The following is a 221,766-nucleotide window of genomic DNA, read 5'->3' as shown; positions in this document are numbered from 1 at the left end:
TTGCCGGCGATCGTTCTGTGGAGATCTTCCGTGGCGTGTCCGTGGCCGACTGGCCTGGCCTCTGGGCAAAAGCGCACCCATTTGATCCAGCTCAACGGGGGTAGCTCATATTCGGTTCCAGGTGCGACAAGCGGCGCCTTGATTGGCGATCGACGTGGTCGCAGTCTTGCGAAAGGCGCCTCAGAGAGCGAGGCCGGACATGCAAGTACACCCGAAATCCTATCTGCAGCTCATCGCGCGGTTGTGGCACTTTCGCGCGTCGCCGCCGCGAAATCGCGATCCCGACAGCCAGGATGCGTCGGCACTGCTCGTCTACATCGCCGTCGTGTTAGCGCTGCTCTTGGCTGTCCTTGAAATCGATATCCACAGCGCGCAGCTTCAATCCCTGGGACTGCTCGGCGATCCCATCGGGATCAACCCGATTTTCATGGGTCCTTGAGACAGCGCCTGCGACAATTGCTGCGCTCGCGACCCGACCAGCCGCTGGCGCATAGCCGTTCGAGAACATACGAGCCGACCAAGACGTCCAGCTCGGCCACGATTGGTTGAGACGCGTCTACTCCTGTGTTCCCCTTGGAAACACAAGAGATCGATCTACGAAATCTTCAACCGGCAGTTTGCCTTGTTGCGCTTGTCTTTGCATCTCTTGCACCGGCATCCCTGCTACCGATGTGCGACTTACCGGTAATGGATGCGATCGCAGCATATTCGTCGCGGCCACGAAAACCGCGAACACGGCCAAGCCAGAGATCATCAGGAGCTTCACGCGAACCTCCGTTGGTTCTGAGAGAATAGAAGCTCTGACTAGTGCAAGACTCGAAGTTCCCGTGTGAGATCTCTCACATCTCTCTTTCTCTTGATCATCGCCGGGGCGGCTGTTCCTCGCTCCAGTCATCTGGTGCGCCGTGGAAGGACTGCTGACATTTGCGTTCAATAGGTCTTTCTTGACCTCTCGATGCACACGTCACGCAGCGGCCATGGCGCCTGATGTGCATGACGACGATGAAGCAAAGCAAGACGCGCAAGTGAAACGCGTCAAGCGCCGCGCAAGACAAGCGATAGGAAAGCGAACGTCTGTCAGAATGAGAATGCGCGACTTGTCAGAATGGAAAACTCTTGACGCGCTAAGCCATTGAAAACATTGGAGCGGGTGAAGGGAATCGAACCCTCGTATTCAGCTTGGAAGGCTGCTGCTCTACCATTGAGCTACACCCGCATCTCGCGTTCCCCTAACACGGCCGCGCGGCGGCCTCAACTGCCCCGGATCGGTCTTTCCCGCTTCGCGAAGGGCTTGTTCCCGGCCACCCGCCCCACCTCTTAACGACGCGGGTATTTCGCCCTATATTGGAGTCTCCCGAAACCAACGAAAGGAGGTGATCCAGTGTCTTATCTCAAGCGCTGTCACCTCGCTGGGATCGCCCGCTAAGCTTTGAACAAGGCTTGGCATCGGGGCGCTCTCAGCCCTGGACCAGCGAGCACGAAATCGGGCGCGACGGGGCCTCCCCGCCGCGCCTTTTTCGTGGGCGGGCGCCGCTCAGGCGGCCGGCTCGCCCGCAAGCACCTCGCGAATCTTCTGCGACAGCTCCGACTTCCGGTATGGCTTCTGAAGCAGCGCCACGCCGGGATCGAGATGTCCTTCGTGGACGATGGTGTTGTCGGTATAGCCGGAGGTGTAGAGCACTCTCGCCCCCGGCCGCCGGAGCCGGACGGCTTCGGCCAGTTCCCGCCCGTTCATGCCTCCGGGCATGATGATGTCCGTGAACAGCAGGTCGAAACTGGCGCCCTGGTCGACCAGCGCGAGGGCGGCTGCGCCGTCGCCGGCCACGAGCGTGCGATAGCCAAGGCTGCCGAGCTGGGCGATGACATAGCCCTGCACCAGCGGATCGTCCTCGACCACGAGTATCGTCTCGTGCCCGCGCGCCGCGGCGGGCGCCTGAGCCGATCCCGTCCTGGTTGCCGCCTCGCCCTCCGATCGCGGCAGGAACAACCGCATCACCGTGCCTTGTCCCTCCTCGCTCTCGATCGCGACGGTGCCGCCGGTCTGGCGGGCAAAGCCGTAGACCATGCTCAGCCCAAGCCCGGTGCCGCGGCCGACCCCCTTGGTGGTGAAGAACGGCTCGAACACGCGCTCGCGGATGTCGGCCGGGATGCCGTGACCGGTGTCGGTCACCGCAATCATCACGAAGGCGCCGCGAATGACGTCGCCGTCGCTGCGCACGCCGTCAAGCTCCCGGTTCGCGGTCTCGAGCGTGAGCCTGCCGCCGTCCGGCATCGCGTCACGCGCGTTGACGGCGAGATTGACGATCGCGGACGAGAGCTGCGACGGATCCGCCATCGCGGACCAGGCGTCGTCCGCGAGACGGGTCACGATCTCGATATGCTCGCCCAGGATCGGCTTCAGCAGCTTCGCCGTCTCGACCACGAGGGCGTTGACGTCGATCTCGCGCGGCTCCAGCGGCTGGCGGCGCGCGAAGGTCAGCAGCTGCGAGGTGATCTCGGCGCCACGCGCGGCCGCATCGTCGATGAGCTGCGCGATCGCGGCGAACTGGGGCCTGTCCGCAAGCCCTTCCTGGATGATCTCGATGGTGCCGGTGATGACGGTGAGCACGTTGTTGAAGTCGTGCGCGACGCCGCCGGTGAGCTGGCCGATCGCGTCCATCTTCTGGGATTGGCGAAGCCGCTCCTCGGTCTCGTGCTGCTCGGTGAGGTCGGTGGCGGAGCCGCGATAACCCATGAAGCGTCCGTCGGCCGCGAATACCGGCTGGCCGTTGACGCTGAAATGGCGCACGCGTCCGGTCATATCGCGGCCGCGATACTCGAACTTCCGGAAACGGCTCGTGGCGATCCAGCACCGCCATGTGCGCGCGCCATTTCTCCGGCTCGGCGTCGTGGTCGAAGGCGGCATCGGTGCGGCGCTTGCCGATCAGCGCCTTATGGTCCATGCCGAAGACCCCTGCGCGGTCGGATATGTAGGTGAACCGATGATCCGGCCCGGTCTCCCAGAACCAGTCGGACGCGGTCTCGGCATAGTCGCGGAAGCGCTGCTCGCTCGCGCGCGCGTCGCCTTCGGCGCGCTGGCGGATTTTCAGGTCGCGCTCGAGATTCGTATTGGCCTCACGCAGCTCGCCATAGGCCCGCTCGAGATTGGCGCACATGGCGTTGAAGGCGTCGATCACCTTGTCCAGTTCGTCCGCATCGTAGGGCGGCCGGCGCTCCAGGTGCAAAGGCGGCGGCGGCCGCACCAGGCTGTACTTGCTGACGAAGTCGGCGATGGCAACAAGGTGCCGCGTCACCAGGAGATGGAACATGTAGATGATGAACAGCGAGACGAGGAACGTCTTCGCCGCCTGGCTTGCCAGGATGATCAGGGCACGGTGCAGCAATTGCTGATAGACCTCGCTCAGCGTCGCCTCGACATGGAGCACGCCGATCGGGCGCGCGGCGCCCTGCACGGAGTAGTTCAGCGGGTAATCGCGCGTGACGATCGAACGGGTGTTCGGCTCGCCGACCGCGACACGGACCGGATTGGGGCGATCAGCGATCTCGCGCACCTCGGCGGCGCGGATGTCGGGCAGCCGCAGGATGCCGTCGAGCTGGAGCTTGAGCTGGTTCTGGTCGAGATTCCACAGGCTTTCGCCGAGGCTGCCGGTGGTGCTCCGGCCGATCTCGTCGAGCCGCGTCTCGATGACGCCGACCTCGCGGTCATAGTCGAGATAGAGCTGAAGCGCGGTCAGCATCAGCGTGACGATTGAGGAGAACAGCAGCACGGCGGCCAGGAGGCGCGGCCCGACGCCGCTGCGCGACCAGTTGAAAATCCGCGACAGCAACGCACCGATCATCGCCGGCGCAAACGCGGCGCCGATCCCGCTCAAATCCTGCTTCGCGGCCGCCGGGGCAACGGCGCGGCCGCGCTTGGAATCCTCGTCGCCTGCGTTGCCCATGCACCACGTCCCCGGAATGGCGGCATCCTGCTCCGGCCGGCAGCGGTCGCGAGCAATTCGATCGTTGAGACTTCCCCTCCACGCGATGCGCGTGGCGATTCCTGTCGGCCCATGGGCGGCTTGAGGTCGGCGGGGTCATATCTTGCGCCCAGCAGCAGGATTCCGGCGCAAACTATCACTTCGCGTGCTAGAATAACATCGGTTAAAGTCCGGAGTCGCCTGCATGGCGGCGAGTGATGGCCGTTGCGGCTGGCGCGCAGGCGCGCGCCACTCCCGGTAGATCGCGCGGGCCTCCGAATCCAGTGGTAGCAAGGCACGACCAAGGAGACGCGTGATGTGGCGGATGGCCATCGCCTGCCTGTCGTTGCTCGCAGCCGGTCCAACGCAGGCGCAGGAGCTGATCCGGCTGGCGCGCATCGCGGACATCCCCGATCAATATGTCGGCGGCGAGATGCTGCGGGCCGTCTACGCCAAGCTCAACATCAGGCTCGAATTCGAGGACGTCCCCGGCAAGCGGGCACTCGCGCTGTCGAGCGCCGGCGAGGTCGACGGCGAAATCCAGCGGATCGGAACGCTCTCGCGCGACTACCCGACGCTGATCCAGGTCACGCCGGCGATCAACTACATCGAGCCCACGGTGTTCACGACGAAACTGCGTTTCGACGTCGCCGGCTGGAATTCGATCAGGGACTACAACATCGGCATCGTCCGCGGCGTCGGCTCATCGGAGGCCGGCACCCGCGACATGGCCCGTGTCACGGCGACCACCAGCCTCGAGAACATGATCCAGATGCTCGATGCCGACCGTTTCGACGTGATGGTCACCGACCTCTTCAGTGGACTCGTCGCGGTGAGGAAGCTCAATCTCCAGGCCAGGATCTACCCGCTCTCCCCGCCGCTCGAGCGCATCCACATCTACCACTACCTGCACGAACGTCATCGCGATCTGGTGCCGAAGGTCGGCAAGGTGATCGCGCAGATGGAGGCGAGCGGTGAGCTGGCGGCGCTGCGTGAGGCCCTCGTCAAGCAGGTCCTGAGCGCGCCGTAACAGCGCCGCTCAGGTCGCGCGAAGCCGTTCGCGTAACGCCACAGCAGCGATCAGCACGCCAACACACCAGGCCAAGACCGCCCGGTGAGGCTCCTCGCCAAGCAGCACTGTGAAGATGCTCGCGAGCAGGCATGGCGCGATCGCCTTGCTGCTTCGGCTCGCCAGCGAAACTAGGAACGGCAGCGCGGCAACCGATATTTGCAGGACACCCATCAGCGGAGACCGGTCTCGCCCAAAGCTTCAGAGAAGGCTTCAGAAGCCACAGACATTGACCGCGCGCGGGCGTTTGCCGCGGCGGCTCTCCACGATGCGTTCGCCGCCGTTCTCGGCCGAGCTGCCGTAATAGCGGTGATGACCGCTCTGGTCGTGCAAATCGGCGGGCTCCGATTGTGCCGCCCGCCGTGCGTCGCAGATGATCTTGATGGTGTGACCCGACATTGCCGCCTCCGATGGCCTTCCGTGTTCTTGTGGCCATCAGTCGCCTCGGCTTTGGGCAGCGTTCACACCGCAAGGCGGTAATCGGGTTTCAGGACGGTTTCGTCGAGGCCTGCACGACGCAATATTTTGCGCTCGGGGATTGTCGGCGCGGGCCGTCGTGATACGTCCTTTGGACCCGCGCAGCAAAAAAACGAGGTGACGATGCTCTACGCCATCCTGGCCTATCACGTGGAAGACGAGATCTTGTCCTGGACTCCGGAGGAGGACGCCGCGGTCGTGGCCAAGGTCATCGAGGTTCAGGCGCCCCTCAGGGCAAGCGGACACCTTGGGCCGGCCGCCCGTCTGGACGAGACCCGAAAGGCCCGCACCTTGCGCGGCCCCGGCGCGGGCGTGGTGATGGACGGCCCGTTTGCCGAGACCAAGGAGCAGCTTCTGGGCTTCCACCTCGTGGAATACGACACGGATGACGAGGCGATCGCGGCGGCACGGAAGCTGCGTCAGGTCAATCCGAGTGCCGTCTACGAAATCCGCCCGGTCAAGCTTTATGTGCCGGCCGACGGGTTCGGCGCGACATAAGGGGAAGCGACCACCTTACGCATCCGGTTCGGCTTGCGCACTGTAGAAGCGCTGGATCAGCAGGCCGCCGAAGGCGATGAACCACACGAAGGGTGCGACGTGCGGCGCAAACGCCGCCACGATCGTGCCCGGGATGAACACGAGCAGCGGAAACAGCGATGCCATGATCTCATGGCGCCAGCCGCCCAGGATCGTCCACCACAGCCAGGCATTGAGGCCGGCGATCGCGGTTAGGTGCAAGCCGTAGAGCACGGCAACCGCGCTGCTCATGGCGTAGTTGGTATAGAGGCCGTTGGTCACCGGCAGCAGCACGATCGAGAGCAGGAAGAACAGGTTGAGGATCACCGCGCCGCGGCTGCCCACCGGCTGGCGCGCCAGCCGCCGGTGATGGCTGATCCAGAACACCCCGGCGATGATGAAGCTGAGCGCAAAGCCGGCAAGCTTGCCGGAATAGACATGGGCGAGATCGCTCCAGCCGGGTGCGCCGGTGAAGACGGCGGCCTTGGGCAGATCGTAGGCCAGGAGCGTCATGGCGACGCCGAAAATGGTGTTGCTGAGCGACTCCAGCCGCCGCATCTCGAACTGGTCGGGCTTGAGCTCGGTCATGCCGGGCGCGCTCTTCTCGGGCTGGAACCTTGGGCCGTCTTTTCCCTAGGTGTTAAATAAGGTTCCGTCCAGCCGCATTGCGATTCGCGAGGAGATCGCCGAATCTCACGGTTTCACCGGGGCGATTCGTGGCAACATATCTGGACACGCTCAATGCGGAGCAGCGCCGCGCCGTCGAGCATGGCGTGGCCGATGGCGCGACCGTGGGCGCGCCCCTGCTCGTCATCGCCGGTGCCGGCTCCGGCAAGACCAACACGCTGGCCCATCGCGTCGCCCATCTGATCGTTGCGGGTGCCGATCCGCGCCGCATCCTGTTGATGACGTTCTCGCGCCGCGCCGCGGCCGAGATGGCCGGCCGCGTCGAGCGGATCGCCCGAAAGGTGCTCGGGGAGAACAACGCCGCGATCATGCGAGATGCGCTGACCTGGGCCGGCACGTTCCATGGCATCGGCGCGCGCCTCTTGCGCGAATATGCCGAGCGGATCGGCGTCGATCCCGCCTTCACCATCCACGACCGCGAGGATTCCGCCGACCTGATGAATTTGGTTCGGCACGAGCGCGGCCTGTCCAAGACCGAGAGCCGCTTTCCAGCCAAGGGCACGTGCCTGTCGATCTACTCCCGCTGCGTCAACGCCGAGATGGAGATCGAGAAGGTGCTGGGACAGCACTATCCCTGGTGCGTGGGCTGGGCCGCCGAGCTGAAGGGCCTGTTCGCGGCTTACGTCGAGGCCAAGCAGGCCCAGCACGTGCTCGATTACGACGACCTCCTGCTCTACTGGTCGCAGATGATGAGCGACGCGCTGATCGCCGAAGAGATCGGCGGCCGCTTCGATCACGTGCTGGTCGACGAATATCAGGACACCAACCGCCTGCAATCCTCGATCCTGCTGGCGCTGAAGCCCGACGGACGCGGCCTCACCGTGGTCGGCGACGATGCGCAGTCGATCTACTCGTTCCGCGCCGCCACCGTGCGCAACATCCTGGAGTTTCCGCAAAGCTTCTCGCCCCGCGCCGAGATGATCACGCTCGACCGCAACTACCGCTCGACGCAAGCCGTACTGGCGGCGGCCAACGGCGTCATTGGCCTCGCACGCGAGCGCTTCACCAAGAACCTCTGGACCGACCGCACCTCCGCGCAAAAGCCGCAGCTCGTCACCGTGCACGACGAGGCTGATCAAGCGCGCTACATCGTCGACGCGGTGCTGGCCAACCGCGAGCAAGGCGCGCTTTTGAAGCACCAGGCGGTGCTGTTCCGGACGTCCTCGCATTCGGGGCCGCTGGAAATCGAGCTGACCCGCCGCAACATCCCGTTCGTAAAGTTCGGCGGGCTGAAGTTTCTCGACGCCGCGCACGTCAAGGATGTGCTGGCGATGCTGCGCTTCGCCGAAAACCCGCGCGACCGCGTTGCGGGCTTCCGCATCCTGCATCTGTTGCCCGGCATCGGCCCCGCGACCGCGCAGCGCGTGCTCGACCAGATGGCGGAGAGCGCCGATCCGCTTGCTGCACTCGGCCAGCTCCCGGTGCCGCCGCGCACCGGCGCGGACTGGACCGACTTCGTCCGCACGACCCAGAATCTGCGCTATTCGGAATGGCCGGCGGATCTCGAGCGCGTGCGGCTCTGGTACGAGCCGCATCTCGACCGCATCCACGAGGAGTCGGAGACGCGTCGCGCCGATCTGATGCAGCTCGAGCAGATCGCGAGCGGCTACGCCTCGCGCGAAAAGTTTTTGACCGAGCTCACGCTCGATCCGCCGGACGCGACCAGCGACAAATCCGGGCCACCGCTCCGCGACGAGGACTATCTGATCCTCTCCACCATCCATTCCGCCAAGGGCCAGGAATGGAAGTCGGTATTCGTGCTCAACGTCGTCGACGGCTGCATGCCCTCCGATCTCGGTGCCGGCACCAGCGCCGAGCTCGAGGAGGAACGCCGCCTGCTCTATGTCGCGATGACGCGCGCCAAAGACGATCTCCATCTCATCGTGCCGCAGCGCTTCTTCACCCACGGCCAGGCCGCCAAGGGCGACCGCCACGTCTACGCCTCGCGCACCCGCTTCATCCCGGAGCAGCTGGTCTATCTGTTCGAGCGCACCGCCTGGCCCAAAGCCGCCGCCGGCGGAGCCCGTAACGCGGCGCAAGGGCCGAAGATCGACATCGGCGCGCGCATGCGCGGGATGTGGCGGTAAGGCCGACTACGCGTTCAGCCTGTCGAACTGGACCTTGCCGGCCTTCAGCACCAGCGGAATGTGCTCACCCTGGCCGAGCAGGCAGGCGACATCGCGCAGCGGATTGCCGTCGACCACCAGCAGGTCTGCGAGAGCCTCGGGTGCGATCCGGCCGAGCTTGCCCTCCATGCCGAGCACCTCGGCACCAATCACCGTGGCGCTGGCGATGACGGCGCGCGGGCCGAGAATCTCGGCGCGGATGCGGAATTCATCGCTCTGGAGACGCTGGGACGGCCCGAGCAAATCGCTGCCGAACCCCATCTTCACGCCGGCATCGCGATAGATCGCGAGCGACCGGAGACCCGCGTCGCGGACATCGGCGATCTTGGCGACGCTCTCCGGCGGCAGGCCATACTGCGCGCCCTCGTTGGCCAGCGCCTCGTAGGTGACGAGCGTCGGCACCACATAGGCCCCCTTCTCGGCCATCAGGCGCGCGGTCGGCTCGTCGACGAGATTGCCGTGCTCGATGGTACGCACGCCGCAGCGAACCGCGCGCGCGATGGCGGCGGCGGTGTAGGCATGGGCGAGCACATAAGTCTGGCGCCCGCGCGCCTCCTCGACGATGGCGCGGATCTCGTCCTCGGAGTAGCCGAAGGCGCCGACCGGATCGGTCGGCGAGGCCACGCCGCCGGAGGCCATGATCTTGATCTGGTCGGCGCCCATCTGGAGCTCCTCGCGCGCGGCCCTGCGCACGCCGTCGACGCCGTCGGCGACGCGCGCCAGCGCGCCGACCCGCACGCAGCACGGACATGGTGCGTCACTCGCCAGATAATCCGAGCGCGCCCGCATGTCGCCGTGGCCGCCGGTCTGGCTGAGCGCGCGGCCGGAGACGAACAGCCGCGGGCCGTCAGTGAGGCCGGTCTCGATCGCCTGCTTCAGCGCATGGCCGGCGCCGCCGGCATCGCGGACGGTGGTGAAGCCACGCCGCAGCATGCCGCGCAGCAGCAGGGTCGAGCGCAGCGTCACCAGCACGTTGGGCATGTGCACCTGCTGCGCCAGATTGAGCTCGACCGCCACCGCATGCACATGCAGGTCGATCAGGCCGGGCATCAGCGTCTTGCCCTTCAGATCGATGGTCCGGTCGGCGGTGACCTGGAGCGGCCGTTCCGAGACCTCCTTGATCAAATTGTCTTCGACCAGCACGTGATGTCCGTCCATCAGGTCCGCCTGGAGCGGATCGAGCAGAGCGGCGTTCTTGAAGAGGATGCTGGGCATCGCGGCGTCCTGTCAGAAGTGGGCCGGCGCAAGCAACGCCGGCAATGTGAGCTGGGCAAAGGGAAGGCACGCGGCGACATCATCCTCGCCGTACCAGCCCGCCTCATGAAGCAGATTGAGCGAGCCGAGCGTACGTCCGCGCCAGCGCACAGGCATGTTGAGCACGCTCTCGCAGCCGAGCGAGGCGATCAGCTCGTGGTCGGAGAACACCATGCGCAGATCGGCCTGTGTGCGGCCGATATAGGCCTCGCCGCGATCGAGCACGGCCTCGGTCCACGGGCCCGGCGCGAGGCGCTTGCGTCCGCCGGTCGGATATGGGCCGGGGAGATTGGAATAGATCCGCGCCGCTTCACCGCTGTCGCCGTCATAGGTCAGGATCGTGAACAGCTTGTGCCCGATCGCCGACTTCACGGCTTCGTCCAGCGCCGCGAACAGCGCATCCGGCTGATCGACCCTGCCCTGCGCCGCCGCGACGGCACAGAGCAGCGGATCGGCCTGGCGTTTGGTCCGCGTCATGCAACTTCACCCGCCGCGATCTCTTCCAGCGAACGGCCGCGGGTCGGCACGCCCATCAGCACGACGGTCACCGCCCCGAGCAGCAGCACGGTGGTGGTGACGCCGAACACGCCGGCGAAGCCGAAATTGGGATAGAGATAGCCGACCAGGATCGGCGAGACGATCGCGCCGATGCGGCCGATCGCGGAGGCAAGGCCGGCACCGGTGGTCCTGACCGGCGTCGGGAACACCTCGGCGGTATAGGCATAGACGCCCGCATAGGTGCCGTTCATGAACAGGGACAGGAAGATTCCCGCCGCCATGATCTGCTGGTCGCTCTGCGCGAAGGCGAGCCCGAGCGCGCTGGCGCCGCCGAGCACCATGTAGGTCGCGATCGTCGCCTGCCGGCCGATACGCTCGTTGAAATACGCGGCGCTGAAATAACCGGGGATCTGCGCGCAATAGATCGCGATCGAATAGGCGAAGCTCTTGGTGATGCTCATGCCGTTCTGAACCAGCAGGCCGGGGATCCAGACGAAGAAGGAATAATAGCTGAAGGTGATCGCCAGCCACATGATCCAGGTCATGATGGTGATGCGCGCCTGACGGCCTGCGAGGAGTGCGGCGAAATTGGCGAGCAGCGTTCCGGTCGCGCCCTGCGGCGCGACGGCTTCGACGACCGGCTGCGGCAGGGCATGGCCCTGGCGCGCAAAGCCCGCCTCGATCGTGTCCAGCAAGGCTTCGGCTTCCTTCTCCCTGCCGCGGCTTTCGAGCCAGCGCGGCGATTCGGGCAAGGCCCTGCGCCACCACAACAGCATGACGACCGGCACCGCGGTGATGACCAGCACGATGCGCCAGCCGTTCTCATAGGCGGGCACGATGAAGTAGCCGAGCAGCGCCGCCGCAACGAAGCCGAAGGAGAAGAAGCCGGCCAGTGCGCCGGTGAAGCTGCCGCGGTAGCGCCGCGCGACGAACTCCGCGAGATAGGGCGCGATGATCGCGCTCTCCGCGCCGGTGCCCATGCCTGCGACGACGCGGGCGGCAAAGAAGGACGGCCATGTATCGACCATCGCGCTCACGATGGACGCCGCGCAATACAGCGCAAGCGCGGACATCATCACGGCGCGGCGGCCGATCAGGTCACCCAGCGTGCCCGCCAGCAACGCGCCGAACAGGAAGCCGATATAGGTGCTGCTGCCGAGCACGCCGATCTGCACGCTCGACAGATTCCACGCGGTACGCAGCACCGGCAGGATGAAGGCCAGCACCGCCGCATCCATCGCGTCGAACATGTAGCCGAGCCCGCCCATCAGCAGCAGATGCGTGTGGAAGCGTGCGAACGGAAGGCGCTCGATGCGCGCCGATATCATCGACATGAAAGTCCCCTCAGTCTGGCGGCCCGGCGCTCCGCGTGTCCCTGGGGGGAACCATAGACAAGGAGATATTATCGTCATAATTTATAATCATGATCTAATATATCACCATGGTGAATGTTCGTGTCGTTCCGTGCGCTCGACCTTAACCTCCTGAAAGTCTTCGAGGCGCTGATGACCGAGGGTAGCGTCACGCGCGCGGCGAGCGCGCTGACGATGACCCAGCCCGCGGTCAGCAATGCGCTGGCGCGGCTGCGCGACGCGCTCGGCGATCCCCTATTCGTGAGATCCGGCACCGGCATCCGTCCCACCCAGCGCGCCGTGGTGCTGTGGGAGCCGATCGGCGAGGCGCTGGAGAGCGTGCGTGGTGCGCTCGATGAGCAGGTGTTCGATCCCGGCCGCGCGCAGACCGAGTTCAGCCTGTCGATGTCGGACTACGTCTCCTCGCTCGTGATGCCGGACCTCCTCGGCCATCTCAGCAAGGTCGCGCCCAAGGCGCGGGTCCATACCGTCCCCAACACCATCCTGGAGATCGCCGACCAGCTCGAGGACAACAGGGTCGACTGCGTCATGAGCGTCTATGTCAACGAGGCGCAACAACCGGCCGCCATTCGCTCGCGCTCGCTGTGGACCGTCGACTATGCCTGCTTCATGCGGCGCGGCCATCCGCTCGCGGGCATGAAGCGGCTCAGCACGCGCACTTTCCTCAACGCGGGCCACGTCGATGTGAGCCTCGCGGGCAAGACCATGCCGTCCTACGACCTCTTTCTCGCCTCGCGCGGGCTGTCACGCAACCTGGTCGCGACCGTCAATCACTACAGCGCCGCCTACGAGGTCGTGCGCCAGTCCGACCTGATCGCCGTGCTGCCGAGCGACCTGCGTTCGCAATCAAGGCATGCGCCGTTGCTGCACGCCATGCCGCTTCCGCTTCAGGCGCCGCCGCGCATCGTCAGCCTGTTCTGGCACCAGCGCAACGACACCGTGCCGGCGCAGCGCTGGCTGCGCGAGACCCTGGTCGAGATGTTCGCCAGATCCGATTGAACCCGCCGGCGTGATGCAAAACCGGAAACCGTGCCTTTCCCGGAGCGGCATTGCCGAAGCGGCCTCCGCGCCCTAGCTGCACGGCGAGCCATTTCCTCCCACATGACGGGCGCCGCCCGCGTCCTGCAGAGACCCGATCGATGACCGCATCGCTTCAATTCGGACTGGATACCTTTGGCGACGTCACCAGGGACGCCGACGGCGCCATGCTTTCCCATGCGCGGGTGATCCGCAACGTCGTCGATGAGGCGGTGCTGGCCGACGAACTCGGCCTCGACTTCATTGGCCTCGGCGAACATCACCGTTCTGATTTTGCGATCTCCTCGCCCGAGACCGTGCTCGCCGCGATCGCATCGCGCACCAGGCGCATCCATCTCGGCTCGGCCGTGACGGTGTTGAGCTCGGACGATCCGATCCGCGTCTTCCAGCGCTTTGCCACGCTCGATGCGCTCTCCAACGGGCGCGCCGAGGTGATCCTCGGCCGCGGTTCCTTTACCGAATCCTTTCCGCTGTTCGGTTTCGACCTGCGTTCTTACGAAGCGCTGTTCGAGGAGAAGCTCGATCTGTTCGCGGCGCTGCTGTCGCAGAAGCCGGTGACATGGCAAGGCAAGCTGCGCCCGCCACTGAAGGATCAGCTGGTCTATCCCCCCGTCGAGAACGGCCAGCTCAAAACCTGGATCGGTGTCGGCGGCAGCCCGCAATCGGTGGTGCGCGCGGCGCATTACGACCTGCCTTTGATGCTCGCGATCATCGGCGGCGATCCCGCGCGCTTTGCGCCTTACGTCGATCTCTATCACCGCGCCTTCAAGGAATTCGGCCGCCCGGCCCAGCCGATCGGCGTGCACTCGCCCGGCTATGTCGCGGAAACGGATGGAGAGGCGCGCGAGGAGCTCTGGCCCGACTACAAGGCCATGCGCGATCGCATCGGCAAGGAACGCGGCTGGCCGCCGATGGGCCGCGACGAGTTCGTGAACGAAGCCGAGCACGGCTCGCTCTATGTCGGCTCGCCGGAAACCGTGGCGCGCAAGATCGCGGCGACCGCGAAGGCGCTCGGGATTTCACGGTTTCAGTTGAAATATTCGGCCGGCCCCCTGCCGCACGAGAAGCTGATGAAGAGTATCGAGCTTTATGGGCGCAAGGTGGTGCCGATGGTGCGGGAGATGATGGGGTAAGATAGCGACGTTCGCCTCAGTCCGTCTTCGCCCTGCGGGCTTCGCCGGACACCACGCTTTGCCTTTCAGGCATCACGTGGCTACGCCACGCGTAGCCCGAAGGGCGAAGCGTGGTGGGGGAGGCAGGACTCGAACCTGCGAAGCCATGAGGCGGCTGATTTACAGTCAGCTCCCTTTGCCACTCGGGACACTCCCCCGCTCGACGGCAGCACAATCGGGCCGGACCTTGCCGGCGACCGAGAACGGCCATGGAACGTGAAGGCCGCGACAGCCCGGATGGGGGCGCGACCGGGCGCGTTTATGGGCGATGCGGTGGGGCAAAGTCAACCGAGGCGAACAGCTAAAATCGCCCTCGCAGGCGCTCAAATTGCCATATTCCGGGACCCGTGACACAAGCGAGCCCATGAAGGATCGAAAATTCACCTCCAAGGGCTCCCGCGGCGGGGCTAAGCCCTTCAACAGGCCCGGGAAATCGGCCGGCCGGCCGGCCTGGCGCGATCGTGATTCGGCATCCGACGGGCCGGTCATCCTCTATGGCTGGCACAGCGTCACCATGGCGCTGCAAAACCCGGCGCGGCGGATCCGCAAGCTGACGCTGACCGAGAACGCCGCAAGGCGCCTCGCCGAAGAGAATATCGAGACCCGCGTCACGCCCGAGATCGTCCGGCCCCAGGAGATCGACCGCCTGCTGTCGCCCGACGCCGTGCATCAGGGCCTGCTCGCCGAGGCCGATCCCCTGCTCTCACCCGACATCGAGACCTTGACGCCGGAGGGCATGGTGCTGGTGCTCGACCAGATCACCGATCCGCACAATGTCGGCGCCATCCTGCGCTCCGCCGCGGCCTTCGCGGTGAAGGCGATCGTCACCACCGCGCGCCACAGCCCGGAAGCGACCGGCGTGCTCGCGAAAGCCGCCTCCGGCGCGCTCGAGCTGGTGCCCGTCGTGACGGTGCAAAACCTCGCCCGCGCGCTGACCGCGCTGAACGAGCGCGGCTTCCAGACCGTCGGCCTCGACAGCGAAGGCAGCGAGGACCTCTCAAACGTCGCACTGCGCGAACCGCTGGCGCTCGTGCTCGGCGCGGAAGGAAAAGGCCTGCGGCAATTGACGCGCGAGACCTGCAGCGTCGTGGCGCGGCTCGACATGCCCGGCGAGATCAAGAGCCTCAACGTCTCCAACGCAGCCGCGCTCTCGCTCTATGTCGGCGCGAGCCGGCTCGGGCTGATGAAGCGGTAGCTGCGGCCGCGGACGCAACTACGCTCCCTCGCCCCGCAAGCGAAGAGACACAAACAAGAAACGCCCGTCCGCATGACGCGGACGGGCGCTTCGAAAAACTCAACCGATCAAGTGATCAGTAGTAGCGGCGCAGCACGCGGTGGCCGCCATAGTACGGCGCGGGCGCGTGGCGATGGGCGTAACCATAGCGCGGGCCGTAGCCGTAATGCACGCGCGGCAGATAGCCGTAGCGCGGGCCATAGCCGTAGCGATACGGACGGTAGTACGGGCGGTGATAGGGATAGGCGGCGGCGCGATAGCCATAACCATAGTTGGCGGGGGCGACGACCGCGTCCTCACGATAGGTCGGATACGGCGCGAAGGCGCCCGGGCCGGTGTAGGTCGGGCCCTGGTTGACGTAGTAATACTGCGTGGTCGGCTCGGCGAGACGCTCATAGGCGCCATAGCCATAGCCGTAACCACCGCAACCGGTGTTGCAGCCGGAATAGACGGGCGCAACCGGCTGGCACGGATTGAAGCCGCAAGCCGCGGCCGGCGCGGCCCCGACGAACATCACGGCAGCCGCCGCGACCAGTCCCGAAATCATCTGACGCATTACTCTCTCCTGTTGATTTCCGTATCTCGGATTTTTGACGTTTCTTAACCCGGCGGCTTGCCGGGCACCTCGGCACGCGGCCGGGGCCGACGATGCTGCGGATTCACATTGATCTCCGGCGCCAGGATCACCGGCGGCGGATCGGCGGGCACGTCCATCTGCGGCGGCAGCGGCGCCGATTGCGCGCCCCAGCTCTGGTGGTAGCTCTCGGCCGGCTTCGGCAATCTGCGGTTCGCGGGCGGCTCGACCTCGAGCCGGCCGTAGCCGGGCCGCAGGCCCAGTGTCGGATAATAATGGCCGACGTCGTCGGGCTGCCGCTCGGCGATATAGCGTCCGCCATAGATCGTCGGCTGCACCTGGACGTTCTTGCCGAGGCCCCAGACACCTTCGACGACGCTATAGGACGCGTCGATGCCATTGATGATGATCGGCACGCCGGGGCGGCCGGGCACGACGATATCGAAGCCGCCGCCGGCAAACGCCGTCGCGGGCAGTCCGATCAGAAAGGCTGCGAGCGCCAGAGCGCGCATGGTGGGATCCCGGTTGTCTGGAACACAACCTAACCGATCGCGGCACAGAGAGGGTTAAGGCCGGCTCACCAAATGCCGGTAAGCCTAACGCGCAAGGGGCGCGGGCCGCTCAAATGCCGCAAGCTGCGCTAGCGAAGCGTTAACGCGGCGCAAGCTCGCCGCACGTGCCGGAGCGCGCAAGGTTGCGTGGCACAAACTGCACATCCTGGGCGGGCTCACGTCGATGTGACCCCGCGTGCGAGAATCCGCGGAACGACTACCAGATGCCGCACTTAGCACAGGTCTCAACAACATGGAGAAAATGCCATGACGAGCCTGAAGCTTCTTGGCTTGGCCGCGATCGTCGCGTCCACGCTGGCAACACCGGCCTTCGCGCAAGCGACAGTCGACAATTCGGGCCGCTGCACGGGGCTCTTCCAGGATCCCAATTGCCAGAATCTCGGTCCCGGCAATGCGACCGCCGACCGCGCCTATCGCCGCCGGCACATGGCCCGCGGCCAAGTGAATCCGAATGATGGAACACAATCGGGCTTCTGGCCGCTCGACACCGCGGGCGCGGTGGCTGGTGCGGCAGTCGGCACCGCCGCAACGATTGCGGCTGCACCGTTCCAGGGCTGGGGCAATTCCTACGCGCGCTATGACAGCGGCGGCCCCGCCTGGTACGGCAACTGGGACGCCTACGCAGCCCGCAACGGCATCGTGTGCAGACCCGGCACATGGTTCAAGGGCGAAGACGGACGGCGGCACCTCTGCCAGTAAGGCCCCGGCCATCAGGCTGAAAGCTTGCAGGCGGCCCGACGGGCCGCCTGTTTCTTGCCGGCGAAACGCCACTGCCAGGTTCTGGCACTTTCCGACCAAGTCTGATATTGCGACGCCCGAGCGGGCGGACAGCTCCGGCACATGCCGAGCCCTGCCCCGCGTCGCCGGCTTAGCTCAGCGGTAGAGCAGCGGTTTTGTAAACCGAAGGTCGGGGGTTCAATCCCCTCAGCCGGCACCAGCGCTCGAGGCGGGAGCACTCAGTCCGAATTCTTCTGCGCGCTGCTCTGCTGGAAATGCTGGGCGCCGGTGATTTCCACCCAGGCATGTTTCGACTGCTCGAAAACCGATCTGATCGGTGCCGGATAGTTTGGATCCGCGATGGCGCCAACGGCGACGCCGATCATCGCAGGCAGATTGTCGGGTTTCCACCAGACCGTTGAACCGCAGTCGGGACAAAAATAGTTGCAGACCTTGCCGCCGCTTGCGGCTGTGCGGACGTATTCCTTCGACGCGCCTGAGATCGTGACGGCCTCTGCCGGATAGAAGGCACCGACACCGAACGGCGCGCCTGTTCGCCGCTGGCAGTCAATGCAATGGCAGGCAGCGACGAGGCTTGATGGCCCCGGAAGCGACAGCGCAAGAGCGCCGCAATTACATCGGGCGTCGATCATCGAAATTCCTTCCTCTGGGTTGGCCGGCGGGTCCTGCGGCCCGGATGGAGTGGAGCGCAATACGGGACGGTGTTCCCGCATTCCGCTGCTTGGAGCGCGCTACGAAAGAGCTGTGCCCGTGTTTGAGATGCGAGTTGGATTGACCATGACTTCTCATCTTGCTCCGTCACTGCGAGCGCAGCGAAGCAATCCAGACTGTCATCGCGGAAAGACTTTGCGGTTGCTTCGCTACGCTCGCGATGACGAGTTGGTGGAGCGATGCACCTATGCTCGCCCTCACTCCTTCCCGACCTCGAACGCCAGCAGCACGTTGCCGGCCACGCCGCTCCACTGGCCGTAGCCGGAATTGGTGTAGAGCATGCCGCCGGCGATGACCGGCCCGGGGCCGTCGATCGCGCCGCCATGGGCGGGGACGCCGTTCACGGCCGTATAGTCTCGCGCGGTATCGAACTCCCACAGCAGCTTGCCATCGGCTGTGGCGTAGGCGCGCAGGAAGCCGCTGACGCCGCCGGAGAACACGACGCCGGGGATCAGGCTGACCGCCGCCGACAGCGCGGGGCTGCATTGGAGGCGATCGCCGCAGGCGACGGGAGGCACTTCCATCGCAATCTTCCCGCTGGCGAGATCGAGACCGAACAGGCCTCCACCTTGGGTGGAATCCAGCCGCCGCGTGCCATCGTGCAGGAAACGCACGTCGGAGTTCGCGACGTAGATGCGGTCCTGATCGGCGGCCGAGCCCCATTCGCTGCCGCCGAGCGCACCGCCCTTCCCGATCCGCGTCTGCCACAGGATCTTGCCGCCATCATCCGGGTCGAGCGCATGCACGACACCGGACTTCTGCGCGATGGCAAGAACACGCCTGCCGTCGCGCAAGGTCACGAGGATCGGCGACTGGCCGAAATCGTGATCGGGGCCGTGCTCGTCAGGACAATTGGTCCTGTCCGCGCCGTAGCATGCCACGATGAAGGCGTCCTTCGGGGTCGCCTGCTGCTTCCAGAGCAGCTTTCCGGTCGCAAGCTCGAACGCGAGGATCGCATCGGCGGTTGCGGCCGGCGGATTCGAATAGGAATTGCTGGTCGCGACGTAGACGGCGTTGCGCTTCGGATCGACCGTCGGTGCCGACCACACCGCGGCGCCGGACGGGCCGAACAGCTGCGTACCTTTCGTATTCTTGCCGGTCGGATGCGGCACTTCCGGGATCGTGTAGGCCTGCCACACCGGCTTGCCGGTCACAGCCTCCAGCGCCACCACGCTGCCGCGGAAAGTGCAGCATTCGTAACTGGCTTGCGAGCCGGCGGCCTCCTCGAGCGAGGACACCGGGACGTAGAGCACGCCGGAGTGCAGCGTCGGCGCGCCTGTGATGCGCGCGGCCGGATGCTCCTCGACCTTCGTTTTCCAGATCAGTGCACCGGTCAGCGCGTTCACGGCATAGGCATTGGCGCGCAAGTCACCGAAGAAGATCACGAACTGATCGGTGCCGGGAAGCGGCGCGAAGCTGATCGCTGCGCGCACCGCGGCATCGGTCGCGAATGTCCACAGCGTGCAGCCGCTTCGCGCATCGAGCGCGTGCACCTTGCGGTCGGTGCCGCCGATGAATAGCAGGCCGCCCATGATCGTCGGCGGCGCAAAGGACACCGAGGCGCCGGGAAAGGCGTAAGCCCATTTCAGCCGCAGGCGCGGCACCTCTTCCGCGGTCAGCCCCGCCATGTCGGCCGGCTGGAAGCGGCTGTTGCCAGCGTCGATGCCCCACCCGTTCCAGCGTGGACCGTCAAGCGGCTCTGGAAAGCCACGGACCTGCTGCGTGCAGCGTCCTTCTGCGTCGGCTGCGACGCCGCCGGTCGCAGTCTTGCCAGTGACGAAGGAAGCAATCGCGCGGCGTTCCTCGTCGCTGCGCTCCTTCGCCATCGCGGCCATGCTGCCGGTGGTCAGTGTCCCCAGCACATGATCGAACGACATTCCCTGCATGGCGCTACGGCCCGGCACACGGCTTTGGGCATCGCCGCCATCGTGGCATTGCGCGCAGTGGCTTGCGTAGAGCGCAGCGCCCTCCTGCTGCGCCAGCGCCGGCGCGCAGCACCAGATCAGCATGGCGGCAATCGCAACACTCGGTCTCATGGCGTGCTCCATCGTCACCGCAACGCGAGATGGCTTCATGCAACCCAAAGTGTAGCGCGACGGCATTCGCGGAGGCAACGGGCGTCCCGCCTGCGTCCGTCACATCCCCGTGGCAATGCGGATGCGATCAGGCAATTCATCCAGCCGCCAGAGCCCGAGGCTCTTGTCGCGCCAGCCACCGCCGCCCTCCTCGCAGCGCTCGTTGATCAGTTCGCGCGGCGCCGGCCAGTTGAACGGCGCCGTCGCCATGTTCAGCGCGCGCCAGTCGCCGTCCTCGCAGTCGCGATTTGCATCCCATTCGGGAAACGTCGTGACCAGCAGGAAGCGCGCGCCGCTCGCACGAAAGTTCGTGACGGCGCGAGCGATGTTGTCGAAGCTCAAATGAACCAGGCAGTCGCGGCACAGGATCAAGTCGGCCGCCGGCAGCGTATCGCGCGTGATGTCCGCGACGCGGAAGCGGCCGGCCAGTTCACCTCGTGCCGCGCGCTCGCTATTGGCCTCGATCAGCGACGGCACGATGTCGATGCCGGTGTAGTCGAGATCGAGCTTCATGCGGGCGATCCAGCCCGCATCGCCGCAGGGCGCATCGAGCAGCGAGCGCGCGCCGAACCGTTGCAGCAGCGCAGGAAGCACGTCCCGGATCGCGGCGGTGGCGGGATCCTCCGAGCCGAGGCCCGAGACCGAGCTGGCCGCGCCCCACAGGTTCGTCTTCTCGATCCGCTCGAACCGCGCGGCGAGATCGAGGCCCGCGAAATTGTCACGGTCGGCAACGAAGCGTTCGTGAGCGAGCACGGGCGGACGATTGGGGATCATCGGACGCTTCCAAATCCAGATTCCATCGCGAGCGCAGTCTACACGCGAAACGTCGCGTCAGAAATCACAGGCCTTTCCACTCAAGCCGGTTTCTGCCACTCCATCATGTGAAAGTAGGGCACCCGGCGATGAAGGTCGTTTCTGCGGGGGTCGCCGCTTGTGGGCTCCGGTTCGACAAACAGTCGCAGCTGGAGGCCGTGGTCGAGCAGCAGCGTCATGTAGGTGCCGAGCGGACGATGCCAGTTCTGGAGCCGGATGCCGCGCCAGCTCAGCCAGATCGGGCGCTCGTCCATGTAGTGATCGATGGCGAAGCGCATCTCGCCCTTGCGGTCACGTGCCCAGCCGTCGGGCTGGCCCGCGGTGTTGAAGCTGGTCAGATTGGCGATGAGCAGCGTGCCGCCCGGCCGGAGTGCCCCCACCATCTTCGCGATCGCCGTACCGAGATCGGGAATGTCAATCAGGCTGAGATAGCTGACCACCAGATCGAAACACGCATCGATATCCATCGTCTCGGCACGACCGAGCCGATAATCCCCGCGGGGGTCGAGCTCCCTAGCGCGCGCGAGTAGCGCCTCGGTCGGATCGATGCCGGTGGTGCGGATGCCGGCGCGCTGCATGATGCGGCAGAAGCGTCCCTCCCCGCAGCCGACGTCGAGCGCATTGCGGAAACCGCGGCCCTCGATCCGCGCGCGCATCGGCGCATCCAGCACGAAGCGGCGGCCGTAGTCGCCGTCCTCACCCTGCTCGATGATCCAGGCGGCCGCGGACGCGGCCCAGCCGTCGTCGACATCGTCGGTCATGGGCTGCCTTCGAAGGGGCGCGGACGCCGAACGCCGCGGGGACGGCTACTGATCACAGATTGGATCAGAATTCAACATCAGGTAGCATGCGCACCCGATGCGCCCTACCACGCCCAAAGAGAAGGCCAGGATCGCCGCCGGCGCGATTACGGCCGTCGTCATGACGGCCATGCTGTTCGTCATCGCGCTAGCGTTGCTGCTGCCGCAATAGAGACTCTTGGCGCGGCGGATGCCGCCGCGCGGACTCAGGCGGCACGCACCGTCCGGAGGAATTTTCCGACTTCGTCCTTCAGCCGGTTGCTGTCGGTCGCCAGCATCTTTGCGGTCGAGAGCACCTGCAAGGAGGCCGAGCCGGTTTCGGCCGCGCCGCGCTGCACGTCGGTGACGTTCGAGGAGATCTGCTGGGTGCCGTGGGCGGCCTGCTGCACGTTGCGCGAGATCTCCTGAGTCGCGGCGGCCTGCTCCTCGACCGCCGCGGGAATGGTCGAGGACACTTCCGAGAGCCGCTCGATCGTCGCGGAGATGTCGCGGATCGCGTTCACCGATTCCTGGGTCGCGGTCTGGATGCCGGAAATCTGCAGGCTGATCTCGTTGACCGAGGAGGACAGCTCTTCCGTGGCGGTAGCAACCGACTGCACGGACCATGTCGCGGCGACGCTGCTCGGCCGCCTGCTTCTCGGCTTCGGCCTGCGCCGCCTTGAGCCGCTCCACTTCGAGTCCGTTGGACTTGAACTCTTCGACCGTCCTGGCCACGTCGCCGATCTGGTGCGGAACCAAGCACGTACGTCGCTCGTTCTTGCCCCATGCGGATCAGGGCAGACCATCGAGACATATTCTTGCTGGGGGCGGTGACGCTGTGCTGCGTCGTCGTAGCCGGCGCTCTTGCGCTGTACGAGCCCGTCTTTGGACAGGCTCCGGAGAGGCAGGTCGCCGACAGCAGGCCGGTCGAGGCCGCAGCCCCGGCGGCGGTCCGGGTGGTCGGTGCGCCCTTCGTGCCCAACGTCAACCCGCGAGAGCGATAGCACTCACCTCTGGGATGTGCCCTTCGGAGACGTGCCCTCGCCCTCCCCGGGCTGGCCATGGGCCCGCGCCAATTCCTCGGCGAACGCGATCACCTCCGCCCGCTTGTCGGGCGGCAGCGACAGGAACGCGCGAACGAGCCTCAATCCTTCGGCTTCATCCGCCTGCTCTTTTCCGGCATCCATGCGCCCACTGTCGGGCGACCGGGAAAAATATGCAATCCCTCGGAGGATATCTTCTTGATTCGTCCCTCGAGCTTTGGTGGAGTACCCCTAACGGGGGTGGCCCATGAAGTGGATCCGAGAGCGCGACGCATTGATCGCGCAGACACTGGCCTTCGTCCAATCGGTAACCGGCAAGAAGGATGACCTCCATCCGCCGGAAAGCCCGCCTGCTGCATTCGCGGTGACCACGGAAATCGTGACCGTGCAGGCCATCGCGATCGAAACCGACCCGCCACCGGCCGTATCTCCGCCCGCCCCTCAAGCTCGGCCCGTCCAGGTCCCGCCGCCCCGCACGGGTGGCGATTTCCGTACCGAGATGCAGGCCAGGATCGCAAATTTCCGCAAGCATCAGGAGCGGTTCGAGCGCGAGCGCGAGGAATATTGCGCGGCGACCCTGACAAAAGTCCGCGCCGCCATCCGCGACGCCGGCCCTCCTCCACCGGCCGCCAAGTAAGGCAGGCCGTCCGTCTGGCGACCTACAGCCAGGACCAAACCAGCCAGAGATTGGCTGCGCAGGCGCCGAGCAGCGCCACTGTCAGCGGCAGGAGCATGTGCCCGCAGGAGGTTTTCAGGTCGCTCGTCATGGCCGAAAACATCCGCTGATTCCGGCCGGAGAGTCCCAGGGATTCTTTTTTTGGAGATTCAGGACTCGTTTACGACTCAAGGACCCCGGGCACCGCGATCACGGCGCCGTGATCAACCGCCGGCCGGAACCCCTCGCCATTGAAGTCGTTAACGCGCTTTCCGGGAGCGGGAAGAATGCCCTACGCCCTGTTTTGCAACGATGCCCAGATCAGCAAGGCCTATCCTGATGAGTCCGACGTCTGGAAATTGGCGCAGCGGAGCGGTCTCGTCGTGGATGTCAGCGCCGACGACAACCGTGCCGGGCCGCGGCGTGTGCTCGACAACGACTACGAGATTAAGCCCTGCCGGGCAGCGCAGGGCGAGGACCCCGCCACGAACAAGGCGGAGGCCGAGCGCCAGTCCAGGATAGAGCTTCAGTTGAATTTGTAAGGTCGGGCCGGAAGCCGGGGTTCAGGGCGTCGCGGTCGCCAGCGATGCCTGCTCGCCGGCCAGCGCCACGCAGGCCTTGCGGCGGTGCAGCCCGCGGATCGCACCGGTGACCTTCAACACCTTGCCGGACGGACAGGAGGCGTCCTTGACGAAGGCCACCTCGTAAGGTGCCAGCATCAGAGGCTCGGATTTGAGGATTGTTTGAGCAGTGCACGGCCCGCCGACGAAGCACACGAGCACCGCTGCCGACACCAAGATACGCATGACCGTCGTCCCACCAGCCCGATAATTCTCATATAACGCGTTCCGGAGCGCGAGTTCCGTAAGCGGCAAAAATTATTTTTGCTTTACGCCAGCCCCATGACACGCGTGAGAAGGCGCGCGCCGGAATGTTTGCTTGCAAATGACGCGCCAGATGGTTCACGCAAAGCAAAGAACCGGCCGCCAGCACGGGCCGGCATACGAAAAGGCCGGCGGGAGCCGGCCTTTGTCGGAACTGGGATTGCCGCTGGCGGGTCAGTAGCGCGAGGCTGACGGACCACCCCAGCCGAAGCGGTAGTTCACACCGACCTTGACGGTATGCTCGTCCTCCCGGCCGCGGACGCCGACGATGTCGGCCGGCCCGGAGGTGAAGGTGGTGCTACCGAAATTGTAGTACTGGTACTCGGCCTTGGCCGACCAGCTCGGCGCGAACATGTATTCGAGGCCGGCACCGACGGTGTAGCCGTCCTTGTTGTTACCGGTGGCGGTGAAGCCCTGCGGCACGCCGGCGACGTTGACGCCAAGGCCGCCATTGCGCCAGGCGTAACCACCCTTGGCGTAGACCAGCGCCGGACCCCAGGTGTAGCCGATCCGGCCTGTCACCGACCCGAGCTGGTCGGTATTGGACGTCACCTGCGTTCCCAGTGGGAACGTGACACCGTTGTTGTTGGTCGGCAGCCAGGAATACTGGGCCTCGACACCGACGACCCAATTGGGCGCGAACTGGTAGTCGAAGCCACCCTGCACACCGCCGAGGAAGCGGGCGTCGCTCGACTGGAAGCTGCTGTCGCCGGCGAACGCGCCGCCAACATGGCCGCCGATGTAGAACCCGGTCCAGTTGTAGATCACCTGCGGCGGCGTATAGGCCGGTGCCTTGGTATAGGCGCGCGGCTGCATGTCGGCCGCTGCGGCCGGCGCGGCCAGCGCAAGCAGAGCGACTGCGCCCAGCAAGATCGTTTTCATGATCATCCCCGTTCTTTCAAATTCGACACTCAGGAAACAACGTGGCGTGAATTAGGTTGCTTCGCGGCGATGCCGGAACGTTGATCGTTCGCTACTGTGACGGGGTGGCAACATCGCGATTTTGTTCCGTCACGTTGCCCTGCACCGGCTGTTTTGTCGCCTGCGCAAGGCTTGCCGTAACAATCTGTCGCAAGGCGAACCCGCCCCGTTCAAAGCTCGCCAAAATGTGATCCAGCGGCTCCGGCGACTGCAGTCCTAGCACCAGCCGATGAAGGCGGGCTTTGCGCTACCGCATCATCTTTTCCAGTTCCGGAAAGGGTGCGTAAACCGCACCGGTACAGAGCTCGCTGGCGCGATCGAGAACACGGTCGGCCCGTCCGTTGACGAAGACGACGGCGCGCTCGCGCATGCCCTTGTAGCTGCCGTCGGTCTCGCGGGGCGTGAAGCGCAGGCAGCTCACGTAGAACTGCCGGCCGCCGAGCTCGCGCAACACCGGCTCGGCCATGCCGGCCTCGCGCACGCCGACCGGATTGTTCAGATAGGCGCGCATCAGGGCGAGCGTGTCACCGCGGAAATTGTCGGGAAAAGGCTGAGGACCTCCAGCCTGGGTCCCATCCATCAGGGTTGGACGGTCACCGTCGCTGCCGAAACACGCTGCGAGCGCCAGCGGCAATGCCAGGATCAATAGCAGGCTCACCGCACGTTTCGCCAATCGCCCCACAGGTCACGCTCTCCGCTCGCTCAGACTCGGAGATGTTCTAGCCCCAAGGTTGCACGAAGGGAATTCGCTTGCAGGCGCACCGGCCCGCCGCCGGTGCCTTGCGCTTTCGCGCAAGGCACCGAGACAGCGGACCGGGCCTGAATTCCGCACGCGGCGGCGGGGCAATGCCAGGGATGCCGCCGCGCGGGATCAGTCGTTAGCTGCGCTTCTCGGTCGTCACCGGCTTGGTCGCGTCCGGCTGCGCCTTCAGCGACTTCTTGGCCGACAGATGCTTGTGGTGATGGCGATGCGTCCGCACGGTCTTGTGCTCGTCGGGCGTGACCGCGGCGTTCGCATTCATCGTCTTCGACTTGGTGTCGACCTTGGCGTCCGCCTTGACGTCGGCGGCCTTGGTGTCGGCCTTGACGCCGGCATCCGGTTTCGCGGCGGTGTTCGACACCTTGGTCTGGCTCTGGTCCGCCTTGATCACCGGCGCGGTCGTGGTGGTCTTGCCGGCCTCGGCGGCGAAGGCCGGGGCTGCGATCACGGAAGCTGCGAGCAAGGCTGCGGAAATGGTCTTCAACATGGTTGATCTCCTCTTGGAAGGATCTTCAGGCGGGCGCCCTCTCGCCAACCCTTCGATCGTAGGTGGGAGCCTAGGCCTCGCGCGCTGAACCCAGTCTGAAGCCGGTTGCAGGCTTCCGTTCATCTGGATGACAAGTTTGTCATCTGCCCAGAGGCGAATAGATCGTGCGAAGCGGGAATGTTTTCGCCCGTTGGGTGTTCCGGTCTTCGGGCAATCGTGTAGGATCGCCACGTTCCATACGGGAGAACTTAGATGCGCAAACTCTCAATGCTTCTGCTGCCGGGGCTCGTTGCCATGACGCTCGCAGCCGGGCCGGTGCTGACCAGCGCCTATGCCGCGGGGAGCGACGAGCCCTCGTCGCCGCCGAAGTCGGACACTTCGACCAAGAAGGGCAAGAAGAAGAGCTCGTCCGTCAGCGATCCGAAATTCCTTGCTGCCTATCGCACCGCCTACACCACGATCTACGACAATCATGACTACACCGGCGCGATCGATCAGTTGAAGTCGCTCAAGCGCGACGAAGTCGCCGACGTTGCCAATCTGATCGGCTATGCCTATCGCAAGCTCGGCGACTACCAGTCGTCGAAGGTCTATTACGAGCTGGCGCTGAAGGACGATCCGAACCACGTCCGCACCTGGCAGTATTACGGCCTCTGGCAGCTCGAGCAGGGCAACCGCGAGCAGGCGCAGTATCACCTGAACAAGATCGCCTCGCTCGCCGGCACCGACAGCTCCGAGTATCGCTCGCTTGCCGCGGCGCTGGACAAGCCGACCGGCGCGACGCTCGTCTACTAAGCCATCCCGTTTCCGAACGACGCGAACCGGCACAACCTAGGGGTTGTGCCGGTTCTGCTTTCTCGGCTAGCCTCGCGCACCAATCCTCCCCTCGCAAATCGGTGCGCAATGGACACGTGGCTGCGATCCGCGATCGACTACATCAGCTCCTGGATCGAATTCCAGCAGACGACAATCCAGCAGCCGGGCGTCATCGTCGCATTCGCCCATCGCGGCGAGGTCGTCGCCGAGCATGCATTTGGCGTTGCCAATCTCGACACCGGCGAAAAGCTCACGCCGCGCCACCGCTTCCGCATCGCCTCGCACTCCAAGAGTTTTACCTCGGCTGGCATCATGAAGCTGCGCGAGCAGCGCAAGCTTCGACTCGACGATTCCGTTGGGCAGTATGTCGGCGGCCTGCATCCGCGCGTCGCCGAGACCACGATCGCGCAACTGCTCTCGCACAGCGCCGGGCTGACGCGCGACGGCGCCGATTCCGGCCAGTTCATCGATCGTCGTCCGTATCTGAACGCGGAGGAGTTGCTCGCGGAGCTGAAGCTACCGACCGCGATCGAGCCCGGCACGCGCTTCAAATATTCCAATCACGGCTTTGGCCTGCTCGGTCTCGTGATCGAAGCGGTGACGAAGGAGCCCTACACCGCCTGGATCAAGCGCGAGATCATCGAACCCGCGGGTTTGCGCGAGACCGAGCCGGACGCGCCGCTCCCCAAAGGTGCGGCGTTCGCACGCGGTCACACGCGAAAAGTGCCGCTGGGCGAGCGCTGCGTGATCCCCGGCGACAATCCCACACACGCGATGGCGTCCGCCACGGGCTTCGCCGCCACCGCCGCCGATACGGCGCGTTTCTTCGCGCAGCTCGCGCCCAACGCAAGAAAGAGCGTGCTGTCGGTCGCCAGCCGCCGCGAGATGACACGACATCATTGGCGTATCCCGCAGAGTTTCGAGGCCTATTACGGCTTGGGCATCGGCGCCGGCAAGCTCGACGGCTGGGACTGGCTCGGCCATGGCGGTCACTTCCAGGGCTATATCTCGCGGACCTGCGCCATTCCCGCCTGCGAGCTCGCGATCAGCATCATCAGCAACTCCATCGACGGCGCTGCGCCGTTCTGGATGGACGGCGCGATGCAGATCCTGCGAACGTTCAAGACCCGCGGCGCACCCGACCGGCGCGTACGCGACTGGACCGGCCGCTGGTGGACGATCTGGGGCGCGACTGACCTCGTGCCGATGGGCGACCGTGTGCTCATCGCCAACCCGCAGTTCAACAATCCGTTCATGGATGCCGGCGAGATCGAGGTGACCGGCCGCGATACCGGCAGGATTGCCGCCGCCGCCGGCCATTCAAGTCATGGCGAGCCGGTGCGCCGCGTCCGCGATGCTCGCGGCAAGGTCAGCGACATCTGGCTCGCCGGCGCCAACGTCAAGCCTGCGAGCGTCGTCGCCCGCGAGATCGCGCGCCAATATCCACCGCGCAAGCGTCGGCCTACTCCCTGATCAATCCCTCGACCTCGCCACGAAGCGCCTGCCGCGAGCCGTCGCGCGAATAGAACATGTGGCCGCCGGGATAGACGACGAACTTGATCCGCTGCGTCGCGAAGGCCGGCAACTGGTCGAGCACCCGCTTGGATCCGAAATAGGGCGTGGCGAGATCGAACAGGCCATGCGCGACCAGCACGTTCAGCTTCGCGTCGGCGGCGAGGACCTGCCGCAGATCCGACACCGACTGCGGCGGGTTGATGCCGCGGCCGAAATCCCACTGCCCCTCGACGGCGCCGTTGAGGACTTCATAGGAGCCGTCCGGCCGCCAGTTGAGCTTGCGTGTCAGGACGTCCACCGCGGCGCTCGTCAACGGCGCCTGGAGCGCGTCGCCCGAGGGATCGCCGAAACGCGAATTGCCCGAATCCGGATAGGGATCGAGGCCGCGGACAGAGGCATCGTAGCGTCCCGTCACCTTGCCGTTCTTGCGGTCGAACTCGCGGCGGAATTCACCGATGTCGAAGCGGCCGGCGAGCCTGCGGCTCACCGCCCGGTCGATGCCGGTGAGCTCGGCGACCTTGTCGGCAAGGCGATTGGTGGCCTCCTTGTCGGCCTCGCCCTTGACGAGGTCGGCCAGGAATTCGCCGCGCGCGTAAGCCTCGACGTCGGCGAGATCGGCGCGCTTGACCGGTCCTTTGGCCTCGCGCGCCACCGCCACATAGCTCGGCAGCGTTGCGACATATTGCAGGAGGCTGGTGCCGGTGAACTCGCGGAAGTCGAGCAGCGGCGACACCAGGATCAATCCCCTGACGCCGACGCCGTGCTGGACCTGCAACTGGCGCACCACCTTCGGCCCGCGAATGCCGCCATAACTCTCGCCTGCAACGTATTTCGGCGAGACCAGCCGGTCATGCCTCTCGAGCCAGCGGCGGATCACCAGCGCGATCGCATTGACGTCACCGTCGACGGAATAGAAGGACTTGCGCGCGTCCTCGCCGGTCGCAACGAACCGGCTGTAGCCGGTGCCGACGGGATCGATGAAGACCAGATCGGTGAAATCAAGCCAGGTCTCCGCGTTCGGCTTCACGTCGGGCGAGGCCGATGGCGAAAGGGCTTCGCCATCGAGCGGCAGCCGCCACGGGCCCGCAGCGCCGAACTGCAGCCATGCCGAGGACGCGCCGGGTCCGCCGTTGAACAGGAACGTCACGGGACGCGTCGCGCGGTCTGAACCGTCGAGCTCATAGGATGTGTAGGCGATGTCGGCCAGCGGCTCGCCCTTGCCATCGAACACGCGGATCGAGCCGGCGGTTGCGGCGAAGTTGAGCGTGCGACCGGGCAGATCGAGCGTCTGCTTCGTGGTCGAATCCGAGGGAAGACGGTGCGGCTCGGCGGCCGACGGCGAAGCTTGCTGCGCGCTTTGCGTGCCGCCGCCGCGTCCGCCTTTCTGTCCGGCCGGCGCCGCCGTCTCAGATCGCGGCTGCGGCGGATCGTCCGCACGCGCAAGGCCCGCAAGCGCGAAGGCCGACACCGCCAGCACCAGGATCGCGCGGCTCGGCAAACTCGTGGTCATGATCGTTCTCCCTGCCGGCTGTGAGAGCCCGGCGAGGCCAAAAGCCTAGCGCAAAATTGCGACGGTTTGGGGGATTGTGGACTCGAGGGCGCCCAAGGAGGCCGATCGGGCTCGAAACGACCCGGTTTCGTCCCGAATCGGCAGCCGCCCGTTTGCCTTGAAGGGCGGTCATCCTCGACAATGCAGGCCCGGGTGTATAGACGAGCCCGGCGGAACTTACTCGAGCCAGCGGCCCTGCCCGGAAGCCATGACCAAGCCAGCGCGCTACGACCGGATCGCCTTCGTCGCCAGCCCGAGCAGCGAGGCGCAGGCCGCCTTCGGCCAGCTCACCAGCGACTATGGCAATTGCGACCCGAACGAAGCCGACATCGTGGTCGCGCTCGGCGGCGACGGGTTGATGCTCCAGACGCTGCACCAGAACATGCACACGGGAAAGCCGATCTACGGCATGCACCGCGGCACGGTCGGCTTCCTGATGAACGAATACTCGACGCACGATTTGCGTGCGCGGCTCGAGGCGGCACAGGAGTCCGAGATCAATCCGCTGCTGATGCGCGCGACCGACGTCAACGACCGCGTCCACCTGCACCACGCTATCAACGAGGTCGCGCTGTTCCGTCAGACCTACCAGGCGGCACGCTTGCGGATCCTGATCGACGAGCGCGAGCGGATGCCCGAGCTGATCGCCGACGGCATCATGGTGGCGACACCGGCAGGCTCGACCGCCTACAACCTGTCCGCCCAGGGACCGATCCTGCCGATCAACGCCGCGCTGCTGGCGCTGACCCCGATCAGCGCCTTCCGCCCCCGCCGCTGGCGCGGCGCGCTGCTGCCCAACACGGCCTATGTCGTGATCGAGGTGCTGGAGGGCGACAAGCGCCCCGTCGCCGCGGTCGCCGACCACGATGAGGTGCGCGACGTCCGCCGCGTCGAGGTGCTGTCCGACAAGACCATCTCGATGCGCATGCTGTTCGACCCCGGCCACAGCCTGGAAGAGCGTATTTTGCGCGAGCAGTTCGGGTACTGAGCCCCCTGCCCGGCGCCTTGACCGGCGCTTTGGGACGCCCGGTCGCAACCCTTCGTTAACCCCAGCCACGATATGGTTAACGAAGGTTGACCGCTCTGGCCCAGGCGTCATGTTCCGCATCGATTTCAACAAGCTGCGCTTCCTCGTCTGCGACGACAATCCGCACATGCGCCGCATCCTGCGGACGCTGCTGCATTCCTTCGGCGCGCGCGAAGTCTACGAGGCCGAGGACGGCGCCACGGCGCTGGAAATGTACAGCCACTACGTGCCCGACATCGTCATCACCGACTGGGCGATGCCGATCTTCGACGGGCTCGAGCTCGCGCAGATGATCCGGCAGCCGGAATCCAAGGGCAATCCTTACGCGCCGATCATCATGCTGACCGGCCATTCCGAGAAGCGCCGCGTCACGGTCGCGCGCGATGCCGGAGTCACCGAATTCCTGGCCAAGCCGATCTCGGCCAAGGGGCTCTATCAGCGCATCCTCAACGTGGTCGCCAATCCCCGGCCCTTCATCAAGACCAAGACCTATTTCGGTCCGGACCGGCGCCGCAACACGAACTCCGCCTATATGGGCCCCGAGCGCCGTGTCGGCGAAAAGCACGAGGTGCTGCAGCAGCCCTCGCTGCTCGACAAGGCCCGCTCCACCATCTAGCGCAACGTCTCAGGCGAGGCAGGTATCATGGCGAAGAACAGCGCAAAGGACATCGAGGTCACGGCCTTCGCCACGCATCAAATCATCACGCAGCCCAATCCGCTGCGCAGGGTTCTGCGTCGTGTCGAAGAAAAGGACCTGGACGATCCGGTCAGCCGCGCCGAGCAGGCGCTCGCCGGCCTCGCCGGCGAGTTCAAGGACTGGATGACGACAGAGGTCAACCGCCTGTCCGCCGCCTACGTCGCCATCCGCCATGACGGCTTCACCAAGGACAGGCGCGACGAGCTGTTCCGCGCCGCGCACGACATCAAGGGCGACGCTGCGACATTCGGCTACCCGGCCGCGGCGGGAGTCGCCGAGAGCCTGTGCCGCGTCATCGAGCACGCGCCCGATCTCGAAAGGGTGCCGGCCGAGCTGTTCACGCACCACATCAACGCCATCCTGGCCATCGTGCACGAGAACACCAAGCTCGACAGCATCAGCGTCTCCGCCGAGCTCAGCCGGCGCCTGCGCAAGGTCGCCGACGACTACCTCGCCGACGTCAACCGCGACCGCCCCGAGCACCTTGAGGTGATCCTGGCGCCGAGCATCGTGCCGGCGGAGTAAACACTCTCGCGTCTTGTCATTGCGAGCGCAGCGAAGCAATGACAGAGCCTCAGGCTGCTCCATCGACACGACCAGAACGTAGGGTGGGCAAAGCGAAGCGTGCCCACCAATCAACATGAGCTGCGTGGAGAGATGGTGGGCACCGCGCTACGCGCCTTTGCCCACCCTACGGCGTCTCGTTACGCCGCGATCAGATCGTCATAAACCGGATCGACCGTGTCGTCCGCGACCAGCTCGTCGCAGAACAGCCTTGCCTCTTCGCGCGCAGACTCGGTGGCGAAGCGGCGGAGCAGGACCATCAGCGGCTCGGTGGCGCCGCGGTCGGTCTCGCAATGGGTGAGCACGCGCTCGACCATGCGCCGGCGCAGCCGCACCGCGCCGTCGTCGCTGTCGACGAAGCCCTGCTCGTGGCAGGCATCGAGCGCCACCTGGAACGCCGCAAACGTCGCCTCGGGAAGCCCGGCGCGGCGGAGCAGCGCGTGCAGGCTGTTGCCGCCGCGGTCGTGCAGCAGCGCGGTGACGCGCGCCAGCGGCAAATCGGCGAGTTCAGCCAGCGCGGCGTCGAACAGGTCGAGATTGCTCGACAGCAGCGCGCGCAGGATCAGGCCCGCGGTCAGCTGGCCGGTGACGCGCAAATGATGCACCAGCCCCTGCATGTCCTCGCCGCGCGAGCGCGCCGCGATGTTGATGGTGGAGCGGTCGCGCGCCTCGATGGTGATGCGGTCGGCGCGATCGGCACTCAGCCAGTTCCGCGCGACGACGAATTGCGCCAGCGTCTCGGAGAGCTTTGCCACCAGCGCCGCGCGCGTTGCGGCCGGCAGATCCTCCAGCACCAGCATCGCCTCGCGGATCGCGGCGAGATGGCCGTGACGGTCGACGATGCGGTTCCAGGAGAACGGCGCGAGCTCGGCGTGGGGATTCTCGATCAGCTCGAGCGCTGCCGCTGCGCAGCCGACTTCGGCGATCGCGGCGCAGACCGACACCGGCAGCGCGACGCGGCGCGCGACCGCGCACTGCACCTCGTCGTTGCCGGTTGCGACGATGTCGACGAGGTCCGCATCGATCAGCAGCGGAGAATGCTCGAGCACGGGCAGCGCAACGGTCGGCTGGTCCGCCGACAGCGCCCGCACGATCGCCGCCGGGGCATCCGTGCTGCGCGCAAAAGCCTCGGCCATCGCCTGCCGCACCAGCGGCGAGGGATCGTCGAGCAGCATCAGAAGCGCGCCTTCGGCGGCGACGCGATCGTCATGGGACAAGTCTGAGATCAGCCAGGCCCGGGCCAGTGCCCGTGTTGCCTCGGCCCGCTCGCCGGCGGGCGCCGTCCTGATCCAATTGATGAACTGCCGAACAATCATGCTGCTTCCGGCTTACACAACAAACGAAAATGGTGACGGCTCGTCACCTGCAACACAAAATAAACCACGACGCTTAACAAAGCGTTCACCATAACTGGCTGGTTTTATTGACGTTTTGTTAAGGGAACCAAGGCGCCTCTGCATCCGTGCCCCGGACGCGAAAGGCGAAATGTCAGCTCGAGAACGTGCCGCTGCGATCGCTGAAGAGATCGAGCGGCTGCGGCGGCCGCACATCCGGCGTCGCCGATGCGACCGAGGTCGCGGGCGCGACCGAGGTGAGCGAGGCGTTGTTGCCCCACAATTTCTGCACCGTCGTCGAGACCGGCTGCGTGGCGTCGCCGGGCTGATAGATCGAACGGAATGCCGGCGTGATCGGCGTGTTGTCCGCGACCGTCATCGAGGATGTCGCGCTCACCGGCGTCACGCCGCGCACATCCGGAAAGGTCTGGAGATAAGCGGCGTTGTCGATCACCGGCGTGGTAGGCAGCACGGCATTTGCACTCGCGACCTGCGTCGTCGACGGCGTGCCGCCATACATCGCCATCGCGCTGCGCGTGGTCTTCGAATTTGCCGCGCTCGCATAGCGCGCGTCCAGCACCGAATAGACTTCAGAGACGCTACGGGCGCGGCCATCCCTGGCGTAGAAGATCGAACGGTTGGCGGATGCCGCGTTGGGAAACAGCCGCGCGCCGACCGCTTGCGGATTGTCCTCGGCATTGGCGATCAGTTTTGCGGCGCCGCCGACGCCCATGAAATGCGCCATGTAGAGTTCGCTGTCGGACGGCCTGCGGCCGAGCAGACCGGTGAGCTTGAAGCTGTTCGACTGCGTCAGCGCCGCCGCCATGCTCGAGGCAGCCTCCGGGTCGTCGCGCAGCTTCATGATCGACCGCTTCGTCACGGGATCGTCGACGGTGTAGGTGCCCGACGAAGTCCTGGTGATGGCGTCGGCGTAGTTGCCATAGCCGAGCTGGGTCCCCGCCTCCTTCACCGTGCCGAGCCAGGTCTGGTCGATGAACTGGTAAAGCCCGTGCGCGGACGATGTCGTGGCCCCCGCCGTCGGATCGAAATCCGATTCCATCTTTGCGGTGGTCAGCATGTATTGGAAGCTGACGCCACTGACGTTCGAGGCCTGCTTGATCGCACCGGCGACACGCGCCCGCGACGGATCGAGAACCGCCGTCTGAGAGGCACTGGAATTGTCGACCGACATGATGAAGTGCCCGCCCCGCGCGGCGTTGAGCGACGCCGGCAATTCGGCGTCCTGTCGTCTCACCGTGAGACAGGTATGGTTAATGCGGGGTTAATTCGGGGATCGCCCCCCTCCCCGAGTCATTCCGGGGCATCGCGAAGCGATGAGCCCGGAATCGATCCAACCCCGCGTGATGCCGCACGATGGATTCCGGGTTCGTGCTGCGCACGCCCCGGAATGACAGAGGGGCTACTTCTTGTAGACCGCGTCCGGATCGAACAGCCTGTCGGCGTCGACAAAGACCAGTTTCGCTCCCCCGTCCTCGGCCTCGACCTTGCGGTAGAAGCAGGACCGGCGGCCGGTGTGGCAGGCCGCGCCGATCTGCTCGACGCGGATCCAGACCGCGTCCTGGTCGCAATCGGTACGCATCTCGACCACGCGCTGGGTCTGACCCGATGTCTCACCTTTTCGCCACAAGGCATTGCGCGAGCGGCTGAAGTACCAGGCCTCGCCGGTCGCGATCGTCTTGCGCAGTGCCTCGTCGTTCATGTGGGCGACCATGAGCACGTCGCCGGTGGCGACGTCGGTCGCCACGCATGTCACGAGGCCGCTTGCGTCGAAGCGCGGCTGGAAGGATATCCCTTCCTCGATCTCATGGGAGTGAGCGGACACAGGAACCTCGCCAGTCAACTCGCGAGGTCAGCGCGTGCCTCGCACCAGGGACAGGAAACGGGCCTGCTCCGCCGGATTGTCGCGGAACATGCCGGTAAAGCGGCTGGTGAACGTGGAAGCGCCATGCTTGGCGACGCCGCGCACCGACATGCAGGTATGCTCGGCCTCGATCAGCACGGCAACGCCGCGGGGCTTCAGGACCTCGTCGATGGCCGCGGCAATCTGCGCCGTCAGATGCTCCTGGGTCTGGAGCCTGCGGGCGAAGATATCCGTCAGGCGGGCAAGCTTCGACAGGCCGACGACGCGCTCCACCGGCGTATAGGCGATGTGCGCCTTGCCGTAGAACGGCATCATGTGGTGCTCGCACTGCGAGGTGAACTCGATATCGCGCACCAGCACGAAGTCGTCATAGCCGGCGGTCTCGCCAAAGGTGCGGTCGAGCACCTCGGCCGGGCATTGGTGGTAGCCCTGATAGAGCTCGTCGAAGGCCTCGACCACGCGGCGCGGCGTGTCCAAGAGACCCTCGCGCTCGGTGTTCTCGCCGATATAGGCCAGCAGCGTCTTCACCGCCGCTTCGGCCTGCGCGCGCGCGGGGCGCGGCTGGTCGGCGCGGACGGCGGCCGCGAGGAATTCGGCTGGGTCAAGCTCGGCCGGGCGGCTCTCAGGCTGCCGGTCGGAGGGCTTGCTCGGGCGGATGGATTTGATCGTAGCGTCCATATCGACTCCGTTCGACGGCCTTGCGGCCGGAGTGTCACCGGCAGACGGGGCGGCAAGCCGCCGGACGCCTGAAGACTACAGTTTTGGCGAAAAAGGTCCGCAATCTCTGACGTCGCCCGCGTGGTCCTGGATCACCACTGCCGGGCCGCTGGACTGTTTTTCCACCCGTTCCGACCCTATATAGGACCCTGGACGGCGCCCGCCAAGGCCGATCCGGTGCGGAAGTGTTGGACTCCATCACATGCTGAACGACATTTATAACAAGCGGATCATCGAGTTGGCCGGGAATATTCCGCGCCTCGGGCGGCTGTCCGCCCCCGATGCCACCGCGACTGCCCACTCCAAATTGTGCGGCTCGACCGTGAAGGTCGATCTCAAGATGGACGGCGACACCGTCACCGACTTCGCCCATGACGTGAAGGCCTGTGCGCTCGGACAGGCCTCCTCATCCATCATGGCAAGTCACGTCGTCGGCTCGACTGCGAGCGAACTCCGTGAGTTACGCGAAACCGTTCGCAAGATGCTCAAGGAGAACGGCGCGCCTCCTGAAGGCAAATGGGAAGAGATCAAGTTCCTCGAGCCGGTGCGCGACTACAAGGCGCGACATGCCTCGACGCTCCTGACCTTCGATGCCGTCGTCGATGCCATCGGTCAGATCGAGGCCAAGGCGAAGCAGCCGGCAACGGCGCAGGGCTGAACCGCCCGCGTCATTCCGGGGCGTCGCAAAGCGACGATCCCGGAATCCGGAGATTACAGCGCGAGATTCCGGGTTCGCGCTACGCGCGCCCCGGAATGACTGCCAAGATTTAAGATCCTACTTCGGCGAGGCCGCGCTCGGCGTCGCCACCCCACCCGTCGGCACCACGGCTTCCGCCGTCTTGGTCGACTTGGCCGGCTGCTCCGGTTCCACACCGAACCTGGCCTGCGTCTTCGGCGCCAGCTCCGCCATGGCCGGCGCTGTGACGTCCACATGCGGCAGCACGTCGGCCACCAGATCCGTCGTCACGAGATTGGTGAGCTTGAGCTCTCCGGTGTCCAGCTCATGCAGATCTTCCCAGGGCGGGACGCTGAGCGCGAGCGACAAAAGATCGCCGGCGCCGCCCATGTCGAAGGTGTATTTGGCGAGCCGGCCGATGTCGCGTTCCACGATCATCAGGTCCTGCGCGCTGTAGCTCGCCGCCTTGGCATCGTCGGCGCGATCGCCCATCCAGATCTGGTGGACCCGGACATGGGCGGCGTCCGGCACGTAGCGCTTCTTGCCGGCCAGCAACAGGAACACGCACATGGATTCGCAATAGGCCTCGGGCGCGACCGCCGGACGGGCCGACTGCCCGCCACGGTTCTGAACGCTGATGCCGACCGTGGTCAAAAGCCCGAGATTGCGGAAGCGCCTGCCGAGCGTGATCGCGTCGTTGACGGAACCGCCGCTGGAATCGAGCACGACAGTGGCGCCGCCGAGCTGGCGCCCGCGCGAAAACTCCTCAAAGTCCTTGGGCGTATCGGCGGTGATGATGCCAACCGCACTGACCCAGCCGCGGCAGTTCGGCTCGCAGGCGACCCAGCTGAACTTCATCGGCAGCTTGCGCTCTTCGAGGGCCGCGCCGGCGTGAGCCTTGGTGCCGGTCGTAGCGACAGCTCCGGTCAGGGCGATGCCGAATGCGGCGGCCCCAAGCACCAACCAGCCGCGACGTTCAAGGGAGTTCAGAAGTCTCAATCTGGTTCCTTCCCCAAGCCCCAAAGGTCCCCCAACAATCCCCGGTAGCGCCCTCTGAGTCCATCATACAGGCGTATGTTTCTACACGCGGGCGTCATAAAAATGGTATCCGGGGGAATACAGATCGTCCACAGGTACTTGCTGCACTGCTCCCAAAAAGCACGTAAAATATGGCGCGCAAACAACAGCTTGCTGTTCCCTGCTCGGGAACCGCGCAACACCTCGCTTAACGTCGCAGCAAAGCGCACATGAAGCATTCAGCCTGCGAGCATTGTTCCACTCCCGTCGAGGGCGCGCTTCGCCTCCCGCGCAGATTCGGTCGCGCGCTGATCTGGCTCTACCGCCATACACTCTCGCCGCTGGTCGGCTACAACTGCCGGCATTTGCCGACCTGCTCCGTCTACGGCGACGAGGCGATCGAACGTTTCGGGCTCTGGGCCGGTGGCTGGATGACGCTCGCGCGCCTGCTTCGCTGCAATCCGTTCGGCACGTCGGGCATCGACAACGTGCCCCTCGCCGCGCCGCAAGACGCACGCTGGTATCTGCCCTGGCGCTACGGCCGCTGGCGCGGCGTCAACGCACCCTAAGTTTGTTGCGATGCTTTGCGCATCGCTGCCCTGAGTGGAACCGGAACTTTCTCCTCGCGTTGTTTTGATGCTCCCGCGGGAGGAAACAACAATGCGCTGGAAAATCAGCCCTCATCTTCACTTCAGACTTGGTCCGCATCCCAAATTCAGTCCAAGGGGGCACGATCCAAGAACAATCGATGTGCTCGCCATGGTCGCCCTGCTGGCGCTCGTGCTCGGCTCGGGCTGGTATCTGGCGACGAGCTTGGCCACGCCGCCCAGCAACACGGCGTTCATCGTGCCGAGCCAGAGTGTGCACTGGTAGCTCAGAGATCCAGCACCAGCCGCTCCGCGTCTGATCCGGCGACGCAAACCATGAGATAGCGCTCGCGCTCATATGGCGACAGGATGCGGTCGCGGTGCACGGGCTTGCCCTCGATCCATCCGACCTTGCAGGCGCCGCAGATGCCCCCGCAGCAGGAGGTTGCGATGTCGATGCCTCCTTCCTGCAACGCGGCCAGCATGGTCTGGCCGGCGCGGACCTGGATCTCGGCGCCCGAGCGCGCCAGTGACAGCGTGAAGGGCTTTGTGTCGGGATCGATGACCGGCGGCGGCACGACGAAACGCTCGATATGGACATTGGCGGCTGGCCAGCCCGCGGTGACCCGCTCGAAATCCTCAGTCATGCCTTCCGGCCCGCAACAGGCGACCAGCGTGTCCGCCCCGCCCTCCCCGATGAGCGCAGCGAGATCAGGACGCCCGGCCCGGGACGTGCAATGCACGACGACACGGCCCGCTTCGATCAGTGGCGCGAGATGCGCGGCGAGCGGCACCTCCTCGCGCACGATCAGATGCAGCACGAAGCCGGCATCGCCCGTCTGCACGAGGTGCCGCGCCATCGACAGGAACGGCGTCACGCCGATGCCGCCCGCCATGAACACATGGCGCGCAATGCCTGCACCGGGATCGAGCCCGCCGCGCGGCAACGAGACGCCGATCACGTCGCCAATACCGACCTCATCGTGAAGCGCGCGCGAACCGCCACGCCCATCAGCCTCACGCTTGACCGCAACAACATAGCGCGCATTGTCGGCGGGCTCGTTGCACAGTGAGTAGGTGCGGACAAGTCCGTTCGGCAGATGCAGGTCGATATGCGCGCCGGGCTTGAAGGGCGGCAGCTCCCAGCGATCGGGATCGGCCAGCGTGAACAGTTTTGTGCCTGCCCCCGCCTCCTCGATGCCGGTGACGATCGTCTTGATCGTCGTGATCGGACGCACGTTCATGCCGCGTTCCGCACGGTATCGCCGACCTTGACGACGCCGCCTTGCAGGATCTTGCAGTTCAGGCCGGAGCGATTGATGAGGGGATCGAAGATCGCCTTGCCGGTGATCTCCTCGATATGCCGGCACGGCACCGACAGCCGGGTTGCCTCCAGCAGGGTTTCCCCGAGCCAGAAGCGGCGGCCGACCAGATGGTTCAGCGGCACGCCTTCGACCGTGACGTTGCGCCGATGCTCCTCCGGGCCGAGCTCGATGCCGGCGTCACGCTTGAGCGCGACCAGCGTCTCGAGCTCGAACAGGGTGACCTGCCGGCCTTCTTCCGGCTTGTGCGAATAAAACCCCTCCTCGTTGCCGATCATGTAGCGGTCGCCGTCGATCCCCCGGCCTGCGACGAGCGTGATCGTTTCCGCTGCGCGCATCGGCAGGAACGCACGCGGGGCGAGATGGAGGAAGCGCACCACGCCGGTCCAGCCGAGCTGCGCTGTCGTCTGCGCCGAGCCGGCGCTGATGGTGTCGAGCATGACAAAATCCTTGTGAGAGGCGTTGGCGCGCCGCCGGCAGCGGCGCGCCGCGGGATCAGGTCAGTTCCTTGTTCGCCATTTCCGGCGCGAACGTGGTCGCAGTTGCCGTGATGGCCGCGCAGGCGATCAGCAGCAGCGAGACCGGCCAGGTTGCGCCGCCGCTCCAGGCCATCAGCGACGCCGCGATCAGCGGCGTCAACCCGCCGCTCAGGGCCGCGCCGACCTGAAATCCGAGCGAGGCGCCGCTGTAACGCAGCCGCGCGGAGAACAGCTCGGAGTACCAGGGCGCGCCGATGCCGAACATCACCATCTGGCCGAAGGTGATCGCGACCACGATGGTGCAGATGACGACGGCGGGATCGCGGGTGTTGAGCAGCCAGAACAGCGGAAAGGCAAACAGCGCCGAGAACAGGCAGCTCGCGTAGAACATCGTCTTGCGGCCGACGAGGTCGGACAGCCAGCCGAACAAGGGAATGGCGAGCAGCGCGACCAGCGATGCGGCGAACGCGCCGTTCAGCACCACCGTGCGCGACAGGCCGAGATTGGCCGTGGCGTAGGACATCACGAACACCCCGCCGATGCTGGCATAGGCGATCTCGGAGATCTTCAGACCAACCGCGGTGAAGAACGGCCTGCGGTGATGCCTGAAGATCTCGACCAGCGGCATGCTTGCGACGTCCTTCTTGGCCTGGACCTGACGGAAGGCCGCGGTCTCTTCCATGTTGAGGCGGATGTAGAGCCCGACGCCGACCAGGAGGATCGAGATCAGGAACGGAATGCGCCAGCCGTAAGCCATGAAGTCGCTTTCCGGCAGGCTCGCCACCAGCGCAAACATGCCGATCGCGGCGAGATTGCCGATGGGATTGCCGACCTGCACCATGCTGCCGAGCAGGCCGCGGCGGTGGGTCGGGCAGTTCTCCACCACCATCAGCACCGCCCCGCCCCACTCGCCGCCGAGGCCGATGCCCTGGAGGAAACGCAGGCCGATCAGGAGCAGCGGCGCGGCGATGCCGATCTGCTGATAGGTCGGAAGCAAGCCGATCAGGAAGGTGCCGATGCCCATCACCATGATCGTGATCGCGAGCATCGCCTTGCGGCCGACCCGGTCGCCGTAATGACCGAAGATCGCAGCGCCCAGCGGCCGCGCCAAAAAGCCGACCGCGTAGGTGCCGAAGGCGGCGATGGTGGCGAGCGTGGGATTGCCGGCCGCGAAGAAGACCTTGTTGAGCACCAGCGCGGTCGCCGTGCCGTAGATGAGGAAATCGTACCATTCGACCGCGGTGCCGATCACGCTCGACCACACGATCCGTCGCAAGCTCGCCGCCTCGTCCGGCGCTACGCTCAGGGTTACGTCGTCTGCCACGGTCATCGATCTCTCCAAAAGGTACCGGCGCCTGGGAAAAGCAGTTGGTTCTGTCGCGGAGCCCATCGGCAGCCGCGGCGGTAAAATCGATCATGTTTACTAATGGAAATCAATGGCACGGAATGCGGCAAATGCCGCCGATCGCGGCAGAGCGCATCAATTGCACCATTATTCGGCTGATTTTCGCGATATACCAGCTCGCCTGCCCACAATATCCGCGGCGCTGCTCGAAATTTCTGCGCGATAGTTTTCCTTTGGAATACACGTGCACGCGCCCCGGAACTGCCCCGCGCGCGCCACCGGGCTGGCAGTTCGGCAGCATCTGATGCAAAAGAAGCATCAGCAGTTCAGGAGACTCATGCGTGCTTGACGTCAGCAAAGCGACAGCGGTCGGGGCCAATATCCGCCAGGCGCGGATTGCCAAGGGCCTGACGCTGGACCAGCTTGCCAGGCAGAGCGACCTCACGCGCGGCTACATTTCGCTGGTCGAGCGCAACCTCAAGATCCCTTCGCTCGCCGCGCTGCTGCGGATGGCCGCCGCCCTCGAGGTCAACGTCGCGAACTTCTTCGACCCGAACGCCGAGCCCGCGCCGCGCTACACGCTGTTCCGCCGCGAAGGCGGCAATGTCCCGCTATTCCAGGACACCTTTGGCGTGGTGCCGCTGGCAACCGGCCGCACCCGCAAGATGATGGAGCCGTTCCTCCTCAGCCCGCCGCACAAATCGGCGACGCGCGCCTCGCATGCCGGCGAGGAGCTGCTCTTCGTGATCAACGGGAAAATTGCGATCAAGCTCGACGGCGAAGAGCTCGTCCTCGGCAAGGGCGATTGTCTGTATTTTTCGGGCGAGACGCCGCACGAGGTCCGGAGCCTCGGCCGGCAGAAGGCGGAGGTTCTGGTCGTCGTCGCCCAGAATGCGACGACGTAACCCCGGACTTCGGCAAATAGCCTAGCGGAACCAGAAGAAACGCCCGGACGGCGGGACGGATTCGGGCGGACGCGGCCGCTTCGGGCGCGGTGGCTTTGGCGTCGGTTCAGCGGACGAGGTGGTCTCCGCCCCCGGCGCGGTGTCGCTTCCCGGCACCTTCACCGACAGCAGCAGATTCGATTCATGCGTGCGCCAGCGATAACCGACGCCGAAATCGATCGGCTGGGCCCGCGCGAACAGTTCGGCATAGCGCTCCTGGTAACGGCCGGGGAATTCGGCGATCGGTCCGAGGTAGCGGCCGAACGGGAAGAACCGCCATTGCCGCGCATTGTAGTTCGCGAGCGGAATGCCGGAATCGTCCTGGATGATGGTGGCGCTGTTGGCCAGTAGCCAGTCGCGGACGACGGTGAAGTTGCCAGAGTGCAAGAGATAGGACGCGCTCTTGAGCAGGCTGTTGCCGGGCCCGAGCGTCTCGCAGAACTTCAGGAATCCAGCCGCGCGCGCGCCGGGATTGGAGAGATCGGTGGAGAAATAATACAGCGTGCGCACTTCGCCATCGCTGCCGGCGAAGGTGATGCGGACGCCGCGCGTCGCGTTCGGTCCCGGATTGTCGTTGCCCGCGTGAATCCCGCCCTTGTCGTCGAGCGCAATCATCTCGACGTTGCGGATGGTCTTGCCGGAGCGGGCGAGGAAGACATAGAGGATCGGCAAGGTGCCGTTGACCTGGTTGGCGTGCAGGTCGACCTTCATCTGCTTGGTGATGAAGAAGGAGAAACTCAGGATCGAGCCGAGCGAGCGTTCGACATTGTAGAGCGCGGCGCCGACCGAACCGCGCGGCACCCGCGTCAGGTCGGGCACGGCGCCAACCGGCTCCAGCGCACCGAGCACGTAGGTGCTGGCCTTGGAATAGAAGGCGTCGGCGTAGAGGAAGTCCGGGCCGCTGAACATGTAGAACATGGTCGGCCTGGGCGCGGCCAGGTTGACGTCGGACCAGGTGCGGATCTTCGAGAGCTGCCGCTGCTCGAGCTGGGCAAAGGCGCCGTCGAAGAATTTTGCGTGATGCTGCCAGGACGGGTCTTTGGTGAGCGCCGTTAGCGGCGAGTCCGCCGATGGCTGCATGCCCGCAAGGAAGCGCGCGGTGTCGTCGAAGGTGACGTCGGCGGCCCGCACGGACGAGACGGCCGCAGCCAGGAGGGCAACAGCGACGGCCGCAATTCTCAAGGGTCGAAACATGTCTATTCGCGATTGTGTGACGTGCCAGCGGCGACCGGCCGCCTGCGGAAAACAGCATAAATCAACAGGCCCGAGAGCATGACGAGCATCCCCGACAGCGACTGCACCGGCCGCTCGGTCAAGAGGTAGTACATCATGAACGCGGTCACGAGCAGGAAAACGAGGGGGGTGAAGGGGTATCCCCAGGCGCGATAGGGCCGCGGCAGGTCAGGATCGGTGATGCGCAGCTTGATCACGCCGGCGACCGTGAAGAACGAGCAGAACAAGAGCGCGAACTGGATGAAGTCGAGCACCGCCTCGAAACTGCGCGTGAACAGCAGCAGGGTCGCGACCGCGAGCTGAAACAGGATGGCATAGGCCGGCGCGCCGCTCGTCGACTTGCGCGAGAACACGCGCAGCGCCGGAATGTCCTCCCCCATCGTCATCATCACGCGCGGACCGATCCACATCATCGCGCTGATCGAGGAGATCAGGCCGACGCAGATCATGGCGCCGACGATCCGGCCGCCGAGGCTGCCGAAGATGGCGCTGCCGGCGACACTGGCGACATCGAGCTGGCCGGCGAGCGCGCCGACCGGCGTGGAGTAGAGAAACACCGCATTCAATGCGACATACAGCACGAGCACGATCAGCGTGCCCGCGAGCAGCGCGCGCGGCAGGTTCTGCTGCGGCATGTTCATCTCGCCGATGATATAGGTCGCCGCATTCCAGCCCGAGAACGAGTACATCACGAAGACGAGGCCGATCGCGAAGGGCGCGCTGACGATATGCGCGAGGTCGCCCGGCTGCGGCGTGAAGGCGATCGGCTGCGGCACGCCGATGATGAAGCCGGCGACCAGGAAGGCGACGATCAGCACGACCTTCAGGATGGTCGAGATCAGCTGGAAGGTCGAGGAGTGCCTGACGCCGGTCAGTTGCACGAGCGAGACCAGCCACACCACGCCGATGGCGAGCGGGATCGGCGGCAGGTCGGGGACGACCGACTTGGCATATTCGCCGAAGGCCATCGCGGCGAGTGCAACCGGCGCGGCAAAGCCGACCGTCGCCGAGACCCAGCCGGCGAGAAAGCCGAAGGCGGGATGATAGGCACGGCCGAGGAAATTGTATTCGCCGCTCGAGCGCGGAAACATCGCGCCGAGCTCGCTGTAGGAGAACACCCCGCACAGTGCGACGATGCCGCCGACGCTCCACAGCAGCAGGATCGAGAAGCCGGACGGGATGTCCTTGACCTGGAAGCCGAGGCTGGTGAAGACGCCGACCCCGATCATGTCGGCAACGACGATGGCGGTTGCGACCAGAACGGAGACACCCGCCCCTCTTCCGGTCAACCGGCCAGTCCAGGGCGCAGTACCCGCATCTGATGCCGTCATCGGGGTCCTTAACCTCAGGCCTCACGTCTCGTGGGAAGCATCGTGCAGTTTGATCCAGTCAATTCAAGCAGGGTTAACAAGGGTTAAATGAGGCAAGGGAAATAGGTATCAAGGCACCTTCTTAGCACGGTCCTAGGCGATAAAGCTGCGCAAACACCGGAGAATCCCGTTTCCGATCCCCACAATCACGACACGATTGCGTGGTCCTTTTGAGCGTTCCGGATGTGGGGAAGTTTCTCCGGACACTTAACGTCACCTAAACGCCAGTCGGCTCAATTATCTCAAGATTGCCGCTGGGCTTGTGGTCATGACTTGGGGTCATGGGTGGATGGTCGGGGCCGTTCCGAAAACGAGAGCTGACATTCGTGCCGATCGGACGCGCGTCCGATCGGCGCGGTCGTGCGCTCCGGATCGGCCTGATCTCAGCCTTGGTGCCGCTGTCGCTCACGCTGGTTCAATGCGGCCAGGCGCCGAATCCGGCGGCGCTCGCAGCCAACTCGCAGGCCAATGTCCAGGTCGTCGCCAAGACCAATCCGCAAGTTGCGAGCGGCGACACGTTCGAGGATCGCTTCCCTGCCCCGCAGTTCAAGGAGCGCTTCCCCTCGGTAGGCGAGAGCTTCCTGCAACGGCAGATGTCGGACTTCTCGCCCAAGCGCGCCGTACAGCAGCAGCCGCAGCCGGAGCAGGCACCCTACAAGGTCGCTTCGCTCGCACCGCAGGCGCCCTACCAGCGTCCGCCCCGCGAAGACCTGACGACGCTCGTCAGCATGAAGTCGTCGGCCTTCCCCTATTTCGGCAACAACCCTGCCTCCGACGCGCCGTTCCTCAACATCTCCAAGGGTGACCGCCGCGGCCACCGCAGCTATTCGGGGCGCGTCTACTGGCAGGACGAGACCTACAGCGACAGCCGCGTGCTGGTGCACGTCCCCGAGCATTTCGACGCCCGCAAGCCGGGCGTGATCGTGGTGTTCTTCCACGGCAATGGCGCGACGCTCGAGCGCGATGTGCGCGACCGGCAGCTGGTGCCGCAGCAGATCACCGATTCCGGCGCCAATGCCATCCTGCTTGCGCCGCAGATGGCCGTCGACGCCGCCGATTCCAGCGCCGGAAAATTCTGGCAGGCGGGCGGCCTCAAGCGCTTCATGGATGAATCGGCTAGCCACCTCGCCCGCCTCACCGGCGATCCCAACAGCGCGCGCGCGTTCGCCAACATGCCGATCGTCATAGTCGGCTATAGCGGCGGCTTCCTGCCGACGGCCTGGAGCCTCGAGGTCGGCGGCATCAGCGACCGCGTTCGCGGCGTCGTGCTGCTCGACGCCGTCTATGGCGAAATGGACAAGTTCGCCTCCTGGATCGCGAGCCACCGCTCGGGCTTCTTCGTCAGCTCGTACACTCACTACACGGCGCGGCGCGACCGCGAGCTGATGAGTATGCTCAGGCAGAAGGGCATCAGCGTCTCCGAGGACATGGACGGCCCGTTGCGTCCCGGCAGCGTGGTGTTCGTCGAAACCGGCGACGGCATCACCCATCGCGACTACGTGAACCGCGCGTGGACGCAGTATCCGCTCAAGGACGTGCTGGTGAAGATGTCGGCGACGCCGGCGCTGGCGCTGACGCGCGTGGCGGCGACCACTCCATCGGCATCGAACCGATAGTCCCGATATTGCGCCAGCCGGTATTTCCGTGCGCTGCCTGCAATTCTCTCAAGCCATGATCAAAATGTGATGTTGATGGCCGACATCCCCGTGAGCCACCGGATTGTTTCCGCTGGCAACGATCATAGTTTGCCGGCCAGGTTGGATTTGGAATTTCTGCGGGGACAGGTCGTGCGTCAGGGACTGTACAAGGTCGACTTCCACACGGTTCACGGAACCGGGTGCGGCGTCCTTTATGTGATGGATGGCAAGATGCGCGGCGGCAATTCCGCCTTCGCCTTCATGGGCACCTATACGGGCGAAGGCGACGCGATCAAGGTCAAGATCTCGACCCAGCGCTACAACGACGACCCGTCCTTCAAGGGGCTGTTCGGCATCGACCGGATCACGCTGACGCTCACCGGCCGCGAGGACGGCGACGCGGCGGAATTCGAAGGCAACGCGCTGCAAGCGCCGGGCGTTGCCTTCAGGGCGGTGCTGAGCCGGATCAGCGACTAGCCGTCCGGCGTCTTGACCTTAGGTCTTGGGCAGCTTCGGAATGCTCTCGGCAAAACCGTTGAAGCAGGCCAGCCGCTCGTCCTCTTCCTTGAAGAAACGGCAATCGGCGTAGCCCTTGGCCTTCGCCGGCTTCGGCTTCGGCGCCGGCGGGATCACCGCGTCGTAGCAATTGAGGCGGTCCTTGGTGCCGTCATCGAGATCGAGGCAGGCCTGGAGCCGTGCGGCGATCGATTGCGGCTTGCCCTTCGGCGCTGCGGCCGGCTTGGCCGCTGCCTCCTTGGTCCCCGCTTTGGTCCCCTTGGGCTTGACCTGCACCAAGGGCTTGTCCCCCACCATCGGTGGCTTGTCGGCTTGCGCAAACGCGGAGGCTGAATAGAGCACCGCGGCAACCGCCAGAATCATCCTCATCTCAGTCAACTCTCTTTGGTCCCCATGACCGGCCTTCTAGCGCTCCCGCGCGCGGTTTGCCAAGCACCTTGCACGCACGAAAACGCAGGTTCAGGCCGCGGCAGCCGGCCCGGGCCGGGTCAGGATCACCAGCACCAGCGCCAGCACGACGAAGCCGACCGCAACGAAGCCGAGCGGGTGCAGGAGCTCGTGGGCGAACAGCAGCCCGCCGATGGCGGAGCCGACCGCCTGGCCGATATAGAGGACGGAGGTGTTGAGCGCGACGGTGGCGGACGCAAGCGGCGGCGCGGCCGCAACCAGCCGCACCTGCTGCATCGAATTGGTCGAGGCAAAGCCGAGGCCCCAGATCGCGACGGCACCTGCCATCAGGACGAACGTGCCGGCGCCGAGCGCCCAGCCCGCAATGCCCGCAAGCAGCAGGCAGGTGAACAGCAGCGAGGTGCGATAGGGACCCCAGGTATCGACGATGCGGGTCGCGATCACGACGCCGAGGAAACCGCAGAGGCCGTAGATGCCGAACACCATGCCGATTGCGTCCGGCCCCGCCCCGGTCAGCTTCTTGAGCAGCGGGCCCATGAAGGTGAACACCACGAACTGCCCGGACATTTGCAGCATGGTGATCGCAAGCAGCAGCAGAACCGTCCTGTCGCGGCCGACCGCGCTCCAGGTCTTCAGGTCCACCGGCGTGCCCTTCAGTCCGGCAGGCAGGCGCAGCAGCAACAACAAGAAGCTGATGCAGCCGAGCGCGCCGATCCCGCCATAGGCCGCGCGCCAGCCGTAGCGGCTGGCCATGAAGGTGATCAGCGGCAGGCCGACGGCGGCCGCCAGCGACCAGCCGAGAAAGATATAGGCAATCGTGCTGCCGCGCCGCTCCGCCGGCACGATCAGCGCCGCCGTGCCGGCCGCCTGCGGCGTATAGAGCGCGCCGACCGCGAGCATCACCAGGCGGATGACGAGGAGGCTCGCATAGTCGGGCGCGAACGCCGAGGCGAGATTGCCGAAGGCGAGCACCGCCAGCGTGGTCGCAAGCAGCGTCCGCCGTTCGATGCGGCTCGTGAGCCAGGCCGTCAGCGGCGAGCCGATGCACAGCGTGATCGCGCCGAAGGTGATCAGGAGCCCGGCCGCGTGGATGCTGATGCCGAGCCCCGCCGACAATTCCGGCAGCATCCCCGCCGGCGCCAGCACCGAGCAGCCGGTGACGAGATTGCCGAGCATGAGGGCGGTTGGCGCGAAACGGCCGGCGGCGGGGGATTTTTGCATGCAACTGCATGTAGACCCGGCTTGCCGCCTGTTAAAGGCCGCTGCCCGAAATAGTTGGTGCAAGGCCGCAGCTTTTGCGTGCCACTTTCTTGGAAATGCCGGATTGCGCAGGCCGAATCGCCTGATATATCGCTCGTTCCCGCTTACCTGCGCTCGTTCGCAGGAGTGAGCTTCAGGAGAAAAGCAATGACCGACCAGCCCAAATCCGAATCCGGCTTCCAGTACAGCCTCTCGAATCTGAAGCCCGTGACCCCCGCAGCCAAAGTCACCCTCACCTTCCCCGACGGCGCCCGGCGCGAATACGACAAGAGCATCACCGGCCTCGAGATCGCCAAGGGCATCTCGCCGTCGCTGGCCAAGCGCACGGTCGCGATGGCGCTCGACGGCGTGGTCGCCGACCTCGACGATCCCATCGAAGCCGATGCCAAGATCGAGCTGATCAACCGCGACGATCCGCGCGCGCTGGAGCTGATCCGCCACGACTGCGCGCACGTGCTCGCCGAAGCCGTGCAGACGCTGTGGCCGGGCACCCAGGTCACCATCGGTCCGGTGATCGAGAACGGCTTCTATTACGACTTCTTCCGCAACGAGCCGTTCACGCCGGAAGACTTTGCCGCGATCGAGAAGAAGATGCGCGAGATCATCGCGCGCGACAAACCCTTCACGAAAGAGGTTTGGGATCGCGAAAAGACCAAGCAGGTGTTCCGCGACAAGGGCGAGGCGTTCAAGGTCGAGCTGGTCGACGCCATTCCCGGCAACGAGCCGATCAAGATCTACTACCAGGGCGACTGGTTCGATCTGTGCCGCGGCCCGCATATGACCTCGACCGGCAAGGTCGGCAATGCCTTCAAGCTGATGAAGGTGGCCGGCGCCTATTGGCGCGGCGATTCCAACAACCCGATGCTGACCCGCATCTACGGCACCGCCTTCGCCAAGCAAGAGGACCTCGACGCCTACCTCAAGCAGATCGAGGAGGCCGAAAAGCGCGACCATCGCAAGCTCGGGCGCGAGCTCGACCTCTTCCATTTCCAGGAGGAAGGTCCGGGCGTCGTGTTCTGGCATCCGAAGGGCTGGACCATCTTCCAGCAGCTGATCGCCTATATGCGCCGCCGCCTGACCGGCGACTACAGCGAGGTCAACGCGCCGCAGATCCTCGACAAGGTCCTGTGGGAGACCTCGGGCCATTGGGGCTGGTACCGCGAAAACATGTTCGCGGCGCAGTCGGCCGGCGACGAGGCCGAGGACAAGCGCTGGTTCGCTCTGAAACCGATGAACTGCCCGGGCCATGTGCAGATCTTCAAGCACGGCCTCAAGAGCTACCGCGACCTGCCCTTGCGGCTCGCCGAGTTCGGCGTGGTGCATCGCTATGAGCCATCCGGCGCCATGCACGGCCTGATGCGCGTGCGCGGCTTCACCCAGGACGATGCGCACATCTTCTGCACCGAGGACCAGCTCGCCGAGGAATGCCTGAAGATCAACGATCTCATCCTGTCGACTTACGCGGATTTCGGCTTCACCGGCGATCTCACCGTGAAACTGTCGACCCGACCCGACAAGCGCGTCGGCACGGATGCGATGTGGGATCACGCCGAGCGCGTGATGGCGACGGTGCTGCGCGAGATCCAGTCGCAGAACAACCACATCAAGACCGAGATCAACCCGGGCGAAGGCGCGTTCTACGGGCCGAAGTTCGAATACGTGCTGCGCGACGCCATCGGCCGCGACTGGCAGTGCGGCACCACGCAGGTGGACTTCAACCTGCCGGAGCGGTTCGGTGCGTTCTACATCGACCATGACGGCGGCAAGAAACCGCCGGTGATGGTGCATCGCGCGATCTGCGGCTCGATGGAGCGCTATATCGGCATCCTGATCGAGCACTATGCCGGCAATTTCCCGCTCTGGCTCTCGCCGGTGCAGGCCGTGGTCACGACCATCACCTCCGAGGGCGACGAGTACGCCAAGCAGGTCCTGGAGCAGGCCCGGCGCGCGGGGCTTCGGGTCGAGATCGACCTGCGCAACGAGAAGATCAACTACAAGGTCCGCGAGCACTCGCTGGCCAAGATCCCGGCACTGCTCGTGGTCGGCAAGAAGGAGGCCGAGACGCATTCGGTCTCCGTCCGCCGGCTCGGCAGCGACGGCCAGAAGGTGATGACGACCGCCGAGGCGATCGCCGCCTTGGTCGAGGAAGCGACCCCGCCCGATGTCGTGCGGGCACGGGGCATCGTTTAGAACCTGCCACTGAACTTGACGAACAGGGCGCGCCTACCGGCGCGCTCTGCGCGTCTGCGCAGCAAGGTGGCCGCCCTCAGAGCGCGATACCAGCCCGACTTCCGGAGCACTACCCCATGAATTGGGGATACCGACGTACCGGGCTCCGCGCGAACATTGGTCATGTTTGGTGAACTCGATACGAATTTGCGAGCCGAGGCCGAGGCAGCCGGGTTTCGGCGGCCGGCTTCAGGTGCCGTCGTCGCTCTTGTCATGTTCGCAGTCGGGTTCATTGTCTTTCCCGAAGCTGTCTACGCCGAAACCTGCCTGCTCGATTCCGGCAGTGGCAGCGCGCCCGTTGCCGATTCATTCGCTTGTGGCAACGCTGCATCCGCTTCGGCTTCCAGCAGTACGGCGGTGGGGAACCATGCAGATGCAGCGGGAGCCTATAGTGTCGCGGTCGGTTTTCTGAGTAGTGCGTCGCAAAGCCACGCCACCGCGGTCGGAGCGACGAGCAATGCCAGCGGGACGGATTCGACGGCGGTGGGCTACGGAAGCGAGGCGACAGCAGCGCAGACTTCCGCCTTCGGCTCCTACAGCAGCGCGACCGCCCAGCAAGCCTCGGCTTTCGGTAATTCGAGCACGGCGAGCGGGACACAGTCCTCCGCCTTCGGCGCTTCAAGCACAGCGACTGGCGTAGCCTCCGTCGCCGTTGGCTACGCCGCGAGCGCCAGTGGTGACTACGCCATTGCGTTCGGCCGGCAGAGTCAGGCAACGATGCAGAGCGCGCTGGCGATCGGGCAGAGCGCCGAGGCAACCGGAGCGGACAGCGTCGCACTCGGCTCGGATGCGCTTGCCGACAATTCAGGCGCAATCGCAATCGGCAGTTCCGCCCAAGCCCATCTCGCCGGAACCGCTGTCGGACGGACGGCGCACGCCTATGGCGACTACAGTACGGCCGTCGGGCAAGCCGCGGCGGCAACCGGCCAGGGGAGTTCGGCCTACGGCTACACAAGTGTCGCGGGCGCCACAGCTGCGTCGGCATTTGGCTGGAACGCGCGCGCCAACGCCGTGGACTCGACCGCTCTTGGTTTCAATACAAATGTTTCAGCGGCGGCAATTTCGGGCGTCGCCATCGGTGAAGGTGCGCAAACGACTGCATCCAACGCGGTTGCGCTCGGTTCCAAGTCCGTCGCCAATGTCGCAAACACGATCTCGGTCGGCTCGGCCGGCAAAGAGCGCAGGATCGTCAATGTCGCCGCCGGCACGCTGTCTTCCACCAGCACCGATGTCGTCAATGGCGGCCAGCTCTACACTGCAAACCAGAGGGTCGCCGCAGCATTCGGCACAACGCTCGATGCCGGCGGACAGATGGTTGCGCCGAGCTACATGATCCAGGGCGTCTCCTACAACAACGTCGGCAGCGCGTTCTCTGCCGTGAACGCTGCGCTAAGCAGCACGGCGACCAGCATCAGCAACTTGCAGACGCAGATCGACAACGGGTCGATCGGCCTCGTGCAGCAGAATTCGTCGACTAAGGTCATCGGTATCGGCAGCAGCACGGATGGCACCGTGGTCGACGTGTCGGGCACATCGGGCAACCGCACCGTGACTGGCGTCGCCGCGGGCGCCGTTGACGCGACCAGCACCGACGCCGTCAACGGCAGCCAGCTCTACGCCACGAACCAGACCGTTGCCTCGCTGAGTGCGACGGTGGCCGGCATCGCCGGGACAACTCAGTACACCAAGGTCAACAGCGCTGGCGCAGCGGCCAACGCCTCCGGTACCGATGCGATTGCGATCGGCGGCAATGCGCAGGCCACCAAGTCCGGCTCGATCGCAATTGGGTTGAATTCCGCCTCGACCGGCACCAATGCGATTGCGATCGGCACCGGTGCGGTGGCAACCGGCTCGGTAGCCGTCGGCGCAGCAGCCTCCGCAGGCAATGGCGGCGCGGCCTTCGGCGACGGTGCGGTTGCGACGGGCTCGAACTCGGCCGCGTTGGGCACCAATGCCTCGGCAACCGCGGCCAACTCAGTGGCGATCGGCACAGGCTCGACCAACACCGTCGCCAACACCGTGTCGTTCGGCTCGGCCGGCAATGAGCGCCGCCTCACCAATGTCGCCGCCGGCGTCAACCAGACCGATGCAGTCAATGTCGGCCAGCTCCAGTCGGCTGTCGCAGGCTTCCAGTCACAGATCGGCAGCCTGCAAAGCGAGATCGCCGCCAACCAGCAGGAGGCCCGGCGCGGCATCGTCGCCGCGGTGTCAGCCGCACCGGTGCTGATGCCGTCGGCGCGTGGCAGGACCACAGTCGCAGTGAACGCCGGATATTATCGCGGCCAATCCGGCGTGGGCATCGGCATCTCACATCGCCTGGACTGGACGACGCCGACGGTGCTGTTTGGCGGCTATTCCAATGGCGGTGGAAGCGAGCATATCGGCCGCGCCGGCATGGCGGTCGAGTTCTGAAGTTGGTGCCGCAGATGAAGCTTCCCTTCCCGGCCTTCGTGCTGGCCGCAGTCGTGCTCGGCTCCCGCCCTGTCGTCGCGCAACAGCCGCAACAACCGCCGCCGCAACAATTCCAGCCATCGGGCGAATGGGCCAAGCTTCCGCGCATGCAATTGGAACGGCAATTCGCCGGCCCGCTCCAGGATACGGTGGTCCAGCGCTTGCGCGATCCGGTCGACGGCACCATCTGCTATGTGTATCTGCCGATCTCGGCGCCGCACTCGCCGACGACGGCAACGGGTTTCGTACAATACGGCCCGAACGGCATCGGTAGCATCAACTGTATGCCGGGCACGCCAGCTGTCGCTGCGCCGACGAGGCACAAATAGGCCCCGATCACAATCGGTCTAAATGAGCCTGTTCAGTCTCGTGGCCGGCAGGATCGCATGCTATGCGGTGCCCAATTGGTTCCATGAGAGAGACGCCCGTGCCCGACGCCATCGAACTCCTGAAGACCCGCCGCTCGGTCAAGCCGCGCGAGATGACCGGGCCCGGCCCTTCGGAGGCCGAGCTCGAGACGATCCTCACCATCGGCGCGCGCGTGCCGGATCACGGCAAGCTCGCACCCTGGCGCTTCATCATTTTCGAAGGCGATGCGCGCCAGCGCGCCGGCGAGGTGATTGCGAAGGTCTTTGCGCGGAAGAATCCGGGCGCGCCGGCGGCCGATGTCGAGATCGAGCGGAAACGGCTCACCGATGCCCCGCTCGTGATCGGCATCGTCAGCTTCACCAAGCCGCATCCGAAGGTACCGGCCTTCGAGCAGGAACTGTCGGCGGGCGCCAGCGCCATGAACATCGTCACGGCCGCGACCGCGCTCGGCTACGGCGCATGCTGGCTGACCGGCTGGTTCTCGTTCGACCGCGACGTGCTCGACGGCCTCGGCCTCAAGCCGGACGAAAAGCTCGCCGGCTTCATCCATATCGGCACGCCGACCAAGCCGAGCGAGGACCGTCCGCGACCGTTCCTTTCGGAAATCGTGACACGATTTTGATCGACGACATGTTGACGCCCTGAATATCTTGCGGCTTTGATCCCGGCGAGGAAGGGGCCCAGATGAAGCGGCGTGAATTTCTGGTCGGAGCCGCGCTGCTCGCCGGCACCATGGCGCGAAGCCGGGCCGCCGACATCCCTGCACCTGCGCCCGAAGGGCTCGACCGCATCACGGCGTTCTTCGACAACGAGGTGACGAGCGGCCGGTTGCCGGGCGCCGTGATCATGGTCCAGCAGCACGGCAAGCCGGTCTATCTGAAGACATTCGGCGTGCGCGACGTCAGGACGGGCCTCGCCATGACGCCGGATACGATCTTCGCCATCCACTCGATGACCAAGCCGATCACCTGCCTCGGCGCGATGATGCTGATCGACGAGGGCAAGCTTGCGCTTACCGATCCCGCATCGAAATACGTCCCCCTCTTCGCCGGCACCAAGGTGGGACTGGAGGTCACCGAGCCGGACGGCAAGCTGGAGCTGGACCTCGTGCCCCCGGTCCGTCCCGTCAACATCGAGGATCTGCTGCGACACACCTCGGGCATCAGCTACGATTATATCGGCGGCAAATGGGTCGAGCAGGCCTACAAGGCTGCCAACATTTTCGAGGATCCCTTCAACAACAGGAAATTCGCCGATCGCATCGCAAAATTGCCGCTGGCACGGCAGCCGGGAACGCTGTGGCGCTATGGCCATTCCACCGACGTGCTCGGCGCCATCATCGAGATCATCTCGGGCCAGACCCTGTACGACTTCCTGAAGCAGCGCATCCTCGACCCGCTCGGCATGAGCAGCACCAAGTTTGCACTCGCGACGGAAGAGGAACTGGCTCGGATGGCGCGGCCGCTGCCGAACGATTACATCCTGCTCGCCGCCGAGCGCGACCGGCTCGACCATCCCGAATGGCAGTCCGGCGGCGGCGGCCTGCTCTCGACCATCACCGACTATCAGCGCTTCTCGCAGATGCTGCTCAACCGCGGTGAGTTCGAGGGCAGGCGTTACCTCAGCCCGGCCGCCTTCAAGGCCATGACGACCGATCACGTCGGTCCCGGCTCCGGCGTCGGACGCGACTATTTCTATTTCCCGGGTGACGGCTTCGGCTATGGCTACGGCCTTGCGGTGCGCACCGATCCCGGCAATGCGAAGCCGCCGCCCCCGGGCTCGATCGGCGAGTTGAAATGGGACAGTGGCAGCGGCACCTATTTCGGCGTCGATCCCAAGCTCGACATGGTCTACCTGATGATGCAGCAGACCCAGAACGAACGCAGCCGCATCACGCCCGCCTTCAAGGCGCTGGTCTACGACTGCTTTCCGCCCGCGTTACGCCGCCCGTGAGGCGCGCTGGCCGAAATCGGCCAGCAGCTTTTCGATCTCGGCGGCGGGCCGCGCCGCGCTGAACAGAAACCCCTGAACCTCGTTGCAGCCTTCGGCGCGCAGCCAGTCGAGCTGGTCCTCGGTCTCGACGCCCTCCGCAGTCGTGGTGATGTTGAGGCTGCGGCCGAGGCCGGAGATCGCGCGCACGATCGCGACGCAATCGGGCCGTTGCGCCAGGTCCTTGACGAAGGAGCGGTCGATCTTGATCTTGTCGAAGGGGAAGCTGCGGAGATAGCTGAGGCTGGAATAGCCGGTGCCGAAATCATCCATGGAGATGCCGACACCGAGCTCGCGCAGCTGGTGCAGGATCGCGAGATTGGCATCGGTCTCGGCCAGGAAGATCGACTCGGTGATCTCCAGCTCGAGCCGCTTCGGCGACAGGCCGGACTGCGCCAGCGCCGAGATCACGACCTGCACCAGGTTGCGGCTGCGGAATTGCGCCGGCGACAGATTGACCGCGACCTTGACGTCGACGGGCCATTTCACCGCCTCGGCACAAGCCTCGCGCAGCACCCATTCGCCGAGCTGGGTGATCAGGCCGATGTCCTCGGCGACCGGGATGAACTCCGCCGGCGAGATCATGCCCTTGTCGGGATGACGCCAGCGCAGCAGCGACTCGAAGCCGGAGATGCGGTCGGAGGCGATCGACACCAGCGGCTGATAGTGCAGCTCGAACTCGCCATTGGCGAAGGCGCGGCGCAGATCGAGCTCCATGTCGCGGCGCTTCTGCGCCTGGAGGTCCATCTCGCGCTCGAAGAAATGGTGCACGCCGCCGCCGTCGGACTTGGCCCGGTACAGCGCCATGTCGGCGTTGCGCATCAACTCCTCCGACGTCACGCCGTCGCCGGGCGACAGCGCGATGCCGATGCTGGCGCCGATCACCATCTCCTGGCCGTCGATCTCGTATGGCGCCTTCAGCATGTCGATCAACAGGGTCGCGCAGGCGCTGGCCTCGTTCGGCGAGACATCGGCCGCCAGGATCACGGCGAACTCGTCGCCGCCGAGCCGGGCTGCGAGATTGGCGCCGCGGACCGCGGTGGTCAGGCGCTCGGCGACCTCCTTCAACAGGCGGTCGCCCGCCGGATGCCCGAAGGAATCGTTGATGTTCTTGAACAGGTCGAGATCGATGTAGAGCACGCCGACCCGCTTTCCGCCGGCCTGGTCGAGCGCCTGCTTCAGGCGCTCCTGGAAGTATTCGCGGTTCGGCAGGTCGGTGAGCCCGTCGTGGTGCGCCATGTGGGCGATGCGCGCCTCGGCCTTGCGCCGTTCGGTGATGTCGACCACCGCGACCAGATAGCCGTCGCGGTCGTCGAAGGCCACGCGGCGGCCGAAGGTGAGCACCTCGATCTCGCTGCCGTCGGCACGCAGGTGCCGCCAGTTGCGCGAGGAATGATAGGTGTCGCCGACACGATCGAGCGCCTCGGCGTGGCTGTCCCACTCGTCCTCCGGCCAGATCTCGTGCAGCTTCATGCGCAGGAAGGCGGCACGGCTGTAGCCGTAATGCTGGACCGCGGCATCGTTGACGCCGAGGAACTGCTTGGTCTCGGCGTCGAACACCCACATCGGCATCGGGTTGTTGTCGAACAGCAGCCGGAACGAGGCGTCGCGCCGTTTCAGCGCGGTGACGTCGGAGATCGTCAGCGAGAGCACGTCGGCGAAGGCCGTGGCGCTGAGCCGGAGATGCCGGCCATCATGCTCGATCTCGAGCTGTTCGCCGCGGCCACCGCAGACGGCCTTGAGCAGGAATTCCATGATGTCGGACGCAGCCAGCAGGGTGTTGCCCTCGCCGATCCGGCGCCACAGCAGGCCGGCACTCGCGACCTTCAGCAGCGTGGCGGCGCTCTGGTTGTGATGCACGATCTGGAGATCGAACGGCTTGCCGCCGGCATCGCGCAGCGTCGCCAGCGAGATCACCGCGTCGTCGGTCGAGGCGAAAATCGCATCGAGCAGATTGTATTGCGTGCCGCGCTCGTTGACATAGGCGCCCACCAGCGTCGCGCCCCAGCGCGAGGCGGTCGGCAGCGCCAGCACATCGTAGGTCCTGACCATGCCGTCGCGCACGCAATGCGCGCTCGCCTGGTGCGGCCGTCCGTTCGCAAGCGCGCTCGCCGCCGCTTCCGACAGCGCCGTGGCGCAATCGGGCGAGAGCTCGGCGACGGGGATGTCCCAGCGCTCCTCGCCGAGCCATTTCTGCACGTAGCGTCCGCTGCGCGATAGCTCGAGCGCACCGTCGTTCTTCAGCAGTGCGATATGGTCGGCGAGCCGGCCGAGGCTGCCGAGCATCACGTCCTCGTAGCGCGGCAGCCGTTCGCCCGGCTTCAACGCGGCGCGCCATTTGCGCTGAAGCACCGGGATGTCGTCAAACATTTCGGCGGCCGGTTTTCCCGGCATCTTCTTCGCGGCACTCATCGCAGTCCCCAACGCACTTTCCGAGCGCATCCAATGCAGGTGCACTTAACGGCGTGTAAAGAGCGCGCGGGTGCGGGTTCCATTCGGCGATTATGACAGTTTTAAGTCAGGCGTTGGTTAGTAGCCGTTAGAGACTATGACGGTTTTGTTTTTGCGGGCTGCGCGATGAGATGGCGATAGCGTCGCGCCACTCTCAGTGTCGTCCTGGCGAAAGCCAGGACCCATACCGACCGAACTTGGTTGCTGCGAACGCTGGTGGCCACATCGCGTTTCGGCAACGCCGACATCACCACCGTCATTGCGAGCGCAGCGAAGCAATCCAGACTGTCACCGCGGAGGGATTCTGGATTGCTTCGCTGCGCTCGCAATGACGGAGTGTGGGTGACAACGTCGCTCTTTCAACTCGCATTCCCATCGCAGACACACCTTCACCCTCTCGCGGCTTGTTTCGCCCGAGCTTTGCTTCGTCACCTCTCCCTCGGATGAAAGAGGGCGCAGGGAAGGCCGGGAGCCGGTTGGCTCCCATCGACCGCCATGCGAGATGCAGATTGCGCTACGATGCACAGCGGGTAACAGGGCAACCGGAGACATCCCGGCCTTCCCTGCGCAGTGGTTGGAACGGCTTATGTCGTGCTCTCCCCGGGGAGCGATGCACTATTGCCCCCGTCGCCCTGCGGATGGCTGACGCGCGCGGTCCGGTCGGGCCGCACACATCACCGCAGAACTTGGCGCACAGACCCCGGGCGCCAGGACGACACGATTTGGCCGTACGCCGATCACACCGGTCGTGCGCGCGACGTCCTCGCTCACGGTTGCCCGCCCTGCGAAACCCTTCGCGCCGATGCAACTTGCGTCCACCGCCGCCCGGCCCGCGTTCGTGACGATCGCGATACGCCCCTCTTCCTTGGGCCGGAGTGAGGCGACACATACGCCGTTTCCGAATTTCGGTAAAGTGGAATATTTTCGACGAGGCGCGTTGACCGGCATCTTGCGTGTCTTGCCCGACGGGCAACGCAAGGTCTCGTAGCCCGGGTGAGCTAAGCGACATCCGGGATTCTCGATCACCACCGGTCCCGGGTATCGCTTCGCTCACCCTGGCTACGAGACCATCACCCCGCCAGCCGCTCGATCACAAGGTCGAGCATCGCGCGCAGGCGGCCAAGGCGCTTGAGGTCGCGGTGATAGCCGACGAAGGTGTCGCGACCGGGCGGCGTCGAGCCGATGTCGAGCGCGACGAGGCGGCGGTCGCGGTCGCCGAGCGGACGCGGCAGCACGGCCAATCCACCGCCGCCGGCGCAGAGTTCGGCCTGCGCCTGGCGGTTATTGCTGCGCGAGGCGATTTCCGCCCTCGGCAGCACGCGCTTCAGCCACACTGCATCGGGCATGTCGGCGAATTCTGCGTTCATGGTGACGACGCGGACGCCGCTGCCTTCGCCGGCGCGCGGCGGCTTGCTGCCCTTCCTGCCGTAGAGCGCGTAGGGAATGTGAAGCAGCTTTCGCGAGATCACCTCGGGTTCACTGAACGGCTTGATGCGGAAGACGAGATCGGCCTCGCGGCGCGGCAGGCTGTAGAGGCGCGCGTCGGTCAGGAGCTCGACAGTCACCTTGGGGTGACGCTTGCCGAAGGCCGCGATCACCGGCGAGAGCATCACCGTCCCGAACCAGTCCGACGACGAGAGGCGCAGCAAGCCGTCGAGCTGCGTCTCCGCGCCGGTCGCATGCCGCTCCAATGCGAGCGCCTCCTCCTCGATCCGCTCGGCATGCCGCAGCACGGCGGTGCCCTCGTCGGTGAGGACAAAGCCGTCGGCGGTGCGCTGGAACAGTGTCTGGCCGAGCGCCGTCTCGAGCGCGCGAAGCCGCCGGCCCATCGTCGGCTGGGTCTGACCGATCTTTCGCGCGGCAGCGCCGAGCGTACCCTCGCGGGCAATCGCGAGGAAGATGCGCAGATCGCTCCAGTCCATCAAAACCCTCCCATACATAAATGCACGACAACCGTACATCTTTGTTTCTTTCCATGCAAAAAATAATGGGCATATTGGAGGCCGACAACGGAGCAAGACGATCATGACTGGACACTCGACCATGCGCGCAAGCGTCCTGGAGGCGTACAACGCACCGCCGCGCGTCTCACAGATTTCCACGCCGGAGCTTGGCACCAATCAGGTGCTGGTCCGGGTGCGCGCGAGCGGGATCAATCCGCTCGACACCAAGATCCATGCAGGCTCCGCGGCGCATGCGCGCCATCCATTGCCTGCTATTCTCGGCCTTGATCTCGCCGGCGTCATCGAACGCACCGGGCGCGACGTCACGCGATTCAAGCCGGGCGACGAGGTCTACGGCATGACCGGAGGCGTCGGTGGTGTGCCGGGATCGCTCGCCGAATTCGCGAGCGTCGATGCCGATCTGCTGGCAACCAAGCCCGCCAATCTCGGCATGCGCGAGGCGGCCGCCCTGCCCCTGATCTTCATCACGGCCTGGGAAGGCCTGATCGACCGCGCCTCGCTGAAGGCCGGCCAGAAGGTGTTGATCCATGGCGGTGCGGGCGGCGTCGGCCATGTCGCGATCCAGATCGCGCATGCGTTCGGAGCAAACGTGTTCGCGACGGGCTCAGCGTCGCAGCGCGCCACGATAGAAGGCTTTGGCGCCGTCTTCATCGACCGCGACATCGCGGTTGAGACTTACGTTGCGCAGCACGCCGGCGGGCGCGGCTTCGACATCGTCTACGACACCGTTGGCGGCAAGGTGCTCGATGCCTCCTTCGCAGCCGTGCGCCGCTTCGGTCATGTCGTGAGCGCGCTCGGCTGGGGCACGCATGCGCTGGCACCGCTGTCGTTCCGCGCTGCCACCTATTCCGGCGTGTTCACACTGCTGCCGCTGCTGACAGGCGAAGGTCGCGCGCGTCACGGGGAGATCATGAGCGAGGCAACACGCCTGGTGGAGGCCGGCAAGCTCGTGCCCCTGCTCGATGCAAGGCACTTCACGCTGGAGAGCGTTGGCGACGCCTACGCACTGATCAGGGATCGTGCTGCGAAGGGCAAGCTGGTCGTTGACGTCTGAGGTCGGGCTCGTAGCCCGGATGGAGCGCGCGTGTCCGGGCCACGGAACGACGGTCGCGCTAGTCCTCGCTGGACGCGGCCGAGCGGTTGCGCAAATAGGCCTGCGACAACAGGAAGAACAATGCGCGCTCGCCATGATATTTGGCGGACGGCCGGGTGCGCTCGAAGCCGTCGGCAAATATCTTGCCGGACTGGTCGCACACCTGCCATCGCCAGCCAAACCGCTTACGCCTGGTGAGGATCACTTCGAACATACCGACGGGCTTGGTCCCTGCTCCTGCCGGTCTCGCAAGCGCACACGCCTGCTCCGGCCTCCCCCATTAGACGGATGCCCGACATATAACGCAGCAGGATGGAAAGAGAATAAAATTGATTATCGGAAATGCGTATCTTGCACCGGCTGTGACGAAGTCGCGACGCCCGTGGAATAAGCCGATGTTTGCGGTGTTTTGCGGCCGCTCGGGCGCCTGATAGCGCTGACAGAGGTATTCAAATCAGAACACAGGACGAGGACGCCCGGTAAGCGAACGCTCACCGGGCGTTCACACACGATGTCAGCGGCCGACTCGCGCCTGGAGATGCGCAGGATAGCGATCGCCCTGCACCGCCACCTTGGCCAGCACGGCCGCGATGGCAGCGAGATCCGCATCCGACAACGTCACCGCGGCCGCGCCGACATTCTCCTCGAGCCGGTGCAGCTTGGTGGTGCCGGGGATCGGCACGATCCACGGCTTCTGCGCCAGCAACCAGGCGAGCGCGATCTGCGCCGGCGTCACTTTCTTCGCTGTTGCGATCTCGCCGAGCAGATCGACCAGCGTCTGGTTCGATTTTCGTGCGCTGGATGAGAAGCGCGGTACGATGTTGCGGAAGTCGCTCTTGTCGAACGTCGTGCTCTCGGTGATCGCGCCGGTCAGGAAGCCCTTGCCGAGCGGGCTGAAGGGAACGAAGCCGATGCCGAGCTCTTCCAGCGTCGGCAGGATCTCCTGCTCCGGCTCGCGCCACCACAGCGAATATTCGCTTTGCAATGCGGTCACGGGCTGCACCGCATGGGCGCGGCGGATCGTCTGCGCGCCCGCCTCCGACATGCCGAAATGCAGGACCTTGCCGTCGCGGATCAGGTCCTTCACCGCGCCCGCGGTGTCCTCGACCGGCACGTCGGGATCGACGCGGTGCTGATAGAACAGATCGATGCGGTCGGTCTTCAGCCGCTTCAAGGCGGCCTCCGCCACCGCCTTGACGTTGGCGGGCCGGCTGTCGAGCCCGTCTTCGACCTTGCCGCCCTTGAAGCCGAACTTGGTGGCGATCACGACCTTGTCGCGGAATGGCGCCAGCGCCTCGCCCAAAAGCTCCTCGTTGACGAAGGGGCCGTAGGCCTCGGCGGTGTCGAAGAAGGTCACGCCGCGCTCGAAGGCGGTCCTGATCAGCGCGATCGCCTGCGAGGTCTCCGTCGCCGGACCATAGCCGTAGCTCAGTCCCATGCAGCCGAGGCCAAGCGCCGAGACCTCCAGACCACTCTTGCCCAGTTTACGCATCCGCATCGCAGCTCTCCTTGAAATCACGTTCGGCTGCGAATTTAGGTCGCGCGCGAGCCTGCGATTAGGTGATAAAACCGGCATGTACTCATGATCCGGATTCATGAATGGCCCGCACCAACGTCAACGACCTCCTCGCCTTCCTCGCGGTCGCCCGCGAGCGCAGCTTCACCCGCGCGGCCGCCCAGCTCGGCGTGTCGCAATCCGCGCTCAGCCACACCGTGCGCGCGCTGGAGGAGCGGCTCGGCCTGCGGCTGCTCACCCGCACCACCCGCAGCGTCGCACCGACGGAAGCCGGCGAGCGCCTGCTGCGCAATATCGGACCGCGCTTTGCGGAGATCGACGCGGAGCTGTCGGCGCTGACCGCGCTGCGCGAGACGCCGGCCGGCACCGTCCGGATCACCACCGGCGAGCACGCGGCACAGACCATCCTGTGGCCGACGCTCGCCAGGCTGTTGCCGCGGTATCCAGATATCAAGGTCGAGCTCGTCGTCGACTACGGCCTCACCGACATCGTCGCCGAGCGTTACGATGCCGGCGTGCGGCTCGGCGAGCAGGTCGCCAAGGACATGATCGCGGTGCGGATCGGGCCGGAGATGCGCATGGCGGTCGTGGGCTCACCTGCCTATTTCACCGCACGGGGCAAGCCGAAGCGGCCGCAGGATCTCACCGAGCACAACTGCATCAACCTCCGCCTGCCGACCTATGGTGGGCTCTATGCCTGGGAGTTCGAGAAGCGCGGCCACGCCATGAAGGTGCGGGTCGACGGCCAGCTCGTGTTCAACACCGGCCTGCTCAGGATGAATGCCGCGCTGGCGGGGCTTGGTCTTGCCTATATTCCGGAAGATCTGGTGAAGCGGGAGATCGCCGACGGGCGGCTGATCCGCGTGCTCGCCGACTGGTGCGCGCCGTTCGCGGGCTATCACCTTTATTACCCGAGCCGGCGGCAGCCGACGCCAGCGTTTGCCGTGCTGGTGGAGGCGTTGAGGTATCGGAAGTGAGGGGCCGCGCAGACGGTGTGCTCTCCCCGCAAGCGGGGAGAGGCGAAGTCGCCGCACCGGTCGGGCTAACTAGCGCGCGACGACTTCCACTTCGCCGTCGACGCCGTTGACGACGTTGAAGCCGCGCTCGTAGACCTTGCCCTCGTTCTTGGCGATGGCGCGGTATTCGCCTTCGGAGAGCACGACGCGCGGGAAGGCGCCGATCGACTCCTTGATGACGTCGCCGCCGGGGGTCAACACCGACCAGGCGGTGTTGGCGAGGGCCTCGCCGCCCCTGTCGCTGACGAGCTTGAGCGTGATGACTGCGGCGCGATGGGTGATGGTGACGTCTGTGAGCTTGCCGGCCTGGACGCGAATGTCCGAGCGCACCACCGAGTTGGCATCGCCATAGTTGGAGATGATGTAGTAGGTGCCCTCCGGCAGCAGCACGACGTCGCCGGCCGCGACGTTCGGCACCAGCGAGGCGCGCTCGCCGGACTCGAACTGGCTGCCCTTGTAGATCGCGAACGAGATCTGGTTCTGCGGGATGCGGCTGGTGCCGACGCGGCCTTCGATGCGCAGGCCGCCTGCCGGCAGCACGAAGGATTCGCGGTCGGTCTCGGCCTTCAGGCTGACGGTGCGCACCGCGCTGACGAGCCCGAAGGCGACGTGCACGACGTAATTGCCGGGCGGCAGCACGATGTTGGGCGTCGCGTTGCGGTCCTCCCGGATCAGCTTGAACGTGCCGTTCTCGTCGGGACGGTCGGCGAAGACACGCCAGACCAGGCCGCTGGTGATCGGGGCCGAGTCCTTGCCGTATTTCGCGGTCAGCGACAGCACACCCTGTCCCGGCGCCGCCGCATTGAGCGGCGCGGCCGGCGGCACGGTCGTGACCGCGGGTGGCGGCATGCTGGGGGAAATCGGCTGGGTCAGGGTCGGCGGCAGGCTGGGGGGAGCCGCCCCCGGCCCGGAGGGCGGCGCCAGGCTGACGGCGCCGCCGGGGTCGGGCACCGATGCGGGGGGCACCGGCGGCGGCCGATCGGAGAAAAGCTGCGCCTGGGCAACACCTTGGCCCAGGATGACGAGGCACGCGGCAAGGATCAGCGCCGGCAGCAGCGATACGCTGCGCCGCCATCCGATGATGCCGTCACCCCCGATAGTCATGCCACCTGCTTTTCACCGAAAACGCGGCAAATTCAAGCCTCTGAAGCCCCAGGAAATACGGCCCCGCCACGGTTTGATGGAACCTGGTTGACGCCTGCGTGATTAGACAGGAGGCAACCGCCCCTCGCCATACTCCTGCCCAGCGCCCTTTCCAAAGCGGCATAAACCATGCTTCGCCCCGGTTCTGGCGCACAGCAGGTGCTATGCCTAGTCTGGTGGTGCGGCTGGCCACGCGTAGGAGAGTTTTGGTGCTGGACAGATTGAAGGGCCGCGGCGCGAATGGCTCGAACAGCGAGAAGATCGGCCTCGGCAGCATCCGCCGGCCGGTCATTGGCCTTGCCCTTGGCGGCGGCGCAGCGCGGGGCTTCGCCCACATCGGCATCATCAGGACCCTGCTCGCCAACGGTATCGTGCCCGATGTCGTGGTCGGCACCTCGATTGGCGCCGTGGTCGGCGGCCTCTACGCGTCCGGCAAGCTCGATACGCTGGAGGAATGGGGCCGCGGTCTGCAAGGCATGCGCAACATCCTTGGTTATCTGGACATCCGCCTCAACGGCTCCGGTCTGATCGGCGGCGAGAAGCTGGCGACCCGGCTCGAGGCAGCGTGCGGCCAGACCTTGATCGAGGACCTTCCGATCAAGTTCGCCGCCGTCGCGACCGAGGTTCGCACCGGCCACGAGATCTGGCTGACACGCGGCCGCGTGGTCGACGCGATGCGCGCCTCCTACGCCCTGCCCGGCATCTTCTCACCCGTGCTGATCGGCGATCGCTGGCTGGTCGACGGCGCGCTGGTGAATCCGGTGCCGGTCTCCGCCGCCCGCGCGCTCGGCGCTGAAATCGTCATCGCTGCAAATCTTTCCAGCGACATCTTCACCTATTCGACGACGGTCTATTCGCACGGCGCGGCACCCGGACCGGCCGCACCTGCGGCCGAAGAGACGACGCCAAAACGGCGCTTCCCGAGATTCTTCTCGCCTGAGAAGACGGTGAAGCGAGAGTTCTTCGGCGGCGGGGACCGGCCCGGCCTCTCCTCGGTGATGGTCGATGCCTTCAACATCATGCAGGACCGCATCACCCGCGCCCGCCTCGCCGGCGATCCTCCGGACCTGCTGATCACGCCGCGGGTCGGCCAGTTCGGCTGGTTCGACTTCCACCGCACCGACGACCTCATCGCATTGGGCACCCGCGCCGCCGAGCGTGCGCTGGACTCGATCCAGGAGGCGATCCACGCGCTGGCGCCGCCGCCCGAGGGCGCGGCGCCCAAAGCCGGCGAGTGACGGCGGTCAGGCCGTCTTGATGTAGTCGCGCAGGGCTTCCTGCTCGGACTCGTATTCCTGGACGCGGCGCTTGACGATGTCGCCGATCGAGATCAGGCCGACCACCTTGCCGTTGTCGATCACGGGCAGATGGCGGAACTTGCCTGTCGTCATCGTCTCCATGAGCTCGGCAACCGTGTCGGTCTCCTTGCAGGTCACGACCTTGCGGGTCATGACTTGGGAGACCGGCTCGTCCAGCGCGCCGGCGCCGCGCTCGCCGATCACGCGCACGATGTCGCGCTCGGACAGGATGCCTTCCAGCCGGCTCTGGTTCATCACCAGCACCGCACCGATCTTCTTCTCACCGAGCAGCTTTATCGCGGCGGCCAGCTTGGCGTCGGGCTCGACGCTCATGATCTGGTGGCCCTTGGTGTTGAGAATGGAACGTACCGTCATTGTCGCCTCCCTGAATCGGAGCCGTCCGCCTTTTGGCAGTCGGGACTAGTTCCTCGAGTCTTCAACTAACAGTTTTAGCGCCGGTTTCACGCTCAGGCGCTTTACGAAGCAAAGCCGCTACCCGCTTGTCGCTTCGGAACATTCTTCACGCGAATGATGGATGAATTCGGGCCGCGCCGCAAGCGCCGCTTCAAATACGGTCTGAAACGTCCTGTGATGACGCATCCGCAGCATCGCTTCGCACGCGCGGTACCGGATCGAACAGCGCGAACAGCAACAGGCCGGCGAAGAAGCCGCCGATATGCGCCTGCCAAGCGACGCTCGTGGTCTCGGCATCGACCCCGATCGCGCCGACGCCGAAGATGATGTTGACGCCGAACCACACCGCGAGGAAGCCGACCACCCGCCCGTCGCGCAGCGCGCGCGACAGCGGTAGGGCTGGAACCTTTGCGGCGGTATCGGCGTCCGAACGGCTGAACGACAGGAAGCTGCCGCGGACGAAGGCAAAGCGGATCGCCGCCGCCATCGCGCCCGACACCGAGGCCGAAGCGCCGATCATCGGCGCCACCGCATGCTCATGGGTGACGAGATGGGCGAGCGCGCCGGCCGCCGCCGTCACCGCGAGAAAGAGGAAGAACCTGATCGCGCCAAAACGCCTCGCCAGCGCGCTGCCGAACGGCAGCAGCCACAGCACGTTGAAGCCGAGATGGGTCAGATTGGCGTGCAGCAGCGAATAGGTGACGAAGCTCCAGACCTTGGCGCCGGCGCCGCCCGGGATCTGCAGGTTGAGCAGCGAGGAATCGTAGCGCTTCGGGATGAAGCCGAAGACGTCGATGGTCCAGTTCTCCAGTTCCGGCGGCAGCAGCACCCGCAGATGGATCAGCGCCAGCAGGACGATATAGGCGGTCAGCGCGAACGGCAGCGTCAGGATCGGCTCGCGCGGAGCCGCCTCAACAAGGGCCGGCACGTCCGGCTGAGCATCGTGCGAATCTTGCGGGGAATCCAAGGCGGCTTCGCTTTCAGGCGCAATCGGAGCGATACGCTTGGAGATAGTCGCCTTTGCCGGCCTCGCGCAAGTGCACAAAAGGAAATCGTGAACGAGGGGCTCGTCTCGAACCGAGCGAGGCACTGGGTCCCGGCTCAGCAGTGCATCGCTAAGGCGCTGCCCTGCGTCCGGGACACGGAGCCTTAGCGATCCGGACCGATCTCGTGTCCCGGACAAGGTGCGGCACGAAGTGACGCGCCGCCGAGCCGGGACCCAAATTGGCGGCGGGTTCGAATTGTACAACTTTAGGTAGCTGCAATGATCTGCCTCACGCCCATGCAAACCGCCTTCTTCGTCTATATCCTCGCGAGCAAACGAAACGGCCTGCGCTGCGTCCGGGGCACGAGAGAGTGTGCCTGAAAAAGGAAAAGGCAGGGCCCTGGGAAAGCCCTGCCTGTCCGTGTCGGACTTCCGGTACCCCCAGGGATTAAGGTGTATCCCCACCCCTCCCCGCGGCCCGTGACCAAACTGTTTGACGCCTGTGATACAGGCCCCGCCGAGAACCTGGAGAAAAGCGGCGAGGCTTGCGACCGCGGTCACCATAGCAGGGCTGCGGGACACGCAAAGCGCATAGTTAATTTAACGTTAACAACGCAAAGACCGGCTTAACAGGCGTGAAAGCGCCCCTGCGGCATGGACGCTGCAAATCCCCTCCTGCACAACAACAGAAGGGATCGCGGGTGCACTGAAGCGGGACAGGTCTGTCCCACATGGTGTGGCCCCGGGGTAAGCGTTCAGTCATGAAACATCCGTCGAGCCGCGCATTCTTCGCGTATTGGGACAAGAAGCGCGGCGCTGCGCGGGCCCCCGACCGGGCCGACATCGACCCGGCCGCAGTCCGCGGCCTGCTCGGTGACATCTTCGTGCTGTCCTGCGAACAAAACCTCGGGTTTCCGTTCCGCGTCGCCGGCACGCGCGTCTGTGCGCTCGCCGGGCTCGACCTCAAGGACCAGAGCTTTGCGGCGCTGTTCACTGAGGCCAGCCGCAGCGAGATCGGAGAGATCACGACTGTCGTCGCCGACGAGACGCTCGGCGCCATCGCCGGCGTCACCGCCGCGCGCGAGGACGGCAGCAAGGCGCATCTCGAACTGTTGCTGCTGCCTTTCAACGCCCGCCCGCACACCCCCGTGAGCGTGACCGGCGTGCTCGCCCCCTTCGACGACGAATGCGGCGCGCTTGGCCCGTTCACCCTCACCTCCTGGCGCTATCTGCACCAGCCGGAGAAGCTACTGCCGCGCGCCATCCGCAAATTGCAGATCGCACGCGGACTGATGGTGTATGAGGGGTTGCGGTAGGAGCAGCCCTCGTGTCGCGCGCGCAGTCTTTGCAAACGGCCGACCAAGTTTTCAGCGCGCGAGTCGATTGAAGGTCAGACCGCGTCGGCGCGCGGCGCGCGATCCGTTATTGGAACCTTACCTGCCGAAGTGCGTTTGTCCACTTGCCGTGGCAAGTGTCGGCGCGGCAACGCGGCTCGGCCGGTGACGATGCTTTCGCCCGCCGCCGAGCCTCCGTCGAGGGGCTACTCCCGTGATGGAGCGCGCGACAAGAGTTGGTAATCGCCTGTTAGCTGCGTTACCGCCGGCCGACTTCGCTTTGCTTGCACCGCATTTACGGAAAGTACCGCTCCTGCACGACGCAGTGCTCGTTCGATCGGGCGACCGGATCGAGCACCTTTACTTCCCCTGCAGCGGCGCGATCGCCCTCATCATGGAGTTGCCGAACGGACAGACGGCCGCAACCGCGGTGATCGGCAACGACGGCGCCGTCGGACTCATGACGGCGCTCGGCCCCGTCCGATCTCCCCTGACGGCGGTTGTCCGCGTGGCCGGGACCGCACTGCAGATCTCACCCGCGCGATTTCAAGCGGCGCTCGAACGCAGTCCCGCCATCGCAAACGCGGTTCAGATTGTCACCAGGGCGATGATGACGCAATTCCTGCACGTCGCGGCCTGCAACGCGCTGCACTCCGTCGAAGCGCGCCTCGCCCGCTGGCTGCTTCACATTCACGACCGGACGGATGGCGGTGACATCCTGCCCCTGACCCAGGAGACGCTGTCGGAATTGCTCGGCGTCCGGCGCACCACGGTCACGCACGTCGTGAGCGCACTGCGAGCATCAAGGGCCATCAAATCCAATCGGCGCGGCCAGCTCGAAATCGACAGGCAACGTCTCGAGGTCGTCGCTTGCGAATGCTACAAGGTGATGAGCCGCAGGATCGATCGGATCGTGTCGCAGGATGCGGTAAGGCTCCTTCACGCCGCGCCGGCGCGGAATGGCTGCCCGCCCCCGGACTTCCCGTTCGCCAAGACCGACTCGTAGACCCAGGCCTCCCTGGCGAACCACTCGTGCGTCGCCGCGCACATCCGGCAATAGGTGCGCGAGAAAAAGACCGCGCTGCAGCGAAACTTGTCGCTATCCACCTCGATGCCTGTCGGAATAGCGCTCCCCGTTTCCGGGCACTTGATCATCACCATACCCATCCCTGATTTCCCTCCAGCTTGGCATCACCTCACGGCGAGGCTGGCCGCCATCGGCTGGACGGCGTCTCTTCTCGCGAAGACGCTCGTCCAGCCGATCCACGTGGCCAGTAGCTTCGATTCAAGCAGCCCTATGCAGAACCCGGTTGAAGCTGTTCTTGATCGGCTCGGCCGTCTCGGTCGCGACCTTCTGGGCCAGATCCCAAAGCTCCCGATTCTGGGCGGAAGCCGCTTCAAAGGTCTTGCGACCGTGGGCGGTGGAGAGGTTCACGAGGTCCGCAAACGACCTCGCATCCGCAAGCTGGGAGAAGAATTCCAGCGCGGAGCTGGTATTGGCGTTGGATATTTCGATGACCTTGGTGCCGTAATCGGCGGAACGCTTGGCACTGGTCGAACAGGCGTCGCAGAGTGCCGCGGTAATCTCCTCGGACGTCACCTTCATCTGCTCGAAATTTGCCTTGGCCCGTGTCGCGGCCGGCGCGGCGAGATCGCCGAAGATCGCCTGGATGTTGAAAAACGGCATGTCGAACTTGAGCTTTGTATTTCCGTTCGCCGTCCCATTCAGCGGAGCGGCTTTCGTCTCGACTTTCATATCGGCATCACTCACGGGCTTTCATCCTTTCAAGCGAAACTAGATGATGGATTGAAGACTCCCCGACGCGTCCAGGTGCGTGCTGCAACGGGACGCCACTGCCCCTACTTTCACGATGGTGGGATGCTGCTGCGGATATTCCGCTCTCGCCCCCTGCCGGAGCCAACTATGGCCGACGACAATCGACGCTTCGGTTCGCTTTCGGACTCTCGCTTTGAATTTATTCGAATATTGCGACGAAGCGGCGCAGCGAGAATCCCGCGCCCTTAAAGTTGCGGCAATTGCATGCGCCAACTTCAGATCAGCGCCGGCGAGCTATTCAGAGGCGTCGATCCCCGGAGCCGTTTGAGCCGGAATGTTCTACCGCCTGCGCAGCCGGCAAGTTGGCCTGCAACGGACCCTGTGCGACAAATTGGCCGGTCTACGCGGGCTGATGGTGTATGAAGGGCTGCGGTAGATTTCGTTTCGACGCGAGCGAGCGCCACAATCTCGATGCAGCCTCTCTCACCTGGACGAAGCAGCCATGCCCGACATCATCAATTTCGGTACGCTCGAGCTCCGCTTCCTGCACAGCAAGGACGACACCGGCGGCAGCGTCGACATCTTCGAAATGACGTTGCAGCCGAATGCGCGGATGCCGATCCCGCACTATCACGACCGCTGGGACGAAACGATCTACGGGCTGTCCGGCGTCTCGACCTGGACGATCGACGGCCAGCAGACCGATGTTGGCCCCGGAGCCTCAGTCTTCATCAAGCGCGGCATCGTGCACGGCTTTACCAACCGTTCGACGGGGCCTGCGACATGCCTGTGCATCCTGAGCCCCGGGGTGCTGGGACCGCAATATTTCACCGAGATGGCAGCGCTCCTGTCGGCCGGCGCGCCGCCCGATCCCGTGAAGATGAAAGAGACGATGCTGCGCTACGGACTGGTGCCGGCGCCGGCTGCGTGAGCCAAGCTCGCCGGCGAATGGAAATGACCGAGCATCATGCGATCTCGTCGGTCCAGACCTTGAAGCTGACCAGCTCGTTCGGGCCGAAGGTCTGCGTGATCGGAACGTCGCAGGCATCGCGCCCCTGAGCGATCAGGACGCGGCCCTGCCGCGGCACGTTGTTGCGCGGGTCGAAAGTGTGCCAGCGCCCGCCGATGAAGGCCTCGAACCAGCCGGCGAAATCGCCCACCGCCCAAGGCTGCGGCGTGCCGACGTCGCTCAGATAGCCGGTGCAATACCGTGCGGGAATGTTCATGCAGCGGCAGAACGCAATGGCGAGGTGGGCATAGTCGCGGCAGACGCCCTTGCCCTCCTGGTATGCCTCCCACGCCGTCTTGGTCGCGCGCGCATGCTCGTAGCCGAAAGCGATGTGGCCGTGAACGAAATCGCAGATCGCCTGCACCCGCGCCCACCCCGGAGGCGTCTTCTCGAACAGCTTCCAGGCAATCTCCGAGAGCCGGTCGGTCTCGCAGTAGCGGCTGCCGAGCAGATAAACCAGCGTATCGGAAGGCAGCTCTTCGATCCTGTGCTGAACCGCCGACGCAACCACCGGATCCGGCAGGCCGTTGTCGCGAACCACGCCATCTGCGGCAAGGCGCATGCGACCGGCCGGCGCGACCATGCGGCTGCACCAATTGCCGAACATGTCCCGATAGGGCGTGATCTCGACCGCAGGCGTGGTGGTCAGGAAGTCCGGCACGATGACATCGGAGGCGCGCGTGAAATGCGTGCCCAGCACCATGATCATCGGAGTCGGTTGCGGGAAATCGTAGAGCATTTCGAATCCGACACGGAATTTCATTCGAAATGCCTTTTTGCTGGGTGTCAGCTCGAAATGGCGATGAATCCGCCGATTACAAGGCATGCAGGCGAACTTGCGCGTGCTCCGCGCCATCATTGCACTTCGCGCCCGGGCTGGCGAGTTCGTTTTGACAGCTTCACCGGCGCGGCCCGCGCGGCTAAGCTGTGCGCTCCAAAAGGATTTGATCTATGGGAAGAGCATGCTGACCGGAAGTTGCCTGTGCGGCGCCGTTGCGTATGAAGTGGATGCGGAGCCGGCGCCTTTCGTGCATTGCCATTGCCAGACCTGCCGCAAGACGCACGGCTCGGCGTTTTCCAGCGTGATGCCGGTGCCGCGCGCGGCGTTCCGGTGGGTGCGCGGCGACGAGCTGCTCGCCGCGTTCGAGTCCTCGCCCGGCAAATTCCGCCGCTTCTGCACCCGCTGCGGCTCGCACATCATGGCGGAACGGATCGCGCAGCCGAACGTGCTGTTGCGCATGGGATGCCTGGATACGCCGATCGCGGGCCCCGCGCGCGCTCACATCTGGCGCTCGGACGCGGCAAGCTGGTACGACCCCAAGGACGCGACGCCGGAACTGCCGGAAGCGGCCGCCAGCCCTCCCCCGGCGCGATAGAGTCCCTCGCGCGACACGCCGCCTGCGCTATCGGGCCGGACATCGCCTGCCACGGCGATCCCCGGCCCGTGCTGTCAATCGCTCACGGCATCGCCAGATGCCAGGCGCCGTTGAGGAAACCGTCGCCGGTGATGTCGCCGGGTTTGGTATCCTTGGCGAAAGTATAGAGCGGCTTGCCCTTGTAGGCCCATTGCCTGGAGCCGTCGTCGCGCGTGATGATGGTGTAGCCGTCGCCGGCGGCATCGCTGGCCTCGGCCTTCAGCACCGGCCAGTTCGTCGCACACGGACCGTTGCAGGCCGACTTGCCGTCCGCGTCCTTGTCGAAGGTGTAGAGCGTCATGCCCTTGGCGTCAGTGAGCACGCTGCCCTTGTCGGTCTTGCCGGTTTTCGTCGGCGGCGCGGCGAACGCGGCGGGAATGATTGCGAGCGACACGGCTAGCGTGAGCGCGACGCGGATCGGGGATGTCGTCATGATCTCTCCTGTCATGCAATTGGCTTGCATGGGTAGGACGCCGCGCGAGCCGTCGTATTCCTTTGAGCGCGGCAAAGAAATTTTTCGCTGCACGCATCATTGCGCCGGAATAAACTGGAATGAGTGAGACGGACCGACATGAGCAAGCTGCATTGGCGTCCCGCGCACGCCTCCGACCTGCCCGCGATCGGCGCGATCGCAGCGCGCATCCATCCTGGTCTGCCTGAACGCCTCGAGGTGTTCGCGGAGAAGATGCGGCTCTTTCCCGATGGCTGCCGTGTGCTCATCGCGGACGACGAGATCGCCGGCTACGGACTATCGCATCCCTGGCGTCGGCACCGGATTCCGCCGCTCGATGGATTCCTCGAACGACTGCCCGATGACGCGGACTGCCTCTACGTGCACGACGTCGCCGTGCTGCCGGATCATCGTGGCGGCGTAGCGCGTGCCTATGTCGAAACGATCGAGAACCTGGCGCGCGCGTCGGGCATCGCGGCTCTCGCGCTGGTCTCGGTCTACGCCACGCGGCCGCTGTGGGAACGTTTCGGCTTTCGGCCCGTCACGGCGGATGCGGAGCTGCGCGCAAAGCTCGAATCCTACGGCGCCAGCGCGACCTACATGCTCCGCGATCTCACGGAGCCGTCGAGCGCCGGCACATGAGCTCGCCGTCCGATTCCCCGCTCACGCGGGCGTGAAGCCACCGGCTCGAACCGGTTTCGATCAGCTTCCGTCGAAGGTTCGTGCGAGCCGTTCCGGTCTCGCCGACCCGAGGCTGGAGAATTTCATGAGACTCTCATTGTCGAAAGTTGCTTTCATTGCATGCGTTGCGGCGACCGCGTTCACGGCGACCAGCGCCAACGCGGTGCAGTTGCGGACCTATGGCTGCGACACGGCCTTCTTCGAGGGCTGCGCCGGCTTTGTCGAAGTGCCGCAGCAGCAGGCCGGACGGCGCGTCGTTCGCCTCACTCACGATACCTCGCCGATCTACATGAAGCAGACCGACCCTCGCTACAATTCGGCGATGCGTGATGCCGGCGGCGGTGGTGGTGGTGGCGGAGGCGGCGGCGGTGGTGGCGGCGGCCGCTAAGCCCACGCGATCTTGCGGGAACGCCGCTGGTTCGTGCCAGCGGCGTTCATTCGTTCCGGCCAGGACACGCGGGTAATTCAGCCCCGATGCTTCTTCTTTGCCTTCTTTCCGGGCGCGCCCTTCACAGGCCACGCAGTGACCGCAGGCGGCTGTCCGGCGTGGCCGGGCTTGTTCTTATGCTTCTTTTTCTTCCCGAAAGCAGGAGCATCGTCGAATTTCGGCCCGCGCTCGCCGAAAGCCTTGCTGCGCGGCTTGAATCCCGCCTCGCGCGGGCGATCGTCGCGACGTTCACGATGATCGCTGTCGCCGCTCTCGCGCCGAGGCGGCTTTGACCGCTCTTCCGAAGGCGCTTGCCGCTGCGGCGCATCCGCCATCGGTTCGAGGCGGATATTGTCTTCCTTGTCCGGACGCTTGATCTTGGCAGCGAAGGAGTCCGCGACCCGCTCGGAAATTTCGAACTCGGTCGTCGTGTCCATGATCTTGATGGCGCCGATGTCGCTCTTGTCGATGCCGCCACGACGGCAAATCATCGGCAACAGCCAGCGTGCCTCCGCATTCTTCCTTCGTCCGATGTTGGCCCGGAACCAGACGCTGCCCTCCGCCATGCCGTGCTTCGACGACGATTTCCCCGATTTGGGGCGGGCTCTTTCGGGGCGATCATCGCCGCCCTGGGCCCGGACATTGTCGTGACCGCGATCGTCACGCGGCCGGCCAGCCCGCTCGCCGGGATCGATGATGTCTTCGGGCGACGGCAGCCGCGCGCGATAGAGCCGCGCCAGCGCCGCGGCGATATCCTCGGGCGACCGTTCGGCCAATAGCGCCTGCGCCAGCACCAGATCGTCGGCGGTCGTCTCCTCGGTGAAGAGCACGTCCTTCATGCGCTCGTGATCGAGCTTGCGGATCTCGTCCGCCTGGGGTGCCGTTCCCCAGACCGCGTCGATGCCTGAGAGATTGAGCAGCAGCTCCGCACGCCGCCGCCGTGCGGGCGGCACCAGCAGGACACTCGTGCCCTTTCGCCCCGCACGGCCGGTACGGCCCGAGCGATGCTGCATGACTTCGGCGTCGTTGGGCAGATCGGCCTGAATGACGAGGTCAAGGCTCGGCAGGTCGATGCCGCGGGCGGCGACGTCGGTTGCCACGCAGACGCGGGCACGCCCGTCCCTAAGCGACTGGAGCGCCAGGGTCCGCTCGTTCTGCGTCAATTCGCCCGATAGCGCGACGACGGAGAAGCCGCGCTCCAGCAGTGCCGCCTGCAAATGCCGGACGGCATCGCGCGTGCTGCAGAACACCAGGGCGCTCGGCGCCTCGAAGAAGCGCAGCACGTTGACCACCGCGTGCTCGACATCGGCGGGAGCGATCCGGATCGCGCGATACTCGATATCGGCGTGACCGCCTTCGTCGCCCGCGACCTCGATCCGGAACGCCTGCTGCTGATATTGCTTGGCCAGCGCGACGATGCCGCGCGGAAAGGTCGCCGAGAACAACAGGGTGCGGCGCGTCTCCGGCGTGGTCTCGAGGATGAACTCCATGTCCTCGCGAAAGCCGAGATTGAGCATCTCGTCGGCCTCGTCGAGGACGACGGCCTTCAATTCGGAGATGTCGAGACGGCCGCGGCGCAAATGATCGCACAGCCGGCCCGGCGTGCCGACGACGATGTGCGCGCCGGCGGCCAGCTCGCGCTGCTCGCGCCGCGGATCCATGCCGCCGACACAAGAGACGACGCGCCCGTCAGCATGCTCGTACAGCCAGGCCAGTTCGCGCTGAACCTGCAAGGCAAGCTCGCGGGTCGGCGCCACGATCAGGGCGAGCGGCGCGCCCGCCCGCTCGAACCGCTCGATGCCATCAAGCAGATCCTTGGCCAGGGCCAGTCCGTAAGCGAGGGTCTTGCCGGAGCCGGTCTGGGCCGAGACCAGGAGGTCGCGGCCCGCGGCCTCCTCGGTGAGCACGGCGAGCTGAACGGGGGTCGGACGGTCGTAGTTGCGCTCGGCCAAAGCTCGGGCGAGCGGCGGACTCATGGTCGGGAATGACACGGGATAAACCTTGGTTGGTCCAGGCGCGGAACGTCGAGCCGCGCGACCTGAAGCTGCGTGCTCGGCAAATGGTCCGGCCGCACGCGTGGTGATTTGATTTGGACGCTCTTTACGCCAAGCGCGGGCAAATCACCATGCCTATGACGCATGGCTTTGGCGACATCGCGAATAAGCTTACCGGCGGTCCGACCTACTACATGCAGCGTTTCCGGGCCGTTTTGCTGCATATAGTGAGCTTTTGCTCCAAAGCGGCTGATTTTCGCGGCCGCCTCGCTTAAATTGTGCGCGATTGGACGTGCCGGGAATGCGCGCATGATCTCTTCCATCAAACGCACCTGCGGCGATTGCACGCTCTGCTGCAAGGTGATGGCCATCGAGGCGCTGGCCAAGCCCGCGAATGCCTGGTGCCGGCATTGCAAGCCCGGCCGCGGCTGCGCGATCTACGCCGAGCGGCCGGCCGAATGTGAGAACTTCGCCTGCCTGTGGCTGGTCAACGATCTCCTCGACGAGCGCTGGAAGCCGAGCCGGTCGAAGCTGGTCCTGACCACGTCCGAGGATGGCATCGAAGTCCGATCCGACCCGGGCTTTCCCGACGCCTGGCGCAAGCAGCCCTACGCCGACGACATCCGCGCATGGGCCGTCGAAGGCGAGACCAGCAACATGACGGTGGTCGTGATCGTCGGCCAGCGCATGATCCTCGTCACGCCGGATCGCGAATTCGATCTCGGTGTCGTGGGGCCCGATGAGCGGATCGTGCGGGAGCTGGAGGGCACGAAGGTGGTGGGTGCGGCGGTGGTGAAGGAAGGCGAGATCGATACGGGGAGCGGCGCCCCGCCGACTTAGCCGGCGCCCCTTGGATCTCGCCAGCCAGGATCACGCGATTGACCGGATGCAAGTCTTGTCGCGCCCGCCACTTGATCCCAAATCGTGCCTCACGAGAGAGCAACGGGTGAAACATGACCGACAGCATATCGCTTGCCGACAAGCTCGCGACCTTTGGGGATTATTGGTCGCCGCGCACGATCACGACCTTCAACGATTGCGACGTGATGGTGGCGAAGGTGAAGGGCGAATTCACCTGGCACAAGCACGAGGACACCGACGATTTCTTTCTCGTCTTGAAGGGCAATCTGGACATCGAATTGCGGGATCGCACGGTGACGCTCGGTCCGGGCGAGCTCTACGTCGTGCCCAAAGGTGTCGAGCATCGCCCGGTGGCGCGCGAGGAGGTTCACCTGATGCTGATCGAGCCGACCGGCACGCCGAACACGGGCGACAAGGCAACCGCCGCCGCGCGCAAGCTCGCATAGCGGGCAACGCGCCTGGCGCGGCCCTAATCCCTGGAGGTCGCCAGTTTGCTGAAGCTGCCGACCAGCTTGGCTCTTGCGCGCACAACAGTGTTCTTGGCCGCGCGGGACAGGGCTCGGATGGCGCGCCAGGCTTCGGTCGCCTGCAGCCACGCCTTCGCCGCGGCGTATTTTCCGTACGTCCAGGCAAAAGCGGGAATTCGCATCAGCTTGTCGCGCGTGAGATGAAACAGGCGCTCGACCAGCACCAGCTTGAGCAATTCGCCGACAATGAAAGTCACGGCACCGCTCAGGACCTGACCGGTTGCGGCGAGGTACGCAGCAACCGGCTTGACCGGCTCCAGAAGAACGACGGGCACGGAGAACAACGCGAGCGACGGATAAGGCGGCAGCGATTTGATCCAGGCGCGCAATCGCCTGAATTCGAAATGCCGCCCGATCCAGCGCCCAATCGGCCTCGCCACGGCCATGAAGACCGCATCCACCAGGAAGTAGATCGCAGCCAGGATGTAAGTGACAGGCTTCAGGATTTGCTTCACGGCACCTCTCCCGCGAAGTGAAAGTCGGAACTTGGGCCTAAGTTTCACCTCTGCGTGGATAGTTCGGGGATATCGGATGGAACTTTTGGGGCATCGCTCCTGCTCAGATCTCCGCGTAGCCTCCAATAGATTGCCGTCTGGGTCGCGGAAGCAGGAAATCCCCGCCAGGGCCCGGGATATCGCTTCGCTCATCCGAGCTACAGATCTTCACTCCACCAGTTCCGGCCACGGCACGATCGTCGACTTCACCGTCTTCATCGCCATCGCATCCCTCACCGCCTGCGCGACGCCCTCTTCCGTGAACGGGTAAATCGTCTGCATCTTCAGCCAGGGGTATTTGCCCGCCGTGCGGTAGAGCATGTCCACGCCGAGCGGCAGGTCGTTGCCGGTAAAGCCCCAGGAGCCGAGCACGTTGAGGTCCTTGGTGCAGATGCGATGCCATGAGGTCTCGATCGAGCCGGCATCGGTGAACTGGCCCATCTCGACATAGGTGCCGCCGTCGCGCAGCATCTCGATGCCTTCGGGGCCGGCGGTCGGATGGCCCGAGCAGTCCATCACCAGATCGGCGCCGAAGCCGCCGACGATCTCGCGCACGTGCGCGATGCGCTCTTGCGGTGACTTCAGCTCGTCGATATTCACCGTCGCCTCCGCGCCGAACTCACGCGCGAGCTTGAGCCGCGGCTCCTCCGGCGCGCCGACGCAGATCACGCGCCCTGCCCCCATCTCCTTCGCGGCCGCGACCGCGAGAATGCCGATCGGGCCGGAGCCCTGGATCACCACAGTGTCGCCCCAGGAAAAACCGCCGGCACGGCTGGCGCGGTTGAAGGCGCGGATGCAGGAAGTCAGCGGCTCCGACAGCGCGCCCAGCCGCAACGACATGTCGTCGGGCAGCTTGTAGATCTTGGTGCCCGGCAGCATGTCGAGATCGACATAGACATATTCGGCCCAGCCGCCCCACATGTGCGGCGCCTTGTCGAAGCCGAGATAGCGGCCGTAATAGACCGGCGTCAGGCACTTGTTGGCGGTCTGCGGATAATGGATGCAGTAATAGCAGCGGCCGCACGGCATCAGCGGCGGGATCATCACTTTCGAGCCGACGGTCAGCGGCTTGCTCATGAAGTCCTCGGTGAACTCGTCGCCGCATTCGACGATGATTCCGCCGAGCTCATGTCCCAGCGTGAACGGCCAGGGCAGCGGCTTCGGCCAGTGTCCCTTGAGGATGTGCAGGTCGGTGCCGCAGACCCCGCAGGCGCCGATCTTGATCAGCGCAGCCTTGCGGCCGACCTTCGGCCACGGCACGGTGCGGATCACAGGCTCCGAGCCCGGTCCTGCGTGAGTGCAGACGCGGATGTGCTCCATGGTGTGTCCTCGATGCCCGTCTGTTATGATTGATTGGCGCGGGCTGAGGCGAAGCGTATGTGAGATGCGCAGTCGTGCCAAGCGCGAGTCTCGCAGCCCGCATGAGCAAAGGACACGCGGGAGCAGCGGTCCCGGATTTCGCCGCGCTCCATCCGGGCTACGGCGCCTGCCTGCCACAAGCTCAACCGTCATGAGGTGCGAGCCTTGCGACGCGTCTGCGTCGCAAGGAGAAGCCTCGAAGGATGACGGTGGTGCTTGTGGCAGCGGTGCATGGCTGATCTTCAAGCACACCCAAGTGTCTTGAGCGGTCGGCGCCGACCGTGTAGGGACGACTCAAGTCCCACCCAGGTGCCCCTTGAACCCCCTTCCCCAAAATCCCCTGGTCGCGTCCGGCTCGTTCGCGGCGATGAAGTCCGTGCCTTATCGTCTCCAGTTCATCGCCTACGTGCTGGCGATGATGGCCGACAATATCGAGCACGTGATCAGCTACTGGGTGGTGTTCCAGAAATTCCATTCGCCGACGCTGGGAGGCTTTGCCGTGCTGTCGCACTGGCTGCCGTTCCTGTTGTTCTCCGTCGCCGTCGGCGGGCTCGCCGACCGGTTCGATCCGCGCCGCATCATCCAGTGCGGCATGCTGCTGTTCATCGTGGCATCGAGCGGCTGGGGCTTCTTCTTCATCACCGACAGCATCCAGATGTGGCACGCGATGCTGCTGCTGGTGATCCACGGCTGCGCCGGCGTGTTGTGGCAGACGCCGAACCAGCTGCTGCTCTACGACCTCGTCGGCCCCGCCGATCTGCCGAGCGCGGTGCGGCTGAACGCGATGGCGCGCTATCTCGGCATTTTGGTGGGCCCGGCGGTGGGCGGCGTCATCATGCTGACGCTCGGCACCTCGCACGGCATCATCTTCAACACGCTGTTCTACCTGCCGATGCTGATCTGGCTGTTCTGGGCGCCGGTCCGCGACAAGAGCGTCGCGGTACGGCGCTTCGCCGTGCGCGGTTTCGCCGACATCGTGCTGACGATGCGCGCCATCGGCACCCAGCCGGTATTGACGGCGATGACGTGGCTCGCCGGCCTCACCTCCTTCATGATCGGCAACGCCTATCACGCCCAGATGCCGGGCTTTGCCGGCGATCTCGGCCATGGCGATCCCGGCGTGTCCTACAGCGTGCTGCTCGCGGCCGACGCCGCCGGCGCGCTGCTCGCCGGCATCGCGCTGGAATCGTGGGGGCGGCTGAAGGGCACGCCGCGCACCGCGATCCTGCTGGCGATGCTGTGGAGCGCCGCGCTGTTCGGCTTCGCCGCGGTGCGGATCTATCCCGTCGCGATCGTGCTGCTGTTCTTTGCGGGGTTCTTCGAACTGTCCTTCAACACCATGGCGCAGGCGCTGGTGCAGCTGAACGCGCCGTCCGACATACGCGGCCGCGTCGTCGGCCTTTATAATATGGCCGGGCTCGGGATGCGGGCCTTCAGCGGCATCACCGTCGGGCTGTTCGGCGCGGCGATCGGCATTCACTGGTCGCTCGGCCTCTCGGCCGCGGTACTGCTGGCGCTGCTGCTGTGGCTGTATCGGCGGGGGACAAGACAGGCCTGACCGGTCGCCCTCGACCCCGGTCGCGCTGACGGTGGCCGGCCTGGCGGCCGCCGATGTGGCTTTTCGCGCGTATTGCGTGCGTCCAACATCGCTGCACCCGATCCTAACGCGGCATTAACCCTATGCACCTTAGGGTCGTCCCGGACTCCGCCAGGCGGGGGGTCGGGTTGTGAAAATGGCGTTGGCGAACAAAAAATTTCTTCCGGCCGCCGAGGAACGTCGGCGTTTCCAGCGGGTCAAGGTGCACCTGCTCGGCCGCTACATGCTGCCGGACCGCCGGGAATTCCCTTGCCAGGTGATCAACATGTCGCCGGGCGGCCTCGCTTTGCTCGCCCCCGGCATCGGCAATGTCGGCGACCGCGTGGTCGCCTATCTCGACCATATCGGCCGCGTCGAGGGCAAGATCACCCGTATCATCGACAATGGCTTCGCCATGACGATCGGGGCGACGCCCAGGAAGCGCGACAAGCTCGCCGCCCAGCTCACCTGGCTCGCCAACCGCGACATCCTCAACCTGCCGGAGGATCGCCGCCACGATCGTATCGTGCCGCGCAACCCGATCGCGGTGCTGACGCTCGAGGACGGCACCAAGATGACCTGCCGCATTATCGACCTGTCGCTGTCGGGCGCGGCCATCGCCGCCGAGAACCGCCCGCCACTGAAATCGATCGTGCTGCTCGGCCGGGTCCAGGGCCGCGTGGTCCGGAACCTCGAAGACGGCTTCGCGCTGGAGTTCATGCACGAGCAGCCGATCGAGACACTCGAAGAGAGCGTTACCGCGCGGTAAAGCGAAAGCGCGCCAAAACCACTGATTTTCCAGCCTCAAAGGCGGCCTCCGCGATGCGGACGCCGCCTTTTTCGTGCGCGGGGACGGGTCTGCGCGGGTTAACGCGGGACCCCTTTGCGCCTCGGAACGGCCGTTCCGCCAGCGTTTCCGCGTTAATCGATAAAACTTGAATCAATTGCAGTCATTTCAAATTTTATTCGAATTCGATTCAAGTATAGATCGAATTCGCTGCTCATTTTACTTGCATTCGTCTCGACTTGACTTGGCTGACTTAGCGGCAACGCAAAAGCTCCGTGCGAAATGTGGTCCCAACAAGAAACGGGGGCCGCAATGTTTGATTTCAGGGGACAGGGGAAGAGGCTGGCGATCGCCGCCATGCTCTTCGGAATCAGCGCGACGGTGCAGGCCGGTGAGAACCGTCTGCTCTACGCGAGCCTCGGCGACACCACGCGTGCGCCGATCGGCTGGGTCGAGTTCTGTGCGGACAATGCCGCTCAGTGCCAGGGCGGGCCGACGCAGCCGCGCGACATCGTGATGTCGCAGACCGCATGGCGCGACCTCGTCAAGGTCAATCGCTGGGTCAACGAGACCGTCAAGCCTTTGACCGACCAGGAGCACTGGGGCGTGATCGAGAAGTGGTCGCTGCCATCGGACGGTTACGGCGACTGTGAAGACTACGTGCTGTTGAAGCGCAAGATGCTGATGGATGCCGGCTGGCCTCGCGAGGCGCTGCTCATCACCGTCGTGCGCGACAAGAAGGGCGAAGGGCACGCGGTGCTGACGGTGAAGACCGACAAGGGCGAGTTCGTTCTCGACAATCAGAACGAGAACGTCGTTGCCTGGACGGAGACCGGCTACCGCTTCGTCAAGCGCCAGTCGCAGAGCGATCCCAATATCTGGGTCTCGCTCGGCGATACCCGGCCGGCGGTCTCCACCGCCAGCGCCAGGGACTAGCAGTCAGGAACAAGCGAGTTACGCGACCCGGTCACATCCCCACCCCTCCCCGTCCCAGACCGGTTCGCGCGCGGCCAGCCATCCCCCAATGGCTGGCCGCAACTTTTTGGGAAACAGGGTTTTCAGCGCGGAACGATATTCTTGTAGACCTTGCCGCCCTTCATGATCACGACGAAATTCTTCGCGGGATCTTCAACGAGGGTGATGTTGTCGAGCGGATTGCCGTCGACCAGCAGGAGATCGGCGAGCGCGCCCTCCTCGACCACGCCGAGCTTGCCGGGATAGGGATTTCGCGGACCCGACAGGCTCAGCAATTCGGCATTGGCCGACGTCGCCATGGCCAGCGCTTCGGCCGGCGTGTACCAGCGCGTCAGTGCGGCCAGCATCGAGCCCTGTCTGTCCGCCAATGCCTTCGAGAACAGGACGTCGGTGCCGAACGCGGTCTTGATGCCGTACTTTTTCGCCAGCGCATAGACGCGGTCGGTGCCGGTGACCACCTGCCGCATCTTGTCCTGCTCCGCAGGTCCGAGCGCGGCAGCCATGGACATATCCAGGAACGGCTGGGTGCTGAGCCAGATGCCCTTCTCCGCGATCAGCTTCGCGCTCGCCTCGTCCATGAGATGACCGTGCTCGATGCATCTCACGCCGGCTGCGATCGAGCGCTGGATCGCGACCGGCGTATAGGCGTGCGTGGCGACATAGGTGCCCCAATTGTCGGCGGCTTCGACCGCCGCGCGCAGCTCTGGCTCGGTGAAGGTGGAGACGTCGAGCGGACTGAAGGGCGACGCGACGCCGCCGCCCGCCGTGAGCTTGACCTGCGAGGCGCCCTGCATGAGCTGCTCGCGCGCGCGAACACGCACCTCGTCGGGACTGTCGGCGACCATGCTGCCGCCGACCTGCTCCATGCGGCTGAGCATGCCGCCGATGGTTCGCGGCAGATCGGAGAGCTGCCGGAAGTCGCCATGGCCGCTGGTGATGGTGATGATGGCACCGGAGGGATAGATGCGCGGACCGGCGACGAGGTCCTCGTCGATCGCCCGCTTGAGGCCGAAACTGGGCCCACCCATGTCACGCACCGTGGTGAAGCCGCGCATCAGCGTCGCGGTCGCCTCGCTCGCGGCGAGCAGATTGTTGTAGCCGACGTCGCCGAGGGCCGCGGCCGGCGTCGGACGGACCAGCATCGCGTGCCAATGCGCGTCGATCAGCCCCGGCATCAGCACCCGGCCGCCGCCGTCGATTGCCTGGGCGTCGGCCGTGATGTTCGCGGTCGATATCTTCTCGATCTTCGTGTTCCTGACGAGAACATTGGACGCGGCGGAGAGCGCACCGCTCTTTCCGTCGAATATCCGGACGTTGCGGAACAGAACGGCGGAGTCCTGTTGGGCCCGCGTTTGCGACGAGAGACAGAGGCTCGTTCCAACCGACATGAGCAGTGCGGCGACTCTGAAGAGTCCGGCCGGCGTGGTCAAATTCCGCATATCCAATCTCCACGCAGATACGCCGCTGCGCAGTTCTGGCCGCAAGTTGCCGGAGCGAAAATCAGCCAGCCGCGCGGTGTGCGATGTTATCTGCGGATTGATGCCCGCAAACCGCATCGAGTCAATTTGCAACCACAGGAGATTATGCAAATCAGCCATACGACGCGATGAGCGACCTGCCCGACGTCAAGCTCTACAGACAATGGGTAAGCGCGACTGCCGCACATGCGTCGAACTCAAATCAAAACGCGAATATCCGACCAGGCGCGTGATCAACGACAGATTGCAACGTCTTCGCTCAGGAGTACGATCCTGCGCGATCTACGCGACTGCGGGCACTTGGCAGGGGGATTTTTGGCAGAGGGGATTTTGCAGCATCTCAAATGACGAGGCGTAACATGGTGACACAAACGAGTGACGGACACGTCCTGCTGGTCAAGAAGCTCGGCGGACTCTTCGCAATCATCATCGGATGCCTGCTGACCGCGGTCGGCGTGACCTTTGAATCCAGCGGCACGACTTTCGTCGGCGTCCTCTTCCTGGTGCTTGGCGCTGGTTTGCTCGTGCTGAAGATCGTCAGGCGAAACGAAGGATCTTCTCTGCCATAGAAGACCGTGCGGCTCGCTTAGGTGCCCAGCACATCCGCGAGCCGCGTCTCGTCGGCGGCGGGATCCTTCAGGAACAGCTCGGCTTCGATCTCGTTCAGATGCGACAGCATCTGCGCGCGGGCGGCCTGCTTGTCGCGCTTGCGGATCGCCGCGACGATCCCGGCGTGGTGATCGGTGCCGCAGGCCGGCGTGTCGTGGCGGCGATAGAGCAGGATGATCAGCGAGGAGCGCGCGATCAGCTCCTTGAGGAAGCCGAGATAGATGCTGTGGCCACTCATCTCGGCGACGAGCTTGTGAAATTCGCCGGAGAGGCGGACCGAGGCGCGCGCGTCACCGCGCAACTCCGCCTCGCGCTCTTCAGCGAGATGTCGGCCGAGGCGCTCGAGCCAGGCCGGCGACGCCGCCTCACACGCGTGGTCGACGATAGTGGGCTCGATCAGGCGGCGCGCCTCGAACACTTCGCGCGCGTCGGCGGGCGTCGGGCGCGCGACGAAGGCGCCGCGGTTCTTCTCGATGTTGACGATGCCCTCATGCGCGAGCTGCTGGAGCGCGGTGCGGACCAGCGTGCGGCTCGCGCCGTAGATCTCGCCGATCTCGTCCTCGCCGAGCTTCGTGCCCGGCAGCAGACGATGCTCGAGGATCGCCGCGGTCACGCCCTCCCTGATCCGGCTGACGCGATCGCTCGCGTCTGGCGCATCGGATTTCTGGCGGGTCTTGGCGGCCATCGGTTCGAGGGGCTTGGGTTTGAGGGCTCGATCGGCGACGTTCGGCCCCGCATGGTAGTCGACCAGCTGTATCCAATCACAGGCGAAACTTTATACAATCCGAGCACATTTTGTGTGCATATTACTGCCTACCCGGCGAGCCGCGCCGCTGCGCCGGATTCGATCTAACGACCTGACTCCACTGCACAGTTTTGGAATTCGGCAGTCTCCGGGCGGTTGGCACGGACCTTGCGGAGAAAGCCGGAGCATCGCCCTCCCAGCGGACACGCCATGGCCACTCCTGCCGCTCTCGAACTGGTCGCCGTCACCAAGCGCTACGACACGACGCTGGCGGTCGACGACGTCAACCTCAAGATCCCGGCCGGCACCTATTGCTGCCTGCTCGGCCCCTCCGGCTGCGGCAAGACCTCGACCCTGCGCATGATCGCGGGCCATGAGGCAGTCAGCGAGGGCGACATCATCCTTGGTGCGCAGAACGTCACCGATCTCGAGCCCGCCAAGCGCGGCACCGCGATGATGTTCCAGTCCTACGCGCTGTTTCCGCATCTGACCGTGCTCGACAACGTGGCATTCGCCCTGAAAATGCGCGGGATCGACCGGGCGACGCGGCACAAGCGTGCCGGCGAACTGCTCGAGCTGGTGGCCATGACCCCCTATGCGGCCCGGCTGCCGGCGCAACTCTCCGGCGGCCAGCAGCAGCGTGTCGCGCTCGCCCGCGCACTGATCACCGAGCCGCAGATCCTGTTGCTCGACGAGCCGCTCTCCGCGCTCGATCCGTTCCTGCGGGTGAAGATGCGCGGCGAGCTGAAGCGGCTGCAGCGCGAGCTCGGCATCAGCTTCATTCAGGTCACCCACGGCCAGGAAGAGGCGATGGCGCTCGCCGACCACATCGTGGTGATGAACCACGGCAAGATCGAGCAGCAGGGCACCGCCCGCGACATCTTCCACCATCCCCGCACCGAATTCGTGGCGCGCTTCATCGGCGGCCACAACGTCCTCAGCGACGCCGGCAAACTCATCGCCGTGCGCGCCGATCAGCTCGGCATCGTGCCGTTCGCCGACGGTGCGTACGGCGCGCCGGCGCTGCTGACCCAGACCGAGTACCAGGGCTCCTACATCGCCGTCTCGCTCACGCTCGACGACGGCACCGCCCTGTTCTCCCACCTCCCCGAGGCTGCCTTCGACGTTCACCCGTTCCGACCGGGCGATCGCGTGCTGGCCACCTGGGATCCCGCCAAGGCGCAGCGCCTGCAATAGCGCCGATCGATCACTGGAATGCGCAACAGAGGAGTGACTGATATGACCGAGACCACCAGGACAAAGGGCGTCAGCCGCCGCACGCTGCTCAAAGGCACCGCGGGTCTCGCCGGCCTTGCCGCCGGCTCCGGCGCCATCACCGGCTTTCCCTATGTGAAGTCGGCCGATGCGAAAGTGCTGCGCTATCTCGGCACCGCCGTGAACGAGGGTGACGACATCTCCAAGCAGTGCCTGAAAGACACCGGCATCAAGATCGAATACATCACCGCGACCACCGACGACGTCACCAAGCGCGTGATGACCCAGCCGAACTCCTTCGACGTGCTGGACACCGAATATTTCTCGCTGAAGAAGCTGGTGCCGTCCGGCAACATCCTTGCCCTCGACGCCAGGAAGATCAAGGAGTTCGACAACATCACGCCGGTCTTCACCAAGGGCCAGACGCCCGGCGGCAAGAAGATCGGCAACCAGGGCACCGCGCCCTGGAAGGTGCTCTATCTCGAAGGCAAGGACTCCAAGAAGTTCGCCACCTCGGCGACCGAGTTCGTCACGCTGATCCCCACCGTCTACAACGCCGACACGCTCGGCATCCGTCCCGACCTGATCAAGCGGCCGATCAGCTCCTGGTCCGAGCTGCTCAATCCCGAATTCAAGGGCAAGGCGTCGATCCTCAACATCCCCTCGATCGGCATCATGGACGCCGCGATGGTCGTCGAAGCCACCGGCAAATACAAATATGCCGACAAGGGCAACATGACCAAGGAAGAGATCGATCTCACCATGAAGGTGATGACCGAGGCCAAGAAGGCCGGTCAGTTCCGCGCCTTCTGGAAGGACTTCAACGAGAGCGTCAATTTGATGGCCTCGGGTGAAACCGTGATCCAGTCAATGTGGTCGCCGGCAGTCACGAAGGTGCGCTCGATGGGCATCCCCTGCACCTTCCAGCCGCTCAAGGAGGGCTATCGCTCCTGGGCGTCGGGCTTCTGCGTCTCCAAGGGCGTGTCGGGCGCCAAGCTCGAATGGGCCTACGAGTTCGTGAACTGGTTCCTGTCCGGCTATGCCGGCGCCTATCTCAACCGCCAGGGCTACTACTCCGCCGTGCTCTCCACCGCGAAGGCGCATATGGAGCCCTACGAGTGGGCCTACTGGATGGAAGGCAAGCCGGCCGAGAAGGACATCAAGGCGCCCGACGGCTCGCTGCTGGAGAAAGCCGGCGCGGTGCGCGACGGCGGCTCCTACGAGGACCGCATGGGCGGCGTCGCCTGCTGGAACGCGGTGATGGACGAGAACGACTACATGGTCCGCAAGTGGAACGAGTTCATCGCGGCGTAATTTGATGGACACGTCAGAGGACATCCTGCAACAGGCGTCCCCGGGATTGATCCCGGGGTCGGGCACAGCGCGCGCCGCAAAGCCGACGCGCCTGTCGCCGTCCTTCATCTCCTGGCTCCAGGCCGGGCCGATGATGCTGGTGTTCCTCGCCTTCTTCCTGATCCCGCTGGTATTCGTCGTCATCGTCTCGTTCTGGGACTACAACGAATACCAGCTGCTGCCGGCCTTCTCGGGCCGCGGCTACACCGACACGTTCGAAGGCTGCATCGCGCAGCTCCCCGATCTCTGCACGATCGGCAAGACCTATCTGATGACGCTGAAGCTGTGCTTCCTGGTCTGGGCCATCACGCTGTTCATCGGCTTCTGGGTCGCCTACTTCCTCGCCTTCCACGTCAAGTCCAAGACCTGGCAGATGGGATTGTCGCTGCTCTGCACGATCCCGTTCTGGACCTCCAACGTGATCCGCATGATCGCGTGGATTCCGCTGCTCGGCCGCAACGGCCTCGTCAATTCCGGCCTCGTCAAGACAGGTCTCATCAACCAGCCGCTGGAATGGCTGTTGTTCTCCGAGTTCTCGGTCGTGCTGGCACTGGTGCACCTCTTCACCTTCTTCATGGTGGTTCCGATCTTCAATTCGATGGTGCGCATCGACAAGTCGCTGATCGAGGCCGCCTATGACGCCGGCGCCACCGGCTTCCAGACGCTCGTGAACGTCGTCATTCCGCTCGCCAAGCCCGGCATCGTGATCGGCTCGATCTTCGTCATCACCATCGTGATGGGCGATTTCATCACCATCGGCGTGATGGGCGGCCAGCAGATTGCGGCGGCCGGGAAGATCATCGAGACGCGGGTGAACGCACTGCAGTTCCCCGCGGCAGCGGCCAACGCCGTCATCCTGCTCGCGATCACCTTCCTGATCATCACCATGATGTCGCGCATCGTCGACATCAAGAAGGAGCTCTGAGCGATGAAGGAAGGACGCCCGCGCTCTTTCTACGTGCTCGCGATCTTCTTCGCGGCCTATGTGCTGTTTCTCTACGGCCCGATGATCGCGATCTACGTGCTGTCGTTCCAGGGGCCGCAGGGCGGCCTCACCTTCCCGATGAACGGGGTGTCGACCTTCTGGATCGCGAAATTATTCCAGGGCACCGGCATCGTCGATCTCGGCGCGGCTTTCCGCCGCTCACTGCTGCTCGGTCTCATCGTGATGATCGTCACCGTCGTGCTGTCCGTCGCAGCCGGTATGGCCTTCCGCCGCAGGTTCAAGGCGCAAAGCATCCTGTTCTACTCGGCGATCGCGAGCCTCATCGTTCCCTCGATCATCACCTCGCTCGGCATCTCGCTTGAATTCCGCATCATCGACGATCTGATCAAGGCGCATTGGAACGAGAATTTCGAGACCTCGATGGGCCTGCTCACCTCCGGGCTCGGCGCGCATCTGACCTGGACGCTGCCGTTCGGGCTTCTCATCATGTTCGCGATCTTCAACCGCTTCGACCCCAGGCTCGAGGAAGCCGCGCGCGATCTCGGTGCGACGCCGTGGCAGGCGTTCCGTCATGTCGTGCTGCCGATCATCCTGCCCTCCGTGATCGGCATCGGCCTGTTCGGCTTCACGCTGTCCTGGGACGAGCTCGCGCGCTCCAGCCAGGCGATCGGGGCGGTGAACACTCTGCCGCTCGATCTCCAGGGCCTCACCACCACCGTGACGAACCCCGACATCTACGCGCTCGGCACCGTGATCTCCGCCGTCTCGTTCACGGTGATCACGCTTGCGCTCGGCACCATCCACGTGCTGAACAAGCGGCAGGCGGCCAAGGGCTCGGACGCCGGCAAGGGGCTGGTCTGATCCGATGCGACTTCACGTCGTCAATCCCAACACCACCGCGTCGATGACGGCGAAGATCGCCGCTGCGGCACGCAGCGTCGCCCTGCCCGGCACCGAGATCGATGCGCGCCAGCCGACGATGGGCCCGGTCTCGATCGAGGGCTTTTGCGACGAGGCCTTCGCCGTCCCCGGCATGCTCGGCTGCATCCGCGAGGCCGACCGAGACGGCGCGGACGCGCACATCATCGCCTGTTTCGACGACACCGGCCTCGACGCGGCACGCGCGGTGGCGAAGGCGCCGGTGATCGGCATCGGCGAAGCGGGCTTTCACATGGCGAGCCTGATCGCGGCGCGCTTTGCCGTGGTGACGACGCTCGGTGTCTCCATCGTGCCGATCGAGCACAATCTGACGAAGTACGGTCTCGCCGGGCGCTGCGCCCGCGTCCGCGCCGCCGAGGTGCCGGTGCTCGCGCTCGAAGAGCGCAACGCCGATGCGCTCGCAAAGATCTCCGCGGAGATCACGGCCGCGATCCGCGACGACCGTGCGGAGGCTGTCGTGCTCGGCTGCGCCGGCATGGCGGATCTCGCCGCTGAGCTCGCCGCTACGCACGGCCTGCCCGTGGTCGACGGCGTCGCCGCCGCCGTGACGTTGGCGGAAGCGCTGGTGCGCCTCGGCCTGAAGACGTCCCGGCTCGGGCCCTACGCTGCGCCACGATTGAAGACCTATTCCGGGCCGTTTTCGCCGTTTCAGCCCTGATCGCTGCTTCCGGCGGGGGCCTTAGGAGGTCTCAAGGCCAGAAGATCGCTGGTTTTTCGCCCTCAGCCTCTTTTTGGTCCCATTTGTTGCCGAACTGTTACGTTTTCGGGACATCCCGGCGGCCCTTGGGCTGCCGGTCTTCGCCACTCACCAAGTTTCAATTTGGGTTTTGTCAGCGATGATCGATCTCGCACAGGACACACCGTCCAACCCCCTGCTTCGCCTCGGCGCCCAGCCCATCGCGCTGACCGCCGCCGCCCTTCTCCTGTTGATCGCCGGTGTGACTTCGATCGCGATCTGGCGCGCCTATACCGGCGCTGCGCCGGAGGCCGACAGGGTGGTTGCGTCACGGCAGCTCCAGGCCCGCACCGCCCAGGCCTCCGAGCAGCTGGTCGAGAAGACCAAGGGGCTGGAGGCAACCCAGCAGGAATCGATCGACCAGCTCCAGGTCGTGCAGGACCAGCTCCAGACCGTGAAGCGGCTGCTCGCAGCTCAACAGGCCGATACCAAGCGCCTGTCGGAGCAGGTGGCGACCCTGAACGAGTCCATCGACGGCCTGCGCCAGTCCTTTGCCAGCGCCCGGGCCACCGAGGCCGAAACGCCGTCGGTTACCCGCAGGAAACCGGCACGCCACCGCGTCCATGCCAGCGCGCGCAAGCGCTCGCGCGGCTGAGCGGATCACGGCCTGCGGGTTTAATTTTCTCCACTTGTGAACTGGATCACATTTGCCCGTATGATTCCACGCCATGCTCTCCGCTACCGGATGGCGTGAGCCGATTTCAATATCCGGGGCTGGCAAGGTCGTTGACGGTATACTGCGTCAACGACCTTGTTTTTTAGCAGGCTGGCAGGTCTTCCCGCCTCACTCGCAGACGTCGACGCGCCGGTATCGCCATCCCGAAGGCGTCATCACGCGCTTGCGCACGACATAGCAGCCGCCATAGCCGCCATTATCGTAGCCGGTACCATAATAATACGGGTCGCCGTAATAGGGGTACCCATAGCCGTAATAGCCGCCGTAGTAGCCGGCACCGGCAATGCCCGCGCCGATGGCGAGGCCGGGCCAGAAGCCGCCGCCGTGCCAATGGCCGCCATGGCCCCATCCGCCACCGCCATGGCCCCAGCCGCCACCACCGTGGCCCCAGCCGCCGCCATGGCCCCAGCCGCCATGTCCAAAACCGCCGCCCGCCTGGGCCGCCTGCGGCGCCGAGAGCCCGACCGCCGCGACGGTCAGCGCCGCCATCATCATCTTCCGTAGCATCTACTCGATCCTCCGCGTGGACACGCTCCACGCTTCAACGCAGGATCAAGCTAATGCTATCGGGGCACTCGTGACAGCCATCCTGACTCACTTCCGCGCGAGCATCAGCGGCCGCGGCAGATGCTCTTCATCTTCTTGTCGAGCAGACGGTCCGGACCACGACCGTTCCGGAACAAATGCCGTCACATCAGCTTGAAACGAGGAGGCAGGCCCGATCATGCGCAAACTGATCGCGTTCGACGAGGACACGTTCGACAAGCTCAAGCAGCTGGGACGTGACCGGATGGCGACGTTCCAAGAGCTTGCGGATGAAGCCTTCGCCGACCTGCTGAAGAAGCATGGCATCCCCATCGATCTCCGGGACGCGTTGCGCAAGAGCGCCAGGCTCGGCGCCGAACCGGACAAGCCGGCCGCGCGTCCGAAGTCCGGAAAGGCCAAATCACGATGACCGATCGCGATCCATTTGCAGAAGGCGAGCGCGCCGCGCGCGACAACATCCCGGCCGAGGCCAATCCCTACTCGGACGGCAGCGACGAACATGCGCTCTGGGCTGCGGGGCACGAGAAGGGCGCAGGCGCGATGGAAGCGCGCGAGTCAGAAGGAAGCTGAATTCACCCGATCCGCTTCAGGCCCTTCGTGAAGCGAGGTCCGTTGGCGACGTAGAACTTCGCCGCGCTTCCCATCCTCTGCACCTGGGCATCGTCGAGCGTGCGCATCACGCGCGCGGGCGAGCCGATGACCAGGGAGCGTTCGGGAAACTCCTTGCCCTCGGTGATGACGGAACCGGCGCCGACGATGCTGTTGCGGCCGATCTTCGCGCCGTTCATCACGATCGAACCCATGCCGATCAGCGCACCCTCCTCGATCGTGCAGCCGTGCAGGATGACGTTGTGGCCGACGGTGCAGTTCTTGCCGATGACAAGCGGAAAGCCGAGATCGGTGTGGCAAGTCGAGCCGTCCTGCACGTTGGCGCCCTCGCCGATCTCGATCCATTCATTGTCGCCGCGCAGCACCGCGCCGAACCAGACGCTCGCCCCCGGCTTCAGGCGCACGCGGCCGATCACGGTTGCGGTCTCCGCGATGAAATAGTTGCCGTCGGCGGGAAGATCGGGCGCCTGCCCGTCGAGCTCGTAGATCGCCATGGAGGTCTCCTGTCACGCTGAGACTGGCATAGCGAAACGGCGGCGCGGAGGCAAAGGGCCACCCGCACCGGCAGCCCTGCAAAGCGTCAGCCCAGGACGCCGGTCGCCCGCAGCGTCATCAGGAAGAAGGTGCCGCTCATCATGCTCCAGAAGCCGGCGATGACGGTCGCCATCATCACGAATTCGAGGCGACGGCTTTCCAGCCGCATGCCGCGCAGCGTGTTGCGCATGATGATGAAGGGTGCGGCGAACACCAGGAACGGCACCGCCGCGAAGGTCTTCGGGGCCACGCCGTCCTGCAACAGGCCGAAGCCGGCGGGCCGCTGCGCGACCGCCTGGTATCCGTTCACGAGTGCGCCAGCGAGCGCGAAACCGATGCCAATCGAGAAGAAGGAATTGAGAGCTTCAGGTGTCATCGGAACGGTCCGCCCTTACGCAACGCCGGAGCTTTCCTGTGACAAATAGTGCCGGTTAACGCTACATTATCCTTAAGGGAAGGTTAACGCCGCCGGCCATCCGGCGCAGGGCCCTCCCCCTTTCCCCGCAGCCGGGGAACGCTCCGCGAAATCGCCGCCGCATGGCATATTCGCCGCTGATTCGTCGGCCATCGGCCGACCACGAGCCCACGCGCGCTAGTCATGACGGTGTTTTCGGCAGCCTCCCCTCGGTCCCCCCGGACGCGCACCCGGGCGCATATCGTCCCGATCGTGCTCGGCGGCGCGGCGGCGGTGTGCGCCGTCGCGCTCGTCGCCTATCTGTTGTGGCCGACCTGGGGCACCAGCGGCGCCAACGCCCCCGACAAGCTGCCGGTGAGCGTCGGCGGCACGCTGTTCAACCTGCCGACGACGGCAATCCGGATGAAGATCCAGCGGCACTCGGGGCCGCAGGAGCGCATCGATCTCGACTTCCTCTATCCCTCGCTGGAGCCGCCCGGCACGCCGAAGCACGTCAGCGCCGACACGGTGGATGCGGCATTGCTGCCGATCGACCGCATCTTCCTGTCGATCGCGGCCCATCACGATGCGCTCTCGCCCGAGCAGCGGACCGCCACGATCTATCCGCGCTATCTCGAGCCGGGCGCGACGATGCCCGAGGACGGGCTGACGATGCGGATGTTTCGCGCCGACACACCTTACGGCAGCGAGGATCTCTATTCTGCCGCAAGCCCCGCGCTGACCGCACGCTGCACGCGCGATGCGGCCACGCCCGGCATGTGCCTCTCCGAGCGCCGCGTCGGCGGCGCCGACCTCACCTTCCGCTTTCCGCGCAGCTGGCTGTCGCAGTGGCGCGACGCGGCGGACGCGATGGAAAAGCTGACGGCGCAGTTGCGCGGGCCGAAGAGCTGAGCGCGACCTCTACGCCCGTGGCGAGACCAGTTTGCCGGGACGGGCTTAGGGGCCTCCCGATAAAAAATGTCGAAAACAACCCCATGCACAGTAGCCAAACATCGGCAGCATAGAGCATTTTCGCATTTTTCGAAGTCGCGCTTGACCCGTCGGGCAAGACAGGGGCATGATGTCAGCATGGGGTAACCGATTGAACGATGCGGCCACACATCTCCCACCCGGTGCCCAGCTGCTGGGGCGCGAATGGCTCGGCTTCGACGAGAGCGGGCATGCGCTGATCCGCTTCCAGGCTCAACCCGCATTCACCAACAGGCATGGGACCATCCAGGGCGGATTCCTTGCGGCGATGCTGGACTCCGCCACCGGGATCTGCGCGCTCGCAGCGCTATCCCCTGACCAGACTGTGATCACGCGGAGCCTGGACACACGCTTTCTGAAGCCCGCAACGGTCGGACCGATCACGGCGCGGGCACGGGTCATCGAGCGGACGGAGCGCGACATGGTCGTGCAAGCCGACCTCGTCGATGCAGAGGACATCACTGTCGCTGATGCCACGGCGCGGCTGCGCATTCTTACAAGGAAATAGAATGAGGGGTCGCGGTGTGCGCGGCCCCATTGAGCGACAAGATCGCCGCGCTATTCCTGATCGACGAGATCGTCCTCGAGGATCGCCATCTGAAACTGGAACGAGCGATCGTCGTCCTCGTCGTCGACGAACAGCACGCCGATGAACTCCTCGCCGATATAGACTTCGGCGGAATCGTCCTTCTTCGGCCGCGGCACGACGCGGATCTTGGGATTGCCGAATACGCGTTTCAGATACGCGTCGAGCTTCCTTACTTCCTTGACGTCCACGGCAAGTCTCCAATCGAAATCTGGGTTGGCGGGGTTTTAGGCCGAGACGCGACGAACCGCCAGCATGAATTGCCAAAGAATTTGGGGACGGACAGGGCCGGAGAATCCGGCCCCTCTTCTTGAGCTCAAAGCCCCATCGCGTTGATCATCTGATCCATGGTGCGCGACGGCTCGGCGCAGCCGGCCTCGCCGACGATCTTGGCGGGCACGCCCGCGACCGTGACGTTGTGCGGCACGGGCTTGACCACGACCGAGCCGGCCGCGATGCGCGCGCAATGGCCGATCTCGATGTTGCCGAGGATTTTCGCGCCCGCGCCGATCAGCACGCCATGGCGAATCTTCGGATGACGGTCCTCGTTCTCCTTGCCGGTGCCGCCGAGCGTGACGCCGTGCAGGATCGAGACGTCGTCCTCGATCACCGCCGTCTCGCCGCAGACGAAGCCGGTGGCATGGTCGAGGAAGATGCCGCGGCCGATGCGCGCGGCGGGATTGATGTCGGTCTGGAACACCGCAGAGGCGCGGCTCTGGAGATAATACGCGAAATCCTTGCGGCCCTTCAGCCAGAGCCAGTGCGCAAGGCGATGGGTCTGGATCGCGTGGAAGCCCTTGAAGTAGAGCAACGGATCGATGAAGCGGGAGGTCGCGGGATCGCGATCGTAGACGGCGACGAGGTCGGCGCGAAAGGCGTTGCCGAGATCGGGATCGTCGCGCAGCGCCTCGTCATAGGTCTGGCGCACGAGATCGCCCGACAGCGCGGAATGATCGAGCCGGTCGGCGAGACGATGGATCACCGAATCCTCGAGACGGCTGTGATGCAGCACCGTCGAATAGATGAAGGTCGCAAGCTCCGGCTCGCGATGGACGATGTCCTCCGCTTCGCTCCGGATCCGGTCCCAGATCGGATCGAGGGATGCGAGCTTTCCTCCCGGATTGACCTGATGCACTGCCATGGGATCTGCTCTTTCGAATGGGCTCGTTTTGTTGGTTCTATAGCACAGTCTAGGCGACAAAGTCCTGACGGGCTTGCCTGAGAGTGAACAGCACCTTGCCCCGCGAAAGCCGCCAACGCGTTGAAACACAACAATTTCTTCTGACGCCCCCAGGCGGCAAGGTCGGCTAAAAGTGGTCAGGGTTTTGCCAAATTCAAGCCGGGCAGCGTCAAACTATTGGTGAATTCTCTCGCACCCCTTATTGCAGGCATGGTCCGGACGACGACGGAGCGGATTTGACCACCACCACCGATCATTTGCGCGCGCGCCCCGCAGGCTCGCTCTGGGTGCGGCTCGCCGCTCTGGCCCTACCCCTCCTGATGATCGCGCCGGCGTTCTGGAACGGCTATCCGCTGTTGCAGTGGGATACCGGCGGCTATCTGGCGCGCTGGTACGAGGGCTATCTCGTCCCCAGCCGGTCCACCGTGTTCGGCCTCTATCTCCACTCCGGCGAAAGCTTCGGCTTCTGGATCAACCTCGCGATCCAGTCGCTGGCGACGCTGTGGCTGTTGCAGCTCAGCTTGCGCGTCCTCGGCCTGTTGCAGACGTTCCGCTTCGTCGCGATCGGCCTGCTCCTGATCCTGTCGACCGCGCTACCCTGGCTGGCCAGCATGCTGCTCACGGACATCTTCGCGGGACTGTCGGTGCTGTCGCTGTTCCTTCTCGTCGTCGGAGCCCAGCGCACGTCGCCGCACGAAAAAATCGCGCTGTTCGTCTTCACCGCCTTTGCCGCCGCAACCCACAGCGCCACGCTCGGCGTGCTGCTCGGACTCTGCCTCGCCGGCTGGATGGCGCGGCCGTTCGTGGGCCGCAGGCTTCCGCTCGCCGGACTGGCGCAGGCGAGCATGACCATCGTCGCGGGCGGCCTGATGCTGGTCTCGGCGAACCATGCGCTGTCGGGCAAATGGGCCTGGACGCCGGGCGGCTACGGCGTCGCCTTCGGCCGCATGATGCAGGACGGCATCGTCGAGCGCTATCTCAATGACCACTGCCCGCGCGAGAGCTTCAAGCTCTGTCCCTATCGGAACGAATTGCCGGCGACCGCCGACGAATTCCTGTGGGGCAAGAGCGTGTTCAACACGCTCGGCCGGTTTGAGGGCATGAACGACGAGATGAGCTATATCGTCGTGCACTCGCTCGCCGACTATCCGGCCTGGCAGGCCGGCGCCGCACTGCGGGCGGTCGGCCAGCAATTGCTGCACGTGGCGACCGGCGAAGGCACCAGCGGCTGGATCCCGCACACCTACGGCATCATCGAGCGCTACATCCCCGCACAGATCGCGCCGATGCGCGCGGCGCGGCAACAGCAATGGGATGTCAATTTCGACTACGTCAACTGGCTGCATGTTCCCGTCGCGCTGGCCTCGATGCTGGCGCTGGTCGGGTTGCTCGCGCATGCGCTGGCGCGCCGCCGGCTCGACGATCTGACGTTGCTGGCGGCGACGGTGACGCTCGCGCTGCTCGGCAACGCCTTCATCTGCGCCGTCATCTCCGGTCCGCACGACCGCTACGGCGCGCGCATGGTGTGGGTTGCGACCTTCGTGGTGCTGATGGCGCTGGCGCGCGCGTTCGGCGACGAGGAACCTAAAGGCTCAGCCGCGGCGTGAGAGAAAATCGAGCACGCCGGTCTTGTAGGCCTTGTCACCGACCGCGCGCATGTGATCGCGGCCCGGAATGTCGAGCACTTCCGAGCCCGGAATGATGGCGCCGAGCGCGCTGGCCGAGCCAGCGACGTCGTCGGTAGAGCCGACCGCGATCAGCACGGGCACGTCGATGCGTGCAGCTTCGCCCCTGGTCATGAGGTCGCGCGTGCCGCGCAGGCAGGCGGCGAGCGCCCTCCGATCAGAGCGGGTCTGATCGGCAAACGCGCGGAAGGTGCGCCCCACGGGATCGGAGACGTCGTCGAGCGTGGGGGCTTCCAGCGCCTTCGCGACATTCTCGCCGGGCCCGGTGCCCTCGATCAGGCCGCCGATGCCGATGCCGCCGAGGATCGCCGAGCGCAGGCGCTGCGGCTCGTTCAGGGAGAGCCACGCCGTCATCCGCCCACCCATCGAGTAGCCCATGATGTCGGCCTGCGGGATGGCGAGATGGTCCATCAGCGCGAGCACGTCGCCGGCCATGGTCGGGATCGAGTATTGCGCGGGCTCGTAGAGCTTTGCGCTTTCGCCGTGGCCGCGATTGTCGAGTGCGATGACACGGCGGCCGTTCTTGCGCAGCTCCGAGACCCAGGTCGGATAGACCCAGTTCACGTTCTTGCTGGAGGCAAAGCCGTGCACCAGGATGATCGGATCGCCCTCGCCTTCGTCGAGATAGGCAATTTCAACGGCGCCGTTGTGAAAGCTCGGCATCAGATATTCCGCGGTGTTGAGGGGAAGGGTTGATTCTAGGCCGGACCGGCCGCACTTGCCAGAGCGGCTTCGGCGGCGACCTGCGCCCGGCGAAGCCGCCTCGCCCGTCTGCGATCGCACCAGGCCTGCGTCAGGCGCTCGGTGGTGGCCTTGATCGAAGACAACAGGCCGAACAGCGTCAGCACCGCACCGAACAGCCAGAGCGCAAGATCGAACGCGCCGCCGACGAGCAACAGCGCGCCGCGGCCCAAGAGCTTCATGATCGCGCGGGTCTTGCTGCCCTGCGCTTCGGCAAGCCGCGCCGCGCGCGCGACGTCCTTGGGGCCCTCGGCGATACGCAAGCTGTCCATCGCGCCGCGCGTGCCGGTCTTCTCGGCAACGCGCGTGACGTCCTTGCCGAGCCGGACCAGGGCACCTGCCTTCTCGGCCCGGAACGCGGCCTTGATCGCGCTCACGGTCTGGCCCGGCCGCAGCACCGAGCCGGACGCCACCGCGTTCTGGAGCATCGGCGTGTCGACAAACTCGCGCGCGGACCGGCCGGCCCAGGCCGCGAGGCCCTCGCCGAGCCGCCCGACTTTCCGCGCATCCTTCACCAGCGTCAGGCCGGCGCGCACGGGCGCGGCGCCGCCGATGGACACATAGGTTGCCGCCGTCACCGCAAGGCCCGCGGCTGCAAGGCCCAGCACCAGACGGTCGGTGTCCTCGCCCATGGCGAGATGCTTGCCCTCGCGCACGACGTCCCTGACGTCGCCGATCACGAAGAGATCGCCGACCACGGTTCCGGACAGGCTTGCGACATCGTCGGCGCTGCCGGTGACGAGACCGGTCGCGAAGCGCCTGGCGAAATGCGAGGTGGAGTTTTCCTCCTTGACCGCATCGCTCACCCTGGCGAGGAGGTCGTCGGGCACCGCGATGTTGCGGTCACGCGCCAGCGCGACAAAACTGTCGGCGAGATCGGCATCGCCGGCGGCGAGCGCGGCCTCGATGTTATCCTGAACCAGGCGGTCGTTCTGTCGCAGTACGGCGTCGAGCTTCAGCTCGGACAGCGCGGCCGGATCATCCTGGGCGGCGAGAATCGCGCCGGCCTCGCGGGCGTGCGGCGCGACCTGCGCGAGCATGAAGCTGCATGCCGCGATGCCGGTCAACGCTGTGCTGATTCGCAGCCACTTCATGCCAAGAGCCCGGATGTTCCCAGATCGTTTGCCTGGATCGTTTGCGCCCGAAGGTTGATCTTTTGCCCCAATTCCACTCGTCCACAGACATAGTATGCCAAAATTGCGACACAACGTCCCCGACGAAAGAAGGGCTTCTCTCAGGCCGCAAGATTGTGTCGAATTTGCATGAGCAAATGAGCATGGGGCAGTTGCGAACCTTTCGGTTCCGCCGGGCTAGCAATCATCTGCACCCGCCAGTATGGTCCGCGGCGCCTCAAAGATGCCGCGTCAGTTGTGATTGTGTCTGCCGCCACTGCCACTCCAGGATGAGTTACGATGTCCGACCATGTCGTCCCGCACTTCCATAACGATGCCGGTGTTCCCGTCATCGAGATCGGCTCGCAAGAGTTCATGTGCGTGGGCGCCAACCCTCCGTTCGATCATCCTCACGTCTTCCTCGACCTCGGCAACGACAACGAGATCATCTGCCCCTACTGCTCGACGCTGTACCGCTTCGCGGCCGACCTGAAGGCCGGCGAAGCCCGTCCGCCGGAATGCGTCCTGAAGGACAAGGTGGCCTGACCGCGTCCACCGGTCAGGGGTGGCGCTCTCCCGAACGATTGTCATTGCCGGAGCCGGAATCGGTGGACTGACGGCCGCGCTTGCGCTGGCCGCCCGCGGCTTCCGTATCGTCGTGCTGGAAAAAGCCGAGCGCCTCGAGGAAGTCGGTGCGGGCCTGCAACTTTCCCCCAATGCGAGCCGCGTGCTGGTCGGACTCGGCCTGACCGAACGGCTCAAGCTGCGTGCCGTCGTCCCGGAGGCGGTCTCGATCATGAGCGCGCGAGCAGGCGGCGAACTCCTGCGCATGCCGCTCGGCGAAGCGGCGTCGGTGCGCGCCGGCGCACCCTATTGGGTGGTGCACCGTGCCGACCTGCAATCCGCGCTCGCCGGCGCGGTCTCCGACCATCCCGACATCGACCTGAAGCTAGGTGCGACCTTCGAAGACGTCGCGCCTCATGCCAAGGGGCTGACCGTCGTCCATCGCAGCGGCACGATCCGCCGCAGCGATCTCGCCAGCGCGCTGATCGGCGCCGACGGCATCTGGTCGACGGTACGCCAGCATCTGTTTCCCGAGGTGCAGCCGCGCTTCTCCGGGCTGATCGCCTGGCGCGGCACACTCGACGCCACGCAGCTGCCGAAGGACTACACCGCGCGCCGGGTCCAGCTCTGGATGGGCCCGAACGCCCACCTCGTCGCCTATCCGATCGCGGGCGGACGACAGATCAACGTGGTCGCGGTGCTGCCTGGCACCTGGAACAGGCCGGGCTGGAGCACGCCCGGCGATCCGCGCGAGGTGATGGATGCGTTCGCCGCGCCGCGCTGGCCGTCGCAGGCGCGGATGATGCTCGCCGCAGTCGATAGCTGGCGCAAATGGGCGCTGTTCGGCGTGCCCGACGGCTGCCCCTGGAGCAAAGGCCCGGTCGCGCTGCTCGGCGACGCCGTGCATGCGATGCTGCCGTTCGCCGCGCAAGGCGCCGGCATGGCGATCGAGGATGCCGCCGTGCTGGCACAGCATCTGAGCCCCGAGACTGCCGAGAGCACGGACGGCATCGTCGCAGCGCTGAAGCAATATGGCCGCGCACGCCAGGCGCGCGTGCGACGGGTGCAGCGGACCGCACGGCAGCAGGGCCGCATCTATCATTTCAGCGGACCGCTCGCGATCGTGCGCGATGTTGCGATCCGGGCGCTCGGCCCGGAGCGCATGCTGGCGCGGCAGGACTGGATCTACGGCTGGCGCCCCTGATGCGAAGCGCTGCAGGCGCGGCGCTTCAGCGGACCGCTTTCCCGGATTTCGGCGCAGGCTTGGCGGCAGCCGCAGGCGCAGCAGCCGGTGCCGGCTCGGGCGGCGTTTCGCGGCACCTGTTGCGGCGCCAGGCCTCTTCGGCCAGCTGCGCCTGACCGCGCACCGCGACGTACTCGTTGCGATAGGCGAGTTCGGCCACGACGGCGCCGCCGGCGCCGGTCTGCGCCTTGTCCATCAGCCTCTGCAAGTCCGCGGTGCGGCTGGCGAGCCCCTTGCGCTCGGACTCGAGCTGCTTGCAATCATACAGATCGTATCTTGCCGGATCGGCAAACGCCGGAGCGACCGTCTCGCTCATGCTCGCGCAGCCGGACAGCGCGCCGCCCGCGAGCAGCACGAAAAGCGCGCCGCAAAAGCGCAGGCGATGGGAAAGCGAAGCAACCATGCCGGATGAATAGTCCCCGTGGATTGAGAATGCCTAAAGCAGCAACAGATGTCCGGATTGAGGCTTTGCCTTGTGCGGCCGGCTCGCTTAAGGAAGAACCACCCACCCGGCCCGCGAAGCGCCAATTCCAAACGGCCGAAGGTGGACTTAAGTGTTTGATCTCGTTGGATCAAGCGGGCATGGCGGAATTGGTAGACGCAAGGGACTTAAAATCCCTCGGTGCGCAAGCGCTGTGCCGGTTCGACCCCGGCTGCCCGCACCACGAGAGTTGACGGCGCGAGGACGGCGGATGCGCCCCGCTGCAATCGCATCGCTTTCGTCCCGACGCGCGACCCGTCATTTCGAGTCCCGGCGTGGCTCAGACGGCGACATTCCGCTCGACCCTGAGCTCCCTGAACACCTTCGTGACCGGCAGGTGAAGCGGCAAATCCGTGTTGGTGTGGTGCCAGCTGAACGGGCACGACTTCTCGATCGAGATTCCCGGCGTCGAGTTGAGCGCGCCGAAGCCATCGATCGTGCCCATCACGTCGACGATCTTCTTGTACCGGGGCGGCATCGCGACCGCCGCAGACACCGTGACAATCCAGAACTTGTCGTCGGGAATGGTCTGTTCGATCGCCGGCTGCTCCCTGAGCTCGTACAGCGCTTCCGAGACCACGAGGTTGCCCTTGGAGTGTCCGGTCACCAGCGAAAAGCTGAAGCGATCATCGGCCAGCAAAGCCATGACCGTCCTTGTATCCAGGCTGACGCGGCCGAGTTCGAGCGGTGATGTCGGCGGACTGACGGTCTCGGGCCGGTTCAGCGCCCGGCTGACGTCGTCCAGCTCCTCGAACTGATGGCGCAGGCGGTTGAGCGTGCCGAACCAGAACCAGCCACCGAGCGCCTCGGTCAGGAGATCGGCAAGCCCGTAGCCCGACACCACGGCAGCAGCCGACACGCCAAACGCGTCGGCGACATTCCGTGCGAAGGCCGCCGCCCCCAGCGCCGAACTGCCGACGCCGGCCACCGCCAGGATACGGACATCGGCGCCGCCAGCATTGGCGAAGTCTTCCACGGTGTTGCAGAGCTTGAGCGATCCGGCGCCGGATGGCGGGACGATCAGGATTGCGCCCTCGCGTGCGAGCCAGGGCGCCGTTTCGCGGGCCTCCTCTTGGGTCACCTTGCCGATGTCGTAGAAGATTCCGTCGAGCACCGCGTTCCTGCGGCGAAACGACTCCAGGGCGGCCTCACGCAACGGCGTCCGGGACTCGAAGATCTCCTCGAAGCTGTTGCGGCCGAGCTGGGCCGTCGCGAGCGAGCGTTGCGTAGAGAGCATCACGGTTCTCCGCAGCCATTCCGGCGACGGATACCGTAGCAAGAATCCTGCCACCTTGGGTGGTATCGCCGCGCCGCTTCGTCGGCTGTTGACCGAACGCCTTCCAGGCGGCGTGGCCGGTGCAACGGCGCTCGCGCCCAGCCGACCTGTCCCGGAGCGACGGCGGGCCTCACCAAGCCTTGTCCGCTCCCGCTCCGCCTGACAGCCATCTCAAAACATGGGTTGTGCGCCGCAGCATGGACAATACATAAAGCCTTCCAATCAGAGGTGAGCTTCTTGTCCGACGTCAATGCCGACAGCTGGGTGTCCTCGGGACACCGGCCCATGGGTTTTCCCGAATTCGTCATCGTGATCGCGTCCATCATGGCGCTGAATCCGCTTGCGATGGACATGATGCTGCCGGCGCTGCCCAATATCGGGACCGCCTTCAAGATTCCCGTCGCCAACCATCTCCAGCTCGTGCTGTCGACCTTCCTGATCGGCTTCGGCGTGGGCCAGTTCGTCATGGGTCCGTTGTCGGACCGTTTCGGCCGTCGCCCGGTGTTGCTCGGCGGCATGGCGGTCTATGCGGTGGCGAGCGTGCTGGCGGTTGCCGCCCCCTCGTTCGAGACGCTGCTGCTGGCGCGCGCGCTGCAAGGGCTCGGCACCTCGGCAACGCGCGTGATCGCGACCTCGATCGTGCGCGACTGCTATGTCGGCCGCCGCATGGCGAGCGTGATGTCGCTTGCCATGATGGTGTTCATCGCGGTGCCCGTGATCGCGCCGTCGTTCGGACAGGCGGTGCTGCTCGTCACGCAATGGCGCGGCATCTTCGTCGTGCTGATGCTGTACGGCCTGCTCGCGCTCGCATGGTCCGTGCTGCGGCTGCCCGAAACCCTCCCTCAGTCAGAACGCAGGTCGCTGGCGCCCGCCGACGTGCTCTCGGCGTTCCGGCAGACCCTGACCAATCGCCAGACCATCGGCTATGCGACGGCCGCCGGCAGCGTCATCGGCGCACTCTTCGCCTATGTGTTCTCGGCCCAACAGGTCTTCACCGGCGTCTATCACCTCGGCCACTACTTCCCGCTCGCCTTCGCTGCGATCGCGGCCGGCACCGCCATTGCCGGCTTCCTCAATGCGAGGCTGGTCGGGCGGCTCGGCATGCGCGTGATCTCGCACGGCGCCCTGACGCTCTATGCCGTGGTCGCCAGCGTCATGCTGGTCACCGAAATCCTGAACATGCTGCCGCTTGCTCTGTTCATGGCACTGTCGGCGCTGATGATGTTCTCGTTCGGCATGATGGTCGCCAACTTCACCGCGCTCGCCATGGAGCCGCAGGGCCATATCGCCGGCACCGCCTCCTCGCTCTACGGCTCGATCACGACGCTGATCGGCATCGCGGTCGGCATGGCGATCGGGCAGAGCTTTGACGGCACGCTGCTGCCGTTCTCGGTCGGCTTCTTCCTGTCGACGCTGGCTGCGCTCGCGATCGTGCTGGTGGTGGAGAAGGGCCGGCTGTTCAAGCCGCATCATCGCCCCACCGCATGAGGAACTTCCGGCCGGCCTCGATGTTGTAGTGCAGCAATTCGAGAGGCCGCCGCTATGGAACCGGAACACCGCGAAGACCCCACCCCGGATCGGCCTGATACGGGGCGTTCCGAGCCAAACGCCGAGCAGGCTGCGTTCAACGCGCCTTTCGCAAGCGAAGGCCTCGAGCGGCTGCGCGACAGCCATTGTTGAGCGCGCAGCCTATTCCGTCGGACGCCGGCTCGCACTGAAATCATTTGCGCTGCTCTCGGGCGCGGCGCTGCTTCCGCGCGGCGGCACCATCAGCACGACCACCTCCCGCGTGAGACCGGGCCGGCCCCACAGCGTGGCCTGCACGGTGAATTCACGCCTGACGAACTGTCCGGCGCCCGAGGACACCCGTTCCATCCAACGGTTGCAATAGTCCTGGCCGCGGAAACAGAGCGCGGCCCAGCCGCGATCCAGCGTCCTCTTGCGCGGCAAACCCCAAATGTATTGATACGCGAGCGGCCGTGCATAATAGGGATGATCGGGGCTATAGAATGCCGCCGCAAAAGCCAGCGCATCATCGCCGCTCACGGCGCTCAGCGGCTCGCCGGTCAGCTCGCGCCACTCGCGCGTCAATTCGCCGGCCGCCTGCGCGTAGAAGTTCCGGCCCTCTTCGTAGCCGTGATTGTTGCGATAGACGGCATGGATCGGGGCCGCGACCAGGACGGCGGCGAGCGCGACGCCGGCCGCGGTCACCGCGAGGTTGACGGTGTAGAACCGCTCGATCGGATAGCGCGTGCCGCAGACCACGAGAATGACGAACAGGAACAGCCCCTGCAACGCCCACAGCGACGGCAGATCCGTTCCCATCACAAGCGACGTCAGGACCGGCAGCACGATCGTGCCGATCGCAATGTAGAGGAGAAGCCGCAGGCCCGGACTCATTGCCATGAAGTCGGCCGGAAACTGCTTCAGCCGCGTGCCGGCGATGAGCATCCAGGACACGGCCGACACGCTCATGGCCGCGGCCAGCCCCAGCAGGAAATTCTTCGCCTCACCGAGCGAGCTCACAGCGTTGCCGTTGGCGTGAGCCAGCGCATAGGTGAAGGCCGACGCGCCCGTCGTCGCGAGCCAGTAGAGGTGCGGCGACAGCGCCGCGAGCCCGACGGCGACCGAGATCCAGGGCGAAGCCGAGGTGAAATAGGCGCGCCGCGCCGGATGCGCCAGCGCGGCAAAGGCGAAGCTCGCGACGAGAAAGATCGAATAATATTTGCCGACCATCGCGAGCGCCGTCGTGCATCCCACAGCGACCGCCCACAGCTTGCCGCGCGTCTCGAATGCGCGCAGGAAGCACCAGGTCGCCAGCGGCCAGGTCGCGAGCAGCACCGCATTGGCGTTGAAGCGCTGGGCGTGGAATTGATAGGCCGGCGTCAGCATCAACAGCAGCAGCAGCAGGATGCGCTTGTGCCCGGTCACGAACTGCCGCGAGATCAGATCGACGAAGAACAGCGCAAGCCCGGCATTGGCCATCGCCAGCAGTTGCAGCGACCCGTCACTGAGCGGAAAGACGAAGGTCCATGCCGCCGCGACCCACCCCATCAACGGCGGATGCTTGTGATAGCCCCAGGCAAAGTTCCGTCCGAGCGTCCAGGCCTCGAGCGTATCGGGGTGCAGGCCGCCGCCGGCATAGGCGATGGCCAGATAGAGCGTCCAGATCGCAACGAAGCAGGCGATGAGAAGCGGCACGGCCCAGCCCGCTTCGACGCCGTCGAGCCAGCGCAGGAAGGGCCGGCGCCATCGCGCCGGCGCGCGATCGGACCGTTCGGCCATCGCCTGGAATGCAAAATCGACTGGCACAGGAATCAGTTGGGACAGGGAAAGTGATGCGCGAAGACGGCACATCTATTTCAGGTTGGAAACAAATAGCAATGATTGGAAACTGGAAGAGTTAAAGGCTCCACGGTCGTCTCGAGCCGGCAAACGACAACGGCGCCGCTGGTGACAGCGGCGCCGCGTGATAATCCGGACGAAAGGCGGAAGGACCCGCCCGCCTATTCCGACTTGTCGACGTTCCAGAACAGGGGCGTTGCGGGCCCGTCGAGCACACCGCTCAGCGATTTGCGCCAGCCGCTCGGCAGCAGATACTGCCCCAGCGGAACGTAGATCACCTGCTCATAGGCTTCTTTCTGGATGTCGGCGGCGATCTTCTTCTGCTCGTCGACCGACGGCGCGCGGACGAAAGCATCCTTGAGCTGCTCGATCTTGGGGTCTTCCGCCCAGCCGAACCAGCCGCCCTTCTTGCCCTGGCCGCCGATCGAGAGATTGGCGATCGGGTTGGAGACGTCGGCCGCGACCCAGTTGGTGAAGAACATGTTCCAGCCGCCCTCCTTCGGAGGCTTCTGGCTGGCGCGGCGGCTCACCACCGTCTGCCAGTCGGTCGCTTGCAGGTCGACCTTGAAGCCGGCCTCGCGCAGCAACTGGGCCGCAACGATCGGCTGCGCCTTGAGCGTCGTGACGTCGCCGGGCGCCATCACCACGACCGGAGTGCCGTCATAGCCGGACTCGGCGAGCGCCTTCTTGGCTTCCGCCATGCCATTGCCCTTCACCAGGGTCTCGGCGCCGACGTCGGTCGCGAGCGGGGTATCGCACACGAAGAACGCGCCGCAGACCTTCTGATATTTGGCGTTGCCGACGAGCGCATCGAGAACGTCCTTCTGGTTCATCGCCAGAAAGGCAGCACGGCGCACCTTCACGTTGTCGAACGGCGGATACAGGAAGTTCATCCGGCCGAGCGTCTGGAAGCCGAACTTGTTCGAGACCTCGATCGTGATCTCCTTGTTCGCTTCCAGCACCGGCAGCATGTCGTACGGAAGGTTCTCCACGAAGTCGATGTCGCCCGACTGCAGCGCGTTCACCGCGGTCTGCGAGTCCGGCATCGTGATCCACTCGACGCGGTCGACCTTCACCACCTTGCCGCCGGAGGTCCAGCTCGCCGGCTCCTTGCGCGGCACGTAATCGGTGTTCTTGACGTAGACAGCCTTCACGCCGGGCTGGAATTCCGACTGCACGAACTTGAACGGGCCCGAGCCGATCTGCTCGGGGATCTGCTTGTCCGGCGGCGTCTCGGCGAGGCGCTTCGGCATCATGAAGGCAACGCGCGAGGACGGCTTGCCGATGGAGTCGAGCACGAGGCCGTAGGGCTCCTTCAGCTTCAACGTGATGGTCTTGGCGTCGGTCGCCTCGAGGCTCGCGGTGAAGTCCATGAGCTTCTGGCCCATGCCGTCGACCGCGCCCCAGCGCTTCAGCGAGGCAACGCAGTCTTCCGCGGTCACCGGCGCACCGTCATGCCACTTCAGGCCGTCGCGCAGCGTGAAGGTGTAGGTGAGCTTGTCGTCGGAGATCTTCCAGTCCGCCATCTGCGGCTGGATCTTGAAGTTCGAATCGGTGGCCACCAGCGTGTCGTAAACCATGTAGCCGTGGTCACGCGTGATATAGGCCGTGGTGAAGATCGGATCGATGATGCGCAGATCGGAATGCATTACCGCGGTGAGGGTCTTGCCGGCTGCAAGCACTGGCGAGGCCAGTGCGGTCGAGAGCGCGACGACCGACAGCGCAAGTTTGGAGGCGAACGCGCGAGGCGCCCGGCGCATGAAGTGGAACATAAAGAGTTTCTCCTGACGTGAAACTGTTCAAAGGCAGGTTATTGGTTGGGCATTCGGTTCGTTCTTTGGGCGAACTAACCTCATGCAATGCCTTTATCTTTTCGAGACTTGCAGACAGTGCCGAGCGCGTCAATCCGGTTTCGCTGCAGGCCCAGGCGGCGCGCGCACGGGCTCCCCAAAGATCGGTTTGGCTCTACAACGCTCTCCGCTTGTCCTGCCCCGCGCCGATGCAATGCGCGTTCCATCTTTCGAAGCTTGAGAGACATTACGATGAATCCAGCCAATCTTCCCTTCGATTCCGAGGCGATGCTCGAGGGCCTGCGCGGATGGGTGGAATGCGAAAGCCCGACCTGGGACGCGGGCGCCGTGAACCGCATGCTCGATATCGCAGCGCGGGATATGGCAATCATGGGTGCGACGATCGAACGCATCGCCGGCCGCCAGGGCTTTGGCGGCGTGATCCGTGCGCGCTTTCCCCATCCGAAGCAGGGCGAGCCCGGCATCCTGATCGCCGGACACATGGATACCGTCCACCCGGTCGGTACCATCGAGAAGCTGAAATGGCGGCGTGAGGGCAACAAGTGCTACGGCCCCGGCATCTGCGACATGAAGGGCGGCAACTATCTCTCGCTGGAAGCGATCCGGCAGCTGGCGCGCGCCTCCTTCACCACGCCGCTGCCGATCACCGTGCTGTTCACGCCGGACGAGGAGGTCGGCACGCCCTCGACACGCGACATCATCGAGGCCGAGGCTGCGCGCAACAAATACGTGCTGGTGCCCGAGCCCGGCCGTGCCGACAACGGCGTCACCACCGGACGTTACGCCATCGCGCGATTCAATCTCGAGGCGACCGGCCGGCCGAGCCACGCCGGCTCGACATTGTCGGCGGGCCGCTCGGCGATTCGCGAGATGGCGCGGCAAATCCTCGCCATCGATGCGATGACGACGGAGGACTGCACCTTCTCGGTCGGCGTCGTGCATGGCGGACAATGGGTTAATTGCGTTGCTACGATCGCCACCGGCGAAGCGCTTTCGATGGCCAAGCGCCAGGCCGATCTCGATCGCGGCGTCGAGAGGATGCTGGCGCTGTCAGGCACAACCAATGATGTTGCGTTCAAGGTGACGCGTGGCGTCACCCGGCCCGTGTGGGAACCCGATGCGGGCACTATGGCGCTGTACGAGAAGGCGCGCGACATCGCCAGATCGCTCGGCGCCGAGCTGCCGCATGCGAGCTCGGGCGGCGGCTCGGACGGCAACTTTACCGGCGCAATGGGCATCCCGACGCTCGACGGCCTGGGCGTGCGCGGCGGCAATGTCCACACGCTCGAAGAGTATATCGAAGTCGAGAGCCTGGTCGAACGCGGGCGCCTGATGGCCGGACTGCTGGCCACGCTGGAGTGATTAGAATCGTCATTCCGGGGCGCGTCGAAAGACGCGAACCCGGAATCTCGAGATTTCGATGCTGGCGTATCGCCCCGGAATGACGCCGCAAGAAAATAACTGGCCGCACTGCAAAACCTGTGGCCCTGATGGCACGGGAATTGCTCAAATGTTAGGCTGATGGCAGAACAGGCAACGACCGCTGCCGCCGATTTGACTCTAATCTGACGGATTCAACTTGCTCGGATATCTCCTTCGCCGAATCTTCGCCGCCGTGCCCGTGATGGGCGTCGTCGCGCTGTTCGTCTTCCTCCTGCTCCGCCTCACCCCCGGCGATCCCGCCGCGATCCTCGCCGGCGACAACGCGACGCCGGAACGGCTGGAGCGCATCCGGACCTCACTCGGCCTCAACGAGCCCCTGATCGTGCAGTTCATCACCTGGGTGAACAAACTGCTGCACGGCGATCTCGGGACGTCGCTGATCTCCAACCTGCCGGTGATGAAGATGATCGGCCAGCGCGTCGAGCCGTCGATCTCGATCGCGCTGTCGACCATCATCCTCGCCGTCATCGTCGCGGTCCCCTTGGGGGTGATCGCGGCGTGGAAGCACGGCACCTGGATCGACCGTTTCGTGATGGGTCTCTCGGTGCTCGGCTTCTCGGTCCCGGTGTTCGTGGTCGGCTATGTCCTGATCGAGGTCTTCGCGATCGACCTGCGCTGGGTGCCGGTGCAGGGCTTCAAGAGCATCTCGAACGGCTTCGGTCCGTTCTTCGAGCGCATGATCCTGCCGACCTGCGCCCTCTCCTTCATCTACATCGCGCTGATCGCGCGCATGACGCGCGCGGCGATGCTCGACGTGCTCGGCGAGGACTATGTCCGCACCGCGCGCGCCAAGGGCATCAATGAAGTCGCCGTGATGATGCGCCATGCGCTGCGCAACGCCGCCGTGCCCGTGATCACCGTCATCGGCACCGGCTTTGCGCTTCTGATCTCCGGCGTCGTCGTCACCGAGAGCGTGTTCAACATCCCCGGCATCGGCCGCCTCACCGTGGATGCGGTGCTGGCGCGCGACTATCCGGTGATCCAGGCGATGATCCTGCTGACCTCGCTGATCTATGTCGTCGTCAATCTCCTGATCGACGTCGCCTACACCCTGCTCGATCCCCGGATCCGGTACTGAGGCAAGGATAAGGACAAAAATGTCGGTCGATACCCTTCCCCAGTCGTCCATTCCGATCACGTCGCCGCTGCGGCCGCGCTTCGGATTCCTCACCTCGACGCCGATCATCGCCACGGCGACGGTCCTGCTCGCGCTGATCGTGCTGATCTCGATTCTGGCGCCGCTGATCGCGCCGCACGATCCGATCCAGCTCGCGCCGTCGCAACGATTGAAGCCGACCTCGGCGCAATTCCTGCTCGGCACCGACGCCTACGGACGCGACCTGCTGTCGCGCGTCATCTATGGCGGCCGCATCTCGCTGCTGATCGGTGTCGGCTCGGCGATCCTGTCGATCGTCATCGGGCTGGCGATCGGCCTCGTGTCCGGCTTCTTCAAGCTGGTCGATTCCGTCCTGATGCGGGTCATGGACGGCCTGATGGCGATGCCGAGCATCCTGCTCGCGATCGCCGTGGTGTCGCTGTCCGGTGCCAGCATCTGGACCGTGCTGATCGCGATCACGATCCCCGAAGTTCCTCGCGTGGCGCGCCTGGTGCGCTCGGTCGTGCTGTCGGCGCGCGAGGAACCCTATGTTGAAGCGGCGATCTCGGTCGGCTCATCCCTGCCGAAGATCATGTGGCGGCATTTGATGCCGAACACGATCGCGCCTCTGATCGTGCAGGGCAGTTACGTCTGCGCCTCTGCAATCCTAACCGAGGCGATCCTCTCCTTCCTCGGCGCCGGCATCTCGCCAGAGACGCCGACCTGGGGCAACATCATGGCCGAGGGCCGCCAGTACTTCCAGATCAAGCCGTCGCTGATCTTCTGGCCGGGCCTCCTGCTCTCGATCGCCATTCTCAGCATCAACCTGATTGGCGACGCCGCCCGCGACGCCCTCGATCCCCGCATGAAGCAGCGGGAGGGGAAGTGATGACCAAGAGTTCAGTCATTCCGGGGCGCGACGAAGTCGCGTGCGCGGAATCCATTTCACCTCTTGTACTGCGGCCCGATGGATTCTCAGGTGCGCAATTGCGCACCTTGGTTCGCACTAGCGCGCGCCCCGGAATGACGAGCGAAAGTTTTGCGGCATGACCAACCCTGTTCTCGACATCAACAACCTCGTCGTTTCCGTCGGCAAGAAGCCGAAGGCGGCGAACATCATCGACGGCATCTCGATCCAGGTGCGCGAACGCGAGACGCTGTGTCTCGTCGGCGAAAGCGGCTCGGGCAAGTCGGTGACCTCGCTGACCACGATGGGCCTGCTGCCGAAGGGCACGCTGGTGCCCACCGCCGGCAGCGTCAAGCTGGTCGGCGAAGAGCTGCTCACCGCGACCGACCGCCGGCTGCGCCAGCTCCGCGCGACGCAGATGGCGATGATCTTCCAGGAGCCAATGACCGCGCTCAATCCGGTCGTGCCGGTCGGCCGGCAGATCGACGAAGTGCTGCGCGCGCACACCAATCTCGATGCCAGGGCACGGAAGAAGCGCATCCTCGACATGATGGAGCAGGTGCGCCTGCCCCAGGTCGAGCGCATCTTCGCCTCCTACCCGCACCGCCTCTCCGGCGGCCAGCGCCAGCGCATCATGATCGCGATGGCGCTGGTGCTCGAGCCGAAGCTGCTCATTGCCGACGAGCCGACCACCGCACTCGACGTCACCACGCAGAAACAGATCCTGACCCTGATCCGCGACCTCCAGCGCGATCACGGCACGGCCGTGCTGTTCATCACCCACGACATGGGCGTGGTGGCGGAAATCGCCGACCGTGTCGCCGTGATGCGGCAGGGTCGCCTCGTCGAGACCGGTCAGCTCGACGCCGTGCTGCGCAATCCGACCATGGAATACACCCGCAACCTGCTCTCGGCGGTGCCGAGCCTCGTGCCGCGCGCGGCGCGGCCCGAGACCAAGGAACCGGTGGTGCTGGAGGCCAACGACCTCAGCAAGGTCTATAAGGAGCGCGCCTTCTTCGGCAAAGGCCGCGAGGTCGTCGCCGCCGACAAGGTGACGCTGACGCTGCGCAAGGGCCGTACGCTCGGCATCGTCGGCGAGAGCGGCTCGGGCAAGTCCACGGTGGCACGCTGCATCGTGCGCCTGATCGACCCGACCTCCGGCGGCGTGCGCCTGTCCGGTCGCGAGATCTCCGACATCTCGCGTCGCCTGCTCCAGCCGCACCGGCAGAAGATCCAGATCGTGTTCCAGGATCCCTACCGTTCGCTCAACCCGCGCATCACGGTGGGCGAGAGCATCGCGGAAGGCCCGATCAATTACGGCGTCTCGCATGCCGACGCGATGAAGCGCGCCCGCGAGCTGCTCGAGCTGGTCGGCCTGCCGGCCGATGCGGTGTCACGCTATCCGCACCAGTTCTCCGGCGGCCAGCGCCAGCGCATCGCGATTGCGCGTGCGCTCGCGCTCGATCCGGACGTGCTGGTCGCGGACGAAGCGGTCTCCGCGCTCGACGTCTCGGTGCAGGCGCAGGTGCTGGAACTGCTCGACGAGATCCAGAAGCGGCTCGGCATCGCGATCCTGTTCATCACCCACGATCTGCGCGTCGCAGCGCAAATCTGCGACGAGGTCGTGGTGATGCAGCACGGCCGCGTCGTCGAACAGGGCCCCGCCGCCGAAGTGCTGACGCATCCGAAGGAGGCCTACACCAGGGCCCTGCTGGAGGCAGCCCCCGGCCGCGGCTGGGACTTTGCGAACTTCCGGCCGGTGTCGGAGGGCTTGGTGGCGACGGCGTAACTCCACTCTCTCCTCGTCATTCCGGGGCATCGCGAAGCGATGAGCCCGGAATCCATCAGGCCGCAGACTCTGTCGCATGATGGATTCCGGGCTCGCGCCAAGTGGCGCGCCCCGGAATGACTGCGGAGCAGCATTCCCAAAACGATCTGACCCTATGCACGGCGCGATTGCTTCTCACCTTGCTCTCGCCGCAAGGGCAAGGCTAACGTCGAAGGCTAGCGCGCGCACTTTCAATCGACTGGACTTGAATTGATGACACGTATCGCCGTCGGCGGCTTCCTGCACGAGACCAACACCTTCGCCCCGACCAAGGCGACATTCGCGGACTTCCAGCATGGCGGCGGCTGGCCGACGATGACTGAAGGTGCCGACGTGCTGAAGGTAATGCGCCGCATCAATGTCGGACTCGCCGGTTTCGTCGACAGCGCCGAAGCCAACGGCTGGGAACTCATTCCGACCATCGCCTGCGGCGCGAGCCCCTCCGCACATGTCACCAAGGATGCGTTCGAGCGCATCGTGAGGGTGATGGTTGACGGCATCGCAGCCGCGGGCCCGATCGACGCCGTCTATCTCGACCTGCACGGCGCGATGGTGACGGAGCATCTCGACGACGGCGAAGGCGAAATCCTGGCACGGGTACGCCGCGTCATCGGCGAGGATGTTCCGCTCGTCACAAGCCTCGATCTTCACGCCAACGTCACGCCCGCGATGATCGGGCATGCCGACGCGCTGATCGCCTACCGCACCTATCCGCATGTCGACATGGCCGAGACGGGCCGCGCCTCGGCGCGACATCTCGCGCTGCTGTTGAAGACCAAGCAGCGCTTTGCGAAAGCCTTCCGGCAACTGCCGTTCCTGATCCCGATCAGCTGGCAGTGCACCAACGACCAGCCGACCAAGGGCATCTACGAGAAGCTCGCCGCGCTCGAGAGCGACGGGGTTCCGACGCTGTCCTTCGCGCCGGGCTTCCCCGCCGCCGACTTCCGCGATTGCGGGCCGAGCGTGTTCGCCTATGGCAAGACGCAAGCCGACGCCGATCGCGCCGCGGATGCGATCGTCAAGCTGATCGAAAGCCACGAGGACGATTTCGACGGCAAGATCTGGTCGCCCGACGACGGCGTGCGCCATGCGATGGAACTCGCGAAGGGCGCCAGCAAGCCGATCATCATCGCCGACACCCAGGACAATCCCGGCGCCGGCGGCGATTCCGACACCACCGGCATGCTGCGCGCGCTGGTGCGCAACAAGGCCAGCGCCGCGACCGGCGCGATCTACGATCCGGAATCGGCCAAGGCCGCCCATGCGGCCGGTGTCGGCGCCACGGTGACGCTGTCGCTCGGCGGCAAGTCCGGCATTCCAGGCGACGAGCCCTATCGCGAGACCTTCGTCGTCGAAAAATTGTCCGACGGCCGCTTCATTGCGCCAGGCCCCTATTACGGCGGCCGCGAGATGGAGATGGGTCCTTCCGCGGCCCTGCGCATCGGCGACGTTCGTGTCGTCGTCTCCTCGCACAAGGCGCAGCTCGCCGATCAGGCGATGTACCGCTATGTCGGCATCGAGCCGACCGAACAGAAGATCCTGGTCAACAAGAGCTCGGTGCACTTCCGCGCCGATTTCGAGCCGATCGCGGAACAGCTGATGATCTGCGCCGCCCCCGGCGCGATGCCGGCCGATACCGCCTCTCTACCCTGGACGAAGCTGCGCCCGGGCATCCGCATCAAGCCGAACGGCCCCGCTTTCAATCCCCCTTCACGCTAACCGGACAGAACACATGCCCACGATCGACCGCATCGACGGCTATGCCGACGAACTCACCGCTATCAGGCGCGACCTCCACGCCCATCCCGAGATCGGCTTCGAGGAAGTGCGTACTTCCGGCATCGTTGCGGACAAGCTGAAGGGCTGGGGCATCGAGGTGCATCGCGGCCTCGGCGGCACCGGCGTGATCGGCGTCATCAAGGGCAAGGGGTCGAGCGGCAAGCGCATCGGCCTGCGCGCCGACATGGACGCGCTGCCGATGGAAGAGAACACCAATCTGAAATGGAGCTCGAAAATCCCCGGCCGCTTCCACGGCTGCGGCCATGACGGCCACACCACCATGCTGCTCGGCACCGCGCGCTATCTCGCCGAGACCAGGAACTTCGACGGCACCGTGCACCTGATCTTCCAGCCGGCCGAGGAAGGCCTCGGCGGCGCCCGCGCGATGATCAAGGACGGGCTGTTCGAGAAGTTTCCGTGCGACGAGCTCTACGGCCTGCACAACGCGCCCGACCTCAACCACGGCGAGATCGCGATCCTGCCCGGTCCGGCGATGGCCAGCGCCGACTTCTTCGACCTCCGCATCACCGGCTATGGCGCGCATGGCGCGATGCCCGAACGCTCCAAGGACGCGGTGATCATCGCAACCACGCTGGCGCAGGCGATCCAGACCATCGTCAGCCGCAACGTCGAGCCGCTGCAGGCTGCGGTGGTGTCGATCACCCAGATCCATGCGGGCTCCGCCTACAACGTCATTCCCGGCGACGCGCATCTTTGCGGCACCATCCGCACCTTCTCGAAAGAAATCCGCACCCTGGTCAGCGAACGCATCCGCACCATCTGCGCCGGCATCGCGAGCGCCTATCAGTGCGCGATCGACGTCGACATCCGCGACACCTTCAACGTGCTGGTCAACCAGGTCGAGCAGTCCAAGGTGGTCGAGGAGGTGGCGCGCACCGTCGTCGACCCCGCCAAGGTGATCACCCGCACCCAGCCGAAGATGGGCAGCGAGGATTTTGCCGACATGCTGGAGACCATTCCCGGCGCCTATTTCTGGGTCGGCCATGACGGCTCGGTGCCGGTGCACAATCCCGGTTTTGTGCTCGACGACAAGATCCTGCCGATCGGCGCCAGCATGTTCGCCCGCATCATCGAAACGCGCATGCCGGTCGTTTAGCAATGCATAAAAAGAGTGTCGAAGAGGCGGTCACCTCGCTGCACGATCTCTCCGCGGTCGATCTGATCGCGGGCTATCGCGCCAAGCAATTCTCGCCGAGCGAGGTGCTGGAGGACGTGCTCACGCACGTCGCCGCGTGGGAGCCGCACCTCAAGGCGCTCTATGCGTTCGACCCCGACGGCGCGCGCGAGGCCGCAAAGGCCTCGACCGCGCGCTGGACCGGCGGCGAGCCGTCCGGCCCGCTCGACGGCGTGCCTGTCACGGTAAAGGACAACATCGCGACCAAGGGCGTGCCGGTGCCGCTGGGGGCGGCCAGCGTCAAGCTCGTGCCGGCCGAGAAGGACGCCCCGCCCGCCGCGCGGCTGCGCGAGGCCGGCGCGATCATCTTCGCCAAGACCACCATGCCCGATTACGGCATGCTGTCCTCCGGGCTCTCCAGCTTCCACGCGCTCGCGCGCAACCCCTGGGAACTCTCCAAGAATCCCGGCGGCTCCAGTGCCGGTGCAGGCGCCGCCGCGGCGGCCGGCTACGGCCCCCTGCATCTCGGCACCGATATCGGCGGCTCGGTGCGCCTGCCCGCGGGCTGGTGCGGCCTCGTCGGATTGAAGCCGAGCTTCGGCCGCGTACCGATCGACCCCACCTATGTCGGCCGCGTCGCCGGCCCCATGACCCGCACCGTCGACGATTGCGCGCTGATGATGAGCGCGATCGCAAAGCCCGACCGGCGCGACGGCATGAGCCTGCCCGCCGAACCCCTCAACTGGAAAGGGCCGGAGAAGTCTCCGCGAAAGCTGCGCATCGGCCTGATGCTCGATGCCGGCGTCGGGCTGCCGGCAGAACGGCCGGTCCGTGACGTTGCCGTGAAAGCCGCAAAGGCGTTCGAATCCGCAGGTAGCGTCGTCACCGAGGTCGACGGCATTTTGACCCGCGAGATGCTCGACGGCCTCGACAATTTCTGGCGCGCGCGGATGTGGGACGATTTGTCCAAGCTGACGCCGGCCGAGCAGGCAAAGGTGCTGCCCTACATCTTCAAATGGGGCGCATCCGGCGCAAAGCTCTCGGGTGTGGATGTCATCCGCGGCTTCAACGAGACCATGGCGATCCGCGCCGCGGCGTCAAAGCTGTTCTGCGAGCTCGACTACGTGATCTCGCCGACCGCACCGAACGTGAACTATCCGGCCGACTGGGCGTCGCCGACCAACGATCCCATGAGGCCGTTCGAGCACATCGCCTATACCGTGCCGTGGAATATGTCGGAGAACCCTGCGGTCTCCCTCAACGGCGGTTTCGACGCCAACGGCTTTCCCATCGGCGTGCAGATCGTCGGCCGCCGCTTCGACGACATCGGCGTGCTCGGCATGGCCAAGGCCTTCGAGGGCTTGCGCGGCCCGCAGCGGCCCTGGCCGAAGCCGCCGGCACGCTGAATATCCTCCGTCATTCCGGGGCGTCGCGAAGCGACGAGCCCGGAATCCATAACCACCATCGTGAGTATGGATTCCGGGCTCGCGCCAAGAGGCGCGCCCCGGAATGACGTGCTACAGAGAGAATAAGAAACAAAGGAAGGAAATAACCCATGGCGTATGAGACGATCAAATACGAGGTCGCCGAGCAGATCCTCACCATCACGCTGAACCGGCCCGACAAGCTCAACGCCTTCAACGCGCAGATGCAAGCAGAGCTGATCGACGCGTTCGATGCCGCCGACAAGGACGACAACGTCCGCGCCATCATCGTCACCGGCTCCGGCCGTGGTTTTTGCGCAGGCGCGGACCTCTCTTCCGGCGCCGACACGTTTGATCGCGACGCGCGGCGCGGTCCCGTCAAGCGCCTCGCCGACGGCAAGGTCGATTACAGCGATCCGCAGGTGCGCGACGGCGGCGGCCAGGTGACCTTGCGTATTTTCAAATGCCTCAAGCCCGTGATTGCCGCGGTGAACGGCCCTGCCGTCGGCATCGGCGTCACCATGCAGCTCGCGATGGATATCCGCATTGCCTCCGACGCCGCCCGCTTCGGCTTCGTGTTCTCCCAGCGCGGCATCGTGCCCGAGGCCGCCTCGAGCTGGTTCCTGCCGCGCATCGTCGGCATCTCGCAGGCGCTGGAATGGTGCTATTCGGGCCGCGTCTTCCCGGCGCAGGAAGCGCTTGCGGGGCGTCTCGTCAGCAAGGTGGTGCCGCCGGATGATCTCTTGCCGACCGCCCGCGCGCTCGCCAAGGAATTCGCGGCGAAAACCGCGCCGGTATCGGTGGCGCTGATCCGGCAGATGATGTGGCGCATGATGGGTGCGGACGATCCGATGGAAGCCCACAAGGTCGACAGCCGCGGCATCTACGCCCGCGGCCGCTCGGACGACGTCAAGGAGGGCGTGGTGTCGTTCCTGGAGAAGCGTCCGGCGCAGTTCAAGAACAAGGTGTCCAGCGACATGCCGGATTATTTCCCGTGGTGGACCGAGCGGGAGTACAAATAGCGCTCTCGTAGGGTGGGCAAAGCGAAGCGTGCCCACCATTCTGGTTTCGGCTAGTGACAAAGGGTGGGCACGGCGCAAGAGGCGCCTTTGCCCACCCTACGGCACCGTCACTCCATCACCAGCGCCACGCGACCGATCGCCTTGCGGTCGATCAGCAACCGCATCGCCTTCGCGTAATCCCCAAGCGGCAGGCGGTGCGAGACGTTGGGGCGCAGCTTGCCTTCCTCCGCCCACTGAAGCAGCGCCTTCAGGCGCACCTCGCCCAGCGCCGGATTTTTCCGCACGGCCTCGCCCGCGCGCACGCCGAGTACACTGGCGCCCTTGATCAGCAAGAGATTGGTCTTGGCCGAGCCGATGCCACCCGTAAAACCGATCACCAGCAGCCGCGCGCCCCAGGCGATGCAGCGCATCGAATTCTCGAACACCTCGCCGCCGACGGGATCGAACACCACATCGGCGCCGCGGCCGTCGGTGATGCGCTTGACCGCATCGCGAAACGGCTCGCGGTCGTAACGCACGAGATGATCGGCGCCGCGTGCCTTGGCAATCGCAAGCTTCTCGTCGCTGGAGGCGGTCGCGATCACGGTCGCGCCCAGCATCTTGCCGATCTCGACGGCGGCAAGGCCGACGCCGCCACCGGCGCCATGCACGAGCAGCACTTCTCCGGGCTCGACGCGGCCGCGGTCGATCAGTGCGTGATAGGCGGTGCCGTGACCGGCGAGATAGGTCGCAGCCTCCGCGTAATCGAAGGTGGACGGCATCGGCGTGAGCTGCGACGGCGCGACGACCGCTTCATCGGTGAAAGCACCGTGGCGCATCTTCACGATCACCTTGTCGCCGACGGCAACGCCCCTCGTCTCCGCGCCCACTTCGGTCACGTCGCCGGCGGCCTCCATGCCGGGCGTGAACGGCAACTCCGGCTTGAGCTGATATTCCCCGGCCGCCATCAGTACATCCGGAAAATTCAGCCCGGCGGCGCGGATCGCGACGCGCACCTCGCCCGGCTTCAGGGCACGCGAGGGAAACTCTTCCAGCAGCAAGCTTTCGGGCGCGCCGAACTCGCGGCAGACGACAGCGCGCACCATCAGGCCGCGCTCGCCCTGCGGCGCTTGAGCGCCTCGCGGATCAGCGGCAGGCGGTCATTGCCGAAATACATGTCGGTCTTATCGACAAAGATCGTCGGCGAGCCGAAGCCGCCGCGCGCGACGACCTCTTCGGTGTTGGCCTTGAGCTGGTCCTTGATCCCCTGCTCCGAAATGCCTGCAAAGAATTTCTGCTCATCGATGCCAACCGTCCTGCAGATCTCGGCGAGCACCGTGTCCTGCGAGATGTCCTTGTCGCCGCTCCAATAGGTCTCGAACACGGCGGTCGCGAACGGCACCATATCCCGACCCAGCCAGATGCAGCCGCGCATCGCCTTGACGCTGTTCACCGGAAACACCGTCGGCGGCATCTTGATCGACAGGCCGGCCGAGCGCGCCCAGTCCTGGAGATCCTTCTTCATGTAGCGTGCCTTCAGCGGCACCGGCTTTTCCCGCTGCGCGTAGACGCTCGGGTTGACCGTGTTGAAGATGCCGCCGACCAGGATCGGCCGCCAGACGATCTCCGCGCCGAGCTCCTTGGCCAGCGGCTGGATGTTGTGAAAGGCGAGATAGGTCCAGGGGCTGGAACAGTCGAAGAAGAATTCGATCATGGCGTTTCCTTTGCTCTTGTCATTCCGGGGCGCGCCCTTTTGGGCGCGAACCCGGAATCCATTCCACCAGTTTTATTGCGGCCCGATGGATTCTCAGGTGCGCAATTGCGCACCTTAGCTCGGCGCTTCGCGCCGCCCCGGAATGACGGGTGCAGCCTACTACTTCTTTCCCAACACTTCCTTCGCACGCTGGCCGAACATGATCTTGCGTGATTCCTCGTCGAACGGCTCTTTCACGAACTTGCCGATCGCGAGCCCCGCCTGCACCGGCGGCCTGGCACGGACCTCGGCGTACCATCGCTTCACGTTCGGATAGTCGTCTAACGTAAAGCCCTGCGCCTTGTGGGTCATGGTCCAGGGGAAGCAGGCGATGTCGGCGATGGAATAGTCGCCGGCGACATAGGCGCCGGTCTTGGCCAACTGCCGGTCGAGCACGCCGTAGAGCCGCGCCGCCTCGTCGCGGTACCGCTCGATCGCGTAAGGGATCTTCTCGGCCGCATAGAGCGCGAAGTGGCCGTGCTGGCCGAGCATGGGCCCGAGCCCCGCCATCTGCCACATCACCCACTGGATGGTGGTGGAGCGGCCGCGCAAATCTCCGGCCAGGAAACGGCCGGTCTTCTCTGCCAGATAGATCAGGATCGCGCCGGTCTCGAAGGCCGAGAACGGTGCGCCGCCATCGACGGGTTCGTGATCGACGATCGCGGGAATACGGTTGTTCGGACTGATCGCGAGAAACTCGGGGTTGAACTGCTCGCCCGCGCGGATGTTGACGGGCTTCACGCAATAGGGGAGCCCGAGTTCCTCCAGCATGATCGAGATTTTCCAGCCGTTCGGCGTCGGCGCATAATAGAGTTCGATCATCGCCTTCCCTGTCGTCGCCGCTGGAATAGAGAGCGACTTTTGTTGTTCTGTACCTCGACGTTAAGACATGGCAGGAAGAGGCGCAACATAACCTGCCGGGAGAGCCGCCATGCTGTTTCCAACCACGATCGCCGGCTCCTTGCCGAAGCCCGAATGGCTCGCCGAGCCCAACATGCTCTGGGCGCCTTGGAAGTCGCAAGGCGATGAGCTGCTCCGCGCCAAGCGGGACGCGACACTGATCTGGCTGAAGATCCAGGAGGACGCCGGCATCGACATCGTCACCGAGGGCGAGCAGGCCCGCCAGCATTTCGTGCACGGTTTCCTGGAGAAGATCGACGGCATCGATTTCGCCCACAAGGTCGAGATGGGCATCCGCAAGGACCGCTACAAGGCGATGGTGCCGCAGGTGGTCGCGCCGCTCCGGCTCAAGGGCCGCGTCCATGCCTTTGAGGCGCGCGTGGCGCGCACGCACACGAAGAAGAAGCTGAAATTCACCCTGCCCGGCCCGATGACCATCATCGATACGATTGCCGATCGCTACTTTGGCGACCGCGTCAAGATGGCCTTTGCGTTCGCCGAGCTGCTCAACGAGGAAGCCAAGGCGCTCCAGGCCGACGGCGTCGATCTCGTACAGTTCGACGAGCCTGCCTTCAACGTCTACATGGACGAGGTCAACGACTGGGGCATCAAGGCGCTGGAGCGCGCCGCGCAGGGGCTGACCTGCGCCACCGCCGTGCACATCTGCTACGGCTACGGCATCAAGGCCAACACCGACTGGAAGGAGACGCTCGGCGCACAGTGGCGGCAGTACGAGCAGATCTTCCCCGCGATCGACGCGAGCCCGATCCAGCAGGTCGCGATCGAGTGCCGCAATTCCAAGGTGCCGCTCGACCTGCTCGCGCTGCTCAAGACCAAGATCGTGCAGGCCGGCGTGATCGACGTCGCCAGCGACACGGTGGAGACCGCCGAGGACGTCGTGAAGGTGATCGACGCGGTGTCGAAATTCGTGCCCAAGAGCAACATCATCGCCACCACCAATTGCGGCATGGCGCCGATGCGGCGCGAGATCGCCGAAGCCAAGCTGATGGCGCTCGGCGCAGGTGCCGCAATGGCGCGCGAGAAGCTGGGATGATGACGGTAAGCCGCTGCGCTAGCTGCGCGCTGTCGGATGCAACGCAGGCCGATAGCCGGCGACGATTGCGCGCAGCGTAGAAGGCGGCGTCAGCAGCTTGGCTTCGGCGAGTTCGCGGTTAACTGCCGCATAGCCTGCCGGCGACCACAACAGCGCCCTGCCCCGCGCCACCAGAAAACTCTCCTCGCCCTGCTGCACCATCGCGCCGTCGGGCAATTCTGCCAGCGACATCGGCAGCGCGTGCAGCTGCTTCCTGCCGCGATCAAGGCGCTCGCGATGCAGCGCGGCGTCGATCGCCTTCGCGCTGACGTCGCTTGCAGCATTCCCCGCTTCCCACGCTCTGCGAAAGCGCCTGGCATCGTCGCGGCGGCAGAAGAAACACGGCCGATGGCCCGCGGCAAACGAGGTGGCTTCGTCGAGGAAGAACAGCTCGGTCCAGCTCCGGCGCGCCATCACCGGGCGCCGCCAGCCGCGGAATTCGCAGAGGCAAGTAATCCAGGCCGGCGACGACCAGCGCTTCTTCAGAAGCGTCTTCGTCGCGGGATCGTGGATGATGCCGCGATTGCCGGTGAACATTCCGCGATGCGGGGTGGCGATGATCTCGCCGGTCGGCGTGACGCGATTTTGCAGGGGCATGGGTGCACGCCCGTTAAACTGACGTCATTCCGGGGCGGTCCGCAGGACCGAACCCGGAATCTCGAGATTCCCTGGTGCGCAATTGCGCACCATAGTTCGATGCCTTGCATCGCCCCGGAATGACTCCGTCCCTCACGCCGCCCCGTCGCGGAGCGGCGGGTGATAGGACAGCGCGGTGTCCCAGGGGAAGAAGATCCAGGTGTCCTGCGACACCTCCGTGATGTAGGTGTCGACCAGCGGGCGCCCCTTCGGCTTGGCGTAGACCGTGGCGAAATGCGCATCGGGCAGCATCTCGCGCACCAGCTTGCCTGTCTTGCCGGTGTCGACGAGGTCGTCGACGATCAGGAGCCCCTTGCCGGTGCCGCCTCCGAGTTTCATCGCAGCTTCCGAGATGCCCTTGAGGACCTGAAGCTCGCCCTGCTTGTTGTGGTCGTAGCTGGCGATGCAGACCGTGTCGATCACGCGCACGCCGAGCTCGCGGGCCACGATCGCGGCCGGCACCAGGCCGCCGCGGGTAATCGCGATCACCGCGTGGAACGGACCGACCTCGTTGAGCCGCCAGGTCAGCGCCCGGCAGTCCCGGTGAAACTGGTCCCATGAGACCGGAAAGGCCTTGCCTGCCCGCTCCTGCGCGCTCAGTTCCGGTGCTTCACCGCCCATCATCCTCTCCTGCAAATCGTCGTCCGGCGGCCTTTCTGCTACCGGGTGATGTTCAATCCTGCCAGCATTTCCTTCACCGCGGCCATGGCTGCGGCGAGCTTATCCGCATCCCGCGAACGCACCACCAGATTGGTGTTCGGCTTCGAGTCCTCGTCCATGAAGGGATAGCTGCCGATGATGGTGTCGGGATGAGCGGCGGCGATCGCCCGCAGCGGGCTGCCGATGTCACCTTCCCGCGCATTGGCGCGGACCGATTCGGAGAGCATGCGCACGCCCGATTTCAGCTTGGGCGAGACGATGTCCATCATCGCCTGCATGATCGAGGGCACGCCCGCCATCACGATGACATTGCCAATCTTGAAGCCGGGCGCGAGGATGGTCGCGCTCTGGATCAGCTCGGCACCGTCGGGGATGCGGGCCATGCGCAGGCGGGCCTCGTTGAGATCCTGCTCGCTCCAGCGCTCGCGGAAACGGGCGACCACCTCCGGGTGATGGTCGATGCCGACGCCGAACGCCTTGGCGACGCTGTCGGCGGTGATGTCGTCATGGGTCGGCCCGATCCCGCCGGTGGTGAAGACATAGGTGTAGCGATGCCGCAGTGCATTCAATGCGGCGATGATGTCGTCCTCGTCGTCGGAGACGACCCGGACTTCCTTCAGGTCGATGCCGATATTGGTCAGGTATTCGGCAATGAAGCCGATATTCTTGTCCTTGGTCCGGCCGGACAGGATTTCGTCCCCAATGACCAGAATGCCCGCCGTGACGATCTCGCTCATGCCTTAAGTCCCTCACCTGTAGCGCCGACTTTGCCGAGGTAACGCGTTGAAGTCACGCGGTTTTGCTGCCGAAATAAGCAGTCCTCAGCCATTTTTTCAGGCAAGCCGCCGGCCATCCCCGGTAAATGCTGCCAGTCCATGCTTATCGCGCTGGCCCGCCCCTTGCTACCACCTGAAAGTCATGCACTCTTGCCGCATGGCCAGGACGTTGCGGTCTTCACCAAGGCCTGACGACCTGTCCAATGGCGCAACGCCTTGCGGGGACAAGTCGGGATCTATGGCAGTCGCGTTTGATGAAATGAACATTCCCGGCGGGGACCTTCGCCCCGCCTATCAGGAGCTGGCTCGCTGGCTCAAGGAGACGCCTCCCGAGGCGCTCGAATATCGCCGCCAGGAAGCTGAGCTCCTGTTCCGCCGGATCGGCATCACCTTCGCCGTCTACGGCGAATCCGAGTCGACCGAGCGCCTCATCCCCTTCGACGTGATCCCTCGGATCATGTCGGGCAAGGAATGGGCGCTGCTGGAGAAGGGCCTGAAGCAGCGCGTGCGCGCGCTGAACATGTTCCTGCGCGACATCTATCACGGCCGCGACATCCTCCGCGCCGAGGTCGTCCCCGACGATCTGATCTTCCAGAACCCGGTCTTCCGCCCCGAGATGAACGGCCAGCAGGTGCCGCACGACGTCTACGTGCACATCGCCGGCATCGACATCGTCCGGGTCGACGCCGAGGACTTCATCGTGCTGGAGGACAATGCGCGCACGCCCTCGGGCGTGTCCTACATGCTGGAAAACCGCGAGATCATGATGCGGCTGTTTCCGGATCTGTTCGCCCGCCACCGGGTGGCGCCGGTCGAGCGCTATCCGGACGAACTGCTCGCGGCCTTGCGTTCGGTCGCGCCGCAAGGCGCTTCGGGCGAGCCGACGGTCGCCCTGCTCACGCCGGGCGTCTACAACTCCGCCTATTACGAGCACTCGTTCCTTGCCGACAAGCTTGGCATCGAGCTGGTCGAGGGCCGCGACCTCATCATCAAGAACAACGAAGTGTTCATGCGGACGACCGAGGGGCTGAAACGGGTCGACGTGATTTATCGCCGCGTCGACGATGACTTCATCGACCCCCTCACCTTCCGCCCCGATTCCGTGCTCGGCGTGCCCGGGCTGATGTCGGCCTACGCGGCCGGCAACATCACCCTCGCCAATGCGGTCGGCACCGGCATCGCCGACGACAAGGCGATCTACTCCTACATGCCTGACATCGTGAAGTTCTATCTCGGCGAGGAGCCGATCCTGAAGAATGTGCCGACCTGGCGCTGCCGCGAGCCGAAGGACCTCGCCTATGTGCTGGACAATCTGAGCGAGCTCGTCGTCAAGGAAGTGCACGGCTCCGGCGGCTACGGCATGCTGATCGGCCCCGCCGCAACGAAAGCGACCATCGAAGCGTTCCGCGAGAAGCTCAAGCGCGAGCCGGAAGGCTTCATCGCGCAGCCGACGCTGGCGCTCTCGACCTGCCCGACTTGTACGGCCACCGGCCTTGCTCCGCGCCATGTCGACTTGCGGCCGTTCGTGCTGACCGGCAGCAAGAGCACTACGATCGTGCCGGGCGGACTCACACGCGTCGCGCTGAAGGAAGGCTCCCTGGTGGTGAATTCGAGCCAGGGCGGCGGCACCAAAGACACCTGGATTTTGGACGAGTAGTCAGATGCTGTCGCGTACCGCCGAAAACCTCTACTGGCTCGCCCGCTACGTCGAACGGGCCGAGTATCTCGCGCGCACCATCGATGCGACGCTGCGCGTCACCGCGCTTCCCGCTGCCTATATCGGCAAGACCAACGAATGGGACTCGGCGCTGCTGACCGCCGGCGTCGCCGCAAGCTTCTATCAGACCTATGAGGAAGCCAACGAGCACAACGTCGTCGAATACCTCTCGTTCTCGCCGAACAATCCGTCCTCGATCAGGAACTGCATCGAGGCGGCGCGGCTGAACTCGCGCTCGGTGCGCACCGCGCTCACCAGCGAGATGTGGGACACCATCAACTCGGCCTGGATCGAATTGCAGGAGGTCTGGAGCAAGGGCACCTCGACGCGCGAGGACCTCGCAAAATTCCTGCGCTTCGTACAGGAGACTTCGCTGCGCTTCGACGGTTCGGCCTACCGGACCATGCTGCGCAACGACGCCTACTGGTTCTCGCGGATGGGCGTGCATCTGGAACGCGCCGACAACACCGCGCGCATTCTCGACGTGAAGTACCACGTGCTGTTGCCCGAGGAAGAGCATGTCGGCGGCCCGCTCGACTTCTATCAGTGGAGCTCGATCCTGCGCTCGGTCTCGGCGCTGACCGCCTATCACTGGGTCTATCGCGAGACGCTGAAGCCCTGGTTGATTGCGGACCTGCTCATCCTCAACGACACGCTGCCGCGTTCGCTGGCCAGCTGCTACGGCAATCTCGTGCGCAATCTCGACCAGATCGGCGTCGCCTATGGCCGCCAGGGCCCCGCCCAGCGCCACGCCCGCGGCATCCGCAACCGGCTCGAACACAGCAATATGAACGACATTTTCCAGCATGGCGTGCATGAATTCATTCAGGAATTCATCGCGGACAATTCCAGGCTGGGCGAAATCATCACGAAGCAGTATTTGATCTGATACACGCCGTCATTCCGGGATGGTCCGAAGGACCAGACCCGGAATCTCGAGATTCTCAGGTGCGCAATTGCGCACCATAGTTCGGTGCTGTGCACCGCCCCGGAATGACGCCAGAACAACGGTCCACCATGCGCCTGCGAATCCAGCACACCACGACCTATCGCTACGAGCCGCCGGCGACCAGCGTGATCCAGATCCTGCGCATGACGCCGTGCAGCCATGACGGGCAGTATGTGGCGGAATGGCAGATCGACGTCTCGACCGACACCAAGCTCGACACCCATGAGGACGCCTTCGGCAACGTCACCCATGTGCTGTCCTGCGGGCCCGTCGGCGATATCAAGATCACGGCCGAGGGCCTGATCGAAACCCACGACACCGGCGGCGTGCTGCGCGGCGCCGACGAGCGCTTTCCGGCCGGCATGTTCCTGCGCACCACCGACCTCACCTCCGTCAATCCGGCCATGGCCGCAGTCGCGCGCCAGTTGCGCAGCGAGGCCGAGAGCGACACGCTCGGGTTCCTGCACACGCTGATGAGCGAGATCGGCGACCACATGACGTTCGACGAGGATCCGACCAACAGCGGCACGTCGGCGGCGGAAGCCTTCACGCTCAAGCGCGGGGTCTGCCAGGACTACGCGCATATCTTCATCGCCTGCGCCCGCACCGGCGGGGTGCCGGCGCGCTTCGTCTCCGGCCACTTTTTGCGCTCGGACGGCACGGTGCACCAGGATGCCGGCCATGCCTGGGCGGAGGCCTATGTCCCCGATCTCGGCTGGGTCGGCTTCGATCCCGCCAACAGCATCTGCGCCACCGACGCCCATGTCCGCGTCGCGATCGGGCTCGACTATCTCGGCGCAGCCCCCGTGCGCGGCACCCGCTATGGCGGCGGCGCAGAGACGCTGTCGGTGGCCGTCAAGGTCGAGCAGGCCGGCCGCGGCGGGCAATCGCAGTCGCAGCGGCAGAGCTAAATCCGGCGAGATCGCGTCGCGAGACATCTGCGGCGTAATCAAGCCGCTACGTTACAGCTGTAATCCACGACCGCCGCGCTGAAACCGCCCCGTAGCACCATCTATTCAACGTCTGTCGCGATCCGTTTCCGCAACAGAGGTTGAACAGATGCAGCTTCACGAAAAAAACAAAAGCCATTCGGCGCCCCTGCGCGATCCCCACCAAGACATGCTGGTGGGCATCCGGGAGCTCGCTCCCGAGATCAAGGCACGTGCCGCCGAGATAGAAGCTGCACGCCGCATCCCGCCCGACCTGGTGGAGCGGCTGAGGTCGATCGGTCTCTTTCGGATGTTCGTGCCGCACAGCCATGGCGGGCTGGAGCTGGAGTTTCCGGCGGGACTGGAGGTCATCAAGACATTGGCCCGTCTCGACGGCTCGATCGGCTGGATCGCGGCTGTCGCCGGGGTCAGCAGCCTCTTCGTCGCCGCGTCGCCCCCGGAATTGTACAAGCGCGTCTACCAGGACGGACCTGATACGGCGATCTGCGGCTCATCCCAGCCGGGTGGAACGGCAGAGCGCGTGGCCGACGGCTACCGCGTCAAGGGCCGCTGGCCGTTCGCCAGCGGTTGCATGCATGCGGACTGGATCGGTGGAATCTGCTTTGTCACCGAAAATGGCAAACCGGTCCCCGGCCCGCAGGGCAAGCCACTGCTTCGCGCCGTTATGCTGCCGGCTCGCGACTGGGAGATCGAGGACACCTGGCACGTGGCGGGGCTCGAGGGCACCGGCAGCCATCACGTCACGCTGCGGGAGACACTGGTTCCCGAGGCCAATTTCTTCGATCTCGATGCTGCCCCGCGCCAATCGGGTCCGCTCTATCGAGCATTGCGGCAATTGCTGCCATTGGTGCACGGCGCATTTGTGGTAGGCATGGCCGAGAGCACCGTCGATGAACTGCTCGCGCTGGCCAATACCGGGAGGCAGCAATTGTATGCGGCTGTCCCGATGCGGGAGTCCGAGATATTCCAGTACGAACTCGGCCGGATCTCCGCCGAGCTCGGGGCCGCGCAGGCGTTTCACGAGGTCCAGGCTGCCAGTCACTGGCGTCACGCGCTGGCCGGAACGTTGAATGACGAAGACCTTGTCGTCGAAGGGACCCGATCGGCGACCTGGCTCGCCACGACCTGCGTCGGCATCGCCGACGCCTGCTTTAGCCTGGCCGGAAGCAGTGCGGTCTACGACAGCTCGCCGCTGCAGCGGCGCCTGCGTGACCTTCACGTCGCAGCACAGCACGCGCACGCGCAGCAGCGGCAATATGTCGATGTCGGTAGGCTGGCCTTGCGCCGCTCGACTGAACATGCCGGCTGACCGCATGGGGCGTGCTATGATCGCAGGGTCAGACCAGACCCTGCGAGGACCCCCATGGCGACCGTAAAGCTGCTTTCGGACGATGAGCTCTCCAGCGAGGCGCGCGCCGTTTTCGACGACATCCGCAAGGTGCGGCAGTCGGATTTCGTCAACAATTTTTGGCGCGCGCTGGCGCATGATCCGAAGACGCTGCGGCGGACCTGGGAGAGCATCAAGGAGGTGATGGCGCCGGGGGCGCTCGATCCCAAGGTCAAGGAAATGCTCTATGTCGCGGTTTCGGTGGCGCATGGCTGCAGCTATTGCATCCATTCGCACACCGCCGGCGCACGAGCCAAAGGCATGACCGAGGCCGAATATGGCGAGCTGCTCGCCATCGTCGGCATGGCTGCGGAGACGAACCGGCTGGTTACGGCGCTCGGCGTTCCCGTCGACGAGGCGTTTCTCGTCGGCACCGCCGACTGAGGTCAGCCGTCGCGCCCGGGAATGACGACCTCATCCCGGGAATTGGGGTTGGAGCGGCCCCCGAAATTGGCTAGTAATTCCGCGCAAACGCGTTCGGGGACTGGAAATGACCTATTGTTGCGGAATCCTGGTTCGGGACGGTTTGGTGATGATCGCCGATACCCGCACCAATGCCGGCCTCGACAACGTCTCGACCTTCCGCAAGCTGCACATCTTCTCCAAGCCCGGCGACCGCATCATGGCGATCGCCAGCGCCGGCAACCTCGCCATCAGCCAGTCGGTGCTGTCCACGCTGACCGAAGGCCTCGAGGACCCCAACACGGGCGAGATCGAGACGCTGATGAACGCGCCGACCATGTTCCAGGCCGCCCAGCGCATCGGCCGGGCGATCCGGGCGGTGCATGCGACCGAAGGGCCCGCGCTGAAATCCGAGGACGTCTCGTTCGACGTCTCCTTCCTGTTCGGCGGCCAGATCAAGGGCGCGCGCATGCGGCTGTTCATGGTCTACACCGCCGGCAACTTCATCGAGTGCACTACGGACACGCCCTACCTGCAGATCGGCGAGCACAAATACGGCAAGCCGGTGCTCGACCGCGCCATGCATTACGACGTCGAGCTCTACGAGGCGCTGAAGACCGGCCTGATCTCGATGGACTCGACCATGCGCTCCAACCTCGGCGTCGGCCTGCCGATCGACGTGCTGGTGGTGCGCGCCGACGCCTGCGATGCCGATCTCAACCACCGCATCGAGGCGGGCGAGCCCTATTTCCACGATCTGCGCTCGCGCTGGTCGGCAGCCTTGCGCGCCGCGCACCAGAACATTCCGCGCCCGCCCTACAAGAACGAAAAAGAACCCAAAACCTGACAGCTTAAGAGAAAAGGCAGGAAACGATGAGTGAAGCAAAAAAGATCGCAGTGGTGACGGGCGCCGGCACCGGTGTCGGCCGCGCGGCCGCGCTGGCGCTGATGAACACCGGCTTCACCGTGGTGCTCGTGGGGCGCCGCATGGAGATGCTCGAGGAAACGGCGAAGCTCGGTCCCGCGGGAAAGAGCCTCTGCGTCACCGCCGACATGACCAAGCCGGACCAGATCGCCGCGCTGTTTGACAAGGTGAAGGCGACCTATGGCCGCCTCGACGTGCTGTTCAACAATGCCGGCATGGGCGCGCCGGCGGTGAACTTCGAGGATCTCAGCCTCGAGCAGTGGCAGGCGGTGGTGAACACCAACCTCACCGGCCCGTTCCTGTGCACCCAGCACGCCTTCCGCATCATGAAGGACCAGAGCCCGCGCGGCGGCCGCATCATCAACAACGGCTCGATCTCGGCGCATGCGCCGCGGCCGTTCTCGGCGGCCTACACCTCGACCAAGCACGCCATCACGGGCCTCACCAAGGCGAGCAATCTCGACGGGCGCATGTACGACATCGCGGTCGGCCAGGTCGACATCGGCAATGCGGCGACCCCGATGACCGATCGCATGGTCAACGGCCCCGGCGTGCTCCAGCCCGACGGCACCACCAAGCACGAGCCGCGCATGGACGCCAAAGCGGTCGGCGATGCCGTCGCCTACATGGCCGGCCTGCCGCTGGACGCCAACGTGCTGACCATGACGGTCATGGCGACCAAGATGCCGTTCGTTGGACGAGGCTAAGACCGTTACTGGTTCTTGCCCAGGGCTTCTGACACCAAATGAAGCCCGCGATCCTTGGCCGCGATCAACCGTCGTTGAAATGCGGCCAAGGTCGCTTCTTTGCTGTCGGGCGCAAGTTCGCTGGCCAGGGCAGCGAAGTGGCTATCGGCCTCGTCGAACCGGCCGAGACGCCGCAGCATCTCGCCGGTCAGAAGCCGATCGTCGAGGCGCGCTTCTGCGCTCCTGGTTGTGTCGGCAACGTCCACTGCCAGCCGCGCCAGCAGTTCAGTCGCATAGCGAGTGTAGCGTTCGCCGGTCGTGCCTTCCGCCATCAGGCGCCGGACGAGATCCTGAGCATCCTTGGCGGACAGGCCAGGTCTGTTCACCCGGCTCCGTTCGCCAAGCTCGGTTCGTCCCGCCTCCCACGTCGCCTGCAGCAGCAGACTGGATACTTCCGCGTGAGATGAGCCGGTGTGCTCCATGATCCAGGATGCGCGGTAATAAGGCGTCTCACTCCGGATGCCCTGAAACTCCGGTGACAGAATCAAAGGCCGAAGCCGCTCCAGCTCGTCGTCCTCGTACTTCGCCTTGACGAAGACAAATCCGTTGGTCGGGCAACTCGCGAGCGGCCAGGGGCTTTCAATCGCACCGACCGGCATCCAATCGAGCTGCTTGCCAAAGGACGTGCCGGAGTTCTGCGCGCTGTAGGTGAATTTGACGCCGTCGTAGGGACAGGTCATTTCGACGATGCTTCTGGTCATTGCATGAGCAGCGAAAGCGCCGCCGGCCAGAACGAGCCACGCCAGAACTAGCAGCCTTGATCGCCTGCCCATCTCCCCCTCTATCCTACGTGGAGACCGATCCCTCGGACTACCATGCCGTCCGGAATACGCCGTTCGTGTGGCGCCGCTGAAACGGGCCTCGCTCCTGCCTGACTCAAAAAGTGAAAAACAACCCCATGCACAGTAGGCGTCAAGGGGCGCCAGCAGGCGGTCAGCCGTGGGGGTGACGTGAACTAAAGCCCCGCGCTGCCTCCACAATCGTCATTGCGAGCGCAGCGAAGCAATCCAGACTGCCTCCGCGGTGAGATTCTGGATTGCTTCGTCGCAAGGGCTCCTCGCAATGACGTGGAGAGAGCGGAGTCTACTCCAGGCTCTCCACCCGCCGCAGGGTCGGAAACAGCTTCATCCAGAGCAGCGCCACCGCAATGGTGCAGACGCCGCCGAACACTGCCGCCGGCATGGCGCCGAGCAGCGCGGCTGCCACTCCGCTCTCGAACTGGCCGAGCTGGTTGGAGGCGTTGATGAAGAGGAAATTCACCGCGCCGACGCGGCCGCGCATCTCGTCGGGCGTTGAGAGCTGCACCAGCGAGAAGCGGATCACGACGCTGATCGTGTCGGCGGCGCCGAGGATCGCGAGCGACAGCACCGACAGCCACATCCATGACGACAGCGCGAACACGATGGTCGCGATGCCGAACACGATCACGGCCTGGAACATGCGCAGGCCCACATGCCGCGAGATGGCGTGGCGCGCCAGCACCATGGTCATCAGCAGTGCGCCGACTGCCGGCGCGGCGCGCAACACGCCGAGCCCGACCGGGCCGGTCTGGAGGATGTCGCGGGCATAGATCGGCAACAGCGCGGTGACGCCGCCGAACAGCACCGCGAACAGGTCGAGCGAGATGGTGCCGAGGATCGCCGGATTGCTCCGGATGAAGCGAACACCGGCGAAGATGTTGTCGGCGTCCGTGCCCTCCTTGGCGACCGCCTGCGGGCGCGGCCGGATGAAACCGGTCAGGATCATCCCGAGAATCCAGAACAGCAGCATCACGGCATAGGCAAGATGCGGCGCGACCGCGTAGGCAAAACCGCCGAGCGCGGGACCCGTGATGGTCGCGACCTGCCCCGCACCGCTCGCGACGGCCGTTGCCCGCTGGAGCGAGCCCTGCGGCGCGATCAGCGGCAGCAGCGCCGCGGTGGTCGGGCTTTCGAAGGCGCCGGCAATGCCGAGCACGAAGGTCGCGATGAAGATCTGCACTTCGCTGACTGCGCCGAGATAGGTGATGATTGCGAGATAGAGCGCGGTCGCGGCCTCCACGAGCTGGCAGAGCTGGACCACGCGCTTGCGCTCGAAGCGGTCGGCGGCGTGGCCGGCGACGAACACGAGCAGCGCGGTGGGCAGGAACTGCACGAGGCCGACCATGCCGAGGTCGAAGGCCGAGCCGGTGAGGTCGTAGATCTGCCAGCCGATCGCGACCGCCGCGATCTGGCTGGAAAAGCGCGACAGGCTGCGCGAGAGCAGGAAGAACAGGAAGGCGCGGTGGGAGAGGAGCACGCCGGCGCTGACCGGCGGATTTTCGGATATTGGCTGCTCTGGCATCGCCTTTTGGGTCACGCTCGGACCGCTCGCCCCCTTGACGTCGACATGCCCCCGCGTGACTGAGGCGGGCCGGCTTGTCAACAGCCGGGCGTTTCCCGCATGTCCCGGCATTGCGTTTGCAACGCACGCGCGGCCATAATCACAGAGGGTTTGGGGACATCATGCTGCGGCTGCAATCGGCACTCGGCATTTTCGCATTGCTGCTGATCGCGTGGGCGTTGGCAGAGAATCGCCGCGCGGTCTCGCTGCGCCAGGCGGCGATCGGCCTTGTCATGACCTTCGTCACCGCGGCCGTGCTCCTGAAGCTGCCGACCGTCGCCCATGCCTTCGGCGCCATCAACGACGCGGTCGGCGCGATCTCGGCGGCCTCGCGCGCCGGCTCCTCCTTCGTGTTCGGCTATGTCGGCGGCGGTCCCCTGCCCTTCGACCTGAAGGTACCGGGCGCCGATTTCATCCTGGCGTTCCAGGCGCTGCCGATCGTGCTGGTGATGAGCGTGCTGACGACGCTGCTGTTCTATTGGCGGGTTCTGCCGCCGATCGTGCGCGGCATGGCCTGGCTGCTCGAACGCACGCTCGGCGTCGGCGGCGCGGTGGGCTTGTCGACCGCGGCCAACATCTTCCTCGGCATGGTCGAGGCGCCGCTGTTCGTGCGGCCGTATCTGGCACAGATGACACGCAGCGAATTGTTCCTGGTGATGACCGGCGGCATGGCCGGCATCGCCGGCACGGTGCTGGTGCTCTACGCCACGCTCCTTGCTCCCCTCATCCCCGACGCCGCCGCGCATTTCGTCATCGCCTCGGTGCTGGGCGCGCCGGCCGCGATCCTTGTGAGCCTGATCATGGTGCCGGAGACGTCGGACAAGCGCACCGGCGGCGCGCTGGAGGATCCCGAGATGGCGGTCTCCGGCACGATGGATGCGATCGTGAAGGGCACCGGCGCGGGGATTGAGCTGCTGATCAACATCATTGCGATGCTGCTGGTGCTGGTGGCGCTGGTCTACCTCGTCAACGCCATCCTCGGCCTGCTGCCGCACATCGGCGGCGCGGCGATCTCGTTGCAGCGCCTGCTGGGCCTTGTGATGGCGCCGGTGTGCTGGCTGATGGGATTGCCCTGGGATCAGGCGGTGACGGCCGGCAGCCTGATGGGCACCAAAACCGTGCTCAACGAACTGATCGCCTATGTCGACCTGTCGAAGCTCGCGCCGGAGGCGCTGGACGCACGCTCGCGCCTGATCATGCTCTACGCGATGTGCGGCTTCGCCAACTTCGCCAGCCTCGGCATCATGATCGGCGGCCTAGGGGTGATGGCGCCGGAGCGCCGCGAGGAGATCAACGCGCTCGGGCTGAAGTCGATCGTGTCGGGGACGCTGACGACGTGCTTGATGGGAGCGGTGGTGGGGGTGTTGGCGTAAGTCTCTCCACCGTCATTCCGGGGCGCGACGAAGTCGCGAGCCCGGAATCCATTTCGCCACGCGTGATGAGGTACGATGGATTCCGGGTTCGCGCCAAGAGGCGCGCCCCGGAATGACGAGAGAAGGGTGCAGCGTCTCCGACGGAGCGCCCTACGCCTTCAGCTCCACCGTCTTGAACTCCGCCGGCAAAATCACCTCCAGCAGTTCCACGTCGTCCGAGTAATCCAGGATCATGTGCTTGATCTTCGGCGGCTGGGTCCAGGCGCTGCCCTCCTTCATCAGCGTCTCGCCCTCGCCTTCCATGTAGGTCTTCACCCAACCCTTGAGCACGTAGACCATCTGGAATTCGACGTCGTGGAAGTGAAGCTTTGAGACTTCGGCGGGATTGCAGGGGCCCTGCAGCCGGATCACGTGTGCTTGCGCGAGGCCGTGGCTTGCTTCGGCGATACCGAGGTCACGGTACTTCGCGTAGGCGCGCAGGCCGTCGGCCTTGAAGTCTTCCTCGCGGTGATGGCTGATCGCGATGCGCTGCTTCGGACGTACGGGCTTCTTCGGAGAGGCTGTGCGCGCCTTCGCCTTGACCGCCTTGCGTGCCGAGGATCGCGCCGCGGCCTTGGTGCCGCTCCGCTTCTTCACCGCGGTCTTGCTTGCGGGTCTTGATGCCTTTTGCTTGGCCATTGTCTGCCTCCCTGATCTGAGCCGCGCCCGCCGGATGGGTGCAACCGGACGGCAGATTAGCCAGTCCTGGACGAGGCAGCAATTGCAGGGCTTGGATCAGCAGCGCGATAACGGGATCGTTCGTAGCTTGCCCGAAGCTGTCGTCGCGAACGGCCGTCGTCTCGTATTCGTTCCCTCGCCGATTTAATCTCGCCGGGAGATTCTGGGGGATTGATTCATGAGCAACAGCGTAGGTCAGCGTGCATTTCAAAATGCCCGGCTTCAGAAGCGGCAGAAAACCGATGTGCTGCCGTTGCTCGGGCAGGCCCTCCAGCTGCACAAGCAAGGGCTTCTCCCCCAGGCCCAGGCTGCCTACCGCCAGGTCCTGCAGCTGGCGCCCGACCAATTCATCGCGCTGCATATGCTCGGCAGCTTGGAGTCAGATACCAAAAACTATCAGCAGGCCGAAATTCTGCTGAGCCGGGCGGTTGCCGTGGATCCGCGATCTGCCGATGCTCACATGAGCCGAGGCGTCGCGCTGAACGGGCTACGACGTCACGGTGAGGCCTGTGAGAGCTATCGAAGGGCCCTCGCCTTGCGCCCCAACTTCGCCGTAGCCCTGTCCAATCTCGGTAACGCGAGCGTGACCCTCGATCTTCAGGAAGCGCTCGCGTGCTTCGACAAGGCGCTCGCAATCGACGGAAACCTTGCCGAAGCCCACAACGGCCGGGGTTGGGTGCTCTGCCGTCTGCGCAATTATGACGAGGCCATCGCCAGCTTGAACCGTGCGCTAGCGATCAAGCCCGCCTATGCCTCGGCGCTGGCGAACCGCGCCCTCGCTTTGCAGGAGCTTCTGCGGATTGACGAAGCCATGGCGGATTGCAATCGGGCAATCGCCGTGGAGCCCAACGATATGAACGGGTGGCTCGGGCGCGCCAGTGTCTGGCTCCAGGTCCAGCACATGGCCGAAGCGCTGCACGATAGCGAGAAAGCGATCGCTGTCGATCCCGATGCTGTTCAAGCTCACCTGGTACGGGGCATTTGTCTTGCCGCACTTGGGCGGGTCGACGAAGCCCTGGCCAGTTACGACAGAGCCCTTGAAATCGAGCCTGACTTCCCGAGCGCGATCTCCAACAAGATATTCACGCTCGATTTCGCGGCGGATGCCAGCGTCGAGCAGCATCAGCGAGCGCGGCAAGTCTGGTGGGAGCGGATCGGCGCGAAGTTCGCCTCAGAAGCGGCGAGACCGCACGACAACAGCCGCGATCCGGATCGCCCCCTGGTGCTCGGCTATGTCTCGTCGGATTTCAACGCGCATTCGGCCGCGTTCATATTCAAGCCGGTCCTGCAATACCGTGATCGGGCACAATTCGAGATCGTGTGCTACTCTTGTTCGTCGAAAGTGGATGCGGCGACCGACGAATTTCAAAAGATCGCCGATCGCTGGCGCGACGCCTCGCAATGGAGCGACGATCGCCTCGCCGCCGAGATCCGCGCCGATGGCGTCGATATCCTGATCGATCTATCCGGCCACACCAAAGGAAACCGCCTCGGCGTGTTTGCGCGCAAACCGGCGCCGATCCAGGCCCATGGCTGGGGTCACGGCACCGGCACCGGGCTGCCGACGATCGATTATCTGTTCTCCGACCCGGTCGCGATTCCTGCCGCGGTCCGGCATCTGTTTGCGGAAACCGTTGTCGACCTGCCGTGCTTTGTGACGCTGGAGCCGCTGCCGATCGAGCTTGCGCGGGCCTCAACGCCGGCGATCTCGAACGGCTTCGTCACATTCGGTGTCTTCAACCGCATCAGCAAGATTTCGGACCAGGCCGCGCAGGCCTGGTCCCGGATTCTCGAGCGGGTGCCGGGGTCACGACTGCTGATCAAGGATGTTGCGCTGGACGATCAACTGGTCCGCGACAATCTGCTGGCGAGGCTTGCAACTTGCGGAGTGCCGGCCGAACGCGTCGATCTGCTCGGAACCACCTTGCGAGTCGATCATCTGGCATCGTTCAATCGCGTCGATATTGCCCTCGACCCGTTCCCGCAGAATGGCGGCGTCAGCACGTTGGAAGCCTTGCAGATGGGCGTGCCCGTGGTGGCGAAGCTCGGGAACAGTCTGCCCAGCCGTGCCGCCGGCTCCATCCTCACCGCGCTTGGCCTGCCGGACTGGGTTACGGACAGCGAGGAGGCATATGTCGACATCGCGGTGAGCCGCGCGACTGAGATCGACGACCTCGACAAATTGCGCCGCGAGTTGCCCGGACAGGTCAGGGCTGCGCCTGCCTGCAACCCGGTCGTCTACGCGCAAGCGGCGGACGAGGCCTATCGCGCGATGTGGAAGCGCTATTGCAGCAGCGACGCCTGATCGCTGCGTCAATGCAGCCTGAACACGCCGTCCACCGCACGTAGCTCGGCCGGCTTGATCAGCTTGGAATGCGCGACGGTGACCGAATAGAGGGGACCGTCGAGCTTTTGCTGCCAGAACGCCAGGAAATCGGTCAGCGCCGGGAATTTCGGGAAGAGATCGTAGTTCTGCCAGACATAGGTCTGAAGCAGCGAAGGATGATCCGGCATCCGATAGAGAATTTCAGCCGTCGTCAGCCCGTAACCCAGCACCTGTTTCCGGAAGTCGTCGGAAACAACCCCAACCCGCGAGACCATGCCAACCTCCTTTGCAGGAGCGCATTCAGGGGTGGCTTGATCCGGTACGCTGCTTACGAGCCACCCGGTGGAGATGCGCTCACATGAGAGAAATGTGACGCAAACTGATAATCCATCTCAAGCCCAAAAGTTTAACAAGCTGTTGAAATTCAATGCGTTAGCAGCAGAGACGGCTCCGTGCTAATACGGTCCGGCGGACGGTTAACGATGGGAAAGAGATTCTGGCAGCCGGGCCTTCCGAGTGCTTATTTTTCTGCTAGAAGCCCTTGCCCCCGCAAAATTCCTGTCCTATTTCAGCCTCACCCGTGCTAGCACTCGCGGGCACAGACTGCTAACAATCTGAAATCATCAACCCGAGCAATTGCTTAGGAGGACTGCATGAAATTCCGTCCGCTTCACGACCGCGTCGTGGTCAAGCGCATCGACGCAGAAGAGAAGACTGCTGGCGGCATCATCATTCCCGACACTGCCAAGGAAAAGCCCTCCCAGGGCGAAGTCGTCGCCGTCGGCCCCGGTGGCCGCGACGAAGCCGGCAAGCTGATCCCGATCGACCTGAAGGTCGGCGACCGCGTGCTGTTCGGCAAGTGGTCCGGCACCGAGGTCAAGATCGACAGCGTCGATCTCTTGATCATGAAGGAAAGCGACATCATGGGCGTCCTCGACGTCCCCGCTTCCAAGAAGAAGGCGGCCTAAGAGCCCCCTCTCGCCCCCAGCCAACCTCAAGGAAAAATCCAGATGGCAGCTAAAGAAGTCAAATTCTCGGTTGATGCGCGCGACAAGATGCTGCGCGGCGTCGACATCCTCGCCAACGCGGTGAAGGTCACCCTCGGTCCGAAGGGCCGCAACGTCGTGCTCGACAAGTCGTTCGGCGCTCCCCGCATCACCAAGGACGGCGTCACCGTCGCCAAGGAGATCGAGCTCGAGGACAAGTTCGAGAACATGGGCGCGCAGATGGTGCGCGAAGTCGCCTCCAAGTCCGCTGATGCGGCCGGCGACGGCACCACCACCGCGACCGTGCTCGCCCAGGCGATCGTGCGCGAAGGCGCCAAGTCGGTTGCCGCCGGCATGAACCCGATGGACCTCAAGCGCGGTATCGACCTCGCGGTCGAAGCCGTCGTTGCGGACCTCGTCAAAAACTCCAAGAAGGTCACCTCGAACGACGAGATCGCCCAGGTCGGCACCATCTCGGCCAACGGCGACGCGGAGATCGGCAAGTTCCTGGCCGACGCCATGAAGAAGGTCGGCAACGAGGGTGTCATCACCGTCGAGGAAGCCAAGTCGCTCGAGACCGAGCTCGACGTCGTCGAGGGCATGCAGTTCGACCGCGGCTACATCTCGCCCTACTTCGTCACCAACGCCGACAAGATGCGCGTTGAGATGGACGACGCCTACATCCTCATCAACGAGAAGAAGCTCTCCTCGCTGAACGAGCTGCTGCCGCTGCTCGAGGCCGTGGTGCAGACCGGCAAGCCGCTGGTCATCGTCGCCGAGGACGTCGAGGGTGAAGCCCTCGCGACCCTGGTCGTGAACCGTCTGCGCGGTGGTCTGAAGGTCGCGGCCGTCAAGGCTCCGGGCTTCGGCGATCGCCGCAAGGCCATGCTGCAGGACATCGCGATCCTGACCGGCGGCCAGGCGATCTCGGAAGATCTCGGCATCAAGCTCGAGAACGTCACGCTCAACATGCTCGGTCGCGCCAAGAAGGTGATGATCGACAAGGAGAACACCACGATCGTCAACGGCGCCGGCAAGAAGGCCGACATCGAGGCGCGCGTGTCCCAGATCAAGGCGCAGATCGAGGAAACCACCTCGGACTACGACCGTGAGAAGCTCCAGGAGCGTCTCGCCAAGCTCGCTGGCGGCGTCGCGGTGATCCGCGTCGGCGGCGCGACCGAGGTCGAGGTGAAGGAGCGCAAGGATCGCGTTGATGACGCGATGCACGCGACCCGCGCGGCTGTGGAAGAAGGCATCGTCCCGGGCGGCGGCGTCGCCCTGCTCCGTGCTTCCGAGCAGCTCAAGGGCTTGCGCACCAAGAACGACGACCAGAAGACCGGCGTCGAGATCGTGCGCAAGGCGCTGTCGGCTCCCGCTCGCCAGATCGCGATCAACGCCGGTGAAGACGGCTCGGTGATCGTCGGCAAGATCCTGGAGAACAAGACGTACGCCTACGGCTTCGACTCCCAGACCGGCGAGTACGTCAACCTGGTCACCAAGGGCATTATCGACCCGACCAAGGTGGTCCGCACCGCGATCCAGAACGCAGCCTCGGTTGCGGCCCTGCTGATCACCACGGAAGCCATGGTCGCCGAGCTGCCCAAGAAGGGCGGCGCCGGCCCCGCGATGCCTCCGGGCGGCGGCATGGGCGGCATGGACTTCTAAGCGACGAAGTCGTCCCGGACGCGGTGCAGCGCGAAGCGATGCACCGCAGATCCGGGATCTCGCTCTACAAATACGAAGCCCCGGCAGCGATGCCGGGGTTTTTGTTTGTGGCGCAACTCTCCCCACCTCGTCATTCCGGGGCGCGCGAAGCGCGAGCCCGGAATCCATAACCACGAACCTTAGTTGGCTATCCCGGAATAGAGATCATCCCAACTCGGGTTATGCTCCTCGATCAAGCGCGTCTTCCAATCCCGACGCCACTTCTTGAGCTCCTTCTCGCGTGCGATGGCGCTCGCGGGTTCGTCGTAGATCTCGAACAAGACGAGCTTGTCGACGCCATACTTCGTCGTGAAGCCGGGGACGGCTTTGCTCCTGTGCTCGTAGACACGGCGCACGAGATCATTGGTCACGCCAATGTAGAGCGCGCCGTGCTTCCTGCTCGCGAGGATGTAGACGTAGTAGGCCATTCCATCCGCCTGGGGTTATGGATTCCGGGATCGTCGCTTCGCGACGCCCCGGAATGACAGCACCTCACCACACCTTCCCCATCCGCTCGCCTCGCAAGCGGCCGTCGGCGTCGAGGGACCAGAAGATCCGCGTCACCTTGCCGACGAGATGGTCCATCGGGACGAAGCCCATCGCCGACATCATGCGGCTGTCGGTGGAGTTGTCTCTGTTATCGCCGAGCGCGAAGAAATGGCCTGGCGGCACCGTGTAGACGCTGGTGTTGTCGAGGTAGCCATTGTCGACGCAATCGTAGGTCAGATAGCTCGCGCCGTTCGGCAGCGTCTCGCGCCAGCGCTTGATCTTCGTGCCGTCGTCGGTCCCGCAGACGGCCCCGCCCGCCACGCTCGCCAGCGCGACGCGGGTCACCGGCCTGTCGTTGAGGACGAGTTGCCCTCCGCGCATCTGGACCCGGTCGCCCGGCAGCGCCACCACACGCTTGACGTAGTCCACCGAGGCGTCCTTCGCCGTGCGAAACACGACGACGTCGCCGTAGCCGGGATCGGCGGCAAAGAAACGGCCCGAGATCCAGGATGGCGCATAGGGAAACGAATAGCGGTCGTAGCCGTAGGCCGATTTTGCGGCGAAGACGTAGTCGCCGACCATCAACGTCGGCGCCATCGAATTCGAGGGGATGTTGAACGGCTGGTACAGGAAGAAGCGAAACAGGAACGGCGGCGACCACAGCACCGGAATCAGCAGGACCAGGATGACGATCGCCTTCCATTCCCGCGATTGCGCCGAGGGGCGGATCGTTTGCTCAAGAGTGGTCATGGGCCTGCCCTGATCAAGACCGTGATCGTCATCGCGAGATTACGCAACCCTTGCGGGCGCGCAATCCCCTCGCAGGATTTTGGTCGCACGGGCCCGCTTGCGCGTTCACCGCGACAGAGGACAACGCAGATGTGAGGGGCCGCCCGTGGGCGGCCCCTCTGCTTCACGCGCTCTCGGGCGCCTTCAGACGCACGAGCCGGGTCAGGAGGGCATCGAGGCCCTCGCCGTTGCCGGCATGGAGGTCGATGCGGCCGACCTTCTCGACCAGCCGCTCCAGCGACTCCAGCTCCTTGAGCCGCAGCAGCAGGGGGTTCTCCTCCATCAGGCGGGCGGTGTTCAGGAGCGAACGCGTTGCCGCGGTCTCCTCCTGCCGGCGGATCAGGTTCGCCTTCGCGACCCGCTCCGCCTCCACCACCTTGTTCACCAGCTCCCGGATCTCGCCGGGCAGGATCACGTCCTTGACGCCGAGCTCGGTCACCTCCACGCCGGACTCCGCGATGCGTGCACGCACATAGTCGCGCAGCTCCGCATCCAGCGCCGCCTTCGCAGACAGCACCTCGTCCAGCGTCCGGCCCGCGACCGCCTCGCGGATCGCGAACTGCACCAGGCGGTACAGCCACGCATCCACGTCGGGCACGGTCGCAACCGTGCGCTCGGGATCGACGATCCGGCGGAACGCCGTCAGCGTCACCCGCAGCGCGATGCGATCCTTGGTCAGCATCTCCTGCGCGGTGATCTCGACCGCCTGGGGCCGCAGGTCGAGGCGCTTCACCTCGATCTTGCGGCCGACGGTCCAGAAGGCGTGCCGGCCGGGCGCAAGCCGCTCCACGAGCCGGCCCTCGACGTAGAGCAGGCCAGCCTCGTGGTTCTCGACCACCGCTTCCATCACGACGGTCGAGCGGTTGCGCTCGATCATGGTCAGGTGCCGCGCGCCGACCTTGGGATCGGCGGACACATCGATGCGCTCGACATCGATGCGGGTCGCGACCTTCCAGTAGACGCGCACCTGCCAGGGCGTCATCAGATGCACGGGCCGGCCGTCGAGGCTGACGATGGCGATCTCGTCCGCCTTGGTCTCGACCGCCTCGAACAGCTCGGCGGCGAGATCAGGCCGCGCGGCCTTCAGCACCGCGTAGCGATCCGCAGAGAATTCGCTGCGAACCACGTCGAGCACCTCGGCCTTCAGCTCGTGCAGGGGATCGAACAGCCGGTGCTTGCCGGGCGCGAGCACGCGCACGAGCTGCCCGTTGCGCGTCAGCAACGCACGCTCGCCATCCTTCACCGTCACGTTCAGCATCAGCAAGTGCCAAGTCATGGCACGCCTCCTTCATGTTGCCTCCGGCCGAAGGCGGCCGGACAGCGGGCTTCGTCTGCAAAGGACGTGAGGACGCGGACGACGCTTCCCGGGAAATCGGCGGGCCTGGGCTTGAGCTTGCGTGACGACGGGCGCACGCGCGCGATCGCTCGACGCGTGTCGAGCGGTCATGCGGAGCCACCCGGCATCGGCGCAAGCGGTATCGACCCGCGGCGCAAAGCCGGTCTCACAGTGTCTAGGTTCGGACGGAAAGCCTTTCGGCAAAACGGCCGGACTGCGACTGAAGCGCGCGTCCGGTCCTCGTCAGAGGTGTCAGTTTTTCAGGCTGACCCGGAGCGATGGAGCGGGAATCGAACCCGCGACAAGATGATTAACAGTCATCTGCTCTAACCAACTGAGCTATCCCTTGTGCAAGAGACCGGAATCGAACCGATGCCTTCGGGCGTTCAGCCCGACGCTCTCCATGAGCTACGTCCTGCGTTTCTCCTTCATTCGGCGGAACACGAAACCGGAAACCGGCCCGCGCCAGTCGGGATCTCAGAGAGCCCGAACCCATGGCCTAGCGAAGGAGCGGGCTAATAGACGAGGCAGGTTCGGGTTGCAAGGGGGAAAGCTGAGATTTTTCGTCGCGCGTCTTGCGTTGTGACGCGATCGTCACACCGCGACGTGACGTCAACTGCGCGACATCTCCTGGAAACACGCCCTCACCCAGTCGATCGTCACGCGCGTTGCGGCGTCGCGCTTGAGGTGGTTTTGCACGAGCAGCCAGACGTCGCGCCGCTTCGGCAGCAGCGTGGCGCGCAGGCGGCGATCGCCGAGCAGGTCCGTGCAAACATGCTCCGGCAACACGCCGGCGGCCTGATGCGCGCGGATCAGGTTACGGATGACGCGAACGTTGTCGGTGACGCAGCGCGCGCGGGCTTGCTTCATTCGCAGGAATTGCATCTCGGGAATGGCACCGAGCTCGTCCGGATAGGCGCACAGCATCGGCTCGCCCTCGGCCGTAACAGGCTCGAAATAATAGAGCTTGACGTCGCCAAGCCTGGAGATCGCGAAGTCACCCTTGTCGGGTTTACGCAGCCGGATGGCGAGATCGGCCTCCCAGCGCGAGAACTTGACGTTCTCGCTCGAGGTAAGGAATTGCAGCGTCAGGCCGGGATTGGCGCGCAGGAAGTCGCTCGCGCGCGGCGACAGCACCTCCTCGGCGACCGTGTTGGTGGAGGCGATGCGCAGACGTCCCACCGGACCTGCCAGGCTCTCGCCGACGCGGCCGATCTCGGCGGCATGTGCGGCCATCGCCTCGACATGCGCCAGCACCGCCTCGCAACTCCGCGTCGGCCTGCGGACGCCGTCGGCGGCCTCGAACAGACGCAAACCGAGCGCACGCTCGATGCGCGACAGCCTGCGCCCGACCGTCGTCTCGTCAATGCGCAGCCGCGCGCTGGCGCCCGCGTAGGTGCCTTCGTCCCTGACGGCAGCGATGATGCGCAGATCGTCCCAGTTCATTGTTTGAGGTTATACCGGCCGGGCGCAGCCTGCAATATTGCAGCCACCCGCTGCAATATCCCTGCATATCGGCAGGCACTCCCGGGGCTATGTTCGCAGAGCCTTTTGCCCCGGAGATTTCCAAGACCATGACGACCGCAAAGACCCTGCTGCAGCTCGCCGGTGCCGATCTCAACCCGCCGCGCCTTGGCGACGCCGCGCTGGTGCTGATCGATATCCAGAACGAATATCTCGCAGGCCCTCTCGCGTTGCCCGACGCCCGCGCTGCGATCGCGCGGGCGGCTGCGCTCCTGGCGCGGGCACGCGAGAGCGGAGCCGCGATCATCCATATTGCCCATCGCGGCAAGGCCGGCAGCCTGTTCGATCGCGGCACCGAGCGCGGCGCCATCGTCGCCGAGCTGAGCCCCCGTGCCGGCGAACTGGTGATCGAGAAGGAGTTGCCGAATGCGTTTGCCGGCACGGATTTGCAGGCGCGCCTTGCCGCAACCGACAGGAAGAACATCGTACTGGCCGGCTTCATGACGCATATGTGCGTCAGCTCCACGGCGCGCGCCGCGCTCGACCTCGGCTTTCGTACGACCATCGACGCCGACGCCTGCGCCACGCGCGACCTGCCCGACGGCCGCGGCGGCACGCTGGACGCCCGGACCATCCACGAGGTTGCACTCGCCGAGCTATCCGACCGTTTCGCGATCATCGCGCGCGGCGATGCGCTGAAATAACGGAGCAACGCGATGCTGCAACTCTATTTCTCGCCGATGGCCTGCTCGCTCGCGAGCCGCATCGCGCTGATGGAAGCCGGCCTCGATGCGCACTATCATCAGGTGCATCTCTTGACGAAGAAGGTCGTGCACGACGACAGCGACTTCCACGGCGCCTCGCCGAAGGGCGCGGTGCCGGTCCTGGTTCTGGAGAACGGCGAACGGCTGACCGAGAGCGCGGCGGTGCTGCAATACATCGCCGATCTGAAGCCGGAGACGGGGCTCGCGCCGCGGTTCGCCGATCCCGATCGCTATCGCCTCCAGGAATGGCTGAGCTTCATCGGCGCCGAGATCCACAAGGCGTTCCTGTTTCCGACCTTCTGGTACAAGGACGACGGCTCGCTCGCCAAGCCGCGTGCACGCATCGCGCAGACATTGTCGGTACCTGCCGCGCACCTTGCGGGCCGCGAATTCCTCGTCGGCCACAGCTTCACCGTCGCGGATGCCCACCTCACCTGGGCCTTGCTGCTGCTGCGTCCCGCAGGGGTCGACGTCGCGCAATGGCCATCCCTGGCGGCCTATCTCGAACGCATGCAGGCGCGGCCCGCCGTGAGGGAGGCGATCGCAACCGAGATGGCGCTGCGCAAGACCGTGGCGGCGAACCCGGCGTGACAGGATGTCACGGCCGGCAAAATTGACGGTTCCACAGCGAGGCCATTGATGCCGGCGCGGCATGCGCTAATCTGGAGGAATATTTTTCAATATTTCCCTGGAAGGCATTCATGCGTGCTCCTTCTGGAATTTTGCCTCGATTTTTCCTGGCCCTCCTCGCCTGCTGGCTGTGCCTGGGTCCTGCATCGGCGGAGACTAGGGTGGCGCTGGTGATCGGCAACGGCGCCTATGCCTCGACGGCGCAGCTTCCCAACCCGCCGCACGATGCCGAAGACGTAGCAAGCTCGCTCAGGCGCAGCGGTTTCGAGGTGCTGGAGGGTATCGACCTGCGCCAGGCCGACATGCAGGACCTGACCATCCGCTTCGCGCGCGCGGCGAGCCGGGCCGACGTCGCCATGTTCTACTACAGCGGCCATGCGATGCAGTACAACGGCGTGAACTATCTGATGCCGGTCGATGCCGTGCTGACCGACGAAGCCGACCTGAAGCGCTTCGTGCGGGTCGACGACATCGTGAACGACCTGCAACAGGCCAAGAACCTGCGCATCCTGGTGCTCGATTCCTGCCGCGACAATCCGCTGGCGGAAAACCTCAAGCGCTCCGCGACTCGCGCCGCCTCGCTCGGACGCGGATTGTCGAAGGTCGAAGCGCCGCGCGGGACGATCGTGTCGTTCTCGACGCAATCGGGGCAGGTCGCCGCCGATGGCACCGGTCGCAACAGCCCCTACACGACGGCGTTCCTGAAGCACATCGAGGAGCCGCAGGAGATCGGCGACGTCTTTCGCGACATCAGCAGCGACGTCTATGACGCCAGCGGCAAGACCCAGCTGCCGGAGCTGTCGCTCTCGATCATCGGCAAGTTCTACCTGAACGGGCCGGTGGCGGTCACGGTCGCGCCAGCGGCCCCGCAAGCCGCGCCGCGGCCTGATCCCTGCGCAGCCGCGGAGGCCCATTGGAAGGCTGCGGATGGCATCGGTACGCTGGGTGCCTACGAAGACCATCTCGCCCGATTCCCGAATTGCATCTTCGCAACCCTCGCCAAGGCGCGAATTGAAGGCCTGAAACAGAAGACGGCGCTTGCGCCGGCGGCCGGCAACGCCCGAACCGGCGGCAGCAAGGACTTCGACGGCAACTGGGACGTGACGTTGAACTGCCAGGCGACCGGCAAGGCGCAGGGCTTCACCAGGCCTCTGTCCGCCACCGTTGCGAACGGCGTATTCCACGCCGAGGCGCAGAGCCTGAACGGCGTCAACCGGCTGGAGATCGATGGCCAGATCCCGCCGGACGGCAAGACGACCTTGAGCGCGCGCGGCACGACAGGGGCAAGCACTTACACCCTCAATAACCTGCCGCCCGGCTCGCCCTACGCCTTTACGGTCGATGCGCAGTTCGAACGCACCCGCGGCAGCGGCAAGCGCAACGAGGCGCGTGCCTGCAACCTGGTTTTCGTCAAACGCTGATCGTGCGATATCGCGCAGTGCAGGCGAAGGCGATCGGCCTCGATCCCGCAGCGGACTGACACCTCACGACAGGAAGAAGATCATGACGTCGCATGACAGGGCGAAGGTTTTGGCAGGAAAGACTGCGCTGGTGACCGGCGCGGGGCGCGGGCTCGGTCGCGCCTTTGCGGAGAAGCTTGCCGCGCTCGGCGCCGACGTCGCCATCCACGGCATGCGCGAGAACGGGCCGGCGGAATATGGCGAGGGTACCACCCTCACCGCGGTCGCCGCGGAGATCGGCCGGCAATTCGGTGTCCGCACCCAGCGCGTGCTCGGCGATCTCACCAAGGGTGAGGACATCGCGCGTGTGATAGCCGAGACAGAAGACACGCTCAGACCGATCGACATTCTGGTGCACAACGCCGGCGGCGACATCGCAGCCGCCGGCGGCAAGCCGGATCCGAACGACGCGGTGAATATCAAGGAGGCCGATGTGCGCGCGGTGCTGGAGCGCAATCTGCTCTCGACCATCCTGACCTGCCAGGCGGTCGCGCGCGGCATGATGGAGCGGCGCCGCGGCCGCATCGTCACGCTTGGCTCGGTCGCCGCCTTCAAGGGGCGCACCAACGGTGCGATCTATGCGGTGTCGAAGGCCGGCGTGACCCACTACACGCGATGCCTGGCCGACCAGCTCCGCCCCTACGACATCGCCGTCAACTGCATCGCACCGGGCGATACCCGCACCGGCCGCTTCCTCGGCACGCGCGCGGTGGACCCTGACCGGATGGTCGAGACCGGCACGCTCGACCGCATCGCGACCGTCGACGAGGTCGCGCGCGTCGTCGAATTCTTCGCCGGTCCCATGGGCGCGTTCGTCTCCGGCCAGGTCCTCAGGATCGACGGCGGCGGACAGTGCTGGCCGGGCTGAAGCGCGTCCACAACGCAGGACAAAGAAAAGGGCCGCTGCAAGCGGCCCTTTTCTCATCGGGAATGAACCGGGATCAATCGACCCGCGCCAGCACCGCGAGCTTGCGGATGCCCTTGTTGCGGTAGGCGTCGAGGAACGCGTAGTAGTCCTTGAACGACACGCAGCCGTTGGAGTCGCCGTTCGGCCCGAGCATGAAGGTGTGCGCGAGCAGGCCGTCGCGGCCGTAGATCGCGCTCTCGCCGCCGATCGGGGTCAGGCGCAGCGCCGGCACGCCGTGGAACAGCGCCTCGCGCGGCTTCAGCGTGTAGATGTGCGGCGGGGTCACGCCGCGCATGCGGACGCGCGAGGAACGGGGATCATCGAGATTGGAGCCGAGGCCGGAATGCGCCTCGAGCTTGGTGCCGTCGGGCAGATAAACCGTCTTGGCGGTGATGTCGTAGACCGCGGTGTCGCGCTCATAGGGCGCCGAACCGCCGAGCATGGGGTTCTGCTCCCTCGGCGCGATGGACGCGGTCACGCTGGCATCGGCCGAGGCATAGGCGAGCAGTCCGCCGGAGGACTCGCGCTTGCCCCAGAGCTTCTCGACCATCGACTGGCGCGGCCCGGTGATCGACATCACCGCGGCCTTGGCGCGATCGGCAAAGGATTTTGGCTTCGCCTCTGGCACCGGCACGATCTCGGCCGGATCGGCCGAAGCCAGTTGCAACTGAGCATCCGGAGCGCGCTTGGCCCTGGCGGCATCGGCGATCTTTTCAGTGGCCTTGTCAGTGGCCTTGGCCGGGGCGGACGGCTTCAGCGCTTCGGCGACCTTCGCGATCACGCCCGGCTTCGCGGTGTCGGCGACCTTCGTCGCGGGAGCCTGAGCTACGGCACTCGCCGCATTGGATTCCACCCCTTGCGTCGCGGCCGCGGCAAAGCGCTCGTTGAACATCTCGCGCGAGATCGGCGCGGCGACCTGCAAGCGGTCCGGCAGGAGAGCGAAGGCTTCCTTGATGGCATCGCCCGCCTCGCGCAGCGCGACCTTCGGCGCGCGCTTGATCACGGGCTCGTCGTAACCGGCGCTGCCGACGGACGGGTAGACGCTGGCGGCGAAGATGTTGCTGTAGACGGTCCAGCCGGCGCCAAGCACGACGCAGCCGATCAAAGCGGCGCCAAGCACGTTTTTGGTGGTCATTTTCCGGGAAGGCTTCCGATGTGGATTCTTGCCAGGATTTTTGGACTTCCGTGCCGCGTTACTCTGCGCAGCGATACTCGTACTCATTCGCCTTGCGTCCAGGACGGTGTCACTCAGTCCCCCTTCGAAGTGCCGCTGCTGGTCAGGTTCCGGGAACAGCATCTCGCAGAGGGTCGGAGCGTCATTAAGGCGACTTTTAGTTAAATGCGGATTAAGTTCGGGCAGATATGGGGCAACTCGTCAGTGCCGTCCCATTTCGAGAAAAAAGCCCGCAGAACTACGGACTTAGACGCGTCTGTTAACTATAATTCTCGGCCGGATCGGTGTGGTCAGCGGACGTCTTTGACGGCCTCTCTAGGCGCATCCAACCAAGTCATTTTCGTGGTCTTCAATGCGGCCTGACCATAGCGGTGAAGCGTTGCGCGAGGCTGGTCGCGCTGGCCATCCCTCCGTCTTTCGGCGCACCGATGTCAGCGGAATGGCGGCAACGCACACACACATCACACATCGCACTGAGCGCTCACGCGGCACGGCGCCGTGACCGAAAGTTGATCGCGCCGGTCTGGAAAAGGCCGCAGCAACGAAATAGCTGCCAGACCCGGCACTTTTCAGCAGCCTCTGCGCGTGATACGGTACCGTATCAACATCGCCTTGAACTGTGCCACGCACGCAAACGGAGGCTGGCATGAGAGGGATCGCACGTGCCGGGTTTTTCGCCCTGGCGTGGTCGTCGTTGTTGACGGGATACGTGGCCGCGCAGCCCGCCAATGCGGGCTGCACGCCGTCGCCATCCGCCGCCGGCACGCAGACCTGGCGCTGCAACAACGGCATCACCATCGTTGCGGAAAACGGCGCCAGATTTGAACTTAAGGACGCCAACCGCGACGGACATATAGACTCCGTGGAGTTGAGCAGCAAAGCGCTGCTGGTCGAGGTTCCCAAAAAGCCCGGCGGCAATCCCTTCAAGGTGCTGACACCGCAAGCGATCGCCGCGGTGCGGGGCACCAAATGGGCCGTGGACGTCGCCGATGCAAAAACCTCGGTCTTCGTGGCCGACGGCCGTGTCGGCGTCAGCCGCAGGAGCCGCGGACGCGGCGTCGTTCTGGGCCCTGGCGAAGGCGTCGATGTCGAGGCAACCGGTCCATTGACCGTCAAGACATGGGGCCAGCCGCGCGTCGACGCGCTGATGGCAAGACTGGGTCAATAAGGCCCGGACGACAAAGCGAAGAAGATTGCAGTACGTAATGACTAGACGCGTTCAGATCCTGGTGGCACTCGTCCTCACCGCGCTGTGGGGTGCAGGCATCTATGCCGCTCACGCCAACGGCCATCTGCGCTTTCTCGACCACCTCGAAGCGACGCTGACCGACCTGCGGACGCAAATCCGCGGCGTGCAGGCTCCGCCCGATCTCGTCACCATCGTCGCGATCGACGACACCGTCGTCAAACGCGGCGGCAGCTATCCCCTGCCGCGCGCCGATCTCGCCCGGATCGTCGACACCATCGTGCAGTTCAAGCCGAAGGTCGTCGCGATCGACCTCTTGCTGGTCGACCGCAGCGCCGCGATCGGCGATGCCACTCTGGCCAACACGCTCGCCACCGGTCCCATGGTCCTCGCCGCCGCGGCGATCTTCCCGTCCGCCAGCGAGACCGTGGAGCCCAGTAGCCGGGGCCCCCTCGCCGTCCTGCCGCAAGCCGAGCGCTTCCTGCTGCCCTTGCCCGCATTTGCCGACCACGCCGAGGTTGGCGTCGTCAACGTCGCGACGGGACAGTCCGGCTCGCCGCTCTCGATACCGATGCTGTTCCGGACGCACGACAAGGTCGAGCTGTCGTTCCCCTTGCGGGTCGCGACCCGCGCGCTCGACAAGCCGCTGACGATCGCGCCGGATCATCTCATGCTCGGCGATCGCGCGGTGCCGACCGACACCGACTTCGCGCTGCCGATCACCTATTACGGCCCGCGCCGCACCATCCGCACCGTCAGCGCGCAGAGCATCTTCGACGGCACGCTCAGTCGCGCCGCCATCGAGAACCGCATCGTCGTGATCGGCGCCTCGGTCGCCGGCGGCGGTGATTTCTATCCGACGCCGTTCGATTCCCTCATGCCCGGCGTCGAGGTGATCTCGACCGCAATCACCCATCTCATCGCCGGCGACGGCATCGTGCGCGACCGCAAGGTGCATATCGCCGACGCGCTTGCCGCCATCCTGCTGCCGGTGCTGCTGGTGGGCTTGCTCGCCTGGCGGCGCAGCGCGCTCGGCATCATGGCGGCGGCGGCGGTGATGATCGCCTGGGCCGGGCTCAATCTGTTCGCGTTCACGCACGGGGTCTGGCTGAACGCCGCGACCACGCTTGCGGCCGCGGTTCCGCCCGTTGCGATCTTTGCCGGCGTGCAGCTATGGGCGGGAGGCCGCCGCACGCAGTATTTCGCCGCCAAGAGCAGGTCGCTTGCGCTCTTCCAGGCACCCGCCGTGCAGGAGTGGCTGGCGCGCGATCCGAACTTCCTGTCGAAGCCTGTCCGGCAGGACGCCGCCGTGGTCTTCATCGATCTCTCCGGCTTTACGGCGCTGAGCGAACGGACCGATCCGGACGCGCTCAGGGATCTCCTGAAGGCGTTTCACGCGTTGATCGACAAGGCGGCAGTCGATTGCGGCGGCATGGTCACCGGCTTTCTCGGCGACGGCGCCATGCTCCTGTTCGGACTGCCGCACGCCATGCCGGATGACGCGGCGCGTGCGCTGAAATGTTCGATCGACCTGCATCGCGGCGTCGAACGCTGGATCGCCTCGCTGCCCCCTGCGATCGGGGGTCAGCTCGGTTTCAAGATCGGCGCGCATTTCGGCCCGATCGTCGCCTCCCGTCTCGGCGAAAGCCACCAGCACATCACGGCGACCGGCGACACCGTCAACGTCGCAAGCCGGTTGATGGAGGTCGCCGCCCAGAACGATGCGCGGCTCGCGCTGACCGACACGCTGCTGGATGCCGCCGACTTCCACGGCACTCCCAACGGCGTCCTGACAGGCCCCCTGCTCACGCAGGTCCGCGGCCGCTCCGGCGTCGTGACCGTCTGGTTCTGGCGCGACCGGCACAGGCCGAGCCAGGCCACCGCCAAGGCCGAGATGATCGACTGAATAGCCACCGCTACCCGCCCAACACTCCGCCGGGACGACGGTGATTACCGCGCTTCCGGTGGCGGCGAACGGTCCAGCACGTCGCCCTTGGCGCCTTCGAGCAGATCGATGCCGTAGGTCTCGATCACGAGCGGCCCGCGCTTGCGCTGCAATTGCGCAACCTGCGTCACCTGCGCAAAGAGATCGTTGACGGCGGGATGGCCGCCCTCACGCAGCTCATCGACATAGAGCAGCTTGCCGGCAAGCTGCTTTGGATCGGGCTCGGGCATGTTGACCCAGCGGATGCGCTGGTTCTGCTGCACCACGCAAGTGCCGCGCGGCAGATAGAAGGCGAGCCAGCCGGTGGTGCCGTAATCCGGCGCGAGCACGCATGTCGCACCGGTGCGGGCGCGCACGGCTTCGATCTCCGCGGCGAGCTGGCGCCAGCCGACGCCGACGCTGCGCACGGTCGCGTCACGGCGATAGCCGGACAAGATGCCCGTGTTGGCTTGCACGATCAGGGCCGCAAACATCACGATGCCGGCGGGTGCAGCCCAGCGCAGGCAAAAATCGACAAGGCGCCGCGCACGCGGCTTCCACTGCACGAGGTTGGCGGCGGCCGCAGCCGCAATCACGAAGGGCGGATAGACCGGCGCGAACCAGTTGGCCTCGACGCGCGCATGCAGCGAATGCCAGACGAAATAGGCGACAATGGTCCAGAACATCGTCTCGATGAGCACCCGCGAGGCCAGCGCGCCGGCGCGGCGCCAGGTCAGCGCGTGCAGCCCCATCGCACCAAGAATGAAGACCAGCGGGGTCGCGAACGCGATCTGGGTCGGGATCAGCTCGGCGATGAAGACGGGGCGGAAATCCTCGATCCTGGCGCGCCCGAGCTGCTTTGCGAACGAGACCCATTGATGATCCGCGTTCCAGAGGATCACCGGCGAGAACAGCGCAAGGGCAACGAGGCCGCCGAGATAGGGCCAGGGCGAGAGGAACCAGCGCCTGAGCTTCGGCACGGCCGCGAGCCAGATCAGGATCGCCGGCCCGAAGAACATCGCGGTGTATTTCGACAGCAGCGCCGCACCGACGGCGGCACCGACCGCGAGCCACCAGACGCCGCGGCCGGTCTCCAGCACCTTGGCGAGGAAGAACAGCACGAAGCTGGAGGCGACCAGCAGCGGCGCATCGGGCGTGACGATCAGCGTGCCGACCGCGGCCAGCAGCGTCACGTTGAGCAGGATGGCACTGGTGGCCGCGACGCGGCCACCCCCGAACAGGATCGCGGCCGAGCGATAGATCGCATAGCTCATCGGCAGCGCGAGCAGGATCGAGACGAGGCGGACGCCGAGCTCGGTGTCGCCGGCGATCATGGTGCCGGCGCGGATGACATAGGCGACCATCGGCGGGTGGTCGTAATAGCCTCCGGCGAGGTTCTTCGACCACATCCAGTAGTAGGCTTCGTCGAAGGTGATCGGCGTGAAGGCGGCAGCGACGAGCCGCAGGGCCACCAGCGCGAGAATCACCAGCGCCGTGTTGCGGACAATCCGCGCGTCAGCCCCGCCCATACCGGTTTCCTTGGCGCGCTATTTCTTGCGCCAGACGAACAGTCCGGACATCGCGTAGTTCCACACCACGCCCATCAGGGCGCCGGCCAGGCCGGCCAGCCACCAGATCGGCTCCTGGTCGTAGACCGAGAAGGCGACGCCGACATTGGCGAGCAGGCCGACGCTGCACACGATGTAGAAGGCGATCAGGCCGCGCAGCAGCGCAAAGCCCTTCAGCCGCTGATCGCGATAGGTGAGGAAGTTGTTGAGGACGAAGTTGCTGGTCATGGCGACGACGGCGCCTGCCGCCTGCGCTTCCGCGAACGGCGCCTTGAACACGTGAAGCCCGATGAACAGCGTGGCCAGGTGCACCACGAGACCTATGCCGCCGACCATCGCGAACAGGATGAAGCGCAGCGAGAGGATGTCGTTGCTCAGCTTGGCCAGCACGAGGCCCAGGAAGTCGAGCGCGACCATGGAATCCAGCTTGCTCTCACCGTGCTGGCGGGCGCCGAAGGTGTAGGGAATCTCGACGGCCCGCAAGCTGCCATGCGCGGTCGCGACCAGGTCGAGCAGGATCTTGAAGCCATGCACCGAAAGTTTCGGCGCCAATTCCTCGAAACGATCGCGGCGGACCATGAAGAATCCGCTCATGGGATCGGCGATCTCGACCCGCAGCATCTTCCTGGCGACCTCGGTCGCCAGAGCGCTGGCGCCGGCGCGCTGCTTGTTGAAACCTTCGCTCTTGTAGCCTTCGATATAGCGGCTGCCGACCACCAGATCGGCCTCGTCGCTGGCGAGCAGCAGCAGCATCTTCGGCAGCTGCGTCTCGTCGTGCTGAAGGTCGGCGTCGATCACGGCGACAAAGGGTGCGCTGGAGGCCAGGATGCCTTCGATGCAGGCGCCGGACAGGCCGCGGCGGCCGATGCGGCGGACACAGCGCACGCGGCTGTCGCGCTGGGCCAGCGCGCGCACGACGTCCCAGGTGCCGTCGGGTGAATTGTCGTCGACGAACACGACCTCCCAGGCGACGCTGGCGAGCGTCGCCTCCAGGCGCCGGTAGAGCACCGTGACGTTGTCGCGCTCGTTGAAGGTCGGGACGATGACCGACAGTTCCGGCCCCTCTTGAGCCTGGGGCGGATTGTCGGGGCCCGGTCTGATCGCTTCATTCATGACGGCAGCGTATATCCGCCGCGTCCTGCGCTGCCAAGCCGGGGTTTCCAAGGGGAAGGGCCCAAATGGGCCCTAAAATGCCAACGACCCCGGAACGGCGGGCGCGCGTACATCCGGCGCAGCCTGAGCTATTCCAAGGTCGTCCCAGCAACGGAGATCGTGACTCAACGTTGCCGTTGACAACTAAGTGGGGACGGCAAAGCCGCTTTTCAAGGGGCAAAAGCACCCTTTTTCAGGCCGACGACTAGTTCGGGACTTCCTTGATCACCGGGCCGCGCGGCGCGGGCGCGGCGGGGGCTGCCGGCGCCATGGCCGCCGGGCCCGGATCGACCTTTGCCGGCTTGGGCGGCTTGCCGTACTGGCCGATCGGCCCGAGGACGACGGCGACCGCAAGCACGACCGCCGCGACGATCGCGCCCAAAATGCCACCCACCGACTCAGACGACATGGAAGCCCATCCCTGTTCCAGATGCGATCATTGATACCACGGATGAACGCGGAGCCGGAAGGGCCACGGGACCGCGACCGCTGTCGACCTATTTCTGCGGCGGCCTATGCTTGATGAAAGCCGTCACGATGTCCTTCTGCGCCGACTCCACCGCCCTGTTCGCGGTCGCGAGATGGGCGCCGGAATCGATGTTCGGATATTGCGTGGTGAGATAGTCGAGCAATGCCACCCGGTAATATTGCCGCTCCGACGGACAGGCGCCCGCAACCGAGCGGCCAAAATCCTGTTCCGACAGGCCCTGATTGCTGTCGCGCGAATATTCCCGCGCCAGGCAATGCCAGTAATCGTCGCGGCCCTGCATGGCGAGCTTCTGCGCGCCCTTGGCGTCGTCGTCATCCGCCATGGCAGAATATGTGATGGCAGCAGATGTCATCATCAAGAGCGCCGCCCCCAGCATCAGCATCCGCATCTTGTTCTCCTTCTTCGCAGATGATCTTGTCGGAAGCTTAGACGGGCCGCGGCAACTGGCCAATCACAACTCGTTTGACTAGGATGCCGGCCTCCCCTCCACGTCGATGCGAGATCCTTCCGTGGCCAAAACAAAAACCGTGTCCAAAAAATCCGGCAATATCTTCATCGGCGTCGGCGGCTGGACATTCGAGCCATGGCGCGGCGTGTTCTATCCGGAGAAGCTGACGCAGGCGAAGGAGCTGTCCTACGCGGCCTCGAAGCTGACCTCGATCGAGATCAACGGCACCTATTACGGCTCGCAGAAGCCGGAGAGCTTTCGCAAATGGGCGAGCGAGGTGCCTGAAGGTTTCGTGTTCTCGGTGAAGGGGCCGCGCTTCGCCACCAATCGCCGCGTGCTGGCCGAAGCCGGCGATTCCATCAAGCGCTTCTATGATTCCGGCGTGCTGGAACTCGGCGACCATCTCGGGCCGGTGCTGTGGCAGTTCGCGCCGACCAAGAAGTTCGACGGCGCCGATTTCGGCAAGTTCCTGGAGCTGCTGCCGCGCAAGCTCGACGGGCGCGCGCTGCGCCACGTGGTCGAGGTCCGCCACGACAGTTTCTGCACGCCCGACTTCGTCGCGCTGATCCGCGAATTCGAGACGCCGGTGGTGTTCGCCGAGCACGGCAAATATCCCGCCATCGCCGACGTCGCCGGCGATTTCGTCTACGCGCGGCTGCAGAAGGGCAATGACGAGATCAAGACCTGCTATCCGCCGAAGCAGCTCGATGCCTGGGCCCAGCGCTTCAAGGACTGGGCCGAAGGAAGCGAACCGGACGATCTGCCGAAGGTCGACAAGGCAAAGCCGAAGAAGGAGCCGCGCGACGTGTTCGTCTACGTCATCCACGAAGGCAAGGTGCGCGCACCGCACGGCGCCATGGAACTGATCGCGCGGGTGAGTTGAGGATTGTTCATGGCAAAGGCGAAGAAGCTCTTCACCATCGGCTATGAGCAGACGCCGCCCAAGGCCGTGCTCGACGAGCTTGAGCACGCCGGCGTCAAGCTCGTGGTCGACGTGCGCGCGGTGACGTCGTCGCGCCGGCCGGGTTTTTCCAAGAAGCAGTTGTCCGCCGGGCTCGACGAGCGCGGCATCGCCTATGTCCATCTCGCCGCGCTCGGCACGCCCAAGGAGGGACGCCTTGCCGCTCGCAGCGGCCAGTACGACGCGCTGGAGAGGATTTATTCAAGGCACCTGAAGACGCCGCAGGCGAAGGAAGAGATGGACGAGCTCTCGGCCCTGGTGAAGAAGGCCGGCCCCGTCTGCCTGCTCTGCTACGAGCGCGACCACACCCACTGCCACCGCCAGATGATCGCGGAGGTGATCGAGGAGCGGGATGGTGTGACGGTGAGGAATTTGGCGGGGCGGCAGGTTTAGCTGCGCTATCATTCCGGGGCGCGAAAAAGTCGCGAGCCCGGAATCCATCGGGCCGCAGAGCTAGTGGAGGAATGGATTCCGGGTTCGCGCTGCGCGCGCCCCGGAATGACGGGTTGATGGACCTACCCCTCCCCCACCAGCCTAAACGTCCCCTCCATCATCTGCACGCAGCTGCCGCCGACATGGGCGGAGACAATCTTGCCGTCCTGCTTGCGCACGCGCGTCAGGAGCAGGCTCGGACGGCCCATGTCGAAACCCTGGCCGATGGTGAGCTTCAACTCGCCATCGCGCGCGGGATCGAGATCGGCGAACAGCGCGGCGGCGGCGACCGTGGCGCTGCCGGTGGCGGGGTCCTCGATCAGGCCGCTGGCGCCGGGGAAGAACATCCGCGCCTGCCGCTCGCATGGCGCTTCCGCCGCCGGCACGTCGCGCGTGTAGAAATAGACCGAGAAGGCGCCATCGCGCGGCAACATCCGGCTGAACGCCGCAGCATCAGGCTTGGCCCGCCGCACAGCCTCACGCGACCCCACTTCCGCCACCACGAAGGGCGTTCCAACGCCGACGACCTGCGGGGCATGGCGATCGATCTTGATATCCTCCGCGGTCAGGGAGATGCAGGCCGCGACCTCTTCGGCGGAACATGTCGCGAGGCGGGCCAGCGGCTGCGGCGCGGTCAGCTCGGTGCTGACCACCCTGCCCTGCTCCCGTACGATCTCGACCGGCACGAGCCCCGCCTTCTCCTCGAACAGCAGGCGCGGCTTGGGCTCCCTTGCGATCGTCGCCAGCACGAAGGCGGTGCCGACATTGGGGTGACCGGCAAAGGGCAGCTCCCGCACCGGCGTGAAGATGCGCACCTCCGCATCGTTCGCCTTGTCGCGCGGCGGCAGCACGAAGGTCGTCTCGGAATAGTTGAACTCGGTCGCGATCGCCTGCATCTGCGTCGTCGACAAGCCGCCGGCATCGAGCACCACGGCGAGCTGGTTGCCGCCGAAGGCGCGGTCGGTGAACACGTCGACGGTGATGTAGCGGCGCTGCATCTTTGCTTTCCTCATGCAAATCGCAGCCGCGGGTCGGCTGCATCGCCGGCAGTCTACAAGCCGGCGACATCGTCCGTCATGCCCCAAAATTCGGAGCAATCGGAGCAATCGCGACAGGACGCTTCAGAAGCGGAAGAGTGGTCGCGGCGACACCAGCACTTGCGCGCGCTCGCTCTGATCAGTGATCAGCGCATCGAGAAACTGCCGGTTCTTTTCGTAACCCTGCGACGCCTCGTACTGCGTGTGCGGCCAGTCGCTGCCCCACAACAGGCGGTCGAGGCCGTAAGCGTTGCGCAGCAGCGGATAGGCTTGCTTCGCAAAGCTCTCGCCGGCCGCGCCATTGCGATACGGCGCCGAGATCTTGACCCAGACGTTCCGCGTCGCGCCGAGCTTCAGCACCGACTGAAAGCCGGGATCGGCGACACCGAGCTTTGGATCGGGCAGCGCGTAGTGATCGAGCACGACTGCAACGCCGAGATCCAGAAGCTGCGGCGCAAGTGCGGCGAGATCGGCCGCGTTGCGCTGGATTTCGACCTGCCAGCCCATCACTTTCACGCTCGCGAGCAACGCCTTCCATTCGCCGGCAGCGAGATCGGGCAAAGGCTGGCCGACGAGATTGAGGCGAATGCCGACGATTCCAGCGCGATCGAGCATGCGCAGCTCGTCCGCGCTAACAGCGGGATCGACGACGGCGATGCCGCGCAGGCGGCCGCCCGCCTCTTTCAGACATGCAACCAGATAGGAATTGTCGGTGCCGAGAAAGCTCGGCTGCACCAGCACGCCATTGGACATGCCGTTGCGGTCGAGCTGCTCCAGATAGAGCGACAGCGGCGCGTCGTAGTCCGGCGCATAGCGCCGGCCCGGTGCGAGCTTGAGGGCGCGGTGGAAGACATGGGCGTGGGTATCGATCGTCGGCAAGGCCGCCTCACTGCTGGCTGTGGTCGCGGCCAGCGTCACGAGCGAGCCGAGGCCCGCGCCAAACTGGCGGCGCGTCAGGCCGCGCTGGGACAATGTCATGGTGGCTCCTCCCCATCCCGCGTCAGGCGCGCGTCGCGGCGGTCTGTTCAAAGACCTTGCCGCGGGTTTCGGGCAGCAGCAGCACCGCGATCAGCACCAGCGAATAGGCAAAGGCCGCATCGATGCCGATCGCAGGTCCAAGCCCGATATGATCGCTGAGGAAGCCGACCAGGAACGGGAACGCGGCGGAGACGATCCGGCCGAAATTGTAGCAGAAGCCGACGCCGGTACCGCGCACGCCGGCCGGATAGAGCTCGCTGAACAGCGCCGCCATGCTGGCGGGGATGCCGGCGGAGAAGAAGCCGAGCGGGAAGCCGAGCACCAGCATCTGCCCATCGGTCAGCGGCGCGAAGATGTAGATCAGCACGGTGATGATGCAGGCGCTGGCGAAGAACGCGACATTGACCCGGCGACCGATGCGGTCGCTGATGATGCCGCTCGCCACGCAGCCGCAGAAGAAGGCGACGATGATGACGGCGAGATAGCCGCTGGAGCCCAGCACCGACAGATGCCGCACTTCGCGCAGGTAAGTCGGCAGGAAGGTGGTGAGCGCCGCGTAGCCGCCATGGGCGCCGATGCCGAACAGTCCGCCGATCAGCGTCGCGCGCAGCACCTCGCGATGGAAGATGCCCGAGAGCGTCGCGAGGAACGGCGTCTTTTCGCTGGCGATGGCGCGCGGCGGCTCCTTCAATCCGCGGCGGATGAAGATGATGAGGAGCGCGGGCAACAGCCCGAGCGCGAACAGCAGCCGCCAGGCGATCTCAGTGGGCGCATAGGTGAAGACCAGCGCCGACAGCAGCACGGCTGCGCCCCAGCCCACGGCCCAGGCGCTCTGCACCGAGCCGAGCGCCTTGCCGCGATGTTCGGGGCGGATGATCTCGGCCATCAGCACCGCGCCGCAGGCCCATTCGGCGCCGAAGCCGAGGCCCTGGACCGCTTTCAGGATCAGGAGCTGGGTGTAGGTCATCGCGAATGCGCAGGCGAAGGTCGCGAGTGCGAAGGTCGCAACCGTGATCTGAAGCGCCTTGACGCGGCCGAAGCGGTCGCCGAGCGCACCGCCGAGCCAGCCGCCGAACGCGCCGAAGAACAGCGTGACCGAGCCGAGCAGGCCGGCATCGGCCTTGCTGATGCCGAACGCCGCGATCAGCGCGGGGATGGCAAGGCCGAACATCTGGACGTCGAGCGCATCCAGCGCCCAGCCGCCAAAGCTTGCCCAGAACGTGCGCCGCTCCAGCGGCGAGCTTTCGCTGTACCAGTTCGACATTTTTCCTACCCCTGTACTCGTTTATTGCTTGGTGTCGTTGAAGAGCCGCTTCACCTGATCTCGGCGTGGTAGCGGAAGCGGTTGGCCGGCCCGCGCGAACGGCGCCATTCGATCGGCCGCCGTTCGAGGTCGAGCGCGAGGCGCTCGATGACAATCAGAGGCGCATGCGCCTCGAGCCGCAGCAGGCGTGCCTGCATCTCGTTGGCGGTCTCGACCGTCAGGATTTCCTCGGCGGAGACCACGACCTCGCCGCAGCGCTCCTCGTAGAGCGGATACAGGAGGTCGCCGAACTCGGCTGTGTCGATGTCGAGGATCGGCGCGAAGCGCGATTGCTGCAGCCAGATCTCTTCGGCGAGCAGCGGGACGTCGTCGATCAGGCGCAGGCGCGACAGGCTGATCACGGGCTCGCCGACCGGGATGCGGAGTGCGGATGCGACCGCCGATGTCGCCGGCACGCTCTTGCGCCTGATGATGCGGCTCTTCGGCACGCGCCGCTCGCCGCTCTCCGACTGGAAGCGAAAGAAGCGGAACAGCGAGGAGTTGAAGCGCGCGCGGCGCACGAAGGTGCCGCGGCCCTGCTGGCGCTCCAGCACGGCATCCGCGACGAGCTGGTCGATCGCCTTGCGCACGGTGCCGATGGCAACGCCGTAATGCGCAGCCAACTCGGCTTCCGACGGAATCGGCTCGCCCGGCCGCCACTCATTGCGGTTGATCCGCGCCGCGAGGTCGTCGCGCAGGCGCTGGTAGCGTGGCAGGCGGTCGTCGAGCGGCGCTGAATTCATATAGTCATATAGATGACTAGATGATGCGAGAGTCAAGCGCTACGAAAATACCGCCGGCGGGAGGGCCGCCATGGATGACGCGAAGCCAGGCTGGCGGACTTCACCAGCCCGGCTTCGTCTGTCGTGATCGTCAGTTCATCGTCGTCGTACTGGGCAGGCAAGGCGGTTGCTTGTAGGGCGCAGAGGCATAGGCGCCCACCGCCGGAGCCCTGACGCAGTCCGTCGTCACGTGGGTCGCAGCGCGCCGAGGAGCGGCGTCGCGGGCGGCAGCGGCCTGGGTTTGGTAGACGGCGGCGGCGATCAGGACGGCCGCAACAACGGGCAATCTGGTCATTGGTTTTCTCCGCATGACAAACGGAAACCGATGTTTCGGCTTCCAGAGTGCAGGAACGGAGAACGCGGCGCGATATTTCATCACGCGCGTTCAACGAAACGCGAGCGGTCTACCCGAGCTGAAACACCGCCACCTTCTGCTCGTAGCCGCGCACCTCGACTTCGCCGAGCGCGACAGCATCCTCGCCGTCATCGCCGAGCGCCTCGCGCACGGACGCCGAGATCAGCAGCTGCGAGCCGAACTCCTTGTTCAGCGCCTCCAGCCGCGAGGCAAAGTTCACGGTGTCGCCGATCACCGTGTACTCCTTGCGCCGGGGCGAACCGATATTGCCGGCGACGACCTCGCCGAAATGGATGCCGATGCCGATCCGCAGCGGCCAGCTCGTCTCCGCATTGATGCGGTCCATCGCGGCCAGCATCTCGCGGCCCGCGGCGACCGCGCGGTGCGCGGCGTCGGAGGCCTCCAGCGGCGCGCCGAACAGCGCGAGGAAGCCGTCGCCGAGAAACTTGTTCACGATGCCGCCCTGGCGGTCGAGGATGTCGACCAGCACCGCGAAGGCGCCATCGAGCCGGTCGACCACCTCCTGCGGGGTGCGCGACTGCGCCCCGGCGGTGAAGCCGCGGAAATCGACGAACATCACCGCGACGCGGCGGAGGTCGCCGGCCGCGCTCGTCCCCTCCGCCATCAGCCGCTCCACCACCTGCGGCGAGACGTGCTGGCCGAACAGATTGGTGACCCGGTCGCGCGCGGTGGCAGCCGCGATGCTCGCGGCAAATTGCCGCCGCAGCTGCGCACCGACGGAGCCGGCGAGCACGCCGCAGACAAGAATGACCGTACTGCGCACCGCGTGGAAGTAGATCAGGGGTTCACCGGCCTCGCTCGCCGAGTTGTAATATAGCGCGACGGCCAGGAGTTCGGCTGCGGCCACAAATCCCGTGAAGGTCGACAGCCAGAAATCGAGCCGCAACGTCGAAAGAATGATGAAGATGAAATAGACAAGTGGCAGCACGAAACCGAGCGCCTGGCTCGCACCCATGCTGCGGATCTGCAGGATCAGGATGATCGTCGGCAGCGACGTTTCGATAAAGGCGCCGACGTAGCGCCTGATCACCGGCAGGTCGCGATCGAGCTTGAGGTTTCGCCTGATCTGGCTGTGGATCCAGACTTCGAAGAGGATGAAACCTCCCAAGAGGATGTATTCGCGGACGAGGCCCTCCGTCCCGCGCCAGACCCGGTTCACCAGAGCGGGGTCGATCAGGAAGGTTGAGGTGAGGAACAAGATCATGACGCAGCCGGTGATGATCAGTGTCCGCACCCGCAACAGCTCGGTGCGCAGCACTTCCCGCGTCAGCTCGCGCTCGAAGTCCTCCGACAAGGCGGCGTGTTGCCGCGCTTTCCTGCTCGCAAACTTGACCATTCCATCCCCCAGTCATTCCGGGGCACGCGCAGCGTGAACCCGGAATCTCGAGATTCCGGGTTCGCACGTCGTACGCCCCGGAATGACTCTCAAGGACTAGTTTGCCTCAATCTAGCGTACGGCGGAAGCGCGTCACGGCGATGGTCATGGCGATCAGCATCAGGGCCGCCAGCGCCAGCGCGTCGAACCGCAGATTCTGCATGCTCGCCCCCTTCAGCATAATGGCGCGGACGATGCGCAAATAATGGGTCAGCGGCAAGGCCTCGCCGACATATTGCGCCCAGGCCGGCATGCCGGCGAACGGGAACATGAAGCCGGACAGCAGAATGCTCGGCAGGAAGAACATCATCGACATCTGCATGGCCTGGAGCTGGTTCTGCACGACGGTCGAGATCGTGTAGCCGATCGACAGGTTGGTGGTGATGAACAGCGTCGAGAGCAGCGCGAGCAGGAACAGATTGCCAAGCACGGGCACGCCGAACAGGCCGACGCCGATGCTGATGATCAGGAAGGCCTGGACGAAGCCGACCAGTACGTAAGGGATGATCTTGCCGAACATCACCTCGACCGGCTTGATCGGCATCGACAGCAGACTCTCCATGGTGCCGCGCTCGACCTCGCGCGTGACCGAGAGCGCGGTGAAGATCAGCATGGTCATGGTGAGGATGGTGCCGACGAGACCCGGCACGATGTTGAGGCTCGACACTGCGGCCGGATTGTAGCGCGCATGCGCCCGGATCTCGAACGGCATCTCCGGGGGATTGCCGATATAGAGATCGTGCTTGAGCGCGGTCTGCACGACCATGCCGAGCGAGCCGATCGCCGAGCTCGCCGCGACCGGATCGGTGGCGTCGGCCGCGACCAGCAGCGCCGGCTTGTCGCCGCGCCGCACCGCCCGTTCGAATCCGCGCGGGATCTCGACGCCGAACAGGACCTTGCCCGATTTCAGCAGATTGTCGAAATCGTCGACGTCGTGCACCTCGTAGATGAAACGGAAATAGGCGGTGTTCTCCAGCGCCTTCAGGATCGAGCGGGTGAGATCGGAGTCCTCCTGGAGCAGCACGGCGCTCGGCAGATGGTGCGGCGTGGTGTTGATGGCATAGCCGAACAGCATGAGCTGCATCACCGGCAGCATCACGATCATCGCGAACGAGACGCGATCGCGCCTCAGCTGGATGAACTCCTTGATCAGCATCGCATAGGAGCGTCGCAGGAAGCCGAAGCGCTCGCGGATTTCGCGCGCGGGAGCCGGATGTTCGACGGTGCTCATTGGAAATTGTCCTTGGAGCGGCTCATCAGTTCGATGAACACGTCTTCGAGCGAAGGATGCGAGCTCTGCCAGTGCAGGCCGCTCTTCTCGCGCCACGGCGCGATGCTGGCTTCGAGCGCGGCGACGTCGCGCCCCGAGACGTGCAGCGAGGTGCCGAACGGTGCCACCATGTCGATTCCAGGCTTGCCGGTAAGCTCGGCGGCGAGCCCGTTCAAATCCTCACCCGTCACGGTGTAGGTCGTCAGCGCGGATTTCGCGATCACCTCCTCCACCGTGCCGTGCGCGAGCAGATGGCCGTAGGCGATATAGGCGATCTCGTGGCAGCGCTCGGCTTCGTCCATGTAGTGGGTCGAGACCAGCACGGTGAGGCCGTCGGCGGCGAGCGCGTGGATCTCGTTCCAGAAATCGCGCCGCGCCTTGGGGTCGACGCCGGCGGTCGGCTCGTCCAGCAGCAGCAATTGCGGATTGGGCAGCGTGCAGGCACCTAACGCCAGCCGCTGCTTCCAGCCGCCGGAGAGCTCGCCAGCGAGCTGCTCCTCGCGCCCCGAAAGCCCGATCCGCTTGATCATGTCGCGCGCCGCGTCGCGTGGATCGGCAAGGCCATAGAGCCGTGCCACGAATTCGAGGTTCTCGCGCACCGAGAGGTCCTGGTACAGGCTGAAGCGCTGGGTCATGTAGCCGACCTGGCGCTTGATCTTTTCGGCATCGCGCCGGATGTCGTAGCCGAGGCACGTCCCCTCGCCGCTGTCGGGCGTGAGCAGGCCGCAGAGGATGCGGATGGTGGTGGTCTTGCCCGAGCCGTTGGGACCGAGGAAGCCGTAGATCGAGCCGCGCTTCACCTGCATCGACAGATCGTGCACGACCTCGCGGCCGCCGAACGACTTCGTCAGGCCCTTGACGTCGATTGCGATGCCGTTGCCGCCGTTCATCGCTTGTCCGCCACCGGAGTTTTTGGATTGAGATAGACGTCGATCGGCTGCCCGACCCGCAAGGCATCGGGGCGCGAGGGCCGCGCCTGGATCAGGTAGACGAGCTTGTTGCGCTCATCGAGGCTGTAGATCACCGGCGGGGTGTATTCGGCCGAGGTCGCGATGAAATAGATCTTTGCGGTCAGGTCGGCCGCGCAATTGTCGCAGCCGATCCGGACCGTGTCGCCGATCGCAAGCTTGGGCAGCTCGGTCTCCGGCACGAAGAAGCGCAGCTTCATGTTGCCGGGCGGCATGATCGAGAGCACCGGCCGCTGCGCCGCCACCATCTCGCCCTCGCGGAAATAGATCTGCTGGATGGTGCCGGCGACCGGCGCAAAGCCCCTGCGCCGCGCCATCCGCGTCTCCGACGTCGCCACCCGCGCTTCCGCCACGCGGAGGGCGGAGACGGCGGAATCGAGATTGGCCTGCGTGCCCGAACCGGTCTTGTTCAGCGAGGCCGCACGGTCATAGGTCTGCTGCGCGTTGGCCAGCGTCGCCTTGTTCTGGTTGAGATCGGCAAGCTGGAGATCGTCGTCGACGGAATAGAGGGCGTCGCCGACCTTGACCTCGTCACCCTCGCGGATGTTCAGCTTCGTCACGCGGCCGGCTTCGTCCGGGCTGACGAAGATCATGTCGGCCTCGACCCAGCCCTGGAAGCCGGGATCGCGCTTCTCCTTGCAAGCCGCCAGCGCGGTTGCGAAAAGGACGGCCAATGCAAATCTGAAAATTACTTGCGACGACCTCATGTCGTCCTCCGTTCGCCAAAAATCAAATCGAGATGGACGCGCAGCATGTCCCGCGCATCGAGCGGCGCGTGGCGCTCAAACAGGCTTTGCCAGATCACCGCGATCATCGCAGGCGCGATCAGGATCTGCGGATAGCGCGCAAGCTCCTTCTCGCGGATCTCGCCGCGGGCGATGCCGAGCTCGATCAGCGCGCGCATGGCGGCAACGCCGCGCGAGACCACCTCGCGGTAGTAGAAATCGGCGACGGAGGGAAAGCGCGGCCCCTCCGCCACGATCAGGCGCACGAGATCGCCGCGCCTGGTGCCGATCACCTCCTTGAGGAAGTTGCCGGCGAAGGCTTCGATGAGGTCGCGCACCGAGCCCACCGGCGGCGGCAACGTCGTCAGCCGCGCCACCACAGGCACGATCACGACGCGCACCAGCTCCTCGAACATCGATTCCTTGTCCTTGAAGTGCAGGTAGATCGTGCCCTTGGCGACGCCGGCACGTCTGGCGATGTCGTCGAGCCGCGTCGCGGCAAAGCCGCGCGCAATGAACTCCTCCATCGCCGCCTCCACGATCGCCGCACGCCGCTCCGCCGCGCGGGTGGCACGGTTCGAGGCGGGCGCGGCTTCGAGCATTTGGCTCCCAGCCTGGGCTGCAGATGCCGCGGCGGCTTTGGTGGGCTTCTTCGTCATGGTCAATTTATGACTGACTAGTCAGTCATAGTCAATTGTTGATGTCAGCCAGAGCGGCCGAATTAAATTAGCATTGACTAATGAATTAGCCCTCACTAATTTATCGCCATGATCGAAGCCGCCCCAAACCCCGTCACCACCGTGATGCGCGCCCTCGCCGATCCGACCCGCCGCGCCGTGTTCGAACGCGTCTTCGAGAGCAAGGAGATCAGCGTCGCCGAGCTGACGCGCGGCAGTGGCGTGACGCAAGGCGCGATCTCGCAACACCTGAAGTCGCTGAAGCAGGCCGGCCTCGTTGCCGAGCGCGCGGAGGGCCGCAACGTCTACTACCGCGCCGCGCCGCAAGGACTCGAGCCGCTGGTGACCTGGATGGATCATTACGGCGTCTTCTGGCGCGAGCGCTTCCAGAACCTGCGTGACCTCTTGAAGGAGATCGATCCGTGAGTGCTGCCGAGTTGAAAGCCGAGACCAAAGACATCGTCATCGACGAGGTGTTCCCTCACGTTGCGGAGACGATCTGGAAGGCGTTGACCAGCGCCCAGCTGATCGCGCGCTGGCTGATGCCGCCGACCGGTTTTGAAGCCGTCGAAGGCAAGGCCTTCACGTTCCAGACCACTCCGGGCGGCAACTGGGATGGCGTCATCCATTGCCGGGTTCTGGAGGTCGTGCCGAACCGGCGCCTTGTCTACGCCTGGAAGGGCGGCGATGAGCGCAACACCGGCTACGGCGCGCCGCTCGACACGGTCGTGACGTGGTCCCTCACCCCGGTCGAAGCCGGCACGCGGATCCGCCTGGTTCATGCCGGCTTCGTCCTGCCCAGAAACGAGTCGGCCTACACGGTGATGAGTGGCGGCTGGAAGAAGGTCGTCCGCCAGCTTGACGAGATCAGTGGCGAGTAAGGAGTTATCGCGATGGACAAGCCCTATACAGGCGGCTGCGCCTGCGGCGCGATCCGCTATTCGATTCTGGGGGAGCCCCTGTTCAGCAATCACTGCCAGTGCCGGGACTGCCAGCGGGAAAGCGGCAGCGGCCACGGCTCCTACGCGACCTTCGCGCGCGCCGGCGTCACCGTAACCGGCGAGGCGAAGCACTGGGACATGGTCGGCGACAGCGGCAACGTGAAGACGCGCGGCTTCTGCGCCCGGTGCGGCTTGCCGGTTTACCTGACCTTTGCGGCAATGCCCGACATCTTCACCATCCGCGCCGCAAGCCTCGACGAGCCCGCCCGCTACAAGCCGCAGGTGGTGACTTACGCCGCGCGCGGCCATCAATGGGATCGTCTCGATCCGGACTTGCCGAAGTTCGAAGGCATGCCGCCGGGGTAGGCAGCGAGAGAGCGACGTCCCTTTGATACGAAAAGCATCGCCGCAAACTCGGTGCACCTCTCCCGCTTGCGGGAGAGGGAGCGCACCTCCTTCGCGGCAACGGCTCGTTTCACAACGCACTAGCCAAAATCCAGCACCATGCGGCCTTCGATCTTGCCGGCCTTCATCCGGTCGAAGACGTCGTTGATCTCAGCGAGCGGCACCTTTGTCACCTCGGCCTTGACCTTGCCGTCGGCGGCGAATGCGATGGCTTCGTCGAGATCGCGGCGGGTGCCGACGATGGAGCCGCGCACGGTGATGCGTTTGAGCACGACGTCGAAGATCGGCGTCGGGAATTCGCCCGGCGGCAGGCCGACGAGGCTGACGGTGCCCTTCCGGCGCACCATCTTCAGCGCCTGGGCGAACGCGGCGGTCGAGACCGCCGTCACCAGCACGCCGTGCGCCCCTCCCCCGGTTACCGCCAACACCTTGTCCACGGCATCGGCTGCGAGCGCGTTGACGGCGAGGTCGGCGCCGGTCTCGCGCGCGAGCTCGAGCTTGTCGTCGGCGATATCGACGGCCGCGACCTTGAGGCCCATCGCCTTGGCATATTGGATCGCGACATGGCCGAGCCCGCCGACGCCCGAGATCACGACCCACTCGCCGGGCTTTGCCTCCGTCTCCTTCAAGCCCTTGTAGGTGGTGACGCCCGCGCACAGGATCGGCGCGATGCCCGCAAAATCGATCGTCGCCGGCAGTTTGGCGGCGAAGGCAGCCGAGGCGATGACATATTCGGCAAAGCCCCCGTTCACGCTGTAGCCGGTGTTGTGCTGGTGCTCGCACAGCGTCTCCCAGCCGGTCTCGCAATATTCACAGGACATGCAGGCATCGTGCAGCCAGGCGACGCCGACGGCATCGCCCACCTTCAGATTTTTCACGCCGGATCCGAGCGCGGCGACGATGCCGGCAACCTCATGGCCCGGGATGAAAGGCGGAACCGGCTTCACCGGCCAGTCGCCGGAGGCTGCGTGCAAATCGGTATGGCAGACGCCGCACGCCTTGACCTTGACCAGAACCTCGCCGGGTCCGGGCTGCGGCACCGGCACGTCCTCGATCACGAGCGGCTTGCCGAATTGTCTGACGATTGCGGCTTTCATGGTCGGCATCTGTCTGCTCCCTTGCATCACGGGTGCAGACTAGCGTCGCCATGCGAGGCTCCTTTGATTGGGGTCAAACAGCACAAAGTTTGCGCAAGCGCTCGCGCCATCGTGACATCGCGATGACGACGCGGCGCAAAGCGCGGGATCGTGTCAGCTATGGAACTTGAGGCCGTCGACGATCTTGTCGATCACCTTGCGCTCGGCGCGAACGGCGATACCGACCAGGTTGAGATCGGCACGCGCCACGCCCCTCACCGCCTCGCGATTGGCGGCATCATGCGTGGTCTTGAACATGTCCTCGGTGTAGACCGCCGGCACCACGTTGCGGGTGAGCGCACGGTCGAGCGCGCGCGACAGTGCCGGACCTTCGGCGCCGTAGATCAGGATCGGTTGGCCGATCAGCGCGTGATATGTCGTGCCCGAGGCGTCCTCATAGGGTTCACCGATGCATTCCGGAAAGGCGGCGGCGATGCCGCTGGTGAGGAAAGCCGCGACGTTGAGCTTCTGCCAGGCCTGGAGATCGCTGCGGATCACCACGGCGATCTTGGTATCGAACTGCATACATGTCTCCACAAATCGTCATTCCGGGATGCGCCGTCAGGCGCAGACCCGGAATCTGGAGATTATCGCACGAGATTCCGGGTTCGTCGCTGCGCGACCCCCCGGAATGACGGAGGAGAATTCAACCCTTCGCGTCGCAGGCCCAGGCGCGGATCACGCATTCCTTGCCGCCGTATTTGTAGCATTCGCGCGTGGCGGCGTTGAGCGAGGCGGAGATCTTCGGCTTGACGGCATAGCCATAGGCACCGCAAGGATTGGACAGATCGACGGACATCGCCGCGCAGGCGCGCTTCATCGTCACCGTCGTGCAGTCGCCCTTGCACTGCTTCTGCGCCGCGGCGCGGGCCTCGTGCTCGGCGCCGTAATCGAAAGCCTGGCCATAGGCACCGCATTTGCCGACCGCAAACGCGCCGGCGGCGCGTGCATCCGTGATGTGGCGAGCGCCCGCGACACAAACAGACAACGCAAAGAAAAACATCGCGCAACGGCGCGCGACGACATTCGAAGCCATGGAAAAAACCCCTCCCCCCAAGGCAGGTGGAGGGAACTCTAAGCGCGGGACCGTTTGAACGAGTGGTTGAAAACCCTGACGGACGCACGAGCGACCTCATACATCTTTTAGTTGTATTTGTGAAGCGCATCATTTAAAGTAGTTGACGCTCCAAGCAGAGAGCCGGAGGAAACAACCATGCGTCACTTCAACGGAATGCTCTTGGCGATGATTGCGTCGGCGTCCCTGATCGGACCCCTGCCCGCATATGCGCAGTCGGTGAACTGGACCTGGACCAACCAGTATGGCTCGACCCTGGCCATCACCAGCTTCAACTCGAACACGGGCGCGATCGCGGGGACCTATACCAACAACGCTGCAAACAGTTGTGACGAGGGCAAGCCGCAAGGTGTGACGGGTTGGCTGGCCTACGGCAACACGGGCACTGCGATCAGTTTCTCGGTGAACTTCCTCGGCTGCGGATCGACCACCGTCTGGACGGGGCAATTGAACAATGCGTCGGGATTCCAGGGATTGTGGTATCTGTCCCTCGCCGAAGCCGTGGCGTGGAACGGCATCAGCGCGGGCGCCGACACGTTCACGTTCAGCAGCGGCGACAAGGCCCTCCTGACCAAGAGCGGCGTCGATCTGAAGGCCGGCAGCGAGAAGCTGTCGAACACCAAGAAGTAGGCGAGCGAAGCGAATCCGCTTCGTAGCGTGGGTTAGCGCAGCGTAACCCACCACGCTTCAACGAATGCGGGACGAAGTTGGTGGGGTACGCCCAGCGGACTGCGCTTGCGCGCAGCCGCAAGGCTAACCCACCCTACACACTATCCCCGTCTTGCCGCTTCCAGCGCCTGGGGCGTGTCGATGTCGAGGAACGCGCCCTCGCCGTCGACGGGCACTTCCGCAACCGCCTCGGTGTGCTTGGCGATCAGGTGGCGCGCGCCGACGTCGCCATCGAGCGTCATCAGCTCCCGGAAGAAGCGGCGCGACCACAGCACGGGGTTGCCGCGGCGGCCCTCGCTGACGGGCACGACGATGAGATTGCCGCGGTCCGGTGCGAAGCTGTCGATGAGACGGTCGATCAGGCCGGCATCGATCAGCGGCATGTCGCCGAGGCAAACCACGGCGCCGTCGCAAGCTTCGGGCACGGCCGCGATGCCGGCCTTGACCGAGCTCGCGATGCCGCCGGCGAAATCCGGATTGCGGACGAATTTCACCTTCAAGCCTTGCAGCGCCTGCTCGACCAGTTCGGTCTGATGGCCGGTGACGACGATCACCTCGGATGCCTTGGAGGCCAGCGCCTGCTCGGTCGCGATCCGCACCAGCTTCTTGCCGTCGAGCTCGGCGAGCAGCTTGTTCGGCCCACCCATGCGGGTCGAGCGCCCAGCCGCGAGCACGATGGCGGCGACCTGGCTGTTGCCCTCGATCTCGGGCCTCGCGCGCGGCTGCGGACGCGTGACGATCTCCATCAGGAGCCCGCCGACGCCCATGCCCATCAGCTCGGCGCGGGTCACCTTGATGCCGGCGAGCAGACGCATCAGCACCCAGTCAAACCCGTTCTCGACCGGCGAGCGCGCGCAGCCCGGCGCGCCCAGCACCGGCACGCCGTCGGCGCGGGCGATCAGCAGCAGATTGCCGGGATCGACCGGCATGCCGAAATGCTCGATCTCGCCGCCGATCCCGGTGACGGCCGCCGGGATCACGTCGCGGCGATCCGCGATCGCGGACGCCCCGAACACGATGACGAGCTCCGCGCCGAGCGCGAGCAATTCCTTGATCGCGGCCGACAGCGCGTGCTCGTCGTGCTGGACCCGTCGCTCCGCGATGATGCCGGCGCCGGCCGGCGCCAGCCGCTCGGCGGTGACGCGCAGCGTCTTGTCGATCACCTTGGAGGACAGGCCCGGCAGCAGCGTCGAGACCACGCCGACGCGCTTGATCACGTAGGGCGCGATCTTCAGGACGTCCCGGCCGGCCGCCTTCACCGCGGCGTCGCGCAAAGCGCCCTCGACGCCGAACGGGATGATCTTGACCGTGCCGACCATCTCCCCCTCGACCACCGGCTTGTAGGCGGTGAGCGTCGCAAAGGTGATGGCCTCGTCGATATTGTTGATGCGATCGACCGCGGCGCGGTCGATCACCAGCACGCCCGGGCATGCCGCGAACAGATTGGCGCGGCCGGTGAAGGCGCGCTCGACATGGATGCCCTCGCCGCCGACCGCGAGCGCGATGCTGGCGGCGGCGATATCCTCGGAGACGTCGCCCTCCTCCATCCGCACCACGACGACGTCCTTGATGCCGGCGCGCTCCAGCGCCTCGACCTCGGCGGGCCCGATCGTCGTGCCCTTCTTCAGCACCAGCGGTCCCTGGCGCAGGGTGTGGACGGTCACCCCGCCGATCGCATCCTTGGGGCTCGCCGGGCCGAATTTCATGCCGCTTCTTCTTTTTCTTTGGGTGGCAGCCGAAGCACCGCCGTGATCTCGGCCATGATCGACACCGCGATCTCCGACGGCGAGACGGCGCCGATCGCAAGGCCAATGGGCGCGTGGATGCGCGCGATATCGCTGTCCTTGGCGCCCTGCGCCCGCAGCCGGTCGCCGCGCTTGGCATGGGTCTTCCGCGAGCCCAGCGCGCCGATATAGAAGCAGCCGCGCTCGAAGGCGTGCAGCAGCGCAGGATCGTCGATCTTGGGATCGTGCGTCACCGCGACGAAAGCCGTGTAGGCATCGACGTTGAGCGGCGGCAGCGCGGTGTCGGGCCATTCGGCCACCAGCGGAATGTCGGGGAAGCGCTCTGCGCTTGCAAAGGCCGTGCGCGGATCGACGACCGTGACGTCGTAACCGAGCGAGCGCGCCAGCGGCGCCAGCGCCTGACTGATATGGACCGCGCCGACGATGACGAGCTTTGCGGTCGGCGCGTAGACGTTGAGGAACAGCTTCTTGCCGCCGACCTCGACATTGGCGCTCTTGCCCATGCGAAGCTGTTTTTCGAGCTCGACGCGCAGCGGGTCTTTCGCGAAATCCTGCGCCTTGACCAGGCGCTGCTCGCCGCTCTCGGTGTCCGTCACCAAGATCGCCGGGCGGCGCGCGGCGCGCTCGGCATTGAATTCGTGCAAAATCGCGAGCTTCACGGCTAGCCGACCTTCTCGACGAAGACACGGATGGTGCCGCCGCAGGACAGCCCGACATTCCAGGCGGTCTCGTCGGCGACGCCGAACTCCAGCATCTTGGGCTTGCCGCTCTCGATCACGTCCATGGCCTCGGTGACCACGGCGCCCTCCACGCAGCCGCCGGAGACCGAGCCTAAGAACGTGCCCTCGTCGTTGATGACGAGGCTCGAGCCCGCCGGGCGCGGCGCCGAGCCCCAGGTCTCGACGACTGTGGCGAGCGCGACGCCACGGCCGGCCTTCTGCCAGTCCTCCGCCGCCTTCAGAATGTCCTCGTCGCGATCGAGCATGGGGGTAACCTCTCAAGCTGCGGAGCGGATCAGGCTGCGGTGATGCGGCGGCAGCGGCCGGGAGAGCGTCGTGATCAGCTCCTGGATCGAACTCAAATTATGTACCGGGCGGAATTCGTCAACGTGCGGAAGCATCATTTTGATGCCCTGCGCCTTGGCCTCGAAGCCGCCGAAGCGCAACAGCGGGTTGAGCCAGATCAGCCGCCGGCAGGAGCGGTGCAGCCGGTCCATCTCGAAGGCGAGCCTGGAATCGGCCTCCCGCTCCAGCCCGTCGGAGATCAGGAGCACGATGGCGCCCTGGCTCAGGACCCGGCGCGCCCACAATTTGTTGAAGTTGTGCAGCGAGGCCGAGATCCGCGTACCGCCGGCCCAATCCTCGACCGAGGCCGAGCAGCTCGCCAGCGCCTCGTCGGGATCGCGCTGGCGCAGCGCGCGGGTGACGTTGGTGAGGCGGGTGCCGAACAGGAACACCGAGACGCGCTTGCGCGCATCGCCGATGGCATGGAGGAAATGCAGGAACAGGCGCGTGTACTCGTTCATCGAACCCGAGATGTCGAGCAGCGCGACGATCGGCGCCGGTTTCTCGATCCGCCCCAGGCGATGAATGTCGATGATGTCGCCACCGGTGCGCAATGACGCACGCAGCGTGCGGCGCAGATCGAGGCGCAGGCCGCGGGAATCGGGCCGGTGCCGGCGCGTCAGGAGCTCGGCCTGCGGCAGCCGCATCCGCTCGACGGCGCGCAGGGCCTCGCTGATCTCCGCCGCGCTCATCTGGGCAAAATCCTTCTTCTGAAGGATTTCCTTGTCGGAGACCGACAGGCGCAGATCCTGCTCCTGGTGCTGCGGCGTCTCCGTCATGCGCGGCTGCGACATCGCTTCCTGCACGCGGCGCGCACCGGCCTGCGGCTTCTTCTTGGCCTGCTCCGGCAGCGGCACCGAATCCAGCATGTGCTTCCACTCCTCCGAGGCGCGGAAGAACAGGTTGAAGGCCTGCTTGAAGATCAGCGCATGCTCGTGGCGCTTGACGAAGATCGCCTCCAGCGTGGCAAAGACATCGGCGCGGTTGCCGATGTCGATCACCTGGAGCGCGCTCATGGCATCGATCACTGCGCCCGGCCCGACCGGCATGCCCGCAGAGCGCAACGCGCGGGCGAAGCCGACGATGTTGTCGGCGAACTGCTCGGTCTGCTCGGGCGCCAGGTGGTTGATGGCCATGGGTCGTATCCATCCCCTCGTCATTCCGGGGCGCGCCTCTTTGGCGCGAGCCCGGAATCCATTCATCCACGAACTCTGCGGCCCGATGGATTCCGGGTTCGCGCTACGCGCGCCCCGGAATGACGGGCGCAATTTGACGCGAGATCAATCCTCGCTCGTCGCTTCCTTCAGCACCTTCTGCAGGGTGTCGCCCTGCATGCGGGTGATGTCGTCCTGGTACTTGAGCAGCGCGCCCAGCGTGTCGCCGACCACCTGCGGGGTCAGCGAGCGGGCGTCGAGCTCGGACAGCGCGGTGGCCCAGTCGATGGTCTCGGCGACGCCCGGCGACTTGTAGAAGTCCTGGTTGCGCAGCGCCTGGACAAAGCGCACCACCTGCTGCGACAGCTTTGTGGAGATGCCGGGCACGCGCGTCTTGACGATCGCGAGCTCGCGCTCGGCGGCGGGATAGTCCACCCAGTGATAGAGGCAGCGCCGCTTCAGCGCGTCGTGGATCTCGCGGGTGCGGTTGGAGGTGATGATGACGATCGGCGGATACGGCGCCTTCACGGTGCCGAATTCGGGAATGGTCACCTGGAAGTCACTGAGGATTTCCAGGAGATAGGCTTCGAACGCCTCGTCGGCGCGGTCGAGCTCGTCGATCAGGAGCACCGGCGGACCCGCGACGTCAGGCTCCAGCGCCTGGAGCAGCGGCCGCTTGATCATGTAGCGGTCGGCGAAGATGTCGCTCGACAGTTGATCGCGATCGGTGTCGCCGGCGGCTTCCGCCATCCGGATCGCGATCATCTGCGCGGCGCTATTCCACTCGTACACGGCCGAGGAGACGTCGAGGCCTTCGTAGCACTGCAGGCGGATCAGCTTCCGCCCCAGCGCCGCCGACAGCACTTTTGCGATCTCGGTCTTGCCGACGCCGGCCTCGCCTTCGAGAAACAGCGGCCGGCCCATGCGCAGCGACAGATACGTCACCGTCGCCAGCGACCGCTCGGCGAGATAGCCGCGCGACGTCAGGAGTTCGAGCATCGCATCAACCGATGCCGGCAGGGCGGCTGAAGTCATGAAAGGCCAGTCTTGGTTACGCCCTCACCGGGGCAAGTCGTTGGGCCAGTTGGTGAGGCCCATCATTCCTTGGCATTGGCGGCGTCGACGGCCCGCCGCGTCAGCACCCCGATGAGGTGCGCGCGGTATTCGGCACTGCCGTGGATGTCGCTGTTGAGACCCTCGGCCGGCACCTCGATGCCATCAAGGGCTTTCGCCGAGAAGCGCTTCTTCAGGGCTTCCTCAAACGCGGTGACGCGGAACACGCCTTCGGAGCCGGCGCCGGTGACGGCAACGCGCACGTCCGACGGACGCCGCGCCACGAACACGCCGACCAGCGCGTAGCGCGAGGCCTGGTTGCGGAATTTGATGTAGGCGGCCTTCTTCGGCAGCGGGAACATCACCTTGGTGATGATCTCGTCGGCCTCGAGGGCCGTCGTGAACAGGCCCTGGAAATACTCCTCGGCCTTGAGGCGGCGCTTGTTGGTGACGATGGTCGCCCCGAGCGCAAGCACCGCGGCCGGATAGTCCGCGGTCGGATCGTTGTTGGCGAGCGAGCCGCCGATCGTGCCCTTGTGGCGCACGGCGGGATCGCCGATTCCGCCGGCAAGGCTCGCGAGCGCCGGGATCGCTTCGCCGACGACGGCGGAGGTCGCGACCTCGGCGTGCTTGGCGGTGGCGCCGATCACCAGCGAGCGGCCCTTCATCTCGATCGCGTTGAGCCCCTCGATGTGGGAGAGGTCGACCAGATGCGGAGGGCTCGCGAGGCGCTGCTTCATGACCGGAATCAGCGTGTGACCGCCGGCGATCACCTTGGCGTCTTCGTTCTTCACCAGGAGGTTGGCGGCCTGCCGAACGGTCCCGGGGCGATGATATTTGAATTCGTACATCTGAATGTCCTGATCGCGGGATGCGCGCGTGTCGATTTAGGCGAGGTCGGATTTCGCCATCGCCTTGGCGCCGGCGGAGATCGAGGCGACGATGTTCTGGTAGCCGGTGCAGCGGCAGAGATTGCCTTCCAGCTCCTCGCGGATGGTGTGGTCGTCGACCTCGTGCCCCTTGCGATGGACGATGTCGATCGCGGTCATGATCATGCCGGGCGTGCAGAAGCCGCACTGCAGGCCATGGTGCTCGCGGAAGGCTTCCTGCATCGGATGCAGCGGCGCGCCGTCGGCAGCCAGCCCCTCGATCGTCTTGACCTCGTGGCCGTCAGCCATCACGGCAAGCGTGGTGCAGGACTTCACGGCCTTGCCGTCGAGATGCACGACGCAGGCGCCGCACTGCGAGGTGTCGCAGCCGACATGGGTGCCGGTCAGCCGCAGATTCTCGCGCAGGAACTGCACCAGAAGCGTGCGGGGATCGACGTTGGCCGTCACAGGATTGCCGTTCACGATGAGGGAGATTTTCGCCATAAGCACTCTCTATCAGCGCCCCGACGGGTCCCGTCGAAGCGGTTCTTATAATTATTCCAACCCATCATATGGGCCATTATGCCCCGGGGCAACATCACCCCGGACGCAAGGCGCCATGCCGAAAGGCGATAGCCTTCAGCCCTGTACCGCCTTGGCGAAGTTCGCGAAAAACTCGTCGGCCAGCTTCTTGGCGGCGCCGTTGATGAGGCGTTGTCCGAGCTGCGCCAACTTGCCGCCGATCTGCGCCTCGACGTCGTAGGAGAGCAGCGTGCCGCCGTCCTTCTCCGCCAGCTTGACCACGGCGCCGCCCTTGGCAAAGCCCGCCACCCCGCCCTCGCCTTCGCCGGAGATCTTGTAGCCGTTCGGCGGATCGAGATCGGAGAGCGTCACCTTGCCCTTGAAGCGCGCCGACACCGGGCCGACCTTCATTTTCGCTGTGGCGCGAAAGCCGCCGTCGTCGGTCTTCTCCAGCTCCTCGCAGCCGGGGATGCAGGCCTTCAGCACCTCGGGATCGTTGAGCTTGGCCCACACAGCCTCGCGCGGCGCCGCAAGCTGGACTTCGCCGTTCATCGTCATGGCCATGGGGTGCCTCCCGGGATCGTGCAATTATAATGCTGTTCAAGTAACGCACGTAGGCCGCAAAGGAAAGGGCGGCCTCCGGCCACGTGCAATGCATATTCGCAACTGCAAAAAATCTTGCGCGGTCGGTTTTGGATTGGCACAGGCGGGCCATGATGGTTAGGTCCCGCGCAACATGAGCACAGCCCTCTCCCCCCTGCTTGCGCCGATGCTGTCGAGCGCCGCCATGCGCGCCGTCTGCGACGACCGGTCAACGCTCCAGAACATGCTCGATTTTGAGGCAGCCTTGGCGCGCGCCGAAGCCGCCACCGGCGTGATTCCCGCGGCCGCCGTGGGCCCGATCGAAGCCGCCTGCAAGGCGGATGCCTTTGACATCGCCGCGCTGGCCGAGGCCGCGACACGGTCCGGCAATCTCGCGATTCCCCTGGTCAAGGCGCTGACCGCCAACGTCGCGAAGGCCGATGCGGAGGCCGCACGCTACGTGCATTGGGGCGCGACCAGCCAGGACGTCATCGACACCGCGACCATGCTCACGCTGCGCGCCGCCATCGACGCGCTGGATGCCGACCTCAGCCGCGCCATCAAGGGTTTTGCCGCACTGGCGCGCAATCATCGCAACACCGCAATGGTGGCGCGGACCTGGCTCCAGCACGCGCTGCCGATGCCGTTCGGGCTCAAGGCCGCCGAATATGCCGCAAGTCTTGCCCGCGCCCGCTGCCGCCTCAGGCGGCTCTCCCGCGACGGCCTCGCGCTGCAATTCGGCGGCGCGGCCGGCACGCTCGCGGCCCTCGGCGACAAGGGGCTCGTCGTCGCGGAGCGACTGGCGCAAGAGCTCAACCTGCCGCTGCCGGAAGCACCCTGGCACACCCATCGCGACCGCATCGCGGAAGCCGCATCGGCCCTTGCGATTCTCGCCGGAAGCTGCGGCAAGATCGCGCGCGACGTCTCGCTGATGATGCAGACCGATGTCGCCGAGGCGTTCGAGCCGGCCGGCGAAGGCCGCGGCGGCTCCTCGACCATGCCGCACAAGCGCAACCCTGTCGCAGCCGCAAGCGCGCTGGGATGTGCCACCATGGCCCCGCAGCTCGCCGCGACGATTTTTGCCGCGCAGGTACAGGACCACGAGCGCAGCGCCGGCCCCTGGCATGCGGAATGGCCGACGCTGCCTCAACTGATGCTGGTCACTTCGGGCGCGCTCGCCGCCATCGTCGACATCGCCGAGGGCCTGGACGTCGATGCCGCGCGCATGCGCAGCAATCTCGATGCGACGCACGGGCTGATCATGGCCGAGGCGGTCACCTTTGCGCTGGCCGAGAGGATCGGCAAGAGCGATGCGCATCATCTCATCGAGGCCGCGAGCAAGCGCGCGGTCGCCGAGAAGAAGCATCTGCGCGAGGTTCTCGCGGCCGATTCGCAGGTCACAGCGCATCTTTCGCCGGAAAAAATTGCGGCATTGTTCGAGCCGATGGCCTATCAAGGGGCTTCCCAAGCCATGATCGACCGGCTGCTCGACAGCCTCGAGCGAGATTGATTGTTTGAGCATGATCCCTTCGGAAAACCGCTCCACACTTTTCCGGATCATGCTCCAGAACGGAGACGCCGCATGCCCATGATCGATGCCGACGGTTGCCTGATCAACGTCTCCGTCGAAGGCCGCGACGGCGGGCCGACCTTGATGCTGTCCAATTCGCTCGGCTGCACGCTTCAGATGTGGGAGCCGCAGATGAAGGCGCTGACGCAGGTGTTCCGCGTCATCCGCTATGACCGCCGCGGTCACGGCAAGTCGAACGTTCCCCCCGGCCCTTACACGATGGAGCGCTTCGGCCGCGACGTGCTGGCGATCCTCGACGATCTCAACATCGAGAAGGTGCATTGGTGCGGCCTGTCGATGGGCGGCATGGTGGGACAATGGCTGGGCGCGAATGCGCCGGAGCGCTTCGGCAAGCTCATCCTCGCCAACACCTCCTGCTACTATGCCGAGCCGACCAAATGGCTGGAACGCATCGATGCCGTGAAGAAGGGCGGCATCGCGGCGGTGGCCGATGCCGTGATCGCGGGCTGGCTCACCCAGGATTTCCGCGAGCGCGAGCCTGACATCACCGCCCGGATGAAAGCGATGCTGCTCGCCTCACCCGTGGAGGGCTATCTCGCCTGCTGCGAGGCGCTGTCGACGCTCGACCAGCGCGAGCTGCTGCCAAAGATCAAGAGCCCGACGCTGGTGATCGCCGGCCGCCACGACATGGCGACGCCGATCTCGGCGGGTGAACTGATCCGCTCGAAAATTCCCGGCGCCAACATGACCATCATCGACGCCGCCCATATTTCCAATGTCGAACAGCCGCACGCGTTCACCGATGCGGTGGTGGGGTTCCTGACGCAACGCTGATTGCGCCTGTCGTCATTCCGGAGCGATGCAAAGCATCGCCCCCGGAATCTCGATCGGCATTCACAACCTCGAGATTCCGGGTTCGCCTCTTCGAGGCGCCCCGGGATGACTGATCCGGAGAAACACCATGGACGACCAGAAGCGCCGCGATGCCGGCATGAACGTGCGCCGCAAGGTGCTGGGCAATGCCTGGGTCGACAAATCAGTCGCCAATCGCAATGCCTTCAACACCGATTTCCAGGATCTGATCACGCGCTACGCCTGGGGCGAGATCTGGACGCGGCCGCATTTCGACGAGCGCACACGGCGGGTGCTGGTCATCGGCACCATGGTCGCGCTCGGACAATGGGACGAATTCCGCCTGCATGTGCGCGCGGCGCTCGCCGAGGGCGGCTTCACGCCCGACGACATCAAGGAAATCCTGCTCCAGCAGGCGATCTATTGCGGCGTGCCGGCGGCGAACCACGCCGTCAAGGAGGCCTCAGCGATTGTGCAGGAGCTCGGCCTGCTCAAGACCTAGCGGCGCGGCGGCCTCGGCGCTCTTGGGTGCCGCCACAGGGCGCTCGATCACCATCACGATCGCAGCCCCCAGCAGCAGCAAGAGCTCGGTCGCGTGCAGCCGGAGCGCGTCCATCTCGCCGACCTTCGAGGCCATGACCATGCTCGCAAACGAGATCACGCTGCCGATCGCCAGCGCAATGCCGAGCGCCTCGTCACTACCGCCATTCCTGCGGACGCGGGGAATGCACAGCAGCGCGAGGTAGATCGCGAAGAACGCCACCACGGTCAGCCGTCCCAGCGCCAGCAGCCAAGCCGCGCGTACCGTGTCCATCCCCGCCATCTGGAGATGGTCGCTGAGGAACAGCGCGACAGCAACGCTCGGCCGCTCGTAGAGGCCGTGCACCGGCGCCACCATGATGTTGAAGGCGACGAGCGTCCAGGCGGGGATGAAATAGGCCGCCAGCAGCGCGCCGTTGACCGAGTCGATCCGCCAATTCCTGAACATGCCGCTTCCCGCTTCGCCTGCCACGCGCCTTCAATGGGAAGGCTTTGCCGGGAGCTAACTCGCATCAGTCCGTGGCGGCAATTTAAACCCTTTGTTTACCTTAACGGGGCACCCGCACACGTCGTCATTCCGGGATGGTGCGTCAGCACCAGACCCGGAATCTCGAGATTCCGGGCTCGGCTCTTCGAGCCGCCCCGGAATGACGCCAAGCAACGAAAAAAAGGCCCCACCTTGCAGCGGGGCCCTTCTTCACTCCTGCTCACTCACTGGGCTCCCAAACTAGTTGTCCTGACCGCGCTGGCCACCATGCTGCTGGCCGGGCTTGTCGCCCTGGCGCATCGGATCCTGCTGCTGCTGTCCGGGTTTCTGCCCACCGCCCTGCTGCTGCCCTGGCTGCTGACCTGGGCGCTGCTGGCCGGGGTTCTGAGTCTGCTGACCCGGATTCTGGTTCTGCTGCTTCGTCATCGGGGGGAACTCCCTTGTTGGACGTCAGAGGGAAGCTAACAACCGCCCACGGATTTGGTTGCCACGCGGAACCCGGTTCCTCGCAGCTGCGGAACCGGGAGACGACATCCGTAACCAAATGAGTTCTGTACAAGCCGTTATGCCTAGGCCTGCCCAGTTGCGGCCGCCAGTTCCCTCCTGTTACAAAACGAGAAGAATGCTCAAGGGCTGCCGGGGCCCAAGAACTCTCTCGAAGAGCTCCCTTTGAGCCCGCGTCAAGTTTGGGTAACGGCAGCCTATGGATTATTTCGCCCAGCAGCTCATCAACGGCCTCGTGCTCGGCTCCATCTACGGCCTGATCGCGATCGGCTACACGATGGTCTACGGCATCGTCGGCATGATCAACTTCGCCCATGGCGACGTCTTCATGATCGGCGGCTTCATCGCCCTGATCACCTTCCTGATCCTGATCTCGCTCGGCGTGACCGCGATCCCGGTGATCCTGCTCGTCGTGCTGCTGGTCGCGATGGCGATCACGGCGCTCTATGGCTGGACCATCGAGCGCATCGCCTACCGGCCGCTGCGGCATTCCTTCCGTCTCGCCCCGATGCTGTCGGCGATCGGCATGTCGTTCGTGCTGACCAACTATTCGCAGGTGGCGCAAGGCGCCCGCGTCAAGCCGATCCCGCCCTTCATCACCGGCGGCTACACGCTGCATGAGAGCGCGGACGGCTTCGTCATCCAGCTCTCCAACATCCAGATCATGGTGGTCATCACAACCATCGTGCTGCTGGCGATCTTCACCTGGCTGGTGTCGCACACGCGGCTCGGGCGCGATATGCGCGCCTGCGAGCAGGACCAGACCATGGCGGCCCTGCTGGGCGTCGACGTCGACCGCACCATCTCCATGACCTTCGTGATCGGCGCCGCGCTCGCCGCGGTCGCGGGTTTCATGTACCTGCTCTATTACGGTCTGGTTGATTTCTTCATGGGCTTCGTCGCCGGCATCAAGGCCTTCACGGCGGCCGTGCTCGGCGGAATCGGCTCGCTGCCGGGCGCCATGCTCGGCGGTCTTGCGATCGGCCTGATCGAGACGTTCTGGTCGGCCTATTTCTCGGTCGAATACAAGGACGTCGCGGCATTCTCGATCCTGATCGTCGTGCTGATCTTCATGCCGACCGGCCTGCTCGGCCGTCCCGAAGTCGAAAAAGTCTGACGGACCGCCGCGTGACAGCCATTCCGCACGAGACCAAGCACGCAAGCCGCACCGCCGGCATCACCTATATCCTGAAGAAATCCCTGCTCAGTGCGCTGGTCGCGCTGGTGCTGTTCTCACTGATGGTCGGCGTCCGGACCGAGGCCGGTTCCGACGGCCAGCTCACTTATTGGACGCGCTTCGGCGAGGTCGCAGCGCTTGTCGCCGCCGTGTTCGGCGGCTCGATCGTGATCGAGCTGCTCCGGCAATGGCTCGGCCCGACCGGCGCCGAGAAGCTGGTGCCGCCTGCAGTGCATCGCGGGATGTCGTTCGTCGGCCGCTACCTCGCGCCCGCGCTTTTGATCTTCACGCTGCTGGTGCCCGTCATCTTCTATAACCAGCGCTACATCCTCGACCTCGCGATCCTCGTGCTCACCTATGTCATGCTGGGCTGGGGATTGAACGTCGTGGTCGGCCTCGCCGGCCTGCTCGATCTCGGCTACGTCGCCTTCTATGCGGTCGGCGCCTATTCCTACGGCCTGCTCGCCACCAATTTCGGCTGGTCGTTCTGGATCTGCCTGCCGCTCGCCGGCATCCTCGCCGCGTTCTGGGGCGTGCTGCTCGGCTTTCCCGTGCTGCGGCTGCGCGGCGACTATCTCGCCATCGTGACGCTGGCCTTCGGCGAGATCATCCGCCTCGTCATCATCAACTGGCAGAGCCTGACCGGAGGCCCCAACGGCGTCTCCGGCATTCCCCGCCCCACCTTCTTCGGCATCCCGCTCGACAACAGCGACGACGGGCTCGCCGCCAAGCTCGGCATCGAGTACTCAGCGACCCACCGCATCGTCTTCCTGTTCTATTTGATCCTGGCGCTCGCGCTGCTCACCAACTGGGTGACGATCCGCCTGCGCCGCCTGCCGATCGGCCGCGCCTGGGAGGCCTTGCGCGAGGACGAGGTCGCCTGCCGCGCGCTCGGCATCAACACCACGACCACCAAGCTTACCGCGTTCGCGACCGGCGCGATGTTCGGCGGCTTTGCCGGTGCGTTCTTCGCCACCCGCCAGGGCTTCATCAGCCCGGAATCCTTCACCTTCCAGGAATCGGCATTGGTGCTGGCCATCGTCGTGCTTGGCGGCATGGGCTCGCAACTCGGCGTGGCGCTCGCCGCGCTGGCCATGATCGGGGGCTTCGAGCTGTTCCGCAGCCTCGAGACCTACCGCATGCTGGTGTTCGGCATGGCCATGGTGCTGATCATGATCTGGCGGCCGCGCGGCCTGGTCGGCCATCGCGCGCCGACCGTGTATCTGACCAAGGCGCAGGCGATCTCCTCCGACCTCGTCAAGGAAGGGCACGGATGAGCGGCGACAAGATTCTCAACGTCGACCGGCTGACCATGCGCTTCGGCGGCATCGTTGCCGTGCAGGACCTGTCGCTCTCGGCCGAGCGCAAGAAGATCACCGCGCTGATCGGGCCGAACGGCGCCGGCAAGACCACGGTCTTCAACTGCATCACCGGCTTCTACAAGCCGAGCGGCGGCACCATTCGCCTCACCCATGACGATGGCCGGACGATCGCCCTGGAGCGGCTGAACGATTTCCGCATCGCCAAGCTGGCCAAGGTGGCGCGCACCTTCCAGAACATCCGCCTGTTTCCCGGCATGACCGCGCTGGAAAACCTGATGGTGGCGCAGCACAACGCCTTGATGCGGGCCTCCGGCCTCACCTTTCTCGGCCTGATCGGTGCGCCCGGCTATCGCGATGCCGAGAAGCGCGCGATCGATCTCGCCACCGACTGGCTCAGGCGGGTCAACCTGCTCGACCGCGCCGACGATGCCGCCGGCAATTTTGCCTATGGCGACCAGCGCCGGCTCGAGATCGCGCGCGCGATGTGCACCGAGCCCGCGCTGCTGTGCCTGGACGAGCCCGCCGCCGGCCTCAACGCGCGCGAGAGCGCCGCCTTGAGCGAGCTCCTGCTCTCGATCCGCAACGAGCTCGGCACCTCGATCCTGCTGATCGAGCACGACATGTCGGTGGTGATGGAAATCTCCGACCATATCGTGGTGATGGACCACGGCGTGAAGATCGCCGAAGGTTCGCCGCGCGCGGTCCGCGACGACCCCAAGGTGATCGCCGCCTATCTCGGCGCCGACGAGGAAGAAGCCGTGGCCGTGATGGAGAGCGGGTCGTGACTTCACCCACTCCCCTGCTCGCGATCCGCAGCCTTCGCGCCGCCTACGGCAAGATCGAGGCGCTGAAGGGCGTCGACGTCGAGATCAATGCCGGCGAGATCGTGGCGCTGATCGGCGCCAACGGCGCCGGCAAGTCGACGCTGATGATGACCATCTTCGGCAAGCCGCGGGCCCGTGCCGGCCAGATCCTGTACGAAGGCCGCGACATCACCGACGTGCCCACCCACGAGATCGCGCATTTGCGCATCGCGCAATCGCCGGAGGGACGGCGCATCTTCCCGCGCATGAGCGTGGCGGAAAACCTCCAGATGGGTGCCGATGCCACCGGATGCACCGATTCCGAGCGCGACGCGACGCTGGAACGCGTCTTCAATCTGTTTCCACGGCTGAAGGAACGCTACGCCCAGCGCGGCGGAACCCTGTCCGGCGGCGAGCAGCAGATGCTGGCGATCGGCCGCGCCTTGATGAGCCGTCCCCGCCTGCTCCTGCTCGACGAGCCCTCGCTCGGGCTCGCGCCGCTGATCGCGCGCCAGATTTTCGATGCGATCCGCACCCTGAACCGGCAGGACGGCCTGACCGTCCTGATCGTCGAGCAGAACGCCAACCATGCGCTCAAGCTCGCCCATCGCGGCTATGTCATGGTCAATGGCCTGATCACGCTGGCCGGGACCGGCGCCGAGTTGTTGCAGCGCCCCGAGATTCGGGCCGCCTATCTGGAAGGCGGCCGGCACGGCTGAGGCGGGCCACGTGCGGCCGAATGTGGCGAGATATCTCCGCCAATGCCCGTATTTTGCCGGTGACTTCTCCTCGAATTCATTCAAGAATGGCGCCGGTTTGGACCGGGCATGCCCGGCAACTTCCACAGGCGACCACCCGCGAGGTATCTCATGAAATCACTGAAGCTCATCGGTCTGGCATTCGGCGCGTCGATCGCGCTGTCGAGCGCGGCATTCGCGCAGGATGTCACCATCGCAGTCGCAGGCCCGATGACAGGCACAGAGTCCGCCTTCGGCCGCCAGATGAAGAACGGCGCCGAGATGGCCGTGGCTGATATCAACGCCGCCGGCGGCATCAACGGCAAGAAGCTCGCGCTCAACGTCGAGGACGATGCCTGCGATCCCAAGCAGGCGCGCTCGATTGCGGAAAAGATCGCCGGCGCCAAGATCCCCTTCGTCGCCGGACACTACTGCTCGTCGTCGTCGATCCCGGCCTCGGAGGCCTATGCAGACGGCAACGTCCTCCAGATCACCCCAGCCTCGACCAACCCGCTCTTCACCGAGCGCAAGCTGTGGAACGTGGCGCGCGTCTGCGGCCGCGACGATCAGCAGGGCCTGATCGCGGCGCAGTACATCGCCAAGAACTACAAGGGCAAGAACATTGCGATCCTCAACGACAAGACCACCTACGGCAAGGGTCTTGCGGACGAGACCAAGAAGGCGCTCAACAAGGCCGGCATCACCGAGAAGATGTACGAGTCCTACAACAAGGGCGACAAGGACTTCAACGCGATCGTCTCGCGCCTGAAGCGCGACAACATCGATCTCGTCTATGTCGGCGGCTACCATCAGGAGAGCGGCCTGATCCTGCGCCAGATGCGCGACCAGGGTCTCAAGACAGTGCTGATGGCCGGCGACGCACTCGCCGACAAGGAGTACGCCTCCATCACCGGCCCGGCCGGCGAAGGCACGCTGTTCACCTTCGGCCCCGATCCGCGCAACAAGCCGACCGCCAAGAAGATCGTCGATGCCTTCAAGGCCAAGAACATCGACCCCGAAGGCTACACGCTCTACACCTATGCGGCGATGCAGGTCTGGTCGCAGGCGGCCAAGAAGGCCGGCACCACCGACGCCAAGAAGGTGATGGAGGCGATGAAGGCCGGCAAGTGGGACACCGTGATCGGCCCGATCGAGTATGACGCCAAGGGCGACATCAAGCAGATCGACTACGTCGTCTACAAATGGGATGCCAAGGGCGGCTACGCCGAGATCAAAGGCAACGGCACCTAACGCGCTTGCCGGGCCCCAAGGCCGTTATCCAAGCATCATCACGCCCCGGCTTGCCCGGGGCGTTCTTCTTGGGCAAGCGTCCTGGACAAGGGTCAGACAGCTGCGGGCAGTTCGCCGCCCGCCGCGGCCTGGGCCTTCCGCAGCGCTTGCAGGAGATCGTTCGGCCGAAACGGCTTTTGCAGGCAGACCACGTTGGCAAGGTGAGGCGATTGTTCCATGAAATCCAGCGCCGTCATCCCGGACACCGCAATGATGGGGAGGCCCGGCGCACGCTCCCGCAGGCTCGCGATGACGTCGACGCCGCTGGTGTCGCCAAGGAAGATATCGACGATCGCCACGTCAAACGGGCTTTCCGCGAAGGTTTTCAGCCCGGCCGCACCGCTTTCGGCCTCCGCGACCTCGAAGCGATGGACCCGAAGCACGATCGCGACCATCGCACGGACGTCCTTCTGGTCGTCGATGATGAGAACACGGGGCATAGGGAAGAACTCCCGGATATCGATCAAAATCGATGATTCAAACCTGGAACCCACTCCGGCGGGAGGGCATTATGGCACCGTCCAGTAAAGCGCATCTTACCCGACCCCTATTCCGTGGTCCCACCAGAATTAAGTAATCTGTAACCTTCGGTTGAGTCGCGGCCGCAACAGTTCAAGATGTGCGCCCGTAACCCGCTACCATAGCGCCGGCCTGCGGGGATCCGAATGACGTCGATGAAAATGGCGAAGACCGGTCTGCGAGAGGTGGACGTGCCCGCGACGATCGACCGAAGCACATTCCTTTCGACCCTGCCGGCCACCTCGACCGACCGCACCGCCGCATTGGCGATCGTCGGCATATCCGCAATCCTGTTCGCATTGGCCGTCCCTTTCGCGGGTACCCCGCTCCTGCCCGTCCCGGCCTTTGTCGCGAGCTATCAATCGGCCCTCGCCGTAAGCGACATCGTCACCGCGGTGCTGCTGCTGTCGCAGTTTTCGGTCTTGCGGACCCGCGCGCTGCTGTGGCTCGCGAGCGGCTATCTGTTCACCGCCGCCGCGGCGCTGGTTCATGCCCTCACCTTCCCCGGACTGTTCACCCCGACCGGACTTTTCGGCGCGGGCGGGCAAACCACGGTCTGGCTCTACATGATCTGGCACGGCGGCTTCCCGGTGTTCGTGCTGGGCTATGCCTGGCTGAAGGAGGCCGACGGCGGCGCCAGGATCCGCGGCACGACAATCAGGGCGATCTGCGCCATCGTGTTCGGCGTCGCCGCCGCCATGGCCGTCTTCGCCTGGATCGTCACCGCCTGGCACGATCTGCTCCCGGTCCTGCTGCGCGACGGCCACTACATGCCGGCCATGATCGGCGTCGTATCCTTCGTATGGTCGCTCAGCTTTGCCGCCCTCGTCTCGCTCTGGTTCCGCAGGCCGCATTCGGTGATCGACGTCTGGCTCATGGTCGTGATGTGCGCCTGGCTGTTCGATATCGCGCTCTCGGCGATCGTGAACGTCGCGCGCTTCGATCTCGGCTTCTACGTCGGCCGCCTCTACGGCCTCTGCGCGGCGACCTTCGTGCTCGCGGTGCTCCTGGTCGAGAATGTCCGCCTCCAGGCGCAGACCGCGAGCATGGTCGGCGCGCTGAAGCGCCGATCGGACGCCGAGCGCGACTATCACGCCGAGCGCGAGCGGCTGTTCACCGCCGTCGTCGAATCCTCCAACGACGCCATCATCACCAAGTCGCTCGACGGCACCATCACGACCTGGAACAGCGCGGCCGAGCGCGTCTTCGGCTACTCCGCCGACGAGGCGGTCGGCCGTTCCATCGACATCATCATGCCGGACGATCAGCGTGACGATGTCGCCGAGAATCTGGCCCGCACCCGCAACGGCGAGGTCATCGACCAGCAGGAGACCGTACGGCTGCACAAGAGCGGTCAACCCATCGACGTGGTGCTGAGCCAGGTCCCGCTGCGATCGACCGAGGGCAAGATCATCGGCGCGTCCAAGGTGGCCCGCGACGTCACCGAGCGGAAGCGAGCGGAGATGGCGCTCAATCGGGAGATCGAGGAGCGCCAGCGCATTTTCGAGACCTCGCAGGACCTGATCCTGGTCACCGATGGTTTCGGCAATTTCATCCAGGTCAGCCCCAGTGTGAAGGACATCCTCGGCTTCAGCCCGGACGACATGGTCGGGCACAGTGCGATCGAGTTCATCCACCCTGATGACCTCGAGAAGACGCGCAGCGAGATGCGCGCGGCCCGGCGCGGCGCGGTCAAGCGCAGCTTCGAGGCGCGCTACTATCACTACGATGGTCACGAGGTCACGATGAACTGGATGGGCACCTGGTCCGAGCCGGTGCGGCGCCATTTCTTCATCGGCCGCGACCTCACCGAGAAGCAGGCCGCCGAAGCTCAGCTCCGGCAGGTCCAGAAGATGGATTCGATCGGCCAGTTGACCGGCGGCGTCGCCCACGACTTCAACAACGTGCTGACCGTCATCACCGGCACGATCGGTATTCTTGCGGATGCGGTCGCCGATCGTCCCGAACTCGCCGCCATCACCAAGCTGATCGACGACGCCGCCGAGCGCGGCGCGCAGCTGACCAAGCACCTGCTCGCCTTCGCCCGCAAGCAGCCGCTCCAGCCGCGCGAGATCGACGTCAATGCGCTGACGCTCGAGGCCGCCAAGCTGCTGCATCCGACACTGGGCGAGCAGATCACCATCATGCCCCAGCTCACCGAGGATGCCTGGCCGACACTGGTCGATCCCGGCCAGCTCTCCACCGCGATCCTCAACCTCGCGCTGAACGCGCGCGATGCCATGCCCGACGGCGGCACCCTGGTGCTCGAGACCCGCAACGTCTTCCTCGACGACGGCTATGCCAGCATGAATCCCGACATCGTTGCCGGCAATTACGTGATGATCGCGGTCAGCGACACCGGCACTGGAATTCCGGCCGATCTGATCGAGCGGGTGTTCGATCCGTTTTTTACGACCAAGGAGGTCGGCAAGGGCACCGGCCTCGGGCTCAGCATGGTGTTCGGCTTCGTCAAGCAGTCCGGCGGCCACATCAAGATCTACAGCGAGGAAGGCCACGGCACGAGCGTGAAGATCTACCTGCCGCGCTCCACCGGCGTGCAGGAGACCGAGTTCGAGGCGCTTCAGAACGCGCCCGTCGCCGGCGGCAGCGAGAAGATCCTGATCGTCGAGGACGACGCTCTGGTACGGCAATATGTCGTGACCCAGATCAAGAGCCTCGGCTACGCCGCGCTCGAAGCCGCCAACGCAGCCGACGCCCTCACCATCATCGACGCCGACAAGGACATCGACCTGCTCTTCACCGACGTCATCATGCCGGGCGCCATGAACGGCCGCCAGCTCGCCGATGAAGCGGCCCGCCGCCGCCCCGACCTGAAGACGCTGTTCACCTCGGGCTACACCGAGAACGCCATCGTCCATCACGGCCGGCTCGACTCCGGCGTGCTGCTGCTGGCCAAGCCCTACCGCAAGTCCGAGCTGGCCAAGATGCTCAGAACGGCGCTCGCCAGTTGAGCCTGCGGCATCTCTGCGCTATCGCAGAAGCGAACTCCTCATCAGCGCGCGAGGCCACCTTGAAAAATCTGCTGACCGACATCGCCGGCGTCCGCGTCGGCCATGCCGAGGATGCCAAAGTCGCCTCCGGCACGACCGCGATCATTTTCGATTCCCCCGCGGTCGCGGCGATCGACGTCCGCGGTGGCGGCCCCGGCACGCGCGAGGACGCACTGCTCGATCTCGCCAATACCGTCGAACGCGTCGACGCGATCGCGCTGTCGGGCGGCTCCGCCTTCGGCCTCGATACCGGCGGCGGCGTGCAGGCCTGGCTCGCCGAGCAGGGCCGCGGCCACCGGGTTCGCGAAGCGCTGATCCCGATCGTGCCGGGCGCGATCCTGTTCGATCTCCTCAACGGCGGCGACAAGGCATGGGGACGCTTCTCGCCCTATCGCGACCTCGGCTACGCTGCGGCAGCAGCCGCCGGCACGGACTTCGCAATCGGCAGCGTCGGCGCGGGCTTAGGTGCGACCACCGCGACGTTCAAGGGCGGGCTCGGCTCAGCCTCGGCGGTGACGCCTGATGGCGTCAAGGTCGCGGCGATCGTCGCCGTCAACGCGGTGGGCAGTGTCACCGTCGGCAACGGGCCGTGGTTCTGGGCGGCGCCGTTCGAGGTGGACGGCGAATACGGCGGACGCGGCCTGCCCGACAAGTTCACCGACGACATGCTCCGCATGCGCATCAAGGGCGGTCCCGCCGCGAGCGCGCGCGAAAATACCACCATCGGGGCCGTCGTCACCGACGCGGTGCTGACCAAGCCACAGGCCAAGCGGCTGGCGATGATCGCCCACACCGGCTTCGCCCGCGCCATCTATCCGGTGCATGCACCGACCGACGGCGACGTGCTGTACGCGGCTGCGACCTGCGAGAAGTCGATCGAGCCGCTGGTCGGCCTCACCGAGCTCGGCACCGTCGCCGCCAACGTGGTCGCGCGCGCAATCGCACGCGGCGTGTATTGCGCAACCGCGCTGCCGTTCGGCGGCGCGCAGCCGGCATGGCGGGACCGGTTTGGTGGATAGTTGAACGCCCGTCACACATCAGGTGTCATCGCCCGCCGAAGACCGGGCGATCCAGTATTCCAGAGACGGTTGTGATTGAACCGGAAGGCCGCGGCGTACTGGATGCCCCGCTTCCGCGGGGCATGACAGCGCAATTTGGCGAGAGAGCGCTCTTAGCTCACACGCTCATCGACATCGACGAGCCGGCGGTCGCTGAAGCGCCTTGCCCCTGCCCGCCTTGCCGCTGCATCAACTGCGCGAACAGATCGTAAGCCGAATTAGGGGAGCTGGAGGCGCCCGGGACCGTCGTCGACATCTTGAAGCCGTCGGCATAGGTGACGGTGGTGGTGGTCGAGCCGTCGGCGGCGGTCGTCGTGGTCGAGGTCGATCCGCCGCTCGGCTTCGAGGAGGACTCCGATCCGTCGCCGGAGCCGCTGGCACCGTGGGCATGGCCGCGATGGCCGCTCTTCAGCGCCTTCGACATCTCGTCGAGGTTGACGCTGCCGTCGGAATTCGAATCCAGCTTCGAGAACACGTCATCGGCCTTTGCCAGATTGGTGCCACCGGCTCCCAGCGCGTTCTCGAATTCGGACTTGGTAATCTTGCCGTCGCCGTCCGCATCGATCTGCGAGAACAGGTCCTTCAGCGCAGCGTCCCGGCGGGTCGAGGACGACGAGTTCGACGAGGTCGAGGTCGTCGCGCTGCTGGTGCCGTCCGACGACTGGCTTTGCGCGGCGATCAGCGCGCTCATCGTCTCCGGCGCGATCGGCGCACAATTGCCGGAGTTGACCGACGAGGTCGCGCCGCTGCTCGTGCTGTTGCTGCCGCTGTCGATCGCGAACGGATTGGTCGGCGCGCTTTGCGATGATCCCGTCTTCTGTGTCGACGACGACGATTTCGGGTTTGTCAGCGACTGGATCGCGTCGAGCGCCGTCGAGACGGCGCCAAGAGCAAACAGCATTGCACAACTCCAACCGATGCGGCATGCCGCGGTCAATGTTCCGGGGAGGAAGTCAGCAAGCGCCGTGCCAGCGCGAAAAGCTCAATGAATTCCGCTTCCAGCGCACCTGGCGCGGCCCGGCAATATCGGCAATTCGTGCCGGTGACGGCAGAAATTTCCGCCCACAGGCAGCGCGCCTGTCCTGCATTGCCCGCCACGGAGGCCCATGTTAGGCGAGACCCATTCCTCTTCCGGCCGCCACGGGAAACAGCGCCATGACCCAAGCCTTCACCCCCCGCCCCCTGGCAATCGCCCCCTCGATCCTGGCCTCGGATTTCTCCAGGCTCGGCGAAGAGGTGCGTGCGGTGGACGCCGCCGGTGCCGACTGGATCCATCTCGACGTGATGGACGGGCACTTCGTCCCGAACATTTCCTATGGCCCCGACGTCATCAAGGCGATGCGCCCGCATACCAAGAAGGTCTTCGACGCGCACCTGATGATCTCGCCCTGCGATCCCTATCTCGAGGCCTTCGCCAAAGCCGGCTGCGACCACATCACGGTCCATGCGGAAGCAGGTCCCCATCTGCACCGCTCGCTCCAGGCGATCCGCGCGCTCGGCAAGAAGGCGGGCGTCTCGCTCAATCCGGGCACGCCCATCGGCGTACTCGAATACGTCATCGACCTGGTCGATCTCGTGCTGGTGATGTCGGTCAATCCCGGCTTCGGCGGCCAGGCCTTCATTCCCTCCGCGATCGGCAAGATCCGCGACATCCGCGCGATGACGGCGGGCCGTCCGATCGACATCGAGGTCGACGGCGGGGTCGGTCCCGACGTCGCGGGCGCGCTCGCCGCGGCCGGCGCCAACGCCTTCGTCGCCGGCACCTCCGTGTTCAGGGGCGGCACGCAGGACGCCTACAGGACCAATATTGCCGCGATCCGCAATGCCGCCGCAGGCGCCCGCGGCGAAGCCATCTGAGCCGCATCGGACTCTGCACGAGCGGCGAAAACCTGCGGCTCTTACGGGTGCCGCAGCGCGCGATGCCTAAAATTGCAACTGCGACCCGTACTCATCCGGGCTTCACTGATTCGCGCAAATCACCGCTACTGGCTCCTGCCTGCTTTTGACGGGAGCACATCATGACGACGACCCTGGTTTGGACTGGCGTGGCGTTGTGGCTTGGTTTCAGTGCATTTGTGGTGTTTGGCCCAACGGTCGGACCGGAGAAGGTTGCGGCACGTTCCGCTCGCGTCCATCGCCTTCATCGCCGGGGCTGACGTCCATGCAGATCGCGGTCGTAAAATGTCAGCCGAAGCGCAGGTGCCGGATTCCGCGTCGCCCGCATCCGAGCCTCGATTATTTCTTCGGCCGCCTCGAGCGCGCCGACGGCGCCATGGATGACGATGCCGAGCTCGACAATTCGGAGCTCGACCATTCGTTGCCCTCGCAGCGCCGACACTGAGAACCTCCTTTCCGGATCAAATCCATGAAACCGCATTGCCCGAACTGCCTGAAGGAAATGACCAAGGCATCCGCGTCGCGTAACCTGTTCAATTGCGAGCCCTGCCGCGAGATCATCCAGTATTTCGGCGGCAGCGCGGATCACGGCGAGCCCGGTCCGCAATTCTCCTGGCCCATCCGCCGCAGGCGCACCGGCCATACCGCCCGCGCGGCCTGATCTCTTCTCGGCGACGCCGGGCGCGCCTATCCCGCCGCCTCGCCGGCATCGGCCTCATCACCCGCCATTCGCGGCGGCCGCACCACGGTGACGGTGCAGGCCGCTTCCGCGGCCACCTTGGCCGAGACGCTGCCGAGCAGCGTGCGCCTGAATGAGCCCTGCCGCGCCCCGATGATGACGTGGTCGACGTGGTTGACCTCGGCGAATTCCAGGATCGCAGCGGCGGGATCGACCGCCTCCAGCACATGAGCCGACAGCCGGCTCTCGTCCAGCTTCAGCGGCGTGGCCCAATGCCGGAGCGCCACCAGCCGGTCGATATGCTTGTTGGAGCCCTGCTCGTCCAGCGTCCGGTCGATCGCGATACGGTTGAGCTTCAGGACGTTGAGGCAGGCAAGCCGCGCCGAGGGCAGCGTGGCGAGAATGCGCTCGGTGGTGACGCGCAGCGCCTCGTTCAGCTCGGGCGCGCCTTCCGCCGTGTCGAGCGCGACCGCGAGGATCGGGCTCGATGCGATCTGGGCTGCGACATCCGATTTCGCGCGCGGCTGCATGACGCCCTGGTTGAAGCGGCGCCGCCAGGCGACGCCGAGGGGGTCGCGCTTCATCCGTTCCGAGCGTGTCGTGAGCCTGACCTGGTCCGGATGGGTCAGATCGAAGGCGAGCTGGGACGCAGTCGGATAGCGCCGCACCGGCTCGATCTCGAGACAGCGCAACACCACCTCCTGGAGCCAGGGCGGGTAGTCGGCGCGCAGTGCGCGCGGCGGATGCGGATCGCGCCACAGCCGGCGCCGCATCGCGCGCAGCGTCTCGCCCTCGCCGAACGGCCGCTCGCCGGTCGTGAAGAAATAGAGCAGCACGCCGAGCGAGAACAGGTCGCTGCGCGGATCGTCGCGCACGCCCAGGAGCCGCTCCGGCGCCATGTAGGGCGCGGTGCCGTAAGGCAGGCGGAATTCCTCCTGCAGGAGATCGGGCAGATGGTTGTGGTGCGACAGGCCATAGTCGATCAGCACCGCCTCGCCGGACTCGCGGAACATGATGCTGCTCGGCTTGATGTCGTGATGGATCACGTTCTGCCGGTGCAGATCGGCGAGTGCGGTCGCGATCTTCGCGACGAGCAGCCGCGCCTCCTCGTATGGCAGCGGCAGGTCGGCCAGCCGCTTGTAGAGCGTGGTCCCGGGGATGCGCTCGATCACGACATAGGCCTGGTGGGCGAAATCGCCGGTGCCGAAACACGAGGGCACGTGCGGGCCCGCGAGCCGCGGCAGGATCATCATCTCCATCTCGAAGGAGACGATCGCGGCGGGGTCCTCACCCTCCGACACCCGCGGAATTTTCATCAGCAGCGGGACGTCGATGCCGGGATGGGTGACCGTCCACAGCGTCGCCATGCCGCCGGCATGGACGCATTCGCCGATGGTGTAGCCGTTGATCTCCGCGCCTGATTTGACCAGGGGTTTCGGCATCGGCCTCTAGCGTCCCTGCGACAGCCGGTCGGCGAGCCAGGGCGGCAGGCCGTTCTCGCGGATCTTGTTCGCCGCGCTCGCGATGTCATAGGGCACGCGGCAATAGGTGATCTGGCACGAGACCGTGTCGAACAGCACGAAGGATGCGGACGGATCGCTGTCGCGGGGCTGGCCGACCGAGCCGAGCACGGCGAGCCATTGCCGTCCGCGCAAAAGCTGCACCGGGACGTCGGTCTTCGGCACGAAGCTCGTCATCTTCGCCGTCACCGACATCGAATAGAGCGCCGGACGATGAATGTGACCACAGAACGTGACATGGGCGGGCGTCGCGATCAGGCTCTTGGCGGCATCCGCCGTCGAGCGGACGTAGTGCCAGCGCTGGGGACTGGAGGCTTCCGAATGCACGAACAAGCGGTCGCTGTCCTCCACCAGCATCGGCAATTCGGCCAGGAACCGGCGCTGCGCGGCATCAAGCCGGCCGCGGGTCCATTCGATCGCGATCTGCGCCTCGGCATTCATGGTCTCGGCCGAGGAATTGACCGCCTGGTCGTGATTGCCGCGCACGGCCACGGCGCCCCCGGCGACGAGCTCCATCGCGGTATCCACGACCCATTCCGGATCGGCGCCATAGCCGACGAAGTCGCCGAGCAGGATGAACCGCTCTGCGCCCTTCGCACGGGCAACCTTCAGGCAAGCCTCGAACGCCTGTCGGTTGCCGTGGATATCCGAAAAGACAGCGAGAAGCACGCACCCTCCACCCTCAGGTTCTTATCGAAAGCCGATAAGGCCAAATTGAGGGACGTCAAGAAGATGCGCCAGCGCGGGGCCGTTTTCCAGCGTGCCCCCGCCGCGATGGTCAAGGGTCTATTGCTCGTCCTTCGGCGGCATCCGGGGCGGCGGCAGCGGGGTGAATACCGCGCCCTGCGCACCGGCCGGCGGGGCGTTGAACTCGCCGGTCGAGGAATCGCCCCCGCTGGTCTCGAGGATGGTCTTGGGCGTCACATACTCCCGGACCATGTCGATCAAGCTGCCCTCGCCACCGCCGAAATCCGCGGCGCGCCCGCCCTGCGGATGCCCGGCCGCGATCTCGTTCTGCGCCGCGTGGGTCTTGTTGGCCAGCCGGTCGTCATAGGGCACGCGGAAGGCCCGGGGGATGCCGCTCGGGCGATTGTCCTCGTCGAGTTGCTCGACCCAGAGATAGATCGAGCCTGGATCGCCCTCCAGCGAATGCGGCTCGACGATGCGGGCCTGTAGCAGCTTGAAGGCAGCAGGCAGCCGGTCGGCGCTGGCCCAGCCGAGCAGCCCGCGCATTTCGGTGAAGCTGACGACGTAGAAAGCGCTGGTCACGACCACCGCGACCGCCTTCAGCGCCCAGTGCAGCCGCGCATAGACCAGCACGACCAGCAGCAGCGCGCCGATGACGGCATAGGCGACCGACAGCGTGAGGATGACCGTTTGCAGATTACTCACGGCGTATCCTCACACCGGTCTTCGCATCGACGTCGGCGCCGTTGCGCCAACTGCTGCGGAACGTCTCCAGCAGCGATTTCGGCCGCTGGTCCACATTGACGACCTTGCCTTCCGCATCGAGCCGGAACCGCACCGCGGTCTTCTCGTCGCCGGTGTGGTCGAGCGTGAACTTGTTGTCGAAGATGACCTGCGCGGTCGGATTGAGCTTCTGCACCTTCACATTGGCCGTCACAGGCTCGCCGGTCGTGGCCACGAAGTGGGAGACGTTGACGGTGTATTCGCCGGCAACGATGCCGCGCACGGTGACGATCTCCTCGCGGATGGGCGAAGCGATCTTCTTGCCGTTGACGATGATGAAATCGTTGGCCCCGCCGCGATCGTCGCGGTCGAGCGTGAGGAAGCCGGCCTCGCGATGGCGATACCAGGCGATGTTGCCGGCCGGATCCTGCACGAACAGGTCGAGATCGTCAGGGTGATTGTCCGGCCAGTCCAGCGTGATCATGAACTCGGCCTTGGAGTCGATCTTGCCGTCCTTCGCATCCGGCGAGACCGCAAGCAGCGCCAGGAAGAACAGGAACGCGATCACCTGGAGCGCCTTGAACAGCATCACGCCCAGGGGATCGAACGGCTCCTCGCGCGGATAGAGACCGAAATCATCCATCATGACGGGATTCCGGCGCCCTTGCGTTCCAGCACCGGCGTCACGTACGTCTCGGTCAGGACCACCGCATCCGAGAACACCCGCTGGGTCGCGGCGTCCAGCATGTAGTACTGGATGCGGACCAGGATCGAGCCGACGAGGCCCGCCAGCGTCGTGTACATTGCAACCGCCATGCCGTCGCTCATCAGCCCCATCGAGGACCGCATCGCGACCTTGTCGGCGGCATCCAGCCCGGCGATCGGCGCCAGCATGATGATGAAGCCGATGATGGTACCGAGCAGGCCGAGCTTCATCAGCGTGTCCGAGACGAAGGCGCCGAAGCCGTTGGAGCCGCGCAGGCGGTCGGCCAGCGTCCGCAGCAGCAGCGTCTGGTCAACCGGCCGGTAATCCTGCGCGGCGGCCTTGGTGACCAGGCTGTCGATATGATCGCGCACCAGTCCGCGCGGCAGAGCCGTCGCGCTCGCATCGAGCAGCTTGCTGCCGCCGGGCGCCGCGAGCGCCGCCCTGCAGCGCCGCGCCGCCGCCCCCTCCCGCGCGATCGCCCGCGTGCGCAGGAAGCAATGGCCGCAGGTGAGGACATAGAGCAGCGCGATCACGCTGGAAATGTAGGTCCGGTCCGAGGTCAGCATCAGGTGGATCAGGCCGAAGCGCCACAACAGCACGACGGCGAAGATCGACAGCCCGGTGAAGATCATCCAGAACAGGAGCGCGCTGCGCTCGGATGGGTCGGCAGCAGACCCTGCGATCGGTCCAATCGTCATCGAACTCATGCTGCACCGCTCCCGGCTTGCAGGGACTGTCCTGCAACGATTCCACCCCGATTAGATCAAAGCCGCCGCACGCGGTCCAAAGACCCATGCCCAATCCGGCTTGGGAAATTTGCCCGAGCTGCAATCCGGCCCAAACCCTGCGATTGGCAAGGCGCGGCGGCGTTGTTAGGCTGACCTTACCAAACTTTGGGGTGATCGCATGCGCCTCGTGCTTCAGCTTGTCGCCCGTCTGCTTCTCATTGTGGCGCTCTGCCTGGGCGCGGCGACCGTATGGGCCACGTTCGAGGCCTATCGCAGCGTCGACCGGGCGACTGCGGCCTCGGCGCAGCGGGTCGCGCAGGCGCTTCAGGCGCTGTACTGGCACGAGCTGTTGCTGCGCAGCAGCAGGGCGCGCGAGCACCTGCTGCCGGTTCCGGAATGGCGCACGCTGGACACGATGAAGCTGATTTCGCCCGGCGTCTGCGTCGAGTTCCAGCCCGCCGCCGCATTCGAAAAGCCGCTGTGCGGCCAGAGCGAGGGGCTGGGCAAGACGCCGCCGCGCTGGTTCGCGTCGATCGTGCCGACCTTCCTCGGCAGCCACGCCGAGGTGGTGCGGCCGGTCAGTCCGCGCGCCGCGGCCGCCGGCACGGTGGTTGCGACGCCCGATGCCGCGGCCGCGATCTCGCTCGCCTGGGAATACATCCTCAACGTCATCGACGTCGCGCTGCTGATGGCGACGGCGATTGCGCTGCTGGCGTCGCTTGCGATCGCGCATACGCTGGCGCCGGCACGCGCGATCGTCACCGCGCTCCAGCGCATGGCGCGCGGCCATTATCGCACCAAACTGCCGCGCTTCCGCTCGATGGAGCTTGCAATGATCGGGGGCGCCGTCGGCGAGCTCGGCACCCGGCTGGAAGAAGCCACCGAACAGCGCGCGGCGCTGACGCGGCGGCTGATCGAGATCCGCGACGACGAACGCCGCGCCCTCGCCCGCGAGCTGCACGACGAATTCGGGCAAAACCTCGCGGCCATCCTCGCTTTCGCCGACACCATCGAGACGGCGAGCGCGAAGCAGAACAGGGAGGACGGCATCGCGCAGGACGCACGGATGATCTCGCAGGCGACCCATCATCTGATGGCCTCACTGCGCGATGCGCTGAAGCGGCTGCGAAATCCCCTGCCCGAGGAGCTCGGGCTGGAGGCGAGCCTCGTCAATCTCGTCGACAGCTGGCGCTCGCAGAGCGCGGCGCGGCCGACCATCCAGCTCGATCTGAGGGGAGATCTTACCGACATCAGCGGCCCGGCCGCCACCACCGCCTATCGCGTCGCCCAGGAATGCCTGACCAATGCGCTGCGTCACGGCGCGGCACGCGAGATCTCGTTGCGCGTCGAGCGGCGCGCCGGCGAGGACGACGCGCTGCTGATCCGGGTCGAGGACGACGGCGGCGGCGATGCGGAACGCGTGGCGCGGTCGGCGGGCTTCGGCCTCACCGGCATCCGCGAGCGCGTCGCAGCCGCCGGCGGGTCGCTGTCGATCCTGCCGGCCAGAGGCGGCCTCAGCGTCGCCGCCACCATCCCGCTCGCCGCGTGAGGCCGAGATGAGCGAGGTTGCGGCAACAGGCATCTCCGTGCTGCTGGTCGACGACCACCCCATCGTCCGGCAGGGCTACCGGCGGGTGCTGGAAAGCCAGGGTGACCTCCATGTCGTGGCGGAAGCCGACAACGCCGCGGATGCCTACGGCGCCTTCAAGGCGCACGATCCTGATGTCGTCGTGCTCGATATCTCGATGCCCGGCGCCAGCGGGCTGGAGGCGATCCGCAACATCCGCGCCCGCAGCCCGCGGGCGCGGATCCTCGTCTTCACCATGCACAACGAGGCCGTGCTGGTGAAGGCCGCCTTCAGCGCCGGCGCCTCCGGCTTCGTCACCAAGAGCAGCGAGCCGTCCGCGGTCGTGAATGCAATCCGCAGCGTCGCCCGCGGCGAGCGCGCCATGAGTGACGACATCGCGCATATCCTGGCCGACGACAGCCTGTCGCCGACCGGCTCAGTGCTGGATCAACTGGGCGAACGCGAGATCGAGATCCTGCGCCAGTTCGCTGGCGGCGCCACCACCGAGCAGATCGCGACGCATCTCAATCTCAGCGTCAAGACGGTGCAGAATTATCACTATCTGATCAAGACCAAGACCGGCGCGCGCACGGACGCGCAGCTCGTGCGGCTGGCGGCGAGTTGCGGGCTGACGAAGATCTAGCAGCGGGGCTGCCGGATTCCTCAAGCGACGTGTTGTTCTTGAATCTGCTGAGCGGGATGGAACGGAGGCCATCCAGCTCCGGTTAGTAGTAGTGGAGGAATCGCCATGAGTAAGGCTCATCACAAGGCAATCGACCATCCCCCGATCATCACCGTAGGCGAGCTTATCGACGAACTTTGCCGCTTGCCCGATACGGCCGTCGTCCACTTCCACTGCCCCATGCTCGAACAGGAACTGACATTCTACCGGCTGCGAAAGCGGTCAAAGGATGTCGTCGAAATCGCGGTCAATGCGTATCCGGAGAGCCCGCCGGTCGTTCCAGCAGCCAACGGCGCGCTTCACCCGCGCAGGCACGCAACTGCCTCGCCCTCCGTTCGCGAGGGCGCGCTTCTTCACAAGGCAAGAGGGTGAGTTAGGCGTCGCGGTCTATGCCGCCTTCAACCCGCGCAGCAGCAGCGCGAGCGTTGCATCGACGCGCGCGGTCAGATCGGCGTCCTTCCACTCGTCGGCATGGGCCGGATGGTGGAAGCGGACGGTGGCATCGAAGATCGCGCGCGCGGTGGCCTTGACGTCGTCCACAGCGAATACGCCCTGCCTCACGCCATCGGTCAGGATCGCCGCGATCTGGTCGATCATGGTGTCCTTGTGACATTTGACGGCTGCGCAGGCCTCGCGCGCCAGCGTGAGATAGGTCTCGAACATCTCGGGATCGTCGAGCACACGCGAACGCTTGGCGGCGAACAGCGTGCGCAGCCAGCGGTCGAGCCGCACCGGCGCGGGCCCTTCCTCCCTGGCGATCTGGAGCAACGGCGCGTCGATACGGTCAAGCCAGCGCTTGGCAACGGCCTCGCGCAGCGAGGCCTTGCTCGGAAAATGGCGATAGACGCTGCCGTGGCTCACATCGAGCGCACGGGCAACATCGACCACGGTGGCTTTGGCAAGCCCGTAGCGCCTGAGCACGTCCTCGGTGACTTCGAGGATCCGCTCCGGCGTCAAGACAACGGCTTCATTCATGCCAGCACCATGTTCCCGCTCGGGGTTCATTTATCCGGCGATGGCGCTGCTTCCGAAGCGCCCTTGCCGGTCGTTCGGAATGCTCTCGCCTCAATGAGGCAGTTTTGCAGCCTGCGCCGCGATCTGGCGCGCCACCAGTAAATTGAGCCAATGCCCAATCGTCCCGGTCAAATTGATGATTTCGGTCGTCATTGTCGTAAGTCTCCATTCGTCCGCGGTCCCCTCTCTTCAATTTCGTCCCTCGATCCGTATTTGTTTCGGACGTCGGGGCCTCCGGGGGTAGCCGCGGGACGCCCAATCGGAGCGTCCGGAAACGGATATACACGTCTCGCTGACAGATTTCAATATCTGTCAGTCAATGATCCGTGATTGACAGTTACTTTTTTTGCTCGCCGGCCCCGCGGGCGGGTCCGGTGGTCATCCCCCGTTACCTTGCCTCCGCCGTTTGTTTCGCCCTCCCCGCTCTGTTAAATCACGGCGTAAAAAACATTTTGGCCGGTGCCGCCCCTCAGGGCCGCCCGCCCACCTTTGCTGGAGCCGTCAGATGATCCCCCGCTATACCCGTCCGGAAATGGCCTCGATCTGGGAGCCGCAGACCCGGTTCAAGATCTGGTTCGAGATCGAGGCGCATGCGGCGGACGCCCTGGCCGAGCTCGGCACCATCCCCAAGGAGGCCGCCAGGACGGTCTGGGCGAAGGCCAAGAACGCCACCTTCGACGTCGCCCGCATCGACGAGATCGAGCGCGAGACCAAGCACGACGTCATCGCCTTCCTCACCCACCTCGCCGAGATCGTCGGCCCCGAGGCGCGCTTCGTGCACCAGGGCATGACCTCTTCCGACGTGCTCGACACCTGCCTCAACGTCCAGCTCACCCGCGCCGCCGACCTGCTGCTCGCCGATCTCGACAAGGTGCTGGCGGCGCTGAAGAAGCGCGCCTTCGAGCACAAGATGACGCCGACCATCGGCCGCAGCCATGGCATCCACGCCGAGCCCGTGACCTTCGGCCTCAAGCTCGCCTATGCCTACGCCGAATTCTCGCGCGCCAAGGAACGCCTGATCGCGGCGCGGAAGGAGGTCGCGACCTGCGCTATCTCCGGTGCCGTCGGCACTTTCGCGCAGATCGATCCGCGGGTCGAAGAGCACGTTGCAAAAGCCATGGGTCTCGTGCCCGAGCCGATCTCGACCCAGGTGATCCCGCGCGACCGCCACGCGATGTATTTCTCGACCCTTGGCGTGATCGCCTCCTCGGTCGAGCGCATCGCGGTCGAGATCCGCCACATGCAGCGCACCGAGGTGCTGGAGGCCGAAGAGTTCTTCTCCGAGGGACAGAAGGGCTCTTCCGCCATGCCGCACAAGCGCAACCCGGTGCTGTCCGAAAACCTCACCGGCCTCTCCCGCATGGTGCGCGCCTATGTGACGCCGGCCTTGGAAAACGTCGTGCTCTGGCACGAGCGCGACATCTCGCACTCCTCCGCCGAGCGCATGATGGCTCCGGACGCGACCGTGACGCTCGACTTCGCGCTGGTGCGCCTTGCCGGCCTGATCGACAAGCTGCTGGTCTATCCCGCCAACATGCAGAAGAATCTCGACCGCCTCGGCGGCCTCGTGCATTCGCAGCGCGTGCTCCTGGCGCTGACGCAGAAGGGCGCGAGCCGCGAGGACGCCTACAAGCTGGTGCAGCGCAACGCCATGCCGGTCTGGCGCGGCGAAGGCGACTTCCTCCAGCTCCTGAAGCAGGACGCCGAGGTGAAGAAATATCTCACCGACGCCGAGATCGAGGAACAGTTCGACCTCGGCTACCACCTCAAGCACGTCGACACGATCTTCAAGCGCGTGTTCGGCGAGAGCTGATTATTCTCGTCATTCCGGGGCACGCAAAGCGTGAACCCGGAAGCTCGCGCGACGACCTCCAGATTCCGGGTTCGATGCTACGCATCGCCCCGGAATGACGAGAGAACCCAAAAGAAACGGATCCCCCTCATGCCCATCGTCAACCGCATCGCCGCCCTCTCCGACGAAATGGCCGCCTGGCGCCATGACTTCCACGAGAACCCGGAGTTGCTCTACGAGGTCCACCGTACAGCCGGCATCGTCGCCGATCGCTTGCGCGAGTTCGGCTGCGACGAGGTGGTGACGGGCATCGGCCGCACCGGCGTCGTCGGCGTGATCCGCGGCCGCAAATCGGCCTCCGGCAAGACCATCGGCCTGCGCGCCGACATGGACGCGCTGCCGATCACGGAAACCTCGGGCGTGCCATATGCCTCCAAGGTCCCCGGCAAGATGCACGCCTGCGGCCATGACGGTCACACCGCGATGCTGCTGGGCGCCGCAAAATATCTCGCCGAGACCCGCAATTTCGACGGCACCGCGATCGTGATCTTCCAGCCCGCCGAGGAAGGCGGCGGCGGCGGCAAGGCCATGGTCGAGGACGGCCTGATGACGCGCTGGAACATCCAGGAGGTCTACGGCATGCACAACATGCCGGGCCTGCCCGAAGGCCATTTCGCCACCACGCCCGGCGCGATGCTCGCCTCCTCCGACAACATCCAGATCACGGTCCATGGCAAGGGCGGTCACGCCGGCGCGGGTCCGCACAAATCGGTCGACAGCGTGCTGATCGGCTCGCAGATCGTCAATGCGCTGCAATCGATCGTCGCGCGCAACATCGATCCGCTCAAATCCGCCGTCATCTCGATCACGCAATTCCACTCCGGCACCGCCTTCAACATCATCCCGGAGGTCGCAGAGCTCGGCGGCACCGTGCGCACGCTCGATCCCGAGGTGCGCGATCTGGTCGAACGCCGCATCGGCGAGGTCGCAGAGAGCGTCGCGCGCGCCTATGGCGGCTCGGCGGAGACGAAATACACACGGATGTACCCGGTGACGATGAACCATGCGCGCGAGGCCGGGATTGCCGCCGACGTCGCCCGCGACATCGTCGGCGCCGAGCGCGTCAACGACAAGTTCATCCCGATGATGGGCGCCGAGGACTTCTCCTTCATGCTGGAGGCGCGTCCCGGTGCCATGGTGCTGGTCGGCATGGGCGACGGCAACGAATGCCACCACCCGTCCTATGTCTTCAACGACAACATCCTCGGCCACGGCGCCTCGTTCTGGGTGCGCTTGATCGAGACGAGGATGCCGGCGGGTTAAGGCCGGCTTCGCAGCAGGCAACATTCGCGCAAAGGACCGGGCTGCGCGGAGCCCGTCATCGGGCCGCGGAGCGTTGCTCCGTTGGCTCATCCGCCTCCAGCGGGCGAGATGCGCTCTCGTCTGACGCGAGAGGCAGGGTGAACTGAAAGAAGGCGCCCCGCGGCTCGTTTGCGCCAGCCCACATCCGCCCGCCATGCGCCTCGATGATCGAGCGGCAGATGGCGAGACCCATCCCCATGCCCGTGGGCTTGGTGGTGTAGAACGCTTCGAACAGGCGGTCCACGTTCTTCGGATCCAGCCCCGGACCGGAATCCCGCAAGGTGACGTGGACGCCGTCCGATGCATCCCGACCGGTGCTGATCACCAACTCGCGTCCCCCCTCGCCGACCGCGGCCATCGCCTCGATCGCGTTGACGATCAGGTTGAGCACCACCTGCTGAAGTTGAACCCGATCGGCCTGTATCGGCGGCAAGCCCTCGGCAAATTGCGTTCGCACCGACACGCCGTTCTTGAACGCTTCGCTGCGTGTCAGCGCGATAACCTCAAGCACCGCCTGGTTGATCTCCAGCGTCTCCTTTTGCGGGGGCGCGTTCCTGATCAGCGCCCGGATCCGGCCGATGATATCGCCGGCTCGCATGCCGTCCTTTGTGATCCAGTCGAGCGTCTGTCGAACCCGCTCCAGATTTGGCGGTTGAGCCTCCAACCAATTCACCCCGGCCTCGGCGTTCGCCACGATCGCCGCGATCGGTTGGTTGACTTCGTGGGCGATCGAAGCGGTTAGTTGCCCCATCGTGGTGACGCGATTGGCGTGCGCGAGCTCCATCAGCGCTTCACGGTAGCGCCGCTCGTGTTCGCGGCCTTCGGCTTCCGCGCGCTTGAGCGGCGTCAGATCGAGGACAAAGCCGACGCCATTCTCCGTACCTGCTCCGAACATGGTCCCGCCGATCAGCACCGGCACACGGCTTCCGTCCTTCCGCACATACTCCTTCTCGAATGGCTGGGCCGTCCCGACCCGCTTCAGTTCCGCCACGGTTTGCACGTCGCGGGCGCGCCATTCCGGCGGCGTGAGGTCGGTCCGATGCAGGCGCCCTGCGTTGAGATCTTCCCGGTCGTATCCCACGATGCGCAGGAATGCATCGTTGGCCTCGAGAATGCGCCCCTCGACTTCCCAGATGATGATGCCGATGATGTTGGCATCGAACAGGCGTCTGATCTTGATATCCCGTGCTGCAAGATCACTCTGGAGCTGGATGTTCTCCTCGGTCGCCTCTCTCCGCCGTTTCGCTTCGAGCCGCGCGAGCGCCAGCGCCGCTGCGGCCAGCGCGACGACGAGGACAACGGCGCCGGCGATCAGCCAGGTCCAGCGTTGCTCGAATGCTTCGGCGCGCGCCTCCCGGCCGGCGAGCCGAAAGCGCTCGTGATCCACCATCTGGTCGATTTGCGAGCGGATTTCGTCCATGCTGCGGATCATTGCCAGCGCGGCGAGCCCGGAGGTGCCGGCCGTCTTCAGCAGCTCGTCGATCTCGCGCAGCGTGGCTGTAACAGTCAGCGCCAGATGTTCGGCCCGAAGGCCCTGCAACGGATCGTCCGCGACCAACATCTGCAGCGCCTGAGCCTCCCGCCGCACGCTTTCGTCGGAGACGCCGTAGGCCTTGAGATAGGCGGGGTCGAGGGTCATGAGATACCCGCGCCTTTCAGTCTCCAGTTCCGCGACGATCGCCCGCAGCCGATCGAGCGTTTCGAGGACCTGGCGGCTATGTTCGATGAAGTGATGAGCTGCTTGCCGCTCCTGCCAATATTGCAGGCCGAGGAAGCTGGTCGCGGCAAACAGGGTCACAAGCACTGCGACCGCAAGGATCAGCGGACGAGCAAACCATCGCAGAGGCAGGGCCCGAACAGGAACGGACATTGGCCGTGGGTCTTCGATGCTCGTGTGACCGCGCGTGTTCTGGTGCCGACGCCAGAGCATGATAGGACAATAGCACGGATAGGGAGGTCGGGAACCCGACATTCATCGGGTACCCCAGGCGTGAAGGCCGTGATGTCGCAGGGCTGCGGCCCCGTGCGTGTGCTATGGATGAATGCCCTTGGTCGATTCAAGGAGCATCATCATGGCACAGGGTGAAAACTCACTGAGCCATCCGGCGAGCCGGCGCAGTTTCATCAAGGGACTGGGGGCGGCTGGCGCGAGCCTGACCGGGCTGCCGCGCTGGAGCTTTGCCGAGGATACCGCTGCGGCTTACGCCAACGCCGCGATCGACTGGAAGCAATTTACGGGACAGACGATCGCGCTTTCGGGCGCGATCCATCCGTGGTCGAATGCGATCACGCCGCTGTTGCCGGAGTTCACCATACTCACCGGCATCAACGTCACCATCGATTTCCAGCTGGAAACCAGCTACCTCGGCGCGCTGCCGATCAGGCTCGCTCGCGGCAGTAGCACGCCCGACGTCTTCATGTTCACGACCTATGGCCAGGGTATCTCGAACGGATGGGTGGAGCCGCTGAACGGGTATTATTCCCAGAGGTCGCTGACCGACCCCGCCTGGTATGACGAGAGCGACCTGCTCAAGACGGCCCGAGCCTTCCCGCTGTGGTCGGACGGCGAACGGTACGCCGTCCCGATTACCTCGGAGGCAATGACCCTGTTCATCAACAGCGATGCGCTGGCGGCCAAGGACCTGCCGGTTCCCCAGACTTTTGAGGAGCTGCTCGTCACCGCCAAGGCGGTCAAGACCAACGGGATGTCGGGGATCGCGATGCGCGCCCAGGCCAGCGGCAATTCCTCTCCGCCAGCCATGGGCTTCCTGTTCTCCTACGGCGGGGCCATGGTCGAGCACAACAGGGTCGCTTTCGCGAGCCCGGAGGGGATCGCGGCCATCGAGATGTACGGACAGTTGCTCGGTCAGGCCGGGCCCGCCGGCGTCGGCAGCTACGAATGGTACCACGTGCTGGACGACTTCCTGCAGGGACGGACGGCCATGGCGATCGACAGCAGCAACTTCGCGACCGACATCTCCAATCCCGCGAAAAGCCGCGTCGCCAACCAGGCCGGGTTTGCAACTTTTCCGCATCTCGCCGGTCGCGGACCCGTCCCCTTCATGTCGCATTGGCAGGCGTGCATCAATTCCAGATCTCGAAACAAGCGGGCGGCTTTCCTGTTCCTGCTCTGGGCGACGAGCAAGGCGACCTCGCTGCGGACCGCCGCAGCGGGGCTGGCGACGACACGCGTGTCGGCCTGGTCGAGCGAGGGCTTCAAGAAGGCGTTCGGCCCGCAGGCCGCCGAGGCGGCGCTGACAAACTTGCAGAATGCCGACGTCGACCGCGCCAAGGCAGTTCTTTTCCATCCGCAATCGAGACTGATCCTGGACGCCTTCATGATCGGCGTGAATGAAGTGGTCAACGGCGCGAAATCGGCGAAGGATGCGATGACGGGCGCTGCCGAAAGGGCCAATGCGGCGATCCGAGGGTAGCCACCTCATCCCTGATATTGCAGCACGTGCATGCCGGCGTTCCAATCGCTGACGAACATCAACCCGTCGGGCCGGACATAGGCGTCGCAGGTCTTGGCCGCCAGCGCGACATTCGGGCGAGGGTCGATCAGCTTCTTCGGTACCGGCGGCACCCAATACGCGATCTCCTTCGGCGCAAACGCGTCCTTGATATCGAACACCCTGACGCCGGCATTGTTGTACGTCGCGAAGATCGTCTCCTCGCTCTGGAAGGAGTCCGGGCGGTTCTCGTGCAGATTATGCGGACCGAACGTGCCCTTCGCACAGAAATCGCGATCGCGCGGGGTCGGCAGGGTTGCGATCGGCACCGGGTTTTGCGGCGCGCGCACGTCGAGAACGAATGTGTGGAACAGGCCTTTGGCGCATTGGTCCGCATTGGCTTCGTCCGCGACGATCGCGAGCTGCCGCTTCGGCAGAGGCAGCGGCGTATGCGTGCCGCCGGCAAACGGCGGCGACCAGTTGATGTGCGACAGCAGCTTTGGATTTGCGGGATCGCTGATGTCATGGATGGTGAAGCCGCCGTCGCGCCAGGCGGCATAGCCGCGATCGCCCGCCGTGATCATGTGATGGAGCGCAAAGCGCTTGCCCTTCGGCGTCGCCGGCTCGCCGGCCGCGCGGTTCATGCCCGGCAGCCACCATTTCGCGACAATCTCCGGCCTGGTGATGGTCTTGAGATCGACCACGCAAAGGATGTGGTCGGTGAACCCGTCGAGATGCGCCGACACATAGGCGTAGCGGCCGCCCGGCCACCACAGGCGGTTGATGCCGAAGCCGGCCATTTCGAGGAACGCGATCTCGCGCATCTCGCCCGGCTTCGAGATGTCGTGGATCGAGAGGCCGCAGCGGAATTTCTTGGCCTTGGTGATGCTGTCGACCAGCGTGTTCTCGAAATAGCCGCGCATGTTGTCGTAGGACTGCATCGCGACGATATTGGCGCCGTTCGCAAGCAGCAGCAGGTCTTCCGCCACCTGCAAATGGTGGGTGCGGGTGTATTGTCCCGCAGTGAAGAAATTGACCGGCTTCAACGTACGCGGATCGGATGCGTCCAGGATCGTCACGCCGTCGCTGAACATGTGCCCGACATAGACGTGCTGCCGGTTGAACATCACCTGCACGCTGTCGGGTCGTCCGCCTATGTCGCTATAGGAGACGTGCTTGATGCCCTTGCCGATACCCTCGGGCGGAATGTCCGCCTCAGATGCCCATGCCGGCCCCGACCATCCGGATAGTGCGGCGGCTCCGAACACGGCCGACAATTGCTGAAGGTGACTGCGGCGAGAGAGTTCAAGCATCGGTTTCCCCCATTTTTTTGGGGATGATGCTCGCCTGCGACGAGGCATGCAAGCCTCGTGTCGTCCGCCCTCATCCACACGCGCGCGTTTCGCGCCGGAACATGAACGGACCGCGACGACGATCCGGCGGGGGTCTAATTACATATCTCGGTTCGTACCATGACGCCGGTGTTGCTCTTCACATAATCCATGTGACAGCCCTTTGCGACCGGTCGGCAGCCGGCGCCGTTGCAGACCATCTGGCCAGAGGCTTGTGACTTTGGTGCCGTTGACTCGGTATTTCTGCGGTCGCTATCGCGCCTCCTGGAATCCTCGCGCGTCGCCACCGGCTTCTTCTCTTGAATCTTCTCGCATTCGTTGTCATCGCCGACGCGATAGCCGGCGCGGCAGGCGATCTTCGCGCATTGATCGCCGTCGGCTTTGAAGCCGAAATTACACACCAGCGGGCAGACGCGGCCCGGCTTTGCTTTTAACGCATCGAGTGCGTCAACACTTGCAAGCTTCGCGTCGAACTGGGTGCCGGCATATTTGTTGAACAGCGTCAGCGAGCGCTGCGTTGCGGCGTTCCAGTCGCCGTCGGGGGCGGTCGAAAGACAGCCGACGCGGCGCAGTTCGCTCTGCACGGATTTCGCGAGATCGCCGGGCGGCGGGGCGCTTGGCGGCGGCGACAGCGCGGCGACCTTCCTGCTTTCGGCATCAGCCGCCTGCTTGTCCGCGGCCTGCTTCGCTGCCGCCTCAGCCGCCGCCTTCTCCATCGCCCGCTTCTCCGCGAGCGACTTGGCCGCGGCAGCTTCCGCCGCCTTTCGATCTCGTTCGGCCGCCTCCGCCTTGGCCTGCTCGATCTGCTTGGCCTTCTCGGCCGCAATCCTCGCGTCTTCCGCGGCTTTGGCAGCGGCGGCAGCTTTCTCCAGTTCGGCCTTCTGGGCTCGTTCGGTCGCGAGCCTCGCCTTCTCCTGTTCGGCCAGACGCGCCTTCTCGGTCGCCAGCGTGCGATCCTCCTCGGCGGCAATCTTCTTCAACTGCACGCGGGCGAGGTTGGCGTAGAAGCCGTCCGGATAGGTCTGGAGGAATGCTTCCCAAGCTTCGCGCAGGCCGGCCTGAAGGGCAAGCTCGTAGTCCTTGCGCACGCTGTCCTGCGGGTTTGCCTGCGGACCGGCTGCGGCGGCCGGCCTTGCCGGCACCAGCGGCACGTCGCTGCCGCCCAGCGAGCCATAGACATACGGCTCCTGCTTGTTGCCGGTCTTCCTCAAGACGTCGTCACGGACAAACCCGAACGCCTTGCGCAGGTCGAGCCCGGGCTTCGGCAGGTGATCGGTCAGCGCGACCGCGAACGGGCTGTTCCGGGAGTCACCATCCGACGCCGTCGACCCCGCCTTGGCCGCAAACGCGATCATCGTGTTCGGACTGGTCGGCTCGACCTTGGCAAGCCCGCCACCAATCGCGCGCGAGGCCATGGTGCGTTTCATCGTCTTGGCAAAAGGGTTGTCGCGGCAGGCATCGAGGATGACGAGACGGAGTTGTTTGGCCGGTTCGACCGCATACAGCGCGCGGTCGAGTGCGATCGTCTCGTCGAGGACATCGCCATCGGTTTCAAGCATGGCATCGGTCGGAACGAGATAGTTGCTGCCGTCGAGCTCGATGCCGTGGCCCGCATAGTAGATCACCGCCATGTCGGCGTCGCGTGTCCTGGCCGCGAACTCGCGCAGCGATCGCCGCATTTCGCTGGCATTGAGGTCCAGTCTGATCTCGACCGTATCGAAACCCGCATTCCTGAACATGCCGCCGACCAGCCCGGCGTCGTTCACCGGGTTCGCGAGCCTGGGCGCGTTCTTGTAGGCGGAATTGCCGATGACGAGCGCAACGCGCTTGTCGGCGAGCGCGGGCGCGCTGGCGACGAGAGATGCAAAAACCAGTGTTAGAAAAAGTCGATTGATGCGCACGAAAAATCACCTACGGCCTTGACGCACCGGCCTAATTGCAGACCTCTGCCACATTCCCTTGACCGACCGCCCCAACCGCTCCCCCCGTTCCCCATGAACCGGTTGCGGCCACGAGCCTGCATCCGGACCGCACCGGACGACAGCCACTTGAGCCACAATAGATCTGGCCCGGTGATCGGGCTTGCGGGCTTGTGGGCGCGGCCTCCCTCTGTTGACGGTCGCTGTCTCGCTTCCTCGAATCCTCGCGCGTCGTCACCGGCTTCTTCTCAGGTATCTTCTCGCACTCGTTGTCGTCACCGACGCGGTAGCCGGCGCGGCAAGTGATCTTCACGCATTGATCGCCATCCGCTTTGGAGCCGAAATTGCACACGAGCGGGCAGACCCGGCCTGCCTTTGCCTTCAGCGCGTCGAGTGCGTCGACACTGACAAGCTTCACGTCGAACTGGGTACCGGCATATTTGTTGAACAGCGTCAGCGAGCGCTGCGAGGTGGCGCTCCAGTCGCCATCGGCAGCGGCGGACAGGCAGCCGACGCGGCGCAACTCGCTTTGCACGGATTTTGCCAGATCGGCGGCCGACAATGTGGATGCTGGCGCGGGCGAAAGGGCGGCAACTTTTTGCTCCGCCTCTGGTATCTGACGATCAGCCGTCGGCTTAGCGGGCTGCTCCGCCTTCTCGGCGGCCTGTTTGGCGGCGAGCTCGGCCTTCGCCTTCTCCGCGGCCTGCTTCTCGGCCAGTGCTTTCGCGGCTGCTGCCTCGGCGACCTTGCGCTGCTGCTCGGCGGCCTCGGCCCGCGCCTGCTCGATCTGCTTCTGCTTCTCTGCGGCAACCCGCGCCTCTTCGGCGGCCCTGGCCGCCGCGACCGCCTTCTCCTGCTCGGCCTTCTGGGCGCGCTCGGCAATGAGCCTTGTCTTCTCCTGCTCCGCCGCCTTGGCCTTTTGCTCGGCCGCCGCGCGCGTCTCTTCGGCGGCGATCTTGTTCAACTGGCCCTTGGCAAGGTTGGAATAGAATCCGTCGGGATATTGCGCCAGAAACGCTTCCCAGCCATCACGCGTGGCGAGCTGGAGCGCGAGCTCGTAGTCCCTGCGCACGGCATCCTGCGGATTGGCCTGTGGACCGGTCGCAATCGGGCGCGTCGGGACCAGCGGCACGTCGTCGCCGCCGAGCGAGCCGTAGACATAGGGCTCCTGCTTGTAGCCGGTGCTCTTGAGCACGTCGTCGCGCACGAAGCCGAAGGCCTTGCGCAGGTCGAGGCCCGGCTTCGGCAGGTGCTCGACCAGCGCGACCGCGAACGGGCTGTTCTTGGAGTCACCGTCGGATGCGGTCGAACCCGCCTTGGCCGCAAAGGCGATCATGGTGTTGGGGCTGGTCGGCTCGACCTTGGCCAGGCCGCGTCCGATCGCGCGCGAGGCCAGCGTGCGCTTCATGGTCTTTGAGAAGGGGTTGTCGCGGCAGGCGTCGAGGATGATGAGACGGAGCTGCTTGGCCGGCTCGACCGCGAACAGCGCACGCTCGACCGGGATAGTCTCGTCGAGAACGTCGCCATCGGTCTCCAATGTCGCATCCGTCGGAATGAGATAGTTGTTGCCGTCGAGCTCGATGCCGTGGCCGGCATAGTAGATCACCGCCATGTCCGCGTCGCGCGCCCTGCCGGCGAACTCTCGCAGCATGCGCCGCATCTCGCTGGCGCTGAGATCAAGCCTGACGTCCACGGAATCGAAGCCGGCTTTCTTGAACATGCCGCCAACCAAGGTGGCATCGTTCACGGGATTGCCGAGCTTCGGCGCGCTCTTGTAGGCGGAATTACCAATGATGAGCGCGACCCGCCGGTCGGCATGCGCCGGTCCGCAGGCTAGGCCCATCGCAAATATCAACAAAGCAAATAGCCGAAGCGGAATCACTTTGCGTCCCCCCGGATGCAATTCCATGAGACTATTCGGAGTATGGCCGAATGCCAATTCTTCCATATGTGACATTAGTCACACAGGGGCTCGAACGACCTTCATGATCGAGCGGGGGAGCGTCGCCCTTCCGGCGCGGTCAGACCGACGCCGGGCTGCGTTTGGGCCTGCTACACCTGCACCACCTCGTGCCGCATCACGAACGGCGCGAGCAGGGTGTGCACCTCGCCCGCGACCGCCTCGCGCTGGTCGGCCGGCAGGCCCGCCAGCGTCACGGTGGCGATCGAGCCGTGGCTGCCATGAGCGCCGACCCTGACCTTGCAGTCGATGCCGCGCGCAGCGAGCGGCGCCAGCACCTTCGTGAACACGCGCTCGGCCGCGTCCCAGCGCAGCTGCGGCTTGAACACCTTGCCGACGCCGGTGACCGGCATCGGATCGATCGGGATGACCTGCACCGGCACGGCGGCGCGCTCCGGCGTGCGCTCGCGCACCCACCCCTCAAGCTCGCCCGGCTCGACCTTGGCACCCGGTTTCAACTGCACATAACCGACCGGCAGTTCGCCGGCATAGGCGTCGGGCTGGCCGACCACCGCGGCGAAGCCAACGGCGGGATGGCGGAACATGATCTCCTCGATCGGCGCCGGATCGATGTTGTGGCCGCCGCGGATGACGAGATCCTTGGCGCGACCGGTGATCCAGAGATAGCCGTCGGCGTCCAGCCGGCCGAGATCGCCGGAATTGACCCAGACCTCGTCGACGAAGGCGCCCTTGTTGTGCTCGTCGTTGAGATAGCCGCCGAACACGCCGGGCCCCGCCATGATCACGACACCGATCTCGTCCGGCGCGCAGTCGCGGATCAGGCGGCCGTCGGCATCGAGCTGCACGATGCGCACGCGCGCATAGGGCATGGGCAGGCCGACCGAACCGAGCCGGATCGGCCGTGACGGATAAGCGAGCGTGTGCACGCTCGAGGTCTCGGTCATGCCGTAGACTTCGACCACCGGCAGCTTCAGTTTGTCCTGAATCGCCGAGCCGACGGCGACGGGGATCGCCGAGCCGCCGCCGGCAGCATATTTCAGGCTGGAGATGTCGGCATTGCCCGGCGGCACCGCCAGCGTCGCGGCGAGCACCGTCGGCACGCTCGACAGCGCCTCGGGCTTGAAGCGCTCGACCAGCCCCCAAATGTTCTTCACCGCATTCGGATTGCGCCAGCCGCTCGGCGACAGCACGACCAGCGAGCCGCCGCTCGACAGCATCAGAAGCACCTGCGTCAGCGATCCGCCGACGTGAAACAACGGCATGCCGAACAACAGGTTGGCACCGGGCTTCGACTTCAGCAGCAGGTTGAGCGCCCACGCCTGGTAGACCTGGTTGGCGTGGGTGTGCCGCACCAGCTTCGGCGTACCGGTGGTGCCGCCGGTATGGAAATAAGCGGCGATATCGCTGCCGAGAATCTTGCGTCCGCTGATCAGCCGGTCGGACGGCTGCTGCTTGATCAAATCGTTGAAAGCAAACACACCGTTCGCCGGGTCGCCGCCACCGAACACCTGCACGATCGCCTTGAGATGCTTGAGCTGCGGGCGGATCTGCTCGACCTTCTGCCAGATGTCGGTGCCGGGCATCGGCCCGAGCGCCACCAGGATCTTCGTGTTCGCGGCCTCCAGGATCTCCGCGATCTGGTGCGGCTCGAGCAGCGGATTGACGGGGTTGGCGATGCCGGCGGCTTCCGCGCCAAACAGCGTCACGAAGGCGTCGGGCACCAGCGGCAGCATGAAGCTGATGACGTCGCCCTTCTCCGCGCCGAGCGCGTGAAACATGTTGGCGGCCTGCGTGACGCGCGCCACGAAGTCGCGGTACGTGACCACAACCGGCGTATCGGCCGGATCGGCGTTTTGCAGGAACTGGATCGCTGCGCCGTCCGGGTTGCGCGCAGCACCTAGCTTGATCGCGTCATAGGTGCTCTCGGCCGCGACGCGATCCGCGTAGGGGACCTGCTCGAAGGCCCGGACCTCTTCGTCAGTCGCCAGGTCCGGATAGTCGTTGCCAATCAGCCGATCGAGCGCGTGGATGCCCGCCATGGAATTCCGTCCTCCCTCAGGTGCATTTCCCCGCCTCCTGTCTTTTGACATTTTGGTCGGCGAGGCCTCGACCGATGGCCGGTCGAGCGCCAACACAATGAGGGATGATTTGCCGTTCGTCCATTGCCTAACGGCTGCAGCGACAGGGCTCATCCGGACGGAATTTGAACCTCCGCGCCCGATCCGGGGACCAAGAACATGCACAGGATTCGCCTGCCAGCGTCCTGCCGCAAGACTTGAGGTCATCATGACTATGCCCCTGCGGGATCGCATCGGACGGCTTACTATTGCGCTCGCCATCGCAGCGGCGATCGCGCTGCCCCGCGCGGGGCTCGCCGAGGACAGCCAGCTCGACAAGATGCGCGCCAAGATCACGGCCTTCATCGCGGACAAGATGGAGAAGCTGGGCGGCTCGCGCATCATCTACAAGGTGGACACCGACGGCTTGCGCGAGAGCGTCGTCACGGATTTGCGCGACGACGTCTACAAGACGTTGCGCGAGGGCAAGATCGCCTTCTCCGGTCTTGCGATCCGCGACGGCGGCGTCGAATTGAAGATCGTGGACGCCAAGGGCCGCGAAGAGCTGAAGCGCAAGCTCGCCTCAGCCGCGGAGGGATTGCCATCGCATGCGCTCGCCATGATCGACGGCGGCGACGGACTGGTCCGGCTCGCGCCCACCGATGCAGCATCCGCCGCGCGGCTGCGCGATCTCGTCGAAGACGCCATCGCCATGATCGAGCAGCGCCTCAAGGATGCCGGCATCAGGCTCGCCAGCGTCCAGCCTGACGGCACGGACCGCATCCGGATCTTCCTGCCCGGCATGATGGAGCCCGAGCAGGTGACCAGGATCTTCGCCACCAAGGTCAAGGTCAGCCTCCGCCTGGTCGACCTCTCGATGCCGGCGGAGCAGGCCCAATCCGGTGCGCCGCCCGCGGGCACAGAAGTCCTGCTCGGTTTCAAGGACAAGCAGCCCTATCTGGTTGCCAAGGAGAGCGCGCTCGACGGCGACGACATCAGCTATGCCGGTCCCGGCTTTGCGAGCGGCACGAAGGACCCGATCGCCTCGTTCCGCTTCAACGGCCGCGGCACGCGGCGCTTCGCCCACATCACCGCAGAGAACGTCGGAAGACCCTTCGCTATCGTGCTCGACGACAGGGTGATCTCCGCTCCCGTGATCCGCGAGCCCATCACCGGCGGCTCGGGCCAGATCTCCGGCAATTTCACCCTGGAGGAAGCGAGCAGCGTCGCCATGATGCTGCGCGCCGGCTCGCTGCCGGGGCACCTCGGCCTGGTCGAGCAGCAGGTGATCCAGCCCGCCAGCAAGCCGTAAGGCGAAGATCGCCTCACGCCCCCTCGTCGGGGGCCTCAGGTCGGTCAACGGCGCCGAAGTCCGCGCCCCGGGGCCGAATCACAGGTCCGCCACGGCGATACGCGCAACCAACGGGCAATTGCCGAAACGCACGATCAGGCTAAAATTTGCCTCTTGCGGCATGACGGCCGAAGGCTCCATTCAAGCGGTCGTCATTCGATTTCGGCTATACGAATACCGACCAGGACTGAAGGCCTTACGCGGGGTTAGTACCATGCCGTCCGGCAGCGCAGACATTTCGTCGATCCTCGACCGCATTCTCGATGCGGCGACGGACAACCTCAGGATCGCGAAGATCCTGGTCCAGATGGGCCTCGATCCCAACAACGTCACCTACGACGCGATCTTCAATCGGATGCTGGAGATCTTTGTCCAAAACATCACCCTGGCCAATCTGTTCGCCGCGGTCGGCGCCGGCTTCTTCGTCGCCACCCTCCTGATGCGGACCATGGTGCCCCTGCGCGTCGCCAACATGGTCGGCTGTGCATTCTTCGCCGTGTTCGGCGCGCTCTCCGCCAACGTCTCGACCTTCCTGCTCTATCTGCTGCTGCTTCCGATCAACGCTCTTCGCCTGCGGCAGATGCTCAAGCTGGTCAAGAAGGCGCGACATGCGGCCGAAGGCGACATGTCGATCGAGTGGCTCAAGCCGTTCATGACCGAGCGCAAATATCGCCGCGGCGACACGCTGTTCAAACTGGGCGATCCGGCCAAGGAGATGCTCCTTACGGTCACCGGAAAATTCCTGGTCAAGGAGATCAATGTCGAGATCGGGCCCGGAGCTCTCATGGGAGAGCTCGGCTTCCTGACACCGGACAACCGGCGCACCGGAACGATCGAATGCGTCGAAGACGGCCAGGTGCTGACGATCACCTATGACCGCCTGCTCGAGATCTATTTTCAGGACCCGCAGTTCGGCTATTACTTCCTGGTGCTGACCAGCCAGCGCCTGCTGCAAAACATCGATCGCTTGCAGAAGCAGCTCGCCACGGAACGGGCGGCGACGACGAACAGGATCGCGTGACCGCCGCTCAGCTCAGCAGCAGCGCCATGCCGGGATCGCCCTTCTCCATCGCGCGCCGGTAGGCCGGCCGCGCACCGATGCGGCCGAGATATTTCACCACGTTCGGACAACGCTGGAGATCATAGGGCTGGAAGTAGCGCATCGTGGTCAGCGAAAAGCCCATCATGATGTCGGCGGTGGTGAAGGTGTTGCCGGCGAGATATTCGGCGTCACGAACCCGCGCGTCGACCAGATCGAAGGCGCGGTCGACGCGCCCTCTGGTCGCGACCAGCATCGGATTGTCCCCGGCGGGCCTGAGCCGGTTCAGGATCATCAAGCGGCCCATGCCGGCTTGCAGCGTGCCGTTGGCGAAGTGAAACCAGTACAAAAACTGCGCAAAATCAGGGTCGTCCGGGCGGAGCACGAGGCGCCCATTGCCGTATCTGGCCATGATGTAATCGACGATCGCACCGGATTCGGCGAGCACGAGATCGCCGTCGGTGATGACGGGCGCCGCTCCGATCGGGTGCAGCGCCTTGTAGTCGGGAGGCGCCAGCATGGTGACGGAATCGCGAGCGTAGCGCTTGAGCTCATAGGGGATTTCGAGCTCCTCGCACAGCCAGACGATGCGCTCGGACTGCGACTTGCCGAGATGATGGACGGTGAGCATGGCGCCTCCTGCGGCCGTGGGATGGATCGTGATGCCGCATCATAGCATCGCCGTCACCCATCGAGGCTCCGCTTGCGATGCGTGCGCATCGCAAGCCTCGCGCCTCCAGCGACAACCGCTTCGCGGTTGCGCGGGGATGACGGGATTGCGAGCAACGCGTTTGGGAAAGCCCTACCCCGCCTCGTCCGCCACCATCCGCGTCACGACACGGTCGCGGCGGATGAAGTGGTGCCAGAGAGCGGCGACGACGTGAACCGCGATCAGGGCGAGCAGCACATAGGCAAAGAGGATGTGGCGGTCCTCATAGGCGTTCG

At 65.2% G+C, this 221,766-nt stretch carries 224 protein-coding genes, 6 tRNA genes and 4 pseudogenes (1 of these 234 only partly in view); 112 read left to right on the top strand and 122 right to left on the bottom strand.

The genetic code is table 11. The features are described 5' to 3' along the window. The first annotated feature begins 199 nt into the window (after positions 1–199). A complete protein-coding gene (locus ACVWW6_RS23955) occupies positions 200–439 on the top strand; it encodes a hypothetical protein (protein ID WP_456681472.1) in 240 nt (79 codons plus the stop codon). 117 nt (positions 440–556) lie between these two features. On the opposite strand, the gene ACVWW6_RS23950 is transcribed toward ACVWW6_RS23955, so the two are convergent. The 4 genes and pseudogenes from ACVWW6_RS23950 to ACVWW6_RS23935 all read right to left on the bottom strand — a co-directional run. After that, entirely contained in the window at positions 557–766 is a 210-nt protein-coding gene (locus ACVWW6_RS23950) for a hypothetical protein (protein WP_011088234.1), read from the bottom strand. Between the two features lie 376 nt (positions 767–1,142). Beyond that, a tRNA-Gly gene (locus tag ACVWW6_RS23945) sits at positions 1,143–1,216 on the bottom strand. Between the two features lie 318 nt (positions 1,217–1,534). Next, positions 1,535–2,905 (bottom strand): ATP-binding protein, encoded by a 1,371-nt coding sequence (locus ACVWW6_RS23940; protein ID WP_456681471.1) that lies wholly within the window; start codon positions 2,903–2,905, stop codon positions 1,535–1,537. A gap of 535 nt (positions 2,906–3,440) precedes the next feature. Further along, positions 3,441–3,737 (bottom strand): annotated as a pseudogene (locus ACVWW6_RS23935) (ATP-binding protein); the annotation flags it as partial. Positions 3,738–4,275: 538 nt separating this feature from the next. Between ACVWW6_RS23935 and ACVWW6_RS23930 the strand changes: the two are divergent. After that, a complete protein-coding gene (locus ACVWW6_RS23930) occupies positions 4,276–4,989 on the top strand; it encodes a substrate-binding periplasmic protein (protein ID WP_162603600.1) in 714 nt (237 codons plus the stop codon). Positions 4,990–4,998: 9 nt separating this feature from the next. On the opposite strand, the gene ACVWW6_RS23925 is transcribed toward ACVWW6_RS23930, so the two are convergent. Together ACVWW6_RS23925 and ACVWW6_RS23920 are read right to left on the bottom strand one after the other, a co-directional pair. Continuing rightward, positions 4,999–5,202 (bottom strand): hypothetical protein, encoded by a 204-nt coding sequence (locus ACVWW6_RS23925; protein ID WP_011088238.1) that lies wholly within the window; start codon positions 5,200–5,202, stop codon positions 4,999–5,001. A 39-nt stretch (positions 5,203–5,241) separates the two neighbouring features. Continuing rightward, positions 5,242–5,427, bottom strand: coding sequence for a hypothetical protein (locus ACVWW6_RS23920; RefSeq protein ID WP_027549099.1), 186 nt, complete (start codon positions 5,425–5,427; stop codon positions 5,242–5,244). A 201-nt stretch (positions 5,428–5,628) separates the two neighbouring features. Here ACVWW6_RS23920 and ACVWW6_RS23915 point away from each other — a divergent pair, with 201 nt between their 5' ends. Next, positions 5,629–6,003 (top strand): YciI family protein, encoded by a 375-nt coding sequence (locus tag ACVWW6_RS23915; RefSeq protein WP_028176003.1) that lies wholly within the window; start codon positions 5,629–5,631, stop codon positions 6,001–6,003. 15 nt (positions 6,004–6,018) lie between these two features. On the opposite strand, the gene ACVWW6_RS23910 is transcribed toward ACVWW6_RS23915, so the two are convergent. Continuing rightward, entirely contained in the window at positions 6,019–6,609 is a 591-nt protein-coding gene (locus ACVWW6_RS23910) for a TMEM175 family protein (protein ID WP_097532322.1), read from the bottom strand. A 128-nt stretch (positions 6,610–6,737) separates the two neighbouring features. Between ACVWW6_RS23910 and ACVWW6_RS23905 the strand changes: the two genes are divergently transcribed. Next, a complete protein-coding gene (locus ACVWW6_RS23905; RefSeq protein WP_456681470.1) occupies positions 6,738–8,795 on the top strand; it encodes an ATP-dependent helicase in 2,058 nt (685 codons plus the stop codon). Positions 8,796–8,801: 6 nt separating this feature from the next. Here ACVWW6_RS23905 and ACVWW6_RS23900 read toward each other — a convergent pair whose 3' ends face one another. Genes ACVWW6_RS23900 through ACVWW6_RS23890 form a run of 3 tightly spaced genes read right to left on the bottom strand, consistent with a single transcriptional unit; the run spans position 8,802 to position 11,920 of the window. Continuing rightward, a complete protein-coding gene (locus ACVWW6_RS23900) occupies positions 8,802–10,049 on the bottom strand; it encodes an amidohydrolase family protein (protein ID WP_456681469.1) in 1,248 nt (415 codons plus the stop codon). Between the two features lie 12 nt (positions 10,050–10,061). Continuing rightward, positions 10,062–10,565 carry a GAF domain-containing protein gene (locus ACVWW6_RS23895; protein ID WP_097532325.1) on the bottom strand — a complete coding sequence of 168 codons (504 nt, stop codon included), beginning with the start codon at positions 10,563–10,565 and terminating at the stop codon, positions 10,062–10,064. Further along, entirely contained in the window at positions 10,562–11,920 is a 1,359-nt protein-coding gene (locus ACVWW6_RS23890; protein WP_456681468.1) for an MFS transporter, read from the bottom strand. The genes ACVWW6_RS23895 and ACVWW6_RS23890 overlap by 4 nt, the downstream gene beginning before the upstream one ends. Before the next feature lie 114 nt (positions 11,921–12,034). Between ACVWW6_RS23890 and ACVWW6_RS23885 the strand changes: the two genes are divergently transcribed. Together ACVWW6_RS23885 and ACVWW6_RS23880 are read left to right on the top strand one after the other, a co-directional pair. Further along, positions 12,035–12,958: a LysR family transcriptional regulator gene (locus ACVWW6_RS23885; protein WP_110116421.1), complete on the top strand. Its 924-nt coding sequence runs from the start codon at positions 12,035–12,037 to the stop codon at positions 12,956–12,958. Between the two features lie 140 nt (positions 12,959–13,098). Next, entirely contained in the window at positions 13,099–14,130 is a 1,032-nt protein-coding gene (locus ACVWW6_RS23880) for an LLM class flavin-dependent oxidoreductase (RefSeq protein ID WP_304547281.1), read from the top strand. 111 nt (positions 14,131–14,241) lie between these two features. On the opposite strand, the gene ACVWW6_RS23875 is transcribed toward ACVWW6_RS23880, so the two are convergent. Beyond that, positions 14,242–14,327 (bottom strand) — tRNA-Tyr (locus ACVWW6_RS23875). Positions 14,328–14,533: 206 nt separating this feature from the next. Between ACVWW6_RS23875 and rlmB the strand changes: the two genes are divergently transcribed. After that, complete coding sequence (gene rlmB, locus ACVWW6_RS23870) at positions 14,534–15,364, top strand: 23S rRNA (guanosine(2251)-2'-O)-methyltransferase RlmB (protein WP_060908009.1); 831 nt, start codon at positions 14,534–14,536, stop codon at positions 15,362–15,364. Between the two features lie 115 nt (positions 15,365–15,479). Here rlmB and ACVWW6_RS23865 read toward each other — a convergent pair whose 3' ends face one another. Beyond that, the gene (locus ACVWW6_RS23865; protein ID WP_028175994.1) at positions 15,480–15,959 is read right to left on the bottom strand and encodes a hypothetical protein; all 480 of its coding nucleotides are present in this window, start codon (positions 15,957–15,959) and stop codon (positions 15,480–15,482) included. Positions 15,960–16,003: 44 nt separating this feature from the next. Beyond that, positions 16,004–16,489 (bottom strand): hypothetical protein, encoded by a 486-nt coding sequence (locus tag ACVWW6_RS23860; RefSeq protein WP_011088249.1) that lies wholly within the window; start codon positions 16,487–16,489, stop codon positions 16,004–16,006. Between the two features lie 306 nt (positions 16,490–16,795). On the opposite strand from ACVWW6_RS23860, the gene ACVWW6_RS23855 reads away from it, so the two are divergent. Together ACVWW6_RS23855 and ACVWW6_RS23850 are read left to right on the top strand one after the other, a co-directional pair. Then, a complete protein-coding gene (locus tag ACVWW6_RS23855) occupies positions 16,796–17,248 on the top strand; it encodes a hypothetical protein (protein WP_011088250.1) in 453 nt (150 codons plus the stop codon). A 163-nt stretch (positions 17,249–17,411) separates the two neighbouring features. Beyond that, positions 17,412–17,486: transfer RNA gene (locus ACVWW6_RS23850), tRNA-Thr, on the top strand. A gap of 19 nt (positions 17,487–17,505) precedes the next feature. Here the strand turns inward: ACVWW6_RS23850 and ACVWW6_RS23845 are convergent. From ACVWW6_RS23845 to ACVWW6_RS23820, 6 genes and pseudogenes are all read right to left on the bottom strand, one after another. Then, on the bottom strand, positions 17,506–17,919 hold the full coding sequence (locus ACVWW6_RS23845; protein ID WP_456681467.1) for a GFA family protein: 414 nt from the start codon (positions 17,917–17,919) through the stop codon (positions 17,506–17,508). A gap of 276 nt (positions 17,920–18,195) precedes the next feature. Continuing rightward, positions 18,196–20,034 (bottom strand): outer membrane protein assembly factor BamB family protein, encoded by a 1,839-nt coding sequence (locus tag ACVWW6_RS23840; protein ID WP_456681466.1) that lies wholly within the window; start codon positions 20,032–20,034, stop codon positions 18,196–18,198. A gap of 99 nt (positions 20,035–20,133) precedes the next feature. Then, positions 20,134–20,847 (bottom strand): class I SAM-dependent methyltransferase, encoded by a 714-nt coding sequence (locus ACVWW6_RS23835; RefSeq protein WP_456681465.1) that lies wholly within the window; start codon positions 20,845–20,847, stop codon positions 20,134–20,136. Between the two features lie 80 nt (positions 20,848–20,927). After that, positions 20,928–21,647 carry a class I SAM-dependent methyltransferase gene (locus ACVWW6_RS23830; protein ID WP_011088254.1) on the bottom strand — a complete coding sequence of 240 codons (720 nt, stop codon included), beginning with the start codon at positions 21,645–21,647 and terminating at the stop codon, positions 20,928–20,930. 245 nt (positions 21,648–21,892) lie between these two features. Beyond that, positions 21,893–22,237, bottom strand: a pseudogene (locus ACVWW6_RS23825) (methyl-accepting chemotaxis protein); the annotation flags it as partial. Positions 22,238–22,672: 435 nt separating this feature from the next. Further along, entirely contained in the window at positions 22,673–22,852 is a 180-nt protein-coding gene (locus tag ACVWW6_RS23820) for a hypothetical protein (RefSeq protein ID WP_028175886.1), read from the bottom strand. 103 nt (positions 22,853–22,955) lie between these two features. Here ACVWW6_RS23820 and ACVWW6_RS23815 point away from each other — a divergent pair, with 103 nt between their 5' ends. Next, complete coding sequence (locus tag ACVWW6_RS23815; RefSeq protein WP_038967517.1) at positions 22,956–23,345, top strand: hypothetical protein; 390 nt, start codon at positions 22,956–22,958, stop codon at positions 23,343–23,345. A gap of 305 nt (positions 23,346–23,650) precedes the next feature. Next, positions 23,651–23,905, top strand: coding sequence for a hypothetical protein (locus ACVWW6_RS23810; RefSeq protein WP_011088256.1), 255 nt, complete (start codon positions 23,651–23,653; stop codon positions 23,903–23,905). Between the two features lie 21 nt (positions 23,906–23,926). Here ACVWW6_RS23810 and ACVWW6_RS23805 read toward each other — a convergent pair whose 3' ends face one another. The 4 genes from ACVWW6_RS23805 to ACVWW6_RS23790 all read right to left on the bottom strand — a co-directional run bounded on the left by ACVWW6_RS23805 (position 23,927) and on the right by ACVWW6_RS23790 (position 26,415). Further along, complete coding sequence (locus ACVWW6_RS23805; RefSeq protein WP_011088257.1) at positions 23,927–24,169, bottom strand: DUF6719 family protein; 243 nt, start codon at positions 24,167–24,169, stop codon at positions 23,927–23,929. Between the two features lie 252 nt (positions 24,170–24,421). Continuing rightward, complete coding sequence (locus ACVWW6_RS23800; protein WP_028175884.1) at positions 24,422–25,129, bottom strand: outer membrane protein; 708 nt, start codon at positions 25,127–25,129, stop codon at positions 24,422–24,424. A 286-nt stretch (positions 25,130–25,415) separates the two neighbouring features. Next, complete coding sequence (locus ACVWW6_RS23795; protein ID WP_271612021.1) at positions 25,416–25,850, bottom strand: hypothetical protein; 435 nt, start codon at positions 25,848–25,850, stop codon at positions 25,416–25,418. 196 nt (positions 25,851–26,046) lie between these two features. Beyond that, entirely contained in the window at positions 26,047–26,415 is a 369-nt protein-coding gene (locus ACVWW6_RS23790) for a His-rich protein BRANT (RefSeq protein ID WP_028175882.1), read from the bottom strand. Positions 26,416–26,667: 252 nt separating this feature from the next. On the opposite strand from ACVWW6_RS23790, the gene ACVWW6_RS23785 reads away from it, so the two are divergent. Both ACVWW6_RS23785 and ACVWW6_RS23780 read left to right on the top strand, forming a co-directional pair. Next, on the top strand, positions 26,668–27,210 hold the full coding sequence (locus ACVWW6_RS23785) for a tetratricopeptide repeat protein (RefSeq protein ID WP_456681464.1): 543 nt from the start codon (positions 26,668–26,670) through the stop codon (positions 27,208–27,210). Positions 27,211–27,318: 108 nt separating this feature from the next. Further along, positions 27,319–28,704: a serine hydrolase domain-containing protein gene (locus ACVWW6_RS23780; RefSeq protein ID WP_390894389.1), complete on the top strand. Its 1,386-nt coding sequence runs from the start codon at positions 27,319–27,321 to the stop codon at positions 28,702–28,704. On the opposite strand, the gene ACVWW6_RS23775 is transcribed toward ACVWW6_RS23780, so the two are convergent. Continuing rightward, on the bottom strand, positions 28,694–30,256 hold the full coding sequence (locus tag ACVWW6_RS23775; RefSeq protein ID WP_011088262.1) for a S10 family peptidase: 1,563 nt from the start codon (positions 30,254–30,256) through the stop codon (positions 28,694–28,696). The genes ACVWW6_RS23780 and ACVWW6_RS23775 overlap by 11 nt on opposite strands. A 247-nt stretch (positions 30,257–30,503) precedes the next feature. On the opposite strand from ACVWW6_RS23775, the gene ACVWW6_RS23770 reads away from it, so the two are divergent. From ACVWW6_RS23770 to ACVWW6_RS23760, 3 genes are all read left to right on the top strand, one after another. After that, entirely contained in the window at positions 30,504–31,283 is a 780-nt protein-coding gene (locus tag ACVWW6_RS23770; protein WP_038967522.1) for an NAD kinase, read from the top strand. 109 nt (positions 31,284–31,392) lie between these two features. Beyond that, positions 31,393–31,938, top strand: a complete 546-nt coding sequence (locus ACVWW6_RS23765; RefSeq protein WP_011088265.1) for a response regulator — start codon at positions 31,393–31,395, stop codon at positions 31,936–31,938. A gap of 27 nt (positions 31,939–31,965) precedes the next feature. Then, a complete protein-coding gene (locus tag ACVWW6_RS23760; RefSeq protein ID WP_011088266.1) occupies positions 31,966–32,544 on the top strand; it encodes an Hpt domain-containing protein in 579 nt (192 codons plus the stop codon). Between the two features lie 179 nt (positions 32,545–32,723). On the opposite strand, the gene ACVWW6_RS23755 is transcribed toward ACVWW6_RS23760, so the two are convergent. The 4 genes from ACVWW6_RS23755 to folE all read right to left on the bottom strand — a co-directional run bounded on the left by ACVWW6_RS23755 (position 32,724) and on the right by folE (position 36,477). Further along, positions 32,724–33,899: a DUF2336 domain-containing protein gene (locus ACVWW6_RS23755; protein ID WP_182872009.1), complete on the bottom strand. Its 1,176-nt coding sequence runs from the start codon at positions 33,897–33,899 to the stop codon at positions 32,724–32,726. A gap of 172 nt (positions 33,900–34,071) precedes the next feature. Continuing rightward, on the bottom strand, positions 34,072–35,151 hold the full coding sequence (locus ACVWW6_RS23750) for a transglycosylase (RefSeq protein ID WP_038967526.1): 1,080 nt from the start codon (positions 35,149–35,151) through the stop codon (positions 34,072–34,074). A 186-nt stretch (positions 35,152–35,337) separates the two neighbouring features. After that, positions 35,338–35,760 (bottom strand): phosphoribosyl-AMP cyclohydrolase, encoded by a 423-nt coding sequence (hisI, locus tag ACVWW6_RS23745; protein WP_060908026.1) that lies wholly within the window; start codon positions 35,758–35,760, stop codon positions 35,338–35,340. Between the two features lie 27 nt (positions 35,761–35,787). Next, entirely contained in the window at positions 35,788–36,477 is a 690-nt protein-coding gene (gene folE, locus ACVWW6_RS23740; RefSeq protein WP_011088270.1) for a GTP cyclohydrolase I FolE, read from the bottom strand. Positions 36,478–36,718: 241 nt separating this feature from the next. Here folE and ACVWW6_RS23735 point away from each other — a divergent pair, with 241 nt between their 5' ends. Then, positions 36,719–37,174, top strand: a complete 456-nt coding sequence (locus tag ACVWW6_RS23735; RefSeq protein WP_011088271.1) for an iron-sulfur cluster assembly scaffold protein — start codon at positions 36,719–36,721, stop codon at positions 37,172–37,174. A gap of 117 nt (positions 37,175–37,291) precedes the next feature. On the opposite strand, the gene ACVWW6_RS23730 is transcribed toward ACVWW6_RS23735, so the two are convergent. Further along, positions 37,292–38,191, bottom strand: coding sequence for a hypothetical protein (locus ACVWW6_RS23730; protein WP_456681463.1), 900 nt, complete (start codon positions 38,189–38,191; stop codon positions 37,292–37,294). A 248-nt stretch (positions 38,192–38,439) separates the two neighbouring features. Here ACVWW6_RS23730 and yidD point away from each other — a divergent pair, with 248 nt between their 5' ends. Continuing rightward, positions 38,440–38,778, top strand: a complete 339-nt coding sequence (yidD, locus tag ACVWW6_RS23725; protein WP_011088273.1) for a membrane protein insertion efficiency factor YidD — start codon at positions 38,440–38,442, stop codon at positions 38,776–38,778. 91 nt (positions 38,779–38,869) lie between these two features. Further along, on the top strand, positions 38,870–39,082 hold the full coding sequence (locus ACVWW6_RS23720; protein WP_038967523.1) for a hypothetical protein: 213 nt from the start codon (positions 38,870–38,872) through the stop codon (positions 39,080–39,082). 1 nt (position 39,083) lies between these two features. Here ACVWW6_RS23720 and ACVWW6_RS23715 read toward each other — a convergent pair whose 3' ends face one another. Genes ACVWW6_RS23715 through ACVWW6_RS23705 form a run of 3 tightly spaced genes read right to left on the bottom strand, consistent with a single transcriptional unit; the run spans position 39,084 to position 41,927 of the window. Next, the gene (locus ACVWW6_RS23715) at positions 39,084–40,040 is read right to left on the bottom strand and encodes a PDR/VanB family oxidoreductase (protein ID WP_456681462.1); all 957 of its coding nucleotides are present in this window, start codon (positions 40,038–40,040) and stop codon (positions 39,084–39,086) included. After that, a complete protein-coding gene (locus ACVWW6_RS23710) occupies positions 40,037–40,558 on the bottom strand; it encodes an MOSC domain-containing protein (protein WP_456681461.1) in 522 nt (173 codons plus the stop codon). The genes ACVWW6_RS23715 and ACVWW6_RS23710 overlap by 4 nt, the downstream gene beginning before the upstream one ends. A 55-nt stretch (positions 40,559–40,613) precedes the next feature. After that, positions 40,614–41,927, bottom strand: a complete 1,314-nt coding sequence (locus tag ACVWW6_RS23705) for an MFS transporter (RefSeq protein ID WP_456681460.1) — start codon at positions 41,925–41,927, stop codon at positions 40,614–40,616. A 125-nt stretch (positions 41,928–42,052) separates the two neighbouring features. On the opposite strand from ACVWW6_RS23705, the gene ACVWW6_RS23700 reads away from it, so the two are divergent. Beyond that, the gene (locus ACVWW6_RS23700; RefSeq protein WP_456681459.1) at positions 42,053–42,247 is read left to right on the top strand and encodes a hypothetical protein; all 195 of its coding nucleotides are present in this window, start codon (positions 42,053–42,055) and stop codon (positions 42,245–42,247) included. A 36-nt stretch (positions 42,248–42,283) separates the two neighbouring features. Continuing rightward, the gene (locus ACVWW6_RS23695) at positions 42,284–42,847 is read left to right on the top strand and encodes a helix-turn-helix domain-containing protein (protein WP_011088278.1); all 564 of its coding nucleotides are present in this window, start codon (positions 42,284–42,286) and stop codon (positions 42,845–42,847) included. 21 nt (positions 42,848–42,868) lie between these two features. Here ACVWW6_RS23695 and ACVWW6_RS23690 read toward each other — a convergent pair whose 3' ends face one another. Together ACVWW6_RS23690 and ACVWW6_RS23685 are read right to left on the bottom strand one after the other, a co-directional pair. Next, positions 42,869–44,080 (bottom strand): hypothetical protein, encoded by a 1,212-nt coding sequence (locus ACVWW6_RS23690; RefSeq protein WP_456681458.1) that lies wholly within the window; start codon positions 44,078–44,080, stop codon positions 42,869–42,871. Positions 44,081–44,082: 2 nt separating this feature from the next. Next, positions 44,083–45,450: an APC family permease gene (locus ACVWW6_RS23685; RefSeq protein ID WP_097532342.1), complete on the bottom strand. Its 1,368-nt coding sequence runs from the start codon at positions 45,448–45,450 to the stop codon at positions 44,083–44,085. A 328-nt stretch (positions 45,451–45,778) separates the two neighbouring features. Here ACVWW6_RS23685 and ACVWW6_RS23680 point away from each other — a divergent pair. Together ACVWW6_RS23680 and ACVWW6_RS23675 are read left to right on the top strand one after the other, a co-directional pair. After that, positions 45,779–47,105 (top strand): annotated as a pseudogene (locus ACVWW6_RS23680) (alpha/beta hydrolase). Positions 47,106–47,180: 75 nt separating this feature from the next. Continuing rightward, positions 47,181–47,603 carry a hypothetical protein gene (locus tag ACVWW6_RS23675; protein WP_456681457.1) on the top strand — a complete coding sequence of 141 codons (423 nt, stop codon included), beginning with the start codon at positions 47,181–47,183 and terminating at the stop codon, positions 47,601–47,603. An 18-nt stretch (positions 47,604–47,621) separates the two neighbouring features. On the opposite strand, the gene ACVWW6_RS23670 is transcribed toward ACVWW6_RS23675, so the two are convergent. Further along, complete coding sequence (locus tag ACVWW6_RS23670) at positions 47,622–48,011, bottom strand: hypothetical protein (protein ID WP_011088283.1); 390 nt, start codon at positions 48,009–48,011, stop codon at positions 47,622–47,624. A gap of 90 nt (positions 48,012–48,101) precedes the next feature. Then, positions 48,102–49,271 (bottom strand): MFS transporter, encoded by a 1,170-nt coding sequence (locus ACVWW6_RS23665; RefSeq protein ID WP_182872015.1) that lies wholly within the window; start codon positions 49,269–49,271, stop codon positions 48,102–48,104. A 186-nt stretch (positions 49,272–49,457) separates the two neighbouring features. On the opposite strand from ACVWW6_RS23665, the gene thrS reads away from it, so the two are divergent. The 6 genes and pseudogenes from thrS to ACVWW6_RS23635 all read left to right on the top strand — a co-directional run bounded on the left by thrS (position 49,458) and on the right by ACVWW6_RS23635 (position 56,312). Further along, positions 49,458–51,500 (top strand): threonine--tRNA ligase, encoded by a 2,043-nt coding sequence (thrS, locus tag ACVWW6_RS23660; protein ID WP_049832605.1) that lies wholly within the window; start codon positions 49,458–49,460, stop codon positions 51,498–51,500. Positions 51,501–51,662: 162 nt separating this feature from the next. Further along, positions 51,663–52,235 (top strand): annotated as a pseudogene (locus ACVWW6_RS23655) (hypothetical protein); the annotation flags it as partial. A 21-nt stretch (positions 52,236–52,256) separates the two neighbouring features. Continuing rightward, the gene (locus ACVWW6_RS23650) at positions 52,257–53,951 is read left to right on the top strand and encodes a YadA family autotransporter adhesin (RefSeq protein ID WP_271612026.1); all 1,695 of its coding nucleotides are present in this window, start codon (positions 52,257–52,259) and stop codon (positions 53,949–53,951) included. Between the two features lie 14 nt (positions 53,952–53,965). Then, on the top strand, positions 53,966–54,319 hold the full coding sequence (locus ACVWW6_RS23645) for a hypothetical protein (RefSeq protein WP_161534469.1): 354 nt from the start codon (positions 53,966–53,968) through the stop codon (positions 54,317–54,319). Positions 54,320–54,417: 98 nt separating this feature from the next. Beyond that, positions 54,418–54,981 (top strand): nitroreductase family protein, encoded by a 564-nt coding sequence (locus ACVWW6_RS23640; RefSeq protein ID WP_456681456.1) that lies wholly within the window; start codon positions 54,418–54,420, stop codon positions 54,979–54,981. A 62-nt stretch (positions 54,982–55,043) separates the two neighbouring features. Beyond that, complete coding sequence (locus ACVWW6_RS23635) at positions 55,044–56,312, top strand: serine hydrolase domain-containing protein (protein ID WP_456681455.1); 1,269 nt, start codon at positions 55,044–55,046, stop codon at positions 56,310–56,312. Here the strand turns inward: ACVWW6_RS23635 and ACVWW6_RS23630 are convergent. Continuing rightward, positions 56,298–58,760 carry a putative bifunctional diguanylate cyclase/phosphodiesterase gene (locus ACVWW6_RS23630; RefSeq protein WP_456681454.1) on the bottom strand — a complete coding sequence of 821 codons (2,463 nt, stop codon included), beginning with the start codon at positions 58,758–58,760 and terminating at the stop codon, positions 56,298–56,300. The two genes, ACVWW6_RS23635 and ACVWW6_RS23630, sit on opposite strands and share 15 nt — an antisense overlap. 1,109 nt (positions 58,761–59,869) lie before the next feature. After that, the gene (locus tag ACVWW6_RS23625; RefSeq protein WP_456681453.1) at positions 59,870–60,721 is read right to left on the bottom strand and encodes a LysR family transcriptional regulator; all 852 of its coding nucleotides are present in this window, start codon (positions 60,719–60,721) and stop codon (positions 59,870–59,872) included. A 121-nt stretch (positions 60,722–60,842) separates the two neighbouring features. On the opposite strand from ACVWW6_RS23625, the gene ACVWW6_RS23620 reads away from it, so the two are divergent. Further along, positions 60,843–61,817: a zinc-dependent alcohol dehydrogenase family protein gene (locus tag ACVWW6_RS23620; RefSeq protein WP_456681452.1), complete on the top strand. Its 975-nt coding sequence runs from the start codon at positions 60,843–60,845 to the stop codon at positions 61,815–61,817. Between the two features lie 58 nt (positions 61,818–61,875). On the opposite strand, the gene ACVWW6_RS23615 is transcribed toward ACVWW6_RS23620, so the two are convergent. Together ACVWW6_RS23615 and ACVWW6_RS23610 are read right to left on the bottom strand one after the other, a co-directional pair. Next, positions 61,876–62,070, bottom strand: coding sequence for a hypothetical protein (locus ACVWW6_RS23615; protein WP_018322145.1), 195 nt, complete (start codon positions 62,068–62,070; stop codon positions 61,876–61,878). A gap of 300 nt (positions 62,071–62,370) precedes the next feature. Then, the gene (locus ACVWW6_RS23610; protein ID WP_011088295.1) at positions 62,371–63,354 is read right to left on the bottom strand and encodes an aldo/keto reductase; all 984 of its coding nucleotides are present in this window, start codon (positions 63,352–63,354) and stop codon (positions 62,371–62,373) included. A gap of 101 nt (positions 63,355–63,455) precedes the next feature. Here ACVWW6_RS23610 and ACVWW6_RS23605 point away from each other — a divergent pair, with 101 nt between their 5' ends. Continuing rightward, complete coding sequence (locus tag ACVWW6_RS23605; RefSeq protein WP_011088296.1) at positions 63,456–64,349, top strand: LysR family transcriptional regulator; 894 nt, start codon at positions 63,456–63,458, stop codon at positions 64,347–64,349. 69 nt (positions 64,350–64,418) lie between these two features. Here the strand turns inward: ACVWW6_RS23605 and ACVWW6_RS23600 are convergent, their stop codons facing one another. Beyond that, positions 64,419–65,492, bottom strand: a complete 1,074-nt coding sequence (locus tag ACVWW6_RS23600) for a hypothetical protein (RefSeq protein WP_011088297.1) — start codon at positions 65,490–65,492, stop codon at positions 64,419–64,421. Positions 65,493–65,740: 248 nt separating this feature from the next. Here ACVWW6_RS23600 and ACVWW6_RS23595 point away from each other — a divergent pair, with 248 nt between their 5' ends. Beyond that, positions 65,741–66,769, top strand: a complete 1,029-nt coding sequence (locus ACVWW6_RS23595; protein WP_028175852.1) for a patatin-like phospholipase family protein — start codon at positions 65,741–65,743, stop codon at positions 66,767–66,769. Between the two features lie 6 nt (positions 66,770–66,775). On the opposite strand, the gene ACVWW6_RS23590 is transcribed toward ACVWW6_RS23595, so the two are convergent. Together ACVWW6_RS23590 and ACVWW6_RS23585 are read right to left on the bottom strand one after the other, a co-directional pair. Then, complete coding sequence (locus ACVWW6_RS23590; protein WP_011088299.1) at positions 66,776–67,204, bottom strand: CBS domain-containing protein; 429 nt, start codon at positions 67,202–67,204, stop codon at positions 66,776–66,778. A gap of 190 nt (positions 67,205–67,394) precedes the next feature. After that, complete coding sequence (locus tag ACVWW6_RS23585; RefSeq protein ID WP_060908042.1) at positions 67,395–68,210, bottom strand: rhomboid family intramembrane serine protease; 816 nt, start codon at positions 68,208–68,210, stop codon at positions 67,395–67,397. A 779-nt stretch (positions 68,211–68,989) separates the two neighbouring features. Here ACVWW6_RS23585 and ACVWW6_RS23580 point away from each other — a divergent pair. Together ACVWW6_RS23580 and ACVWW6_RS23575 are read left to right on the top strand one after the other, a co-directional pair. Then, on the top strand, positions 68,990–69,544 hold the full coding sequence (locus ACVWW6_RS23580; RefSeq protein ID WP_028175850.1) for a PAS domain-containing protein: 555 nt from the start codon (positions 68,990–68,992) through the stop codon (positions 69,542–69,544). 232 nt (positions 69,545–69,776) lie between these two features. After that, positions 69,777–70,568 (top strand): Crp/Fnr family transcriptional regulator, encoded by a 792-nt coding sequence (locus tag ACVWW6_RS23575; protein WP_011088302.1) that lies wholly within the window; start codon positions 69,777–69,779, stop codon positions 70,566–70,568. Between the two features lie 279 nt (positions 70,569–70,847). On the opposite strand, the gene ACVWW6_RS23570 is transcribed toward ACVWW6_RS23575, so the two are convergent. Beyond that, on the bottom strand, positions 70,848–71,333 hold the full coding sequence (locus tag ACVWW6_RS23570; protein WP_011088303.1) for a phasin: 486 nt from the start codon (positions 71,331–71,333) through the stop codon (positions 70,848–70,850). Between the two features lie 508 nt (positions 71,334–71,841). On the opposite strand from ACVWW6_RS23570, the gene ACVWW6_RS23565 reads away from it, so the two are divergent. Beyond that, a complete protein-coding gene (locus ACVWW6_RS23565) occupies positions 71,842–72,270 on the top strand; it encodes a cupin domain-containing protein (RefSeq protein WP_161534462.1) in 429 nt (142 codons plus the stop codon). A gap of 34 nt (positions 72,271–72,304) precedes the next feature. Here ACVWW6_RS23565 and ACVWW6_RS23560 read toward each other — a convergent pair whose 3' ends face one another. Further along, the gene (locus ACVWW6_RS23560; RefSeq protein ID WP_304547334.1) at positions 72,305–73,111 is read right to left on the bottom strand and encodes a transglutaminase-like domain-containing protein; all 807 of its coding nucleotides are present in this window, start codon (positions 73,109–73,111) and stop codon (positions 72,305–72,307) included. A gap of 79 nt (positions 73,112–73,190) precedes the next feature. On the opposite strand from ACVWW6_RS23560, the gene ACVWW6_RS23555 reads away from it, so the two are divergent. After that, positions 73,191–73,724 carry a GFA family protein gene (locus tag ACVWW6_RS23555; protein ID WP_304553835.1) on the top strand — a complete coding sequence of 178 codons (534 nt, stop codon included), beginning with the start codon at positions 73,191–73,193 and terminating at the stop codon, positions 73,722–73,724. An 82-nt stretch (positions 73,725–73,806) separates the two neighbouring features. Here the strand turns inward: ACVWW6_RS23555 and ACVWW6_RS23550 are convergent, their stop codons facing one another. Next, entirely contained in the window at positions 73,807–74,196 is a 390-nt protein-coding gene (locus ACVWW6_RS23550; RefSeq protein ID WP_304547335.1) for a COG4315 family predicted lipoprotein, read from the bottom strand. A 138-nt stretch (positions 74,197–74,334) separates the two neighbouring features. Here ACVWW6_RS23550 and ACVWW6_RS23545 point away from each other — a divergent pair, with 138 nt between their 5' ends. Both ACVWW6_RS23545 and ACVWW6_RS23540 read left to right on the top strand, forming a co-directional pair. Continuing rightward, positions 74,335–74,856, top strand: a complete 522-nt coding sequence (locus ACVWW6_RS23545; protein ID WP_304547336.1) for a GNAT family N-acetyltransferase — start codon at positions 74,335–74,337, stop codon at positions 74,854–74,856. Between the two features lie 124 nt (positions 74,857–74,980). Further along, entirely contained in the window at positions 74,981–75,283 is a 303-nt protein-coding gene (locus ACVWW6_RS23540; RefSeq protein WP_038967893.1) for a hypothetical protein, read from the top strand. Between the two features lie 77 nt (positions 75,284–75,360). On the opposite strand, the gene ACVWW6_RS23535 is transcribed toward ACVWW6_RS23540, so the two are convergent. Then, positions 75,361–77,298 carry a DEAD/DEAH box helicase gene (locus ACVWW6_RS23535; protein ID WP_456683175.1) on the bottom strand — a complete coding sequence of 646 codons (1,938 nt, stop codon included), beginning with the start codon at positions 77,296–77,298 and terminating at the stop codon, positions 75,361–75,363. Next, complete coding sequence (locus ACVWW6_RS23530) at positions 77,295–77,687, bottom strand: peptidase M16 family protein (protein WP_202633247.1); 393 nt, start codon at positions 77,685–77,687, stop codon at positions 77,295–77,297. Before ACVWW6_RS23530 ends, ACVWW6_RS23535 begins: the two co-directional genes overlap by 4 nt. Here ACVWW6_RS23530 and ACVWW6_RS23525 point away from each other — a divergent pair. Both ACVWW6_RS23525 and ACVWW6_RS23520 read left to right on the top strand, forming a co-directional pair. After that, positions 77,680–78,156, top strand: a complete 477-nt coding sequence (locus ACVWW6_RS23525; RefSeq protein ID WP_304547338.1) for a hypothetical protein — start codon at positions 77,680–77,682, stop codon at positions 78,154–78,156. The two genes, ACVWW6_RS23530 and ACVWW6_RS23525, sit on opposite strands and share 8 nt — an antisense overlap. 113 nt (positions 78,157–78,269) lie before the next feature. Further along, a complete protein-coding gene (locus ACVWW6_RS23520; protein ID WP_456681451.1) occupies positions 78,270–78,623 on the top strand; it encodes a cupin domain-containing protein in 354 nt (117 codons plus the stop codon). A gap of 23 nt (positions 78,624–78,646) precedes the next feature. Here ACVWW6_RS23520 and ACVWW6_RS23515 read toward each other — a convergent pair whose 3' ends face one another. Together ACVWW6_RS23515 and ACVWW6_RS23510 are read right to left on the bottom strand one after the other, a co-directional pair. After that, positions 78,647–79,159 carry a hypothetical protein gene (locus tag ACVWW6_RS23515; protein ID WP_456681450.1) on the bottom strand — a complete coding sequence of 171 codons (513 nt, stop codon included), beginning with the start codon at positions 79,157–79,159 and terminating at the stop codon, positions 78,647–78,649. A 207-nt stretch (positions 79,160–79,366) separates the two neighbouring features. Next, a complete protein-coding gene (locus tag ACVWW6_RS23510) occupies positions 79,367–80,518 on the bottom strand; it encodes a zinc-binding dehydrogenase (protein ID WP_028175838.1) in 1,152 nt (383 codons plus the stop codon). A 355-nt stretch (positions 80,519–80,873) separates the two neighbouring features. On the opposite strand from ACVWW6_RS23510, the gene ACVWW6_RS23505 reads away from it, so the two are divergent. From ACVWW6_RS23505 to ACVWW6_RS23495, 3 genes are all read left to right on the top strand, one after another. Then, the gene (locus tag ACVWW6_RS23505) at positions 80,874–82,115 is read left to right on the top strand and encodes an MFS transporter (RefSeq protein ID WP_456681449.1); all 1,242 of its coding nucleotides are present in this window, start codon (positions 80,874–80,876) and stop codon (positions 82,113–82,115) included. A gap of 175 nt (positions 82,116–82,290) precedes the next feature. Then, a complete protein-coding gene (locus ACVWW6_RS23500; RefSeq protein WP_028176079.1) occupies positions 82,291–82,902 on the top strand; it encodes a PilZ domain-containing protein in 612 nt (203 codons plus the stop codon). A 330-nt stretch (positions 82,903–83,232) separates the two neighbouring features. Next, complete coding sequence (locus ACVWW6_RS23495; RefSeq protein WP_456681448.1) at positions 83,233–83,856, top strand: transglutaminase-like cysteine peptidase; 624 nt, start codon at positions 83,233–83,235, stop codon at positions 83,854–83,856. A gap of 122 nt (positions 83,857–83,978) precedes the next feature. Here the strand turns inward: ACVWW6_RS23495 and ACVWW6_RS23490 are convergent, their stop codons facing one another. After that, positions 83,979–85,334, bottom strand: coding sequence for an amidohydrolase family protein (locus tag ACVWW6_RS23490; protein WP_456681447.1), 1,356 nt, complete (start codon positions 85,332–85,334; stop codon positions 83,979–83,981). Between the two features lie 398 nt (positions 85,335–85,732). Between ACVWW6_RS23490 and ACVWW6_RS23485 the strand changes: the two genes are divergently transcribed. Next, positions 85,733–85,942, top strand: a complete 210-nt coding sequence (locus tag ACVWW6_RS23485; protein ID WP_028175399.1) for a hypothetical protein — start codon at positions 85,733–85,735, stop codon at positions 85,940–85,942. 17 nt (positions 85,943–85,959) lie between these two features. Here the strand turns inward: ACVWW6_RS23485 and ACVWW6_RS23480 are convergent, their stop codons facing one another. Then, positions 85,960–86,667, bottom strand: a complete 708-nt coding sequence (locus ACVWW6_RS23480; RefSeq protein WP_161534453.1) for a GntR family transcriptional regulator — start codon at positions 86,665–86,667, stop codon at positions 85,960–85,962. Positions 86,668–86,937: 270 nt separating this feature from the next. On the opposite strand from ACVWW6_RS23480, the gene ACVWW6_RS23475 reads away from it, so the two are divergent. The 6 genes from ACVWW6_RS23475 to ACVWW6_RS23450 all read left to right on the top strand — a co-directional run bounded on the left by ACVWW6_RS23475 (position 86,938) and on the right by ACVWW6_RS23450 (position 92,511). Beyond that, positions 86,938–87,924, top strand: coding sequence for an ABC transporter ATP-binding protein (locus tag ACVWW6_RS23475; RefSeq protein WP_028175400.1), 987 nt, complete (start codon positions 86,938–86,940; stop codon positions 87,922–87,924). 42 nt (positions 87,925–87,966) lie between these two features. Beyond that, positions 87,967–89,256, top strand: coding sequence for an ABC transporter substrate-binding protein (locus tag ACVWW6_RS23470; protein ID WP_028175401.1), 1,290 nt, complete (start codon positions 87,967–87,969; stop codon positions 89,254–89,256). A 4-nt stretch (positions 89,257–89,260) separates the two neighbouring features. After that, the gene (locus ACVWW6_RS23465; RefSeq protein ID WP_182872026.1) at positions 89,261–90,220 is read left to right on the top strand and encodes an ABC transporter permease; all 960 of its coding nucleotides are present in this window, start codon (positions 89,261–89,263) and stop codon (positions 90,218–90,220) included. Between the two features lie 3 nt (positions 90,221–90,223). Continuing rightward, positions 90,224–91,102, top strand: coding sequence for an ABC transporter permease (locus ACVWW6_RS23460; protein ID WP_011088324.1), 879 nt, complete (start codon positions 90,224–90,226; stop codon positions 91,100–91,102). A gap of 4 nt (positions 91,103–91,106) precedes the next feature. Then, entirely contained in the window at positions 91,107–91,838 is a 732-nt protein-coding gene (locus tag ACVWW6_RS23455; protein ID WP_182872027.1) for an aspartate/glutamate racemase family protein, read from the top strand. A 178-nt stretch (positions 91,839–92,016) separates the two neighbouring features. Then, the gene (locus ACVWW6_RS23450; RefSeq protein WP_028175404.1) at positions 92,017–92,511 is read left to right on the top strand and encodes a hypothetical protein; all 495 of its coding nucleotides are present in this window, start codon (positions 92,017–92,019) and stop codon (positions 92,509–92,511) included. A gap of 189 nt (positions 92,512–92,700) precedes the next feature. Here the strand turns inward: ACVWW6_RS23450 and ACVWW6_RS23445 are convergent, their stop codons facing one another. Further along, the gene (locus ACVWW6_RS23445; protein ID WP_060908083.1) at positions 92,701–93,099 is read right to left on the bottom strand and encodes a hypothetical protein; all 399 of its coding nucleotides are present in this window, start codon (positions 93,097–93,099) and stop codon (positions 92,701–92,703) included. A 217-nt stretch (positions 93,100–93,316) separates the two neighbouring features. Here ACVWW6_RS23445 and ACVWW6_RS23440 point away from each other — a divergent pair, with 217 nt between their 5' ends. Both ACVWW6_RS23440 and ACVWW6_RS23435 read left to right on the top strand, forming a co-directional pair. After that, a complete protein-coding gene (locus ACVWW6_RS23440; RefSeq protein ID WP_038967754.1) occupies positions 93,317–93,547 on the top strand; it encodes a hypothetical protein in 231 nt (76 codons plus the stop codon). Beyond that, entirely contained in the window at positions 93,544–93,708 is a 165-nt protein-coding gene (locus ACVWW6_RS23435; protein WP_165448165.1) for a hypothetical protein, read from the top strand. Before ACVWW6_RS23440 ends, ACVWW6_RS23435 begins: the two co-directional genes overlap by 4 nt. Before the next feature lie 2 nt (positions 93,709–93,710). Here ACVWW6_RS23435 and ACVWW6_RS23430 read toward each other — a convergent pair whose 3' ends face one another. Further along, entirely contained in the window at positions 93,711–94,241 is a 531-nt protein-coding gene (locus tag ACVWW6_RS23430) for a gamma carbonic anhydrase family protein (RefSeq protein ID WP_456681446.1), read from the bottom strand. 86 nt (positions 94,242–94,327) lie between these two features. Then, complete coding sequence (locus ACVWW6_RS23425; protein WP_011088330.1) at positions 94,328–94,657, bottom strand: DUF6949 family protein; 330 nt, start codon at positions 94,655–94,657, stop codon at positions 94,328–94,330. A gap of 222 nt (positions 94,658–94,879) precedes the next feature. Between ACVWW6_RS23425 and ACVWW6_RS23420 the strand changes: the two genes are divergently transcribed. Then, the gene (locus ACVWW6_RS23420) at positions 94,880–95,587 is read left to right on the top strand and encodes a hypothetical protein (protein ID WP_456681445.1); all 708 of its coding nucleotides are present in this window, start codon (positions 94,880–94,882) and stop codon (positions 95,585–95,587) included. A 166-nt stretch (positions 95,588–95,753) separates the two neighbouring features. Further along, positions 95,754–96,173, top strand: coding sequence for a PaaI family thioesterase (locus tag ACVWW6_RS23415; RefSeq protein ID WP_011088332.1), 420 nt, complete (start codon positions 95,754–95,756; stop codon positions 96,171–96,173). A gap of 50 nt (positions 96,174–96,223) precedes the next feature. Here the strand turns inward: ACVWW6_RS23415 and ACVWW6_RS23410 are convergent, their stop codons facing one another. Together ACVWW6_RS23410 and cysE are read right to left on the bottom strand one after the other, a co-directional pair. Beyond that, on the bottom strand, positions 96,224–96,442 hold the full coding sequence (locus tag ACVWW6_RS23410; protein ID WP_007602550.1) for a DUF3126 family protein: 219 nt from the start codon (positions 96,440–96,442) through the stop codon (positions 96,224–96,226). Positions 96,443–96,567: 125 nt separating this feature from the next. Then, the gene (cysE, locus tag ACVWW6_RS23405; protein WP_028175407.1) at positions 96,568–97,392 is read right to left on the bottom strand and encodes a serine O-acetyltransferase; all 825 of its coding nucleotides are present in this window, start codon (positions 97,390–97,392) and stop codon (positions 96,568–96,570) included. Between the two features lie 275 nt (positions 97,393–97,667). Between cysE and ACVWW6_RS23400 the strand changes: the two genes are divergently transcribed. Then, positions 97,668–99,038: a hypothetical protein gene (locus ACVWW6_RS23400; protein WP_182872030.1), complete on the top strand. Its 1,371-nt coding sequence runs from the start codon at positions 97,668–97,670 to the stop codon at positions 99,036–99,038. On the opposite strand, the gene ACVWW6_RS23395 is transcribed toward ACVWW6_RS23400, so the two are convergent. Both ACVWW6_RS23395 and ACVWW6_RS23390 read right to left on the bottom strand, forming a co-directional pair. Further along, positions 99,024–99,779 (bottom strand): alpha/beta fold hydrolase, encoded by a 756-nt coding sequence (locus ACVWW6_RS23395; RefSeq protein WP_182872031.1) that lies wholly within the window; start codon positions 99,777–99,779, stop codon positions 99,024–99,026. The genes ACVWW6_RS23400 and ACVWW6_RS23395 overlap by 15 nt on opposite strands. Positions 99,780–99,814: 35 nt before the next feature. Next, complete coding sequence (locus ACVWW6_RS23390; RefSeq protein WP_182872032.1) at positions 99,815–100,951, bottom strand: hypothetical protein; 1,137 nt, start codon at positions 100,949–100,951, stop codon at positions 99,815–99,817. A gap of 318 nt (positions 100,952–101,269) precedes the next feature. On the opposite strand from ACVWW6_RS23390, the gene ACVWW6_RS23385 reads away from it, so the two are divergent. After that, the gene (locus tag ACVWW6_RS23385; RefSeq protein ID WP_007602543.1) at positions 101,270–101,515 is read left to right on the top strand and encodes a zinc-finger domain-containing protein; all 246 of its coding nucleotides are present in this window, start codon (positions 101,270–101,272) and stop codon (positions 101,513–101,515) included. 19 nt (positions 101,516–101,534) lie between these two features. Continuing rightward, on the top strand, positions 101,535–102,737 hold the full coding sequence (locus tag ACVWW6_RS23380) for an FAD-dependent monooxygenase (protein WP_182872033.1): 1,203 nt from the start codon (positions 101,535–101,537) through the stop codon (positions 102,735–102,737). A 25-nt stretch (positions 102,738–102,762) separates the two neighbouring features. On the opposite strand, the gene ACVWW6_RS23375 is transcribed toward ACVWW6_RS23380, so the two are convergent. Next, positions 102,763–103,179 carry a hypothetical protein gene (locus ACVWW6_RS23375; RefSeq protein WP_011088338.1) on the bottom strand — a complete coding sequence of 139 codons (417 nt, stop codon included), beginning with the start codon at positions 103,177–103,179 and terminating at the stop codon, positions 102,763–102,765. 173 nt (positions 103,180–103,352) lie between these two features. On the opposite strand from ACVWW6_RS23375, the gene ACVWW6_RS23370 reads away from it, so the two are divergent. Next, positions 103,353–103,441, top strand: a tRNA-Leu gene (locus tag ACVWW6_RS23370). A 96-nt stretch (positions 103,442–103,537) separates the two neighbouring features. Here the strand turns inward: ACVWW6_RS23370 and ACVWW6_RS23365 are convergent. After that, complete coding sequence (locus ACVWW6_RS23365) at positions 103,538–104,494, bottom strand: hypothetical protein (protein ID WP_182872034.1); 957 nt, start codon at positions 104,492–104,494, stop codon at positions 103,538–103,540. A 276-nt stretch (positions 104,495–104,770) separates the two neighbouring features. On the opposite strand from ACVWW6_RS23365, the gene ACVWW6_RS23360 reads away from it, so the two are divergent. Further along, the gene (locus tag ACVWW6_RS23360; RefSeq protein ID WP_028175412.1) at positions 104,771–106,021 is read left to right on the top strand and encodes a multidrug effflux MFS transporter; all 1,251 of its coding nucleotides are present in this window, start codon (positions 104,771–104,773) and stop codon (positions 106,019–106,021) included. Between the two features lie 201 nt (positions 106,022–106,222). Here the strand turns inward: ACVWW6_RS23360 and ACVWW6_RS23355 are convergent, their stop codons facing one another. Both ACVWW6_RS23355 and ACVWW6_RS23350 read right to left on the bottom strand, forming a co-directional pair. Further along, entirely contained in the window at positions 106,223–107,818 is a 1,596-nt protein-coding gene (locus tag ACVWW6_RS23355; RefSeq protein WP_456681444.1) for a glycosyltransferase family 39 protein, read from the bottom strand. 221 nt (positions 107,819–108,039) lie between these two features. After that, the gene (locus ACVWW6_RS23350; protein WP_028175414.1) at positions 108,040–109,650 is read right to left on the bottom strand and encodes an ABC transporter substrate-binding protein; all 1,611 of its coding nucleotides are present in this window, start codon (positions 109,648–109,650) and stop codon (positions 108,040–108,042) included. A gap of 270 nt (positions 109,651–109,920) precedes the next feature. Between ACVWW6_RS23350 and ACVWW6_RS23345 the strand changes: the two genes are divergently transcribed. From ACVWW6_RS23345 to ACVWW6_RS23310, 8 genes are all read left to right on the top strand, one after another. Further along, complete coding sequence (locus tag ACVWW6_RS23345) at positions 109,921–111,051, top strand: M20/M25/M40 family metallo-hydrolase (protein WP_456681443.1); 1,131 nt, start codon at positions 109,921–109,923, stop codon at positions 111,049–111,051. 217 nt (positions 111,052–111,268) lie between these two features. Continuing rightward, complete coding sequence (locus ACVWW6_RS23340) at positions 111,269–112,210, top strand: ABC transporter permease (protein WP_028175416.1); 942 nt, start codon at positions 111,269–111,271, stop codon at positions 112,208–112,210. A 19-nt stretch (positions 112,211–112,229) separates the two neighbouring features. Beyond that, complete coding sequence (locus ACVWW6_RS23335) at positions 112,230–113,117, top strand: ABC transporter permease (protein WP_011088345.1); 888 nt, start codon at positions 112,230–112,232, stop codon at positions 113,115–113,117. Positions 113,118–113,274: 157 nt separating this feature from the next. Continuing rightward, a complete protein-coding gene (locus ACVWW6_RS23330; RefSeq protein ID WP_271612051.1) occupies positions 113,275–114,924 on the top strand; it encodes an ABC transporter ATP-binding protein in 1,650 nt (549 codons plus the stop codon). Positions 114,925–115,176: 252 nt separating this feature from the next. Continuing rightward, a complete protein-coding gene (locus tag ACVWW6_RS23325) occupies positions 115,177–116,682 on the top strand; it encodes a M81 family metallopeptidase (protein WP_304547416.1) in 1,506 nt (501 codons plus the stop codon). 13 nt (positions 116,683–116,695) lie between these two features. Then, on the top strand, positions 116,696–117,859 hold the full coding sequence (locus ACVWW6_RS23320; RefSeq protein WP_060908089.1) for a M20 aminoacylase family protein: 1,164 nt from the start codon (positions 116,696–116,698) through the stop codon (positions 117,857–117,859). Between the two features lie 2 nt (positions 117,860–117,861). Continuing rightward, on the top strand, positions 117,862–119,283 hold the full coding sequence (locus ACVWW6_RS23315; protein ID WP_456681442.1) for an amidase: 1,422 nt from the start codon (positions 117,862–117,864) through the stop codon (positions 119,281–119,283). A 149-nt stretch (positions 119,284–119,432) separates the two neighbouring features. Further along, entirely contained in the window at positions 119,433–120,323 is an 891-nt protein-coding gene (locus ACVWW6_RS23310; protein WP_011088350.1) for a crotonase/enoyl-CoA hydratase family protein, read from the top strand. Between the two features lie 107 nt (positions 120,324–120,430). On the opposite strand, the gene ACVWW6_RS23305 is transcribed toward ACVWW6_RS23310, so the two are convergent. The 3 genes from ACVWW6_RS23305 to ACVWW6_RS23295 form a co-directional block, all read right to left on the bottom strand. Continuing rightward, positions 120,431–121,408: an NADPH:quinone oxidoreductase family protein gene (locus tag ACVWW6_RS23305; protein ID WP_456681441.1), complete on the bottom strand. Its 978-nt coding sequence runs from the start codon at positions 121,406–121,408 to the stop codon at positions 120,431–120,433. Next, entirely contained in the window at positions 121,408–122,016 is a 609-nt protein-coding gene (locus tag ACVWW6_RS23300; protein ID WP_456681440.1) for a DsbA family protein, read from the bottom strand. Before ACVWW6_RS23300 ends, ACVWW6_RS23305 begins: the two co-directional genes overlap by 1 nt. A gap of 159 nt (positions 122,017–122,175) precedes the next feature. After that, positions 122,176–122,877 (bottom strand): glutathione binding-like protein, encoded by a 702-nt coding sequence (locus ACVWW6_RS23295; protein WP_456681439.1) that lies wholly within the window; start codon positions 122,875–122,877, stop codon positions 122,176–122,178. A 109-nt stretch (positions 122,878–122,986) separates the two neighbouring features. On the opposite strand from ACVWW6_RS23295, the gene ACVWW6_RS23290 reads away from it, so the two are divergent. Further along, positions 122,987–124,009, top strand: a complete 1,023-nt coding sequence (locus tag ACVWW6_RS23290; protein ID WP_456681438.1) for a methionine synthase — start codon at positions 122,987–122,989, stop codon at positions 124,007–124,009. Positions 124,010–124,027: 18 nt separating this feature from the next. Here ACVWW6_RS23290 and ACVWW6_RS23285 read toward each other — a convergent pair whose 3' ends face one another. The 3 genes from ACVWW6_RS23285 to ACVWW6_RS23275 form a co-directional block, all read right to left on the bottom strand. Next, positions 124,028–124,645 (bottom strand): hypothetical protein, encoded by a 618-nt coding sequence (locus ACVWW6_RS23285; protein ID WP_011088355.1) that lies wholly within the window; start codon positions 124,643–124,645, stop codon positions 124,028–124,030. 132 nt (positions 124,646–124,777) lie between these two features. Beyond that, a complete protein-coding gene (gene gpt / locus ACVWW6_RS23280; RefSeq protein ID WP_028175425.1) occupies positions 124,778–125,305 on the bottom strand; it encodes a xanthine phosphoribosyltransferase in 528 nt (175 codons plus the stop codon). 38 nt (positions 125,306–125,343) lie between these two features. After that, positions 125,344–126,081, bottom strand: a complete 738-nt coding sequence (locus ACVWW6_RS23275) for a competence/damage-inducible protein A (RefSeq protein WP_011088357.1) — start codon at positions 126,079–126,081, stop codon at positions 125,344–125,346. A gap of 277 nt (positions 126,082–126,358) precedes the next feature. On the opposite strand from ACVWW6_RS23275, the gene ACVWW6_RS23270 reads away from it, so the two are divergent. The 7 genes from ACVWW6_RS23270 to ACVWW6_RS23240 all read left to right on the top strand — a co-directional run bounded on the left by ACVWW6_RS23270 (position 126,359) and on the right by ACVWW6_RS23240 (position 133,157). Further along, positions 126,359–127,777: a circularly permuted type 2 ATP-grasp protein gene (locus tag ACVWW6_RS23270; protein ID WP_028175426.1), complete on the top strand. Its 1,419-nt coding sequence runs from the start codon at positions 126,359–126,361 to the stop codon at positions 127,775–127,777. Positions 127,778–127,781: 4 nt separating this feature from the next. Continuing rightward, on the top strand, positions 127,782–128,726 hold the full coding sequence (locus ACVWW6_RS23265) for an alpha-E domain-containing protein (RefSeq protein ID WP_011088359.1): 945 nt from the start codon (positions 127,782–127,784) through the stop codon (positions 128,724–128,726). Between the two features lie 128 nt (positions 128,727–128,854). Then, positions 128,855–129,697, top strand: a complete 843-nt coding sequence (locus ACVWW6_RS23260) for a transglutaminase family protein (protein WP_038967763.1) — start codon at positions 128,855–128,857, stop codon at positions 129,695–129,697. Between the two features lie 148 nt (positions 129,698–129,845). Next, complete coding sequence (locus ACVWW6_RS23255; protein WP_370204495.1) at positions 129,846–131,045, top strand: flavin-dependent monooxygenase; 1,200 nt, start codon at positions 129,846–129,848, stop codon at positions 131,043–131,045. Positions 131,046–131,099: 54 nt separating this feature from the next. Beyond that, entirely contained in the window at positions 131,100–131,507 is a 408-nt protein-coding gene (locus ACVWW6_RS23250) for a carboxymuconolactone decarboxylase family protein (RefSeq protein WP_456681437.1), read from the top strand. Between the two features lie 106 nt (positions 131,508–131,613). Continuing rightward, entirely contained in the window at positions 131,614–132,372 is a 759-nt protein-coding gene (locus ACVWW6_RS23245) for a proteasome-type protease (RefSeq protein WP_011088363.1), read from the top strand. A 26-nt stretch (positions 132,373–132,398) separates the two neighbouring features. Then, complete coding sequence (locus ACVWW6_RS23240) at positions 132,399–133,157, top strand: SDR family oxidoreductase (RefSeq protein ID WP_028175430.1); 759 nt, start codon at positions 132,399–132,401, stop codon at positions 133,155–133,157. A gap of 5 nt (positions 133,158–133,162) precedes the next feature. On the opposite strand, the gene ACVWW6_RS23235 is transcribed toward ACVWW6_RS23240, so the two are convergent. Both ACVWW6_RS23235 and ACVWW6_RS23230 read right to left on the bottom strand, forming a co-directional pair. Beyond that, a complete protein-coding gene (locus tag ACVWW6_RS23235; protein ID WP_011088365.1) occupies positions 133,163–133,969 on the bottom strand; it encodes a hypothetical protein in 807 nt (268 codons plus the stop codon). Positions 133,970–134,279: 310 nt separating this feature from the next. After that, on the bottom strand, positions 134,280–135,518 hold the full coding sequence (locus tag ACVWW6_RS23230) for an MFS transporter (protein ID WP_039185291.1): 1,239 nt from the start codon (positions 135,516–135,518) through the stop codon (positions 134,280–134,282). A 161-nt stretch (positions 135,519–135,679) separates the two neighbouring features. Between ACVWW6_RS23230 and ACVWW6_RS23225 the strand changes: the two genes are divergently transcribed. Then, entirely contained in the window at positions 135,680–136,930 is a 1,251-nt protein-coding gene (locus ACVWW6_RS23225; protein WP_456681436.1) for a NupC/NupG family nucleoside CNT transporter, read from the top strand. A 150-nt stretch (positions 136,931–137,080) separates the two neighbouring features. On the opposite strand, the gene ACVWW6_RS23220 is transcribed toward ACVWW6_RS23225, so the two are convergent. Next, positions 137,081–137,608 (bottom strand): cupin domain-containing protein, encoded by a 528-nt coding sequence (locus ACVWW6_RS23220; RefSeq protein ID WP_011088368.1) that lies wholly within the window; start codon positions 137,606–137,608, stop codon positions 137,081–137,083. Positions 137,609–137,825: 217 nt separating this feature from the next. On the opposite strand from ACVWW6_RS23220, the gene ACVWW6_RS23215 reads away from it, so the two are divergent. Next, positions 137,826–139,952 carry an O-linked N-acetylglucosamine transferase, SPINDLY family protein gene (locus tag ACVWW6_RS23215; RefSeq protein ID WP_456681435.1) on the top strand — a complete coding sequence of 709 codons (2,127 nt, stop codon included), beginning with the start codon at positions 137,826–137,828 and terminating at the stop codon, positions 139,950–139,952. Positions 139,953–139,960: 8 nt separating this feature from the next. On the opposite strand, the gene ACVWW6_RS23210 is transcribed toward ACVWW6_RS23215, so the two are convergent. Then, positions 139,961–140,248: an usg protein gene (locus tag ACVWW6_RS23210; RefSeq protein ID WP_011088370.1), complete on the bottom strand. Its 288-nt coding sequence runs from the start codon at positions 140,246–140,248 to the stop codon at positions 139,961–139,963. A gap of 378 nt (positions 140,249–140,626) precedes the next feature. Between ACVWW6_RS23210 and ACVWW6_RS23205 the strand changes: the two genes are divergently transcribed. Together ACVWW6_RS23205 and groL are read left to right on the top strand one after the other, a co-directional pair. Beyond that, on the top strand, positions 140,627–140,941 hold the full coding sequence (locus tag ACVWW6_RS23205; protein WP_011088371.1) for a co-chaperone GroES: 315 nt from the start codon (positions 140,627–140,629) through the stop codon (positions 140,939–140,941). A gap of 42 nt (positions 140,942–140,983) precedes the next feature. After that, positions 140,984–142,624, top strand: a complete 1,641-nt coding sequence (gene groL / locus ACVWW6_RS23200) for a chaperonin GroEL (RefSeq protein ID WP_011088372.1) — start codon at positions 140,984–140,986, stop codon at positions 142,622–142,624. A 179-nt stretch (positions 142,625–142,803) separates the two neighbouring features. Here the strand turns inward: groL and ACVWW6_RS23195 are convergent, their stop codons facing one another. From ACVWW6_RS23195 to ACVWW6_RS23170, 6 genes are all read right to left on the bottom strand, one after another. Continuing rightward, positions 142,804–143,091: a GIY-YIG nuclease family protein gene (locus tag ACVWW6_RS23195; protein WP_011088373.1), complete on the bottom strand. Its 288-nt coding sequence runs from the start codon at positions 143,089–143,091 to the stop codon at positions 142,804–142,806. 64 nt (positions 143,092–143,155) lie between these two features. After that, positions 143,156–143,902 carry a signal peptidase I gene (gene lepB, locus ACVWW6_RS23190; protein ID WP_456681434.1) on the bottom strand — a complete coding sequence of 249 codons (747 nt, stop codon included), beginning with the start codon at positions 143,900–143,902 and terminating at the stop codon, positions 143,156–143,158. A 163-nt stretch (positions 143,903–144,065) separates the two neighbouring features. Continuing rightward, on the bottom strand, positions 144,066–145,217 hold the full coding sequence (locus ACVWW6_RS23185; RefSeq protein ID WP_161534400.1) for a slipin family protein: 1,152 nt from the start codon (positions 145,215–145,217) through the stop codon (positions 144,066–144,068). 339 nt (positions 145,218–145,556) lie between these two features. Further along, a tRNA-Asn gene (locus tag ACVWW6_RS23180) sits at positions 145,557–145,622 on the bottom strand. A gap of 4 nt (positions 145,623–145,626) precedes the next feature. Beyond that, positions 145,627–145,696, bottom strand: a tRNA-Phe gene (locus ACVWW6_RS23175). Positions 145,697–145,889: 193 nt separating this feature from the next. Next, positions 145,890–146,723, bottom strand: a complete 834-nt coding sequence (locus tag ACVWW6_RS23170) for a LysR family transcriptional regulator (RefSeq protein ID WP_456681433.1) — start codon at positions 146,721–146,723, stop codon at positions 145,890–145,892. Between the two features lie 128 nt (positions 146,724–146,851). Here ACVWW6_RS23170 and ACVWW6_RS23165 point away from each other — a divergent pair, with 128 nt between their 5' ends. The 4 genes from ACVWW6_RS23165 (at position 146,852) to ACVWW6_RS23150 (ending at position 150,463) form a co-directional block, all read left to right on the top strand. Beyond that, positions 146,852–147,445, top strand: a complete 594-nt coding sequence (locus ACVWW6_RS23165) for a cysteine hydrolase family protein (RefSeq protein WP_028175439.1) — start codon at positions 146,852–146,854, stop codon at positions 147,443–147,445. A gap of 12 nt (positions 147,446–147,457) precedes the next feature. Continuing rightward, positions 147,458–148,096 (top strand): glutathione binding-like protein, encoded by a 639-nt coding sequence (locus ACVWW6_RS23160; protein WP_097532114.1) that lies wholly within the window; start codon positions 147,458–147,460, stop codon positions 148,094–148,096. A 110-nt stretch (positions 148,097–148,206) separates the two neighbouring features. After that, a complete protein-coding gene (locus ACVWW6_RS23155) occupies positions 148,207–149,556 on the top strand; it encodes a caspase family protein (RefSeq protein WP_028175441.1) in 1,350 nt (449 codons plus the stop codon). Between the two features lie 82 nt (positions 149,557–149,638). Beyond that, a complete protein-coding gene (locus ACVWW6_RS23150) occupies positions 149,639–150,463 on the top strand; it encodes an SDR family NAD(P)-dependent oxidoreductase (RefSeq protein WP_028175442.1) in 825 nt (274 codons plus the stop codon). A 73-nt stretch (positions 150,464–150,536) separates the two neighbouring features. Here ACVWW6_RS23150 and ACVWW6_RS23145 read toward each other — a convergent pair whose 3' ends face one another. Next, the gene (locus tag ACVWW6_RS23145; protein WP_456681432.1) at positions 150,537–151,637 is read right to left on the bottom strand and encodes a DUF2778 domain-containing protein; all 1,101 of its coding nucleotides are present in this window, start codon (positions 151,635–151,637) and stop codon (positions 150,537–150,539) included. Between the two features lie 685 nt (positions 151,638–152,322). Here ACVWW6_RS23145 and ACVWW6_RS23140 point away from each other — a divergent pair. Next, on the top strand, positions 152,323–152,844 hold the full coding sequence (locus ACVWW6_RS23140) for a FecR domain-containing protein (protein WP_028175444.1): 522 nt from the start codon (positions 152,323–152,325) through the stop codon (positions 152,842–152,844). A gap of 37 nt (positions 152,845–152,881) precedes the next feature. After that, on the top strand, positions 152,882–154,768 hold the full coding sequence (locus ACVWW6_RS23135) for a CHASE2 domain-containing protein (protein WP_456681431.1): 1,887 nt from the start codon (positions 152,882–152,884) through the stop codon (positions 154,766–154,768). 44 nt (positions 154,769–154,812) lie between these two features. Here ACVWW6_RS23135 and ACVWW6_RS23130 read toward each other — a convergent pair whose 3' ends face one another. From ACVWW6_RS23130 to ACVWW6_RS23115, 4 genes are all read right to left on the bottom strand, one after another. Further along, positions 154,813–156,315, bottom strand: coding sequence for a glycosyltransferase family 39 protein (locus ACVWW6_RS23130; RefSeq protein WP_370204503.1), 1,503 nt, complete (start codon positions 156,313–156,315; stop codon positions 154,813–154,815). A gap of 18 nt (positions 156,316–156,333) precedes the next feature. Then, the gene (locus tag ACVWW6_RS23125; protein WP_028175447.1) at positions 156,334–157,467 is read right to left on the bottom strand and encodes a glycosyltransferase; all 1,134 of its coding nucleotides are present in this window, start codon (positions 157,465–157,467) and stop codon (positions 156,334–156,336) included. Between the two features lie 244 nt (positions 157,468–157,711). Continuing rightward, complete coding sequence (locus tag ACVWW6_RS23120; protein WP_110116501.1) at positions 157,712–157,915, bottom strand: hypothetical protein; 204 nt, start codon at positions 157,913–157,915, stop codon at positions 157,712–157,714. An 88-nt stretch (positions 157,916–158,003) separates the two neighbouring features. Continuing rightward, positions 158,004–158,384, bottom strand: coding sequence for a hypothetical protein (locus ACVWW6_RS23115; protein WP_182872047.1), 381 nt, complete (start codon positions 158,382–158,384; stop codon positions 158,004–158,006). Between the two features lie 106 nt (positions 158,385–158,490). On the opposite strand from ACVWW6_RS23115, the gene ACVWW6_RS23110 reads away from it, so the two are divergent. Together ACVWW6_RS23110 and ACVWW6_RS23105 are read left to right on the top strand one after the other, a co-directional pair. Further along, on the top strand, positions 158,491–159,327 hold the full coding sequence (locus ACVWW6_RS23110) for a DUF72 domain-containing protein (RefSeq protein ID WP_456681430.1): 837 nt from the start codon (positions 158,491–158,493) through the stop codon (positions 159,325–159,327). 9 nt (positions 159,328–159,336) lie between these two features. Next, positions 159,337–159,798 (top strand): DUF488 domain-containing protein, encoded by a 462-nt coding sequence (locus ACVWW6_RS23105; RefSeq protein WP_182872048.1) that lies wholly within the window; start codon positions 159,337–159,339, stop codon positions 159,796–159,798. A 122-nt stretch (positions 159,799–159,920) separates the two neighbouring features. Here ACVWW6_RS23105 and ACVWW6_RS23100 read toward each other — a convergent pair whose 3' ends face one another. From ACVWW6_RS23100 to ACVWW6_RS23055, 10 genes are all read right to left on the bottom strand, one after another. Next, on the bottom strand, positions 159,921–160,835 hold the full coding sequence (locus ACVWW6_RS23100) for a PhzF family phenazine biosynthesis protein (RefSeq protein ID WP_161534394.1): 915 nt from the start codon (positions 160,833–160,835) through the stop codon (positions 159,921–159,923). 123 nt (positions 160,836–160,958) lie between these two features. Further along, positions 160,959–161,852: an amidohydrolase family protein gene (locus tag ACVWW6_RS23095; protein WP_456681429.1), complete on the bottom strand. Its 894-nt coding sequence runs from the start codon at positions 161,850–161,852 to the stop codon at positions 160,959–160,961. Positions 161,853–161,874: 22 nt separating this feature from the next. Continuing rightward, the gene (locus ACVWW6_RS23090) at positions 161,875–163,116 is read right to left on the bottom strand and encodes an MFS transporter (protein WP_182872049.1); all 1,242 of its coding nucleotides are present in this window, start codon (positions 163,114–163,116) and stop codon (positions 161,875–161,877) included. A gap of 50 nt (positions 163,117–163,166) precedes the next feature. After that, complete coding sequence (locus tag ACVWW6_RS23085; RefSeq protein WP_011088392.1) at positions 163,167–163,898, bottom strand: GntR family transcriptional regulator; 732 nt, start codon at positions 163,896–163,898, stop codon at positions 163,167–163,169. Between the two features lie 130 nt (positions 163,899–164,028). After that, positions 164,029–164,232 (bottom strand): hypothetical protein, encoded by a 204-nt coding sequence (locus ACVWW6_RS23080; RefSeq protein WP_456681428.1) that lies wholly within the window; start codon positions 164,230–164,232, stop codon positions 164,029–164,031. A gap of 109 nt (positions 164,233–164,341) precedes the next feature. Continuing rightward, a complete protein-coding gene (locus ACVWW6_RS23075; RefSeq protein ID WP_011088393.1) occupies positions 164,342–165,649 on the bottom strand; it encodes an adenylate/guanylate cyclase domain-containing protein in 1,308 nt (435 codons plus the stop codon). Between the two features lie 106 nt (positions 165,650–165,755). Then, a complete protein-coding gene (locus ACVWW6_RS23070; protein ID WP_456681427.1) occupies positions 165,756–166,919 on the bottom strand; it encodes an ABC transporter permease in 1,164 nt (387 codons plus the stop codon). Then, on the bottom strand, positions 166,916–167,848 hold the full coding sequence (locus ACVWW6_RS23065) for an ABC transporter ATP-binding protein (protein WP_456681426.1): 933 nt from the start codon (positions 167,846–167,848) through the stop codon (positions 166,916–166,918). The genes ACVWW6_RS23070 and ACVWW6_RS23065 overlap by 4 nt, the downstream gene beginning before the upstream one ends. After that, positions 167,845–168,633 carry an HlyD family secretion protein gene (locus ACVWW6_RS23060; RefSeq protein WP_456681425.1) on the bottom strand — a complete coding sequence of 263 codons (789 nt, stop codon included), beginning with the start codon at positions 168,631–168,633 and terminating at the stop codon, positions 167,845–167,847. The genes ACVWW6_RS23065 and ACVWW6_RS23060 overlap by 4 nt, the downstream gene beginning before the upstream one ends. Beyond that, on the bottom strand, positions 168,630–169,310 hold the full coding sequence (locus tag ACVWW6_RS23055; protein WP_028173417.1) for a TetR/AcrR family transcriptional regulator: 681 nt from the start codon (positions 169,308–169,310) through the stop codon (positions 168,630–168,632). Before ACVWW6_RS23055 ends, ACVWW6_RS23060 begins: the two co-directional genes overlap by 4 nt. Before the next feature lie 108 nt (positions 169,311–169,418). On the opposite strand from ACVWW6_RS23055, the gene ACVWW6_RS23050 reads away from it, so the two are divergent. Genes ACVWW6_RS23050 through ACVWW6_RS23040 form a run of 3 tightly spaced genes read left to right on the top strand, consistent with a single transcriptional unit; the run spans position 169,419 to position 170,635 of the window. Beyond that, entirely contained in the window at positions 169,419–169,754 is a 336-nt protein-coding gene (locus tag ACVWW6_RS23050; RefSeq protein ID WP_011088398.1) for an ArsR/SmtB family transcription factor, read from the top strand. Next, the gene (locus ACVWW6_RS23045) at positions 169,751–170,209 is read left to right on the top strand and encodes an SRPBCC family protein (RefSeq protein WP_011088399.1); all 459 of its coding nucleotides are present in this window, start codon (positions 169,751–169,753) and stop codon (positions 170,207–170,209) included. Before ACVWW6_RS23050 ends, ACVWW6_RS23045 begins: the two co-directional genes overlap by 4 nt. 12 nt (positions 170,210–170,221) lie before the next feature. Further along, complete coding sequence (locus ACVWW6_RS23040; RefSeq protein WP_011088400.1) at positions 170,222–170,635, top strand: GFA family protein; 414 nt, start codon at positions 170,222–170,224, stop codon at positions 170,633–170,635. A 119-nt stretch (positions 170,636–170,754) separates the two neighbouring features. Here the strand turns inward: ACVWW6_RS23040 and adhP are convergent, their stop codons facing one another. From adhP to ACVWW6_RS23025, 3 genes are all read right to left on the bottom strand, one after another. Continuing rightward, positions 170,755–171,780 (bottom strand): alcohol dehydrogenase AdhP, encoded by a 1,026-nt coding sequence (gene adhP, locus ACVWW6_RS23035; RefSeq protein ID WP_011088401.1) that lies wholly within the window; start codon positions 171,778–171,780, stop codon positions 170,755–170,757. Between the two features lie 144 nt (positions 171,781–171,924). Beyond that, the gene (locus ACVWW6_RS23030) at positions 171,925–172,335 is read right to left on the bottom strand and encodes a DUF2000 family protein (RefSeq protein ID WP_456681424.1); all 411 of its coding nucleotides are present in this window, start codon (positions 172,333–172,335) and stop codon (positions 171,925–171,927) included. Positions 172,336–172,456: 121 nt separating this feature from the next. Beyond that, the gene (locus ACVWW6_RS23025; RefSeq protein ID WP_011088403.1) at positions 172,457–172,846 is read right to left on the bottom strand and encodes a DUF4189 domain-containing protein; all 390 of its coding nucleotides are present in this window, start codon (positions 172,844–172,846) and stop codon (positions 172,457–172,459) included. 177 nt (positions 172,847–173,023) lie between these two features. On the opposite strand from ACVWW6_RS23025, the gene ACVWW6_RS23020 reads away from it, so the two are divergent. Continuing rightward, complete coding sequence (locus ACVWW6_RS23020; protein ID WP_060908111.1) at positions 173,024–173,515, top strand: avidin/streptavidin family protein; 492 nt, start codon at positions 173,024–173,026, stop codon at positions 173,513–173,515. Positions 173,516–173,655: 140 nt separating this feature from the next. Here ACVWW6_RS23020 and ACVWW6_RS23015 read toward each other — a convergent pair whose 3' ends face one another. The 8 genes from ACVWW6_RS23015 to ACVWW6_RS22980 all read right to left on the bottom strand — a co-directional run bounded on the left by ACVWW6_RS23015 (position 173,656) and on the right by ACVWW6_RS22980 (position 180,525). Then, positions 173,656–175,260 carry an NTP transferase domain-containing protein gene (locus ACVWW6_RS23015; protein WP_060908112.1) on the bottom strand — a complete coding sequence of 535 codons (1,605 nt, stop codon included), beginning with the start codon at positions 175,258–175,260 and terminating at the stop codon, positions 173,656–173,658. Beyond that, entirely contained in the window at positions 175,257–175,958 is a 702-nt protein-coding gene (locus tag ACVWW6_RS23010) for an XdhC family protein (RefSeq protein WP_456681423.1), read from the bottom strand. Before ACVWW6_RS23010 ends, ACVWW6_RS23015 begins: the two co-directional genes overlap by 4 nt. A 2-nt stretch (positions 175,959–175,960) precedes the next feature. Then, a complete protein-coding gene (locus ACVWW6_RS23005; protein WP_008564652.1) occupies positions 175,961–176,284 on the bottom strand; it encodes an XdhC family protein in 324 nt (107 codons plus the stop codon). A 12-nt stretch (positions 176,285–176,296) separates the two neighbouring features. Then, on the bottom strand, positions 176,297–177,499 hold the full coding sequence (locus tag ACVWW6_RS23000; RefSeq protein WP_162603621.1) for a vWA domain-containing protein: 1,203 nt from the start codon (positions 177,497–177,499) through the stop codon (positions 176,297–176,299). Positions 177,500–177,643: 144 nt separating this feature from the next. Beyond that, positions 177,644–178,552 carry an AAA family ATPase gene (locus ACVWW6_RS22995; protein WP_011088409.1) on the bottom strand — a complete coding sequence of 303 codons (909 nt, stop codon included), beginning with the start codon at positions 178,550–178,552 and terminating at the stop codon, positions 177,644–177,646. A gap of 62 nt (positions 178,553–178,614) precedes the next feature. Next, positions 178,615–179,421: an FAD binding domain-containing protein gene (locus ACVWW6_RS22990; RefSeq protein WP_028173408.1), complete on the bottom strand. Its 807-nt coding sequence runs from the start codon at positions 179,419–179,421 to the stop codon at positions 178,615–178,617. 36 nt (positions 179,422–179,457) lie between these two features. Then, positions 179,458–179,943, bottom strand: a complete 486-nt coding sequence (locus tag ACVWW6_RS22985; RefSeq protein WP_027560187.1) for a (2Fe-2S)-binding protein — start codon at positions 179,941–179,943, stop codon at positions 179,458–179,460. Between the two features lie 135 nt (positions 179,944–180,078). Next, complete coding sequence (locus ACVWW6_RS22980) at positions 180,079–180,525, bottom strand: SRPBCC family protein (protein WP_011088412.1); 447 nt, start codon at positions 180,523–180,525, stop codon at positions 180,079–180,081. A gap of 172 nt (positions 180,526–180,697) precedes the next feature. Between ACVWW6_RS22980 and ACVWW6_RS22975 the strand changes: the two genes are divergently transcribed. From ACVWW6_RS22975 to ACVWW6_RS22965, 3 genes are all read left to right on the top strand, one after another. Then, positions 180,698–182,053, top strand: a complete 1,356-nt coding sequence (locus ACVWW6_RS22975; RefSeq protein WP_110116509.1) for a 3-carboxy-cis,cis-muconate cycloisomerase — start codon at positions 180,698–180,700, stop codon at positions 182,051–182,053. A gap of 72 nt (positions 182,054–182,125) precedes the next feature. Further along, complete coding sequence (pcaD, locus tag ACVWW6_RS22970) at positions 182,126–182,908, top strand: 3-oxoadipate enol-lactonase (RefSeq protein ID WP_028173405.1); 783 nt, start codon at positions 182,126–182,128, stop codon at positions 182,906–182,908. Between the two features lie 127 nt (positions 182,909–183,035). Next, the gene (locus ACVWW6_RS22965; protein ID WP_011088415.1) at positions 183,036–183,428 is read left to right on the top strand and encodes a carboxymuconolactone decarboxylase family protein; all 393 of its coding nucleotides are present in this window, start codon (positions 183,036–183,038) and stop codon (positions 183,426–183,428) included. On the opposite strand, the gene ACVWW6_RS22960 is transcribed toward ACVWW6_RS22965, so the two are convergent. Together ACVWW6_RS22960 and ACVWW6_RS22955 are read right to left on the bottom strand one after the other, a co-directional pair. Then, entirely contained in the window at positions 183,390–183,914 is a 525-nt protein-coding gene (locus ACVWW6_RS22960; protein ID WP_038967596.1) for a hypothetical protein, read from the bottom strand. The genes ACVWW6_RS22965 and ACVWW6_RS22960 overlap by 39 nt on opposite strands. Before the next feature lie 279 nt (positions 183,915–184,193). Beyond that, positions 184,194–184,379 (bottom strand): hypothetical protein, encoded by a 186-nt coding sequence (locus ACVWW6_RS22955; protein WP_028173403.1) that lies wholly within the window; start codon positions 184,377–184,379, stop codon positions 184,194–184,196. A gap of 277 nt (positions 184,380–184,656) precedes the next feature. On the opposite strand from ACVWW6_RS22955, the gene ACVWW6_RS22950 reads away from it, so the two are divergent. From ACVWW6_RS22950 to ACVWW6_RS22930, 5 genes are all read left to right on the top strand, one after another. After that, positions 184,657–185,574, top strand: coding sequence for an ABC transporter permease subunit (locus tag ACVWW6_RS22950; protein ID WP_060908119.1), 918 nt, complete (start codon positions 184,657–184,659; stop codon positions 185,572–185,574). Positions 185,575–185,633: 59 nt separating this feature from the next. Then, positions 185,634–186,911 (top strand): high-affinity branched-chain amino acid ABC transporter permease LivM, encoded by a 1,278-nt coding sequence (gene livM / locus ACVWW6_RS22945; RefSeq protein WP_370141135.1) that lies wholly within the window; start codon positions 185,634–185,636, stop codon positions 186,909–186,911. Continuing rightward, a complete protein-coding gene (locus ACVWW6_RS22940; RefSeq protein WP_011088419.1) occupies positions 186,908–187,741 on the top strand; it encodes an ABC transporter ATP-binding protein in 834 nt (277 codons plus the stop codon). The genes livM and ACVWW6_RS22940 overlap by 4 nt, the downstream gene beginning before the upstream one ends. Continuing rightward, positions 187,738–188,478, top strand: a complete 741-nt coding sequence (locus ACVWW6_RS22935; protein WP_011088420.1) for an ABC transporter ATP-binding protein — start codon at positions 187,738–187,740, stop codon at positions 188,476–188,478. Before ACVWW6_RS22940 ends, ACVWW6_RS22935 begins: the two co-directional genes overlap by 4 nt. A gap of 150 nt (positions 188,479–188,628) precedes the next feature. After that, a complete protein-coding gene (locus ACVWW6_RS22930) occupies positions 188,629–189,747 on the top strand; it encodes a branched-chain amino acid ABC transporter substrate-binding protein (protein WP_456681422.1) in 1,119 nt (372 codons plus the stop codon). A 92-nt stretch (positions 189,748–189,839) separates the two neighbouring features. Here ACVWW6_RS22930 and ACVWW6_RS22925 read toward each other — a convergent pair whose 3' ends face one another. Further along, the gene (locus ACVWW6_RS22925; RefSeq protein ID WP_028173402.1) at positions 189,840–190,226 is read right to left on the bottom strand and encodes a response regulator; all 387 of its coding nucleotides are present in this window, start codon (positions 190,224–190,226) and stop codon (positions 189,840–189,842) included. 225 nt (positions 190,227–190,451) lie between these two features. On the opposite strand from ACVWW6_RS22925, the gene ACVWW6_RS22920 reads away from it, so the two are divergent. Further along, the gene (locus tag ACVWW6_RS22920; RefSeq protein ID WP_456681421.1) at positions 190,452–193,277 is read left to right on the top strand and encodes a PAS domain S-box protein; all 2,826 of its coding nucleotides are present in this window, start codon (positions 190,452–190,454) and stop codon (positions 193,275–193,277) included. A gap of 59 nt (positions 193,278–193,336) precedes the next feature. Further along, positions 193,337–194,335, top strand: a complete 999-nt coding sequence (locus tag ACVWW6_RS22915; protein ID WP_060912606.1) for a P1 family peptidase — start codon at positions 193,337–193,339, stop codon at positions 194,333–194,335. Between the two features lie 157 nt (positions 194,336–194,492). Here ACVWW6_RS22915 and ACVWW6_RS22910 read toward each other — a convergent pair whose 3' ends face one another. Then, positions 194,493–195,275: an EF-hand domain-containing protein gene (locus ACVWW6_RS22910; protein ID WP_456681420.1), complete on the bottom strand. Its 783-nt coding sequence runs from the start codon at positions 195,273–195,275 to the stop codon at positions 194,493–194,495. Positions 195,276–195,529: 254 nt separating this feature from the next. On the opposite strand from ACVWW6_RS22910, the gene rpe reads away from it, so the two are divergent. The 3 genes from rpe to ACVWW6_RS22895 all read left to right on the top strand — a co-directional run bounded on the left by rpe (position 195,530) and on the right by ACVWW6_RS22895 (position 196,931). Beyond that, positions 195,530–196,231 carry a ribulose-phosphate 3-epimerase gene (rpe, locus tag ACVWW6_RS22905; RefSeq protein ID WP_011088426.1) on the top strand — a complete coding sequence of 234 codons (702 nt, stop codon included), beginning with the start codon at positions 195,530–195,532 and terminating at the stop codon, positions 196,229–196,231. A 304-nt stretch (positions 196,232–196,535) separates the two neighbouring features. Beyond that, complete coding sequence (locus ACVWW6_RS22900) at positions 196,536–196,715, top strand: hypothetical protein (RefSeq protein WP_028173399.1); 180 nt, start codon at positions 196,536–196,538, stop codon at positions 196,713–196,715. A 24-nt stretch (positions 196,716–196,739) separates the two neighbouring features. Beyond that, on the top strand, positions 196,740–196,931 hold the full coding sequence (locus ACVWW6_RS22895; protein ID WP_179883735.1) for a hypothetical protein: 192 nt from the start codon (positions 196,740–196,742) through the stop codon (positions 196,929–196,931). A 26-nt stretch (positions 196,932–196,957) separates the two neighbouring features. Here the strand turns inward: ACVWW6_RS22895 and ACVWW6_RS22890 are convergent, their stop codons facing one another. The 5 genes from ACVWW6_RS22890 to ACVWW6_RS22870 form a co-directional block, all read right to left on the bottom strand. Beyond that, the gene (locus ACVWW6_RS22890) at positions 196,958–198,391 is read right to left on the bottom strand and encodes a serine/threonine protein kinase (protein WP_028173397.1); all 1,434 of its coding nucleotides are present in this window, start codon (positions 198,389–198,391) and stop codon (positions 196,958–196,960) included. 6 nt (positions 198,392–198,397) lie between these two features. Then, entirely contained in the window at positions 198,398–199,138 is a 741-nt protein-coding gene (locus tag ACVWW6_RS22885; protein WP_271612069.1) for a metallophosphoesterase family protein, read from the bottom strand. A 117-nt stretch (positions 199,139–199,255) separates the two neighbouring features. After that, complete coding sequence (locus tag ACVWW6_RS22880; protein ID WP_028173396.1) at positions 199,256–199,861, bottom strand: hypothetical protein; 606 nt, start codon at positions 199,859–199,861, stop codon at positions 199,256–199,258. Then, a complete protein-coding gene (locus ACVWW6_RS22875; RefSeq protein ID WP_011088431.1) occupies positions 199,854–200,525 on the bottom strand; it encodes a hypothetical protein in 672 nt (223 codons plus the stop codon). Before ACVWW6_RS22875 ends, ACVWW6_RS22880 begins: the two co-directional genes overlap by 8 nt. Next, positions 200,522–201,292, bottom strand: coding sequence for a MotA/TolQ/ExbB proton channel family protein (locus tag ACVWW6_RS22870; RefSeq protein ID WP_011088432.1), 771 nt, complete (start codon positions 201,290–201,292; stop codon positions 200,522–200,524). The genes ACVWW6_RS22875 and ACVWW6_RS22870 overlap by 4 nt, the downstream gene beginning before the upstream one ends. A gap of 199 nt (positions 201,293–201,491) precedes the next feature. On the opposite strand from ACVWW6_RS22870, the gene ACVWW6_RS22865 reads away from it, so the two are divergent. From ACVWW6_RS22865 to ACVWW6_RS22855, 3 genes are all read left to right on the top strand, one after another. Further along, complete coding sequence (locus tag ACVWW6_RS22865; RefSeq protein WP_456681419.1) at positions 201,492–202,862, top strand: histidine kinase; 1,371 nt, start codon at positions 201,492–201,494, stop codon at positions 202,860–202,862. A gap of 7 nt (positions 202,863–202,869) precedes the next feature. Next, positions 202,870–203,523, top strand: a complete 654-nt coding sequence (locus ACVWW6_RS22860; RefSeq protein ID WP_011088434.1) for a response regulator — start codon at positions 202,870–202,872, stop codon at positions 203,521–203,523. Positions 203,524–203,628: 105 nt separating this feature from the next. Next, positions 203,629–203,934 (top strand): hypothetical protein, encoded by a 306-nt coding sequence (locus ACVWW6_RS22855; RefSeq protein ID WP_038967604.1) that lies wholly within the window; start codon positions 203,629–203,631, stop codon positions 203,932–203,934. Positions 203,935–203,949: 15 nt separating this feature from the next. On the opposite strand, the gene ACVWW6_RS22850 is transcribed toward ACVWW6_RS22855, so the two are convergent. Beyond that, on the bottom strand, positions 203,950–204,537 hold the full coding sequence (locus ACVWW6_RS22850) for a TetR family transcriptional regulator (protein ID WP_456681418.1): 588 nt from the start codon (positions 204,535–204,537) through the stop codon (positions 203,950–203,952). A gap of 544 nt (positions 204,538–205,081) precedes the next feature. Between ACVWW6_RS22850 and purB the strand changes: the two genes are divergently transcribed. Continuing rightward, positions 205,082–206,389 (top strand): adenylosuccinate lyase, encoded by a 1,308-nt coding sequence (gene purB, locus ACVWW6_RS22845; protein ID WP_456681417.1) that lies wholly within the window; start codon positions 205,082–205,084, stop codon positions 206,387–206,389. Positions 206,390–206,518: 129 nt separating this feature from the next. Then, the gene (locus tag ACVWW6_RS22840; RefSeq protein ID WP_011088437.1) at positions 206,519–207,691 is read left to right on the top strand and encodes a M20 aminoacylase family protein; all 1,173 of its coding nucleotides are present in this window, start codon (positions 206,519–206,521) and stop codon (positions 207,689–207,691) included. A gap of 55 nt (positions 207,692–207,746) precedes the next feature. On the opposite strand, the gene ACVWW6_RS22835 is transcribed toward ACVWW6_RS22840, so the two are convergent. Continuing rightward, complete coding sequence (locus tag ACVWW6_RS22835) at positions 207,747–209,600, bottom strand: ATP-binding protein (protein ID WP_456681416.1); 1,854 nt, start codon at positions 209,598–209,600, stop codon at positions 207,747–207,749. Between the two features lie 202 nt (positions 209,601–209,802). On the opposite strand from ACVWW6_RS22835, the gene ACVWW6_RS22830 reads away from it, so the two are divergent. After that, complete coding sequence (locus tag ACVWW6_RS22830) at positions 209,803–211,164, top strand: ABC transporter substrate-binding protein (RefSeq protein ID WP_456681415.1); 1,362 nt, start codon at positions 209,803–209,805, stop codon at positions 211,162–211,164. Positions 211,165–211,169: 5 nt separating this feature from the next. Here ACVWW6_RS22830 and ACVWW6_RS22825 read toward each other — a convergent pair whose 3' ends face one another. From ACVWW6_RS22825 to ACVWW6_RS22810, 4 genes are all read right to left on the bottom strand, one after another. Next, the gene (locus tag ACVWW6_RS22825) at positions 211,170–212,495 is read right to left on the bottom strand and encodes an LVIVD repeat-containing protein (protein ID WP_110116517.1); all 1,326 of its coding nucleotides are present in this window, start codon (positions 212,493–212,495) and stop codon (positions 211,170–211,172) included. Between the two features lie 134 nt (positions 212,496–212,629). Continuing rightward, a complete protein-coding gene (locus tag ACVWW6_RS22820) occupies positions 212,630–214,429 on the bottom strand; it encodes a caspase family protein (RefSeq protein ID WP_244651887.1) in 1,800 nt (599 codons plus the stop codon). Positions 214,430–214,466: 37 nt separating this feature from the next. After that, a complete protein-coding gene (locus ACVWW6_RS22815; protein WP_244651797.1) occupies positions 214,467–216,296 on the bottom strand; it encodes a caspase family protein in 1,830 nt (609 codons plus the stop codon). A gap of 209 nt (positions 216,297–216,505) precedes the next feature. Continuing rightward, positions 216,506–218,413 carry an acyl-CoA synthetase gene (locus ACVWW6_RS22810; protein WP_456681414.1) on the bottom strand — a complete coding sequence of 636 codons (1,908 nt, stop codon included), beginning with the start codon at positions 218,411–218,413 and terminating at the stop codon, positions 216,506–216,508. 247 nt (positions 218,414–218,660) lie between these two features. Between ACVWW6_RS22810 and ACVWW6_RS22805 the strand changes: the two genes are divergently transcribed. Both ACVWW6_RS22805 and ACVWW6_RS22800 read left to right on the top strand, forming a co-directional pair. Beyond that, positions 218,661–219,743: a SecDF P1 head subdomain-containing protein gene (locus ACVWW6_RS22805; RefSeq protein WP_456681413.1), complete on the top strand. Its 1,083-nt coding sequence runs from the start codon at positions 218,661–218,663 to the stop codon at positions 219,741–219,743. A gap of 253 nt (positions 219,744–219,996) precedes the next feature. Further along, on the top strand, positions 219,997–220,803 hold the full coding sequence (locus ACVWW6_RS22800) for a Crp/Fnr family transcriptional regulator (protein WP_028173384.1): 807 nt from the start codon (positions 219,997–219,999) through the stop codon (positions 220,801–220,803). A 7-nt stretch (positions 220,804–220,810) separates the two neighbouring features. Here ACVWW6_RS22800 and ACVWW6_RS22795 read toward each other — a convergent pair whose 3' ends face one another. Further along, positions 220,811–221,452 (bottom strand): glutathione S-transferase family protein, encoded by a 642-nt coding sequence (locus ACVWW6_RS22795; RefSeq protein ID WP_011088446.1) that lies wholly within the window; start codon positions 221,450–221,452, stop codon positions 220,811–220,813. A 171-nt stretch (positions 221,453–221,623) separates the two neighbouring features. Next, positions 221,624–221,766: the 3' end of a cytochrome b gene (locus ACVWW6_RS22790; protein WP_456681412.1), read on the bottom strand. The gene runs 409 nt beyond the window's last position; the window shows 143 of its 552 coding nt (coding positions 410–552); its start codon lies beyond the right edge, outside the window — the gene reads right to left on this strand; its stop codon occupies positions 221,624–221,626.

This window comes from Bradyrhizobium sp. USDA 3311, assembly GCF_054062495.1.
Note: the sequence above shows the minus strand (reverse complement) of the source record. Positions and strands in the feature narration are given on the sequence as shown.

Bases quoted from the DNA above. Each gene is read 5' to 3' on its own strand.
- ACVWW6_RS23955 (WP_456681472.1), top strand. From the start codon at position 200: ATGCAAGTACACCCGAAATCCTATCTGCAGCTCATCGCGCGGTTGTGG.
- ACVWW6_RS23940 (WP_456681471.1), bottom strand. From the start codon at position 2,905: ATGCCGCCTTCGACCACGACGCCGAGCCGGAGAAATGGCGCGCGCACA.
- ACVWW6_RS23930 (WP_162603600.1), top strand. From the start codon at position 4,276: ATGTGGCGGATGGCCATCGCCTGCCTGTCGTTGCTCGCAGCCGGTCCA.
- ACVWW6_RS23925 (WP_011088238.1), bottom strand. From the start codon at position 5,202: ATGGGTGTCCTGCAAATATCGGTTGCCGCGCTGCCGTTCCTAGTTTCG.
- ACVWW6_RS23920 (WP_027549099.1), bottom strand. From the start codon at position 5,427: ATGTCGGGTCACACCATCAAGATCATCTGCGACGCACGGCGGGCGGCA.
- ACVWW6_RS23915 (WP_028176003.1), top strand. From the start codon at position 5,629: ATGCTCTACGCCATCCTGGCCTATCACGTGGAAGACGAGATCTTGTCC.
- ACVWW6_RS23910 (WP_097532322.1), bottom strand. From the start codon at position 6,609: ATGACCGAGCTCAAGCCCGACCAGTTCGAGATGCGGCGGCTGGAGTCG.
- ACVWW6_RS23900 (WP_456681469.1), bottom strand. From the start codon at position 10,049: ATGCCCAGCATCCTCTTCAAGAACGCCGCTCTGCTCGATCCGCTCCAG.
- ACVWW6_RS23895 (WP_097532325.1), bottom strand. From the start codon at position 10,565: ATGACGCGGACCAAACGCCAGGCCGATCCGCTGCTCTGTGCCGTCGCG.
- ACVWW6_RS23890 (WP_456681468.1), bottom strand. From the start codon at position 11,920: ATGTCGATGATATCGGCGCGCATCGAGCGCCTTCCGTTCGCACGCTTC.
- ACVWW6_RS23885 (WP_110116421.1), top strand. From the start codon at position 12,035: ATGTTCGTGTCGTTCCGTGCGCTCGACCTTAACCTCCTGAAAGTCTTC.
- ACVWW6_RS23880 (WP_304547281.1), top strand. From the start codon at position 13,099: ATGACCGCATCGCTTCAATTCGGACTGGATACCTTTGGCGACGTCACC.
- rlmB (WP_060908009.1), top strand. From the start codon at position 14,534: ATGAAGGATCGAAAATTCACCTCCAAGGGCTCCCGCGGCGGGGCTAAG.
- ACVWW6_RS23865 (WP_028175994.1), bottom strand. From the start codon at position 15,959: ATGCGTCAGATGATTTCGGGACTGGTCGCGGCGGCTGCCGTGATGTTC.
- ACVWW6_RS23860 (WP_011088249.1), bottom strand. From the start codon at position 16,489: ATGCGCGCTCTGGCGCTCGCAGCCTTTCTGATCGGACTGCCCGCGACG.
- ACVWW6_RS23855 (WP_011088250.1), top strand. From the start codon at position 16,796: ATGACGAGCCTGAAGCTTCTTGGCTTGGCCGCGATCGTCGCGTCCACG.
- ACVWW6_RS23845 (WP_456681467.1), bottom strand. From the start codon at position 17,919: ATGATCGACGCCCGATGTAATTGCGGCGCTCTTGCGCTGTCGCTTCCG.
- ACVWW6_RS23840 (WP_456681466.1), bottom strand. From the start codon at position 20,034: ATGAGACCGAGTGTTGCGATTGCCGCCATGCTGATCTGGTGCTGCGCG.
- ACVWW6_RS23835 (WP_456681465.1), bottom strand. From the start codon at position 20,847: ATGATCCCCAATCGTCCGCCCGTGCTCGCTCACGAACGCTTCGTTGCC.
- ACVWW6_RS23830 (WP_011088254.1), bottom strand. From the start codon at position 21,647: ATGACCGACGATGTCGACGACGGCTGGGCCGCGTCCGCGGCCGCCTGG.
- ACVWW6_RS23820 (WP_028175886.1), bottom strand. From the start codon at position 22,852: ATGGATGCCGGAAAAGAGCAGGCGGATGAAGCCGAAGGATTGAGGCTC.
- ACVWW6_RS23815 (WP_038967517.1), top strand. From the start codon at position 22,956: ATGAAGTGGATCCGAGAGCGCGACGCATTGATCGCGCAGACACTGGCC.
- ACVWW6_RS23810 (WP_011088256.1), top strand. From the start codon at position 23,651: ATGCCCTACGCCCTGTTTTGCAACGATGCCCAGATCAGCAAGGCCTAT.
- ACVWW6_RS23805 (WP_011088257.1), bottom strand. From the start codon at position 24,169: ATGCGTATCTTGGTGTCGGCAGCGGTGCTCGTGTGCTTCGTCGGCGGG.
- ACVWW6_RS23800 (WP_028175884.1), bottom strand. From the start codon at position 25,129: ATGAAAACGATCTTGCTGGGCGCAGTCGCTCTGCTTGCGCTGGCCGCG.
- ACVWW6_RS23790 (WP_028175882.1), bottom strand. From the start codon at position 26,415: ATGTTGAAGACCATTTCCGCAGCCTTGCTCGCAGCTTCCGTGATCGCA.
- ACVWW6_RS23785 (WP_456681464.1), top strand. From the start codon at position 26,668: ATGCGCAAACTCTCAATGCTTCTGCTGCCGGGGCTCGTTGCCATGACG.
- ACVWW6_RS23780 (WP_390894389.1), top strand. From the start codon at position 27,319: ATGGACACGTGGCTGCGATCCGCGATCGACTACATCAGCTCCTGGATC.
- ACVWW6_RS23775 (WP_011088262.1), bottom strand. From the start codon at position 30,256: ATGACCACGAGTTTGCCGAGCCGCGCGATCCTGGTGCTGGCGGTGTCG.
- ACVWW6_RS23770 (WP_038967522.1), top strand. From the start codon at position 30,504: ATGACCAAGCCAGCGCGCTACGACCGGATCGCCTTCGTCGCCAGCCCG.
- ACVWW6_RS23765 (WP_011088265.1), top strand. From the start codon at position 31,393: ATGTTCCGCATCGATTTCAACAAGCTGCGCTTCCTCGTCTGCGACGAC.
- ACVWW6_RS23760 (WP_011088266.1), top strand. From the start codon at position 31,966: ATGGCGAAGAACAGCGCAAAGGACATCGAGGTCACGGCCTTCGCCACG.
- ACVWW6_RS23755 (WP_182872009.1), bottom strand. From the start codon at position 33,899: ATGATTGTTCGGCAGTTCATCAATTGGATCAGGACGGCGCCCGCCGGC.
- folE (WP_011088270.1), bottom strand. From the start codon at position 36,477: ATGGACGCTACGATCAAATCCATCCGCCCGAGCAAGCCCTCCGACCGG.
- ACVWW6_RS23735 (WP_011088271.1), top strand. From the start codon at position 36,719: ATGCTGAACGACATTTATAACAAGCGGATCATCGAGTTGGCCGGGAAT.
- yidD (WP_011088273.1), top strand. From the start codon at position 38,440: ATGAAGCATTCAGCCTGCGAGCATTGTTCCACTCCCGTCGAGGGCGCG.
- ACVWW6_RS23720 (WP_038967523.1), top strand. From the start codon at position 38,870: ATGCGCTGGAAAATCAGCCCTCATCTTCACTTCAGACTTGGTCCGCAT.
- ACVWW6_RS23715 (WP_456681462.1), bottom strand. From the start codon at position 40,040: ATGAACGTGCGTCCGATCACGACGATCAAGACGATCGTCACCGGCATC.
- ACVWW6_RS23710 (WP_456681461.1), bottom strand. From the start codon at position 40,558: ATGCTCGACACCATCAGCGCCGGCTCGGCGCAGACGACAGCGCAGCTC.
- ACVWW6_RS23705 (WP_456681460.1), bottom strand. From the start codon at position 41,927: ATGACCGTGGCAGACGACGTAACCCTGAGCGTAGCGCCGGACGAGGCG.
- ACVWW6_RS23700 (WP_456681459.1), top strand. From the start codon at position 42,053: ATGCCGCCGATCGCGGCAGAGCGCATCAATTGCACCATTATTCGGCTG.
- ACVWW6_RS23690 (WP_456681458.1), bottom strand. From the start codon at position 44,080: ATGTTTCGACCCTTGAGAATTGCGGCCGTCGCTGTTGCCCTCCTGGCT.
- ACVWW6_RS23685 (WP_097532342.1), bottom strand. From the start codon at position 45,450: ATGACGGCATCAGATGCGGGTACTGCGCCCTGGACTGGCCGGTTGACC.
- ACVWW6_RS23675 (WP_456681457.1), top strand. From the start codon at position 47,181: ATGGCCGACATCCCCGTGAGCCACCGGATTGTTTCCGCTGGCAACGAT.
- ACVWW6_RS23670 (WP_011088283.1), bottom strand. From the start codon at position 48,011: ATGAGGATGATTCTGGCGGTTGCCGCGGTGCTCTATTCAGCCTCCGCG.
- ACVWW6_RS23665 (WP_182872015.1), bottom strand. From the start codon at position 49,271: ATGCAAAAATCCCCCGCCGCCGGCCGTTTCGCGCCAACCGCCCTCATG.
- thrS (WP_049832605.1), top strand. From the start codon at position 49,458: ATGACCGACCAGCCCAAATCCGAATCCGGCTTCCAGTACAGCCTCTCG.
- ACVWW6_RS23650 (WP_271612026.1), top strand. From the start codon at position 52,257: ATGCAGAGCGCGCTGGCGATCGGGCAGAGCGCCGAGGCAACCGGAGCG.
- ACVWW6_RS23645 (WP_161534469.1), top strand. From the start codon at position 53,966: ATGAAGCTTCCCTTCCCGGCCTTCGTGCTGGCCGCAGTCGTGCTCGGC.
- ACVWW6_RS23635 (WP_456681455.1), top strand. From the start codon at position 55,044: ATGAAGCGGCGTGAATTTCTGGTCGGAGCCGCGCTGCTCGCCGGCACC.
- ACVWW6_RS23630 (WP_456681454.1), bottom strand. From the start codon at position 58,760: ATGAGTGCCGCGAAGAAGATGCCGGGAAAACCGGCCGCCGAAATGTTT.
- ACVWW6_RS23625 (WP_456681453.1), bottom strand. From the start codon at position 60,721: ATGGACTGGAGCGATCTGCGCATCTTCCTCGCGATTGCCCGCGAGGGT.
- ACVWW6_RS23620 (WP_456681452.1), top strand. From the start codon at position 60,843: ATGCGCGCAAGCGTCCTGGAGGCGTACAACGCACCGCCGCGCGTCTCA.
- ACVWW6_RS23615 (WP_018322145.1), bottom strand. From the start codon at position 62,070: ATGTTCGAAGTGATCCTCACCAGGCGTAAGCGGTTTGGCTGGCGATGG.
- ACVWW6_RS23610 (WP_011088295.1), bottom strand. From the start codon at position 63,354: ATGCGGATGCGTAAACTGGGCAAGAGTGGTCTGGAGGTCTCGGCGCTT.
- ACVWW6_RS23605 (WP_011088296.1), top strand. From the start codon at position 63,456: ATGGCCCGCACCAACGTCAACGACCTCCTCGCCTTCCTCGCGGTCGCC.
- ACVWW6_RS23600 (WP_011088297.1), bottom strand. From the start codon at position 65,492: ATGACTATCGGGGGTGACGGCATCATCGGATGGCGGCGCAGCGTATCG.
- ACVWW6_RS23590 (WP_011088299.1), bottom strand. From the start codon at position 67,204: ATGACGGTACGTTCCATTCTCAACACCAAGGGCCACCAGATCATGAGC.
- ACVWW6_RS23580 (WP_028175850.1), top strand. From the start codon at position 68,990: ATGAAACATCCGTCGAGCCGCGCATTCTTCGCGTATTGGGACAAGAAG.
- ACVWW6_RS23565 (WP_161534462.1), top strand. From the start codon at position 71,842: ATGCCCGACATCATCAATTTCGGTACGCTCGAGCTCCGCTTCCTGCAC.
- ACVWW6_RS23560 (WP_304547334.1), bottom strand. From the start codon at position 73,111: ATGAAATTCCGTGTCGGATTCGAAATGCTCTACGATTTCCCGCAACCG.
- ACVWW6_RS23550 (WP_304547335.1), bottom strand. From the start codon at position 74,196: ATGACGACATCCCCGATCCGCGTCGCGCTCACGCTAGCCGTGTCGCTC.
- ACVWW6_RS23545 (WP_304547336.1), top strand. From the start codon at position 74,335: ATGAGCAAGCTGCATTGGCGTCCCGCGCACGCCTCCGACCTGCCCGCG.
- ACVWW6_RS23540 (WP_038967893.1), top strand. From the start codon at position 74,981: ATGAGACTCTCATTGTCGAAAGTTGCTTTCATTGCATGCGTTGCGGCG.
- ACVWW6_RS23535 (WP_456683175.1), bottom strand. From the start codon at position 77,298: ATGAGTCCGCCGCTCGCCCGAGCTTTGGCCGAGCGCAACTACGACCGT.
- ACVWW6_RS23525 (WP_304547338.1), top strand. From the start codon at position 77,680: ATGGCCATCGAGGCGCTGGCCAAGCCCGCGAATGCCTGGTGCCGGCAT.
- ACVWW6_RS23530 (WP_202633247.1), bottom strand. From the start codon at position 77,687: ATGGCCATCACCTTGCAGCAGAGCGTGCAATCGCCGCAGGTGCGTTTG.
- ACVWW6_RS23520 (WP_456681451.1), top strand. From the start codon at position 78,270: ATGACCGACAGCATATCGCTTGCCGACAAGCTCGCGACCTTTGGGGAT.
- ACVWW6_RS23510 (WP_028175838.1), bottom strand. From the start codon at position 80,518: ATGGAGCACATCCGCGTCTGCACTCACGCAGGACCGGGCTCGGAGCCT.
- ACVWW6_RS23500 (WP_028176079.1), top strand. From the start codon at position 82,291: ATGGCGTTGGCGAACAAAAAATTTCTTCCGGCCGCCGAGGAACGTCGG.
- ACVWW6_RS23495 (WP_456681448.1), top strand. From the start codon at position 83,233: ATGTTTGATTTCAGGGGACAGGGGAAGAGGCTGGCGATCGCCGCCATG.
- ACVWW6_RS23490 (WP_456681447.1), bottom strand. From the start codon at position 85,334: ATGCGGAATTTGACCACGCCGGCCGGACTCTTCAGAGTCGCCGCACTG.
- ACVWW6_RS23485 (WP_028175399.1), top strand. From the start codon at position 85,733: ATGGTGACACAAACGAGTGACGGACACGTCCTGCTGGTCAAGAAGCTC.
- ACVWW6_RS23480 (WP_161534453.1), bottom strand. From the start codon at position 86,667: ATGGCCGCCAAGACCCGCCAGAAATCCGATGCGCCAGACGCGAGCGAT.
- ACVWW6_RS23475 (WP_028175400.1), top strand. From the start codon at position 86,938: ATGGCCACTCCTGCCGCTCTCGAACTGGTCGCCGTCACCAAGCGCTAC.
- ACVWW6_RS23470 (WP_028175401.1), top strand. From the start codon at position 87,967: ATGACCGAGACCACCAGGACAAAGGGCGTCAGCCGCCGCACGCTGCTC.
- ACVWW6_RS23465 (WP_182872026.1), top strand. From the start codon at position 89,261: ATGGACACGTCAGAGGACATCCTGCAACAGGCGTCCCCGGGATTGATC.
- ACVWW6_RS23460 (WP_011088324.1), top strand. From the start codon at position 90,224: ATGAAGGAAGGACGCCCGCGCTCTTTCTACGTGCTCGCGATCTTCTTC.
- ACVWW6_RS23455 (WP_182872027.1), top strand. From the start codon at position 91,107: ATGCGACTTCACGTCGTCAATCCCAACACCACCGCGTCGATGACGGCG.
- ACVWW6_RS23450 (WP_028175404.1), top strand. From the start codon at position 92,017: ATGATCGATCTCGCACAGGACACACCGTCCAACCCCCTGCTTCGCCTC.
- ACVWW6_RS23445 (WP_060908083.1), bottom strand. From the start codon at position 93,099: ATGCTACGGAAGATGATGATGGCGGCGCTGACCGTCGCGGCGGTCGGG.
- ACVWW6_RS23440 (WP_038967754.1), top strand. From the start codon at position 93,317: ATGCGCAAACTGATCGCGTTCGACGAGGACACGTTCGACAAGCTCAAG.
- ACVWW6_RS23435 (WP_165448165.1), top strand. From the start codon at position 93,544: ATGACCGATCGCGATCCATTTGCAGAAGGCGAGCGCGCCGCGCGCGAC.
- ACVWW6_RS23430 (WP_456681446.1), bottom strand. From the start codon at position 94,241: ATGGCGATCTACGAGCTCGACGGGCAGGCGCCCGATCTTCCCGCCGAC.
- ACVWW6_RS23425 (WP_011088330.1), bottom strand. From the start codon at position 94,657: ATGACACCTGAAGCTCTCAATTCCTTCTTCTCGATTGGCATCGGTTTC.
- ACVWW6_RS23420 (WP_456681445.1), top strand. From the start codon at position 94,880: ATGACGGTGTTTTCGGCAGCCTCCCCTCGGTCCCCCCGGACGCGCACC.
- ACVWW6_RS23415 (WP_011088332.1), top strand. From the start codon at position 95,754: ATGATGTCAGCATGGGGTAACCGATTGAACGATGCGGCCACACATCTC.
- cysE (WP_028175407.1), bottom strand. From the start codon at position 97,392: ATGGCAGTGCATCAGGTCAATCCGGGAGGAAAGCTCGCATCCCTCGAT.
- ACVWW6_RS23395 (WP_182872031.1), bottom strand. From the start codon at position 99,779: ATGCCGAGCTTTCACAACGGCGCCGTTGAAATTGCCTATCTCGACGAA.
- ACVWW6_RS23390 (WP_182872032.1), bottom strand. From the start codon at position 100,951: ATGAAGTGGCTGCGAATCAGCACAGCGTTGACCGGCATCGCGGCATGC.
- ACVWW6_RS23385 (WP_007602543.1), top strand. From the start codon at position 101,270: ATGTCCGACCATGTCGTCCCGCACTTCCATAACGATGCCGGTGTTCCC.
- ACVWW6_RS23375 (WP_011088338.1), bottom strand. From the start codon at position 103,179: ATGGTTGCTTCGCTTTCCCATCGCCTGCGCTTTTGCGGCGCGCTTTTC.
- ACVWW6_RS23365 (WP_182872034.1), bottom strand. From the start codon at position 104,494: ATGCTCTCTACGCAACGCTCGCTCGCGACGGCCCAGCTCGGCCGCAAC.
- ACVWW6_RS23355 (WP_456681444.1), bottom strand. From the start codon at position 107,818: ATGGCCGAACGGTCCGATCGCGCGCCGGCGCGATGGCGCCGGCCCTTC.
- ACVWW6_RS23350 (WP_028175414.1), bottom strand. From the start codon at position 109,650: ATGTTCCACTTCATGCGCCGGGCGCCTCGCGCGTTCGCCTCCAAACTT.
- ACVWW6_RS23345 (WP_456681443.1), top strand. From the start codon at position 109,921: ATGAATCCAGCCAATCTTCCCTTCGATTCCGAGGCGATGCTCGAGGGC.
- ACVWW6_RS23335 (WP_011088345.1), top strand. From the start codon at position 112,230: ATGTCGGTCGATACCCTTCCCCAGTCGTCCATTCCGATCACGTCGCCG.
- ACVWW6_RS23330 (WP_271612051.1), top strand. From the start codon at position 113,275: ATGACCAACCCTGTTCTCGACATCAACAACCTCGTCGTTTCCGTCGGC.
- ACVWW6_RS23325 (WP_304547416.1), top strand. From the start codon at position 115,177: ATGACACGTATCGCCGTCGGCGGCTTCCTGCACGAGACCAACACCTTC.
- ACVWW6_RS23320 (WP_060908089.1), top strand. From the start codon at position 116,696: ATGCCCACGATCGACCGCATCGACGGCTATGCCGACGAACTCACCGCT.
- ACVWW6_RS23315 (WP_456681442.1), top strand. From the start codon at position 117,862: ATGCATAAAAAGAGTGTCGAAGAGGCGGTCACCTCGCTGCACGATCTC.
- ACVWW6_RS23310 (WP_011088350.1), top strand. From the start codon at position 119,433: ATGGCGTATGAGACGATCAAATACGAGGTCGCCGAGCAGATCCTCACC.
- ACVWW6_RS23305 (WP_456681441.1), bottom strand. From the start codon at position 121,408: ATGGTGCGCGCTGTCGTCTGCCGCGAGTTCGGCGCGCCCGAAAGCTTG.
- ACVWW6_RS23300 (WP_456681440.1), bottom strand. From the start codon at position 122,016: ATGATCGAATTCTTCTTCGACTGTTCCAGCCCCTGGACCTATCTCGCC.
- ACVWW6_RS23295 (WP_456681439.1), bottom strand. From the start codon at position 122,877: ATGATCGAACTCTATTATGCGCCGACGCCGAACGGCTGGAAAATCTCG.
- ACVWW6_RS23290 (WP_456681438.1), top strand. From the start codon at position 122,987: ATGCTGTTTCCAACCACGATCGCCGGCTCCTTGCCGAAGCCCGAATGG.
- ACVWW6_RS23285 (WP_011088355.1), bottom strand. From the start codon at position 124,645: ATGCCCCTGCAAAATCGCGTCACGCCGACCGGCGAGATCATCGCCACC.
- gpt (WP_028175425.1), bottom strand. From the start codon at position 125,305: ATGGGCGGTGAAGCACCGGAACTGAGCGCGCAGGAGCGGGCAGGCAAG.
- ACVWW6_RS23275 (WP_011088357.1), bottom strand. From the start codon at position 126,081: ATGAGCGAGATCGTCACGGCGGGCATTCTGGTCATTGGGGACGAAATC.
- ACVWW6_RS23270 (WP_028175426.1), top strand. From the start codon at position 126,359: ATGGCAGTCGCGTTTGATGAAATGAACATTCCCGGCGGGGACCTTCGC.
- ACVWW6_RS23265 (WP_011088359.1), top strand. From the start codon at position 127,782: ATGCTGTCGCGTACCGCCGAAAACCTCTACTGGCTCGCCCGCTACGTC.
- ACVWW6_RS23260 (WP_038967763.1), top strand. From the start codon at position 128,855: ATGCGCCTGCGAATCCAGCACACCACGACCTATCGCTACGAGCCGCCG.
- ACVWW6_RS23255 (WP_370204495.1), top strand. From the start codon at position 129,846: ATGCAGCTTCACGAAAAAAACAAAAGCCATTCGGCGCCCCTGCGCGAT.
- ACVWW6_RS23250 (WP_456681437.1), top strand. From the start codon at position 131,100: ATGGCGACCGTAAAGCTGCTTTCGGACGATGAGCTCTCCAGCGAGGCG.
- ACVWW6_RS23245 (WP_011088363.1), top strand. From the start codon at position 131,614: ATGACCTATTGTTGCGGAATCCTGGTTCGGGACGGTTTGGTGATGATC.
- ACVWW6_RS23240 (WP_028175430.1), top strand. From the start codon at position 132,399: ATGAGTGAAGCAAAAAAGATCGCAGTGGTGACGGGCGCCGGCACCGGT.
- ACVWW6_RS23235 (WP_011088365.1), bottom strand. From the start codon at position 133,969: ATGGGCAGGCGATCAAGGCTGCTAGTTCTGGCGTGGCTCGTTCTGGCC.
- ACVWW6_RS23230 (WP_039185291.1), bottom strand. From the start codon at position 135,518: ATGCCAGAGCAGCCAATATCCGAAAATCCGCCGGTCAGCGCCGGCGTG.
- ACVWW6_RS23225 (WP_456681436.1), top strand. From the start codon at position 135,680: ATGCTGCGGCTGCAATCGGCACTCGGCATTTTCGCATTGCTGCTGATC.
- ACVWW6_RS23220 (WP_011088368.1), bottom strand. From the start codon at position 137,608: ATGGCCAAGCAAAAGGCATCAAGACCCGCAAGCAAGACCGCGGTGAAG.
- ACVWW6_RS23215 (WP_456681435.1), top strand. From the start codon at position 137,826: ATGAGCAACAGCGTAGGTCAGCGTGCATTTCAAAATGCCCGGCTTCAG.
- ACVWW6_RS23210 (WP_011088370.1), bottom strand. From the start codon at position 140,248: ATGGTCTCGCGGGTTGGGGTTGTTTCCGACGACTTCCGGAAACAGGTG.
- ACVWW6_RS23205 (WP_011088371.1), top strand. From the start codon at position 140,627: ATGAAATTCCGTCCGCTTCACGACCGCGTCGTGGTCAAGCGCATCGAC.
- groL (WP_011088372.1), top strand. From the start codon at position 140,984: ATGGCAGCTAAAGAAGTCAAATTCTCGGTTGATGCGCGCGACAAGATG.
- ACVWW6_RS23195 (WP_011088373.1), bottom strand. From the start codon at position 143,091: ATGGCCTACTACGTCTACATCCTCGCGAGCAGGAAGCACGGCGCGCTC.
- lepB (WP_456681434.1), bottom strand. From the start codon at position 143,902: ATGACCACTCTTGAGCAAACGATCCGCCCCTCGGCGCAATCGCGGGAA.
- ACVWW6_RS23185 (WP_161534400.1), bottom strand. From the start codon at position 145,217: ATGACTTGGCACTTGCTGATGCTGAACGTGACGGTGAAGGATGGCGAG.
- ACVWW6_RS23170 (WP_456681433.1), bottom strand. From the start codon at position 146,723: ATGAACTGGGACGATCTGCGCATCATCGCTGCCGTCAGGGACGAAGGC.
- ACVWW6_RS23165 (WP_028175439.1), top strand. From the start codon at position 146,852: ATGACGACCGCAAAGACCCTGCTGCAGCTCGCCGGTGCCGATCTCAAC.
- ACVWW6_RS23160 (WP_097532114.1), top strand. From the start codon at position 147,458: ATGCTGCAACTCTATTTCTCGCCGATGGCCTGCTCGCTCGCGAGCCGC.
- ACVWW6_RS23155 (WP_028175441.1), top strand. From the start codon at position 148,207: ATGCGTGCTCCTTCTGGAATTTTGCCTCGATTTTTCCTGGCCCTCCTC.
- ACVWW6_RS23150 (WP_028175442.1), top strand. From the start codon at position 149,639: ATGACGTCGCATGACAGGGCGAAGGTTTTGGCAGGAAAGACTGCGCTG.
- ACVWW6_RS23145 (WP_456681432.1), bottom strand. From the start codon at position 151,637: ATGACCACCAAAAACGTGCTTGGCGCCGCTTTGATCGGCTGCGTCGTG.
- ACVWW6_RS23140 (WP_028175444.1), top strand. From the start codon at position 152,323: ATGAGAGGGATCGCACGTGCCGGGTTTTTCGCCCTGGCGTGGTCGTCG.
- ACVWW6_RS23135 (WP_456681431.1), top strand. From the start codon at position 152,882: ATGACTAGACGCGTTCAGATCCTGGTGGCACTCGTCCTCACCGCGCTG.
- ACVWW6_RS23130 (WP_370204503.1), bottom strand. From the start codon at position 156,315: ATGGGCGGGGCTGACGCGCGGATTGTCCGCAACACGGCGCTGGTGATT.
- ACVWW6_RS23125 (WP_028175447.1), bottom strand. From the start codon at position 157,467: ATGAATGAAGCGATCAGACCGGGCCCCGACAATCCGCCCCAGGCTCAA.
- ACVWW6_RS23120 (WP_110116501.1), bottom strand. From the start codon at position 157,915: ATGTCGTCTGAGTCGGTGGGTGGCATTTTGGGCGCGATCGTCGCGGCG.
- ACVWW6_RS23115 (WP_182872047.1), bottom strand. From the start codon at position 158,384: ATGCGGATGCTGATGCTGGGGGCGGCGCTCTTGATGATGACATCTGCT.
- ACVWW6_RS23110 (WP_456681430.1), top strand. From the start codon at position 158,491: ATGCGAGATCCTTCCGTGGCCAAAACAAAAACCGTGTCCAAAAAATCC.
- ACVWW6_RS23105 (WP_182872048.1), top strand. From the start codon at position 159,337: ATGGCAAAGGCGAAGAAGCTCTTCACCATCGGCTATGAGCAGACGCCG.
- ACVWW6_RS23100 (WP_161534394.1), bottom strand. From the start codon at position 160,835: ATGCAGCGCCGCTACATCACCGTCGACGTGTTCACCGACCGCGCCTTC.
- ACVWW6_RS23095 (WP_456681429.1), bottom strand. From the start codon at position 161,852: ATGACATTGTCCCAGCGCGGCCTGACGCGCCGCCAGTTTGGCGCGGGC.
- ACVWW6_RS23090 (WP_182872049.1), bottom strand. From the start codon at position 163,116: ATGTCGAACTGGTACAGCGAAAGCTCGCCGCTGGAGCGGCGCACGTTC.
- ACVWW6_RS23085 (WP_011088392.1), bottom strand. From the start codon at position 163,898: ATGAATTCAGCGCCGCTCGACGACCGCCTGCCACGCTACCAGCGCCTG.
- ACVWW6_RS23080 (WP_456681428.1), bottom strand. From the start codon at position 164,232: ATGACCAGATTGCCCGTTGTTGCGGCCGTCCTGATCGCCGCCGCCGTC.
- ACVWW6_RS23075 (WP_011088393.1), bottom strand. From the start codon at position 165,649: ATGGTCAAGTTTGCGAGCAGGAAAGCGCGGCAACACGCCGCCTTGTCG.
- ACVWW6_RS23070 (WP_456681427.1), bottom strand. From the start codon at position 166,919: ATGAGCACCGTCGAACATCCGGCTCCCGCGCGCGAAATCCGCGAGCGC.
- ACVWW6_RS23065 (WP_456681426.1), bottom strand. From the start codon at position 167,848: ATGAACGGCGGCAACGGCATCGCAATCGACGTCAAGGGCCTGACGAAG.
- ACVWW6_RS23060 (WP_456681425.1), bottom strand. From the start codon at position 168,633: ATGAGGTCGTCGCAAGTAATTTTCAGATTTGCATTGGCCGTCCTTTTC.
- ACVWW6_RS23055 (WP_028173417.1), bottom strand. From the start codon at position 169,310: ATGACGAAGAAGCCCACCAAAGCCGCCGCGGCATCTGCAGCCCAGGCT.
- ACVWW6_RS23050 (WP_011088398.1), top strand. From the start codon at position 169,419: ATGATCGAAGCCGCCCCAAACCCCGTCACCACCGTGATGCGCGCCCTC.
- ACVWW6_RS23040 (WP_011088400.1), top strand. From the start codon at position 170,222: ATGGACAAGCCCTATACAGGCGGCTGCGCCTGCGGCGCGATCCGCTAT.
- adhP (WP_011088401.1), bottom strand. From the start codon at position 171,780: ATGCCGACCATGAAAGCCGCAATCGTCAGACAATTCGGCAAGCCGCTC.
- ACVWW6_RS23030 (WP_456681424.1), bottom strand. From the start codon at position 172,335: ATGCAGTTCGATACCAAGATCGCCGTGGTGATCCGCAGCGATCTCCAG.
- ACVWW6_RS23025 (WP_011088403.1), bottom strand. From the start codon at position 172,846: ATGGCTTCGAATGTCGTCGCGCGCCGTTGCGCGATGTTTTTCTTTGCG.
- ACVWW6_RS23020 (WP_060908111.1), top strand. From the start codon at position 173,024: ATGCGTCACTTCAACGGAATGCTCTTGGCGATGATTGCGTCGGCGTCC.
- ACVWW6_RS23015 (WP_060908112.1), bottom strand. From the start codon at position 175,260: ATGAAATTCGGCCCGGCGAGCCCCAAGGATGCGATCGGCGGGGTGACC.
- ACVWW6_RS23005 (WP_008564652.1), bottom strand. From the start codon at position 176,284: ATGCTCGATCGCGACGAGGACATTCTGAAGGCGGCGGAGGACTGGCAG.
- ACVWW6_RS23000 (WP_162603621.1), bottom strand. From the start codon at position 177,499: ATGGCCATCAACCACCTGGCGCCCGAGCAGACCGAGCAGTTCGCCGAC.
- ACVWW6_RS22995 (WP_011088409.1), bottom strand. From the start codon at position 178,552: ATGACTTCAGCCGCCCTGCCGGCATCGGTTGATGCGATGCTCGAACTC.
- ACVWW6_RS22990 (WP_028173408.1), bottom strand. From the start codon at position 179,421: ATGTACGAATTCAAATATCATCGCCCCGGGACCGTTCGGCAGGCCGCC.
- ACVWW6_RS22985 (WP_027560187.1), bottom strand. From the start codon at position 179,943: ATGGCGAAAATCTCCCTCATCGTGAACGGCAATCCTGTGACGGCCAAC.
- ACVWW6_RS22980 (WP_011088412.1), bottom strand. From the start codon at position 180,525: ATGGCCATGACGATGAACGGCGAAGTCCAGCTTGCGGCGCCGCGCGAG.
- ACVWW6_RS22975 (WP_110116509.1), top strand. From the start codon at position 180,698: ATGAGCACAGCCCTCTCCCCCCTGCTTGCGCCGATGCTGTCGAGCGCC.
- pcaD (WP_028173405.1), top strand. From the start codon at position 182,126: ATGCCCATGATCGATGCCGACGGTTGCCTGATCAACGTCTCCGTCGAA.
- ACVWW6_RS22965 (WP_011088415.1), top strand. From the start codon at position 183,036: ATGGACGACCAGAAGCGCCGCGATGCCGGCATGAACGTGCGCCGCAAG.
- ACVWW6_RS22960 (WP_038967596.1), bottom strand. From the start codon at position 183,914: ATGTTCAGGAATTGGCGGATCGACTCGGTCAACGGCGCGCTGCTGGCG.
- ACVWW6_RS22955 (WP_028173403.1), bottom strand. From the start codon at position 184,379: ATGACGAAGCAGCAGAACCAGAATCCGGGTCAGCAGACTCAGAACCCC.
- ACVWW6_RS22950 (WP_060908119.1), top strand. From the start codon at position 184,657: ATGGATTATTTCGCCCAGCAGCTCATCAACGGCCTCGTGCTCGGCTCC.
- ACVWW6_RS22940 (WP_011088419.1), top strand. From the start codon at position 186,908: ATGAGCGGCGACAAGATTCTCAACGTCGACCGGCTGACCATGCGCTTC.
- ACVWW6_RS22930 (WP_456681422.1), top strand. From the start codon at position 188,629: ATGAAATCACTGAAGCTCATCGGTCTGGCATTCGGCGCGTCGATCGCG.
- ACVWW6_RS22925 (WP_028173402.1), bottom strand. From the start codon at position 190,226: ATGCCCCGTGTTCTCATCATCGACGACCAGAAGGACGTCCGTGCGATG.
- ACVWW6_RS22920 (WP_456681421.1), top strand. From the start codon at position 190,452: ATGACGTCGATGAAAATGGCGAAGACCGGTCTGCGAGAGGTGGACGTG.
- ACVWW6_RS22910 (WP_456681420.1), bottom strand. From the start codon at position 195,275: ATGCTGTTTGCTCTTGGCGCCGTCTCGACGGCGCTCGACGCGATCCAG.
- rpe (WP_011088426.1), top strand. From the start codon at position 195,530: ATGACCCAAGCCTTCACCCCCCGCCCCCTGGCAATCGCCCCCTCGATC.
- ACVWW6_RS22900 (WP_028173399.1), top strand. From the start codon at position 196,536: ATGCAGATCGCGGTCGTAAAATGTCAGCCGAAGCGCAGGTGCCGGATT.
- ACVWW6_RS22895 (WP_179883735.1), top strand. From the start codon at position 196,740: ATGAAACCGCATTGCCCGAACTGCCTGAAGGAAATGACCAAGGCATCC.
- ACVWW6_RS22890 (WP_028173397.1), bottom strand. From the start codon at position 198,391: ATGCCGAAACCCCTGGTCAAATCAGGCGCGGAGATCAACGGCTACACC.
- ACVWW6_RS22875 (WP_011088431.1), bottom strand. From the start codon at position 200,525: ATGATGGATGATTTCGGTCTCTATCCGCGCGAGGAGCCGTTCGATCCC.
- ACVWW6_RS22870 (WP_011088432.1), bottom strand. From the start codon at position 201,292: ATGAGTTCGATGACGATTGGACCGATCGCAGGGTCTGCTGCCGACCCA.
- ACVWW6_RS22865 (WP_456681419.1), top strand. From the start codon at position 201,492: ATGCGCCTCGTGCTTCAGCTTGTCGCCCGTCTGCTTCTCATTGTGGCG.
- ACVWW6_RS22860 (WP_011088434.1), top strand. From the start codon at position 202,870: ATGAGCGAGGTTGCGGCAACAGGCATCTCCGTGCTGCTGGTCGACGAC.
- ACVWW6_RS22855 (WP_038967604.1), top strand. From the start codon at position 203,629: ATGAGTAAGGCTCATCACAAGGCAATCGACCATCCCCCGATCATCACC.
- ACVWW6_RS22850 (WP_456681418.1), bottom strand. From the start codon at position 204,537: ATGAATGAAGCCGTTGTCTTGACGCCGGAGCGGATCCTCGAAGTCACC.
- purB (WP_456681417.1), top strand. From the start codon at position 205,082: ATGATCCCCCGCTATACCCGTCCGGAAATGGCCTCGATCTGGGAGCCG.
- ACVWW6_RS22840 (WP_011088437.1), top strand. From the start codon at position 206,519: ATGCCCATCGTCAACCGCATCGCCGCCCTCTCCGACGAAATGGCCGCC.
- ACVWW6_RS22835 (WP_456681416.1), bottom strand. From the start codon at position 209,600: ATGTCCGTTCCTGTTCGGGCCCTGCCTCTGCGATGGTTTGCTCGTCCG.
- ACVWW6_RS22830 (WP_456681415.1), top strand. From the start codon at position 209,803: ATGGCACAGGGTGAAAACTCACTGAGCCATCCGGCGAGCCGGCGCAGT.
- ACVWW6_RS22825 (WP_110116517.1), bottom strand. From the start codon at position 212,495: ATGCTTGAACTCTCTCGCCGCAGTCACCTTCAGCAATTGTCGGCCGTG.
- ACVWW6_RS22815 (WP_244651797.1), bottom strand. From the start codon at position 216,296: ATGGGCCTAGCCTGCGGACCGGCGCATGCCGACCGGCGGGTCGCGCTC.
- ACVWW6_RS22810 (WP_456681414.1), bottom strand. From the start codon at position 218,413: ATGGCGGGCATCCACGCGCTCGATCGGCTGATTGGCAACGACTATCCG.
- ACVWW6_RS22805 (WP_456681413.1), top strand. From the start codon at position 218,661: ATGACTATGCCCCTGCGGGATCGCATCGGACGGCTTACTATTGCGCTC.
- ACVWW6_RS22800 (WP_028173384.1), top strand. From the start codon at position 219,997: ATGCCGTCCGGCAGCGCAGACATTTCGTCGATCCTCGACCGCATTCTC.
- ACVWW6_RS22795 (WP_011088446.1), bottom strand. From the start codon at position 221,452: ATGCTCACCGTCCATCATCTCGGCAAGTCGCAGTCCGAGCGCATCGTC.